Here is a 222,989-nt window from a genome sequence, read left to right as displayed (position 1 = left end):
CGCGAGCTTGCAGAACTCGATGCCGGTGCAGGCCATGATGCCCCGGCGCCACGGCGACGGGTCGACCTGCAGGCCGAGCTTCGCGAGGTCGCTCTTGAGCGTGGGGATCTCGGCCTCGGGCACGTCCAGCACGATGATCTTCTGCTGCGGCGTGAAGCGGACGCGGCCGGAGCCCGCCCGTTCGGCGTACTTCGCGACCTCGACCAGGATCGAGCCCGACACGCGGCCCGCGACGGGCGCGGCGCCGACGTAGAACAGGCCGTCCTTCTGCTTGTGCACGCCGATGTGGTCGAGCTGCTGGTCCAGCTGCTCCGGCGCGGGGCCGTCGATCATCTTGCGCTTGAGGTACTCGTCCTCGACGACCTGGCGGAACTTCTCCGGGCCCCAGTCGGCGACGAGGAACTTGATGCGCGCACGGTGACGCAGGCGGCGGTAGCCGTAGTCGCGGAAGACGGAGATGACGGCTTCCCACACGTCCGGCACCTCGTCGAGCGGCACCCACGCGCCCAAACGCTTGCCCAGCATGGGGTTCGTGGACAGGCCGCCGCCGACCCAGAGGTCGAAGCCGGGCCCGTGCTCGGGGTGGTTCACGCCGACGAACGCGATGTCGTGGATCTCGTGCGCGACGTCCTGCAGACCGGAGATGGCGGTCTTGAACTTGCGCGGCAGGTTCGAGAAGCGCGGGTCACCGATGTAGCGCTCGAGGATCGTGTCGATCGCCGGCTGCCCGTCGATGATCTCGTCCACCGAGATGCCCGCGACCGGCGAGCCGAGGATGACGCGCGGGCTGTCGCCACACGCCTCCATCGTCGTGAGGTTCACCGCTTCGAGCTTCTGCCAGATCGTGGGAACGTCCTCGACCCGGATCCAGTGGTACTGGATGTTCTGGCGGTCGGTGATGTCCGCGGTGTCACGCGCGTAGGTCTGCGAGATCTCACCGAGAACCCTCAGCTGCTGCGTGGTGAGCGCACCGCCGTCGCTGCGGACGCGCATCATGAAGAACTCGTCGTCCAGCTCCTCCGGCTCGAGCGTGGCCGTGCGGCCGCCGTCGATGCCGGGCTTGCGCTGGGTGTACAGGCCGTACCAGCGGAACCGTCCGCGCAGGTCGGCAGGGTCGATCGAGTCGAAACCGCCGTGGGCGTAGATGTTCTCGATGCGGGCGCGGACGTTGAGCGGGTTGTCGTCCTTCTTGCTCCGCTCGTTGGGGTTCAGCGGCTCTCGGTATCCGAGTGCCCACTGACCCTCGCCGCGACGCTGCTTGGCACGCGGTGACGTCTGCGGCGTGGCCATCGCCATCCTCCGGGGTTTCGAGGCGCTCGGTGCGCGTGCGAGCCCGGAGGTGCTTGTGGTGGGGGCGTCGTCAGCGCGCCGGGCGCTGACGGGAACAAATCAGCGCGCGGTCATGCCGAACGACGGCACATCGCGCTGGAGACACGACGGAAGTCGACGTGGCGGCGGGCCACGAGGCGGACTCCAGTCGAATGCATGTCCTCAGTGTGCATGCCGTCCAGTGCGTGGTCCACCGCCAACCGAATGCTGGGATTGACGAGGGGGAGTTGACATCCTAGGCTGGTTTCACTCCGTAATACTTCTGTCACCGACAGATACTTCCCCTGGTCGAACACCGCCATTCGTGCCTTGTAGGGGACACTGGGAGTCATGCCCTCCGCTCTGCCCGAAGGCGAGCCCGCGCCCGCTGACGGTTCGCTCCCCGCCTCTTCCCTCGCCTGCGTCGGTTCGCGCCCCTTCGGCATCTACGTGCACGTGCCGTTCTGCGCGACCCGCTGCGGCTACTGCGACTTCAACACCTACACGCCGGGTGAGCTGGGCTCCTCCGCGTCGCCGGAGTCGTGGCTGGAGGGCCTGCGCCGCGAACTCGACCTGGCCGCGTCCGTCCTCGGGACCGCGCCTTTGGCCGAAACCGTGTTCGTGGGCGGGGGAACGCCTTCTTTGCTCGGCGCCTCCGGTCTTTCGGACGTGCTGGACGCCGTGCGCCAGTCGTTCGGCCTGGCTCCGGGTGCCGAGGTGACGACGGAGTCGAACCCCGAGTCGACGTCCGTCGAGTTCTTCGAGGGGATCCGCTCCGCGGGCTACACGCGCGTGTCGTTGGGCATGCAGTCGGCCGCACGGCACGTACTCGCCGTGCTGGACCGCAAACACACACCCGGCCGTCCGGGTGAAGCCGCCCGCGAGGCACGCACGGCCGGGTTCGACCACGTGAACCTGGACCTGATCTACGGCACACCGGGGGAGCGGCCCTCGGATCTGGCCGCGTCTCTCGACGCCGTGCTGGACGCGGGCGTCGACCACGTGTCCGCCTACGCGTTGATCGTGGAGGACGGCACCGGCCTGGCCCGCCGCATCCGCCGCGGCGACCTGCCCATGCCGGACGACGACGTGCTCGCCTCGTCCTACGAGATGGTCGACTCCGTTCTGAGCGGTGCCGGCTTCTCCTGGTACGAGGTGTCGAACTGGGCCACCTCGGTGGAAGCCCAGTGCCGGCACAACGTCCTGTACTGGAAGGGCGCGGACTGGTGGGGCTTCGGCCCCGGCGCGCACAGCCACGTCGGCGGCGTGCGGTTCTGGAACGTGAAGCACCCGGCCCGCTACTCGTCCCTGCTGGCCGAGGGGAACTCGCCCGCGGCAGGCCGCGAGACGTTGTCCTTGGAAGACCAGCGGGTCGAGCGCGTGCTGCTCGAACTGCGCCTGGCTTCAGGGCTGCCTCTCGACGTGCTGGACTCCGAGGGACGTGACGCGGCGAAGCAGGCGGTCGCCGACGGGCTGCTGGAGCCGTTGGACGACCGGTGCGTGCTGACCGATCGCGGACGGCTCCTGGCCGACGCCGTGGTGCGGCGCCTGCTGCCCTGAGTCACCGGGCGCGCAGGTCGTGCTGACTGCGCACCTCGGTGACGGTGTCCCCGTTCCTGTCGTAGGTCGCGGTGCCCCACCACAACCCGTCCTCCCTGCGGACCTCCTCCCAGACGACCGTGCCTTCCCACCACGCGTCGTCGCTGAACACCAGACATGGCTTCCCCGGTGGCCGGAGCCACACCACGTTGCCCACGTTTGGACCCTAGCGAGCACCACCGACAAAAAACCGGAGTCTCGGTCAGGGAGGCGGCTGACGGTTGCGCAGGAGGCTCGGCAGCCTGCCGAGCACCGCGATCATGAGGTGCAGGAAACCGCGTTCGGTGACCTTGTCGTCCTGGCGGAGCTGGAACGCGCCCACGACGGTGACCGCGAGCAGACCGCCGACCACCACGACGGGCAGCACCCAGATGGACGCCAGCTGACCCACGACGAGCAGCACGGCGGTCGCCACCACGAACAGGACCAGGTAGAACGAGCCGGACACCCAGGGAGACCTGGTGAGGGCAGGACGTTCCCCGTCCGCTCGCCGCACCTCCGAGTACACCCGCATGACGTCGTCGGCGCTGGAGCCCTGGATCCTGCTGACCCGCCCGCGGGAGTCGAGCTGCATGCCGCAGTTCGGGCAGTGCGGTTCATCGCTCGTCCGGCGGCAGTGGTGACACGTGAACGCGCCTGTGTTCGTTTCGTCCGACACGCTCGTGTAGTCGCGGAAGCCGCCGCTGCCGTTAGTCGTCCGGCGCGACCCTCGGAGCCTCGATCGAGCGCGACTTCAGAGCGGGCACGGGGCACGAATCCGGCTGGGTAAACTCGGGAGTAGTGGACACGGAGGTGAACAGCGATGAACGCCGATGAACGTCGGTTCGAGGTGCTGCGCGCCATCGTCGCCGACTACGTGTCCAACCAGGAGCCCGTCGGGTCGAAGGCCCTGGTCGAGCGGCACAACCTGGGTGTGTCGAGCGCGACCGTGCGCAACGACATGGCCGCGCTGGAGGACGACGGGTACATCGCCCAGCCGCACACCAGCGCGGGACGCGTGCCGACGGACAAGGGCTACCGGCTCTTCGTCGACAAGCTGAGTGAGATCAAGCCGCTCTCGCAGGCCGAGAGGCGGGCGATCCGCAGTTTCCTCGACGGGGCGGTCGACCTCGACGACGTGATGCGCCGCAGTGTCCGGTTGCTCGCGCAGCTCACCCGGCAGGTGGCGGTGATCCAGGTGCCGACGTTGTCGCGTGCGGCCGTGCGTCACCTGGAGGTGCTGCCGATCACGCCGTCGCGGCTGATGCTGGTGCTCATCACCGACACCGGGCGCGTCGACCAGCGGATCGTCGAGCTCGGGGACGTGATCAGCGAGGAGCACACGGCCCAGTTGCGCGGTGTGCTCAACCAGGCGATGGCGGGGCAGCGGCTCGCCGAGGCGTCGGCCAAGGTCGCCGAACTGCCCGACGAGGTTCCGTCGAACCTCCGCGATCCGATGCTGCGAGTCGCTACTGTGCTCATCGAGACGCTGGTGGAGCACCCCGAGGAACGGCTGGTGCTCGGCGGAACGGCGAACCTCACGCGGAGCATCACCGACTTCCCCGGCTCGCTGCGGCAGGTGCTGGAGGCGTTGGAGGAGCAGGTCGTCGTGCTCAAGCTGCTCGCCGCCTCCCGCGACCCCGGTCGTGTGCTGGTGCGCATCGGCGAGGAGAACGAGGCCGCTGAGATGCGCAGCACTTCCGTGGTGTCCATCGGCTATGGCAGCCGTGACAATCCGCTCGGGGGTCTGGGCGTCGTCGGACCGACGCGCATGGACTATCCCGGGACTATGGCGGCCGTGCGCGCGGTTGCCAACTACGTCGGTGAGATCCTGACGGGTCGTTGAAGCGACGTACCGCCCACACGTACTTGCAGTAGTGGATGAACATGAAAGCGAACAAGGTGGCCAGGGATTACTACGGCATCCTCGGTGTCTCGCAGAACGCGACACAGGATGAGATCAAGCGCGCCTATCGCAAGCTCGCCAGGCAGCTGCACCCGGACGTCAATCCCAACGAGGAGGCCCGCTTCAAGGAGGTGACGGCCGCCTACGAGGTGTTGTCGAACCCCGAGAAGCGCCGCGTCGTCGACCTGGGTGGCGACCCGCTCGACTCGGGCGGCGGTGGCCGTCCCGGTGGTGACCCGTTCTCGGGCTTCGGTCTCGGCGACATCATGGACGCCTTCTTCGGCGCGCAGTCCGGCGGTGGCCGTGGGCCGCGCAGCCGCGTGCAGCCCGGCTCCGACGCGTTGATCCGGCTCGACATGACGCTGGAGGAGTGCGCCGCGGGCGCCACCCGCGAGCTGACGGTCGACACGGCGATCCTGTGCGACCGCTGTCATGGCGCCGGCACCCAGAACAACTCCAAGCCCGTCCAGTGCGACACGTGCCACGGCCGCGGCGAGGTCCAGTCCGTGCAGCGCTCGTTCCTCGGCCAGGTCGTCACGTCCCGCCCGTGCCCGGTCTGCCGCGGCTACGGCGAGGTCATCCCCGACCCGTGCCAGCAGTGCGCCGGTGACGGCCGCACGCGCTCGCGTCGCACGATCTCCGTCAACATCCCCGCCGGTGTCGCCGAGGGCATGCGCGTGCGCCTCGCGGGCCAGGGCGAGGTCGGCCCCGGCGGTGGCCCGGCCGGCGACCTCTACGTCGAGGTCGAGGAGCACCCGCACGAGATCTTCGAACGCGACGGCGCCGACCTGCACTGCATCGTGCAGATCCCGATGACGACGGCCGCGCTGGGCGCCACGTTGCCGTTGAAGACCCTCGACGGCGAGGAAGAACTCCAGATCGACCCCGGCACGCAGCCGAACACGCAGCTCGTCATGACGGGCCGCGGCATGCCGAAGCTGCGCTCCACCGGCCGTGTCGACGGTCGCGGCGACCTGCACGTGCACCTCGAGGTCGTCGTGCCGACCAAGCTCGACGCCGCCCAGTCCTCGTTGCTGCGCGACCTGGCCGAGATGCGCGGGGAGAGCGAGCCCTCCCTGTCCCACAACGGCAAGGGTGGCGGCGGGCTGTTCTCCCGCCTGCGTTCCTCGCGCGGCCACCGGTGACGCTGCCCGTCTTCCTCGTCGCGGCACTGCCGCGGGGCGAGGAGTTCGTGCTGGACGGGCCGGAAGGCCGTCACGCCGCCACCGTGAAGCGGTTGCGCGTGGGCGAGGAACTCGTGCTGTCGGACGGGTCCGGTGCCCAGGTGCGCTGTTCCGTGGTGGCGGTGGAGAAGGACGCCCTGGCGCTGCGCATCGTCGAGCGCTGGGTGGAGCCTGAGCCTGCACCGCGCGTGGTGCTCGCCCAGGCCCTGGTCAAGGGCGACCGCGGCGAGCTCGCGGTCGAGCTCGCCACCGAGGCCGGGGTGGACGGTGTGGTGCCCTGGCGCGCCACCCGGTGCATCACCAAGTGGGAGGACGGGCCGCGCGGCGCGAAAGCGCTGGGGCGCTGGCGATCCACGGTTCGTGAGGCGGCGAAGCAGGCCCGCCGGGCGCGCGTGCCGGTCGTCGACGAACCCGTGAGCACCACTCAGCTTTCTCATCGCATGTCGTCGTCCGCACTCACTCTCGTGTTGCACGAGAGCGCCACCGAACGACTTGCGGACGTTCCGTTGCCCGATTCCGGGGACGTGCTGCTAGTGGTGGGTCCCGAAGGCGGAATCACGCCGGAGGAACTCGAGACTTTGCGATCTTCCGGTGCTCGGGTGGTCCGATTGGGTCCAACTGTTTTGCGTGCTTCTACAGCTGCGGCGGTTGCTCTTGGTGCCATTGGGGTGCGCACGTCCCGCTGGTGACCCCGATCACTCCGAAGATGAACGCTGGATGGATTGGCTTGACGGAAGTTGTAGCGAATCCCAGGCGGATGGGGTTACCCTTGGTGGCAGAGGGGCTGATTGGTCTATCCGGAAACGGAGTAGACGGTTAGACCCTTCTGACCAAAAGACTCGCCGGACACCTCCCCCCTCGGTCCGGCGTCGGCGCCTCGCGGCGAAGCGACCCCCAGGCTTCGGACCGCGAGGCGCCCCTTTTGTTTTTCTGAGGTTCTTTCCTCACTTCGCGTAAGTTCTGCGTGTGCAGCGAATTGCTTACGGTGACCATCCCAGTCAGTTCGGCGAGCTTTACGTTCCCGAGAACGCGACTCAGGGTGCTGTTGTCGTCATTCACGGTGGTTTTTGGCATCAGCGTTACGGCCTGGAACTCGGCCGGCCCCTCGCGGACGCGCTCGTGGCCGACGGGTTCGCCGTCTGGAACATCGAGTACCGGCGGGTGAGCGGCGGCGGTGGCTGGCCGCAGACCGGGCAGGACGTGCTCGCCGCGATCGACGCCGTCGACATCGGGCCCGTCGTGACCCTCGGGCACAGCGCGGGAGGCCATCTCGCCGTGTGGGCGGCCAAGCACAGCGCGCGAGTGGCCGGAGCCGTCGCCCAGGCCGCCGTGCTGGACTTCACGAAGCACATCACGCCGAGGGCGCTGGAACTGTGCACCGAGGAGCAGTTCGCGGAGGCCTCACCGGCCGCGTTGATCCCCATCGGCAAGCCCGTGGTGTGCGTGCACGGTGACCAGGACGAGGACGTGCCCGTCGAGCAGTCGATCGGGTTCTGCGAGGCCGAGCCGCAGGCGGAGCTCGTCGTGGTGCCGGGGGCCGGGCACATGGACGTGATCACGCCCGGCACCGAGGCCTGGGAGCAGTGCCGCGCGGCCGTCGTCCGGCTTGCCCGCGACTGCTAGAAAGGGCCGGTGCCGAAGGTTGTCGACCACGAGGAACGCCGCCGCGAGCTCGCCGAGGCAGTGTGGCGCATCGTCCAGCGGGACGGGATAGACCACGCGTCCGTGCGTGCCGTGGCAGCGGAGTCCGGGTGGTCGAGCGGGTCGCTGCGGCACTACTTCCCGACGCAGGACGCGTTGCTGGGCTTCGCGATGGAGCTCGCGTACCTGCGGTTCCTCGCCCGGCTGGAGAAGATCGACACCACCGCCGGGAACCGGGAGGTGCTGCGGTCCCTCGCCCACGAGATGCTGGCGATGGACGAGGACCGGCGCGTCGAGGCCGCCGTGCTGTTGTCGTTCCTGCCGCGGGCGATGGTCGAACCGTCGTTGCACGAACTGGAACGCTTCGGCACCCGGCAGCTGTACGACGAGATCGCGCGCGTGCTCACCGCCGCGCAGCAAGCGGGCGAACTGCGGGCGGGCGTCGTGCCGTTGAAGGCCGCGCGGCTGCTCGTCGCGTTGATCGACGGGCTCAACATCCACCACGGCCTGGGCCCCGACGAGGTGACGGCCGAGGAGATGGTCGAGGCCCTCGACGAGCGGCTGGACTCGCTGTTCGGTTGACTCGGGGCATGTCCTGCCTGTTCTGCCGGATCGTGGCCGGCGAGATCCCCGCGACGATCGTGCACGAGACCAAGACGACGCTCGCGTTCCGCGACATCCAGCCCAAGGCGCCCGTGCACGTCCTGCTCATCCCGCGTGAGCACGTGCCGGACGCCGTCGACCTGGACGGAGACCAGCTCGGCGACCTGTTCGCCGCGGCCAAGGAGGTCGCCGGTGCCGAGGGCGTGGCCGAAACCGGCTACCGGCTGCTGTTCAACACCGGTCCGGACAGCGGGCAGGAGGTCTTCCACGCCCACCTGCACCTGCTGGGCGGACACCGTCTCTAGCCGAGCGCGTGCGACGCGGGAGCGAAGTAACGCGAACGGTCACCCGGTACGTCCGCGGCGCCCATGACCATCAGGCTGCAGCCGCCGTTGCGCTTCTCGAAACCCTGACCCAGCAGGAAAGCCGCGACCTCGGCGTCGTCGGTGTCCACGCGGACCCTGCCCTCTCCGGCCGCCAGGTCCGCGATCAACCCGCACGCGGCCGAGGCGGTGGGCGCGATCAGCGGGCCGATGGTGACCCCGTCGGGATTCGGCCGGGTGGCGATGACACCGTCGTCCGACATCAGCACGCGGTATGGCGACGCCGGGGCGAGCAGCCGCTCCCAGAGCACGGGCCTGGTGTACCCGCTGGCCTCGTGGTCGAGCGCCGCGAGCGACGCGGCGTCGGCGGGAGTGGCCGCTCGGGTCGTTCCGGGAGCCTCTCCGGTGAACACGCCGTGGTAATCGGCGGTCTCCCCGACAGGGTGAAAGCCGAGCTTCACGTAGAGCGGTTCACCCATGGCCGTCGCGTACAGAACGGACGGACTGACGTCCAGCACCGCGGACATCAGCCGAGTGCCGATGCCCCGCCGTTCCGCCCACGAAGCGACCAGTACGCCGCTGATCGCCTGGATCTCGGGATAAGGCGTGGTCAACGCCGTGCCGAGCAGTCCGGACGAGTCGAAAGCGCCGTATCCCGGGCCGAGGGCCAGCATCATCTCCCACTGAGCGGGCGTCCACGTCCAACCCCGGTCCGTGATGAGCTTCATGCACTCGGGTACGTCCTCAACACCAAGCCTGCGAATCTCCACAACTCCCGAGCACACACGGTGAGCAATCCGGTAGCCACTCATTTTCGGCCGGACTAGCATCGACGGCACCAGATCCGAGCGACAGGAAGCAGGCCGGGGCCACGTGGCCGAAGAAAACCAGCAGAGCAACAAGGAAGGTCAGTCCCGGTTCGCCGTGCCGGAAGGCGCGGTGCTCACGCTGCTCGGGTCGCGCGACGAGAACCTCCGGCTCGCGGAGGAACTGCTCGACGCCGACGTGCACGTGCGCGGGAACGAGATCACCTTGTCCGGCGACCCCGCCGACGTGGCCTTCGCCGAACGCGTCTTCTCCGAGCTCATCACCCTCGCGGGCCGCGGCCAGCCGATCGACCAGAACAGCGTCCGCCGCATCATCGCGATGCTCAGCGCGAACGACGTCGAGTCGCCCGCCGAGGTCCTGAGCCTCGACATCGTGAGCCGCCGCGGCCGCACCATCAGGCCGAAGACGCTGAACCAGAAGCACTACGTCGACGCGATCGACAAGAACACCATCGTGTTCGGCATCGGCCCCGCCGGCACCGGCAAGACGTACCTCGCCATGGCCAAGGCCGTGCAGGCGCTGCAGAACAAGCAGGTCAACCGCATCATCCTGACCCGCCCGGCCGTCGAGGCCGGCGAGCGGCTCGGGTACCTGCCGGGCACGTTGTACGAGAAGATCGACCCGTACCTGCGCCCGCTCTACGACGCGCTGCACGACATGATGGACCCGGAGGCGATCCCGCGGCTGACGCAGGCGGGGACGATCGAGGTCGCGCCGCTGGCTTATATGCGGGGAAGAACGCTTAATGACGCGTTCATCATCCTCGACGAGGCGCAGAACACCACGCCCGAGCAGATGAAGATGTTCCTCACCCGCCTGGGCTTCGGCTCCAAGGTCGTCGTCACGGGTGACATCACCCAGGTCGACCTCCCCGGCGGTCAGCGCAGCGGCCTCAGGGTCGTCAGGGACATCCTCGAAGGCGTCGAGGACGTGCACTTCTCGGTGCTGACCAGCCAGGACGTGGTTCGCCACAGCCTGGTCGGCGACATCGTCGACGCGTACGACAAGTGGCAGGTCCAGCAGGACAACCTCGACCAGAACGGGCAGCACCACGGACCCGGTGCACGGCGGGGTAACCAGCGGCGAGGACGATAGGCGCCGTGAGCATCGAGATCGCCAACGAGTCGGGTGTCGGAGTCGACGAGGGTTCCATCGTCTCCGCCGCCCGCTTCGCGCTGGACCGCATGGGCGTGAGCCCGCTGGCCGAGTTGTCCGTCCTGCTCGTGGAGCTGGACGTGATGGCCGACCTGCACGAGCGCTGGATGGACCTGCCGGGTCCGACGGACGTCATGGCCTTCCCCATGGACGAGCTGGACTCCGCGCGCCGTCCCGACGCCGCGGGCCTCGGGCCCGCGCTGCTCGGGGACATCGTGCTGTGCCCCGCGTTCGCCAAGGACCAGGCCAAGAAGGCGGGTCACGGCCTGCTGGACGAGTTGCACCTGCTGACGGTGCACGGTGTGCTGCACCTGCTCGGCTACGACCACGCCGAGCCTGCCGAGGAACGTGAGATGTTCACGTTGCAGAACCGCATCCTCGGCGACTTCCGCACGGCGCGTGACGACGCCGAACGGGCCGCGCACCAGCGCAGCACCGACGACAAGGTGCTCGGCGCGGTCGGCCTGGACGAGAAGAACGAAGAAGCCTGACGCGATGACCGGGAACCCTGCCAGTGTGATCGTGCTGGCCGTTTTGCTCGTGCTCGCTGCAGGTCTGTTCGCGTGTGTGGATGCCGCTCTCGGCACCGTGTCACGCGCACGGGTGGAGGCCCTGCAACGGCAGGGTCGCTGGGGCACTGGGCAGTTGCTGCAGGTCCTCAACGACCGGCCGCGGCACGTGAACCTGTTGTTGCTGCTGCGCCTCGCGTGCGAGATGTCGGCGGCGGTGCTGGTCACGACGGTGTTCCTCGACTACGTGACGCAGGACTGGCTCGCCGTCCTGTACGCGTGCCTGAGCATGCTCATCGTGTCGTACGTCCTCGTCGGCGTCGGACCGCGCACGCTCGGCCGTCAGCACCCGTACGGCGTGAGCCTGCTCGCCGCGGGCACCGTCCGGCAGCTCGGCCGTGTGCTCGGGCCGTTGTCGAAGCTGCTGATCCTCATCGGTAACGCCATCACGCCCGGTAAGGGATTCCGCGAGGGTCCGTTCAGCTCCGAGGTGGAGTTGCGCGAGCTCGTCGACATGGCGCAGGAACGCGGCGTCGTGGACGAGGGCGAGCGCGAGATGATCCACTCGGTGTTCGAACTGGGTGACACGATCACGCGCGAGGTCATGGTGCCGCGCACCGAGATCGTGTGGATCGAGCAGTCCAAGTCGCTGCGGCAGGCGCTCGCGTTGTCGTTGCGCACCGGCTACACCCGCGTCCCGGTGATCGGCGAGAGCGTCGACGACGTGCTCGGCGTGGTGAACCTCAAGGACTTGATGCGGGCCACCCTCGCCGAGGACGAGGACCCGAAGAGCGTCTCCGAGCTGATGCGCCCGATGAGCTTCATCCCCGACTCGAAGCCCATCGCGGACCTGCTGCGCGAGATGCAGGTGTCACGCCGGCACATGGCGATCGTCGTGGACGAGTACGGCGGCACCGCGGGCCTGCTGACCATCGAGGACATCCTCGAGGAGATCGTCGGCGAGATCACCGACGAGTCCGACACCGACGATCGCCCGCCGGTCGAGCACCTGGACGACGGCGCCGTGCGGGTCAGCGCGCGCCTGCCGGTGGACGACCTCGACGCGTTGTTCGGCACCGAGCTCGACGACCACGAGGTGGAGACCGTCGGCGGCCTGCTCGCGCAACGGCTCGGGCGCGTGCCGCTGCCCGGTACCGAGGCGGAGATCGCCGGCCTGCGAATGCGTGCCGAGGGCGGCAAGGACGAACGCGGCCGCATCCGGGTCACGACGGTGCTCGTCCGTCCTGTGCAGAAGGAGAGCGAAGATGAATGACGTGGATCCCGAGAACGCGAAGCTCGTCACGCTGGCGAGGTCCGTCCGTGCGCGCAACCACGCCGCGGAGGGCGCGGCCGTGCGTGACCTCGACGGCCGCACCTACAACGCGTCGACCGTCGACCTGCCGTCGTTGAAGCTCACGGCGCTGCAGGCGGCCATCTCGGCCGCCGTGTCGAGTGGCGCCGAGGGCCTGGAAGCGGCGGCGGTCGTCACCGAGGCGAACGGCGTGGACGGGGCGTCGATGGCGGCGATGCGCGACCTGACGCCGTCCGGTCCGGTGCTCCTCGCGAACCCGGCCGGCGAGGTGCGCAAGCAGCTCTGAGGGCCCGCGAACGGCCAAAACCGGCTAGAGGGACAATGGACGAATGGATGGTTACCGCTCCGGGTTCGCGTGCTTCGTCGGCCGCCCGAACGCAGGGAAGTCGACGCTGACGAACGCTCTGGTGGGCACGAAGGTCGCCATCACGTCCAGCAAGCCGCAGACCACCCGCCACACGATCCGCGGCATCGTGCATCGTGAGGACGGTCAGCTCGTGCTGGTCGACACGCCTGGTCTGCACCGGCCGCGCACGTTGCTCGGCCAGCGGCTGAACGACCTGGTGCGCGAGACGTGGTCGGAGGTCGACGTCGTCGGCTTCTGCGTGCCCGCGGACCAGAAGGTCGGCCCCGGTGACAAGTTCATCGCCGCCGAGCTCGAGAAGGTCGCGAAGCGCACGCCCGTGCTCGGCATCGTCACCAAGACCGACCTGGTGTCGCCGCAGCAGGTGATGGAGCAGCTGCTGGCGTTGCAGAAGGTCATGGAGTTCGCCGAGATCATCCCGGTCTCCGCCGTCGACGGCTTCCAGGTCGACAAGCTGAGCGACCTGCTGCTGGGCAAGCTGCCGGAGGGCCCGCAGCTGTTCCCGGACGGCGACCTGACCGACGAGCCCGAGCAGACGCTGGTCGCCGAGCTGATCCGCGAGGCCGCGCTGGAGGGTGTGCGCGACGAGCTGCCGCACTCCATCGCCGTGGTGGTCGAGGAGATGGCGCCGCGGGAGGGCCGCGACGACCTGATCGACATCCACGCGTTCGTGTTCGTGGAGAGGCCGTCGCAGAAGGCGATCATCCTGGGGCACCGGGGCGAGCGGCTCAAGCAGGTCGGCATGGAGGCCCGCAAGCAGATCGAGCGCCTGCTGGGCAGCCGGGTGTACCTGGACCTGCACATCAAGATCGCCAAGGACTGGCAGCGGGACCCGAAGCAGCTGCGTCGCCTGGGTTTCTGACGATGGGGATCTGATGGCGAACCTGTACCGCGACACCGGAGTCGTGCTTCGTGTGCAGAAGCTCGGTGAAGCGGACCGGATCATCACCTTCCTGACCCAGCGCCACGGCAAGCTCCGGGCCGTGGCCAAGGGCGTGCGCAAGACGACGTCGAAGTTCGGTGCCCGGCTCGAGCCGTTCTGCCACGTCGACGTGCAGTTCTACCCCGGCCGGACGCTCGACATCATCACGCAGGTGCAGACGCTGGACGCGTTCGGCGTGGGCATCGTGAAGGACTACCAGCGCTACACGGCGGCGTGCGCGATCGCCGAGACCGCGGACCGTCTCACGGCCGAAGAGGGCGAGCCGGTCCTGCGGCTCTACATGCTCGTGGCCGGGGCGTTGAAGGCGTTGTCCAGCGGCGAACGTGACCCGTCGTTGCTGCTCGACGCGTTCCTCATGCGTGCGATGGCCATCGCCGGGTGGGCGCCCGCGGTCAACGAGTGCGCGAAGTGCGGCGATCCGGGTCCGCACCGGGCGTTCAGCGTCCAGGCGGGCGGCTCGTGCTGTCCGAACTGCCGTCCCGCCGGGTCGTCGTCGCCGTCCCAGGACACGCTGGCGTTGCTCTCGGCGTTGCTGCACGGGCAGTGGACCGTGGTCGACGAGATCCCGCACATCGCCCGCCGGGACGCGAGTGGGCTGGTCGCGGCACATCTGCAGTGGCACCTCGAACGGCAGCTGCGTTCGTTGCCGTTGGTCGAGCGGAAGGCGCAGTCGGCGGACGGCTAATGTGGCCTCTACCGACAACGGTTTTCGCTGAGAGGTCAGTTCCCATGCTGCGTCGCCGCCGCTCTGAGCGTGAGAAGCGCGTACCGCGCCCGCCGGAGCCGCACGAGTCCGGTGCGACGCCCCCGGACATCCCCGCCGACCTGGTGCCCAAGCACATCGCGATCGTGATGGACGGCAACGGCCGTTGGGCGAACCAGCGCGGGCTGTCGCGGGTGGAGGGGCACAAGCGCGGTGAGCAGGTCGTCCTCGACGTCGCGAAGGGCTCCATCGAGCTGGGCGTGAAGTGGCTCTCGCTCTACGCCTTCTCCACCGAGAACTGGAAGCGCAGCCCTGAAGAGGTCCGCTTCCTCATGAACTTCAACCGCGACGTGATCGCGCGGCGCACCGACGAGCTCGACGAGATGGGCGTCCGCATCCACTGGGCCGGCCGCTCGCCGAGGCTGTGGGGCAGCGTCATCAAGCAGCTGCAGGAGGCCGAGGTCCGCACGGCCGAGAACGACGTGCTGAACCTCGTGATGTGCGTGAACTACGGCGGCCGCGCGGAGATCGGTGACGCCGCCCGCGAGGTCGCGCGCCTGGTCGCCGCCGGGAAGATCAACCCGGACAAGGTCGACGAGCGCACCCTTGCGAAGTACCTGTACAAGCCGGAGATGCCCGACGTCGACCTGTTCATCAGGCCGTCCGGTGAGCAGCGGATCTCGAACTTCCTGCTGTGGCAGTCCGCGTACGCCGAGATGGTCTACCAGGACATCCTGTGGCCCGACTTCGACCGCCGCGACCTGTGGCGCGCCGCCGAGAAGTTCGCCGGCCGCGACCGTCGTTTCGGTGGTGCCATCGACAAGCCAGGTGAGGAGGCGGTGTCGTCGTGAACGCGAGTGGTGAGGCCCTGGAGGCCGCGCGCAAGGCGTTGGAGCTGTTCCACGACGTCTCCGTGGACGACGACGGCGCGTTGAGCTTCCGCCACGGCGACGTGCCGTGCGCGGTGCAGGGCATGGAACTGGCCGAAGGGCTGACGGTCCTCTCGCTGACGGTCGTCGTCGCGTGGGACCTGCCGGCCGAAGCGGCTGGATGGGTCGCTGAACGAGCTGGTCAGGGCCTGTTCGGCACGCTCGGCGTGATCCACTCCGAGCGCGGCACCGACGTGATGCTCCGCTACGCCTTCCCGGCGGACGGCCTCAAGCCCGAGCCGCTGAGCACGCTGCTCATGCTGGTCGTGTCGACCGCGTCGCAGGTGCGCGGCGAACTCCTCTCCCGGTTTTCTTGAGAAAGGACCCTTCGATGGGTGGCGTGATCATTTACGAGCCGGAAGAGGACTCGGACGTCAACGAGTTCCCGTGGACCGTCACGTTCGAGCCCTCGGGCGGCGACGACTGGGACTCGTTCATCTGCGGCCCGTACGAGCGTGACCACGCCGTCGCGCTGGCCGAGGCCGTGGCGCTGGACGACGAAGAGGGCGGCGTGCTCGCCATCGTCAAGCCGATGCTGCCCGCGCTGTCGGCGCAGGACGTCTCCGCCACGATCGAGGAGCTCCGCGAGGCCGCCCTCGAGGAGGAGGCCGACGCCGAGGAGACCGTCAACGGCACTCCCGTCGACTTCGACGACGACGACCTCGAAGAGGAAGAGGCGGAGTTCGACGAGCCGCCGTCACCCGAGGAGATCCGCGAGGGCATGGCGCGCCAGTACCGGCGCCTGCTGGACCTGGACGCGGACTCGGAATGACGATCACCGGCGAGATCCGCTCGTCGAAGCGGCGCTCCGGCGGGCCTCGGCTGAAGATCACGTCGTTGGAGGTGCTGTGCGGGATCCTCGTTCTCGCACTGCTCTTCCAGTCACGGCTCGTCGACCTGCTAGACGTGCCGAAGCTGCGCACGGCGTCGACCGTGTTCGTGGCGATCTGCGTGCAGGCGATGCCGTTCCTCGTGCTGGGCGTGCTGATCTCGGGTGCCATCGCGGCGTTCGTGCCGGCCTCGGCACTGCGCAGGCTGCTGCCCTCGAAGACGGCACTGGCCGTGCCCGTGGCCGGTGTCGCGGGCATCGCGCTGCCGGGCTGTGAGTGCGCCTCGGTGCCGGTGGCGAAGAGGCTCATGCAGCAGGGCGTGGCCCCTGCGGTGGCGTTGACGTTCCTGCTGGCCGCTCCTGCCGTGAACCCGATCGTGCTGGTGTCGACCGCGGTGGCGTTCAACGACGCCCCGATGATGGTCGTCGCGCGGTTCGTCGGCTCGCTGCTGACCGCGATGGTCATGGGTTGGCTGTGGGTGCGCTTCGGCAAGATGGAGTGGATCGCCGAACGGGCGCTGGCTCGCATGGCCGATCACACCGGCCGGTCGAAGTGGGCCGTGTTCGCCGAGAGCGCGCGGCACGACCTCGTCGACGCCGGTGGCTTCCTGGTGCTCGGTGGGCTGTTCGCGGCGGTGTTCAAGACGTTCGTGCCGACCGCGTGGATGCAGACGCTGGGCGGTCAGATCGTGCTCGGCGTGATCGTGATGGCCTTCCTGGCCGTCATCCTCGCGCTGTGCTCGGAGGCCGACGCGTTCGTGGCGGTGGCGTTCTCCGCACTGCCCCTGCTGCCGCGCCTGGTGTTCCTCGTCGTCGGCCCGGCCGTCGACGTGAAGCTGATCGCGCTGCAGGCCGGTGCGTTCGGCAAGTCCTTCGCCTTCCGCTTCGCACCCGCTACCTTCGTGGTGGCGATCTTGTGCGCTGTCGTGAGTGGAGTGGTGCTGCTGTGAGGCGGGAAACCCAGAACATCCTCCTGGTGCTGCTCGGCGGCGCGCTGCTGAAGATCAGCTTCTCCGGGCTGTACCTGAGGTACGTCCAGAAGTCGCTGTTGCCGCTGCTCATCGCGGCCGGCGTGATCATGATCGGCCTCGCGCTGTTCGCGATCGTCCAGGACATCCGCAGGGGCAAGGCGGCGTCCGAGGACGACCACGAGCACTCGCACTCGTCGCGTTCGACGTGGCTGATGCTGCTGCCGGTGCTGGCGGTGTTCCTGATCTCGCCACCCGCGCTGGGCGGCGACGTCGTGAACTCGGCCGCCGACACGAACCAGACGCAGCGCTCCCGCAACCTGCTCGGCGAACTGCCGTCCGGCGACGTGATCCCGTTGTCGATGACGGAGTTCGTCACGCGCACGGCGTGGGACGAGTCGGGGACGCTGGACGGCCGTCGCGTGAAGCTGACCGGCTTCCTGCTGCGCGCCGAGGGCGAGACCTACGTCGCCCGGCTCGCGATCTCCTGCTGCGCGGCCGACGCCCGGCCGTTGAAGGTCAAGGTCGTCGGTGACGTGCCCGCGCTGCCGGACGAGCAGTGGGTCGAGGTGACCGGGCAGGTCGTGCCGAAGTCGGCGAACGAGAAGAACTCCTGGGTGCCGAGCTTCACCGTGGAGTCCTTCACGCCCGTGGCCGAGCCGGTCGAGCCCTACGAGTCGTAGGCGTCGATCGCCTCCACAGCTTTGGCCAGCCCTTGTGCGGCCCGGCGCGTGACGGGGTCCTCCGGGCCGAGCGCGGACTCGGCCCGGCGCAGCGCGTCGGTGAACACCGTGCGGGCCGCGTGGGGGCCGCCGTCCAGCAGGTGCAGGTAGCCCAGGTCGACGGCCGCCACCAGCGTGTCGCGGTGGTCTTCGCCGAGCACCGCTCGGCTGCGGCGCAGCGTGTCGACGCGGAGCTCCCGGACGCGATCGCTGATCCCGTGCAGCAGCGTCATGACCAGGGCCAGGTTCGCTGCCGAGATCAAAGTCCCCGGGTCGTCCTCCCCGAGAGCCCGTGCGCGACGCCGGTAGGTGCTCTCGAACAGGAAGTAGGCCTGCTGGCGCTCGCCGAGCTTAAGCAGGTACCCGGCGAGCCGATTCGCGACGGCGAGGGTGTCGGGATGGTTCCCGCCCAGCGCCGAACCCCAGGCGCGCTGGACGGTGCGGGCGACGGAGGCGCCGAGTTCCGACTGCCCGGACGCGTTGAGGTGGTCCAGAACGTCCAGCACCCGCGCCCGGAACGACTCCGGCTCGTGGTCGCCCGCGTGGTCGATGATCGCCTGCAGCCGCTCCTCGGCGGGCGGGGGACTCGTGACCGGCATTCCCAGCGCCTCCAGCCGTTCGGCCGGGCAACCGGGCAGGCGGAACAAGCCGCAACCCCAGTCCAGGTCGCTCTCGTCCGCCAGCACCCCCGACGGGTACATCTCGAACGGCGCGCCGCCGTCGTCGACCACCGTGGTGCCGCGCACGCCCGCGACCAGCCAGTCGACCTCCAACCGCCAGCCGACCTCGGTGCCGCTGACGTGCGGGACGAAGTGGAACTGCTCGACGTCGGTCGTCGCGTTGACGCTGAACGGGAAGTCCTTACGCAGCGCCTTGATTCGGGGGCGGTCGCTGTCGAAGTCGGCCGTGAAAGGCCGTGGTGTGACGATCGCGCCCGTCCGCACTTCCACGCAGGCGCGGCGTGGAGGCCGGCGGAACACCACGACGGGACGCAGACCGAGCAGCGTGACCGGCCGGGTCGTCCGCGCCTCCACGTGGATCACGTGGACGTCGCCGCTGCTCGCCATCTCCCTGGGCGGGTCGTCATCCACGTACAACGAGGTCAGCGAGGGCTGGACCCACACCGTGACGATGATCGGGTCCGCCAGGGCCGCCGCCGAGTCGCCGGGAGAGCCCATGTGCACGCTCTCGATACGACCCGCCTGCACGACGATGCCGTGATCACCGTCGCCGACGCTGTTGCGGACAGCGGGGTCGTCGTCGCTGTCGTCCAACGCCGGGTCGTCGTCCTCGTCGCTGATGACAGCCCTCCTACTTGAGACCCTTCGCCGTGCATTCAGCGCACGTTCCGAAGATCTCGACGGTGTGGCTGACCTCGGAGAAACCGTTCTCGGCCGCCACCCGGTCGGCCCACTTCTCGACCGCGGGACCCTCCACCTCGACCGTGCGGCCGCAATGGCGGCACACGAGGTGATGGTGGTGGTGCGCCGAGCAACGGCGGTAGATCGCCTCACCCGAGTCGGTGCGCAGGACGTCGACCTGGCCCGCGTCCGCGAGGGACTGCAGGGTGCGGTAGACCGTGGTCAGGCCGATGCCCTCACCGCGGCGACGTAGTTCCTCGTGCAGTTCCTGGGCGCTGCGGAAGTCGTCGAGCTGGTCGAGCAGGTTCGACACCGCGGTGCGCTGCTTGGTGGACCTCAGTCCGGTCACAACTTCTCCTCGACGTGCGTCACAGCGTCCACCACGATGTGCGCCAGGTGTTCGTCCACCAGTCTGTACACGACCTCCCGGCCGTGTCTTTCGCCGTGCACCACTCCCGCCGACTTCAGCACGCGCAGGTGCTGGCTGATCAGCGGCTGCGCCACCCCCAGCGCCTCGACCAGTTCGTGCACGCAGCGGTCGTGTTCGCGCAGTTGCAGCACGATGGCGATGCGGACCGGGGCGGCCAGCGCTCGCAGCAGGTCGCCGGCCTCGGCGAGGGTGTGCGCGGAGCGGGGTGCCGCGGGCGCGGGGGCGTCGCGTTCGGGGGAGTGCTCGCCGTGCAGTTGAGCGGTCATGGCGGCGCACCTCACCTGGTAGGGATTTTCACAACCAATTCTACGGTGATGATGAGCAGTACCAGCAGGACCACCACGCGCAATGTGCGGTGAGCTGGGGAAAGAACCTTCCAGGTGGCTGCCAGGAGCACAGTGGCGCCCAGGATCAGCACGCCGAGCAGCACCGCGCCGAGGGTGCCGCCGACCAGCACGCCGGTGACGAACAGACCGAGCACGAGCAGGAACGCCACGACGGGGCGGACGCGCGCCAGGGGGCCGTCGCCGGGCAGGAGAGGGCGCTTGGAGGTCACCGTGCCATCCTTGCACCGTGCTGCTGGTGTGCCGTTTCCGCGTATCCGATCCCGAGTCGTTCACCGCGCGCGTCGACCAGGCGCTGAAGCTGCTGACGGCCCAGCCGGGGTGCCACAAGGGGACGCTGGCGCGGTCGACCGACGAGGACGACCGCTGGGTGCTGACGGTCGAGTTCGAGTCCGTGGTGGCTTATCGGCGCGCGATGTCGCCGTTCCCCGTGCGCGAACACGTCATCCCGTTGCTGTCCGAGGCGCTCACGGACGAGCCCGCGATGTACGAGCCGACGCTGACCAGCGCCGGCGGTGAGGTCGAGACGCACACGAGCGTGCTCGCCGAGGACGCGTTCACGGTGCGGCTCGGCGAGGCCGCGGGACCTACGACCCCTCGGCGATAGCCCGCATCTCCGTGACCCACTCGTCCTGCGAGTCGTGGGGCAGGAGCTCCAACGCCCTGCGTGCGGCCTCGGCGGCCTCCTCGGTGCGGCCCAGCGCGCGCAGCGTCTTGGCCCTGCCGCTCTGCGCGTACGCCTCCGGAGTCTTCTCGAACGCCTCCAGCGCCTCGCCGAAGCGGCCGTTCTCGAAGTAGAACCAGCCGAGGTTGTTGTGCAGCGGGCCGAGCCAGCGCACCAGCGCCGGGTTCGCCACGACGAGCTCGAGGCCCTGCCTGGTCCACTTCTCCGGGTCGTCGACCAGCGACGCCATGTGCGCGGCGTCGACGGCGAGGGAGAGGTCTCCTCGGGTCTTCGCCAGGATGAAGGCCGCCACGAACAGCGGTTGCGCGGCCTCCGGATCGCCGGCGGAGCGGTGCAGCCTGCCGCGTTCGAGCAACGCCCGCACCCGGCCCGTCGAGTCGGGCGCGACGAGCACCTCCGCCTCGTCGACCAGGACGTGACCCGCGGCGAAGTCCTCGCGCAGGCCCTCGACGCGGGCGAGCTGGGTCAGCACCTCCGCGCGCTCGTCGTCCGTCTCCACGTCACCCAGGAACGCGCGGAACCTCGCCTCCGTGCCGTCCAGGTCGGCGAAGTCCCACAGCTCTCGCAGCCGGTCTTCCATTGATGCAGGGTAGGGCTCCGGTCGCTCGTTCGGGGCGTGAAGTGACGGGCTAGGCTTGAGCCCCCGATTCGCATTCCCCCGATGGAGTTCCCCTTGCCCGCCGATCGCATCGAGACCGTTGTCAGCCTCTGCAAGCGCAGGGGGTTCGTCTACCCGTGCGGGGAGATCTACGGCGGTACCCGCTCGGCATGGGACTACGGACCTCTCGGCGTCGAGCTCAAGGACAACATCAAGCGCCAGTGGTGGAACTTCATGGTCCGCGGCCGTGAGGACGTCGTGGGCCTCGACTCGTCGGTCATCCTGCCGCGTGACGTGTGGGTCGCCTCCGGTCACGTCGAGGCGTTCGTCGACCCGCTCGTCGAGTGCGAGTCGTGCCACAAGCGGTTCCGCGCGGACACGCTGTCCGAGGAGTACGCGGAGCGCACCGGCAAGGAGGTCGCCGAGGGCGACGTCTCCGACGTGCCGTGCCCCAACTGCGGCGTGCGCGGCACCTACACCGAGCCGAAGATGTTCAACGGCCTGCTCAAGACGCACCTCGGTCCGATCGAGACCGAGGAGGGCCTGCACTACCTGCGCCCCGAGACCGCGCAGGGCATCTTCACGAACTTCCTGAACGTGCAGACGACGTCGCGCAAGAAGCCGCCGTTCGGCATCGGCCAGATCGGCAAGTCGTTCCGCAACGAGATCACGCCGGGCAACTTCATCTTCCGCACCCGCGAGTTCGAGCAGATGGAGATGGAGTTCTTCGTCGAGCCGGGCACGGACGAGGAATGGCACCAGTACTGGATCGACGAGCGCACCCGCTGGTACACGGACCTGGGCATCTCCAAGGAGAACCTGCGTCACTACGAGCACCCGAAGGAGAAGCTGTCGCACTACTCGAAGCGGACGGTCGACGTCGAGTACCGCTTCCAGTTCGGCGGCCAGGAGTGGGGTGAGCTCGAGGGCATCGCGAACCGCACCGACTTCGACCTCACGACGCACTCGAACCACTCAGGCGTCGACCTGTCGTACTTCGACCAGGCCACGAACTCGCGCTTCAAGCCGTTCGTCATCGAGCCCGCGGCCGGTGTCGGCCGCCCGATGATGGCGTTCCTGCTGGAGGCCTACACCGAGGACGAGGCCCCGAATGCCAAGGGCGGCGTGGACAAGCGCGTCGTGCTGAAGCTCGACCGCAGGCTCGCGCCGGTCAAGGTCGCGGTGCTGCCGCTCTCGCGCAACGCCGACCTGTCGCCCAAGGCCCGCGACCTCGCGACGGCCCTGCGCCGCAACTGGAACGTCGACTTCGACGACGCCGGCGCCATCGGCCGCCGCTACCGCCGCCAGGACGAGATCGGCACGCCGTTCTGCGTGACGGTCGACTTCGACACGCTCACCGACCTCGCCGTGACGGTGCGGGAGCGCGACACGATGTCGCAGGAGCGCGTGGCGATGGACCAGCTGGAGTCGTACCTCGCGGCGCGCCTCATCGGCTGCTAGTTCTCAGGAGATTCGGGCCCGGCGGTGTTCCGCCGGGCCCGTTTTCGTTCTCGAGGCAACAGAACGCCCCGCTGGTGCGTGATGGGTGCGTGCACGCACAGCGACTGAGACGGGTCGGCGCCGTGTTGACGGGCGCCGGAGTGGCACTGGTGGCCGGAATGGTCGCCGCCGTGCTGACTCTGGAAGTGGCCGGAATCGCCACCTGGTACGTGTGGGTGGCCGTGGTGGCGGTCGGGTTCGGGCCGCTGCGCATCGGGGTGGTCTTCCTCCGGTCGAACGAGCACCAGGTGTGGCGTCGCCTCAAGGTCTCCACCGGTTTTTCGCTGACGTTCACCCTCGTCGCCACCGCCAACGTGTGGGACCGGTACGTCACGCACCCGGAAACGCCGGTCACCACGAGCACCGTGGCGTTCTTCGTGATCGCGCTCTTCTCGGTCGTGCTGACGACGTCGGCGCCCCTGGTGGTCGCGCTCCGGCTCGATCCGGACGAACTGCGGACGAGGTCCGTGGACGTCGGCGGGTTGCGGCGGTGGGGAACGGCGAGCATGGTGCTCGGCGGTCTGCTCGGCGCGGGACTCGTGGTGACGTCGCTGCTCGTGGCCGCTTCGGTGCCGGGCACCGTGCTCGGTGTGGCCGTGGCCGGGAGCGCTGTCGTCGCGGGCGTGGTGCTGATGCGGGTGACGGACCTGCGCGCGGGCTACCGGAGTCTTCCGGTGGTGCTCGGCCTGCTGCTGGCCGCGCTGGTGTCCATGGTCGTCATGCAGCCCTTCGGGTACGTGCTGCTGACGCACTCCGCGGCCGGCGGGATCGTGTACCTGTCGCAGTTCGTCGCGGCAGTGTGCGTCAGTGGTCTGGTCATGTACCGGCTCTGTCGCTTCCTCGGGCACAACGGCGTTCTCCCACCCAGCTTCCGGTGGCCGGACGGGCAGGTGGCGCGATGAACCAGCAGGAGATCAAGCAGTTCGGCGTCGTGCTCGTCTCGGCCGGGCCGGGACTGGCGCTTGCCGCGTTCGTCGCGGGGATGACGCTGCCGCTGTACGACTTCATCCGCGTCCTGATCGCGGGGCAGGGTGTTCTGTCGACACTCGGCTGCGCGGCCGTGGGAGTGGTCGTGGTCCAGGTACCGGACCTGCCGCGGCTGGCCAAGGTGCTCCGGTTCTGGATCCTCGTCCCGTTCGTCACGGGGTTCATCGCGCTGGAGACCCTCTACACGGACTACCCCGAGGTGGACGGCCTGCTGACGAGCCTGAGTTCGGTCGTCTTCACGGTGGCCGTGGTGGCGTCGACGGGCGCCACGACGTTCGTCGCGGCGCTGGTGGACCAGAGCGTCAAGCGCAGCCGGCGGGGAGACGACGCCCTGGAGAAGTTCGGTCTCTGAGCAACATGATCGGGCTCTCTCGCGTGTCCTAGGCATGAGGGGGAAGCGGGGGCAGGTGGTGGCGGGGGTGGTGCTGCTCGCCTGGGTGGCGGTGTTCGCCGCGGTGGCAGATGTGGCGAACCCGCAGGTGCTGCTGGCGTCCGCGGTGAGCGGCGGGCTGGTGTGCTCGTGCGCGGTGGCGGGCGGGGTCGTGGCGATGCGGTTGACCGACGCGGAGTCGGCTTCCCGGCTGCGGCACGTGTTCGTGGTGCTCGAAGGGGCCGCGCTGGTGCTCTTCTTCCCGTTCTACTGGTTCGGCTTCGGCGTCGAACCCGTCGGGAAGCCGGGCACCTTCGCGGCGGGGGTCGTGCTGGTGCTCGCGGTGCCGGTCGTCGCGGCGCTGGTGATCGTCGTGCGGCGGAGCTTCGTCGTGCACGAACTCGTGCCGGACTCCGGTGAGGGCGCGCCGGCCCAACGGATCCGCGTGCTCGCCACGGTGCTGATCACGGTCGGGCTCGCGCTGTCGGCCGGTGTGGTGGCGGTGGCGGCGGTCGCGACCGAGCACCAGGTGATCGTGCTGGTCGTCGGCCTGCTGGTGACGCTGATGCCGGTGCTGCTCGGGGTGCGGCTGGCCAGCGTGACTGACGTGCATTCAGCTCGCCGCCGCAACGCCGGCAACTACGTCGTCGTCCCCGCCGCCGGCGGGATCGCCGTGTTCGACTTCTCGTCCACGACAGGTCCCGCGGGGACGTTGTTCGGGGTGCTGGCGTTCGGGGCCGTCGTGCTGCTGGTGGTCGCGATCCTCGTGATGCGCGAGTTCACCGGCGAGTGGGAGCGGCCGTGGCGTGAGGCCGGGAAGGTCAGCCGTTGACGCCCAGCTTCCCGAGGACGGCCGTGGCGACGGCGTTGATCGACTGCCTGGCCGTGGTCCACGAACCCGTCGGGCTCGTGGTGAGCACGGCGACGGCGTAGCGGTTGTCGAGCACGCCCGCGCTGTGCAGGTAGACGTCGCTCGGCAGGTAGTACATCCAGCCCTGCTTGGCGTAGACGCCGGTGATGCCGAGCAGGCCGAACGCCTGGTCGAAGCCGTCGGCGGCGGTGGCAGGGGCGGACGACAGCGCCGCGACGATCGTGTCGCGCTCCGGCGAGCCGAGGATGTAGTGGTAGAGCCGCACCATGTCGTTCGCGGTGATGACGACCTCTCCCCACTGTGAGGGGTCGTCAGGGGCGTGAGTACCTGTAAGTCCCGCTTCGGCTGCCACGCGGCCGATGGCGTCCATGCCGTCGAACCTCGTCCACAGGACGTCCATGGCGTTGTCGTCGCTCGCGCTCAACGCACGGTGGATCAGGTCCTGGTCCTCGTCGGACAGCTGCTGCTGCAACGCGTCCACGGCGAGGATCAGCTTCGACAGCGACGCCGAGTAGAACGGCTGGTCGCCCTGCTCCGACACGACCTGGTTCGTCTTCAGGTCCAGCACCGCGATGCCGACGTCGGACGTGCCGCCCGCAGCAGCGATATCCAATATATCAGTGGCTGATATATTGGATATCGCCGAGGTGGTATCCGCTGTGTCGGCGTCGCCGGGATCCAGCGAGCCCTCGCCGGTGTCCAGCACGTCGGGGCCACGCGATATATCAGCCGCGGGCTTGCCGTGCGCAAGGCACGGCGACGCCTCCGGCACGACGAAGACAGCCGCCACGAAGAAGAGGATCAGAGCCCAACGCACACATCCAAGGTCCGTCTCACAGGAGCCTGGTGTCGAGCTTTTCCTCCTGTGCGGTTGCTGAAGAATCCTCCCTGACCACCACATATGCGCCGGAACCGGGACGTTCCGTCACCGCTTCGACGAGTTCGGTGCCCCGATAGAGCAACCCGACGCCGTCGTCGGTGCAGTACGTCGTCGGCAGCACGCCGGCGGCCACCGCGTCGTGGATCTTCGGGCGGCGCTGCTCCTCCGAGTCGTAGTGCACGCCGTTGCCGTAGGGCAGGAAGCCCAGGCCGTTCGTGACGATCCGGAGGTCCGGGCCGAACGAGTCCGTCGCGCCACCCGTGTGCCAGCAGATCGAGCCCGCGGACACGCCGCTGAGCACCACACCCGCCTCCCACGCCGTGCGGAAGACGGCGCCGAGGCCGTGCACCTCCCAGACCGCGAGCAGGTTCGCCACCGAGCCGCCACCCACCCAGATGACGTCGTGGGACAGCACGTAGTCCTCGAGGTCGTCGGTCGGCGGCATCGTGAAGAGGTTCAGCACCGACACGTCGACGCCCGCGACCCTGCCCGCCTCCGCCATGTTCGCGTTCATCGCCCGCTGGTCGCCCCCGGCGGTGCCGACGTGGCACAGGCGCGGTGTCCTGCCCTCGACGCCGGAGAGGTCCAGGGCGAAGTGGATCAGTTTGTTGAACTCGACGAGGGTCCGGCGCCCGGAGCGCAGACCTCCCGACGTGGCGAGGATGGTGGGCTGCTCAGCAGGCATGATGAAGATCCTCGCAGGGGCGTCAACGCGACACCCGCCCGGTCTGGAAGCATGCGGGGTGTGCGGACCACGCCCCTCAGACCACTCGCCCGGATTCGCCGGATCGTGTTGCGCCTCGTTTTCGGGGCGTTGGTCATCGGCGTGCTCGTGGGCGCCGGTACGGCGTTCCGCGTTTGGCAGGTCGCGCGCGTGGACGACTGGACGAAGGCCGACATGGCGATCGTGCTCGGCGCCGCGCAGTACAACGGCGTCCCGTCCGACGTGCTCGCGGCCCGGCTGGAGCACGCGCTCGGCCTCTACCAGGAGGGCGTCGTCGGCTACATCGCGACGACCGGTGGCCGCCAGCCCGGTGACAACTTCACCGAGGGTCAGGTCGGCAAGTTGTGGCTGGTCAAGCGTGGTGTGCCGGAAGACAGGGTGCTGCAGGTCGGCGAGGGCGCGGACACGCTCGGATCGTTGCGCGCGGTCGCGTCCGTCGCCAAGGAACGTGACCTGAAGACCGCCGTGATCGTCAGCGACCCGTGGCACTCGCTGCGCGCCCGCACGATGGCCGAGGACGCCGGTCTGCACGCGTGGACGTCGCCGACCCGCAGCGGCCCGAACGTGCAGACGCGCGAGACGCAGTGGTTCTACATCAAGCGCGAGACCGGAGCCCTGCTCTACTACCGCCTGATGAAGGCGCACGCCGGCGTGTTCGAGGAGCTCAACCTCCCTAAAATCGGCTGATGGGATACACCGGCCACGACGCGGAGCGCCTGCTCCCCGAAGACCCGAAGAGCGCCGCGCTGCCGGGCGCCCGCACCGACACGCGCACGCCGTTCTCCCGTGACCGGGCCCGCGTGCTGCACTCCGCGGCGTTGCGCAGGCTCGCCGGCAAGACGCAGGTCGTCGGCCCCGGCGAGGGCTCCGAGGTCACCGGTGTGCCGCGCACCCGCCTCACGCACTCGCTGGAGGTCGCGCAGATCGGCCGCGGCATCGGTGAGGAACTGGGCTGCGACCCGGACATCGTCGACACGGCCGGGCTCGCGCACGACATCGGGCATCCGCCGTTCGGGCACAACGGCGAGAGGGCGTTGAACGAACTCGCCGGCCCGTGCGGTGGCTTCGAGGGCAACGCGCAGACGTTCCGCATCCTCGCGCGCCTCGAACCGAAGACAGCGCACGGCCTGAACCTCACACGCGCGGTGCTCGACGCGTCGACGAAGTACCCGTGGACGCGCACGCCGGGCACGGTGAAGTTCGGTGTGTACGACGACGACCTCGAAGTGTTCGAGTGGATGCGTGCCGGTGCGCCGCAACGTGAGCGGTGCATCGAGGCGCAGGTGATGGACTGGTCCGACGACGTGGCGTACTCCGTGCACGACGTCGAGGACGGCGTGCTGGCGCACCGCATCAGCCTCGGCGCGCTGGCCCGTCCCGACGAACGCGGCGCCATCGCGTCGCTCGCCGCGAAGACGTTCTCCGACGAGTCCGTCGCGACGCTCGAGGCCACGGCCGAGGAACTGCTGAAGCTGCCGGTGATCGCGTACTGGACCGACCGCGAGTACGACGGCTCGCTCGGCGCGCAGGTGGCGTTGAAGAACCTCACCAGCGAACTGGTCGGCCGGTTCGCCTCCGCCGCCGTCACCGCCACCAGGGCCGTGCACGGCGACGGCGCGCTGACGAGGTACAACGCCGCGCTGGAGGTTCCGAAGCAGGTCGCGGCGGAAGTGGCGCTGCTCAAGGCGATGGCCGTCCGGTACGTGATGAGCGACCCGGCGCGCCTGGCCATGCAGGCGACACAACGCGACCTGATCACCGACCTGGTGGGCCGTCTGCTGGAACGGCCCACGCTGCTCGACCCCGCGTTCCGCCCGGTGTTCGCGGCCGCTTCCTCTTACGCGGCACGGCTTCGCGTGGTCGTCGACCAGGTCGCGCTGCTCACCGACGCGCAAGCCGTGGCCTGGCACCGCGCATCGGCGTAGCTTCGAACCCGTGGCGGACGAATCGAGACCGCCGGGCCGGCCATGGCCGTGGCGGAGACCGAGCAGGGAAGCCGTGCCCGTGGGCTTCGACGACCAGGGGGACGACGACGGTTCGGCCGGTGTGCGCGAACCCCGGCACCCCAAGCCTTCCGGGCCGATGGGAGGAGCGGGAGAGCGGCCCGTCCCGGACGATCCGATCGTGATGGCACTGCCAGATCCGAGGCAATGAGGAGTTCCCGTGACCGATCAGGCCGACTTCGCCCTCAACCTGCACCGCGTCGCCGTACCTGATCCGTCCTCGAACGCGTGCTGGTCACCGTTCTCGGTGGCCAGTGCGCTCGCGCTGGCCCGGGAGGCGTCCCGCGGCGAGACCCGTGCCGAACTCGACGGGCTGCTCGCCGGGTTCGACGCCGCGGACGCCCTCGACGTCCCCGAACTCGCCGTCGCCAACACGCTGTGGGCCGACGACGACCTCACGATCGCCCCGGACTTCCCGCTCGCCGGTTCGGTGCGGCGCACCGCGTTCTCCGATCCCTCGACCGTCCGCAAGCTCGTCAACACCGACGTCGCCGAGACCACCCGCGGCCTCATCCCCGAACTGCTGACGGACCCACCGCCCGCCGACGCCGCCGCGATCATCGTGAACGCCCTGTATCTCAAGGTCGGCTGGCTGAACCCGTTCACCGAGGTCGAGGCGAAACCGTTCCACGCGCCCGGCGGAGACGTGGACGTGCCGACGATGACGGTCACCGAGAAGTTCCGCTACGCCAGCCGGGACGGCTGGCAGACGATCGTGCTGCCCGCGGACTCCGGTGTCGAGACCGTGATCCTGCTGCCCGACACCTCGCTCGACCAGCCGCTCAGCCCGTCCGCGCTCACCGCGCCGGCCTTCACCCGTCTCGAACTCTCACTGCCCAAAGTGGACGTGCGCGCGAGGTTCAACCTCAAGAACACGTTGCGGCGCCTGGGGGTCGAGCGCATGTTCGCGCGCGACGCCGACTTCTCCGGCCTCTCGCCGGACGAGCGGATGTTCGTGGACGACGTCGTGCACGAGGCCGTGCTGCGGCTGGACGAGCAGGGGCTCGAAGGCGCGGCGGCCACCGCCGTCACGTTCCGCACGGTGTCCTTCGAGATCCCGGTGGACCCGGTCGTCGTGAAGGTCGACCGGCCGTTCCTGCTCGCGGTGCGGCACGCTCGGTCAGGCGCGATCTACTTCCTCGCGCAGGTCGCCCATCCGTGACGGTTCGCCCTGTAGGGCGGGCGTTTCGCGCGGCGAGATCATGATCATGGCTTTACCGTTCCAGGCATGACCCAGCACGGTGCCGGCGAGCAGCTCGTCGTGCTCGCCGCGGCGGGCGCCACGCGGATCACCTGCTTCAGCGGCGTCACCATTCCCGTCCTGCTCAGAACCGAGTGCTACGCGAAGGCGCTGGCCGAGGCGCTGGGCCTCGCGCCGACGCCCGAGCTCCAGAGCGACGGCGTGCTGCCGCAGTGCGTGTTCTTCATCCACGAGTACGCGCTGCGCACCGTCGTCGGCGGCAACCGGCTGATGGAGGACCAGGTCCTGCACCTGCTGTTCCACGCGCCGCTGATCAGGATCGTGCCTGCCAGCGCGGGCGGTGCGGCGGCCGTCGGGCTCGACTACGCGCTCGTCCAGTACGAGCACGAGCCGCCGTTGGTCTACCTCGCGAACTGGACGCTCGCCAGCGACGAGGCGACCGTGGAACGGGCCGTGGTGATCTTCCAGCGCATGCACGCCGTCGCGCTCGACAACGAGAAGTCGCGCGACGTGCTCATGGACTACGTGGCCGAATACGACCGCTAAGGCGTGTTGCGGCGCAGGAAAAGGCGCATGCCGTCCTCACCCGGCAGCGCGCACAGCAGCAGTTTGACGTTCTGGTGCCGCACCGGGACCGCGCACGAATCGCCTGCCAGCAGCGTTCCCGCCAGCACGCCGGCCGACTCGTGGTCCAAGTCCAGCACGAAGTCGTTGCTCATGCAGGGACCCTATGAGTAGACCGGCTCGCGCCCCAGTCACCCAAAGGTGTTGTCACGTTCCGGCGGGCTGCCTCGTCCACAGGGCATGACGAGGATCAAGGGAGTCACGAAGAACGACGCGGGCCTGCTGCTGAAGGCCGTCTACTGGTTCGCGCGGCGGCAGTTCGGCGCGGTGCCGGAGCCGGTCACGGTGATGGCGCACCACCCGAAACTGCTGATGGCGAGCGCCCGGCACGAGCTGGCGGTCAAGAAAGCGATCCACGGGCCGTTGTTCGAGCTGTGCGTCTACCGGACGGCCGTGCGGCTCGGCTGCTCGTGGTGCGTCGACTTCGGCGCCATGCTGATGAAGCACGGCGGACTCGACGTCGAACGCCTCAAGCACATCGACTCCTACGCCACCTCGCCGCTGTTCACCGACCTCGAACGCAAGGCGCTCGCCTATGCCGACGCGATGACCGAGACGCCCGTCGCCGTCACCGACGAGCAGGTCGCCGAGCTGGAAAAGCTGCTGGGGCACAAGGAACTCGTCGCGCTGACCTACCAGATCGCGTTGGAGAACCAGCGGGCCCGGTTCAACAGCGCGTTCGACATCAAGGACCAGGGTTTCACCAGCGGCGACGCCTGCCGCGTACCGATGCCCTAGACGTTCCGTTCGCGAACGCGGACCGAGCGAGAGGGCTAGAGTTCCCCGGCGAAACACCAAGCAACGCACACCTGGGGAGCAACGCCATGCCGGTCGATCGGTTCAAGTCCACCTGGGAGGACCTCGGGCGGGAGGACCCGCTGTGGGCGGTGCTCACCGATCCGGATCGCCGGCACGGCGGGTGGGAGCTCGAGGAGTTCCTCGCGACCGGGATCAAGCCCATCGCGGGAGTGCGCGAGCTCGTCGACCGGAACGGGTTGTCGTTCGGGGAACGGGTGATCGACCTCGGATGCGGCGCCGGACGCCTGTCCAACGCGCTCGCCGCGCACGCACACGAGGTCGTGGGCGTCGACGTCGCGCAGTCGATGGTCGACGAGGCGAACCGGATCAACCGGTTCCCCGACCGGGTCAGTTTCGTCGCCTACGACGGATATCGGCTGCCCTTCGCCGACGAGTCGTTCGACTCCGCGCTCAGCCTCATCTCGCTGCAGCACTCGCCACCCGCCCTTCAGCTGGCGGCGCTGGTCGAGCTGCAGCGGGTCGTCCGGCCGGGCGGGGTGCTCGTGTTCCAGCTCCCCTGCCGGCCCACCAGGCGCGAGGTGCTGACGGAGGAGGGCATGCGGGCCGGCATCGAGCTGATCGACGTGCCCACTCCCGTCGGTGCCGGTCAGGCCGTGACGGTGCGGGTGCGGCTCACCAACCTCAGCGCGCACACCTGGTCGTCCGGTCAGCTGATCAGGCTCGGCAACCACTGGCTCCGGGGCGACGAGGCGGTCACCTGGGACGACGGGCGCACCGACCTGCCGCACGACCTCGCGCCCGGTGCCGCCGTCGAACTGGAGCTGGACGTCGTCGCGCCGCAGGAGACCGGGGAGTACGACCTCGAACTGGACGTCGTGCAGGAAGGCGTCACCTGGTGGGCCGCGGTCGGCAGCACGCCCGTGCGGACCGGCGTGGTCGTGGAGCCGGAGGCCGTCGCCCTCCCGTCCGCGCCCGAGCGGGAGATCGTCATCGAGGCCCGGCAGGCGCCCCACGAGCGCAAGGACGGTGGCATCGAGATGTTCGGCGTGGACTCGAACCTCGTGCGGCTGCTCTTCACGCACTGCGGCTCGCAGGTCGTCGACATCGTGCCCGACGACATGGCCGGCGAAGACTGGGAGAGCTTCACCTACGTGATCCGCCGCGGCGAGTCGATCTGACGTGGAGAAGGTCGCACTGACCGGTGCGCAGGAGACCATGCTCGCCACGCTCTACGGCCGGGCGCTCGACAGCGAGCGCCCCGCGTCCGTGCTGCACGACGCCGAGGCCAAGCGTGCCGTGGACCGCATCGACTACGACTTCGGCAAGACCGGGATGAACACGACCTCCGCGGTCGGTGTCGCCATCCGCGGCAGGGTGCTGGACGACTGGACGCGCGAGTTCCTGCGGCGCACCCCGTCGTGCACGGTGCTGCATCTGGCCTGCGGGCTCGACACTCGCGCGCATCGGGTCGAACGGCCCGACACCGTGCGGTGGGTCGACGTCGACATGCCGGACGTCGTCGCGTTGCGGCACAAGCTCCTGCCCGAGCCGCAGGGTGACTACCGGCTGGTGGCGTCGTCGGTCACCGAGGACGCGTGGCTCGCCGAGGTGCCCGCCGACCGTCCGGTGGTGGCGGTGTTCGAGGGCCTGTCGATGTACCTGACGCAGGCGGAGGGCCACGCGTTGATCAGCAGGATCACCAGCAGGTTCGCGAGCGGTGAGCTGTTGTTCGACGTCTACGGCTCGTGGGGGATCAAGCTGCAGAAGCTCGTCCCTGCCGTGCGCAACGCCGGCGCGACGTTGCATTGGGGCGTCGACGATCCGCACGAGATCGAGGTGTTGCGCGCCGGACTGACCACTGTGGACCAATGGCGCAGCGTGGACCTGCCGCACCTGGACGCGTTGCCCAGGTCCGGCAGGATCCAGATGAAGGTCGTCAGCGCGATCCCGAAGCTCCGCGACGTCGGGAAGCTGCTGCGGATGCGTTGGTGAGCTCTGGGGTGGTCGGTCAGATGTCGAGGACGAAGTCGAACTTGGCCGTGTAGCGGTTGCCGACGAGCGGGCCGAGTTCCACCTCGCACTCCCGGTCGAGGTAGGCGTCACGCCGGTTCAGGTAGGGCACGTTCATCCCGTACGCCCTGAGGTTGTCCGGGAAGAACAACTGCGTGGTGAGGATCCGGCCGCCGCGCGGCTGGGCCTTGACGTGGATGTGCGGTGTGCGGCCCGGGTAGTCCTTGGGCACGATCGTCTCCAGCACGTACGCGCCGGAGGCGTTGGTGAACTGGTGGCCGCGCATCTTGAACGTGGTGTTGTCGTACACACCCCGGTCGTCGGACTGCCAGAAGTCCAGCAGCGCGTTGGGGATCGGCTTGCACTTCATCGTGTAGACGAACCCGGTGATGCTGAGCACGATCCCGGTGACGCCGGGCGTGCGCAGGTTGGTGCGCTGCGGGGAGTTCCGCTTGAAGTAGGGACCTTCGATGTTCGACGGGGTGTCGTCGTCATCGACGCAGGTCGGGGTCAGGGGGAGAGGCGCGCTGCGCGCCGTGGTGGTGCCGGCGGCGGTCAGTGCGACCACTGCGGCCGCACCGGTCGCCAGGAACGCCCGGCGTGAGGGGATGTCGTGTTCGGGCATGGTTCGAACTCCGGTGGTCGCGACCCGCGGCAGGGGGCTTGGGCAGCGCGTCGGACGTTAGCCCCGAAACGATCCCGGCTCCAGTTACGGTCCAGACCATTAAGGGTCAGAACACGACGTGCGTGAGCTTGTCCGGGTTCGCGATGTCGTAGATGGCCGCGACCCTGCCCTCGTGCACCGTGAACGCCGTCACACGTGACGTCACCTCGCCGTACGCCGGCATGACCACGCCGATGTCACCGTTGACGAACATCGGCCGGTGCTCCTCCGGGTAGCCGTACTTGCGCATCAGGCCGAGGAAGAAGCGAGCGACCTTGTCCGCGCCGGAGACCGTGTTGACCGCGGTGCGCACCTTGCCGCCGCCGTCGCCGATCATCACCGCGTCCGGGTGCAGCAGCGCGAGCACGCCGTCGAGGTCCCCGCTCGCCATGGCCCGCAGGAACTTCTCCAGCACCTCCTGCTGCTCGGTCAGCGCGGCGCGGGGTGGCGGTTCGGCGTCCGCGACGGCCTTGCGGGCCCGGGAGGCGTGCTTGCGCGCGGCGGCCTCCGAGATCTGCAACACGTCGGCGATCTCGTTGAACGGCAAGGAGAACGCGTCGTGCAGCACGAACGCGACGCGCTGGTCGGGGGTGAGCCGGTCGAGCACGACGAGGGCGGCCATCCGCACGCCGTCGGCCTGCACGACGCTCGCCAGCGGGTCGTCCTCGCCGGTCGTGAGCAGCGGTTCCGGCAGCCACGAGCCGACGTAGGTCTCCCGGCGCACGGCCGCGGAGCGCAACCGGTCGAGGCAGATGCGGCTGACGACGGTGGTGAGCCAGCCGCGCGCGTCCTGCACGCCCTCGGCCTTCGCGAACCGGGGCCACGCCTCCTGCACGGCATCCTCGGCGTCGGCGAAGCTGCCGGTCAGCCGGTAGGCGACACCGAGCAGGTGCGTCCGGTGGAGTCCGAAGACGTCGGCGGTGGTCACGGTCGGCAGTTTGCCAGGGGATTAGACTCGGGCCTGTGGCAGGACGCATCAGGGAGAGCGACATCGCGTTGGTGCGTGAGCGCAGCCGCATCGACGAGATCGTCGGCGACCACGTTTCGCTGAAACGGGCCGGCGGAGGCGCGCTCAAGGGGTTGTGCCCGTTCCACGACGAGAAGTCGCCGTCGTTCAACGTGCGCCCGTCGCACGGCACGTACCACTGCTTCGGCTGTGGTGAGGGCGGCGACGTGATCTCCTTCGTGACCAAGGTGGAGCACCTGTCGTTCGTGGAGGCCGTCGAGCGGCTCGCGGACCGGGCGGGCATCCAGCTGGTCTACGAGGGCGGCGGCGCCACGATCCAACGCGACCGCGGCACGCGCAGCAGGCTCATCGAGGCGCACAAGGCGGCCGCCGAGTGGTACGCCGAGCAGCTCGCGACGCCCGAGGCGCAGCCGGCGCGCGAGTTCCTGGCCGAGCGCGGGTTCGACGAGGCCGCGGCGCGTCAGTTCGGCTGCGGGTTCGCCCCCGGCGGCTGGGACAAGCTGACGAAGCACCTGCTCGGGCGCGGGTTCGAGCTGCAGGAGCTGATCAAGTCGCAGCTCGTCAAGGAAGGCCGTCAGGGGCCGATCGACCGGTTCCACCGGCGGCTGCTGTGGCCCATCAAGGAGATCAGCGGCGACGTCGTCGGGTTCGGCGCGCGGCGGATCTTCGACGACGACCCGATCCAGGCGAAGTACCTCAACACCAGCGAGTCGATGATCTACAAGAAGTCGCAGGTGCTGTTCGGCCTCGACCAGGCCAAGCGCGAGATCGCCAAGCGCAAGCAGGCAGTGATCGTCGAGGGCTACACCGACGTGATGGCGATGCACCTCGCGGGCGTGCCGACGGCGGTCGCGTCCTGTGGCACGGCGTTCGGCACGGACCACATGAACGTGCTGCGCAGGCTGCTGATCGACGACGACGTCAACGGCGAGGTCATCTTCACCTTCGACGGCGACGAGGCGGGCCAGAAGGCCGCGCTGAAGGCGTTCGAGGGGGAGCAGCACTTCTCCGCGCAGACCTACATCGCGGTCGCGCCGGACGGCATGGACCCGTGCGAGCTGCGGCAGGCCAAGGGCGACGTGGCGGTGCGCGACCTGGTGGCGCGGCGCATCCCGTTGATCGAGTTCGCGATCAAGGCGCAGCTCAAGGCGTACGACCTCGACTCCGTCGACGGCCGCGTCGAGGCGCTGAAGAAGATGGTGCCGTTCGTCGGGCAGATCAAGGACAGGGCCAAGCGCGACGGCTACGCGACGCGCCTCGCCTGGTGGGTGGGCTGGGACGACGAGGCGATGGTCGTGCGCCGGGTGCGTCAGGTCTCCAGCGGCAAGGGGCCGGTCGCCGCTCCTCACCGCGTCGACCCGAACCAGATGGCGCTGGGCGTGGAGGTCGACGGTCCGGCCCGGCCGAACCCGCGCGACCCGAGGCTGATCTTCGAGCGCGAGGTGCTCAAGATCGCGCTGCGGTTGCCCGAGTACGCGGGACCGCTGTACGACTCACTGCCGGACGAGTCCTTCACCGACCCGGCGTACGTGGCGCTGCACAGGGCCATCCGCGAAGCCGGTGGCGCGTCCTGCGGGCTTGAGGGCTCCGCGTACCTGGACGCGATCTCGCAGGCGTGTTCGCACGCGTCGGTGCGGTCCGTGCTGACCGAGCTCGCGGTGGAACCGTTGGCCGTCAAGCAGAACGACGAGTTCCGCTACGTGTCGATGGTGATCGCGCGCCTGCAGGAGGTCCAGGTCGGCAAGCAGGTCGAGGACGTGAAGTCACGTCTGCGGCGGCTGTCCCCGATCAAGGACGCCGACGAGTACCGGGCGCTGTGGGGTGACCTGGTGGCGCTGGAGGAGTACCGCAAGGCGCTCCTGCAGCAGAGCGCGGGAGTGCTGTAGTGGGGTTGTTCCGACGGTTGTTCGGCAACGGTGCGCCGGACGGGTTCACGGGCGTGCTCGAGCCGGAGGAGACGGTGATCGCGCACGCCGCCGTGCAGTCCGGTGGTCACCTGGTGGTGACGTCGTTCGGGCTGTGGGTGCCGGGTTCCGAGCCGCGGCGGATCGGCTGGCACCTGATCAGCAAGGCCAAGTGGGAAGGCGCGCTGCGGTTGGTGGAGGCCGTGGAAGCGTCCACCGAGGGGCCCGTCGTCCTGCTGGAAGACCTTCCCGCACACCGGTTCCCGCTCGACAAACCGGAAAGTGTCCTGCGGGCGATCAGCCAGCGCGTCGAGGGGTCGATCCGTGCGCGGGAACGCGTCGAGTCGCCCGGCGTGTGGATCCTGCAGCGCAAGATCCCCGGCAAGGACGGCGTGGTGTGGCAGGCGCGCGGGGACGCCGGTGTCGACCTGGCTGCCGTGCGCGAGGCCGTCCTGCCGTTCGTCGCGAAGCTTGCGGGCTAGCAGTACGCGTGTACTGTTAGCCGCATGTGGGATCCGGCGCAGTACTTGGCCTTCGCCGATCACCGGGCGAGGCCGTTCTACGAACTCGTGGGGCGCGTGCGGGCTGATGAGCCCCGCCGCGTCGTCGATGTGGGCTGTGGGCCCGGCAACCTGACCTCGTCGCTGTCGCAGCGGTGGCCGTCAGCCGTGGTCGAGGCCTTCGACTCGTCGCCGGAGATGGTTGAGGCGGCGCGTGCGGCCGGTGTTGATGCCCGCGTGGACGACGTGACGACGTGGAAACCGTTGCCGGACACCGACGTCGTGGTGTCCAACGCGGTCCTGCAGTGGGTCGCGGAACATCCCTCGATCGTGTCTGGCTGGGCTGCTGCCCTGCCCGCCGGGGCGTGGCTCGCGTTCCAGGTCCCCGGCAACTACGCGGACCCGTCGCACCGCCTGATCCGTGAGGTGGCGGGGGAGGGGTTGGCGCACGTCTTCCGTGCCGACAAGCCGGTTCTGGACCCCGTGGAGTACGCGGACCTGCTCGGCGGCTGCTCCACTGTGGACGTCTGGGAGACGACGTACGTGCAACGGTTGTCCGGCCAGGACCCGGTGCTCGAATGGGTGAGTGGCACGGCTTTGCGGCCCGTGCGGGCGGCACTGTCCTCAGCGGACTGGGACGCCTATGTGGCGGAACTGGCGCCGCGGCTGCGCGAGGCGTACCCGCAGCGAGCCGACGGCACCACTTGGTTCCCTTTCAGGCGGATCTTCGCGGTCGCCCGGGTGTGAAGCCCGTCACGTCCGCGGGGTCGTCGTGGGAGGAACGAAGGCCTTGCCGTTCGTCTCCTCCTGGTGCTTCCAGGGAGCCTTCTCGGCTGCCTTTCCCGCAGCATCCGCGGCCTTACCTGCGGCATCGGCAGCCAGATCCTTGGCTTGGACGGCGGCTTCGAACGCCTTGTCCTTCGCCTGGGCGGCCGTCCTGCGCACCGTCGGGTTCGCGGTGAAGCGGTGCCAGAGGCGCACGATCTGGTCGTAACGCTCCCGTCCGGCCTTCGCGCCGAGCACGTAGCCGATCGCCGCGCCCACCAAGATGCCCTTCATGTGGCGTCTCCTCTCGCATCGTGCCTGGTCAAGCCCTGTGTTGCCGCCAAGTGGGGGGTGGTTGCAAAACCCCTTTCGCGGCTCATGTAGAGTTACCCACTGTCAGGAGGAACCAAGCCTGACAAGCTAGAACAACAGAACATTCCCCCATAGCTCAATTGGCAGAGCATGCGACTGTTAATCGCAGGGTTACTGGTTCGAGTCCAGTTGGGGGAGCCATCACAGCCGCCAGACTACGTCTTGCGGCTGTTCTTCTTTCTTCGTGGGGGGCGACGCCCCCCCCACACCCCCACTGTTGCGGGGGCTAGCCCCCGGACCCCGACGACCCTAGTCCACCGGACTGGGGTCTTTTGCTTTGCCCGGCCGTGGGTCAGCTTGGTGCCATGGCCCGTTTCGCGAACCTCCGCCGCATCTCCTCACTCGACCCCGTGGCCGACCACGAGGAGATCATGCGCATCTCGGCCGGCCTGGAGTTCCCGTGGGACTACCAGAAGTCGCTGGAGATGGCGTTGTTCCGCACGTACTGCGTCCCGACGATCTCGGGTCTGCTGGAACGCACCGGAGAGTTCGAACGGCGCCCGCAGAAGCGCTACGACGACACCGCGGTCCTGATGGCCGAACTGGTGGAGCACGGCTACGACTCCCCGCGCGGCCGCGAGGCGTTGCGCGTGGTCAACCGGCAGCACGGCCGTTACGACATCTCGAACGACGACATGCTCTACGTCCTGTCGACGTTCATCTTTGACCCGATCGAGTGGCTTTCGCGGTACGGCTGGCGCCCGCTGACCCGCACCGAACAGTTGGCGGGCTTCCACTTCTACCGCGCGGTCGGCGCCCGCATGGGCATCCGCGAGATCCCGTCGGGTTACGACGAGTTCCTGGCCTTCAAGACGGCCTACGAGCAGGAGCACTTCGTGTTCGCGCCGTCGAACCGCCGCATCGGCCAGTACACCCTGGACCTCTTCTGCTCCTGGTACCCGTCCGTCGTTCGGCCGCTTGTCGCACGGGCCGTGGTCGCGATGCTGGACCCGGCGATGGTGCGCGCGTTCGGGTTCGCGGAGCCGCGCGCCTGGGTCGGCGCCGCGGGCAGGCGTGCGCTGCGCGTGAGGGCTTTCGTCGTGCGCCGGCTACCGGTGCGCAAGACCCTGAAACTCACCAGCACCCCGAACCGCACGTACCCGGGCTACCCGCGCGGCTACCGGCCGTCGGACCTGGGCGCGACGTCCAGCACGGCCCGCTGACCGTTGAGCACGAAGCCCATGGCCTTCAAGAACTCGTTGCCGGGCTCAAAGCCGTCAAGCCGCACGTGCACCCGCGTGACGTCCGGAAAGCGCTCGACCAGAGCCCTCGCCATCTCCCGCCCGATACCCCACCGCCGCAGGTCCTTCGGCACCAGGAAGAACCCGATGCTCGCCTCACCCGGCACGGGGTGGTGCAGCACGAGGTCGACGAACCCGATCATGCCCTGCGCCTGCGCGACCAGCAGGTGCTTCTGCTCGAACGCGGCCCCCTCGGGCAACGCGTAGAAGAGACTCTGCACGTCACCGGGCCCGGACGGATGCCCGGTGGCGGCCTGGAACCAGTCGTCGCAGTCGGCGAACAACGCCAGCACCCCGGCCTCGTCCGCCGGGCTGAAGTCGCGGAGGGTCAAACGCACGCGTCCACCCTATGTGGCGCTCGCCACGGGGGTGCGCAAGGCCCGTTCGGCGTGATCGGTATCCTCCACCACGCAGCGTGAGCCGGGGGGAAGTAGCTCAGTTGGTTAGAGCAGCGGACTCATAATCCGTCAGGTCGTGGGTTCGAGCCCCACCTTCCCCACTAGAACTACCAGGGCAAATGGGCTCTTCCAAGATCCAGACTTGATCGTCTGTCCATGGTGCTGTCCATTGACACCGGGTTGACCATGAGGTCATGACCAGGGCAGACGGCTCCGAAGACCGCCGGACGCGAGGCAGCATCCGCGTTCGCGGCAACTCGCTTCAGGTCCGCGTCTTCGCGGGCAAGGACCCGGTTACAGGCAAGGACGTCTATCTCACCGAGTCGGTGAAGGGCACGAACAAAGCCGCTTACAAGGCGGCCGACAAAGCGCAGACGCGGCTACTCGCTGAGGTCGACGCGCAACGGGCGGCCAGCACCACGGTGTCGTTCTCGTACGCCATTGATGAGTGGCTGCGGACCTCTGATCTTGAGGACACCACGCGCGAAGGCTACGAGGGGTACGTCGAACGCACGATCCGTCCCGCGCTCGGCAAGGTCCAGGTCAAGAAGCTGACTGCGCGCATGCTCGAAAACCTCTACGCGGATCTTCGCCGCTGCCGGACCCGGTGCGATGGCAAGCCGTTCGTGGAGCAGCACAAGGCAGAGGGTCAGCACGACTGCAAGGAAGCGAAGTGCAAGGCGCACAAGTGTTCTCCGATGGCAGCTTCGACCGTGCGGCAGATTCACGCGATCATCAGCGGCGTCATGAACGCTGCGGTCCGATGGGACTGGGTCACGAGCAATCCGGCCAAGGTGGCGAAGAAGCCGCAGCAGAAGCCACCACAGCCGGACCCGCCGTCGCCCGCTGAAGCTGCGCGACTGGTCGAAGAAGCGTTCGTCATGGATGACGACTGGGGAACGCTGGTGTGGCTCGTGATGACCACAGGTGTGCGCCGTGGCGAGATCTGCGCACTGAAGTGGTCGCGCGTTGATCTGGACGAGGGCGTGATCGAGGTCCGGCGTAGCTACACGCTGCGTCGAGGTGTCGGCAAGGAGAAGGACACCAAGACCCATCAAATGCGCCGGATCGCGCTCGACACCGAGACAGTGGTGCTGCTCATGGAGCACCGGCAGCGATGTGAAGAGCGGTTCGCGGAACTCGGCATCGAACGGACCGACGACATGTACGTCTTCACCGGCGTGCGGAAGATCGACGCGACCGTGCCCTACTCGCCGCACGCTGTATCGAGCCGCTACAAGGACATGGCGGAGCGGCTGAGGATCAAGACCCACATTCACGCCCTGCGGCACTACTCGGCAACCGAACTGCTCACCGCTGGTGTGGATCTGAGGACCGTGGCGGGACGACTGGGCCACGGCGGTGGTGGCGCGACGACATTGCGCGTCTACGCGGCCTGGGTCGCCGCCTCCGATCGGAAGGCGGCCGAACTGCTCGGCTCCCGCATGCCGAAGCGGAAGCCGAAGAAGTCAGCCGACTAGGGCCGTGAGGCGTTTGCGCTGACGCACCGAACCCACCTGAGCCGCCAGCAGCCGCGCACGTTCCATGTGCGCGGCTGCTGCGTCTCTCTCGCCAGTCGCGATGAACACCTGAGCGAGGTCAACCCGCAGCGTTGTCTCGGCACGCGTAAAGCTGCGGTCGAGCTGTTCCAACACGGCGGAGAGAACGCCGATCGCTTCACGGACACCGAGCCGGGCAAGGGCGTTACCGCGCCAGCGAGACAGGTGGGTGGTGTCGAAGACGAGATAGGGCGTGTCCCCGTTGTCCGTAGCTGGCATGGAGTGCGCGGCCTCATCAAATGCACGCATCGACCTGCGGTGTTCGCCGTTCGCCGCGCACGCTTCGCCGTAGCCCGCGGAAAGCCATGAGAACAGCAGGTCGGGAACTCGGCCCTTCGCGTTCGTACGCACATCTGCGGTCAGTTCGACGGCGGCTTGCGTCTCGCCGATGTCGAGCAGCACGACGGCCTGCCCTGCACGCGCGTATGCCTCCAGCGCGGGTGATTGCGCATGCCTCGCTGCCCGAATGGCTCGGTTGTAGTACGTCCACGCATCGCTTGTGAGCCCTTGATCAAGCGACTGCCATCCGGCAAGTGCGGAAGCATCGACCAACACGGCGGCGAGGCTCGACTGAGTCGAGTGATCGAGGACGTCATCCAGTACGCCGTCTATCTGGTCGATCTGCGCACGAAGCTGACCGAGCAATGCGGGTGCGCCCAGCCGGCGGTCGATCACGCGGGTGATGTCGAGCTGGTGATGGAAGAGCTGCACGGTCCTCTCGTCGATGTTGCGTCCTGCGGCTATACGAGCCTGCAACTCCAGGTCGTCCGACGCCGAAGAAACCGGTACCTGCGCGGGTTCGAGAAGCCGGGTGATCGGCAGGTTGAACATCTCTTCGAGCAGTCGGCGAGTAATCGGCCGAGGCGGACCGAGCGGACGGCCATCTGCGCGAACGCCAGCCGCAAGACGCTGAACATGACGCGGGCCGAGCGTCGCTCGGATGCCGTGTTCGCGGGCGAACCGTTCCGCTTCGCGGCTGAACTCCTCGGCTGTTTGCGTCCGTTGACGGAGCAACTCCCCGAACAACGTTCCCGGCCGCTCGCTTCGATCTGACGAACTCATCGGCTGACCTCTCCGTCTCGCTAATGTCAGCGCCAACAAGTGTAGGTCGATTCATGTCGCTGTAGGTCGCTGCCAGGCCATTTACACCCAATCTGCGGTGCAAGACGCTGATGTCTGCTGATCCGATGTCGATGCGGGCGGGTGAGGTCATGGTGTGGGACGCGACTGGACTTCTGTTGTTCCTTCTCTGGCTCCTGCTGCCTCCGCTCTACGTCGTGGCGTTCGGCAGGCTCTACGTCCGGCGGTGCTCCGAGCTGGTTCAGCGCATCGGCGTGGTGCGTGATGAGCTGCTGGACCTGGTCGATGAGCTTGAGGCCGCCAGCGAACGACAGGAGCCGTCCGAGCAAGACGCGTTCGTCGTGCCTGCCGCGCGGGATGACGACACACACGAGTTCAAGGCGATCACTTCTGCTGGTCGGCACCGACGTGATGGGTCGGCGCTAGCGGCGCACGGCTCTTCGAATCAGCGGTGATCGCGATGCAGCCAGCTTCCGCGTTCTTGCTCGTTCGTCTGCGGCGGGGACTCGTCGGCGAGTCACTGCGGACCTGTCACGTGATGCCGACTCCAGCCACCGGTGAGGTTCCCGAACGGCTGACCGCCTTGTGCGGCCTGGCAATCGAACGCGGCACTGCCGACTTGGTTGCACCAGGAGAGGGCATGCCTTGTGAGGCGTGTCTGTTCCGTGCACCGCTCGGCCCTTCCCACTCCGCAGGCCACCGACTTCAAACGTCATGATCATCTGGATGCGCGAACGATGCCGAAGAACTTCAAGTCCAACCTTCAAAACCGGGCGGTGGCTCGCGCGCTTGCGTTGTGGCGCAAAGAAAGTGGACTTAGTCTCGACGAGGTGACCAAGCGCGTGCACTGGTCGGCTGCCAAGACGTCGACGATGCAGAACGGCCTCGTCCCGATCATGGACGCCGAGGTGACGGCGTTGGCCCTCGTCTACGGGATCGACGCTGTGCGGCGGGACCCGGTGTTCTGGGGAGCGCAACGGGCACTCGATCCCGTGACGTTCGACCTGCTGGCAAGAGGAACCGCGCATTGCGTTGGTTGGACATATCCCGAGGTCGAGGCCGAAGCGAACTACGTCCGAGCTGTAGCGCTCGACGTACTGCCACCGCTGCTCTGGACACCGGAGTACGCGATCGCGATCAGAAGCGCGCAGGTGGAATCGGTGTCGGAACAGGGCCACCGCCACTACTCGGAGGACCGCCGTGCGGGTGCGGTGCATCAGTTGGCCAACGGCCCATCGCTCCGGATGGACGTCGTCCTGAGCGAGGCCGTCTTGAGGCGTGCCGTTGGTGGTCCTCTGGTGATGGCAGATCAGCTGTTCCAACTGGCGTCGTTCGCCCAACTTGAGGGCGCACGGGTGTTCCTGGTGCCGGATAAGAGAGGCGCGTTCGCGGGAGCGGCCTCGTTCGCGTTGCTGTCGTTCCGTGAGCCGCAGTTCGATGACGTGGTGTACCTGGACAGCCTGCACGGCGGGACGTGGCTGGAGAGCGAACTTGAACGGCGACCGTACGCGGACACGTTCGAGCGACTGGTGACCGTGGCACTTCCGGAGGCCGTGACTACCGGATGGATCGTCAAAGCGGCGCAGTACTTCAAGGACGTCGCGACGGATTGAGGATGTGACGGGTGTGCCGCGCCGTCCCTTGGGACAGCGCGGCACAGGGGCATTTCCAGGCTTTGTGACGGGTTGCCCGTCACACCTGGAACCCGTCACGGCGGCTCATACGCGCAGCTAGGAGCCGGTTTGGGTCCTGTCACACGGGGTGTGACGGGACGATTGGCCGCTGGGACAGTTCGTGACGGGTCACTGGTCATCCTCGATCACCTCACCGTCGATGGCCGAGTTCCGTGCGCGCTCGATCGCTGCGCGGATGTCGGCGACGTCGTAGCCGCGCACCTGCCGGACTCGGTCGCCGTCGGTCACACGGTCTCGCGTCGGTCGGCAACCAATCTCCGCCATGTCACGCCCGAACGCGGTGGGCTCGATGTTGAGTGCGGCTACGAGTTCGGCGGTGGGCACGAAGTCCCGGCTGTCGTCCCCGCTGAGTTCGTCGGCGAGGTAGTCCACAACGGACGCCAGGGGCTCGGGCAACTCCGCACCCTCGGAACGGGCTCCTGTCACGCTGCCGATCGCTTTGGCCACAGTGGCGTGGTCGAGCATAGGCCGCGTGGTGTGCCCGGCTGCATGACCGGACAGCGTCCCCTCCTGTTCGCGTAGCACGCGGCCTTGTACGCAGATCTCCCGCCAGTCTTCGTTGGGCATGTAGAACGTCCGCACTGTCAACGCCAGTACGTCCGCTCCTGCTTGGGTTTCACCGTCCGGCCGCAGGATGCCGACACCCTTGTGGGAGGGCAGCAAACGACTGGAGTCGTAGCCTCGGGTGTTCATCTGCTCCCCAAGGATGATGTTGCTGTCGCGCCAGTCCATCACTCGCAGCGCGAACCGTGAGCCGAGCACTGCCCGCAGCCCAGACGGGATGGTCTTGCCGTCCGGACGCTGTGTGGCGAGCACCAGGATCACGCCAGCTGCCGGAGCCTTCTTGGCGAGCCACATCAGCAGCTCGCCGCAGTACTCGCCGGCGGTGAGCTTCTTGCCGTGCACCTCAACAGGTGTCCTGTCCTCCAACGGGATCTGGACCTCATCCACGACCAACGCGGTGATCGGCATTCCTAACGCAAGGTCACGGGACATCGCCGGAGTGACCTTGGACTCCGGGCACGTGACGTCGTCGAGCTCCTGCATGCGGCGGTATCGAGCCTGGACGTCGGCCACGAGTTCGGCGAGCCAATCCACGAAGGTCCGCACGTACTCGGAGTCGTCTCCGGCCATGAACCGATGCGCCACCTGCTCGGCCGCTTTCCAGTCCTTTCCGTTCTTGAAGTCGGCGATGTAGAGCCGGACGTGCGGGTCCAAGATCAAACCCGCGGCGGCCAGTCGTTCGGCCATTGTCTTGCCCTGCCTGGGAATTGCGCCGATCAGAACAGACGTCCACACCAGAGGGAGATCAATCCGACGGCCACGTGCGTCAGTACCGAACGGCACCGGTCGCCACGCATCCCACCGCTCCGCCGCAAGCAACGGTGTCCGGACCGGTGGTGCGCTGTACGGGTCTTCATCGGCCACCCACAGCGCCACCCGTCCGGCATGACCACCGTTGCCCCGGACGCGCTCCACGTTGAGTTGGATCTCATCGACTGCGAGTGCGGACGCCAACGCGTCGCGGTTCTTCACGATGTCGACCGCCTTGCGCGTTGCTGGGAGATCGACGGTGACCGCCCAACCTTCGCCCTGCCGGGTAGCACGCTCGACCAGGCGCAGTGTCTCGTCCTTGCCGATGAGCTTGGCGTCCCGGAACGCGTCCACGAGGACTTGCGGGTCCATCGTCCACGTCAGCGTGCGCGGTCCAGAGAGCACCGCACGCCGTCCAGGGCTGCCGTCGCGCTGACGTCCGAGTACAGCCAGCGCCACCGCCACGACCAATCCGGCAAGCCACAGCGCACGCGGCCCGTAGAGCAACCACAGCACCAGGCCGGCTGTTGGCACCACGGCAGCCACGGCCCCGGTGACCTTCCACCGGAACAGCGTCAGCGCGCGGATGTCGGTGAACTTGTCGGCGAGCTTCTCCGACTGCTCGGCAGCATCGCGGTAGTCCCGCACAGTCACCCAGGACCGCCACCACCGCACCGCGACCACCAGGCCCCGCACCACAACTCCGAGGAACCGGAACGGTGAACGCAGCACGGTCACGGTCAGGTCCTTCGCGGCCTGCACCACGTGAACGCGGCTCTTCGCCCACAGCGGTACACGCGGTGAACGAAGCCACGCGTTCACGAACCTTTGCCGCCACGATGGTGGAGGCACGACAGGGCCATCGTTCACGAAATCGCCTTCGAACACTGTTCGAACCGGAAGCGTCTGGCCCGTGCCAGTGAGTTCCTGCCCGTGCTCACTCATCGGGACCACCGGCCAACTCCGCCAACAGAGCGGCTGACACCCGAGGCGACAGGCCGCGCGAGCAACCGGTGACGCCACGGACCCATGCTGGACTCACGTCGACACCAGGCGACCACGCTTCACGTGCCACGCCTAGGTAGTCCGCAAAAGACACCCGCTTTTGAGGCCGTTTGTTGTTGCTCCGCTTAGGTTCTCGGTGCTCATGAACAGGGATCGCACTCAAGTCCGCGGTGACAGTTGTGGCGCGTGTGGACGCTTCCGTGAACGCCGCCGCAACGGCCTCCGTGAGCTTGTCCCGTAGATCCGTGACCGCCTCGGCGGCGACGAACACCACGAGCGGCGGGACCGAGTGCAACACGACCCCGGACACCGAACCGGCCGCCCACGAGTGCCAGGTGTTCATGACGTAGGTGGCTGCGAGCGTGAACCACTTCGCCCGCCTCGTCCATGAACCCGTGCGCACCCGGTACCGCGCGGTGACCTGCTCGGCTCGCAGGATCGCCAGCAGCACCAGCGACACCGTCGGATCGAGCAGCCACGCTGCCAGCCACGGCAGCGACCAAGCCGGCGTGCCTGCCGCAGCGAAGCTCTGGACGTTGGTCATCGTGAACCCGAGACCGAGCACGATCCCCGACCAGCACAACCGGTCCACCTGAGCGCGCACCCGCTCGACCCGCAGCGCGATCACGTCCGGATGCGTCGCGTACGCCCGTAGTTCCGCAGCCTCCGCCGCGTCAGCAGCGAGCCTCTCGGCTGCCGGGGCGGCGGGTGGCCGCCCGAAGGCGGCCACCCCTTCCCGAACCCTCTCCAGCGTCCTCATCGCCGCTCACCCCGGCCACGCGGACCTTCATGCGCGGTGATCGTCAGCGCCTTCGTCAGCGTGTACGCCGCGAACAACGCGGGCAGACCCAGCACCACGAGCAACAACGTCGTGTCACCGGGATGCGTGATCACCACCCACTGCACACCCACGATCGCCCCGGCCATCAGCAGCACCCGCCCGGTCAGCGACAGCAACCGAGCACCAGCACGCGCCGCGCCCGCCGCTGCCTTCGCCCGCCGGGCACTCGCCCGCCAGACCCACAGCAGCACCACGACCACACCCACCACAGCGAGGATCTGCGTCGGAGTCAGGTTGATCGTCATGACGACTCACCACCCTCACGGCGAGCACGCCACACCCGGAACACCTCGCGGCGGTCGTCCTGCGACAGACCACCCCACACACCCACGGTGGCCTCACCGGCCGTGCGCAACTCCAGTTCCAAGCACACGCCCCGGACCGGACAGTCCGCGCACAACCGCGCGGCGGCCTCGCGGTCGCTGATCTTCTCCGTCTCCCACTCCGGGCCGTCCTCGTTGGCCCACAACCACATGCACGCACCGTCGCGCGTCACGATCTCCAACAGGACCTCGTCCGGCACCTTCGCGTAGCGGTCCATTTCGGCCGCCACCACCTCGTAGTAGTTCTCCGGGTTCACCACGCACCCCCGGTCGCCCGCTCGAAGTCACGGGCGTTGCGACGGTCGGCGGCCATCTGCGCGACGTCGACAACGCCGCTGGACTCCGCCGCCTGCCGGGCAAGCTCCTCGACTGCCCGCGCAGGGACCACGTACCTGGTGCGCACCCGCACAGCGGGAAACGCGTCCTCCCTGATCGCTCGGTAGATGGTGGCCGCGTCGACTCGCAAGATCCGCGCAGCCTCTGTCACCGTGTAGAAGATCGGCGAGGGTTCACCCGCCGTGTTGTTCGATGTCATTGCTGTAAGCCCTTCAGAAGACCGATTTCTTCGATGAAGGCGCTGACATTGGCGGCAATAACTAGCGATTCTCCGCTGATGTCTGCGCTAAGTCCGCTTTCCGTCTGAGAGCCGAGCTAATGTCGGCGCTAAGGCGGAGCACGGAGGCGCACGTGGCGGAGGACTGGTCGGCGGTCGCGGAGGCAATCAATGCCCGCGCGAACGAGCTGGCTTTGAAGCAAAAAGAGATTGCCGAACGATCCGGCGTATCGCATGCGATCGTTCGCGAGATTCAGCAGGGCCGGATCAAGCGCCGGCGAAGCCCCCGCACCCTCGAAGCTCTGTCGATCGCGCTCGACTGGCATCCGGAGCACCTGTCGGCTGTGCTGCAAGGGAAGCGCCCGCCGGAGGTGACCCCGTCGGCTGAGTCCTTCGACCCGTTGGTTCCGCTGCTTCAGACGGTCATTCGTGAACTCCGCGGACTTCGTGCCCAGGTCGGAACACTGACTAGTCGCCTTGACGACAGGAGTAGTCAAAACGACTAGGTGGATTTCGCTAATTGGTTTCGGTGTCGCTGTCATAGGAACAGCAGACGGTTAGGGAGGGGGTAGAAATAATTGCCCGCGGCTAACACGCCGCGTGTTAGGACGAGTTAAGTCCGCAGGTCACGGCCGTTGGGGAACGGGGGAGCGTGACGAAGAGAAAGCGCGGAGAGCCGCCGCGAACGCGCTTGCAGGCGGTACGCGAAGAGCTGGGCCATACCCAGGACCACGTCGTCAGGTACTTCCTCACACGCGGTCCGCAGATCGGCGTCACCGTGGCGTCCGTGTCGGCGCTGCCGATCATGATCTCCCGCTGGGAGAACGGCCACGTCGAGGTAGCAGAGCTGGGCTATCAGCGGCTGTTTCGGGAGTTGTACGGCCGCTCGAACGAAGAGCTTGGCTTCCCGCCGGAGACGTTCAACCAGTCCGCCGAAGAGCTGCGCGATCGCCTCTTCGTTGCGAAGAACATCGACGCCGGGATGCTCGACCTGTTCCAGAGACAGGTCAACGATCTCCGTAGCTCGGACCACCGCTTCGGCGCGCTCGTGGTGCTCGACCAACTCAACAGCCTCGTACGTCAGATCGAGGACGTGAAGGTGTTCAGTGTGAGCACGCACCTACGTCAGCGCCTGGCCACGATCCTCACCGACGCGCGCACGCTCGCAGGGTGGACAGCGCTCGATCGTGGATCACAGATGCAGTCGTGGCAGTACCACGAGGACGCGAAGATCTCTGCGAGAGAAGCGGATTCGCCTTCGCAGCTGGCGCATGCAGCAGCACAGCAAGCCGTGATCCTGCTCGATATCGGGGAGGCCGATGCGGCGGTCGAACTGCTGGAGTACGCGCGGTATGTCGCGGAGCATCGCGCGCCTTCATTGCTGCGGAGCTGGCTTGCCGCCGCGCACGGTGAGGGTTTGGCCGCCGCTGGCCAACGTGACCAGTCTCTGCGCGCGTTCGATGACGCAAGCTCTTTGCTGCCAACGAATCCGGCCGATCCCGAACTGGCGTTCCTTCTGCTCAACGACGGGCAGCTCATTCGATGGCGCGGCAACGCGCTACTGCGCCTGGGAGATGCCGACGCGATCACCCAGCTTGAGGCCGCTGTGCGGGACTTTGCCAACCCGCAACGGTCAGCAGTGCGTGGTCTGACTAACACCTACGTGGATCTTGCGTTCGCTTACGCCGCCGCTGGCGACAGCAAGGGAGCTGTAGAGCTTGCGCAGAAGGCGCGGCAGCTCGCCAAGCGCATCGGGTCTGACCGTCAGCGGCAGCGTCTCGCGAAGCTGGAGCTACCGGGTCCCAGAGGCCCCGGTATTGCGTGAAGCTAGGTAGTAGAGCAGCGGGATGATCGCTCCAGAACCCAGCACCTCGCCGCGCCGGACGAGATCCAGGACGCGGTCAACTGGAATCCACTCGATCCGCGCCGCTTCCTCTGCGTCAGTTGGCTCGCCAACCTTTTCCGCCGAGCGCCAGAGGTACGCGTCTACGGGCGCGTCGATGATGCCGGGGAGCGGCTGAAAGGTGCCCAGGTGTTCCGGTTCACCGATCGGACGCCAGCCAGTCTCTTCTTCAGTTTCGCGCGCCGCAGTAGTTGAGGGTTCCTCGCCCTCCTCAACGAGGCCGCCAACAAGCTCATATCCCCATTGATCAGTGACAAATCGGTAGCGCCAAAGAGTTAGAACCTCTTCATCGCTGTTTATGAGCATGGATACCGCAACATGATCAAGTTTCACCACATGGTGCTCAAACCTGCTGCCGTCTGGCGGCTCGACGTCGACCAGATCTACGGTTACCCACCTGTTGTCATACACGGTCCGCTTGCCATGGACCTTCCAACTGAGTTCCTTTGGATACTCCGTCACGCGAGAAGCTTACGGCAAATGAGGGCAGGCGACTAGGTTGGTAACAAGTTGACGTGCGAGGCCGATATTAGTGCAGCGGACTGCAGGTCGGAAGTCAGGAGATCTGATGTGGAATTTAGCTAGGGTCAACCGGATGACTCTGCATCAGGTAATCCTGCAATAGTCGCAGAATTGACTGTAAATGGCGTTAAGTGGTTATTGCTTGAGGCGCTGCGGAATATTAACTCGGAATTTCGTCGGCACATTTATCGTGGTAGATCTCGAGGTCAAGTCAGTCAATCTTTAAGTAAATTCTGCAATGGAGTCTTGATTGCTATGAGCGCGGCCCTCTCTAGCTCTTTGCTCTCCTCTTTAGCTGCGGTGTTCGCCTTTGGGACGCTATTTAGCCAGTTCTACCTCCGGCGACAGGCAAAAATTCTTGAGCACGAGGCAAGAATGCGCGAGTTAGATGCGAGATCCATGATTGAGAGGATGCAGATTGAGTTCAGGACAATAGAGGACAGGGAGCATGTCGCCTCGAGGTACCTTTCAAAGATTATTAGTGAACTGCCGCAAACCATAGTCAGTCGAGTAATTGAAAGCTGGCCTCCTTCTGATGCTCGAATAATTGGATCAGGCTCAGTCGTGTCCTCTGTTGACCAGGGGCTTACGGTTCGTGAAATATCCCACGCACTCAATACGCCGCTGGCGCAAATCGAGACCGCAGCATTATTGCTGAAGGAGAATGCTGGTGATCCTGAGGTCAGGGATGCGTCTATAAGGGATGTGTTGGAAGCGGCTGAACTCTGCAAGACTTTCATTGGAGGATTCCGTCAGGTGGCATCAGTCGTCGGCCCCTTAGGGTGGGAATCTCGCTCCCTCGTTAAGACGCTCGATTCAGGCTGCCGGATGTACATGCGTAAGTCGCTCAAAGATGCCTCTATTTCTATGGATTTGCCCGATTCTGTCGAAGGCTATAGTAATAGTTACATACTTTCTGTCCTTCTTCCGCTAGTCGAGAATGCGGTCGAATCCAATGTGGGTGGCGGGGAGATTTCAGTGAAGTTGCTTAGGCTTGAGGAAAACGTGCTTCGCTTCGAAGTCATCAATACTCCTGAGCTGCTGCCTATTGGTGACGACGATATCTACCGGCCAGGGTTTACAACGAAGGATGGAGCCCATGAAGGATTGGGCCTCTCCTCAGTCAAAGTCATGGTGTCAGCCCACCGAGACGGGAAAATCGGACATCGAATCGATGGAGAAAAAGTGACTTTCTTTGTTCTTCTTCCGGGAGGAGGAAGCAATGACTGAAGTTCTGGTCGTAGATGACAGTCTAAAGACAGCGCAACTGTTCGCTTCGTTGGTGCAAAGTCGTACGGGTCTAAAGAGCGTTGCGACAGACAATCCTGTCGAGGCGTTACGCATTGTGCGGGAGGGGCTCGTAAAAGTAGTGCTTTTGGATCAGCGAATGCCGGAGATGTCTGGAACCGAACTCTTTCGTCAGATGAGAGCCATACGCGATGACGTTCGGGCAATTATGCTTACAGGAGAGGCTGATGCGCGTGAAGTAGGGGATGCCCTCACGCTTGGTTTTAGTGACTATCTCGAGAAGGGCGAGATTGGCCGTCTCGCGACAGCTGTACTCGAACAGTCATTGCAATACTCAATAGCTGATCAAGGGCTATTTCCGGAACTGAACGGATTTCTTCTTGTGGATACTGGGGTGTGGTATAAGCCTTGGTCGTGCGGAGTAGAGTACAGAATTCATCGCATTGACCTGCTGGATGATAAGTATGTCCCTGATTTGGAATGGGAAACTGTGCTGCAGTTGAACGCTGGCGAGAATAAGGAATTTTCCGAAAAGCTGACGTACTCGCGAGGTGTCAAGCTGGAGAAATTGAACGAAAAGCAGGTAAAGTCCAGTCTGCGTGTTAGCGTTAACGTTCTCGATCGAATTGTGGGGAGGGTTGAGGTGGCGATTAAATCCAGTCTTAAGGAGAGTTTAAATGAGGACACCGCTATTGAGCAGTTTCGAAAGACGACATATTCTCTCCCTGCTGAACCTGTTGACCCCTCTGCCTCTCCATACGTTGTAGCGCGAAATTTTCAGCGTGCGCCCGTCTATAAGAAGTGGTTAGTCGTTGTGAATTCATTTTGTCGCGGTTGTTTGACGGACTCATTGATGCCACTTGTAGTACTTGAGAGGACGCGGAGTCTTGCGACTCGACATCAGAACACCCTGAGTGACGGTCGCACTGCCATTGAGCGCACAGGCGAGATACGTGGCTAGCAAGCCCCGAGCTTGTCCATGCCTGTGTCCATGAAGCGTGGTCTGGCGCTGCCGCTATCGCGGCAGTTTGGGTGGGCGGTGGCCTATATCGCCGCAGGTGGCGGCCAATGCGATGTGACCTTGGACACTCATAATCCGTCAGGTCGTGGGTTCGAGCCCCACCTTCCCCACCACTTTCTCCAGGTCGTGGCGGTGCCCGTCGAGGCATTGGCCTGAAATCGCGTGCGAGCACGGCATCGCTCTGCGTACTGTGCCCGGGACAAAAGGGGGGTGCGGCATGACGAAGCTGAACCAGATCATCGCGGTGGAGAAGAGTGTCAAGGGAGGCACGCTTCGGGACCTCACCGACGCGCACCACGGGCTGCAGAAGCCCGCGTTGCTGGCCGGCATCTCCCGGACGTACCAGCCGAAGGACGAGGACGGCGAGGTGTTGCCGCCGGAGTCCACTCGTGTGCAGATCAAGGCCGAGGACGTGCTGCGGCGGACCGCGAGTGTGATGGCTCGGCTCTTCGACGTGACGGCGACCAAGGACTGGGCCAACTGCGTCGCCAAGGCCGACGTCGTGGTCGACGGACAGACGGTGTTGCGCGACGTGCCCGTGTCGTACCTGCTCTTCCTCGAGAAGCAGCTGACCGATCTGCACACGTTCGTGAAGAAGCTGCCCTTGCTGGACGCGGCCGAGGACTGGAACTTCGACGAGTCCGCCGACTACTGGCGCACCGAGCAGGTCCGGACCATCCGCACCAAGAAGGTGCCGCGCAACCACGTCAAGGCCGAGGCCACGGAGAAGCACCCGGCGCAGGTCGAGGTGTACTACGAGGACATCCCGGTGGGGTACTGGACCACGGTGAAGTTCTCCGGTGCGCTGCCGGCCCGGCGGGTCAACGAGCTGGTGGACCGGGTGGAGAAGTTGCAGCACGCGGTGAAGTTCGCCCGCGAGGAGGCCAACAACATGGAGATCACCGATCAGCGCGTCGGTGACGTGGTCTTCGACTACCTGTTCCGCTAGCGTCCACGGACTCCCCCGCTGGAGCGCGGGGGAAGCGTTCCCTCGAAGGGAGCGCGAAGCTGAAACTGAACGTCAGCCTGAACCACTCGGTCACAAGCGGGGGTTCGATTCCCTCTCCCGGCACCACACGCCGGGATAGCCCAAACGGCAGAGGCAGCCGAGATCACACTCAGACTCTCGCTCCAGCTTCAGCATTACCGCCGAACGCCAGATCGCCCGAGAACGGACAAGACTCGCCGAGGTGCAGGTTCGAATCCTGCTGGCCGCTCTGCTCGTGCGGCCGTAGCTCAACGGAAGAGCGCGGCGACCTAAGGACTGATCCGTCTCTTAAAAGTCGCTGGTGTGCGCAAATGGGCGGACAAGCGAGGCCCCGGACTGGACATGTCCGGGGCCTCACCTATTGCGCAGGCCTTCGAGGTAGATCGACAGGAAGCGCCGCCACTCGGCGGGGGAGTCGCGGATCACCTGGGCCATCGCGCGCGTCAGCGTCGCCAGGTCGGCGATCGTGTAGTCGGCGCGCAGCACGCCCGCTTCGAGGGCGCGGTCGATCAGGATTCCCGCGTGGCCCGCGCCCCGGTGGCACGCGGAGACGACCTCGGGCGCGTTCGGCAGGTCGCGAGCCAGCACGTCGTTGAGGCCGCGGTCCTCCGCCTGCAGTGCGTAGAGGTCTTCGAGGTAGCCGGCGAACGCCTGCCACGCGTCCGGCACGGCCATGGCCTGCTCGCCGATGGTCTCCAGGGCGGCCAGGCGCTGCGGGAAGATCGACTGCACGAAGTCGTTGCGCGTCGGGAAGTGCTTGTACAGCGTGCCGATGCTGACCTCGGCCTTGCGGGCGATGTGTTCCAGGGGCACGTCGAGGCCGCGTTCCGCGAACAGCTCCGTGGCCGCTGCCAGCAGCTTGTCCCGGTTGCGTGCCGCGTCCGCACGCAGGGGTCTCGACGCGGTGACCATGTGCCGGATCCTACTCGGCGGTTAAGTCGAGGGTGCCCTCAAGTTTTGTGGTAGCGTCGGCGAACGTAAGTCGAGGGTTGCCTCGAATTAGCGTTCGGAAGGACGAAACCCATGTCTCCCACCGCAGTCGTGCTCGGGGTCGGTCCCGGGCTGGGCATGTCCGTCGCGCACCGGTTCGGGCGTGAGGGCTACGAGATCGCGCTGGTCTCCCGCACCGCCGCGCGGCACGAGGGGTATCTCGCGGCACTGGCCGAGGCGGGCGTGAAGGCGCGGGCGTTCGCGGCGGACGTGCGCGATCCCGCGCAGCTGAAGTCCACTTTGGACGCGATCGGGCCGGTCGACGTCGTCTACTACGGGCCGGGCGCCACCGATCTGAGCGCGCCTCCCGAGGACATCGGGGACACGACGTCCGCGCACGCCCGTGCCGCGATGGACTGGCTCTACCCGGCGATCGACGTCGTTCAGCACGCGCTGCCGTCGGTGGCCGAACGCGGCGGAGGCCTCTTGTTCGCCGGTGGTCTGAGCGCGGTGCGGCCGATGCCGATGCTCGGTGCGCTCGCGCTTTCCGGTGCGGCGCTGCGGAACTACGCGCTGACGCTCAACGTGGCGCTCGCGGACAAGGGCGTGTACGCGGGCACCGTCATCATCGGTGGTCTCGTCGAACGCGGCGACATCTTCCAGGCGGTGACGGCGAACCCCGAGAGGTTCGGCGAGGTGCGCACTCTCGACCCCGACGTCATCGCGGACGCCGCGTGGCAGATGTTCGTCAAGCGGGACAGGGCGGAGGAGGTGTTCAGCGTCTTCTAGTGGTGCGACCCGGAGCGTTGGCGAGGTAATCCACGCTCAGCAGGGCGCCTCGCGGCGCCGCCCCCACGCCCCCGTACAACCAGTACGAGGACGTGGGGGCGACACCACGACGCACCCGTCTGACCGCGAATTCCCCCGGCAACGCTCCGGGCCACACCACTAGAGGTACGAACCCGGGGTGTGGCCGAGCGAGCGGCGGAAGACGTCGATGAACGCGCTCGCGGTGGCGAATCCGCAGTGCAGCGCGACGGCGGTGACGGGCTGGCCCTCGGCCAGCAGGCGCAACGCGTGGTAGAGCCTCAGCTGCGTGCGCCACTGGGGGAAGGTCATGCCCATCTCGTCGCGGAACAGCCTGGTCAGCGTCCTGCCGCTCGCGCCGGCGGCACGGCCGAGCGCGTCGAGACCGCGTGTGTCCGAGGGGTCGGTCTCGAGCGCGGCGCAGACCGCCGCAAGCCTGGGGTCGTGGGCGGCGGGGACGCGCACGGGTTGTTCGGACGTGGTGGCGAGTTGGTCGAGCAGTACCGAGCGCATTCGTTTGCCCGCAGGGGTTTCTCGGTCGGTGAGCTCTGTGTAGGCGATCAGCAGTTCACGTAGCAGAGGGGAGACCGCCAGCGCTGTCGGTTCGTGGAGCTTCAACGGGTTCTGCGTGAGGCCTAGGAAATGCAGCCGTGTGACGCCATACGCACGGTGTGAGTGCACGGCGCCCGACGGGATCCACAACGCACGGTGCGCGGGCGCGATCCAGCGTGACGTCTCCGTGTGCACGGCCACGACGCCGCGGCTGGCGTAGACGATCTGGTGTTCGTCGTGCCAATGCGCGGTGACACCACTGGCGGCCGCCAGGTCGCGGCTCGTGGTCGGCGCCGCCGGCAGATGGCGAGAATTCGACATACATCGGCAGAATATCGGAATCGCGAACGCGTCGGCGGGGCCACGATCGGGGTGTGGACAACTCTCGCTGGCGGATGTCGGTCCTGGTCGCCGGGCACGCGGTGGACGACCTGTACCAGGGCGCGGTGCCGGCCGTCGTGCCGTTCCTCGTCCTGGAACGCGGCTACAGCTACCTCGCGGCGGCCGGCATCACGGTCGCCGCGACGCTGCTGTCCTCGGTCGTGCAACCGCTGTTCGGGATCCTGACGGACCGTCGCCCCATGCCGTGGCTGGTGCCGCTCGGCATGACCCTCGCGGGGGTGGGCATCGGGTTGTCCGGGCTGAGCGACTCGTACCTGCTGACCTGGCTCGCCATCGCGTTGTCCGGCCTCGGTGTCGCCGCGTACCACCCCGAAGCCGCCCGGCTCGCCCGTCGTGTCGCGCAGGACAGCCACGTCGGCATGAGCTGGTTCTCGGTGGGCGGCAACGTCGGGTTCGCCCTGGGCCCGGTGCTCGTCACGCCGGTGCTGGCGTTCGGCGGGCTTGCGTGGAGTCCGCTGCTCGCCGTCCCCGCGCTGGTGGGAGGTGCGCTCACGATGGTGGCGCTGCGCGGGGTGCAGGGCGCCACGGCGTCGGCCACGGCATCGGCGGGCCGTGACGACTGGGGCCAGTTCAGCAGGTTGACGGTGGTGATCGTCGCGCGGTCGATGGTGACGTTCGGGCTCGGCACGTTCCTCGCGATCTGGGTGACCTCGCGTGTCGGCGGCGGTCCGGCGGCCGGAGCCGCGGCGCTGGTCGTGCTGTTCGGAGCGGGTGCCGCGAGCACGTTGCTCGGTGGCGTGCTGGCCGGACGGTTCGGGCGCGTGCGGGTCTTGCAGGTGTCCTATGCGCTTTCGGTGCCCGCAGTCGCTGGAGTGGCGTTGGTACCCGGTCCGGCCGTGTACGCGATGGTGGCCCTTACGGCCGTGACGCTCTACGTGCCGTTCTCACTGCACGTCACTCTCGGCCAGGACTACCTGCCCAACCGCCTCGGCACGGCCAGCGGGGTCACGCTGGGGCTCGCGGTCAGCATCGGCGGGCTGGGCTCGCCCGTGGTGGGTGCGGTGGCGGGGGCGACGAGTCTGCAGTGGGGGTTGCTGTCGCTGGTGGCGATGTCCGTTGTCGCTTGGGTGGCGACGCGGGGTTTGCGCTCACCTGTGCGCGTGTAGCTCCATGCGGGCTTGAGCGTCGATGACTACCGTGGACCGGGTGCGAGTGGCTACCTGGAACGTGAACTCCGTCAAGCAACGCGTACCCCGCCTGCTGCCGTGGCTGGACCAGCGGCAGCCGGACGTCGTGTGCCTGCAGGAGACCAAACTGGCCGACGACGCCTTCACCACGCTGCTGGGCGACGCCCTGAAGGAACGCGGCTACGAGTTCGCCCTGTTCGGCGAAACGCAGTGGAACGGCGTGGCCCTCCTCTCGCGCGTGGGCCTCGAAGACGTTGCGGTAGGCGTGGCCGGCGCACCAGGCTTCCCCCACGTCGAGGCACGCGCCGTAGCGGCAACGTGTGGCGGCGTGCGTGTTCATTCGCTGTACGTGCCCAACGGTCGTGAGCCTGAGTCGGACCACTACAAGTACAAGCTGGAGTGGTTGGCCGCCCTGCGCGATGTGCTGGAAGCGGGCCCCAAGGACGCGTTGGTGTGCGGCGACATCAACATCGCGCCGGCCGACGCCGACCTGTTCGATCCCGAGGCCTACGTCGGCCACACCCACGTCACCGAACCAGAACGCGCCGCGTTGCAGGCCATTGAGGCGTTGGGGTTCCACGACGTCGTGCGCGACCGTTGGCCGAACGAACGCGTCTTCAGTTACTGGGACTACCGCGCCGGCATGTTCCATCGCGACCTCGGCATGCGCATCGACCTGATCCTCGCGTCGAGTTCCGTCGCGCCGCGGACCAAGGCGGCGTGGATCGACCGCCACGCGCGCAAGGGGACCGGGCCGAGCGATCACGCGCCGGTGATCGTGGACCTGGACGAGGCGCCGGACGGGGACATCGGGCCCGTGGTGCCGCCGCCCTCGTCGCCGGGCGCGAAGAAGAAGGTCAAGCTGCCCCAGGCGAAGTAGCGGGCGGCTGCAGCGTCACGGTGAACGCCGCCCCGCCTTCCGCGGCGGGCCCGGCCACGATCGTCCCGCCCATGCGCGTCACCAGACCGTGCACCAGCGCGAGCCCCACACCCGTGCCCACCGGCCGAGACTCCTGGTACCGCGCGTGCAACACCCCGCGGTCGAACGCCACGGCGTAGTCCTGCGCGGCCAGCCCCGGTCCGCCGTCACGCACCTCCAGGACGGCGGACAGGGCGAGCACGACCGGGTGGCCTGCCGGGGTGACGCGCAGGGCGTTCTCCATCAGGCCGTCGATGACCTGGCGCAGGCGGCGCGCGTCCGCCCAGACCACCGGTGAGGACGAGACCTCCAGCGTGAAGCGCACTCCTCGGGCGTGGCAGCGGGCGTGCCACACCTCGGCGGCGGAGCGGACCACGGGTTCCAGCGAGATGGCGGCCATGTCCAGGCGGAAGTCGTCGGCGCCCAGGCGGGCCAGGTCGAGCAGGTCGCTGACCAGGCGGTCGAGGCGGCGGGCCTCGTCCAGGATCACGGTGCCGACCGGAGCCACCTGGGCGCCGGAGACGACGCCGTCCGCCAGGGACTCGGCGAAGCCCGTCACGGCCGTCAGCGGCGTGCGGAGTTCGTGGGAGACGGAGAGCAGGAAGTCGCGTTGGCGGGATTCGCTGCGCTGCAAGGCGTCTGCCAGCGAGTTCACCGCCTGGCTCACCTCCGCCAGTTCGTGCGTGCCGGAGATGGGGACGCGCAGGTCCCGGCGGCCGGTGCTCATCGAGTGGGCGACCGAGGCCACCCGGCGCAGTGGGCGGGCCAGGAACGAGCCCAGGGCCAGACCGGCCAGGACCGCCACGGCGAGGCCGACGCCCAGGGCGATCATGATGTTGCGGATCAGCTTGCGGTAGGTGCCGGTGGTCTCGGTCTCCTGGACCAGGGCGAAGCCGCCCGCCCCCGACGGACGGGCCTCCACGTTCAGACGGCCGCTCACCCCGGACACAGGAGAACCCGACAGCACCTTGCGGTAGTCGACGGCGCGCACCGCTCGCACGGCCGCGCGGTCGGAGCCCGTGACGTCGCCCGACGCGGTGATCCGGACGATCGCGATGTCCTGGCCCTCCAGGATCTGCTCGACGCGGTTGTTCGAGATCTGGCCCGCGACCACGTCCGCCTGCGACCGCAGGAACTCGCGGCTCACCTGCTGCGACGTCGAGAGCACCAGGCGGATCGACACGAAACCCGCCACCACCACGGCCACGAACGCGACCCCCAGGCACAGCAACGCGATCCGTCCCGCGAGGTTCACGACGCGTCCGCCGAGTAGCCGACGCCACGCACTGTCCGAATTGGACTCAAAGCGCCGAACTTGGCACGTAGCTGGGCGATGTGGACGTCAACGGTTCGTGTGCCTGCCACGGATGAGTAGCCCCACACGGCCGAGAGCAGTTGCTCGCGCGAGAACACCTGCCGTGGGTTCTTCATCAGGTATGAAAGCAACCCGAACTCCGTTGACGTCAACGAGACCTCTGCATCACCGGCGAATGCGCGCCGTTCGCCTACATCGAGCCGTACGGAACCCACCTGCAAAACGTCCGACACGGCGCCAGAAGAGCGACGCAGCACGGTCCGCACGCGCAGAGCGAGTTCGCGTGGACTGAAGGGCTTCGTGATGTAGTCGTCGGCGCCCAGTTCCAGCCCGAGCAGGCGGTCCACCTCGTCGTCGCGGGCCGTCACGAACAGCACCGGCGTCCAGTCGCCGGCCGCGCGCATGGCCCGGCACACCTCGATGCCGTTCAGCACGGGCAGGCCGACGTCCAGCACCACCGCCACCGGCGAGAGCGAGCGGACCGCGGCCAGTGCCGCGTCCCCCGAGGACTCCAGGCGCACGCCGAAGCCGTCGCGCCGCAGGTACAGCGCCACCAGTTCGGCGATCGCCGGTTCGTCCTCCACGACGAGCACCAGGCCACGTTCCACGCGTTCACCCCGGCTGGTTGAGGTCCGACTCGATGCTGTTCAGCGTTGATTCCACATCATCGAGGTCCGACACCGGAGCCTCACCCCGGCACGCCGTCAGAGCGAACAGCAGAACGACGGCGGCGACCCACCTCACTTCGACCCGCAGTGCTCGGACTTGAACTTGGCGACCCGCTCGCCGGACTTCGCCAGCTTCACGAGCTGGGCGTCGCGCAGCTTCAGCCGCGCGTCCAGCACGTCCGCGCGCGCCGTGTTGCCGTTCTTGCGGGCGTCCGCGGCCTTCTGCTCGATCCACTTCTTCGAGCCCAGCGTCTCCGCGGTGCCGTTGATCTTGTCGGTCAGCGCCTTGACCTTGGCCTCGACCCGCGGCACCCGCTGTGAGCAGATCTTCTGCACCTTCTCCGGGCTGATGGTGATCGGTTCCTGCGCCGACGCGGTCCCCGCGCCCAGCAGCAGCATCCCGAGCACGAGCCCACCGATTCGCGAAATGTTCATGGCACAGAACGATGACCGGCGACGGTCAGAACGAGGTCCGCCGAATGTTCGGGTTGTGCAAAGATCACCGGCCGCGACGTCAGCGCAGGGCGATTCCGTGTCGTGCCGCCGCCTGCAGCATCGGGCGCATCCGGTCCCACACCCGTTCCGACCGCAGTTCCTCTGCCGCGTTCACCGCCCGCATCCCGACGGCCCGGCCCTGATCGAGGTCACCGTCGAGGAAGTGGCACGAGGCCAGCGAGATCAGGCAGAACGTCCAGCTGCGCGCCATCGCCGGCGCGAAGCCCTCGATCGCCGTGAGCAACGCGGGAACGGCCGTCCGCGTGTCGCCGAGCTCGGCGTGGACCGTGCCGGCCATCGCCGTCAGATCGGTCTCGTCGTGGAACCGCGCCCAGTCCGGCACGTGCGTCAGATCCGCGCACTCGAACGAGTCCTTCGCCTTCCCCAACGCGCGCAACGCCTCGGCGGAACGGGCCTGCCGCGCGTACGCCCAGGCCTCGTTCGAATACATGATGCTCGCTGCCAACGGCGCGAAAGCACCCCTCTGGAAGTAAGCCAGCGCATCACCTGGTGCGCCGTGATGCAGATGCACGCGCCCACGCCGATAAACGATGTTGGTCGTCAGGTCTTCGTCGTAACGGGCGAATTCCAGCGCACGGTCGAAATGGTGATACGCGGCTCCGATCTGGCCGCTGTCGAACGACGTCCATCCAGCCAGGTTGTGCAGGTCCGCGACCGCGGACAGCAGACGTGCCCGCACGGCGTCCGAGGCTTCCGCGGCCAGCAGCTGCTGCGCCCAGTAGATCCGCACGACGACGGCGTCGCGGCACGCCCCTCCTCCGAACCGGTAGTCGACCGAACGCAACGACCGGGTCTGCGCCTCCAGCTGTTCGACGTCGCTCGCGCCGATGCGGCTGGAGTGCGGGGGAGGGAAGTACGCAGGATCCGCCATGGGACACCCCTCTGCGCCGTTGAAATCTGAGCGTAGGGCGTTCACGGCCTGCGGTGGGGACAATCTGCGTGGGGTGGAATCCGCGGTGGAATGTGGTTGAACAGGTATTAATCCGGGTACGCGAAGACAAGTTGACAGCGCAATATTCTTGTATGAGGCGACACGCACATCTGCGGCTGGTGTCTTCGACCGAGGTGGAGGACACGACGCTCGCAGCGGTCCTGACCGCCGAGGACCTGGCCGAGCACCTGGGTCTCGACCCCTGCTCACGGGTGACGTGCGCCCTGCACCGGTGCTGGCTGCACCAGTGCGTCGACTCGTTCGACGCCGCTGCCGACCGCCAGATCCTCAGGGCCTACCGCACTAGCCTCGCGGCGACGCACGCGTAGTAGGGCGACGCACGCGTAGTAGAAAGACCTGGAAGAATTAAGCCTGGTGGGTGAACACGGCCGCCTCCGGGAGGTAGCTCGGAGGCCGCTGGCTGTCCTCCGGCACGTCGAGCAACGCCCAGATGATGTGCCGCCCACCGCCGGCCGGCGTCTCGCCCATCGTGAAGTTGCAGACGGCGATGGACGCGACGTTGCGGCGCATGATGTGCCACTGCTTGAGGTCGAAGCGTGCGGTCGTGCGCACCGCAACTGACAACTTGTCCCCACGCATGCGCAGCAGCAGCGCCATGGGGCTGTTGTCCTCGACGTGCGACACGAGTTCCACCGCCACCTGCGGTGCGACGTCGAGCATCGACTGGATGCCCCACCGCTCGCAGGCGCGTTCGGTGATCCGCTCGGCCACGTGGGGCAGGCAGCGGCACGTCGGCAACGGCGCGTCCACCCGGTCCTCGTGCTTGTGCCGCACCACCGCGGCCACGGCGGCCGAGGTCGTCGAGTGCATCGGGATGTGCCGGGGCAGGCCACGCGACTCCAGCGTGGAGCGCAGCTCGTGATCACTGACGACGAGGCTCATCGAGATGCCCGGCCACCGCGCCGCCGAGAGCCACACGACGTCGAACACCACCAGCAGCGCGGGAGACTCCGCGACCAGCTCGTCCAGCTCCACGACCACGCCGACGAGCTCCTTGGTGGCGTGGTCGAGCAGCACGTCCTGCACGCGCATGTACGTGATCCAGTCGAGCCGTCCGCTGAACCGGACGACGACCACGCCGTTCTGCTCCCGGACGTCCACGCCGAGGCTGTCGCCGGCCATGAGTCCCCCTCCCGCAGGCGTGTCCCAAGCCTTCAAGACTGGAGCGGTGACCGCGTGCTCCCTAGGGGGTAACTACCCGTGTTTCGCCGTTGGTGCCTCCGGGGGACCGCGTTGCAACGGGAGATCGCGCACACCTAGGGTGCCGCTGTGGGCGGTTCGCTTTCCCCAGGTCGCAAAGGTAATTTGCCTGCTGACACAACTACTTTCGTCGGCCGGAGGCACGACGTCACCGAGGTGCGGAGACTGCTGGCCGAGTCCCGCCTGGTCACCCTGACGGGTGTCGGTGGCGTCGGCAAGACGCGGCTGGCGTTGCGTGCTGCCTCCGAGACGAGCAGGGCGTTCCGCGACGGGGTCTGGTTCGTCGAACTGGGCGGCGTCACCGACCCGGAACTGGTCGTGCACACGGTCCTCGAGCAGTTGGGCGTCCACGACGACACCGTCCGCATGCACCGCACCGTCCTGGTGGAACACCTGCGCGACCGGCAGCTGCTGATCGTCCTCGACAACTGCGAGCACGTCGTGGAGGAGACCGCCGACCTGGTGGGCGCGTTGCTGCGCGGGGTCCCCGGCCTGCGCGTCCTCGTCACCAGCCGCGAACGCCTGGGCGTCGACGGCGAACACCTCTGGCAGGTCACGCCCCTGCCGCAGGACCCGGCGCTCGCGCTGTTCGCCGAACGCGCCGCCGCCGTCGAACCCGGCTTCGTGCTCGACCCGCGCAACCACGCGAAGGTCAGCCAGATCGTCACGCTGCTCGGCGGAATTCCACTGGCCATCGAACTGGCCGCGGTGCGCATGCGCGTGCTCAGCCTCGACCACTTGTCGTCCAGATTGGACAACACCTTCCGGGTGCTGGCAGAGGGAAAGCGCGGCGGCGACCCGCGTCACCAGACCCTGCACGCCGCCGTGGACTGGAGCTTCCACCTCTGCACGCGGTCCGAGCAGATCCTGTGGGCACGGGCGTCGGTGTTCGCGGGCACGTTCGACCTGGAGGCGGCGGAACGGGTCTGCTCCGGCGACGGTGTCCTGCCCGACGAGGTCATGCACTCGCTGATGGGCCTGGTCGACAAGTCCGTCGTGGTGTCCGAGCAACACCCGTCCGGCACCCGGTTCCGGCTGCTGGAGCCGTTGCGGCAGTACGGCCTCGGGAACCTGCGCGCGGCCGGCCGCGAACAGGTGATGCGCGAACGGCACCGCGACCACTTCATCGAGTGGGCCGAGCGCCGCGAGAAGGAGTGGTTCGGCCCCGCCCAGCCGCAGATCTTCAGCCTCACCCGCCTGGAGCACGCGAACCTGCGGTCCGCGCTGGACTTCTGCTTCGACCACGACGGCGACCACTGCGTGCACCTGGCCAGCACGCTGTGGTTCTACTGGGCGGGCTGCGGCATGCTCGGCGAGGGCCGGCACTGGCTCGACCGCGCCGTGGCGAGCGCGAAACCAGGCCCGGCGCGAGCCAAGGCGTTGTGGGTCAACGGGTACGTCTCGACGCTGCAGGGAGACCTGCCCGCGTCGATCCGGATGCTGGACGAGTGTCTCGCCTACGCGGTCGAGTCCGGCGACGGGGCCGCGCTCGCCTACGCCACCCACCGCATCGCCTGCACGCACCTGATCGGTGACGACCTCGACCTCGCGGACAGCGGGTTCGCGGAGGCCATGCGCCTGTACCGCGGCCAGGGCACGGTCAACAGCCACACCATGCTCGCCGGCATCGAACTGGCGATCTCGGCGACGTTCCGGCGCGACTTCGCCGCCGCCGAACGACTCTGCGTCGAGGCCAAGGCAGTCGGTGAGCAGCACGGCGAACTGTGGGCGCAGGCGTACGCGATCTGGGTGCTGGCCCTGTGCGCGTGGGTCAGCGGCGACTTCGCGCACGCCGACCGGCTCGGCCGCGAGTGCCTGCGGATCAAGCGCTCGTTCCACGACCTGCTCGGCATCGTGCTCGCGCTCGAGGTGCTCGCCTGGATCTCCGCCTCGCAGGGGAACGCGGAGCGCGCGGCCACGCTGCTGGGCGCCACCACCGAGATCTGGCAGTCGGTCGGCTACCCGATGTTCGGGTCGCGCTACTTCGGCGCCCCGCACGGCGAGTGCGAGTCGGCGACCATGTCCGCGCTGGGTGAGCAGGAGTTCCGGGCGGTGTTCCGCAAGGGCATGGACCTGGAGTTGGAGGACGCCATCGCGTTCGCCATCGGGGAGGAGGCGGCTCGGGAGGAGGCGCCGGTGGTGACCCTCACGCCGTTGACGCGGCGCGAGCAGCAGGTCGCCGACCTGATCGCCGGGGGGATGTCGAACAAGGAGATCGCGGCCCGGCTGGTCATCGCCCGGCGGACGGCGGAGGGGCACGTGGAGCGGATCCTGCAGAAGCTCGGGTTCACTTCGCGGGCGCAGGTCGCCACCTGGGTGACGAGACGTCGCAACTGAACGGCGGGGCTCGCGGACGCTCCCGGTACGGTGCACGTCACCTGAGCCGAGGGAGACAGGGTGGGCCGCACGCCTTTGGACGCGCCCCAGCGTCAGCAGGAGGTCTTCGCCGCTGTGCTCGGAGTGCTGGCCGAGGTCGGGTACGCGCGGTTCAACATGGACCTCGTCGCCGGCCGGGCGCGCGCCAGCAAGGCGAGCCTCTACCAGCGCTGGCCGTCCAAGGCGCGGTTGATCACGGACGCCCTGAAGGCGAACCTGCCGCAACTGTCGCAGCCGGACGAGGGCACGTTCGCCGAGGACGTCCGCCAGATCCTGCTGGCGTGGGGCGAGCCGATGCCGTTCGACACGGCCGGGATCTTCCTCGGGCTGCTCGAAGGCAGTCGCCAGGACGCCGATCTCGCGTGCCTGCGCGAGGAGCACGTCGACCGCGCCTACACCGAGCACCTGAGGGTCGCCGTGGAACGGGCGAAGGCGCGCGGTGAGTTGCCGGAGCGCCTCGACTCCGATGTCCTCATCACCGCGCTGATCTCGACTTTCGTTCTGCGCTCGGAAGAGCAGGGTGTCATCGAGAGCATCGTCGACGGCCTGTTGAGACCGTTGATCGGTGCTTTTCGGGCCAAATAACTCGTCAGGCCGTAGTCGTTGCGCTACGTTCGGTCATGGAGTCAACAGAACAGTTCTGTTCTATTGAGGGGGAATCCCGTGACTGAAGCTGCTGTCTGCCCGGTCCCGCACGAGAACCGCACGCACCCGCTGGGGGCGCCCGCCGGCTTCGAGGAGGCCATCAGCGCGGGCCCGGTGAGGATGCTCTGGCCCAACGGGGTCGAGGCCTGGGTCGTCAGCAGCTACGCCGGGGTGCGGCAGGTGCTCTCCGACCCGCGGTTCAGCGCGAACAAGGACGGCCAGCCCGAGATGCGCACCGAGGGCGAGCAGGTCCTCGGCCTGCCCGAGCCCGGCAACATGAACGTGATGGACGGCGCCGAGCACCTGCGCCTGCGCCGGCCGCTCGCGCGGGCGTTCATGGTCAAGCGCCTCAACGAGATGCGCCCGCGCATCCAGGAGATCGTCGACGAGCACCTCGACGCGATGGAACGTGCCGGAGCGCCCGCCGACCTGGTGTCCTCGGTCTGCCTGCCGGTGCCGTCGCTGGTGATCGCCGAACTGCTCGGCGTGCCGCCGGAGCACCAGGAACTGTTCCAGGCCACGGCCAGGGAGATGTTCGGCAAGAACGGCTCGCGCGCCGAGTACGAGGCGAAGGCCGCCGAACTGGGCGGCGTGCTCATGAAGGTCGTGGAGGAGAAGAAGGCGTCGGGCACCACCGACGACCTGATCGGCCTCATGGTCAACGACACCGACTTCGACATGGACGAGCTGCTGTTCCTCGCCATCGGGCTGCTCGCGGCGGGCCACGAGACGACGTCGAACTTCTTCGGCCTGTTCACCCTCACGCTCTTCGAGAACCCGGACCAGCTGGCGATCCTGAAGCGCGACCCGAGCCGTGCGGACGTCATCGTCGAGGAGCTGATGCGGTACACGGTCGGCAAGCTCGGCGGCGCGGGACTCGCGCGCAGGGCCACCGAGGACGTCGAGGTCGACGGCGTCACGATCCGGGCGGGCGACTGGGTCGCGGTGACGTTCCACGCCAACCTCGACGAGGAGCTGTGCCCGCACGCCGGTGAGCTCGACCTGGAGCGCAGGGCCGTGTCGCACCTCGGTTTCGGGTTCGGCCCGCACCAGTGCCTCGGCGCGAACCTGGCCCGTGCGGAGCTGCAGATCCTGCTCCGCACGCTGTTCACGCGGTTCCCGGACGTGCGCCCGGCGGTTCCCCTGGCCGAGATGGACTTCCGCGAGGACATGATCACGTACGGCGCGGCGACGATCCCGGTGGTGTGGTGACATGACGGTCCGGATAGACCAGGCGAAGTGCATCGGTTCGGGCCAGTGCGTGCTCGCCGCTCCGGACGTGTTCGACCAGTCGGACGACGACGGGCTCGGCCTGGTGCTGGTCGCCGAACCCTCCGCCGACCTGCTGCCGGGCGTTCGTGACGCAGTGGACAGGTGTCCCGCTCAGGTGGTCACCCTGGAAGAGTGAACTCGTGGGCCGAACCGGTGAGGAGTCGTCACGGGAAATGGATTCAGTTCCCGTGCGCTGACACCTCGTTGGCCCCTTTCCGATCACCACGAACGTCCGAAATCGTAGGCGCGACCACCACGGCGTTGTGGCGGTCGCGTCGACGTGTCCCGGGAGAGTCCAAAGACCCTTCCCGACCAGGCCCTACAGCGGGATGGTGTCGGCGCGCGGTGAGTACCGGCGGTGTGTAACGGGTATTCGTACAACGAGTGCGCGGCGCACGTCAGGAGGGCCAACCATGTTCAACGGCGATGCATTTCCAGATCGCGTGGACAAGACCGACGTGCGGCATGTCGAAACTCTGACGAGTGCGTTGCGGGCGCTCGACCACGAATACGGCGGTGGTGCGTGCCGGGACGCTTGCGTCGCCCTGTTGAACTGGGCCAACCCGTTGCTCGACACCGGCTCGTCCGGCCCGGTGGTGCACCGGCTCCAGGTGGCCATCGCGGACCTGCACAACCTGGCTGGCTGGGCGTCGTTCGACATGGGCCTGCTCGAGTCGGCGCACCTGCATTTCGGCCGTGCGATGAGCCTTGCGCGTGCGTCGGGCAACTGCGCGCTGGAAGCGAACATCCACTACCGCATGGGCCGCGTGCACCTGCACTACGAACTGGCCGAGGACGCTTTGTCGTCGTTCCAACGGGGTCTGCCCATCGCGCAGGCCAGCGGGTCCACACTGGCCGTGTCGATCCTGCACGCCAACGAGGCGTGGGCGTTCGCGAAGATGGGTGCGGAAAGGCAGGCGCTGCGCCAGTTCGCGCGCGCCGAGGACGAGTTCGAACGGTCGGTGGCCGAGGACGCACCGCCGTGGGCGCGCTTCTTCGACCTGGCCGACCTGGTGTCCATTGGCGGCATGGTGCACACCGAACTCGCGCGCACGTGCGACGTGAAGTACGCGCGGTCGGCGATCCAGCTGCTCACCAGGGCGATCTCCTCCGGCGGTGAGAACGCGTCGCGCAGCCAGTCGTTCCGGCTGGCCGCGCTCGCCGTGAACCACCTGGTGCAGAACGACGCCGAACAGGCGAGAGACGTCGGAGAACAGGCGATCGCGCTGTCCGGTCCCATCCGCTCGGCCCGCACGCGCGATCGCATGCGGCCGTTGAAGCAGGAGGCGGAACGGTTGCGGGGCAACGAGGCGGCGGACGACCTGGTGTCACGGCTGGGGAAGTTCATGACGTCGTCGCGGGGCGCGGCCTGATCGGAGGCGCCGCCGGGACCCGAGGAGAGGTTTGGGCTTTCGGGTCCCGGCGACACCGTCTGAAGAGGAGCGGCGCCGCCTGGGGGGCCAAGACGCCGCTCCAGCCTGTGGGTCAGCGGTCGAATCCGGAGAGCGACGCCTCGGCGGTCGCGAAGGTTGTCGTCCTCATGGGCGAGAAGCATCACGCGGCCCGCTGACATTTCGCTGACACCTCGGGTTACCGGCTGGTTAGGATCGGGCCCATGCAACGGCGGTGGGGGTTCAGGGTTCTCGGATCGTTGCAGGTCATCGACTCTGGCCGCGCGGTGGAGCTGCGCTCGGCCAAGCAGCGTGTCCTGCTCGCCGCGTTGCTGATGAAGGCGAACGCGCCAGTCTCCTCGTACGAGCTGATGGAACATCTCTGGGGCGAAGAGCCGTCAGGTGCGGCGCGCGCGACCCTGCAGACGTACGTCATGCGGTTGAGACAGTCGCTGGACGACCTGGCCGACCGCAAGCTGGTCCGCACGTGGCCCACCGGCTACTCGATCCACCTGGAAGACGACCAGCTCGACCTGCTGACGTTCCAGCGGCTGCGCGCCGAGGCCCGCCGCGCGCCCGACCTGGAGACCGAGGCCCGCCTGCTCGGTGAGGCCGCCGCGTTGTGGCGCGGCCCGGCGCTCGACCAGGTGTCGTCGCTGCGGATGGAACAGACCGACGTGCAGCGCCTGAACGAACAGCGCTGGGAGGTCCTGGAACGCCGCAACGACGCCGAACTGCAGCTGGGCCGGCACGACCAGGTCGTCGACGAGCTGCGCTCGCTCGTCGCGGAACACCCGCTGCGCGAACGCTTCTGGTTCCAGCTGATGCTCGCCCTGCACCGCACCGGCCAGCAGGCGCAGGCCCTCGACGTCTACCGGCGGGCCAGCGAGGTGCTCGCCGACGAGCTCGGCATCGACCCGAACGCCGAGCTCCGCGCACTGCACATGGAGGTGCTGGCGGGCTCGTCCGCGCCGGTCGCCGTCCAGTCCGGACCTTCCTGGCTGCCGCCCGCCGTCGGCGACTTCTCCGGGCGCTCCGCCGAGGTGACGCGGTTGACGGCCGGGCTGCGCGCCGGCGGGACGTGGACGATCACCGGACCCGGTGGCGTCGGCAAGACCTCGCTGGCCGTGCACTGTGCCCACGTCGTGCGCGACGGGTTCCCGGACGGCCAGCTGTACCTGAACCTGCGCGGCGGTGAGCAGAAGCCCGTCGAGCCCGCCGCGGCCCTGGACCGCCTGTTGCGCGGCCTGGGAGTCTCGGGTGGCGCGATCCCGTCCTCTGTGGAGGATCGGGTCGACCTGTACCGGGACCTGTTGTCGGACCGGCGGATCCTCGTGGTGCTGGACAACGCCGTCAACGAGGCGCAGGTCCGGCCGTTGCTGCCGGGCACCACGTCCGGTGCCGCGCTGGTGACCTCCCGGGCCGCGCTGGCCGGTCTCGAGGCCGCGCACGTCGTGCCGTTGGACGTGCTGCCCTCCGCCGACGCGCTGGCGTTGCTGCGGGCCGCCGTCGGCGAGGCCCGGTGTGCCGCCGAACCCGCTGCGGCACAGGAGATCGTGACGTACTGCGGCAGTCTGCCGCTGGCGTTGCGGGTGGCGGCGGCCCGGCTGGTGGCGCGCCCGCACTGGCAGCTCGCGAAGCTCGCCGGCCGGCTGTCCGACGAACGCCGCCGGTTCGACGAGCTCTCGCTGGGCGATCTCGACGTGCGCGCTTCCCTGGCGCTGTCCTACGACGGGCTGGACGCGTCGCACCGGACCGCGTTCCGCTTGCTGTCGCTGGTCGACACGCCGGACTTCCCGGCCTGGGTGGCGTCTCCGTTGCTGGGACTGGACCTCGACGACGCGGAGGACAACGTCGAGGCACTGGTCGACGCACGGCTCGTCGACTACGCGGGACGCGACGGCCTGGGACAGGTGCGATACCGGCTGCACGACCTGCTGCGCGCCTTCGGCCGGGAGGCGGCCACCGAGGAGCCGGCCGTCGCACTGCGGCCGTTGTTCGAGCAGTGGCTCGACCTCGCGACGCGGGCCGACGTGGAGCTGCCGCACCAAGGCATCCGGCCGGAACCCCTTGCGCTGGAACGGTTCGACCTCGGCGACGCGGCCGACTGGTTCGACGCCGAGTGGCTGAACGTCCACGCCGTGATCACGCAGGCCGCCGCCCTGGGCCTGGGCGCGCTGGCCGCCGAGCTGGCGATCAGGTCGGCGGCGTTCTGCGACCTGCGGGCGCGGTTCGACGACTGGGAGCAGATCAACGCGCTGGGACTCTCCTGCGCACCCGCCGCACGCCGGCCGATGTTGTTCCAGCAGCGCGGGATCCTGCGGGTCCGGCTGCACGACTACAACGCCGCGTCCGCCGACTTCCAGGCCGCGCAGGAGGGTTTCGCCGCCGCCGGCGACACGTGGGGCGAGGCCTACGCCTGGTACGGCATGGGGTGGATGCACGAGTGGAGCGGTCGATCCGCGGAGGCCCGTGAGGCCCATCGTGAGGCCATGACCCGATTCGTGGCCTCCAGCAATCCACACGGCGAGATCGAGGTGCTGTGTTCCCTCGGCGCGATCGAACGCCGAGCAGGCGGACTGACGGCCGCTCAGGACTACCTGGAACGGGCCCGGCGGCTGGCCGCGCGGATGGGGGACGAGCAGAGCGAGTTGATGGCGGCACTGGAACTGGGGCGGCTGCACCAGTTCACGGGACAGCTGGACGACTCCGCCGCGTTCCTGCGGTCCTCGCTGGCCGCGGCGCAGAAGCTCGGGGACCCGGACCTGGCCGCCAACATCCGGCTGTTCCTGGCGGACACGCTGGTCCGGTCCGGGCAGGACCCGCTGGCCGAGGAGCAGTTGCGGCAGGCCTGGGAGTTCTTCGAGGAGCACGACGACCGGCAGGGCCGGATCTGGGTGTGGCGCCTGAGGTCCGGGATGGCCGAGTCCGCCGAGTCCGCACTGGAGTTGGCCTCGATGGCCATGGAGCAGGCCCGGAAGATGGGGTCGCCGCCGGAGTTCGGGCGGTCGTTGCGGGTGCTGGGCAATGCGCTGGAGCGGTCCGGGCGGCCCGAGGAGGCGCGGGAGCACTGGCGGCTGGCCGAGGAGACGCTGACGGCGGCGGGGTTCCAGGCCGAGGTCGACGAACTGCGACTGGCCACTAGCCCTGGTTCTGGCTGAGCACCGTGTCGACGGTGACGCCGGACGCCACGATCATGCTGCGCAACGGGTCCGGCACCTGGTGGTGGAACTGCACCACGTAGTTGTCCGCGGTCGAGAACATCGCCTTCGCCATGCCCTGCCACGTCTTGGTGATGCGCCCGACCTCGGTGCCGGTGTGGTCCTGCAACGAGAAGTTCCACGCGCGCCAGTTCTCCGCGTAGATGCCGCCGACCTGCATCCCGTTGCACACGTAGGCGAAGCGGACCTTGCCGAAGACGTTCTCCTGCACGATCTCGCCGATCGGCACGCCGTCGCCGCGCTCGACCAGGACCTTCGACTTCCACATCGTCGCGGGACGGGTGACGCGCAGCAGCGGAAGGCCTTGCAAGTCCCGGATCTCGAGGCGGACGTCGAGCATCGAGTCCATCTTGGTGAAGGCGCGCAACGCTTTGGCGGCGCCGGACTGGCCGACCTGTTCCACCGTGCCGATGTGGCGGGCGTGCTGGTCGTAGACGACGTAGGAGTTCGACATCTCGACGAGCTTCGCCTTCTGGTTCACGACCAGGACCGGCTCGGTGAGCAGGGTGCCGCCGCCTCCGGTGACGACGCCCTGGACACCCGCGCGCTGGACCTGGTGCGCCACCCGGTCCTGGCCGGTGCCGCCCATCTGCACCTCGGTGTGGTGGGCGTCGGACCGCTCCTGGCGCGGCTGCACGTGGGGCGTCCACTGGGTGCCGTCCCACCACCGGACGAAACGCGGGTCGGCGTTGTCCGGGTACCAGCCGGGCGCGGTGCTCATGCCGTGAGCGTACGACTTCGCACAGCCGTCGGCGCCAGGCGACGGGGCACTGATGTCGCCTGGCGGTCCGACGTGCGGCGGATCAGCTGACCGTGATCGCACCCGCCGGGCAGAGGCCCGCCGCTTCCTTCGCGGTGGCCTCGTGCTCGGCGTCCGGGTGCTCGACGAGGAGCAGCACCGTGCCGTCCTCCTCGCTCTGGTCGAACAGGTCCGGGTCGGTCAGGACGCACATGCCCGAACCACAGCACTTCGTCTGGTCGACGGAGATCTTCATGCCGACCACGCTACTGGCAGCGAGTGGACCCCGTAGATGCCCATGTCGGTGCGCAGCGGCACCTCCTCGGGATCGATGTCGAGACGCAGGTCCGGGAACTCCTGGAACAGCCTGGAGAAACCGATCCGCATCTCGATGCGCGCGAGCTGCTGACCCAGGCACTGGTGGATGCCGTGCCCGAACGCCACGTGCCCGCTCGCCGGGCGGCGCAGGTCGAGCTCCTCCGGGTTGCCGGGGAACTTCTCCGGGTCGCGGTTCGCGGCGGGCATGTGCATCACGACGGTGTCGCCCGCCTTGATGAGGTGGCCGTCGATCTCCACGTCCTCGACGGCGGTGCGCGTCGGTCCGAAGTGGATGATCGACAGGTACCGCATCAGCTCCTCGACGGCGTTGTCCACGACGTCCGGTTCGTCCTTGAGGATCTGGAGCTGTTCCGGGTGCCGCAGCAGCGTGAACGTGCCCAGGCCCAGCATGTTCGCCGTGGTCTCGTGGCCGGCCAGCAGGAGCAGCAGCGCCATGTTCGACGCTTCCTCGTCGGTCGGCTCACCGGTGGCGAGCAGGTCGCTGATCATGTCGTCGCCCGGGTCCGCCTTCTTGCGGACGATCAGCTCGCGCATGAACACCTGGATGCGCGCCATGGCCTCCATGGCCTCTTTGAACGTCGACTCCAGGCTCAGCAACTTCGTCGTGTCTTCCTGGAACCTGTGCCGCTCGTCGTAGTCGACGCCGAGAATCGCGCAGATCACCAGCGACGGCACCGGAAGCGCGAACTCCTTCACGAGGTCCGCGCGACCGTCGAACGTGCGCAGGTGCTTGAGCTGGTCGTCGACGATCGTGCCGATCCACTCGGACAGCTGGTTCATCCGCCGGACGGTGAACTGGCCCTGCAGCATCCTGCGCAGCCGGGTGTGGTCCGGCGGGTCCTGGTTCAGGAACATGCCCGGCTCGACCTTGCGCTTCTCCGCCGGCGCCTCGCCCTGGAACCTGACGTCCAGCAGGTGGTGCTGGGCGGGGTCGTTGGTGAACTTCGGGCTCCCCAGCACCTCGCGCACCTGGTGATGCCCGGTGACGAGCCAGCCGAGGTGACCGTCGGCGAACTTCAGCCTGCTGATGCGGGCCTGCTCGCGGATCCGGGTGACCTCGACGGGCGGGTCGAACGGGGTCTGGCGCGTCGTGGGCAGTTTGTCGGAGATCAGTTCGGTCATCTCGCACACCTCCCGAGTGCTCGGCAGAAGACCTATTTCGAAGCTACAGAAGTTTCATGACTTCGTGAAGGCAAATTCAGGGTCACGGACCGCCATGAGCCGAAATCCGTCCGCATCTGCCGGTCGTGCGTCGCGACGGCCACGGCGGCGCTGGTCTGGTGAAGGGCCTCCGTCAGCTCGTCGACCAGGGTGATCGACAGGTGGTTGGTCGGTTCGTCGAGGAGCAGGACGTGCGGTGAGCCGCTCAGCAGGATCGCCAGCTCCAGGCGCCTGCGTTGCCCAGTGGACAGGCGGCCGACCGGGCGCACCAGGTCTTTCCCTCTGAGCAGACCGATGTCCTCCACGCGCGAACACAGCTGGACCGCCGTCGCGTCCTCGTCCTCGAACGCCGACTCCTGGGCCAGCAGCGCGACCCGGCCGACGTGGTGCACCGTGCCGCGGGCAGGCTCGACGCGACCGGCGAGCACGCCCAGCAACGTCGACTTGCCCGCCCCGTTCGGGCCGGTGATCAGCAGCTTCTCGCCCGCGCTGAGCGAGATCGGCTCGGTGAGGCGCAGCCTCCCTGGCACTTCGAGCGGGGTGGCGTGCAGCAGGTCGCCACTCGCCTCCAGCTCCGGCGGCGTGAAGCGCAACGGGGGCGGGGGAGCGCCGACGCGCTGATCGCCCAGCTCTTCGAGCCTGCGGGCGACGGTGCGCATCTTGTTCGCCGCACGCGTCGTGCGCTGGTGCTTGCCCGTGCCCTTCGGAGGGCGCCAGCCGTCCTTCAGACGGGCCTGGGCGCGGTCGACCTTCTCGGCCAGCTCGTCGTGCTCGGCCCCCTCCTGGGCGAACCGCTGCTCCCACCGCTGACGTTCGACGCGCTTGGCCTCCTTGAACGCCCGGTAGCCGCCTCCGTGCAGGTGCACCTCGCCGTCCGGGGACGGGTCGAGGTCGAGCAGCTGGGTGCAGACCTCGTCCAGCAACGTGCGGTCGTGGCTCACGAGCACCACGACGCCGTGGTGCTGTTGCAGGCGTTCGGTCAGGAACGCCAGCGCGCCCGCGTCGAGGTGGTTGGTCGGCTCGTCCAGCAGCAGGACGTCGGCGCGTTCGGCGAGCAGGCACGCGAGTCGCACGCGGTAGCGCTGACCCACGCTGAGCCGCTGGAGTTCCACGGACCTGTCGTGGTCGGCGTCGAGGGCCTTGAGCGCGATCTCGGCGCGGCGCTCGGCGTCCCAGGCCTCGATGTTCTCCGCGTGGGACAGGGCCTTCTCGTAACGCTCCTCGTCGAACGGCGTCGCGGCAGCGTCCAGTTCGGACAGCGCCTCTCGGCTCTCGCGCAACGCCTCCGCCAGCAGGTCGCCCACCGTTTCGCCTTCGTGGAACGGCATTTCCTGTTGCACCAGGCTCAACGAGCCGTGCCGGGTGACAGTTCCCTGGTCCGGCACCAGGTCTTCGGCGAGCAGGCGGAGGAGGGTGGTCTTGCCGCGGCCGTTCTCGCCGATGATGCCGAGACGCCGGCCCGCGGAGACCGTCAGCGAGATGCCGTCGACGACGGGCCCGGCCTCATAGCCCTTGGTGAGATCTTGGGTCGTCAAATGAACATGCGAACGCACGGGGATCCTCTTTTGGGTACGCGAAATCAGGACGTGTTGCGCGGGGGCACACGTCCTTGATCAGAGGTAGAAGACCCCGTACCCGAATCCCATGAAACCCACGGTACTTACGGTCGCAACGCCTTTTCGACGGCGTTCTTGAGGTCCAGCACGCTCTCCTCGGTGCCGGGAGCCGGCCCGACCGTGCTGCCGCCGCCGACGAGCCGGTAGAACAGCAGGCCCTCCAGGAACGCCGTGAAGTGCGCCCCCGCCCGTTCGGGATCCTCGTGGCCCAGCATCTTCGCGAGCGCCGTGGCCTGCTCACGCGGGGAGTGGACGAGGATCGACTTCAGCTCGGGGTGGTGCGTGGCCTCGAGCATCGCCGCGTACCTCGCGAGCGTCCTGTTCCGCTCGACCAGCCAGCTGTCGAGCGTCCTCGCGATGCTGCCCGCGACGTCGTGGGGATCGGGCACCACGTCGAGCCGCTCCTGGTCCGCGAGCCGCTCGACGAACCCCTCGATCAACGCCTTGCGCGTGCGGAAGTACGCGCTGGTGGAGCCTTCCGGCAGACCCGCCCGCCGGTCGACCGCGCGGTGGGTGAGCCCTCGCATGCCCTCCTCGGCGACGAGCTGGATCGCGGTGTCGGTGATGAGCTCTCGGCGCACTGTGGTTCCCGTCTCTCTACAGCTGTAGTCTACAGGTGTAGTGTCCTCTACACCTGTAGAGGAGGAAGCGATGAAGGCGATCGTGGTGGGCGGCGGCATCGGCGGGCTGGCGACGGCGGTGTCGTTGCGCCGCGTCGGGTGGGAGGTCGTCGTCCACGAGCGCGCAGCCGCGTTCGGCGAGATCGGCGCCGGTGTCGGCGTGATGCCGAACGCGCTGCGGGCGTTGGAGTGGATGGGCCTCGACGACGAGATCCTGCGGCTGGGCACGCCCCGCGTGTCGGGTGGCGTCCGGTCCGACGACGGGCGCTGGCTCGTGCACGTGCCCGACGTGGGCCAGGAGAAGGTCATCGCGATGCACCGCGCCGACCTGCACGGCGTCCTGCTGCGCGCGTTGCCGCCGGAGATCCTGTTCACCGACGCCGAGGTGACCAGCACCGAAGACCTGGACGCCGACGTCGTGGTGGCGGCGGACGGCATCAACAGCCGGCTCCGCGCGGAAATGCTGCCCGGCGCGCCGGGACCGGAGTACGCGGGGGCGACGGCGTGGCGAGGAGTGGCGCCGGGACCGTACGACCTGCCCATCTCGCAGACGCTCGGTCCTGGCGGGGAGGCGGGCATCCTGCCGCTGGGGGACGGCCGGGTCTGCTGGTACGTCGCGGCCGTCGCGCCCGCCGGCGCCGACCTCGATCCGGTGTCGTTGTTCGCCCGGTGGCACGACCCGCTGCCCGAGTTGCTGGCGTCGACCCCGGACGTGATCCGGCACGACATCTACCAGCTGCCGTTGCTGCCGACGTTCGTCAAGGGACGGGTCGCGTTGCTCGGCGACGCGGCGCACGCGATGACGCCGTACCTCGGGCAGGGCGCGTGCATGGCGTTGGAGGACGCGGTGACTTTGGCTCTGTGCAACGGTGATCTCGCGCGCTACGACGCTTTGCGACGGCCGCGCACGCGGTCCGTCTGGAAGGGATCGCGGATGGCGGGCAGGTTCGGGATCGAGATGCGGTCGCCGATCGCCTTGGCGTTGCGCAACTTCGTGTTCCGCGCGATGCCACCTTCGTTGGCAATTCGAGGGATGACTCAGTTCTCCGCGTGGGAGATGCCGACCGAAGTTCACTCGAACGGGTCGAATCCAGCGGTGAACTGAATCACCGGTCAATGTTTGGTCTCGGCCAGATAACAGTCGAAAACCACTCTTTGTCCCACTGTTTGTCACCCGGTTGCTGTATCAAGTAATCGCTGTGCGTATCGGACGTGCGTCAGTGATCCAGATGGCGTAACGCGACAGGCGGTTTCCGCTCCACGAAAGCGCAACTACGGTCGCTCGCCATGACCCCCGTCCCGACTGATGTGTTGCCCCGTTCCCTCACGGCGCTTCCCCCGGCGCAGGTCGAGAACACCGGCGAGATCGACATCGCCGAGGCTGAGGACTTCGTCCGACAGCACCACGCCGAACATCCGGACCTCGGTCCAGTCGAGGCCAGGCTGGCCGAGGTGCACGCGGAGATCGCCGCGACCGGCACCTACCGCCACACGACCGCCGAACTGACCTTCGGCGCACGGGTGGCCTGGCGCAACAGCTCCCGCTGCATCGGCCGTCTCTACTGGCGGAGCTTGAAAGTGCGCGACCAGCGCGAGGTGTCGACGCCCACCGACGTCGCGAAGGAATGCGTCGAACACCTCCGCGTGGCCACGAACAAGGGCAAGATCCGGCCCGTCATCACGGTCTTCGCCCCGGCCGAGCCCGGCACGCACGCGCCGCAGATCGTCAACGAGCAGATCATCCGCTACGCCGCCTACCGCGGTACCGACGGCGGAGTGCTCGGCGACGCGCGGAACCTGGCGCTGACCGAACTCGCGATGAAGCGCGGCTGGAAACCGCCCGCCACGCGCGGCCCGTTCGACGTGCTGCCGCTCATGGTGTCCTGCAAGGGCCACGAGCCCGCACTCGTCGAGATCCCCGCCGACGACGTGCTGGAAGTCCCGCTGTCGCACCCGGACTTCCCGTGGCTGGGAGCGCTCGGCGTCAAATGGCACGCCGTGCCCGCCATCAGCAACATGCGCCTGCGCATCGGCGGCATCGACTACCCGTCGGCGCCGTTCAACGGCTGGTACATGGGCACCGAGATCGGCGCCCGCAACCTCGCCGACCACGACCGCTACGACCTGCTGCCGTACCTCGCCAAGCGAATGAGCCTGGACACGTCGTCGGAGGCGACGTTGTGGCGCGACCGAGCCCTGGTGGAGCTCAATCGCGCCGTCCTGCACTCGTTCGCGGAGGCCGGGGTCACGATCACGGACCACCACACCGAGTCGCAGAGGTTCCTGACACACCTGGAGAAGGAGGAGGCCGCCGGACGCACCTGCCCCGCGGACTGGTCGTGGATCGTGCCACCCGTGTCGGGCGGGATCACGCCGGTGTACCACCGCTACTACGACTCGGAGGAACTGCTGCCGAACTTCTTCCCCGCCGGCAAGCCTTCCGGGTGCCCTGTGCCCCATTGATCTTTGGCGGCACACTGACCGGGTGCAGCTCACCCGCAGCCTGACGCTGACCGACGCCGTGTTCGTCGGGCTCGGCTCGATGATCGGCGCCGGAGTGTTCGCCGTGTTCGCCCCGGCCGCGGCGGCGGCCGGGTCCGCGTTGCTCGTGTCGCTGGTGATCGCGGGCGCGATCGCCTGCTGCAACGCGTTGTCGAGCGCCTGGCTGGCCGCCCGCTACCCGCAGTCCGGCGGCACGTACGTCTACGGCCGCGAACGACTCGGGCGCGTGTGGGGCGACCTGGCGGGCTGGGCGTTCGTGCTGGGCAAGACGGCGTCGTGCGCCGCCATGGCGTTGACGGTAGGCGCCTACGCGGGCTGGCCGAAACCCGTCGCGGTCGCGGCGATCGTGGCGCTGACCGTGCTGAACCTGACCGGTGTCCAGAAGTCCGCGCTGGTCACTCGCGTCATCGTGATCGCTGTGGTGTTCGTGCTGGTGCTGACGTCCGTCACGGCGCGAGGAGCTGTGCAGCCGGCGGAGTTCCTGCCCACAGGAATCCTTCCCGCCGCCGCGCTGCTGTTCTTCGCGTTCGCCGGCTACGCGCGCATCGCGACCATAGGAGAGGAGGTGCGCGAACCCGCAAGGACGATTCCACGCGCCGTGGTCGTCTCCTTGGGCATCACACTGGTCGTCTACGCGGTCGTGGCCGTGGTGGCGCTGAACGCGTTGGGTGCTGATCTGGCTTCGTCGACCCTGGCCGACGTGTCGCCGTCGCTCGCGCCCGTGATCCGGGTGGCCGCGTGCCTGGCCGCTTTGGGCTCGTTGCTCTCGTTGCAGCTCGGGGTGAGCCGGACCGCGCTGGCGATGGCGCGCGACCGCAGGCTGCCGGGGTTCATGGCCGACCTGCGCTGGGCCGAGATCGCCACCGGACTCGTGGCGATCGGGCTGGTGCTCACCGTCGACGTCACGCGCGCGATCGTGTTCAGCTCGTTCTGCGTGCTGCTCTACTACGCGATCGCCAACGCCAGCGCGTGGACGCTCGGTAAGCGCGTCGTGCCCGCGATTGGGCTGGCAGGGTGCTTGATCCTCGCCGGTGCGGTGCTCTGGCAACTTTGAAGGCTCCCCGCCCTGTACGGGCTGTGTGGGGATTCTCGGCTCAGGCTGCCTGCTCGTCCGGCGGACGAGCAGGTCTTGTGCCGTCATCACCGACCGGGTTCAAACCTGCCAGGATCAGCATTATCGCTGCGGAGTTCTTGTCTCTGGGAGACACGGCCCCGCACGACGTGCAGGTGTAGGTCCGTTCGTGCAGTGGCAAGGCGTGCTTGGCTCTCGCACCGCATGCCGCGCAGTCCATCGTGGTGTGTTTCGGGTCCACCAGCCGCAGATCGCGGCCGTGCTTGCGGGCCATCGTGATCAGCTCACGCTTGGTGGCGCCGATCGCGGCGTCCGCGGCTTTGCGGGCCATAGCGCACTTCGCCAGGAATTTCGGCCGGAAGTTTTCCACGGCTAGCGCGTCATGGTCGCGAACAACCTGCTTGGCCCATTTGCGGCCGGTGTCCTGTCGTCGTCGGGCGACCATCTTCTGGATCTTCGCCGCTTGCCGCTTGGCTGCGTGGTAGCCCTTCGAGCCGGGCCGGCCCTTCGCCGGGCGGCGACGGGCCATCATCCGCTGATACCGCGCCATGCCCTTCGCGGCCTTCTTGCCGTGCTGAGGGTGCGGCAGGTCGTAGGCGTCGCTGGTGGTGGTGGCGAGTTCCTTCACACCCCAGTCGATGCCGATCACCCGGCCGGTCAGGGGCAAGGCCTGGACGTGTGTCCGGACGACGAAGGAGCAGTACCAGTGGCCGAGGTTGTCGTGGTGAACGCGCACTGACGACGGCGCGGCGGGCAACTCCCGCGACCACAACGGCCTCACCGCGATTCCGCCCGCCAGTCGTAGTACTCCGTCGCGCAACCGGAACCCGCGTTGGGTGTAGTTGAGTGTCGGCTCGGCCAGGGATCGCTTCTTGAAGTGCGGCATCCCGGCGCGCTGCCACTGCGGTACCCGCTCCCGTACGTCCTTGAGCGCCTTGGCGCGCGACCCACCGAAATCTCGGACGACCTGCTGCTGGGCAACCGACGAGCCTGCTCGCAACCACTCATGCTCGGCACGCCAGCCTGTCAGGAGTTTGTCCAACTGTGCCGGACCGCACGTGCGCGGGTAGCCAGGATTCTCGCGGTTGTACGCATGGGTCTCACGCGACCGCGCCACGCACTGGTTCCACACCCATCGGCAGCGATCCCACTCGGTCAGCAACATGCGGCGCGCGGACGAAGACAGGCGCAGCCGGTAGGTGTACCGGGCCACACTCGACTGCTCCGCCATGCAGGTGACCATGTCGAACAGATGTTCACCCCGATCGGGTGATCGCGCTTCTGGCAACTGTGATGTGGCCCAGGTCACCTTTGATCGCGTAACGTGCGTACGGTGAAAGTGGGAACCCCCGCAGAGTCGCGGCCCGCCGAGCGCCGAGTCGCCTGCGTACCGGAAACGGTGACGTCGCTGGTCGACGCTGGACTGACCGTGCACGTACAGGAAGGCGCCGGGCGTCACGCCCACGCCCTCGACGCCGCGTACCGCGCGGCAGGGGCGACGGTGACACCCGAGGACCCGACGTCGGAATCCGACGTCGTCGTGTCCGTGCAGCCGTTGACCATCGACCAGGCCTCCGCGTTGAAACCTGGCGCCATCACCATCAGCTTCCTGCAGCCGGCCAATGAGCGAGCACTCCTGGAGGTCTACCGCGACCGCCGGGTGACGTCGTTCAGCTTCGACCTGCTGCCCCGCGTGACCAGGGCCCAGAGCGCGGACGCCCTGTCCTCGCAGGCTTTGGTGGCGGGCTACCGGGCCGTCCTGGTCGCCGCCGAACGACTACCGCGCTTCCTGCCGATGTTCACCACCGCCGCCGGCACCGTGCCGCCGGCGAAGGTGCTGGTGCTCGGAGCCGGAGTCGCCGGACTGCAGGCGATCGCGACCGCGCGCAGGCTCGGCGCCGTCGTCGAGGCGTACGACGTGCGCAAGGCGGCGGGGGAGGAGGTCCGCAGCCTCGGCGCGAAGTTCCTCGAACTCGAACTGGAGACCCAGTCCGGCGTCTACGCGTCCGTGCAGTCCGAGGAGTTCCTGGAACGCCAACGAGAACTCATCGGCGAGCACGTGGCGGCGTCCGACGTCGTGATCACCACGGCCGCCATCCCCGGCCGCAAGGCCCCGGTCCTCGTCACGACGGACATGCTCAAGGCCATGGCGCCCGGCTCCGTCGTGGTCGACCTGGCGGCGGAGTCCGGCGGCAACTACGCGGGATCCGTTGCGGGACAAGAGACCTGGGTCGGTGACGTGCTCGTGCACGGCGCGTTGAACCTGCCGTCGTCCATGCCGGTGCACGCGAGCAAGCTCTACTCGCGCAACGTGCTGAACCTGCTCAAGCTCATGATCGCGGACGGAGCCGTGGCGCCGGACCTCTCGGACGAGGTGCTCGACGGCTGCTGCCTCACCCACGACGGTCAGATCCGCAAGGAGTCGCCGTGATCGACCTGCTGACGATCTTCGTGCTGGCCGTGTTCGTGGGCTTCGAGGTGGTCTCGAAGGTGTCCACGATCCTGCACACACCGCTGATGTCCGGTGCGAACGCCATCCACGGCGTGATCCTGGTCGGCGCGATCCTGATCACGGGGTCCGCCGAGAGCACGCTGGAGCTCGTGCTGGGGTTGGTCGCGGTCTTCCTGGCCACGGTCAACGTCGTCGGCGGGTTCGTGGTGACCGACCGGATGCTGGAGATGTTCAAGAGATGACGGTCCAGCTGATGTACCTCGTCGCGTCGGTGTGCTTCGTCCTGGCGCTGAAAGGCCTGAGCTCGCCCAAATACGCGCGCTACGGCAACTTCATCGGCGCGTTCGGCATGCTGGTCGCCGTCGTCACCGCGTACCTCCACGGCGTCGTCCACAACGGACTGTGGATCCTGATCGCCATCGCACTCGGTGTCGTCGTGGGCATTCCGGCCGCGCGCTCGGTGAAGATGACGGCCATCCCGCAGATGGTGGCGCTGTTCAACGGCGTCGGTGGCGCGGCGGCGGCGTTGGTGGCGCTGGCGGAGTTCTTCGCGGTGCCGGACACGACGGTGATGTTCCGGCTGGCGACCGTGCTGACGGTGCTGATCGGCTCGGTCAGCTTCTCCGGTTCTGTGGTCACGTTCCTGAAGCTGCAGGAGCTGATGACGACCCGCCCGGTGTTGTTGCCGGCCGGGCAGCAGCTGGCGATCGCGGCCGGTGTCTCGTCGGTTGCCCTGTGCGCGTTGACGATGGCGGTGCCGAACGGGTTCCTGCTGTGGTTGCTGGCGGTGGTCGGGCTCGCGCTCGGTGTGCTGTTCGTGCTGCCGGTCGGCGGTGCGGACGTGCCGATCGCGATCTCGTTGCTCAACGCGTTCACCGGCCTCGCGGTCGCGGCGTCGGGGTACGTGCTGGCGAACACGCTGCTGATCGTCGCGGGCACGCTCGTCGGCGCGTCCGGCACCATCCTGACCCGGTTGATGGCGCAGGCGATGGGGCGTTCGCTCGCGAACATCCTGTTCGGTGCCTTCAAGGCGACAACCGTTGTCGCGCAGGGGGAAGAGCAGCGGACGGTCAAGTCGGGCACGGTCGAGGACGTCGCGATCCTGTTGGGATACGCGAACAACGTCGTCGTGGTGCCCGGTTACGGACTCGCCGTCGCGCAGGCGCAGCACGCCGTGCGGGAACTCGTGTCGCAGCTCGAACGGCGTGGGGTGTCGGTGGCGTACGGGATCCATCCGGTCGCGGGGCGCATGCCGGGGCACATGAACGTGTTGCTGGCCGAGGCGGACGTGCCGTACGAGCAGCTCAAGGAGCTCGACGACGTCAACCCCGGCATCACGTCGGTCGACGTGGCCGTGGTGGTCGGTGCGAACGACGTGGTGAATCCGGGTGCGCGGGACGAGCCGTCCAGTCCGATCTACGGCATGCCGATCTTCGACGTGGACCGCGCGAAGTCCGTGGTGTTCATGAAGCGCTCGATGCGGCCGGGTTTCGCGGGCGTGGACAACGAGTTGCTCTACAACCCGAAGACGACACTGCTGTTCGGGGACGCGAAGGACTCGCTCACGAAGCTTCTGGCGGCGGTGAAGCAGCTGTAACCAGCAGTTCGGTGACCTCGGCCGCGGACAGGGCGGGCAGCAGCCCGATCACGCCGTCCGCGCCGGCCTGGCGCCAGTGCTCGGCGTCGGTGAGGGTGTGCACCTCGTCGACGCCGAACCGCACGCCGAAGCCGTGCACGGTCGAGATCAACGCGCGCATCGCCTGGTGCAGCGGGGAGTCCGGGCTGGGCGCGGGCGCGCGGGTGATCACCGAGCGGACCGGTACCTCGGTCAGCACGGCCAGTTCGTCGTGGCCGCCGCGGAACCCGTCCAGGGCCGTGACGATGCCGCTGTCGTGCAGCACCGCCATGTTGTCGTCCCCGGCCAGCACCGACGAGATGTCGAGCGCGATCCGGAGCCGTTCGGGCGGGAGGCCGGTCTCGTCGAGCGCCCGTTTGACGTCGGCGACCAGGTCCTCGTCGCGGGACTGCAAGGCGCCCAACGCGATGTGCAGCGTGGGCGCCCCGTCACCGAACTCCTCGACCCATCTCGCGGCCTGAGCGCACGCCTCGCGCAGCAACCACCTGCCGATCGGCAGCGACAGGCCCGTCGAGTCGGCCAGCGCCATCGTGTCGTTGTGGCTCAGGTCGTCCCAGTGCAGCCGGGCGACGGCGCCGAGCACCTCATGCGTCTCCAGGTCGTGCACCGGCGCGTAGACGATCTCGATCTCGCCGTGCTCCCACGCGCCCGGCATGGACGCGGCCAGCGCGTACTTGCCTCGGCGGCGCGCGTCGTCGTGCGGGTCGTGCAACGCCCACTGCCGCTTGCCGCGCGCCTTCGCCTGGCGCAACGCGGAGTTGGCGCAGCGCATCAGTTCGGAGGCGGTCGCGAACGACGGCGGGCGGTCGACCACGCCGATGCTCGCCGACAGCGCGATGCCGTGATCGTCCACAAAGGTCGGTTCGCCGAGCGCGTCCTGGATCTCCTCGACCGTCGAGGTGACGTGGTCCGAGACCGTCATCAACGCGAACTCGTCTCCGCCGATGCGCGCCACCACCGCCTTCTTCTCGGCGGCGAGCTTGCCCAGGCGGCCCGCGACGATCTTCAGCAACTTGTCGCCGGTCTCGTGGCCCAGGCCGTTGTTGACGACCGAGAACGCGTCCAGATCCAGGTGGTACAAGGTGATCGGCTCGCCGTCGAGCTGCCGTTCGACCTGGGAGATGAAGTGCTGGCGGTTCGACAGGCCGGTGAGCGAGTCGTGCAGCAACTGGTGGTCGAGGTTGCGCTGCAACAGGTGCAGCTCGCTGATGTCCTCGACCATCGTCACGTGGTGGGTCGGCCGGCCGTCCGCGTCGCGCAGCACCGAGACGACGAGGTGCACCCACACCGGCTCACCGTCGGCGCGGATGAGTTTGCGCTGGTCGCGGAACCTGTCGAGGTGGCCTTCGCTCACCTTGCGGTACGAGGAGCCCAGGGCGGCCAGGTCCTCGGGGTGGTAGAAGTCGCGCAGGTCCCGGTTCGTGAGGTCGTCGCCCGACCCGAGGCCCACGATCTCGGCGAGCGTGTCGTTCGCTTCGACGCACCTGCCGGTGAGGTCCGTGATCGCGATGCCCAGTGCGGCGGAGTCGAACACCTCCTGGAACCGCGCCTGGCTGACCTTCAGCGTGCGTTCGACCCGCTGCTTGGCCCGCACTATCGCGACTTTGATCTGCTCCTGCTGGTCGAACGCGTCCATCCGCATCGCCTGCGCGTACGCGGAGCTCAGCCGGGCCAGCACGGGTAGTTCGAAGGTGGGCGAAAGGACCTCGATCGTGGCCCGCAACGAGTCGGGCCCGGTCGCGTGCAGTGACACCAATCGATAGGCAACCGATTCGGGTGACTCCCGCAGCTCATGCAGCGAATCGAGCAGAGCCTGCTCGATTTCGGCGTGAGACAGCGGGATGTACGCGGTCGACGTCAACGCGTGCATCCAGCGGGCGGCGAGCTCCGGAAGTTCCATCCTGTTCACAGAGCGTACGGATCGACCGCCTCACGGCCAACAACGACAGGCGTACTTACAGCTTCCTGCCGACGGCCGCGTAGATGCCCGCCTTGTCCGGATCATCGGTGTTCGTGGGCTCGGGCCGCCACAACGGCGTCGGCACGATGCCCGGCTCCACCAGTTCGAACCCGTCGAATAGCCCCTCGATCTCGCTCTTCGAGCGCGGGTACATCGGGTTCTGGCTCTTCTTCATGACCTCGACGATCCCGGCCATCTCCTCGGGCTGCAGGTCGTGGGTGAACTGCGAGACCGCGAGGTAGCTGCCCGCGGGCACGGCGTCGCGGTAGGCCGCCACGATCGCTTTCGGGTCGGCCTGCGGTGGCACGAAGTGGAAGACGCCGGCCGTGAGCACCCCGACGGGCAGCGAGAAGTCGATCAGGCCGCTGTGCCGTGCCGCCTGCAGCACCGCCTCGGGCCTGGTCATGTCCTCCTGGATGATCGTCGCGCGCGGGTCCTGCTCCAGGATGAGCTGGCTGTGCGCGACCGCGACCTCCTCGAAGTCCACGTAGACGACGTGCGCCTCCGGGTCGGCCTTCTGCGCGATCTCGTGCACGTTGCCGACCGTCGGGATGCCGGAGCCGAGGTCGAGGAACTGGCGGATGCCCTCGTCGATCATGAACAGCACGGCCCGCCGCAGGAACGCCCTGTTCAGCCGGGCGATCGCGCGGGCGTTCGGCTGGGCCTGCAGGAACTTCTCCGCGAGCGCCCGATCGGCCGCGAAGTTGTGCCCGCCCCCGAGCAGGTAGTCGTAGAGGCGCGCGGCGCTCGGCCTGCCCGTGTCGATGCCTTCCGGAACCCAGGTCACCCGTTCAGCCATGCGCCCAGGCTACTGAGACGACACCCGTGCGCGGCAGTGCAGGGGCCCTATTGGAGCAGCAGAACCGCTGCTATCACTGGAAAGTGTGAATCAGCAGCGTCGCCACGGCGACGCCCAGTGCCGTCCCGAGTCCCCGCGCGACGTTGACGAGCCCGCTCCCGACCCCCGCGGACCCTTCCGGCAGCACGCCCATCACCCGTTTCGTGCACGACGGCGCGATGATCCCGAGCCCGACGCCCGCGACGACGAGCTGAACCACCAGCGGCACAGGCAGGAGCAACGCCACACCCGCGATCAGCACACCGACCTCGATGCCCGGTCTGCTCAGCAACGTGGCCGCGATCGCGAACCCTAGCGGCAACGCGGCCACCGTGAGTCCTATATGTGCCAACGGTTGTTGCAGGGTGAACGGCAGCAACGTCATAGGCGCGAACAACGCGGCGTAGGTGAGCAGCACACCCGCAAGCCCAGGCAGCACCTTCCACGTCGGTTTGCCCTTGTCACTCCTGGTCTTCGTGCGGGGCAACAGGTAGTGACCCGCGATCATGGCCACGACCCCGATCGGCACGTTGATCGCGAACACGGCCTGCCACCCGAAGTTCTCGGTGAGGTACCCGCCGAGCAACGGTCCCGCCGCCAGCCCGGCCGCCTGCGCCGCGGCCTGGACACCGAGCGCCTTGCGTCGCTTCTCGGGCGCGACCGCCGTCGTCACCAGCGCGACGCTGTTGGCCTGCAACATCGCCGCTCCCACGGCCTGGGCGACCCGAGCCGCGATGAGCGCGTCGAACCCCGGCGCGTACACGCAGGCGATGGACGCTCCCGTGAACAACGCGAAGCCGTAGATGTAGACGATCTTGCGCCCGACCCGGTCGGCGATCCTGCCCATTGGGACGAGCAGACCCACGAGCGTGATCAGGTAGCTGAGCGAGATCCACTCCGGATCGGCGTGGAAGTGCGCGCTCATGGCGGGGAACGCCAGCGTGACGATCGAGGCGTCGAGCTGCCCCATGAACGCGCCGAAGCAGACCGTCGCGATGACCAGCCACGGCGCGTACGACCGACGCGCGATCCACGCCGGCCGGGGCGACTCCGTGACGAACCAGTTCATCGTAAGCCGATTATATCTGACACCGAGCTATTGCCGTGAGTTCAGTAGTATTTCCGCATGTCAGACGAAGCTCGCACGCTCACCGACGTCGTCACTCGCCTGCGCCGGGCGTTGCGGACGAGCATCCGGGCCGACTGGCCGTGGGAATCCCTGCCGATGGCGCAGGTAGAGCTGCTGCAGACCCTCGCGGAGCGCCCGCCGATGAAGGTGGGCGACCTGGCCGCCGCACTGCGCCTGGCCCCCAACACCGTGTCCGGCCTGGTGTCCCAACTGATCGACTCGGGCCTAGTGGTCCGGGGCGGAGACCCCAAGGACAGGCGGGTAGCGCGACTATCCGTCTCACCCCGTGGACACGAACAGCTGCTCGTGTGGCAGCGCGAACACGAGAAGCGGATCGGCGCCGCCCTGGGCAAGCTGGAGTCGTCCGAGCGCGAGGACGTCGTGCGCGCGCTGAAGGCCCTGGACCACCTGGTGGAGCACCTTGCCGAACCCTCAGCCTGATCCTGGCCTCCGTTTCGTCGCGCTCGTGTCGCTGGGCGGCGGGCTCGGCGGGGTGGCGCGCTACGGGCTGTCGTTGCTCGTACCGGGGGCCTGGGGGCTGTTTCTGATCAACGTGCTGGGGTCGTTCCTCATCGGTGTGCTGATGGGGACCGTGCCCCGGCCGTTGGTGCGGGCGTTCTTCGGGGTCGGGGTGCTGGGCGGGTTCACGACGTTCTCGTCCTATGCCGCGTCGTGGTCTTGGGCGCTGTTGGCTACGCCCGTTTGTGCTGTGCTGGCGGCGTTTCTCGGGTTGCGGGTGACTCGGTGACCGTGCTGGTGGTGTTCCTCGGTGCTGCGCTCGGGGCTCCGGCTCGGTACCTGCTGGACCGGTTCGTGCAGTCGCGGCACTCCGTGGATTTCCCGTTCGGGACTCTGGTCGTGAACGTCGTTGGGTGCTTGTTGATCGGGTTTGTCGTGGGGACGTCCTGGATGCCGCTGCTCGGGGTCGGGTTCTGCGGAGGGCTGACGACGTACTCGACGTTCAGCTACGAGACGGTGAAGCTGCTGGAGGCGGAGAAGTACCGGTCCGCCTTGCTGAACGTGGTCGTCAGCGTTGTGCTGGGCGTTGGTGCGGCGGCTGTTGGTCTGGCCCTGGCGCGCTGACCGCTCCTATTCGAAGACGTCGAAGCCTCTGTTGGTCCATCGGGTCAGGAGGGTGGCCATGTCCTCGGACATCGCCGCCGGAGGTCGCCAGGAACCGGTACCGCGGCTGGTGACGAGCTCGCGAAGGTCTGCTGTCAGCTCGAACGGCGGGTCGGAGAGGTGGTCGGCCAGCCTCTCGAGATAGGGCAGGCACAGCAGGTACTTGAGCTCGATGCCGAGCTCGTCGTGCGGTGTGAGCTGTGGTGACCAGGCCGGGTCGTACGTACGGGCCCAGCTTTCGTGGGAGATCCACGACGAGCCGGACTTGCGCGCGATCACGCGAACCAGCTCCGCAGCTTGCGAGCGATCGAGTGACGAGGCCAGAGGAGACAACAACGTCGTCGCCGGCGACGGGAGGATGCCGCCGAGGTAGGTGTGGTGTTCGAACAGGACACGCGCACCGTGGTCGCCCACGAACACCGTGAGGTCGTCCAGGCTGTCCGTCTGTTGCTGGAAAGGCCAGCGTCCGAGCGCCGCGTACCGGCCGCCCTCGCGCTGGAAGATCTGCCGCAGTGCGCGTTGCAGTTCCGGAGGGCCGCAGCTGATCATTCCCCGGACGAAGCTCCCGAACGTGGAGTTCCCCTCCCCGTGGAGCTTCGCGGCCTCGTCCAGAAGCGCGCCGTGGGCGAAGCCGGTGTTGGCGGGCAGGCTGTGGCCCAGGCACATCTGCAGGGGAACGTCTTCCTTGATCAGCAGGAACACCCGGGAGTAGGTCACGCGGTCGTCGGCCGGGACGGACATCGCCTCGTGCAGGCAGGCGCGGGTGATCCTGTCCACGACGTCCGGCCGAGGGGTCACGTACTGAAGCGCGCTCGCCGCGAAGCTCGTCCTGCCTTCCGCCAGCGCCAGCACCAGGACCTCGTCGGCGCCGTCGTCCACGTTGCGGTCGTGCAGCTGCAGCGCGATGCGGGAGATCACGTCCCACGCGCCCTCGGTGATGTGCGGTCGCAGCGCACCCCACAGCGACGACGCGTCGGTGTGCTTGCGCACCATGCGTTCCGCGGCGAAGTACTCCATGAAAGTGCGGTGGGTGAAGCCGAACAGAGGCTCGTTGCGGGTCGCGCCCACGTCGGTCAGGATCCAGGCGCGGCCGGTGCAGAACTCGGCGAACTCCTCGGCCGCCGCGGAGGCGTCGTCGGTGTCGAAGGACTTCGAGACGAGGTACTCGGAGAGCAGACGGACGATGCGGCTGCGGGGGAGGGCCCGGCCCGAGGTGCTGGTGAACAGGAACCACGCCAGGTGCTGAACGGCTCCGCGCAGACGGCCCTGGAACTGCACGGGTGGCGCTATGCCCCGCATCGAGTCCCAGCGGTCGAAGAGCATTACGGCGCAACGCTCGTAGACCGCGGCGAGGTTGCGCGGCAGGTAGTGCTCGCTGGAGTACATGGTGCACAAGAGGGCCAGCAGCAACGGGTTGCGGCGGAGTTCGGCGATCTCGGCGCTTTCCGCCACGAACGACTCGGCCAGCAGTGCTCGGCGGGCCGCAGGAGTGGCGGCGTCCAGGGCGAACCAGCTGGACACGTAGGCCGTGACCTGGTCGGTGTCGAACTCGTCGACGGTGCCCTGGGTGAACAGCGAGGAGCTCAAAGGGGCTTCGGAGTAGCCGACCTTGCGTGCGGTGACGACGATCGGCGTCAGCGGGTACTGGTGTGCGAAGCCCTCGATCAGACGCACGACCCGGCGCCGCAGTTCGGGCTCCACGAGTTCGTCCAGGCCGTCGAGGATCACGACCGCGCGGCCGTTGCGCAGCAGGTATTCCACGCCGTCGCGCGGTGGGGAGAGGTTGTACGGGTCGCAACAGACCTGTTCCAGGTACCTCAACAACTCGCGGCCGCCCTGGCGGAACCACGGCGTGAAGTCGCGCAGCACCAACAGGAACGGGACGCGGTCGTCCGAGAGAGCCAGGTCGTGCGCGAGCTTCGCCGCCAGCGTCGACTTGCCCGCGCCCGGATCGCCGAGCAGCACGGTGCGCCGGCCGGGCAGGCTCAGGTCGTCGACCGAGAGGTTGGGGTTCAGCGTCGGCCGCACGTAGAGCTCGCGGTACGGCACGGTGCGGCTGACCCCGATGTGCGGCAACCGCATCTCCGCGTGCGCGGCGACGACCTGGGCGCGCAACTGGCCGGCGTAGGAGTGGAAGTCGGCCAGCGACGGCGCGCGGCGCAGCAGCAGGCGGTTGTGCGTGGCGGCGCTCGCCAAGTGCGCTACCGACACGGCGGTCGGGGTGTCGAGGGCGTCCGCGCGCAACGGTTCCGCGTCTGCGAGGGCGGTCAGCACCGCCAGCGGGTCACCGGAGACGCCGGCATGGCGAAGGCCCTGCACGATGTGCTCGCGGAGGTCGGCGAAGAGCGTTGTGTCGAGTGAGCCGCGCATCGCCCTCCACAGCACGACCTGGCGTGCCACCTCCGCGAAGTCCGGGGACTCGAGGTAGGTCAGCAGCACCGGGTCGACGCCGGGCGGCGGGGGAGGGACGAGCTGGGAGAGCTGGGTGGCGAGCTGGTTCTTGACGGACACCACGATGCGGCCGACCGCCGCGTCCACACTCGCCACCCAGACCTCCAAACGTTCGTTACGAAACGTCCTTCAGCCGGGATAGCACATCGGGCAGCGCCGCGGTGTGCACTACGCCGAGTCGTTGCGTCGCGCGGGTCAGTGCGACGTACAGGTCCGACGCCCCGCGTGGCGACTCGGCGAGGATGCCGGCCGGGTCGACCACGACGACCGAGTCGAACTCCAGGCCCTTGGCGTCGGTCACGCCGAGCACCACGACCTGGGCCTCTTCCAGTTCGTTGCCCACCGACGAACTCGGCACCGCGGCGGCGATCGAGGAGCCGACGGACGGCAGCAGCGCGGCCGGCACGATCACCGCGACCTTGCCGTCGCCCACCGCCGTGACCTCGCGTGCGATCAGCGCGGGCACCTCGGACGAGAGCGACGACACCGCGGACACCCAGGGGGCCACGCCGGTCTCCCGCACCGACGTCGGCGGCACCAGGGAGGCGTCGACGGAGGCGAGCACGTCCGCGGCCACCTCCATGATCTCGGCCGGCGTGCGGTAGTTGACCGTCAGCTCCGTGAGACGCCAACGGTTCTGCACGTACGGCGACAGCACGGAACCCCAGGAGGTCGCACCGCCGATGTCACCCGTCTGCGCGATGTCACCGACGACCGTCATGGACTTGCTGGGGCAACGGCGCATCAACGTGCGCCACGCCATCGCCGACAGCTCCTGGGCCTCGTCCACGATGATGTGGCCGAACGTCCAGGTGCGGTCTGCCGCGGCACGTTCCGCGGCGGTCTCGTAGCGGTCGACGCCGTGCCGCTCGGCCAGGCGGTACGCGTCCATCAGGTCCGTGGCCGTCAGCATGTCCGGGTCCGCGTCGTCGTCCAGGTCGAGGATGTCGAGCACCCCCTGCGCGTACTCGACGGCCTGGCGGCGCTGGCGTTCGGCGCGGGCCTTGGCCTCCGTGTCGTCCTCACCGAGCAGTTCGGCGGCCTCGTCCAGCAACGGCACGTCGGCCGGCGTCCAGTCGTCGTGGGAACGCTGCAGCAGATCGCGTTCCTCGCGGGTGAACTTCACCATCGCGCGGTTGCGGCGCTTCGGGTTCCGGTAGAGCTCCGAGAGCAGCGAGAACGGCGTCAGCACCGGCCACAGCGACGAGATCGCGGCCTGCACCTCCGCGGACTCGCGCAGCTCGCGGCGGATGTCGTCCACGTCCGCCTTGTCGAGCAGGTGCCCGCCGAGCCTCGACACCACCATGCCCGACAGCGACGAGATGATCTCGCGGGCGAACGTGCGGCGGGCCTCGTTGTGCGGACGGCGGGTCCGGCGGGCCCTGCCCCGGGCCTCGGCGATCACGCGCCGGTCCAGGCGCAGCACGTCGTTGTCGAAGCGGATCTCGACGGACGGCGGCGCCTCCTGACGGTCGCGCACGGCCGCGGCGATCACGTCGGCCATTTCGAGACGACCCTTGACGGCGGCGGCTCCCGCGGATTCGCGGCCCGTGGCGGTCAGGTTCGGGTACAGCTCGCCGACCGTGGACAGGAGTACGCCCGTCTCACCGAGCGACGGCAGCACCTGACTGATGTACCGCAGGAACGTCGTGTTCGGGCCGACCACCAGAACACCGCGTTTCGCCAGCTGTCGACGGTGTGTATACAGCAGGTATGCGGCTCGGTGCAGCGCCACGGCGGTCTTGCCCGTGCCCGGTCCGCCCTGCACGACGACGACGCCGTTGAGCTCGGACCGGATGATCTTGTCCTGCTCCGCCTGGATCGTCGCGACGATGTCGCTCATCTGGCCGGTGCGCGACTCGTTCAGCGCCGCCAGCAGGGTCGCCTCGCCGGTCAGGCTGTCCTTGGCCGAGCGGTCGACCGAGTTGATGTCGAGGACCTCGTCGTCGAGACCGATCACCTTGCGCGAGCGGGTCCGCAGGTGCCTGCGCCGCCGAACGCCGTCGGGGGAGGCGGCGGTCGCGAGGTAGAACGGCCTGGCGGCGGGCGCCCGCCAGTCCATCAGCAGCGGCTCGTAATCCTTGTCCTCGTCGAACAGACCGATTCGGCCGATGTAGAAGCGGTCTTCGTTGTGGAAATCGAGCCGACCGAACGCGAGTCCGTTCTCGACCGCGCTGTACTGGGTCAGTTGATCTGTGTACATCGCGACGGAGGTGTCGCGCTCGGACCGCATCTGGTGCGTGCCGCCGGTTTGTCGCAACGATTGTGCGAGTCGTTTCGACGTCTGTTCACGGAGGTCGTCGAGCCGGCCGTACAACATGGCCACGTATTCCTGCTCCGGCTCCATTTCGGCGAGCCGGAGGTCATCGGAGGGGCTTGACAACTTGCCTCATTTCTCGATACAGTGCCGTGTCGGACTTTATTCCGATTCAGCCCTGTAGTTGTGCAAAACAAGTCCTGCCTGCGCCGGGTTCGCGTGAGCGCAGACTGTCTAATCTACACGCATATCCGCGTGGTGCAGGTAGGCCTTACGCAGCAGTTTGGCCAACGTATCGCGCTCGTGCGGCGTCAACGGCGCCAGCAGCTCTTCCTCATGCGCCCGGGCCGTCTCCAGGCGTTCGCGCAGGGCCAGCCTGCCCCCGTCGGTGATCGACACGGTGAACCGGCGCCGGTCCTTCTCGTCGCGTCTGCGCTGGGCGAACCCCAACCCCTCGAGCTCGTCGAGCACCGACACGAGGTCGCTCGGGTCCATCCGCACCCGGTCGCTGATCCGCTTCTGCGCCACGGCCTCCTGCTCGGACAGGTACGCGAGCACCGTCAGGTGCGGCCCGCGCAGATCAGCGCGCCCGATCCGGCGAGCTTCACGCACCAGCCCGAGCATCAGGTAGCTGGGAAGGCGCAGAAGCTGATCGATGCTCATGTCCTCAGTCTAGAAAAGATCTGTCCCCCGATCGTGGATAGCGCTGCGTGATGAACCGCCTCGGACGAGGGCCGTCAGGGTGAGCGTTGGGGTGACGTTTCTCCGCAAACCACCAGCAAGCGGCAAGGTGGGGGTATGACGCGTGCGGAGATCGTCCGGCTCGCCCGCTGCGTGGTGCGCCGGCCCCGGTGGCAACTCGTCGTCGCGGTGTTGCTGTCCGCCTGGACACTCGCCTGGGTGCTCGGTCAGCTCGCCGCGGAGCCCCCGAGCCCGCTCGGTCTGCTGGCCTGGACCGGCATTCCCCTCGATTCGGCATCCCTATGGGCTCGGGAACGCGTCGACGTCCTCGCCTGGCTCGCCACGCTCGGCGGCCTGAGCTGGGCGGCCACCACCGAGCAGGGCCAACTGCCCGCGCTGGCCGGGTGGTTCGCGGTGCTGGTCGCCGGTGAGGCCGCCGGGTACGAGCACGCCGTCCAACGGGCGATGCTCAGCATGGTCGTGTTCCTGCTCGTCCTCGCCGCCGTCTCGATCACCGGGCGGCGCGCGTTCGTCGTCGACCGGGTCGCGGTCATGCCGAAGGACGTCGTGCGGGCGGGCATCACCGCCGCCGTGCTGACGGCCGTGGTCCCGCTCATCGCGCCCGGCCTGGCCCTCACGCGCCTCGTCATGCCCTATGTGACAAAACCGCCGCGCCGGCTGAGGCGGGTTGAGGCCCCGTTGCTGCGGGAAACCGGATGAGGTGAGCGACTACCTGCCACCACCCGCGCCTCCGCGCAGTGCGCTGACCCTGAGGTTGTGGCTGGCCGGATTCGGGCTGGTCTTCAACTCGGTGGCGGGGTGGCTGGCACTGCGAGCCGACCTCGTCTGGCTGGGAATCGTGCTTTTACTACTCGCCGTCGTCTGCCTTGCCGACTTCGGTTGGGTCGTTCATCGCAAACGTCGCGGAGATCCAGGCTGAAACCTGTCGGGAACCTGTGCTTGGGCTCAAGCGCACTTATGGATAAAGATGTCGGCGTGCATGAAGATCCGGCCAAAGGCAGGTTAGCCAGGGTGATGCGCCGGCAGCCTGTGCAACAGCGCGGCGCGGCAACTGTTTCCGCGATCCTCGACGCCTGCGCGAGCCTGCTGAACGAATACGACTACGACGACATCACCACGGCTCGCATCGTCGATGTGGCCGGAGTGCCCATTGGTTCCTTCTATCAGTACTTTCCCGACAAAAGATCCGTTGTGCACGCTCTGGCACTTCGAGGTATGGAGACCTATCTCCGCGAGGTCGAGGAGCTGTTCGCCGCCGATCTGATCGCGGACTCGTGGCGCGAGGCCATGACGCAGGTCGTCGAGGTGTACATGCGGATGCTGGTCGAGGTGCCCGGCTTCGGGCGGGTGCGGTTCAGCGACATGCTGGACAGCCACCGCCTCGACTCGAGCGTCGACCAGTACGAACTGATGGCCGAACGGCTGGCGGAGATGTTCGTCAACCGGTTCGGCGCCCACGGCGACGCCCCGGTGATGCTGACGTTCCGGATCGCCGTGCAGACCGCGGACGCGCTGTTCAAGCTCGCCGAACGGGTCGACGAGAACGATCGCGCGCACGTGGTCGGCACGGCGAACGAGCTGCTCAGCGGCATGCTCGGGGCTGTGCTGGACCGGCCTCAGAGCCCGTAGGACTCCAGCAACCGCAGCCAGACCTCGCTGATCGTCGGGTACGAGGGCACCGCGTGCCACAACCGGTCCACGGTGACCTCCCCGACGATCGCGACCGTCGCCGAGTGCAGCAGTTCGGCCACGTCCTGACCGACGAACGTGACACCGACCAGCGTCCGCGTCCGCTCGTCCACGACCATCCGCGCCTTGCCCTTGTACCCGTCCGCGTGCAGCGACGACCCGGCGACCGCGATGTCCAGGTCGACCACCTTGACGTCCCGGCCGGCCGCCCGCGCCTCGGCGGCGGTGTGGCCGACGAACGCCACCTCGGGGTCGGTGAACACGACCTGCGGCACCGCCACGTGGTCCGCCCACGCCTGCCCCGCCGACCACTGCTTCGGCTCGAACCCGCGGGAACGCTCCAGGATCGCCGTGCCGACCGCCCTGCCCTGGTACTTGCCCTGATGCGTCAGCAACGCACGACCCGTGACGTCGCCGGCCGCGTACAGCCAGCGTCCGTCCACACCGGACACAAGACCGGAGTCGTCGATGGTCAGCGGCTTGCCGTCCTTGGTCGCCGGTGCCCGTCCGGTCGCGACGAGGATGTGCGACCCCTGCACGACCCGGCCGTCCTGCAACGTCAACTCGCCCGGCTTGATCGACGAGGCGCGCCCGTTGAGCAGCACCTCGACGCCGTCCTCCCGCAGACCCTCCAGGACCAGCGGGCCGACGAACTCCTCCATCTTCGGCAGCGGCCGGTCACCGGACACCACCAGCTTCACCTCGGACCCCAGCCGCGCCCACGCCTGCGCCATCTCGACACCGACGACGCCGCCGCCGAGCACGACCAGCGAGTCCGGCACCTCCCGCGCCGACGTGGCCTCCCGTGAAGTCCACACGGGAGTGTCGTCGATGCCTTCCAGTGGCGGCATCTTCGGCACGCTGCCGGTGCACACCACGACGGCCTGACGAGCCCGGTGGACCTCCCCGCCCACGGTGACCTCGCGCTCGCCGGTGACCTCACCGTCGCCGCGGATGACGTGGATGTTCTCCGACTCGGCCCACTCGACCTGGCCGGAGTCGTCCCAGTTCGAGGTGAAGCCGGTGCGCCGCTCCAGCACCGCGGCCGCGTCGAGCGACCCGCCGACCACGCCCTTGACCCGCTTCGCCGCGGCGAGCGCGTGCCCGGAGCGCAACAACGCCTTCGAGGGCATGCAGGCCCAGTACGAGCACTCGCCGCCGACGAGCTCCTTCTCGATCATGGCCGTGGACAGGCCTCCCGCGGCCGTCCGCCAAGCCACGTTCTCACCTACGGGGCCACCACCGATGACGATGACGTCGAAGTCCATGACGTCACATTAGGCCTCGATCAAGAAAGCCACACGAGGCAGAAGGGGTGCCCCACCGGGTCCGCGTAGACCCGGAACGTGTCGTCGTTGTCCTTCTGGAGCAACCGGGCGCCGAGCGCCAGCACCGCGCGCTCGGCCTCCTCGACGTCCTCCACCAGCACGTCGAGGTGGAACTGCTGCGAGCCGCGCGGATCGGGGAACGACGGCGGCTCGTACTCGGGAGCGAGCTGGAACGCGATCCGCGTGCCGCCGGCGACGATCACCACCCAGGTGTCGTCCTCACCGGCCAGCCGCTCGGCGCCGAGGAGTTCCTCGTAGAACGACGCGAGTTCGCGGGGGTTCGGGCAGTCGAGCACGACAGAACGAAGTTGTCCGACCATGCCCTCCACCCTCTACCGGGTGACGGGCAGCCGCAACGCCTGCTTGGCGATCGGATCGAGCGCGGGCTCGCCCCCGCCGCCGGAGTACACCGCGAACGCCAGCGTCACGTGGCTGCCCTTGGTGTTGTTCGCGAACGCCGCGCTCTCCAGCGGTTTGCCGTCGAGGCCGTGCACACCGCCGGACCCCGGCAGCACGACGATCGCGTGCAACGCCTTGGCGCTGGGTGCGTCGTACAGGTCCATGTCCGCCACCAGCACCGTCACCGGCTTGTTCAGCAGCGACGTCTCGTAGGTGGCGCGCAGCAGCACGCCGCAGTCGTTCGCGATCAGCCACGCCTTCACGTCGCCGAACGCCTGCGCCTGGCAGTCCTGGTCCTTCTTCATCTCCTTCGGCACGAACGCCGTGCCGTCCACGACCACCGTCGTCGGTTGCGCCGAGGTCGGGGCGGGCGTCGCGTCGGCCGGCTTGTCATCGCTGGGCAGCGCCACCACCAGCCACACGACGAGGATCAGCGCGAGCAGCGCCGCGCCGGCGAGGTAGGGCCAGGTCAGCTTGCCCGGCAAGCGTTTGCGGCCGATGGCCTGGCGCAGCTGGGCCTTGGGGATGAGCATCGTGCTGGCGGCCGCGAGGTCGGGGGAGACCGCGTCGCTGAAACCCTCCGCGAGGAACGCCTTCGCGTCCGGCGGCGTGCCGGTGTTCTGCAGGATCGCCATCAGCTTCGCCGCGTGGTCCGCCGTGCAGGGCACCGCCGACGTCGCGAGTTCGCGGGCCGCACTGAGCACAGTGGACGGTTTGGGGTGCAGCACCCGCACACCGCGGTTGAGGTCGACCGTCGGCTGCACGACCTGGCCGACGAACGGGCCGACCGCCACGACCGTGCTGACCGGCAGCGGTTCCGCGCGCATCGCCTGGATCCGCTGCGCCACCGCGGTCGCCGCCGCCACGGCCTCGGTCGCCGGGTTCGCCGTGCCGTCCTTGGCGACGAGTGGCCAGCCGTCGATCTTCCACTGACCGCCGAGCGGCGCCTCGAGCTTCACACCGGGGTCCGGCAGGTCGACGCCGACGATCACGAGGACGCCCTTGGGCAGCACGACGATCGCGTCCAGCGGCACCGGGCAGTCGGGTGGTTGGACCCCGATCAGCGCGATACCACCCAGGACTCCGGTGCCCGCTCCCCACGCCGTGAGGGCGGCACGGACGTCCGCCCCAATGGCCGAGGGTTCAGCGCCCAGACGGATCAGCCGCACGAGTCCCTACCTTTCCGCACGGGGGGACACCGTAGCGGTCCGGGGTGGCTCGAACGCACTCGGTCGAGACATTCGGTGATGCCCGTCACCGATAAGTGGATCACTCGTTAGGTGGAATGCCTGCCAATGTTCACGGAGGGTCCATGTACACACGCGCAGCATCGCTCGCCGTACTGCTGGTGGCCGTCGCTTCCCCTGTCGCGACGGCCGCTCCGGCCTCCACGGTCTACGTCCACGGAGCCGACATCACCGCCGCGGAACGGGCGGTCGAGTCAGCCGGTCTGGAGAAGCTCACGAGCTTCCGCAAGATCGGCGTCGTAGCCGCGCGGGGCGACTCCGCGCAGATCTCCTCCGCCAGGGCCGAAGCGGGCGTCACGCGCGTCGAGGTCCAGAAACCGATCAGGTTCCTCGGTTCGACCTCGCACACCGCCACGCGCGGCCTGGACGCCCGCAACAGCCTCGGGCTCACGGGCGCGGGCGTGTCGGTCGCGGTGATCGACTCGGGGGTCGACCCGACGCACCCGTCGTTCGGCGGCAGGATCGTCCGCAACCTCAAGAGCCTGTGCCTGGACGGCTCGACGCAGACGAACTGCATCGTGCCGGTGCCGAACTTCCTCGACACCGACACGACGTCGCTGGGCGGCCACGGCACCCACGTCACCGGCATCGCGATCGGCGGCGACGTGCAGACCACCGGCGGACCGGTGATCCGCGGCGCGGCGCCGGGCGCGAAGGGCGTCGTGATCTCGACCGGCGCGGCGATCCTCATCCTCGGCGCGGACGCCGCGCTGAACTGGGTGCTGGAGAACCACCGGGCCCCCTGCGGCGCCGGTGTGCCCGCCTCCACCTGCCCGCCGATCAAGGTGATCAACAACTCCTATGGGCCGTCTGGCGGCGGTGCGTTCGACCCTGGGTCGGTCACCGTCAAGCTGCAACGTCAGCTCGTGGCCGAAGGGGTCGTCGTCGTGTGGGCGAACGGCAACGACGGGGGCGATGGTTCAGCGAACCTGTCCAACCCGCCGGGCGTCGACCCGACACCGGGCGTGATCTCGGTCGCGTCCTACAACGACCAGGAGACCGGTACCCGCGACGGCGCTGTGTCGGACTTCTCCTCGCGCGGTCTCGCCGCGGACTCCGCGACCTGGCCGGACATCTCGGCACCGGGGGAGAACATCGCCTCGTCCTGCCGGCTCTACCTGCCGATCTGCGCGACCGGCCTGAAGCCGCAGAACGGGCCGGGACTGCTCGACCTGGGCACGTTCAACACGATCAGCGGCACGTCTATGGCGGCACCGCACATCGCCGGGATCGTCGCACAGCTGTTCCAGGCCAAGCCTTCCGCGACCCCCGCCGACATCGAGCGGGCGCTGAAGTCGACGGCCCACAAGTACGGCTCCGGCTACCAGCCGGCAGGGCCCTACACCTCGTCGTTCGACAAGGGCACGGGTCTAGTCGACGTCGTTGCCGCGGTAAACGCTCTGTAGATCACGATCGGGCATCACTCGGCCGGGAGATCGGGACTTAAGACCTGTATCTGCCCCGGTCGGGTGATGATCGAGCTGGTTCTTATGGCGGACATGCCTCCAGTCGAGGCAGAATGCAGCGAACGGGTTTCGCGGTGATCACCTCACTCTCGACAAAGGCGTAGGGGAAGACGTCCCTCGTCGAGTAGCGGAGGTCAGCAGTGAGCACCCGTGGCAGCACCAGTGGCGTGGTTTACGTCCACTCGTCGCCGTCTGCGGTCTGTCCGCACGTCGAGTGGGCGATCTCGGGCACCCTCGGTGTCCGGGTAGACCTCAGGTGGGCAGCGCAACCCGCGGCACCAGGCCAGTTGCGCGCAGAATGCGCGTGGACCGGAGACGCCGGCACCGGCGCCAAACTAGTGGCTGCGCTGCGCGCGTGGCCGATGCTGAGATTCGAAGTGACCGAGGAGCCCTCCTCCGGTCAGGACGGCGAGCGCTTCAGCTTCGCGCCCGTCTTGGGACTGTGGCACGCCCGCACCTCGGCGAACGGCGACATCGTCGTCAACGAGGACCAGTTGCGCGCGCTCGCGGTCAAAGCCCGTGGTGGCGAGTCCTTCGCACACGGCGTCGACGAACTTCTCGGCGCCGCGTGGGACGACGCGCTGGAACCGTTCCGCCGTGCGGGAGACGGCGCGCCCGTCACCTGGCTGCACCGCGTCGGGTGAGTCCTGAGTGGACCCCGCTCACCGTTTGGGCAGCGGGGTTTCTTCTCGGTGCGTGGGATCCCACGCCAGCATGAGCTGTCCGTAGAGCGCGGACGTCTTGAGCAGGTGCTCGTGGGTGCCGAGCAACGGCTTGCCGCCGTCCATGACCAGCACCCGGTTCGCCCGCAGCGCCGAGCTCAGCCGGTGCGCGATCACCACGAGAATCCCTTCCCGTTGCGCGAAAGCCCGTTCGACGCGGGCCTCGGCGGCGGGGTCCAGGTGTGAGGTCGCCTCGTCGAGGATGACGACGCTCGCGGACGTGACGAAGACCCTCGCGAGTGCCAGGAGCTGGGCCTCACCAGCGGAAAGCCCTTCCCCGCCGTGGCCGAGCAGGGCGTTCAGCCCGCCGAGCCGGTCCAGAAGTGGTTTGGCGCCAACCTTTTTCGCGGCCTCGACGAGATCCTCGTCCGTCGCCCACGGTGCCAGCAACGTGAGATTCTCCCGCACAGTGCCCGTGAACAGGTACGTCTCCTGCGGGATCAGCGCGATCGCATGGTGTCTGACCGTCGGCGTCACCTGGTCGACCGGGGCGCCGCCGAACAGCACGGAGCCGTTGCCCGGCGGCATCAGACCGGTCAGCAGACTGGCCATTGTGGACTTGCCGATGCCGGACGGGCCGACCACCGCGAGGTGGTCGCCGGGACGGAGGCCGAGCGAGAGGCCGCGCAGCACCGGTTCCGCGTCCGGGCTCCAGCCGAACGTCACGTCCTTCAGCACGAACTCGCCGTTGGCAGGGGTTTCGGAACCGATCGCCCTGCCGGTGCGCGGTGCCGCTTCCTGAAGTCGTTTGAGGGCGACCATCAGCCGCATCACGACCGTGCTGGTCGTGCGGGCCAGCCCGTGCAGCGCGGGGTTCACGCTGTTGGTCAGGTAGACGACCGCCGCGAGGACCGCGCCCGTGGTGAGCTGGCCCGACGCGACGAGCGGGGGAGCGAACGCCACCAGCAGGACGATCGGTACGAAGCCGCCGAGCGCGATCACCGTGGCGCGCAACGAGTTCGCCCACGCGACCGTCACGGTGGCCCTGGCCTGCAGGTTGATCTGCTTCGCGACGTCCCGGTAGGCCTCCTCACCGGCGTCGCAGGCGGCGACGTCGCGCAGTCCGGTCAGCACCGCGCCGGACGCCTCCGCCGTGCGTTCGTCGGCGATCACGGCGTCGCGCTGCCGTTTGGCGAGCGAGGGCAGCATCAACCCGAACAGCAGCAACGCGGCCACGATCGGCAGCACGACCAGCCAGATCAGCGCGGCGGCCGTGGTCGCGAGACCGACGAGCGCGGCGATCGTCGTGACCAGAAGGGCACGGGCCTGCACCAGCACACCGGCGGTGGCGTCGCGGACCACCTCGACGTGCCGGGTGATCATGGCGACCGCGCTGGCGTCCGGTGTGCGGCGGTGCGTCGGATCGTTCAGCACGCCCCTCACCACCCGCGTGACCAGGGCGTCGCGCATCGGTTCGACGACGGCGCCGAGCCGCGCGAACACCTGCCGCTGCCCCAGCGCGCCCACCACCGCGAGCACCGCGAACGACAGCAGCCACAGCACGCCGGCCAGCGGTTTTCCCGCCGCGAAACCCTGGTCGACGGCGGTGCCGACGAGCCTGCCGCCGAAGAACGCCGGGATGCCCTCGAGCATCGACCAGCCGAGCAGGACCAGGACGCCCCTGCGATGTCCTGCCAGCGTGGAGAGGTAGAAACGCATCACTCGCCCCCGGTGAACACGGCCCGGTAGGCCTCGTCGTGCCACAACAGCCGATGGGTGCCGGTGCCGCGGATCCGGCCGTCTTCCAGCCACACCACCAGGTCCGCTCTCGCGGCCGTCGCCGCGCGGTGCGTCACGACGATCCGGGTCCGGCCGGGAAGGGCGGTGGTGAGCGCTTTGTCCACTTTGGCCTCGGTCACGGTGTCCAGACTCGCGGTGGCGTCGTCGAGCACGAGCACGTCGGGGTCCCGGACGATCGCGCGGGCGAGGCCGATCCGTTGAGCCTCTCCGCCGGAGAGCGGGGCATCGGCCACCGGCGTCTCGTACCCCTGCGGCAACCGGATCAGCACGTCGTGCACCTGGGCGGCGACGGCGGCGTCCCTGACCTGGACCTCGTCCGCGTCGGTGCCGTAGCCGATCGAACGGCCGATCGTGGCGCCGAGCAGCGCGGGGCGTTCGAAGGCGTACCCGACCGCGTCGTGGCCGAGGATCTCGCCGGAGTCCACAGCGGACAGTCCGCCGAGCACCGCGGCCAGTGTCGACTTGCCCGCGCCGGAACTGCCGACGATCGCGGCGAACGTGCCGGCCGGGATCATCAGGCTCACGTCGTGCAGCGCGCCGTCGACGCTGACGTTCCGCAGTTCGATGACCCCGTTGGACCGCTTGGCGGGACGGCGCCGGGGCTCCGGCACGTCGAGGACCTCGGCGATCCTGCCGGCGGACGCGCGGGTGCGTTCCAGCACGGTCAGCTGGGTCAGCTGGCCGACGATGCCCATGCCCAGGGCCGCGTACCCGAGGGCGGCGAGCACGTCACCGGTGCTCAGTCTGCCCTGCATCACACCGAAACCGGCGGCGGTGAGCACCGCGAGCTCGACGGCGGGCAGCAGCAATCCGGCCCGCCACATCATCTTCGCCTGGGTGCGCCACATGCCGGCACCGGCCGCGGCGAGCCGGGGGAGCGGCTCCAGCACGCGGTTCGTCTCGCGGTCGGCGATGCCGGCGGACGCGATCGTGCGCAGTCCGGACACCGAGTCGAGCAGCCGTGCCGAGACCTCACCGGAGACTTCCTGGTAGGTCAGCACGTCGTCGGCGGTCATGCGCATGTGGGTGCGGATCAGCAGGCCCGCGAGCGGCACGCTCACCAGGAACACGGCCGCGAGCCGCCAGTCGAGCAGCGCCAGGGCGATCACCGAGCCGACCGAGGACACGACGGTCACCGCGAACCCGATCACGAGGACGGCGATGCCCCCGGCGTTGCCGCAGTCTCCTGTGACGCGGCTGACCGAGTCTCCGGGGGCGAACGAGGAGGGGTGACCGAGGGTGAGGAACTTCTTGGTCAACCGGCGCCGCAACCACGCCGTGGCGCGGGCCGTGATGCCGGCGGCGAGCACGATCCCGATCGCCTCACCGAGGACCTCGACGCCCGCGAGCGCGAGCAGCCACAAGATCGTGACCAGTACGAACGTGCCGCCCAGTGCCATGTCGACGGCACCGGCGAGAGCGGCGGGGAGCAGCAGTCCGGCGGTGGTGGTGATGGCGGCGTTGAGGAGCAGCAACCACGGGCGGTAGTCGCGGGTGGTCGTGGCGAGCAGCAACCGATCACCGGATTTGCGCATCGGGGCTGTTCCTCCGGAGGTGGTGAGGGCCCATCATGAAGCGAGGGCCCGGCAGCTGGCCGGCTGCCGAGCCCTCGGAGTTGGCGGGTGAGCGGCATACTTCGCCTATGCCGCTCACCGGCCGTTCATGCTTGGTGGAGCGAGATCAGCACAGCAGCAGCGACGCACCGCTGTGGCTGCACGGGAGCAGCAGGGAGACGGTCGACGCCGTGGTCGAGCCGCCACCGCCGCCGCCACCGCTGCCGCCGGCCATCATCGTGGCGGGGGCCTCGGGGGTCTCGAGGTCCTGCATGTCAAGGATGAAACCCATGACAACATCTCCTTGTTTCGGGGGATCGATCTCTTCTTGCTACCGGTCTGCGGAGACCGGCGTTCTGGTGCCCAGGAAGGGCAAGGGAGAGCGGCCGTCCACTGTGGACGCGATGGCGAGCAGCACGCCCGCACCGCCGGTGTTGAGGTCCATGGAGAGCCGGCGCAGCTGCACGCCGGGGAACGCGAGCCCGCCGCCGTAGCGGACGGCGTGCCAGCCGAGTGCCTTCAGGTGCCGCTCGGTGGCGCGCTCGAGCCGTTCGTCGGGGAAGTGCCTGGTGGCGTGGGCGAGCGTGGCGAGCAGTCCGGCCCGGCCCAGCGTGAACGCGGGCTGGATGACGAACTCGCCGGTGCAGCCGCCCAGCAGTTCGGGCAGCTTCTCGACGCACGGCCTGTCCGGAGCCTGCTTCGCGAACTCGGTGAGCGCCAGAGCGACGCCCGCGCCACCGATGCCCACGTACGGCAGGCTGCGCAGGTTGCCGTCCCGCACCTGCAGCGAACCGTCGAGCGCGATCATCGTCTCCGCGAGGTCGCGTTCGAGCGCCTGCTCCGCGAGCTTGAGCCAGCGGCGTTCGGTGGTGTGCTCGAACATCCGCAGGAAGAACAGTGCCGGTCCGGACCAGCCGTGCAGCAGGCCCGCCTTCGCCTTGTCGCCCGGTCCGGGGGCCTCCGCGAGTTGGCCCGCGAGACGTTCCGCGAGGTGCTCGGCCTGCGCCGCGTACCCGTCGTCCTGCCGGACGTCGGCGAAGTGCAGCAGGTTGAGGCCGATGCCGGACAGACCGGCGCTGAGCCCGTGGTCCTGCGTCATCGGCAGCAGTTCCGCGTACGTCTCGACGATCTCGGTCGCGACGTCGTGGTGGCCGAAGTTCTCCAGCACGTGGGCGATGCCGTGCGCGCCGACGAAGAAACCCGCCTGCTTCGGCGGTTCTCGCCGGAACGCCCTGATCAGCCAGTCCTCGTGCTCGGGGTAGCGGCCCTGCCCTGCCTCGGCGAGAGCGTGCAGCACGCCCGCCGCGCCGTAGCCGAAGCCCGCGCCGCCGACCTCCCACTGCTCGATGTCGCCGGGGAACAACCGGTCCTCGCGGTGTGGTGTCGCGCTGTGCAGGATCGCGGTCGCGATCTCCTTGCGCACCAACGCCCAGTCCGGGGTGTCCTGGTCGAACTCGGTCAGCGCGGGGTCCGCCGGCGGGTCGACCCGCGGCGTCAGCACGTCGATGATCGGCCGGCAGTACTCGTCGCTGAGGCCGAACCGGCGCTGGATCACGCGGACGTGCTGCGGGATCTTCGCTGGGGCCAGCTCCAGGACGGTGTTGAGCGGCAGGAAGAACCAGAGCCGCAACGCCGCCAGCGGGTACGCGTCGATGTCGAAGCCGTCGCGGTCGCGCGGTGCCTGGAAGCCCGGCGAGCCGAGCGTGGGCTTGCGGACCGCGTCGATGCTCGAACTGAGTTCGAAGTCGATCAGCGAGACCTGGTCGTCGTCGTCCACAAGCACGTTGAGCGTGTGCAGGTCGCTGAACACGACGCCGCGGTCGTGCACCTCGTCCATGATCGACTCGATGCGGCCGACCAGTTTGAGCGCGCGGGCCTTGTACTCGGAGAGCGCCTCGTCGCTGACGTCCATGTGCGTCAACGGGTAGTGCCTGCCGACCCACTGCCCGAGCGAGCGTCCGGGCATGAACTCCATGGCGACGAAGAGGTGCTCCCACTCGGTGAAGCGGTCGTACACCTCCGGCACGCCCTTGATGCCCTGGAGCTTCGTCAGGATCTCGTACTCTCGCTGCAGCCTGACGACCGCGTCCTCGCCGTCGCGGTCGAGCCCGGCGTGCGGCCGCGCCTCCTTGAGCACGACCTCCTTGCCGTCGCTCTTGCGCGTGGCCAGGTAGACGCCGCCACCGTTGGAGAAGTGCAGCGAGTTCTTGATCTGGTAGGGGAACGCGGCAGGGTCGCCGGCGTTGCGCTCGTCCAGGTGGGGCTTCAGGAACGCCGGCAGCTCGATCCACTCCGGCAGGCTGAACACGGGCTTGCGCTTGTCCGGCACGAGCTCGCCGTCCGGCCCGGCGATCGCGAGCACCTGCTGCCCGCCGACCTCCAGCCACTGCTCGACGAACCCGCCGTAGCGCACGTACAGCGGCCCCTTGCCGTAGCGCAGGTCGCTCAGGATGTAGGCGCCGTGCTGGCCGTCGAGGATCTCCGCGAGCTCGGTGAGGATCGTCTCGAGCCGCGCGACGTCCGTCGGGTAGATCGTGACCAGCTTGCCGCTGCCCTCCCGGGGCGCGTACTTCGAGTTCCGGGCCAGCACGATCGACATCGACTGCAGGTACTTGAAGGGGATTCGCCGATCGACGCAGTAGTCGAAAGCGGCCTTCAATACCCGGCCGGCGTTGTCGAGGCCAGCGGAAACGTGGATTTTCCACCCTTGGTTCGGGAGCTGTACCCCCATCGGGTGGTGGTGCCGCCACACGTTGCGTTCAACCGTCGCCCAGTCGAGTGGAATCGCGGGGAGTTCGGTGGAGAAGTCGTCTGCGGGAGTGCTTTCGGTGCTGCTCTGCAGATCGTAGAACTGCCGATCGGCGAAGCAGTACGCCTCGTATCTGAGGTCCACCGAATTCCCCTCCCTGGCTCGTTTTGCGTTTCTTTGTTGCGGCATATTTCCGCACGATTTCGATCCTATGGGGAATCCGCCGTTAGGGTCATATGGGTCCCCCGTTCGTGTCCGAAAGACCATTGGTTACCGGTGCGTATGTGACCCGTGGTGATGAGGTTTGGGCCCATCTCACCCGGTTGAGATGTTTGCTGCCGGTCGTGTGTCCGGGCCTGTGCTGCGTTTCCGCTAAACGGAACTCGGGAGTTCTTGTGGTGTGGTGCCTCTGAGCTGCGCTATTCCAGGCGGAGCTCGGCGTATAGTTGGGCAGGTGCAAACGTCGTGTACTCGCTGTGTCGGCTGCTCTTTCCGAGTGAAGCCAAAATTGGCTGCTATTGCGTGTTTGGTACGGCCGAATGGCGGTACGGAGTCGCCCGTTCGAACTCATTCATAGGATGAGATTGGACGCCCACTATTATGTAGCAAACATTGTCTTACTACATGCTTCTCGGTAAATCCCTGTGTGATGTAATCGTTCGAGTGAAATTCGTGTTTTGATGTAACACGACACGTTTTGTCAGCGGCCCTCCGCTGCCCGGCGTGTCGTGCGGCTAGGCTGCGCGTGTGGGGAGCGTGGCAAGCCGCTGGCTGGTGCCGGCCGTGGTCGTGATCACCGGTGCCGCTGTGGCGGCCGGGATGGTGGGCCGGACCGTGTACTCACGCCCGGCCGAGGCCCGTGGGGCGCCCGCGGTGCCGTCCTCGTCCGTTGCGGGGCCGTTCCCGGGGTCCGGAGAGGTCCGGCTGAGCCCCGACTCGTTCACGCATCCGGACCGGACTGCCGTGCAACGGGTGTTGCAGGCCTACTTCGACTCGATCAACTCGCGTGACTTCGACGCTTGGCGTGGGGTGGTTTCGGCTCGGCGGGTTTCTTCCACGCCTGAGGCCGGGTGGGTTGCTGCTTATGAGAGCACCCGGGACGGCGGGATGGTGGTGCAGCGCGTCGAGTCCGATGTGGTCGGGCGGCGGTTGCGGGTGCTGATCTCGTTCGTGTCCACTCAGGACGTTTCGAAGGCTCCGCCTGCGTTGCCTGAGGGGTGTATTCGGTGGCGGGTTGTTTATGTGCTGGTCTGGGAGGGTGGGGTGTTGAAGGTGGATGAGGCGCCGGAGAACCGGAACCCGCAGATGGAGAAGTGCTGACTCGCCTTCGGCTTCGGCTTCGGTGTCCGTAGGTGGTTGCGTTGCGGGCGTTGCGTTGTGCTGCTTCCTGGGGGACTCCGCCCCCCAGACCCCCCACAATCTGATCAAAGACCGGCCCACGCCACGCGCAGGTAGATGGCACGCCTGTTGCTTTGGGCGGAGGCGCGTTGCGTTGAGGGTGGCGTCGGTGGGGTGGTCCCGTCACGAGTCGCACCTGGAGCTGGCCACATCTGAAGGGGAGGGTCAAGTCGACGAAAAGCGTGTCGACTTGACCCTCCCCTTCAGATGCAGCAAGAGCTGAGGTGCGACTCGTGACGGGACCACCCCACCCGGACCGTTTGGTAAGGACGGCTCGTCTTCGACATCGCGGGACTGTCAGGCCCGCTCTTCGGCATCGCGGGACTGTCAGACCCGCTCTGTACGTTGGGTCGCGGGGGACGCTGAGTTCAAGGGGACCCCTGCGCGAGCGTGCCCAAACCCTTGTCTGACAGCACATCAGGGCCCGGTCCGCGCTGCGGACCGGGCCCTGATGTCGAGCGGAGTGGTGCTAGGCCGGGGTGAAGGCCAGGGCCACGTTGTGGCCGCCGAACCCGAACGAGTCGTTCACCGCGGCGTCGAGCTTGATCTTGCGTGGTTCGCCTGCCACCACGTCCAGTGTGACCGCTGGGTCGAGGTTGTCCAGGTTGAGCGTCTGGGGGACGATGCCGTCGCGGATCGAGAGGACCGTGATGATGGCCTCGACCGCGCCTGCTGCACCCAGCAGGTGGCCCAGGGAGCCCTTCGGGGCGGTCAGGACCGGGTGGTCGCCGATCGCCTTGCGGATTGCCACGGTTTCCGCGACGTCGCCCACCGGGGTGGAGGTGGCGTGGCAGTTCACGTGGCCCACGTCGGACGGGTCGATGCCGCCGGAGCGCAGGGCTGCTGCGATTGCTCGCGACTGGCCCACGCCCTCGGGGTCCGGCGCCGTGATGTGGTAGCCGTCGGCCGACGTGCCGATGCCTGCGAGGCGGCCGTAGATCTTGGCTCCGCGGGCCTCTGCGAACTCGCGGCGTTCCAGGACCATGACGCCCGCGCCCTCGCCCAGGACGAAGCCGTCGCGGGCCGTGTCGAACGGGCGCGACGCCTTTTCCGGCTCGTCGTTGCGGGTGCTCATGGTGCGGGCCTGGCTGAAGCCCGCCACCGGGATGGCCGTGATGCACGCTTCGGCGCCGCCCGCGACGACCACGTCGGCTTCGCCGGCCATGATCATGCGGTAGGCCCATGCGATGGCCTCGGCGCCTGACGCGCAGGCGGAGACCGGGGCGTGCACGCCCGCCTGTGCCTTCAGTTCCAGGCCCACGTGCGCGGCCGGGCCGTTCGGCATCAGCATCGGGACGGTCAGCGGCGACACCTTGCGCAGGCCGTGCTGTTCCAGGAGGTCGTCCTGGGTCAGCAGGGTGATCGCGCCGCCGATGCCCGTGCCGATGATGACGGCGAGACGCTGGCGGTCGACGGTGTCGTCGTCGTGGCCCGCGTCCGACCACGCCTGGCGGGACGCGACGATGGCGACCTGCTCGGAGCGGTCCAGGCGGCGTGCCTCTACTCGGGGGAGCACCTCGGTCGGGTCCACCACGAGCTGCGACGCGATCTTGACGGGCAGGTCGTACTTCTCGACCCAGTCGTGGGTCATCGGACCCACGCCGCTCTTGCCCGCCAGAAGCGCGTCCCAGGTGGACGTGACATCACCACCGAGCGGGGTGGTGGCACCCAGCCCGGTGATGACGACCTCGATGCCCGAACTCACTTGTTGCTGGTGATGTAGTTCACCGCGTCACCAACGGTCTTGAGGTTGGCCAGCTCGTCGTCCGGGATCTTCACGCCGAACTTGTCCTCAGCCTGGACGGCGATCTCGACCATCGACAGCGAGTCGATGTCGAGGTCGTCCACGAAGGACTTCTCAGCGGTGACGTCGTCGGCGGCAACGCCGGCGACCTCTTCGACGATCTCGGCAAGACCGGACAGGACGTTGTCGCTCACTGAAGTTCCCTTTCGGTTGAAACGGTGGAAAAACTGTGGGTGGTGCTCACGGGCACCGGACGACCTGTCCCGCGTAGGACAGGCCCGCGCCGAAACCGACCATCAGCACCACGTCTCCGGAGGAGATCTCGCCCGCGGACCTCATGTGGTCGAGCGCCATGGGGACCGAGGCCGAGGAGGTGTTGCCGGATTCGACGATGTCTCGAGCGACCTTCAGGTCCTCGCGCGCACCATTCTTGCGAAGGCGTTTGGCGATGGCCTCGATGATCCTGAGGTTGGCCTGGTGCGGGACGAACGCGTCCACATCGGACAGTTCGACGCCCGCGAGTTCGGCGGCACGGATCGCGACCGGAGCGACCTGCGTCGTCGCCCACCGGAAGACCGTCTGGCCCTCCTGGGTGATGAACGAGTCGCGGTCGTCGATGCGGATGACCTCGGACATCGAGCCGTCCGAGCCCCACGCGACGGGGCCGATCTCGTTCGTGTCGCTGGCGCCGACCACGACGGCACCCGCGCCGTCCGCGAAGATGATCGCGGTCGAGCGGTCGTCGGGGTGCATCCAGTCGGTGAGCTTCTCCGCGCCGACGACGAGGATGTTGCGCACCGTGCCCGCACGGACGATGTCCGCCGCGGTCGCGACGGCGTAGCAGAAGCCCGCGCACGCGGCGTTCAGGTCGAACGCGGCCGCGGCCTGGATGCCGAGCCTGGTGGCCACCTGCGCGGCGGCGTTCGGGATGGTCGACGGCATGGTGCACGTCGCGACGATCACGCCGCCGATGTCGGCCGCGGTCAGACCGGCGTCCTCGATCGCCTTGGTGGCGGCCAGGACGGACATGTCGACGACACCCTCGTCCTTCGCCGCCACGTGCCGGTTGACGATGCCGACGCGCTCGCGGATCCACTCGTCCGAGGTGTCCATGCGAGCGGCGAGGTCGTGGTTGCTCACCACGGCCTCGGGCCGGTAGCTGCCGAGGCCGAGGATGCGGCTACCCGCGGCTGCCTGCGGGGCCTGGAAGGTCGTCACTTATTGGCTCCAACGGTCTCGAAGAGCTCCGAGACCTTCTCCAGCTGGTCGGGGGTCTTCAGGGCGAGGGTGGCGGTGCCCTTCATCGCACGCTTGGCGAGACCCGTCAGCACACCGGCGGGCGGCAGTTCGACCGAGCCGGCGATGCCCTTCTCGACGAACGTCGCCTGGCACAGGTCCCAGCGGACGGGGCTCGTGACCTGGGAGACCAGGCGCGCCAGCACCTCGGCGCCCTCGGTCACGACCTGACCATCCTTGTTGGACACCAGCGGCAGCGACGGGTCGTGCGCGGCGACTTCGGCGGCACGGGCGCGCACCGCGTCTTCGGCGGGCGCCATGTACTTGGTGTGGAAAGCGCCCGCGACGGCCAGCTTGCGGATCTTCGCGGGGCCGGGCGGGTTCGCCACGAGCTCGTCGAGCGCGGAGTGCGGACCGGCCGCGACGATCTGGCCGGCGCCGTTGCGGTTCGCGGGCACGAGACCGAGCTCCTCGAGGCGCGCGAGCACCTCCGGCTCGTCGCCGCCGAGCACCGCGGCCATGCCGGTCGGCTCCAGGGCGCAGGCCTCCGCCATCGCGGCACCGCGCACGGCGGCCAGCGCGACGGCGTCGTCGGCGCTGATGACGCCCGCGACCGCGGCCGCGGCGAGCTCGCCGACCGAGTGACCGCCGACGATCACGGCGGAGGGCAGTTCGAGACGCTTGCGCAGCTCACCGAACGCGAGCACGGCGAGAGCCACGACGAGCGGCTGCGTGATCGCGGTGTCGACGATCTCGTCGGCCTCCGCGGTGGTGCCGAGACGGACCAGGTCCAGGCCCGTGATCTCCGACCACGTGCGCACCTGCTTCTCCGCCCCCTCCAGTTCGAGCCAGGGGGTGAGCATGCCGGGCGTCTGGGACCCTTGTCCGGGCGCGAGGAGTGCGATCACGCCGATTACTAAAGCTGGTGAACCCACCGGTACCCCATGCTGTAAAGAACGAAGTACTGCGATCGTATTTGTAGAGACCCTACAAAAGTGTCGTTCAGGTGAACGCTCCACGGCGTAAGCCCAGCTCAGCGTAGCGCAGGGTCGTTTGGCCCTCACCCTAACGGATGTGTGCGAAGTCCGTCACAGGTCGTTCGCTACCACAGGCCACGGGAGCGCGCTAGGCGTCCTACAGACAATGCGACGCGAAGCACAAGTGCGTCTCGAGCGTCATGTGCATTTCTTCCCGTCATTTCCTGAACGCGCCGAAGGCGATATCTGACCGTGTTCGGGTGCACGAACAGCCTTTTCGCGCACGTCTCCAGCACGCCGCCGACCTCCAGGAAGGCGTCCACGGTCTCCAGCAACGCGCCGCCCGCGTCCTCCAGCGGCCGGGCGACCCTGTCGACCAACTGCCACTCGGCCTCCGGATCGCCCGCCAACGCCCGTTCCGGCAGCAGGTCGAGCGAGCGGACGGGGCGAGGGGCGGCGGGCCAGCCCACGACCGCGCGCAGCCCGCTCAACGCGTCGCTGGCGCTGCGATGGGCCTCGGACAGCGACTTCACCGTCGGCCCGGCGACGACCGGGCCCTCACCGAAGCCCTCGGCGATGCGGCCCAGCACGTCCTCACCGGTCTCAGTCGGGCCGCCGAGCACGACGACCAGCCGTGAGCCCTGCACGGACAGCAGCACCGGACGGCCCGCGCGGGCGGCCTTGCTGCGCACCGAGTAGATGATCGCGGGCGGGTCCTCGCCACCGGGGTTGCCGACCAGGACCGTCGCCTCCAGCGCCGGGTCCCAGCCGAGCGCGGCACCACGGGACAGCAGCGACTCCTCGGGGTCGCCACGCACGATGCCGTCCACGACCAGCGCTTCGAGCCGGGCGTCCCACGCGCCGCGCGCCTCGGCGGCCGCCGCGTAGGAGGTGGCGGCCGAGAAGGCGATCTCCCGTCCGTACCGCAGCACGCCCTCCATCAGCAGCGCGCGCTCCGCCTCGTTCGCCGCCATCTCCGGCAACTGCCCCTCGAACAGCTCCAGCGCGATCCGCACGAGTTCGACGGTCTGGCGCAGGCTCACCCAGCGGGAGATGTCCTTGGGGGCGCTGCGGAACGCGTCCGCGGTCAGCCGGATCGCCTGCTGCCGGTCGTGCAGCCACTCGCAGAAGCCCGCGACGCCGTTCTGGATCAGCAGCAGCACGCTCGCCCGCTGGTCGGCGGGCATCCGGGCGAACCAGGGCAGCCGCCGCTCCATCTCGGCCACGCTGGCGGTCGCGAGCGAGCCCGACGCGCGTTCGATCTTGCGCATGGTGCGGGCGGAGAGCGTCGGCGGGTGCTCCTCCTTCGCCTTGCTGCTGGTCATACCCGCAGCTTAGGCGTTCGAGCGGACATCACCGGGATGGGTGACAGAACCCATGTGCTCGATTGAACGGCCATACCGTCGGGCAGCTGAGATCTTTCAGGACGGCGTGGAGGTTTCGTCTTGCGCAGCTATCCGGCACTGGTTCTAGGGGTCGTCGCTCTGCTGGTCACGAGCACGACCGCCTCCGCCGATCCACCCGATCCGCTCGCCGAGTTCCACGCGCAACCCGTCAAGTGGGCGGCGTGCGGCGGAAACCTCGGCGAACTGGAGTGCGCGACGCTCGTCGCGCCGCTCGACCACGCCAAACCGGCCGGCGACCGGATCAACCTGACGATCAGCCGCAAGAAGGCCGCGGCGGCCGACCGCAGGCGTGGCGTGCTGTTCACCAATCCGGGTGGACCCGGCGGCTCCGGGCTCGGCCTGCCGCTGTTCCTGCTGAAGTCCGAGCTCGCCCAGGTCTACGACGTGATCGGCATCGACCCGCGCGGCGTCGGCGGTTCGACGGCGCTGAACTGCCGCTCCGCGCCCGCGATCGCCGCGCCGGAGTCACGGCCCGCCGACAGCGAGTTCGGCAAGTGGGCGGCCGAGGCGCGCGAGGCCGAGGAGGCCTGCCAGAAGTCGGGTGGCGGGATCCGGCAGTTCATCAGCACCGCGAACACCGCGCGGGACATGGACGTCGTGCGCGCCGCGCTGGGTGAGCAGAAGATCAACTACCTGGGCTACTCCTACGGCACGTACCTGGGCGCCGTGTACGGGACCCTGTTCCCTCAGCGGCTCGACCGCAGCGTCCTCGACTCGGCCGTGCACCCGGAGTGGATCTGGCACGAGCAGTTCCGCCAGCAGGCCGTCGCGTACCGGATGGACGTCGAGTCGTGGGCCACGTGGGCGGGGGAGCGCAACGAGAAGTTCGGGCTCGGCAAGTCGCGCGACGAGGTGCTGGCCGAGGTCGAGAAGGTCGCCGCGAAGGTGCACGCGACGCCGATCGGTGAGCACAACCGCTCCTCGTTCGACGGGGCGATGGGCGTCGGTGCCCGCTACCGTCCACTGTGGTCGGAGCTGGCGTCGATCGTGACCAAGCTGAAGTCGGGCGAGAAGCCCGCCAACGCGGAGGGCGCCAAGGCGGGGCAGGTCCTCGCGAAGACCGGTCTGGAAGAGCTGCGGTCTGGTGTCTTCGACACGGTCACCTGCGAGTCGGACTGGCCGACCGACGTGAGCTTCTACTACGAGGACATGCGGATGTTCCGCGAGCGCTACCCCTACGGCTTCGGCATCGTCAGGGCCGCACCGATGACCTGCACGTTCCGCTCGTTCACGCCGCCGGAACCGCCGGTGAAGATCAGCCGTACCGGTTACCCGATCGGCGTCGTCGTGCAGTCCGAGGGCGACACGCAGACCCAGTACGCGAGCGGACCGGCGATGGCGCAACGGCTCGGGCACAACCTGATCACCGTCACCGACGAGGGCAAGCACGGCCTCTACAACGGCGGCAACGCCTGCGTCGACGGCAAGGTCAACCGGTACCTGATCGACGGGGCGTTGCCCGGCAGCAGTTCCGAGTGCATCGGCGACCCGAGGCCGGACGTGCCGAAGGACGGTCAGGGAGGCGCCGCTCCGACGCTGTCGCCGGAGGGGATCCAGGCCTACCTGGACGGCCGCGGGTTCTCCGCCCGGCCCTGAGGTGAACGGGCCCGGACATGTGGAAGCGCCCGCCACGGAGCGTGGCGGGCGCTTCCCTCTCCCCGGTCCCCACCGGTAGTTCCACTCTGGACTGTATTGCGACAAAAATCCACGTCAGCCACCCTTTCGTGTAGCAGTGTCGAAGTTGTGGAGCGGTGTGATCCACGAAACGATCACGGCGTCTGAACTTCACTCACCGCAACTTTTGTTCATTGGAGGGCCCGTGGGCTCGCAAATCACCGAGGGCCTGGGCCAGGCGTGGGCGATGGTCGCCACGTTCGTGCCGAAGCTGCTCGGCTTCCTGCTCGTTCTGGTCATCGGCTGGTTCATCGCCAAGGCTCTCGCCAAGGGCGTCCAGTTCCTGCTCAAGCGCGTCGGCTTCGAGAAGCTCGTCGACAAGTCGGGCCTCAACGGCGCGATGCGCCAGTCGTCGATGGACGCGTCCGGCCTGATCGCCAAGATCGTCTACTACTTCGTGCTGCTCATCGCGCTGCAGTTGGCGTTCGGCGTCTTCGGCGCCTCGAACCCGGTCAGCACGCTGCTCAACGAGGTCATCGCGTACCTGCCTCGCATCGTCGTGGCCCTGGTGCTCGTCATCGTCGCGTCGGCGATCGGCACCGCGCTCAAGGGTCTCGTCACCGGTGCGCTGGGCCAGCGCACGTACACCAAGATCATGGGCAACATCACCTACGGCTTCGTGATGGCGCTCGGCATCATCGCGTCCCTCAACCAGCTGGGCATCGCGATCTCGGTGACCATGCCGGTCCTGATCGCCGTGCTCGCGACCGTCGCCGGCGTCGTCATCATCGGCGTGGGTGGCGGCCTGGTCCGCCCGATGCAGCAGCGTTGGGAGGGCTGGCTGACCCGCGTGCAGGACGAGGCGCAGGCCCACTCCCCGATGCCGCGCGCTTCCCAGGAGATGCCCCAGGAGATGCGGCAGACGGTGGGTGGGCGCATGGGTGACATGCAGACGCCTCCTTCCGGCACTCCCATGAGCTAGTAGCACTAGCTTGAGTTAGAGGCTCTAACTTCAGGCAAGGGGTCCTGCGCAAACATCACGCGCAGGGCCCCTTCTTGGTGTTCTGGGGGTTCTCCAGGCTCCGTCCACCGCCCGGACGGAGCCTCGTCCTCACCCGAACTGTTCCGTCGCGGTGGAGGACCTATGAAAGCCCTTGTGCTGTCCGCGGGCGTACGCCCGGCCGGATACTCGCTGCCTCGACAGATCGTCCCCATCGCGAACAAGCCGGTGCTCGAGTACGTCGTGGAGAACCTGCGGGACGTCGGCATCACCGAGATCGGCATCGTCGTCGGTGACGGTGCGCAGGAGATCTCCGAGCTGTTCGGCGACGGCTCGTACCTGGGTGTCTCGATCACCTACATCCAGCAGGACCAGCCGCTCGGTCTCGCGCACTGCGTGCGGATCGCCCGGCCGTTCCTCGGTGACGACGACTTCGTGATGTACATGGGTGACAACGTGCTGGTCGAGGGCATCGGCCAGATCGCCGACGAGTTCGCCCGGCTGCGGCCGTCCGCCCAGGTGCTGGTGGACAAGGTCGAGGACCCGCGGCTCTACGGCGTCGCGGAGGTGGACGAGAACTCGCGCGTGACGCGGCTGATCGAGCACCCGCAGGAGCCGCGCAGCGATCTCGCGATGATCGGCGTCTACTTCTTCACCCCCGCGATCCACACCGCCGTCGACGCGATCGAGCCGTCGTGGCGCGGCGAGTTCGAGATCACGGACGCGCTGCAGTGGCTGGTGACGCACGAACGCGATGTGCGGGCACGGATGTACTCGGGGTTCTGGAAGGACACCGGGAAGGTCGAGGACGTGCTGGAGTGCAACCGCGAGCTGCTCATGGGCCTGCGGGGCGACATCCAGGGCATCGTCGACGACGAGTCACGGCTGATCGGTGACGTCGTGGTCGAGGAGGGTGCGCGCGTGGTGCGGTCGTGCATCGTCGGGCCCGCGATCATCGGTGCCGGGACGCTGGTCGAGGAGTCGATCATCGGGCCGTACACGTCGATCGGCGCGGACTGCCGGATCATCGAGTCCGGGGTCGCCGACTCGATCGTGTTGAACGAGGCCTCCGTGCACAACGTCTCGGGCATCGAGACGTCGTTGATCGGGCGCCGGGCCCGCGTCGGTTCGGCGCGCCAGCACCGGCTCGTCGTCGGTGACGGCGCGCACGTGGACGTCGCCGCCTAGGTTGCGTTGATCCAGTCCTGAAGGCGGTCGCACTCCTCGGCGACCGCCTTCTGCCTGCTCTTCGGCTGTGCGTCGATGTAGTCGACGGTGACGGCGCGGTCCTTGGTGATGGCCCAGGTGGCGACGACGAAACCGTCGACGAGGACCGTGGGCTTGCCGCCGATGACGACGCCGAGCCGGTCGTCCGCGATGACCCTGCGGCGGTCGGAGTGGGCCAGCAGGATGTTGTCGAACTCGGGCAGCAGCCGTACCGGCACCGGCGTCTCGGGGTCGGGGCGTGGGGCGTCGGGGAGGTCGAAGAGTTCCTTGCCCGCCTCGTTCCGGAACGTCACGAGGCGCGGGCGCAGGGCGTTGAACGTCTCGGTGAGCTTGGTGAGGCCGGACCACTGCTGGGCGTCCATGACGGTGGCCGGACCGAACGCCCCGAGGTAGCGCAGGACGATCTCTTCTTTGGTGATGGCTTCCTGAGGCTGGCCGAGCCAGTTCTCGACGGTCGTGCAGATCGCCCGGCCGCTGCTGTGCCAGAGGCCGCGCGGCGGCAGTTGGACGAGGGCGAGCTTGTTGCGCAGCGCGTTGCCGAGGACCGTGTGTTCGCGGTCGGGCCAGCGTTGTTGGAGCTGCTTGCCGGCCTCGGCGGTGCCCTGCGGGGTGTCGTCGAGGATCTTGCGGCCCGCTTCGGCGATCTCGTCGAAGTCGAGTCCCCTGAGCCGGGCGGCGAACGGGCCGCTCTGCAGCTCGCGGTCGAGCTTGAGCTGGGTGTGGGGGCGCAGGCCGAGCGCGTCCCGTGCGCTGACCAGGTGGATCGTGCCGCGCATGAGCAGGATGCGGACGGCTTCCCGGTCGGTCAGGAGGACTTCGAGCTCCTGCGGCCGGAAGTCCCGGAGTCGCGTCCAGAGGCCGACGTAGGGCGACTTCGGTTCCTGCGCCTGGATGCCGAAGAGGTGCTCGATGGTGGCGAGCGCGCTCGTGTCGGCGCGCTCGCGCAGCATCTGGCGTTCGATCAGTGCCCGGTTGAGGGCGTTCAGGCTCAGGATCCCCATCAGGACAGACTAGAACCTGATGAACGCGAATCCGGTGCCGTCGGGGCGTTCTCCGTCGTGGACGACGAGCAGGTTGAGCTTGCCCAGCACGATGTCGGCGCCGTCGGAGTGCTCGACGTCCTTGATGCGGAAGTCCTTGAGGGGCTTCATGTCGGCCTTGCGGTAGGCCACGAACCGGGAGTCGCCCTGGCTGGAGGCGAGCAGCACGTCGTTCGCGATCGTGAGGCCCTCGGCGTCGGCTTCGAGCCACTTGCCGCCGAAACCGGGGTTCGGTCCGTCGGCCTCGCACTCCTCGGTTTCGGGGTTGTACCTCTGCGGCGCACCCCACGTGCGGACCTTGTCCACGAGCTGCGGCTTGCCGAAGCCGTTGGCGCGCAACGGGATGCGCCAGATGCCGACGTCCTCCTGGGCGGCGTACAGGGTGCTGGTGCGTTCGTCGATCACCATGCCCTCGACCTGCGGACCCTCGCCGGGCTCGCCGCACACGGTCCACTGTCGGCCGTTCGGCAGGGTGAAGGTGCTCGGAAGGTCCAGAGTGGACATCTTCTTGGTGTCGTACTGGGGACCCTTCACGACCTGGAGGAGCGCGATGCTGGTCTCGTTGCGACGGCTGGTGACGACGACGTCCTTGCCGTTGATCCGGCCGGCGGCCAGGCCGTACGCGGTGTGCTGCTCGTCGACCTCCGCCTCGGTCTTGCTGAACACCGGCTTCGCAGCGGGGTTCGTGACGTCCCTCGCACCGTGTTCGTCCACTTGAAACACCCGGATGCGGTCACGGCCGCGGTCGCTGACGAACGCCAGGTCACCGAGGACGTCGACGTTGTTGTAGCGGCCGGGCTTCGCGTCCGGCGTCGGTGGCAGCGGCGCCGGGTAGACGCCGATCGTGCGACCGCCGAGGTCGAACGCCGCCAAGCCACCTTCCTTCAGCGTGCCCAGGACCACACTGCGTTCGGTGTTGCGCGGGTTCACCCAGATGGCCGGGTCGTCCGCGTCGGCGGGCTCCTCGAACGTCTGCGTGACGACCGTCGGTGTGATGACAGGCGTTGCCGGCGCTGTCAGGAACAAAGGCACGAGCGCGAGTGCTAATGAAGATGACATGGTGGGACCGTAGGAAACACCGGTGTACTGCGACTGAACCGCGGGGGAACAACCGTGTGGTACGAGCTGGGACTGACGATCTTCGGGCAGAAGATCGCGTACACGGAGCTGGTCGGGCAGGTGCTGGCGCTCGCGGTGGTGTTCCTCGCGCAGCGCCGTTCACTCTTGACCTGGCCCGTTCAGCTGGTCTCCGTCGCGATGCTCTTCACGGTGTACATGTCGGCGCACCTAGGTGGCCTCGCCACCCGTCAGGTCGCCGTCGGTGCGATCGCCGTCTACGGCTGGTACGCCTGGGCGCGCCGGCGTGACCCGGTCTTCGGCGTGGTGGTGCGCAAGGGTTCCTGGCGCGAACGCATCGCGGTCGCTCTCGCGTTCGTCGTCGGCACGGTCGCGTTCGCGCTGGTGCTGGACGCGCTGGACGCCTCGTGGGCACCGTGGCCGGACGCCGCGATCTTCATCGGCACCATCCTCGCGTTCGCGCTGCAGGGCCTGGGGCTCGTGGAGTTCTGGCTGGTGTGGCTCGTGGTCGACGCCGTCGGCGTGCCGTTGCAGATCCAGTCGGGCCTGTACTTCAGCGCGTTCGTCTACGTGATCTTCGCGGGCCTGGTGATCCACGGTTTCCTCGACTGGAACCGCACCGCCCGCCGGTTGACACAGGCGGCAAAGTCTCCTCTATGAGGGGACTGTTGATCGCTCTGCTGACCGCTGTCTCGTCGCTGGTAGCTGTTCCGGCCGTCGCCGCACCACCTCCGCGCACCGGATTCGAGCTCACCGGCAAGTGGACCACCGAGGCCGAGGAACAGGCCTACCTGCGCGCCACCGGCCTCCCCGTCTCGGAGATCGGCGTCACCGCCCAGGGCCGCCCGATCCAGCTCGTGCGCGTGGGCTCCCGCACCGCGCGCACGGTGGTTCTCTTCATCTGCTCCCAGCACGGCGACGAACCCGCCGGCCGCGAGGCGTGCCTGATCCGCATGCGCTCCCTGCCGCGTTCGTCCTCCGTCACCTACCTCTTCGTCCCGAACGCCAACCCGGACGGCCGCGCCGCCGACACCCGCGGCAACTCCGCCGGCATCGACATCAACCGCGACCACCTGCTCCTGCGCACCGCCGAGGCCCGCGCGATGGCCGCGGTGATCCGCGACTGGCAGCCCGACGTCATCCACGACCTGCACGAGTTCGGCCCGTCGGAGCCCTACTACGTGAAGGACGTCCTCTGGCTGTGGCCACGCAACCTGAACGTGGCACCTGGTGTTCATGACCTGTCCGAGACGCTCTCCCGTTCCTTCGTCCGGCCTTCGGTCGAGGCCGCCGGCCGCACGTCCGGCGTCTACGGCATCTACGTCGACCCGGTGACCGGCGAGCCCGTCCGCCAGGTGGCCGGCGACGGCCAGGAGCGCATCCTGCGCAACACCGGTGGGTTGAAGCACGGCATGGGCCTGCTGGTGGAGACCAACGTCGACAACACCCCGGCGTACCGCGTCGAGTCGCACCTGCTCGCCCTGGACGGCACCCAGTCGTTCGTCGGCTCGAACCGCTCGGCGATCGAGGCCGCGAACGCCGCCTCCCGTGCGGTCCGGTCCGGCCCGATCTACTTCGGGGGCGCCGACAACCAGGCGCCGGATCCGTCGGATGTCGTGGCCACGCCGCCGTGCGGTTATGTGCTGACCGGTGCCCAGTACGTCGAGGTGCGGGACGAACTGGCGTTGCACGGCATCAAGTCCCAGTACCTCCGAGGCGGTGATCGGATCGTGCCGCTCAAGCAGGAGGCGCGAGCGTTGGTGCCGGTGCTGCTGGACGCCCGAGCGGACGGCCCGCTCCTGCCCGCGCAGCCCGTCGCTCAGTGCTGAACGAACTGATATATCGGTCGAACTGATATATCGGATGCTCTGACCAGGGCCTTAGCAATGAGATTTTGAACTTCGTCTGCAAAAGACTCATTGCTAAGGCCCCTTGCGTGGTCCGATGGACGCCATGCAGGACGAGCGAGTTGCCCACACCACCACCCTGCTGGCGAGCATGGAACTGAACCTTGCCGAGCACGCGTGCCACCTGCACCGGCATCTCGACGGCGCGACCGTGACCGTGACGGACGACCTCCTGATCGCGGACAGCGGCCTGGACGACGACACGTTCAACATCGTCGCGGCGGCCCGCTTCAGCTCGGATGACGTGTCTGCTCGTGTGGCCGAGACCGTGAGCGCGGTGAGGGCGACCGGACGCCCGTTCTCGTGGTGGGTCGGTCCCGCGTCGACACCGGCCGAACTCGGCTCGGTGCTGGGCCACGCGACGGACACCGAGGCCGCGATGTGGATGGACCTCGCCGACGCCGCCCTGCCCGAGCCGGACGTCGAAGGGCTGGAGATCCACCGCGTCACCACAGAGGCGGAACTCGCCGGTTACGCCTCGATCCTGGCCGCGAACTGGGACCCGCCCGCCGAGACGGTCCGCCGCTTCTACGCCGCCACGGCCCCGCACGCGTTGACCAGCTCAGCGCGTTACCTCGTGGGGTACGCGGAGGGCCGTGCGGTGTGCACGGCGGAGGTGTTCCTGCACGCAGGGGTCGCCGGGGTCTACAACATCGCGACCCTCGCCGGCGACCGTCGCCGCGGCTACGGCGGTGCGATCACGTTGGCCGCGTTGCGCACCGCCCGCGCCGAGGGGCACCGCATTGCCGTCCTACAGGCCTCTGAGGACGGCGCGACCGTCTACCGGCGTCTGGGGTTCGGGATCGCCGGTCAGTTCACCGAGTACGCGCTGAGGGCGTGAAAAAGGGCCGCCCCGCGCGTGCAGAGTGGCTGGTCGGCGGCGTGACGGTGCTGGCCGCTTACCGGTGACCTGGGCAGCGGTGCTTCCACCCCGTCGGGTATGCCAAAGCCGTTCGGTCCCGTTCGAGGAAGCGGTGGGTTCACCGGCTACCGAGCCGGCTGAGCTACCGGTGCGCACGACTGTGCGGCGTTGAAGAGGAAACGGGAAACCCCTGTCGGAACGAACCATGACTGCCGAGGATTTGAGCGTGGCGGGAATTTTCATCAACTTCCAGGTCGGAGACGGCGACGAGGCCGCACTGGCGCTGGACGAAGGGCTGTCGCGCGAGTTCGGGCGCGACGAAGTGTTCAGGTCGAGCCGCTCGATCTCGCTGGGGAACGTCTTCCAGCCCGACCTGCTCGGCGGTGTGCGCGGCTGCCGAGTGCTGCTCGTCGTGATCGGGCCGCGCTGGAACACCGAGGTGTTGCACGATCCAGAGAACTGGGTTCGCAAGGAGATCGCAGAGGCGCTCCGGCTGGGCAAACAGCTGATCCCGATGCTCTTCGGGCGGGAAACGATGATGCCCGAGGCAGCCCAGCTGCCGGAAGACATCCGAGAACTCGTCGACCGGCAGAACGCCAAGCTCAGCCACCGTGACCTGCACGTGTGGCTGCAGTTCCTTCCGGGACATCTCATCGAGGTGGAGCCTGAACTGGGGATCGGCGTTGTCGCCGGATTGTGTCGCTTGAACGCCTGGTGGCTCGAACAGGTCGAGTCGACGAAGCTCCCCTCGGACTTCCCCCTGATCGGCCGCGAAACGGTGGTCCGGCAGATCGACGAATGGCTCGCTGGACCGGCATCGACGAGAGTGATCACGGCAGCCTCCGCCTACGAGGCGCTGACGTTCGTCGCGTCGCTGTTCTCCGTCACCGGACCTGCACGCCGCGCGGTCCTCGCCGACACAGAGCACGGTTGGCGCCATGCGATACGGCTGCAGCCCCTGCTGATCGTAACGACCTCCAGCGACCTCGACCGTGACAGTGCCACGCGACGCGGACATCACGTCCTTGTCGTGGCCGACTCACGCGACGATCGGCGCCATGACAGCTTTGTCCTGCCACGCATACCGCGTGACAAGGCAAGTGCCGCATTGATGGCACACGGCATGTCACGTGGCGAGGCCGACAAGTGCGCGGGCGCGCTGAGGAAGAGCGTTCGCGCACTTATGCGCAGGATGACGCCAGGTAGGTCCACGCCGTCCTGGGCATCCCCTCCCGTTCCGCGCTTGGCCGTGCGATTGACGCTTGCCGGGGCATGGGGGCGGACCACCGAATCTGATCAGCTTGTCCTGCAAGAGCTGACCGACTTGCCGTACGAGGACATCGAACTCTTCGCCATCGAGAACTCGGACAACGATGATCCGCTGTTGCACAAGTCCGGGAACAGGTATCAGCTCGCCGACGTCCAGGACGCCTGGGCCTACCTGGGGACCAGGCTTGGGGACGCCGGACTCCAGCGCTGGCGCCGGCTTGCCATCTCGGTCCTGTTCGGGGCTGAGGCGTCTGAGCACCTTCGCCACGGGGTCGCCCAGGTCATCGCGGTGGCAGGAGTACAGGGCGACGATCGTGCGGAACAGCTGGTGGCGGAACTCCTCCAGCACGCCAACGACGATCCGTCGGGAGAACGGTGGAATACCTTGGCGGATGTGTTGCCGCTGTTGGCAGAGGCAGCTCCTGAGCTCTTCCTGGACCAGGTGGATCAAGGTCTGAGCGGAGGAGATCCTGTACTGGTACGGATGTTCGCGGACACGGCAGGTGGATTCGGGCGGTCGCCGCACACCTATCTGCTCTGGGCACTCGGAAGGCTCTGCTGGACGGCTGAACATCTACTGCTCGGCGTCAGGGCGCTGGCCCGTCTTGCCGAGTTGGATCCCGATCCGGACAGCAACTACCGGAGCCGTCCACTGGAAACGCTTGCCGATGCGCTCCTACCACTGATGCCGTTCACCGTCGCGTCCGCCGAACGGCAGCGCGCCGCGATCGAGGACGTTCTCCGGCGCAAGCCCGCCATCGGCTGGCGGCTCGCCGTCAGGTTCCTGGCGGAGGACTACGGACTTCACGCGCTTACCGACCGTCCGGCTTTCCGTGACTGGCCGACTCCGTTCGTGCAGGCCCCGATCGAGGATTGGGAACCGACCCACGCCCTGCTCACCACACGCGTGATCGAGATGGCCGCCGCCAACCCGGCTCGGTGGCCTGACGTCGTCCGAGGACTGGCGCGCGTCCGGGCGGATACGAGGCAAAGCCTCGTCAAAGCGATGGTCGCGCTCGACGTCGACGTCCTTGAACCCCGCGTGCGCATGACGTTCTGGTGGGCACTCCTCGGTCATCTCGTGTACTTCGCGGCAGAGACCCCTGGATTGGAGGAGTTCGTCGCACGGCTGGAGCCCGTCGATCTTCCGGAACGGCACGCGCTGCTGTTCAACTCGGATGTGATGCCACTCGAAGCGTTCGACGACTACGAGGGCTACGTGGAACGGCGTCGTCAGCGCAGGATCGCCGTGGTCGAGGAAGTGCTCGGAGCACACGGCGTCAAGGGAATCCTAGCGCTGGCTTCAGAGATGACTGACGCCCAGTCACTTGGTGCGAAGGTCGCTGAGGTCGTGGGCCTCGAAATGCACGACGAGCTATTCCCTCTGCTTCACGGGAACGACGCCTCGGCCGAAGTGGCATCGGGCTGGTTTGCCGCTGTGGCGAGGTCACAGACGCACGAGGCGTTGCAGATGGTGGGTGACCGGCTCAGGTCGTGGGATCCGATCACTCAGGGACGCGCGCTGCTCGCGTTGCCTGGCTCTACCGAAGTGCTGAACCTCGTCGAGGCCGCTGATCAGGCAGCGCAGGCGATGTACTGGCAGTTGACCACAGCTGTGCCCCAGGACGCTGGTACGGAGCGGTACCTTCGCGAGCTCATCGCTCGCGACCGGCCTGAGGTCGTGGTGGGCGTTCTGTACCTGGCGGTGCTCAGAAAGGTGTGGATGCCACCGCACCCGTTGGTGGTCCGCGCTCTTCAGGCAGCTGCCGAGCATCGAGGTCTGCGGCACGAAGTCGGAGTGTTGCTCGACCACCTGACGGCTTCCGGCGTTGATGAAGACACGATCGCTGATCTGGAGCTGACTTACGTCATCGAACTCAGCCAGACACGTGCTCCTGCTGTTCTGTACCGGCAGATCTCGACCGACCCGCAGAAGTTCATAAGATTGGTCTGCTTGGCCATGGAGCGCTCAGACGGCCCCGTCAAGCCGGTCAAGGGAAGTGCCTTCATCGCATTGTTCAAGTGTCGGACCGTACCTGAGCACAGGCAGTGGGTGGACGAGTCGCGTGCCCTGCTCGCTGGCACCGATCATCTCGAGGCAGGAGAGATCTACATCGGCCAGATGCTGGCGGGAAGTTCACATGGCAGCGATGGCGCTTGGCCGTCCGAGTTCGTCCGCGATGTCCTGGAAGATCTCGCGTCCGCCCGGATCAGCGAGGGTTTCGTCCTCGGAACGGCCAACAACCACAGCTTGTCGGTGCGCGGCGTGTACGACGGCGGTGACCAGGAGCGCGAGCTGAGCGCGAAGCACGCGGCTTGGGCGCTCCAGATCGAGGATCGCTGGCCTTTCACAGCCCGCCAGCTTCGCAAGTGCGTTGAGGGGTTCGATGCCCAGGCCGACAGGTGGGACAAGGAAGCCGAGGACGACCACGACGCATGAGAGCGGACGGGGAGGGCGAGTTAGGCAGCGGAAAGGCCTCTCAGAGCCTCTCAGGGCGTGAAAAGGGCCGCCCCGCGCGTGCGGAGCGGCCCTTCGGTTCAGCGAGTGACTACGCGAGGCCCGCGTCGCCCGTGGACGGGCCGGCCGCCTGCACGTCGTCGATGCGGTACTTGCGGGCCGCCTCGACGACCTTCGACTGCTCGACCTCGCCGCGCCTGGCCAGTGCGGCCAGCGTGGCGACGACGACGGACTCCGCGTCCACCAGGAAGTGGCGGCGGGCGGCCGGGCGGGTGTCGGAGAAGCCGAAGCCGTCCGTGCCCAGGGTCGTCATGTCGGTCGGGACGTACGGGCGGATCAGGTCCGGGATCGCCGACGCCCAGTCGGACACGGCGACGACGGGACCCTGCACGTCCTTCAGCACCTGCGTCACGTACGGCACGCGCGGTTCGGCGTCCACGTGCAGCAGGTTGTGGCGGTCGGTGTCGACGGCGTCGCGGCGCAGCTCCGAGTACGACGTGGCGGACCACACGTCCGCGGAGACACCCCACTCGTCGGCGAGCATCTGCTGGGCCTTGAGCGCCCACGGGAGACCCACACCCGAGCCGAGGATCTGCGCGCGGGGGCCACCGGTCTGCGGGCCGTCCTGGAACTTGTAGAGGCCCCGCAGGAGGCCTTCCACGTCCAGGCCCTCCGGCTCGGCCGGCTGCGCGTACGGCTCGTTGTAGACCGTCATGTAGTAGAAGATGTTCTCGGCGTTCTCGCCGTACATCCTGCGCAGACCGTCCTTGACGATGTGCGCCACCTCGTAGGACCACGCCGGGTCGTACGAGACGACGGCCGGGTTCGTGTGCGCCAGCAGCAGCGAGTGGCCGTCGGCGTGCTGCAGGCCCTCACCCGTCAGCGTGGTGCGGCCCGCGGTGGCACCGAGCACGAAGCCGCGCGCCATCTGGTCCGCCGCCGCCCACAGGCCGTCACCCGTGCGCTGGAAGCCGAACATCGAGTAGAAGATGTAGATCGGGATCATCGGCTCGCCCTGCGTGGCGTAGGACGTGCCGACCGCCGTGAACGACGCCGTGGAACCCGCCTCGTTGATGCCCTCGTGCAGGATCTGGCCCTGCTCGGACTCCTTGTAGGCGAGCATCAGGTTGGCGTCCACCGAGGTGTACGCCTGGCCGTTCGGGTTGTAGATCTTCTGCGTCGGGAACATGGAGTCCATGCCGAACGTTCGTGCCTCGTCCGGGATGATCGGCACGATGCGCGGGCCGATCTCCGGGTCCTTCGCGAGGTCGCGGACGAGCCGGACGAACGCCTGCGTCGTGGCGACCTCCTGCTTGCCGGATCCGCGCTTGATGCCTTCGTAGACCTTGTCGCCCGGCAGCACGAGCGCCTTGGACTTGGTGCGGCGCTCCGGTACGAAACCGCCGAGCTGACGCCGGCGTTCCTGCATGTACTGGATCTCCGGCGAGTCCTGCCCGGGGTGGTAGTACGGCGGCAGGTACGGGTCGGCCTCGAGCTGCTCGTCCGTGATCGGGATGCGCAGGCTGTCCCGGAAACCCTTGAGGTCGTCCAGGGTCATCTTCTTCATCTGGTGCGTCGCGTTGCGGGCCGCGAAGTGCGGGCCGAGCGAGTAGCCCTTGATGGTCTTGGCGAGGATGACGGTCGGCTGGCCCACGGTCTCGGTCGCCGCCTTGTAGGCCGCGTAGACCTTGCGGTAGTCGTGGCCGCCGCGCTTGAGGTTCCACACCTCGTCGTCGCTCATGGCGTCGACGAGAGCCTTCGTGCGCGGGTCACGGCCGAAGAAGTGCTCCTTGACGTACGCGCCGTCGTTCGCCTTGTACGTCTGGTAGTCGCCGTCGGGCGTGCTGTTCATCAGGTTGACGAGCGCGCCGTCGCGGTCGGCGTGCAGCAGCGAGTCCCACTCGCGGCCCCAGACGACCTTGATGACGTTCCAGCCGGCACCGCGGAAGAACGACTCCAGCTCCTGGATGATCTTGCCGTTGCCGCGCACCGGGCCGTCGAGGCGCTGCAGGTTGCAGTTGACCACGAACGTCAGGTTGTCGAGCTGCTCGTTGGCGGCGAGCTGGAGCAGGCCGCGCGACTCGGGCTCGTCCATCTCGCCGTCGCCGAGGAACGCCCACACGTGCTGGTCGGACGTGTCCTTGATGCCGCGGTCGCGCAGGTAGCGGTTGAATCGCGCCTGGTAGATGGCGTTCATCGGGCCGATGCCCATGGAGACCGTGGGGAACTCCCAGAAGTCCGGCATGAGGCGCGGGTGCGGGTACGACGGCAGGCCGCCGCCCGGTCCGGCGTGCGAGTACTCCTGGCGGAAGCCGTCGAGCTGGTGCTCGGAGAGGCGACCCTCGAGGTACGCGCGGGCGTAGACACCGGGGGAGGCGTGGCCCTGGATGAAGACCTGGTCGCCACCGCCGGGGTGGTTCTTGCCGCGGAAGAAGTGGTTGAAGCCGACCTCGTAGAGCGACGCGCTGGACGCGTACGTCGAAATGTGTCCACCGACACCCACGCCGGGTCGCTGCGCGCGGTGCACCGTCATCGCGGCGTTCCAGCGGATCCACGCACGGTAACGACGCTCCACCTCCTCGTCACCGGGGAACCACGGCTCCCGCTCGGTGGCGATGGTGTTGACGTAGTCGGTGCTCGTCAGCGAGGGCATGCCGACGTGGTTCTCACCAGCGCGTTCGAGCAGACGCAACATCAGGTAACGCGCCCGCTGCTGGCCGCCGCCCTTGAGCACCTCGTCGAACGACTCGAGCCATTCCGAGGTCTCCTCGGGGTCGATGTCCGGCAGGTGCGCTGCCAGACCGTCGCGAATGACGCGCACCCGCTCGGGGCCGGTGTTCTGCGGGCTCAAGGTGTCTCCTCGGCTTCGTTGGCGGTACTTCGCGCTGGCCCGGCAACCGTGCCACGCGTTCCTATCGTTGTCCTTGCGCGACGACTTCGTCATCGCTACCGGTCGGTAGTTCTGGATCGTGTCGCTCACGCGCGCGCGATAAGAGGTATGTAGAGCGTGCCTCATGCCAGTGTAGGTGTACGCACAGGGGTGCCCGTTCCGGCGTGTCAAGTGGTCAACAGTTGCGCCGGAGGTAGCTGACAGTGTTCGCTAGCCCGAGTAACGGACTCTGGCGGCAGTCTTAGGGCTGTCGCTCTTGCGTAGTTGGAGGAGTGAAAACCGTGGTCGCCGCGGAAGACGCCGGCAAGCTCGGCGTCGCCGACAAGCTCGGGATCGAATCAGGCATGGTCGTCCAGGAACTCGGCTGGGACGAGGACGTTGACGACGCCTTGCGTGCCGCTGTCGAGGAGCGAATCGGGGGCGACCTCCTCGACGAGGATGCCGACGAGACGGTGAGTGTCGTCTTGCTCTGGTGGCGCGAGGACGACGGCGACCTGGTCGACGCCCTCCTCGAGGCCACCGGCGTGCTCGCAGAGGACGGCGTGATCTGGGTTCTCACCCCGAAGACCGGCCGTGCCGGCCACGTGGAGCCCAGCGATGTGGCCGAAGCGGTCCCGACCGCCGGCCTGTCGCAGACCTCCAACATCAGCGTCGCCGAGGACTGGGCGGGCATCCGCCTGGTGTGGCCGAAGTCGGCCAAGGCCAAGCGCTGAGGTCGAGCTGACATAGGGTTGACCCACGGGCGTTCACTCGTCCGTGGGTTTCCATGTCTGGCTGGAGGGGTTCATGGCGGTCGAGGTCGGTTCGGAAGCTCCGGACTTCACCCTGAACGACTACAACAAGCAACCTGTGACGTTGTCGTCGTTCCGGGGCTCACGGTCCGTGCTCCTGGTCTTCTACCCGTTCGCGTTCAGCGGCACCTGCCAGGGCGAGCTCTGCCAGCTGCGAGACGAACTGGCGGTGTACGAGGACGCGGCCGTCCAGGTGCTGGGCGTGTCCGTGGATACCCCGTTCGCGCTGAAGGCGTGGGCGAACCAGGAGGGCTACCAGTTCCCGCTGCTGTCGGACTTCTGGCCGCACGGGGCCGTCGCGCAGGCTTACGGCGTGTTCAACGCGTCTGCGGGCATGGCACTGCGGGGGACGTTCCTGGTGGACGTGGACGGCGTGGTGCGCTTCGCTGAGGTGAACGCGCCGGGTGAGGCCCGCGATCAGTCGGGCTGGAAGAAGGCCGTCGCCTCGCTTCAGGCATGATGTAGTTGTGCCCCTGCGCTTTGCGGTGCCGGGGTTGGGGCGTGTAGCTCAGCGGAAGAGCTCTCGGTTTACACCCGAGCGGTCGCAGGTTCGAACCCTGTCGCGCCCACCACGTACGTATTTCCGTCGCTCACCCAGATCGCCCCGATTCGCCTCCATGGATCCGCACGGGCGTCGTGCGGCCTGATTCCGGCCGCTTTGCACGTGGCCGAATTCGCTGATGGGATTCACTCTGTTGGACGAAAGTCCATGTGAGTTGGCCTGAACACGAGCTAACGCACGTAGACCATCTGCCGATAGGAGCATCAGCCGACGACGGGTGGCAGTGATGACTGGCGCAGTGCCGAACACCGAGCAACTCGCCCGCGAGTTCACGGACGACTTGCACGAGAGCTATCGCTACCTGGCCCGCAAGATCCAGTACCGCGCCAAGGCGTTCATCGAGATGGTGGCGCTTCATGGAGGCGTCGGAGCTGCCCGGATCCTGCTTGGCGGCCCTCAGACCCACGACGGGTTCATCCGGTTGTGGGAAGCGGGCGAGCTCAGTCATAGCGTTGAAGCGTGTGTCCTTCATCCGAAGTACGCGGTGCTCTTCTCGGAAGACGAGCGGCGTGCGGCCCGCCAGCGCCTTGAAGATCATGACTTTGATGTCGACAAGCACGTTGGATCGCTTCCTGACGGTCGATGAGCATGCACGTCCTGACGAGGGGAGGGGCGCATGGGTTTCATCGATTGGCTCGATGACTACATCGAGCGGGAGCGCTCATCGGCCATTTTCACAACGATCCTCACCCTGCTCGGGCTGGGGGGAATAATCGCGGCGCTGGTCGGTCCGTCGCAGGCTTTCAAGACCACGGCGATCGTTATCGTGCTTTTCGTGATCACCTCTGTCATCCTGCTCGTTATCGCTGACCGGAAGCGTTTGAAGAACAAGTACGATATTCATAAAGAGCTTCTTGCTCGATATTGTGATTTCGTCTTCGACGGTCACGAGGATCCGCTGATCCTGATTCAGGAGTGGAACCAGAAGATCTACGTCCAGAAGAACGGCGACACGCGGGAAGTGTTGACGATCAAGGCAAAAGCGCTCACGCAGAAGGTCTACTTCATCAGGTTTCGCACCGGCAGTCATTGGGATCAGCCGGAGAGGTATCGCAAGCGAGTCAAGTTGAGTGCACGCTACTTGGCGGTCAACAACGCCAGCGGGCCGGAGTGGCATGTGACCAGGTCATGGATATCCGAGCGCAAAATCCAGTCCATCGTCCACTTTCACACGCCGTTGCTCGAAGGGGAAGAGATTACGCTTCGAGTGATTCGAAAATGGCCGGGAAAATGTCGTCCCCTCATGACGAAGAGAATCTCGGACGACTTCACTTTTCGGTTCAGCAAGCGAATGCCGGTCAAGTCGATTGAGTACACGATCGTGTTGCCGGTGGGATATGACGCCCACTTCTCCCCGATCGGTGTCAACGTCGCTGCAGCGAGCCTGTCCATCGCGGACAGTCACGACGACGAAGACCGAAGGACGTTCACGCTCACTGCGCGTGACTTTCCGGTGTCGACGCCGATCGGCATGCGCCTGCAGCTGAAATAGCCTGTGCGGGACATGATCTCGCACAGGCTATTTGCGGTGCAAGCTTACTCGTCGCCTTCTTCGCCGCCCATGGTTCTCGGCTTCTCCTGTCTAAAGGTCGTCGCGTTGCCCTGGATGGCGCCGTGATCATGACTGAAAGTGATCTTGAGTCGCCATCCTGGTGCGACGACTGCCAGAGGTTGTTGGTGCCTGACTATCGTGGCGCGGAAGGTCGCTGTTACGCCTCGTACGCCTCGTGTCTCCGTGACTGTAGTGTCGCGAGAGGTGTGCACTCTACTGTGACACGCCTCGTGTGCAAGCGGAGTCATGGTGGGGTGGCCGATACTTACGTTCTGCAAGCGCTTGCGATGCGCAGAGTTCCGAACTCCTCCAGGTGATCGTTGCGTTGACGTGACCTGCGAGCAACTTTCACCCACTCAGGTGCCGAAAACTTGTCCTGAGAAGTCGGATGCCTCGAAGCTGCAAGGAACTGATTTGTTTCATTAGGCGGATGGCGCTGGCGGTGCGTCCAGCAGTCATGCTTGATTGACGTGACCACTGTCGTCCGAGATTCGTGAATTCGGTTGCGCATCGCTGTCGAGCGACTGCCGCGTGCGATCTGCTGACGAACTCCGGTGCAGGCGAGGTTCGGACGTCGTTGTCCGGTCTGCGGCCGATCCTGGAACGTGCCGCCGTGGTGCCGTACCTTGTCCGAGTTCGTCGGGGACGTTCGGATCCGCCAGCTCTGAAGGACGACCACCTGTGAAGCGCAAGGACAAGGCCGCCAAGCCCGTTCCCACCACGGTGACCCAGGAGCAGATCAAGCTGCTCGCCCTGACGGAGCAGGGCGGTGTGCACCGCGGCGCCACGAGTTGGTACCTGGAGCACCGGCCGGCGAAGCAGTGGGACGCGGACGACCTCGAAATCCTCAGGGCCCGAGAGTGGATCACCTGGGAACAGCGCCTGGACCACGGGATGGCCTCGCCGGTCGACATCACGGCTCAGGGGCGGGCGGCGTTGCGGCACCACCTGCCGGAGTGGGTGCTGGGGCGGAAGGCCATCGCCTCCGAGCCGCCGCGGTTGCCCTCGGTCGAGACGATCAGCGCATTGGACTCGTTGCGGTAGCGCGGTAGAACGGTCCCGAAAGAGATGTCCTGGTCGAATCCAAACGGAGGCGAAGACCGGCCATGTCGAACTTGTTGACCGGCGGCGACTTGCGCGCACGTGACCACCACCGGATTGAGGACGACGCACGGGCGGAGGGGCCCTTGCACGCCGTCACCCTGCCCAACGGTGTGGAGATGCAGGTGGTCACCGTTGGGCTGGAGCTCACCCGTCAGCTGCTCACGGACCAACGGCTCTCCAAGGACAGCGCGAGGCTGCAGTGCGAGATCAAGCGGCAGCTCGCCGCGTTGGGGAGCACGCAGGAGAACCTTGCCGGACTGTTCGGGCCGAGCATGCTCAACAGCGACAACCCGCAGCACGCGCGGCTCAGGGCGCTCGCGGTGAAGGCGTTCAACGGCAGGGCGGTGCAGCAACTCGCGCCCGGCATCGAGGAGATCAGCGCGGAGCTGATCGGCCGGCTTCCCGAGGGTGAGGAGATCGACCTCGTCAGGGAGTTGGCCGTGCCGATGCCCATGCACGTCATCGGCGAGGTGCTCGGGCTGCCGCCGCGGGATCGGGCGCGGGTTCGCGCGTTGATCGAGACGATGATGTCGATGGAACCCGAGGTGTCGCAGCCGGCGAGTGACGAGCTGGGTGGCTACTTCCACGGCCTGCTCACGAGCAACGCGCTGGACCCAGGTTCGCTCTTCGGTTCGTTGGCCAAGGCTGACGAAGAGGGCGACCACCTGAGTCATGACGAACTGATGGCGATGGCTTTCCTTCTCGTCGTCGCGGGCCATGAGACGTCGGCGAGCCTCATCTCGAACGTTGTGCACGACGCGTTGGACAACGGGTGGTGGCACAAGGCGGCTGAGGATCCGAGTCTGGTGCCGCGGCTCGTGGAGGAGACGCTGCGCCACAACTCGCCGGTCCGCAGCGCCACGCACCGCATCACCACCGAGGCGGTTGAGATCGGCGGCGTGGAAGTTCCCGAGGGCACGCTGCTGCTGATCAACCTCGGCGCCGCCGGACGGTGTCCGCGGGCGCACGAGAACGCCGGTGAGTACCGGCTGGACCGCGAGACGACCGGCCACGCCACGTTCGGGCACGGGCCGCACTTCTGCCTCGGTTCGGCGCTGGCCCGTCTGGAGACCGAAACCGTGCTGCGGCAGCTGACGAGCCGGTTTCCGCGTGCCGCCTTCTCGGGCGACGAGCAGCCGGAGATCACGCACAACGACATCATGGCCAGCCTTAAATCGCTACCGGTGGTGCTCAGGCGCTGACACGCTGGTGATCGTGGAGATCATTCAAGGGGGACCAGGCCACGTCGACGTGGCCGCGTTGATCTGGGCTCACGCGGTCGCCGTGAGGGACGGCTACGACGAGGTGCCGTCGCTCGACGCGGCGCGGCCCGGGGTGGAGAGCGCTCTCGCGAACGAGCCCTCGCTGTTGCTGCTTGCTCTGGATGGCGGCCAGGCAGTGGGTTTCCTGGCTGGAGGTCCACAAGGGACGGACACCGCCTACGTCAACTACGTCGGTGTTCATCCCGACGCGTGGGGCAAGGGCGTCGGTGAGGCGTTGTTGCGGGCACTGCCTGAAGCGTTGATCAAGAATGGATACGAGAAGGCGGAGCTGCTGGTCTACGTCGACAACGTCCGGGGCGTGCGGCTCTACGAACGCCTCGGATGGATCAAGGTCGGCGACCCCGCGCCGCATCCGCGCAACGGCCGTGTGGAGCAGCGCTACGCGTTCTCGGCGGCGAGGGGGCCCGAACGCGTTTAGCCGGGGATTAGGGGATCAACCCCAATGCGGCTGACCAGGGCTATCCCAAAGTCCATTTGAGACCTACCTTTTGTTCATGTCAGTGCGCACCTTCGCCGTGGTGGTCGGTCTCGCGTTCTTGCTCGGTGGGGGTGCGATCCTGTTCGTGACGCTGGCCGTCGAGGCGCCGAGCGGGACGCTGGTCCCGTGCGGGAACAGCCTGGGCCTCGGGTTCGACGAGCCCGCGGTCTCCGCGGTCAGTCCGGCCTATGTGGACATCTGCGCCGACCTGAGGCACCGCCGGCTGCTCTGGGGGTTGCCGGTGATCGGGCTGGGCGCACTGCTGCTGATGGGCTCTTTGGTCGGTTCCCGGCGGGCTACTCGCCGGTAAGGTCGCGGCATGACGTGGATGGTCTACGGCGCCAACGGCTACACCGGACGTCTCATCGCCGAGCTCGCGGTCAAGCGCGGGGAGCGGCCGATCCTCGCCGGGCGCTCGCTCGAGAAGGTCGAGCCGATCGCGGCCGCCCTGGGGCTGGACTTCCGGGCGTTCGACCTGGCCCAGGCGCGGGCGCACCTCGAGGACGTCGACGCCGTCGTGCACTGTGCCGGGCCGTTCTCGCAGACGTCCACCGCGATGGTCGACGCGTGCCTGAGGACCCGAACGCACTACCTCGACATCACGGGTGAGATCGACGTCTTCGAGGCCATCGGGGTGAGGGACGTCGACGCGCGCAAGGCGGGCATCGTGCTGTTGCCCGGTGCTGGGTTCGACGTCGTGCCCACGGACTGCGTCGCCGCGATGCTGAAGGACGCCCTGCCGTCCGCCACCCACCTCGACCTGGCGTTCGTCGTCGGGGGAGGGGCGAGCGCCGGGACGACCAAGACGTCCGTCGAGGCCGCGGCCGTGGGCGGGCGGATCCGCGTGAACGGTGACCTGAGGAGCGTCCGCATCGGACATCGCAGGCGCACCGCGTACTTCCGGTCGGGGCCGCGTGAGGTCGGCAGCATCCCGTGGGGCGACGTGAGCACCGCTTACCGGTCAACCGGCATCCCGAACATCACGACGTTCACCACCGTGCCGGGTGTGCTCGGGCAACTGCAGCAGGTGTTCGCGCCCGTGTTGCAGACGTCGCTCGTGCAGACCGTCGCGAAGACCGTCGCCGGCAAGGTGAAAGGCCCTGACGAGCGCAAGCGCGCCAACACCAGGGCCGAGGTGTTCGGCGAGGCGTGGGACGCGCAGACGAAGGTCGAATGCGCGATCACCACCCCGAACGCCTACAGCCTCACTGCGGACTCCGTGCTCCGCGCCATCGCCAAGATCAACGGCGTGACGCCCGGCTCGCACACTCCGTCCAGCGCGTTCGGCGCCGACTTCGTGCGCGAGCTCGACGGCGTCGTCGCGGGCGAGGTCCGCTTCACGTGAGTTAGAGGTTCTAACGTCACGTTTGTCAGACCGTCCAACGTCACTTCTTGAGGTGCTTGGCGACGCTGTCGACGACTCCGCCGACGGCGTCCTTCACCTTCTCCACGCCGTCCTTGACGGCGGCCTTCGCCTGGTCCGCGCGGCCCTCGTTGGCGAGCTGCTGGTCGCCGGTGGCCTCGCCCGCGGTCTCCTTGACCTTGCCGCCGAGGTCCTCCGCCTTGTTGCCGATCTTGTCCGACAGCGACATCGCGTCCTCCTGAGCTCGAATTCGATCTGACGCTAGTTCGATACCCGCCGACCCGCCTTCGTCACGCCACTGTCGGGTGAAAAACGGGTGAGGGTGATCACGGGCGGGAAATCCGGGAACCGCGTGACGTTCCGCGATCGAACGTGTCAGTCAAGCGACCAAGCAAATTTCGGGCGGGGGTGTGCGCATGAGCGTGGCCGAGGCAGCCGCACTCGACGATGCCACGCTGGTGGCACGGTCACGTGACGGCGACATGAGGGCGTATGAGCAGCTCGTGCGTCGTTATCAGGGGCCGATGTACCGGCTGGCGTTGCGCATCGTGGGCAGCAAGGGTGATGCCGAGGACGCGGTGCAGGACGTGTTCCTGACCGCGTGGCGGCGGCTCGGGCAGCTCAACGACGACGGGGCCTTTCTCGGCTGGCTCTACCGCACCACCACCAACCAGTGCCTGAACGTGCTGCGCAAGCGCAAGCCGCACGCCGACACCGAGCTCGACGAGCACGAGTCGCCGGCGCCGCGGACCCGGCCCGACCGCGCGGTGGAGGTGAACGCGCAGCTCGACGCGCTGCAAGCCGCACTGCGCGGCCTCACGCCGGAACAGCGGGCGTGCTGGGTGCTGCGTGAGGTCCACGGCCGGTCCTACGACGAGATCGCCGAGGCGATCGGCACGACCCAGCAGTCGGTGCGCGGCAGGCTCGCGCGGGCACGGGCTCAACTCGCGGAGGTGATGGCGCCGTGGCGGTGACGTCCGAGTCCGACTACGTCCTGCCGTGCGGGCGGGACGTCGAAGAAGTCTGGGAGGCGATCGACCTCTCGGACGAGCACACGCGCTCGTGCCCGCACTGCGCGGCGGTGCGGGAGAGCCTCCTGGTGTTGCGCGAGGCCACGAACGAGATGGCCCGCGAAGAGGTCGAGCCACCGTTCGACCTGGTCAGCCGCGTGATGTCGGCCGTGCGCGCGGACGTGCGGCGGTCCGATGTCGTGCCGTTGCCCGGTGACGGACTGGCTCGGGTGAGCACGCGCGCGGTCGCGGCGGTGCTGCGGTACGCCGCGGACGGCGTCGACGGCGTGCGAGCGCGAGGGTGCCGGGTCGTCGAAGCGCCGGAGTCGACCCTGCCGGACCCGGTGATCGAGGTCGAGCTCAGCATCGCGATCACCGCGGGACAGGTCACGCACCTGGCGTACGACGAGGTGCGGCGCAGGGTGCTGGCGGCGGCCTCCGCACGGATCGGTGTGCGGCTCGCCCGCCTGGACCTCGTCGTGTCGGACGTTCTCGAAGGATGAGCGAGTGATCGAAACAGTCGTGTCCGCTCCGGCGGTGGCGGCGGTCGCGGTGCACGCGGCCGAACAGATCGCCGGGGTGCGTGTGCAGCCGGGAGTGGCAGGCCTCGTGAGTTCTGTGGTGCGCAAGGCGAGGCAGCAGATCAAGGGGCTGCAGCCCGCTCCGGTCGAAGGCGTGCGGGTGCGGTGGTCGGGAGCCGTCGCACTGCTGGAGGTGGACGTGGTGATCTCGGGACAGGACCAGGCCGCGGCCGTGGCTCGTGCCGTGCAACGGTCGGTGCGCGCGCTGGTGCAGGAACTGACCGGCGTCGAGGTGGAGTCGGTGTTCGTCACCATCGTGGACGTCGCATGGTGATCGTGACGGAGTTGTTGAAGGCACTGGAGAAGGTCGACGGGCTGCGGCCGTCGGTGCCCGAGCCCCCGCGCTCGTGGACCTCCTGGGACGTCGACACGCTGGCCGTCGACGTCGAGGACGGACTGGTGTGCGTCCGGGTCGTCGCGACTCGGCTGCCGCTGTCGCTCGTCGAGGCCGGTGAGTCGTTGCGGTCTGTCCTCCTTGGCACGCAATGGGAAGACGCCGTCGTGCGAATCGTGGTGACCGATGTGGACAAACGTGCCCTCGATCACCTGAACGGGTCGTGACGTTTCGGCGAGAGCCGATGTCCTACAGATGTGACCGCTTCGAAGGAAGGAAATGCGATGAGCGTCCAGACTGTGGAGAAGAACAACGCCGTGGCCGGGAAGCTGGTGACGGACAAGGGTTCCACCACCATCGCGGACGTCGTGGTGCAGAAGGTCGCGGGCCTCGCCGCCAAGGAGATCCGCGGCGTGCACGCCCTGGGTGGCGGCGCGACCCGTGCGCTGAGCGCGTTGCGCGACCGCATCCCCGGTGCGACCGCGAGCGCGGGCCAGGGCGTGTCGGTCGAGGTCGGCGAGAAGCAGGCCGCCGTCGACCTGGAACTCGTCGTCGAGTACGGCGTGCCGATCGCGGACCTCGCCAAGTCGGTGCGCACCAACGTGATCACCGCGATCGAGCAGATCACCGGCCTCGAGGTCGTCGAGGTCAACATCAACGTCAACGACGTGCACATCCCGAGCGACAACGAGGGCGAAGAGAAGCCCGAAACCACTCGCGTGCAGTGAAGGGGAACGCCATGAGCACCACCGCACTGGGCCTGCTGACCGGGCTCGCGCTCGGCCTGGCCGCCGCGTTCGGGGGCTTCAGCGCGTTCCTGGTAGTGCTCGTCTTCGGCGCGCTCGGCCTGGTCGCGGGCCGGGTCGCCGAGGGCAAGCTCGACCTCGCGCAGTTGCTCGGCAGGGATCGGGACTGACGATGACGACAACGCTCACCGCGCAGCCGGGTGCTGCCCGAGCAGGTTCGGCTCAGCCAGGTTTGACCACCGTCGCGGACCGCGCGGTGGGCCGCATCGCCGGGCGTGCCGCTCTGGAGGTGCCGGACGTGCTCGACTGCGCCGTCACCGCGAGGGTGACCGGGGGAGTGGCCACCCTCGACGCGCGACTGGACCTGCGCTACCCGGCGCCGGTCGCGTCGACGGCCGCCCGTGTCCGCGCCCACCTGGTGGCGAGGGTCGCCGCGCTCACGGGCCTGCGGGTCTCCGTCGTGGACGTGTCGGTGGGCGTCCTGCGCGCGGAGGCGGTCCCGGTGAGGAGGGTCCAGTGACCCGCCGCTCCCGGCGCGCCTTGACCGCCACGCTCACGGCGCTCGTCCTGCTGGCCGCGTCGGTCCTGGTCGCGGTGACGGCCGTCCAGCTCGCGCTCGGCGAACCCCCGTTCCTGCCCTACGACTCCGTCGTCGGCACGGTGCACGACCTGACGTGGTCGGCGCGGGAGGTGGCCGTGGCGGGCGGGGTCGTCGCGGCCATCGGACTTCTGCTGCTCCTGGCCGCGGTGGTGCCCGGACGGGCGCGCACCGCGACTCTGGACCAGCACACCGCGGTGTCGGTGCGCGGCCTGCGCAACGCCCTGCGGTCCGCGGCTGTCGTCGACGGCGTCGAGTCGGCCGCCGTGAAGGTGCGCCGCCGCCGGGTCCGCGCGGTGGTGCGTACCCGGCGCGCCGTGGTCGACGGTCTCGGCGACGCCGTCCGCACGGCGCTCGAACATCGTGTCGGCGAGTTCGCCCTCGCCCGGCCTCCCCAGGTCGTGGTGCGGGTCAAAGCCCTCAGGAGCACACCGTGAACCGCTTCGTGCTGGGCCTGCTGGGCCTGGTCCTGTTGCTCGCCGGCGCACTCGCGGTCGCCGTCCACCTCGATCTCGTGCCCCAGTTGGATCGGGGCGCCTCCCTGCTGCCCGGTACGGCGCTGCCACCGGCGTGGGTGCTGTGGGTGGTCGCCGCCGCGGCGGTCGTGGTCGCGCTGCTGTGCCTGCGCTGGCTCGCCGCCCAGATCCCGCGCCGCAAGGTCGTGTCCTGGCGCTGGGCAGACGAGGCGGGCGCCACCCGCATCAGCACCGCGACGGCCACCGCGCCGTTCGCCGAAGAGATCACCGCCTACCCCGGTGTGCGCAAGGTCGAGGCCGCGCTGACCGGCCCGCACACCGCTCCACGCCTGGCCCTCGTCGTCCGCGCCTTCGGCGACGCCGATCTGCGGGGGATCCGCCGCCGTATAGACGACGAGGGCCTGCCACGCCTGCGCGAGGCACTCGGCACGCCCGACCTGCAGGCCGTCGTGGAGTTCCGGATGTCGTCCTCGAAGGGCGACGCCCGCGTGCACTGAGCCCACACGGCTTATGCAAAAAACGTTTGCGGACGTCCGCAAACGTGTCATTGCAAAGGTGAAATCGCAGGTGAAACCCGTATTTGAAACGACGAAGCGGGCCGTCCCGGTGGGGCGGCCCGCTTGGCGTTAGAGGGTCTAACGAGGTGCGAGCAGGCTCGTGATCTCCTGGGACGCCGACACCGTCAGCAGGTGCTGGAGGCTCTCCGGGAGGTCCTCGCCGCGCTTCTGCTTCGCCTGCGCGAAGAGTCGGCCGGCGCGGTAGGAGGAGCGGACGAGCGGGCCCGCCATGACACCGAGGAAGCCGATCTTCTCGGCCGTCTCCTTGTGCTGGACGAACTCCTCGGGCTTCACCCAGCGCTCGACCGGGTGGTGCCGCGGCGACGGGCGCAGGTACTGCGTGATGGTGATGAGGTCGCAACCCGCGTCGTGCAGATCGCTGAGCGCTTCGGTGACCTCCTCGGGGGTCTCGCCCATGCCGAGGATCAGGTTCGACTTGGTGACCAGGCCGAACTCGCGGGCCTTGGTGATCACCTCGAGGGAACGCTCGTAGCGGAACGCCGGGCGGATGCGCTTGAAGATCCGCGGGACGGTCTCCAGGTTGTGCGCGAGCACCTCGGGCCGCGACTCGAAGACCTCGGCCAGCTGCTCAGGGACCGCGTTGAAGTCCGGGATCAGCAGCTCGACGCCCGTGCCGGGGTTCATCTCGTGAATCTGGCGGACCGTCTCGGCGTACAGCCACGCGCCGCCGTCCTCCAGGTCGTCACGGGCGACGCCGGTGACGGTGGAGTAGCGCAGGCCCATCGCCTGGACCGACTCGGCGACGCGGCGGGGTTCGTCGCGGTCGAGGTCGGCGGGCTTGCCCGTGTCGATCTGGCAGAAGTCGCAGCGCCTGGTGCACTGCTCGCCGCCGATCAGGAACGTGGCCTCGCGGTCTTCCCAGCACTCGTAGATGTTGGGACAGCCGGCCTCTTCGCAGACCGTGTGGAGGCCTTCGCGTTTGACCAGACCCTTGAGCTCCCGGTATTCGGGGCCCATCTTCGCCCGCGTCTTGATCCACGGGGGCTTCTTCTCGATCGGCGTCTCGCTGTTGCGGACCTCGAGCCGCAGCAGCTTCCGACCCTCAGGTACCACAGTCACGTCATCACCCTACGCTGCGCACTCAAGTGTCCGGGGTCACGCACTCCCTGGTCAGGCTAAGTGCGGAGACCGGGCTTCTGGTGGAGCGCCCGTTGTTCACGATCTGTTGTTGACGCAGGTCACGTCGAACATGAACAACACGTCAGGGCTGAAGATGTTCCCGGCCCGGAGGTGACGACCGGGCCGGCCGGCGTCTTCCGGGTGAGGGCGCCGGCACCCCTACGGAAGATCTGGAGCGATTCCGGTCAGCTTGATCGTGAGCTCCCAGAGGCGGTTCGCGGCGAGGTCGTCCCGGGCGGCGGCGGTCATGCGGGCGACGGTGGGGTAACCGCGGGCGCCGTTGAAACTGTCCGGGCCGTAGTACTCGCCTCCGCGTGCTTCGGGTGACGTCGCCGCGTAGAGCTGCGGCAGCGCGCCCATCTCGACGGACTGCGAGAACAGGTGGCTGATCCTGCCGCCGACCCTCATGACCACGGACTTGTGCGCGTCGGCCATGTTGTTGGTGAGCTCGGTGGCGGTCATGCCGGGGTGTGCCGCGATGGACGTCACGTCCGGTGAACGACGCTCCAGCTCACGAGCGAACAGGATGTTGGCGAGCTTCGACTGCCCGTAGGAGCCCTGGAGGCTGTACGGGCGGCGCTCCCAGTTCGGGTCCTCGAAGTCGATCCGCCCGGCCCGGTGCATCAGCGACGAGACAGTCACGACGCGGGCGCCGGGGCGTTGCTTCAGCGCGGGCAGCAACAGCCAGGTCAGCGCGGCGTGGCCGAGGTGGTTGGTGCCGAACTGTCGCTCGAAGCCGTCGGCGGTCCGGCCGTTCGGGACGGCCATGATGCCCGCGTTGTTGACGAGGACGTCGAGCGCCTCGACCTTCTCCGCCGCCGTGCGCACGGAACCGAGGTCGGCGAGGTCGAGTTCCAGGACCTCGGCGGAACCCTGGACCTTCCGTCGCGCGGTCTCCCCGCGCTGGACCGAGCGACACCCCATGATCACGTGGGCGCCCCTGGCCGCGAGCACCTGGGTGGTGCGCAGACCCAGGCCGGAGTTCGCACCGGTCACGAGGACTGTGCGGCCGGTCTGGTCGGGGATGTCGGCTTCGGTCCAACGACTCATGGAGTCATTCCTACCGTCCGGTAACTGCTGAGCGAAAGGTGTGCGTCCAGTACGGCTCGCAACACCGGCTCGTCGGCGGCCAGTTCCGCGATGACGCGGTCCTCGTCCACGTGTCCGTTCAGCCCGGCGTTCTCCATCCGGGCGGTCAGCTTGTTCTGCCAGCGGTGGTCGAGTGCCAGCAGCAGTTCGTGCAGTGAGCCGAAGACGTCCGGATCCACGATCAACGGCGCGGACGGGTCCCGGCGGGCGTCGCTCAGGACGGCGTCGAGCGCGTCACGGCGGCGGTAGTGGTCTGTCCAGCCCATGTCTCGTACCCCCGGTTTCTCGCATACCCTCGGTATGACACGACCATACCACCGGTACGTACTGCCGGTATGTGAGATACGTTTCGTGCGTGCGAACACGACGCGCCGAGTACTCGGAGTCGACCAGGCAGGCGCTCGTCGACAGCGCCGTCGACCTGTTCACCAAACGCGGCTACGCCGGCACCTCGCTCGACGAGGTCGTCAAACGCGCTCGCGTGACCAAAGGCGCGCTCTACCACCACTTCAGCGGCAAGCAGGCGCTGTTCGAAGCGGCCTTCACCCAGGTCGAGACGCGGTCGATCGCGTCGCTGACCGCGCTGATCACGGCGGACGGTGACGCGTGGGAGACCGCCGTGGCCGGTCTGCGCGCGTACGTCCGCAAGTGCCTGGAGCCCGAATACCAGCGGATCATCGTCCACGAGGCGCCGGTCGTGATGGGCTGGGAACGCTGGCGTGAGGCGGAGGAGCACTTCAGCTTCGGTCTGCTCCGCACGGCTGTGCAGTTGCTCGTCGACGCCGGCGAGATCGAGGAGGCGCCGGTCGAGATCATGGCCCGGCTGCTGTTCGGAGCACTGTCCGCGGGCGCCAGCACCATCGCGAGCTCGTCCGATCCGAAGCGCACCGGGCGTGAGGTCGAACGCGCGATCCTGCGTGTTCTGGAGGGATTGCGCAAGAAGTAGTCGAGTTCGGCCCTAGCGGCCGAGCGGAACGTCGATCACCACGCGGACAACGAGGTGGTCAGCATCATGATCGAACCTGTCAACACGCGCCTGGGACTCGACGGCAAGATCGCAGTGGTCACGTCGGGAACGCACGGGCTCGGCCTCGCCATCGCGAGCAAGCTCTGCGACAACGGCGCCCACGTCATCCTCACGACCTCCGACGAAGACAACGTCGACCTGGAGCGCGCGAAGCTCGTCCTGGCCGGCAAGCCCGGCTCGGTGAGCGTCACCCAGCTCAACATCCAGGACGAGCACTCGGTGCGGCTCCTGCTCGACCGGGTCAAGGAAGAACGCGGCCAGCTGGACGTGTTCGTCCACCACGCCGTGTCGCCGGACCTCACGCCGTTGCTCAACATCGTGGAGCCGCTCGCCAAGGCGCTCGTCGACGGCGGCCGCGTGGTCGTCGCGGGTTACACGGTGACACCGGTGCACGGCGTGATCCGCACACTGGCGCTGGAAATGGCTTGGTACAAGGTGGCTGTGAACGCCGTCGTCACCACCGTCGTCGACAACGGCCCCATGAACATCGACCCGGACCTGGTCGACCGGCTCGCGATCAAGAGCCCGTCCGGTCGCGTCACCCTGCCCCAGGACATCGCGAACGCGGTTTCGTTGCTCTGCACCGACGAAGCCGCGTGGATCCAGGGTCAGGTGATCACCGTCGACGGCGGTCTCGAACTGCTGGAGCGCTGGGGCGAGACGCGCTGAACGCGCCCTCGATGATCGGCTCTGTCGGTTGTTCGTACCCTGCCGCACGGACCGAATCGCTTGTACCGTTTTCTGCTCGTGCAGTCCTGGAGCCGTCCCGGTCGCCGATTCGGTCCTTGAGCAATCTGTGAGCGCGCGGTGACCCCAAGTCATCCGCCGATTACCCTCATTAATTGCTCCTAGCGCATTTGGAGTAACGCTCGCCGGAGCCGGACTCAATGCTTGTCCTGCATGGTCACCGAGTGTAAGACTCGAAATGGTGACCTGGGGGCAAGCAAGGGGGTCGGATGATCAGAGTGCTACTAGCCGAGGACGTGCAAATGGTCCGCGGTGCTTTGGTCGCCTTGTTGAATCTCGAACCAGATATTGAGGTCGTCGCGTCCGTCGCAACGGGCGATGAAATCATCTCCGCAGTGGAGAAGAACAAACCGGACGTAGCGGTGCTCGACATCGACCTGCCCGGTATGGACGGCCTTTCCGCCGCCACCGTCATCCACGACACCGCACCGGAGACGCGCACTCTCATTCTCACGAGTCTCGGGCGGCCGGGCACACTGCGCCGCGCGCTGAACGCACGCGTCAACGGGTTCATCCTCAAGGATGCTCCGGTTGGAGAACTCGCGGACGCCATTCGCGGCGTCTCAATTGGTCGCCGCGTGATCGACTCGCAGCTCGCGCTTTCCGCGTGGGACACCGACGAGTGCCCGCTGACTCCTCGGGAACTGGAAGTGCTGCGGCTCGCTTCGGACGGCGCGGACGCGATGGAGATCGCCACGACGCTGTTCCTGTCGGTCGGCACGGTTCGCAACTACCTGACGGCGGCGACGGCCAAGCTCGATGCCCGCAACCGGGTCGACGCGGTCCGCATCGCCCGCAAGTCCGGCTGGTTCTGAGTCGTCACCTGGCGATCTGGCGGGCGGTCCGGGCGCGGCGATCCTGATCTTCACCTGGCCCTTGCAATGACTCTTTTGACGACGAAGTCCAACGAGTCATTGCTAAGGGCCAGGTGGGCTGGGGTGCGCGAAGATCGGGTTCGGGGTGAGCGGCGCGGCAGGGGTGCCGCGTGGAAGTTCACCAGAAGGCGAACTGGCGGCAATATATTGGTTGGGCGGTGGCTGCCGGCTCGAAGGGTTAGGGCTTTGGGGCGGCCGGGATGGCGGCGTGCACGTGGAACGAGCCGTCGCCGATGTGGCGGGCCGTGAAGGTGCCGCCGACCGCCTTGATGCGTTCGGCCTGGTTGCGGACGCCGTTGCAGTCGGCTGAGGTCGTGCGGTCGGCGGCGCCGTCGTTTATGACGTCGAGCAGGATCGTGGCACCGCGCTGGTGCACGCCGATGGTGCAGGTGCTGGCGTCGCTGTGGCGCAGGACGTTCGTGACGGCCTCGCACAGGACCGCGGCCAGGACGGTCTCCACCGGCTCCGGGAGCGGGTCGTGGGCCAGTTCCACGCGGACGTCGATGTTCGAGGCTGCCAGCATCGCCTTGGCCGAGTCCGAGGTGTCCGCGAGGGACAGCGGGCGGTAGGCGCGGGCCAGGGAGCGCACGTCGGCCAGGGCGTGGTGGGTGATGTCCAATATATCGGCGATGTGTTCCTGCATGAACTCCCAGCCGTGGTCCGGGCGGTCGGCGACGATCCGGTGGGCCAGTTCGCTCTTGAGCTTGATGGCGCTGAGGCTGTAGCCGAGCAGGTCGTGCAGGTCGCGGGCCACGCGGACGCGTTCGGCGGTCACGGCGGCGGTCGTGATGACCACGGTGTCGGCCAGGGGCTGCGGGGCCGGCTCGGGGGTGGGTGGCGGGGCCGGTGAGGGCCAGTCGCGGTGGGTGGCGAAGCCCGTGGCCAGGCCCGCGAGCAGCAGTGCGATGGCCGCGGTGGCCATCATCGCCTCGCCGTGGACGGTCTGGGCGAGGCCGGTCGAGACCACGGTCGCGACGAAGATCGACCAGCCGAAGACTGGGCGCAGGATCAGCAGCGCGTTGCCGGCTACGAGGCCCGCGACGCCCGTCCAGGAATAGCCGAAGAGGGCGTACGGCAGGACCAGCAGTGCCGCTTGGGCTGCCAGTGCGAGGTGCCGTTGGAGTGCGGACAGCGGCCTGAAATACGACACTTGCAGCAGGACAAGTACCGCTAAATCAATGACCGACACCGCCAATTCGGTGATCTCGCCGGCGAGAAGCACCGCGCGGGTCAGGTCGGTCAGGCACACAGCGGCGAAGACCGCCACGATGATCGCGCGGTATCTCGGTATCGCTGGCGTTGCATTCACGTGCCCCCCAAGAGCTAACAGCTCCAGAGCAAAGTCTCCGAGTCAACGCCGGTCAAACACCTCGCACGGCGCGCGCCCTGGCCGAATACTAGACATGCGAAGGCAGTTCGGGACGGCAACTGAATCGGTTCAGAATGCGAACTCGCATTGACTCGCCACTCAATGTCACGCCAATGGACGAGTATTTCTGAGTAGCCGTCACGGCATGTGGTCGGTCGATTACCGGGCGGGACGGTTTGGGTTCGTCCGAGTATATGAATTTCTCACGCCGTGCGCAGTAGTTCGCCATCCGAGAGTCATGGCGGCATACGTGGCGTCCGATAGCCCCGCTCAGGTGAACTTGATGGCACGACCAAGTCGTCCGCCGCAGAGCAGGGGAGGCTCCAATGGAGATCAAGGTTCTGGGACCGCTGGAGGCACGGGAGAACGGCGTCTCGATCGCACCGAGCGCGGTGAAGCCCAGGCAGGTGCTCTCGCTGCTCGGCCTTCAGGCGGGGCACGTGGTGACGGTTCCGACGTTGATCGAAGAGCTTTGGGGAATGACACCCCCACGCAGCGCACTCACGACTTTGCAGACCTACGTGCTGCAGGTCCGCCGGCGCATCGAGGCGGCCATGCCGGGGGAGGGTCCCGGTGTCGCGAAGAACGTTCTGGTGACCCGCTACGGCGGCTACATGCTGGACGTTCCGCCGGAGAGCGTCGACGTCCGCAGCTACGAGCGGCTCGCGAGTGCGGGTCAGCGCGCGTTCGAGGTCGGTGACCTGGAGTCCGCGAGCCGTCTGCTGCGCAGCGCCGCCGAGGTGTGGCGCGGACCGGTGCTGGTGGACGTGCAGATCGGCGTCCGCCTCGGCATGGAGGTCACTCGTTTGCAGGAAAGCCGTCTAGGCGTGCTGGAGACCCGCATCGAGGCGGACCTGCAGCTGGGCAAGCACCAGTCGCTGCTGTCGGAACTGTCGGTGCTCACCGCGCAGCACCCCATGCACGAGAACCTCTGTGCGCAGTACATGCTCGCGCTCTACCGGGCGGGACGGCAGTGGAAGTCGCTGGAGGCCTACCAGTCCCTGCGCGACACGCTGATCGAGGAGCTGGGGCTTGAGCCGTCCGAAAGGCTGCGTCAGTTGCAGCGGGCGATCCTGAGCTCCGAGCCGTCGCTCGACAAGCCGTTGTCGCCTCGCCAGCTGGAGCGCCAGCTCGCGGGCTGAGATCAGTTCGGGGAGCAACCGTGGACACCACCGGTGCAGGTGCGTTGATCAAGGCGCTCGAGGACGTCGGCTGCGAGGTGATCTTCGGAATGCCGGGCGGGGCGATCCTTCCCGCCTACGACCCGTTGTACGACTCGAAGATCCGGCACGTCCTGGTGCGGCACGAGCAAGGCGCCGGGCACGCCGCCCAGGGGTACGCACAGGCGACCGGACGAGTGGGCGTCTGCATGGCGACATCGGGACCCGGTGCGACGAACCTGGTGACACCACTGGCGGACGCGTACATGGACTCGGTGCCGATCGTGGCGATCACCGGCCAGGTCAACAGGTCGGTGATCGGGACGGACGCCTTCCAGGAGGCGGACATCCGCAGCATCACGCTGCCGATCACCAAGCACAGCTTCCAGGTGCACGACCCGGCCGACATTCCGCGGGTGATCGCCGAGGCGTTCACGCTCGCGTCGTCGGGGCGGCCGGGCCCGGTGCTGGTGGACCTGCCCAAGGACGTGCTGGCCACCGCCACCACCTACACGCCGGTGAAGCAGACAGCGCAGGCACGGCCGGTGCTCTCACCGGTGCAGATCCGCAACGCCGCCCAGCTCATCGGAAGCTCGAAACGGCCGGTGTTCTACGTCGGCGGTGGTGTGATCCGCAGCGGCGCGGCGCACGAGCTCCGCAAACTCGCGGAGAAGACCGGGATCCCGGTCGTCACCACGCTCATGGCCCGCGGCGCGTTCCCCGACTCGCACCCGCTGCACCTGGGGATGCCCGGCATGCACGGCACGGTGCCCGCCGTCGCCGCGCTGCAACGGGCCGACCTGCTGATCGCGCTGGGGACCCGGTTCGACGACCGCGTCACCGGGTTGCTGCCGGAGTTCGCCCCGCACGCCGCGGTGATCCACGCCGACATCGACCCCGCCGAGATCTCCAAGAACCGCAAGGCGGACGTCGGCATCGTCGGCGACTGCCGCGACGTCATGGCAGCGCTCTCCGCGGTCATCACGCGGAAAACCGACCTCACCGCCTGGTGGAACTATCTCGGCGGCCTGGTCACCACCTACCCCCTCGGCTACGACTGGCCGACGGACGGCATGCTCGCTCCGCAGTACGTGATCGAACGGATCAGCAAGCTCACCGGTCCCGAGGCCATCTACACCGCGGGCGTCGGCCAGCACCAGATGTGGGCCGCGCAGTTCGTGAAGTACGAACGCCCCGGCTCGTTCATCAACTCCGGCGGCGCGGGCACGATGGGCTTCGCGGTGCCGGCGGCGATGGGTGCGCAGGCGGGAGCGCCGGACCGCACGGTGTGGGCCATCGACGGCGACGGCTGCTTCCAGATGACCAACCAGGAACTCGCGACGTGTGCCGCCGAAGGCATCCCGATCAAGGTCGCGATCATCAACAACGGCAACCTCGGCATGGTCCGCCAGTGGCAGACCCTGTTCTACGAGGGCCGGTACTCCAACACCCGGCTCGGCACGCACCAGCGCCACCCCGACTTCGTGAAGCTGGCCGACGCGCTCGGCTGCGTCGGGCTGCGGTGCGAGAGCCAGTCCGAAGTGGACGGAACCATCCTGGAGGCGATGGCGGTCCACGACCGGCCCGTCGTCGTCGACTTCGTGGTGGGACAGGACGCTCAGGTCTGGCCGATGGTCGCCGCGGGCACGGGCAACGACGAGATCATGGCCGCGCGGGGCATCCGGCCCCTGTTCGACGAGGAAGAGTGATGACCAGACATTCGCTTTCCCTGTTGCTGCGCAACGAACCGGGAGCGCTGGCACGGATCGTGGTGCTGTTCTCCAGCCGGGGCGTCGACGTCGAGTCGCTGAGCCTCGCGCCGGCCGAGCGGGGCGATCTGTCCCGCCTGGACGTCGTGGTGGACCTGCAGCCCGGCCGCACGGTCGAGCAGCTGATCAAGCAGCTCGGCCGGATCGTCGACGTCAAGAACGTCGTCGACCGCACGCACGACGAAGCGCTCGAACTCGGAGCCTAGACAGCACGAGGAAACGGCCGCCCCGGAGGCTTGGGGCGGCCGTTTCGTCTTGCCTGAAGAATCCTCAGGCAGCTTTCGGGACGTGCTTCTCGATGACGCGGGCGTACGTCTCCAGCGTCTCGCCGGGTGACGGGCCGTCGAGCGCCTTGTGGATGCCCTCGGCGATGTCGCCGTGGCGGTGCAGGTCGGCGTGCGTCAGCGTGACCTTCGTCGTCGTCGGCCCGACGACCTCGAAGTCCACCTTGATGAACGAGGCCTTCTCGTCGTCGAAGATCGGCTGCCAGTACGGGCCGACCCGCCACGTCATCACGAGGCGCTTCGGCGGGTCCCACTCGGTGATGGTGCCCCAGGCGATCTCCTCGCCGTCCGCGCCGCGCTCGAAGTAACGCCCGCCGACGAACGGTTCGATCGTGATCGCCTGACGGTCCTTCACGAACACGTGCGACTCCGGCCACCACTCGATCGGCTTCGACGCGAAGATCGCGAACGCCTGCTCGATCGTCGCCTCGACCGTCACCGACTTGGCGACATCGGGAGTTGAGGCCATGTGGCCCTCCTCGCGAGTAAAAGGGTTGATGTCAGCGATGACCGTGCCCGGTTTGTCTCAACGCCACCTGGAACGGCGGTCGAACCAGGACGACTCGACCGGATGTCCAGCGCCCGCACCCATATTCGCGGTAGCCAAACCGGCAGACCGAGGAGTTGTCGTGTCCCCTGTCAATGTTGCGGTCCACATCGAGGTCCAGACGTTCTACGCCCAGCAGATGCGGCTGCTCGACGCGTTGGACGTGGAGGGCTACGCCCAGACGTTCACCGAGGACGGGGTCACCGACCACGCCCACCGGAGCGAGAAGGTCGAGGGCCGGGCGGCCCTGATCGCCGGCGCCAGCGCCGCGCTGCCCCGTTACAAGGGTGTCGCCGTGCGGCACTGGAACGACCACTACCTGATCGAAGAGGTCGACGAGAACACGCTGAACGTCAGTTACGCGTCGCTCGTCACCCGCACGACGGCCGAGGGCGTCGTCAGCTTCGAGCCGACGTTCTCCATCGAGGACGTGCTCGTGCGCATCGACGGCAAGCTCTACACCAAGTCGCGCACGATCCACCGCGACCTCCCCGTCCAGGCCGCGTAGAACCGCTTCTCCAGGAGGTGACGAGGTGAGTGTTCAGAACACCGGGCTGGCCACGGTCGCGGAGAAGGTGAAGCTGATCGCCGCCGAGCACGCGGCGCAGGCCGACGCCACCCGCAAGCTGGCTCCCGAGGTCGTGGAGGCACTGCGCGAGGCCGGGTTCGCGCGGCACTTCGTCGCAGCCGAACGCGGTGGTGCGCAGGGCTCGTTCGCGGAACTGACCGAGGCGGTGTTCACCGTCGGGCAGGGGTGCGCGTCGACGGCGTGGTGCGCCTCGCTGTCCGCGTTGTCGTCGCGGTTCGCGGGGTTGTTGTCGCGGGAGGGCCAGGACGAGATCTGGGCGTCCGGCCCGGACACGTTCGTCGTGACCGGACAGCCGCCCATGGGCAAGGGCACGGTCGTGGACGGCGGGCACCGCCTGAGCGGCCGCTGGCTCTACGTCAGCGGCGTGGACTTCGCCGACTGGGCCCTGCTGTGCGGCATGGTCGGCGAGGAGGGCCGCTTCTTCGCGGTGCCGCGCAAGGACTTCACCGTCCTCGAGACGTGGGACAGCGTCGGCATGAAAGCCACCAGCAGCCATTCGGTCGTGGTGGACGACGTCTTCGTGCCGTCGCACCTCTCGTTCGACCGGGTGGATCTGCTCAAGGGCACCAGCTGGTCGCCGGTGCCGAGCCACAACGTCCCGTTCCAGGCGGTCGGCGGCCTCACGTTCGTCGCTCCGGCCGTCGGAGCGGCGATGGGGGCACTGGACGCGTGCATCGCGGTGCTGTCGGGGAAGAAGCAGTCCGTGATGAACGCGGTCGACCTGGTCCGCGCGTCGGGGCAGGTCGAGTCGGCGAGGCTGCTCGTGGAGCAGAACGCCGCGGTGCTCGACGACCGCGAGTTCACCCCGGCGGCGATGGCGCGCAACGAACGCAACGTCGCCTACGTCGCCGAGGTGCTGGTCGACGCGGTGGGCGGCCTGGTACGGGCCGCCGGCACCAGCGGACTCGCGGAAGGTGGTGCGCTGCAACGGTTCTGGCGTGACGTGGTGAGCTGCTCCAGCCACGTGGCGCTGCGGTACGAGACCGCGTCCGTGCGCACCTATCCGGCGTCGGTTCTCGGCTGACCCGGAATCGACAGGCCCTGGTGCCCACCTCCCCGGCACCAGGGCCTTCGGCATGCGCGCGAAACGCTCCGCCGCGACCTGACCGGGACTCAAGCGGAGGGGATCACCCTGAAGGTCATCGACCGGCAGTCGTTTTTCAGGCAGGAGGTGGGACCTCGTTCAACTCGATCGGCTTCACGCCATCCCGAGTAGTCCTGAGCCATCGCCTGTCGTGCGCAGCGAAATCAAGTCCTCTGAGGAGAAATCGTGACCTCCACCAACACCAACCACGACCTGGAGTCGCCGTCGGCGACTGCCGGCGCGCAGGCGGCTCCGGTCGTTGACGCGCCGGCAGCGGCCGACCCGCGTCGCTGGATCGCGTTCATCATCATGACCGTCGCGACGTTCATGGACATGCTGGACGGCAGCATCGTCAACGTCGCCCTCCCCGCGATCCAGCACGGCATGGGCGCGAGCTTCGTGCAGCTGCAGTGGATCACCGCCGGGTACGTGTTCGCGTTCGCGCTCACACTGATCACCGGTGGCCGGCTCGGCGACATCTACGGTCGCCGCAAGATGTTCCAGCTCGGCGTGCTCGGCTTCGTCGTCACGTCGTTCCTGTGCGGTATCGCGACCAACCCCGAGATGCTCGTGGCCTCCCGCCTCGCGCAGGGTCTCGCGGCCGGCCTGATGGTCCCGCAGGTCATGTCGATCATCCACGTCACCTTCCCCGACAAGGAGAAGGGCGCGGTCTTCGCCATCCAGGGCACCATCGGTGGTCTCGCGGCCACCATCGCACCGCTCGTCGGTGGTCTCCTGGTCGCCTGGAACGTCTTCGACTGGAGCTGGCGGACGATCTTCCTGGTCAACGTGCCGATCGGCATCCTCGGCTACGTGCTGGGCTGGAAGTACATCAACGAGTCGAAGGCCCCGAGCCGGATCCGCCTCGACCTGATCGGTGTCGTGATCGCGACGGTCAGCCTCACCGCTCTGCTGTTCCCGCTCACCTTCGGCCGTGAACTGCACTGGCCGGCGTGGGGCTTCGTGCTGATGGCCGCCTCCGTCATCGGCTTCATCGGCTTCGTCGCCTACGAGAAGGCCAAGGACCGCAAGGACGGCATGCCCCTCGTGCCGCTGAACCTGTTCAAGTCCCGCAGCTTCTCCGCGGCCCTCGCGCTGATGCTGGGCATGTTCAGCTTCACCGGCATGTTCATGCTGGCCCTCTACCTGTACCTGCAGGAGGGTCTGGGCTTCTCGCCGCTGCGGACCGGTGTCACGCTGCTGGCGTTCTGCATCGGTGCCTTCATCACCGCGTCGGCCTCGGTCATCGCGCTGGTGCCGAAGTTCGGTCGCGCCGTCCTGCAGGCCGGTGCCGTCGTGATCGCCATCGGTGTCGCGGTGCTGCTGTTCTCGGTCAGCCCGGACATCACCAGCTGGGGCCTGGTCCCCGGACTTCTGCTCATCGGTCTCGGTTTCGGCATGACCGCGACCCCGATCGCGCTGTTCGCCCTGCAGGAGGTGCCGCACGAGGACGCGGGTGCGGCATCCGGCCTGATCAACACCAAGCAGCAGCTCGGTTTCGCGGTCGGCATCTCGGTCGTGACGCTGGCGTTCTTCGCTCCGCTGGCCTCCAACGGCGCGACCAACGCGGAGTCGCTGGCCCCGCAGGTCCGCCAGGAGCTCGTGGCCGCCGGTGTCGCCGACGCCAGGGCCACCGAACTCGCGGGCTCGTTCCAGACCTGTGCCGCCACCACGTTCGGTGGAACCCCGGACGGGGCGGCGTGCGCGGCCGTGCAGAACGACCCGCAGGCCAAGGCGATCGCCGACAAGTACACGCACCAGGCCGCGGGCCAGTCCTTCACGGACGCGTTCCGCACCACGCTGTACGTCGGCTTCGGCTTCGCCGCGCTGGCGTTGCTGCTCGCCTCCTTCCTGCCTCGCTGGCTGAAGCAGGAGGAGTGGGGCGCGCCGGCCGAGGACGGTGCCGAAGAGGGCGCTGAGGACACCGCCAAGGCGTAGTTCTCTCCCGCTGGAATCCTGAGGCCCCAGGCGAGAAGCCTGGGGCCTCAGGCGTTTTCAGGGCCGTTCTTCCGTCAACGCGAAAGGCCCCCTCACGTGTGCGAGGGGGCCTTTCGCGTTGCAGGACTTCAGATGCGCTTCGCGTCACCGTCGACGTTGACGGGACCCTGCCACGGGGTGCCGTCGTTCATGTTGATGTACGTGTGGGCCTTGGTGGTGAACTTCTTCTTGTTGGGGCTGATCTTGCCCAGGTGGCTCGCGTTGATCGAGCCGACCGGGTTGCCGTTCTCGTCGCGGTGGGCGTGGTGGGTGATCCAGAAGCTGAACTGGCCGTCCTTCTGGGCCGTCCAGACGCCACGGCCCTCGAGCTCGTCGGGGTAACCCGGCTTGGTCACGCAGTGCAGCTGGTAGTCGGCGGTGAAGTCGCAGAACAGCGGCGTGAGCAGCGGCGGTTCCTCGATGTGGATGGTCACCGTGAGGTCCCAGCGGCCGACGAGCGCGTTCTCGTAGTTGGGCTTCGCGGTGGCACCAGCGGCGGCGACGACGGGGACTGCCAGCGCAACGGCGGCCACGGCGGCCAGTGCCTTCTTGCGGACGTTCATGAGGGATGCGCCTCCGGTCGGGTGGGGCAGCGGAATGCGCTGAGTGTTGTTCGGGCAGCTCAAACACCCCTGTAGCGCCAGTTGTGACCCGAGGGGGAGTCGAGGTGACTTGCGCAGGATGGGGGAAAGCGAGAGGAGCTGGGGCATGTCTGCATCGGTGACCGACGCGTTCCGCTGCCGGGCGGCCAGAACGCCCGACGCGGTGGCGCTGTCCGCGGAACGGGGTTCGGTGAGCTATGCCGAGCTGGACAGGTGGTCGGACGCCCTGGCCGGTGAGCTCGTCGAGTCCGGAGTGCGGCCCGGCGACCGGGTCGCGGTGTGCCTGGAACGATCGCCGCAGCTCGTCGTGGCACTGCTGGGGGTGCTCAAGGCCGGCGCCGCCTACGTGCCGATCGACCAGGAGGACCCGGAGTCGCGGGTCTCCATGATGCTCGCGGACGCCGACGTGTCCCTGGTCATCGGCCGGTTCTTCGCCGGCTACACGACGCTGAAGGTCCCGCCGCCCGGTCTGAAGTCCACAGTGGAGCTTCCGGTCGTGGCCCCGGAGGACCTCGCCTACCTGATGTACACCTCGGGGTCGACGGGCAGGCCCAAGTCGGTGATGGTCGAGCACCGCAACATCACCAACCTCGTCACCGCGCCCAACTACGTGGACATCACCCCGGACGACCGGCTGCTGCAGCTCGCGCCGGTCGCGTTCGACGCGGCTACGTTCGAGATCTGGGGCGCGCTCCTCAACGGCGCCCGCGTCGTGCTCGCCCCGCCCGGCGTCGTGCAGGCCGAGGAACTCGGAGACCTGCTGCGGTCCAACGAGATCAGCGTCCTGTGGTTCACCGCGGCCCTGTTCCACCGGCAGATCGACGTCGACGTCGACGCGTTCAAGGGCCTGCACACCGTGATGACCGGCGGCGACGTGGTGTCCGTGCCGCACGTGCGGAGGCTGCGCGAAGCCGTGCCGGAGCTGCAGATCGTCAACGGCTACGGGCCGACCGAGACCACGACGTTCGCCACCTGCCACCGCATCGGCGCGGACGAGGACCTCGGCGGCGCCGTGCCGATCGGCACCCAGCTGCAGAACGTCGAGGTGGTCGTCGTCGTGGACGGCAAGCCCGCTCCCGACGGCACCGACGGCGAGTTGTGGATCGGCGGCGCGCAGGTCGCCCGCGGCTACTGGAAGCGCCAGGACCTCACGGACGAGAAGTTCGTGCGCGGTAGCTGGAACGGCGAGCGCTACTACCGCACCGGCGACCAGGGACGGAAGCGCGCGGACGGCGTGGTCGAGTTCCTCGGCCGCATCGACGACCAGTTCAAGCTGCGCGGGTTCCGGATCGAACCGGGCGAGGTCGAGAACGCGCTGACCGAGCACCCGCAGGTGCGCACCGCCGCCGTCAGCCTCCGCGTGCACCCCAGCGGTGACCGCAGGCTGATCGCGTGGGTGGTGAAGTCCGGTGAGGAACTGGACAAGCGGGCGCTGAAGGCCCACATGCGCGCGACCATGCCCGAGCACATGGTGCCGGCCGGGTTCGTCGTGCTCGACGAGCTGCCGATCACGACCAACGGCAAGACCGACCGCAAGGCGTTGCCGGAACCGGACTGGAACTCGAAGTCGCTCTACGTCTGAGCGCACGCGAAAGGGCCGGGCTCGCAAGGTGAGCCCGGCCCTTTCGCGAGTTCGTCAGACCCAGGAGGGCACTTCGAGGATCTCGATCACGGCCGCGGTCCAGACGTACCCCGCGCCGGAGGACTGCAGGACGACGAGGTCGCCGGGCTTCGGGTCGCGCTCGGCCAGCACGTGGTCGAGTCCGATCGCGATGTCCGCGGTGCCGACCATGCTGTACTGCTTGGCCCAGTCGTACGTGGTGGAGGCCCGGTCGACGCCCAGCAGTCCGCAGATGCCGTGCGTGACGATGGTCTCCGCGAGTTGCTGGTGCAGGAAGAAGCGCGCGTCGGCGAGCTCGATCTCCGCCTCGTACAACGCCATCTTGAGCGAGTGCCGAACACCGCCGCCGATGCGCGAGATCATGTCGTCGAGGTCGACGTCGGCGTTCTGCAGGAAGTCGTCGACGCCGCTGTTGAGCTGCAGGGTCTGGCCGTCCGCGAACGGCCCCGTGGTCCACGGCTGGTAGCCGCGCGACATCTGCTCGAGCGTCGAGTCGGCGTGCGAGTGGATCGAGCGGATCCGGGCGAAGCCGGACCGGTTCGACAGGACCAGCGCCCCCGCGCCGTCCCCGTTCACGTTCTGCTCCTCCGAGGCCCACCGGTCGAAGTAGGGCAGGTGGAACGCGTCGCCCGCGGTCACCAGCGCCGCCGGCAGGTCCCTGTGCGAGGAGAGGTACGAGGCGGCCAGGTCCACCGCGGCCATGAGGCCGTTGCAGCCCTGCTTGACCTCGAACGCGGGCCCGGTGCCGCCGACGGTGTTGGCCTGCACGTAACTCGCCGGCGTCCACAGGTCGAGCCCTTGGTGCGACAGGGAGGCATGCACGGTCAGGCCGAAGTCCAGCGGGCTCAGCCCGGAGCGCTCCACCGCTTCCAGGCCGGCCTTCGCGGCCATGACGGGACCGGTCTCACCGGGAGCGGCGACCCGCAGCTCCCGATAGCCGTTCATGGCCTTCTTCTCTTCTGTGTACCGGCCGGCCGCGATGGCGTCGTCCACCGTCTCGACCTGCTCGGGCAGGTATGTGCCCACACCGGCGATGTACAGGTCATTCCATCGCATCTCGAACTCCTAGGCTGCCTGGTCCAGCTGCTTGGCGACGGCACGCGCCGTCGGGTCCTCGTAGAAGCTGCGCAACGGGACGCGGACGCCGTACCGCTCGTGGACCTGCTTGACGAGCTTCGACGCCAGCAGCGAATGGCCCCCCAGATCGAAGAAGTGGTCGTCCGGCTCGATCCCCGGTACCCCGAGCACCTCCCCGAACAGCTCGCAGAGCTCTGTCTCGCGTTCGGCCACGGCGTCCTCCCTGTCAGCTCATGAGTAACGAAAACTTTGCGTTACCCAGGTCGAGATGAGCTTGTGCCGCACCGGAAAACGGCGTGTTCGAGCCGTTCTGAAGTTTGCGTCGAGAGGGGTCGTCCACGGTTGCGCGCGTCCGTCGCACGCCACCTGGATCAGGAGCCACACAGATGCAGACGTTCACTCCGAAACGTTCGGCCTTCTTCGCGCGCATAGGAGCGATCACGGCCGTGGTCCTGCTTGCCTTGTCTGGCATGGCGACCGCGGCGAACGCGACATGCACACCCGTCGGCAACTGGACCGGGTACGTGACCCGCACGGACGGCGACCACCCGACGCAGCTGCAGTTCAAGGCCAACGGCAAGGTGTTCGTCACCAACGAGCAGAACACCACCACGCAGGGCACCTGGTGGGTCACCGGCGTGAACAAGTTCCACTTCAAGTTCCGCGGCGAGAAGGTCTACGACGAGAACGGCGCCTACTTCGCCTACGTCGACTTCGACCAGGACGCCGTCCAAAGTGGATCCAACAACTTCACCAGCGCCGGCCCGTCCACGTTCTTCCTCGCGGACGGCACGAACCTGGGCACCTCGAACATCACGTTCACGATGTCCCGAGTCTGACACGCGACCGGGGCCGGGGTGGGTCCGCCGCCCTCATCCCGGCTCCGGCAACGTTGTCAGGCAAGGAACGAGGCGTGCTCTTCCACCCACTGGCGGAAGGTGCGGGCCGGCTTGCCGGTGATGCGCTCGGCCGTGGCGCCGGTGTCCGCGACGACGCCGACCGCGGCCTCCCACTGGTTGAGCAGTGAGGTGAGCACGGGCGGGGGCACGAAGTTGCTCATCTGCGCCTCGCCCTCCTCCCGCGTCAGCCCGTTGATCACGAGCTTGCGGCCGAGCACGTCACCGACGATCTCCAGTTCCTGGCGGAACGTCAGCGACTCGGGGCCCGTGAGGTCGACGATCTCGTCCTGGAGCTTCTTCTCCGTCAACGCGACCACGGCCACGTCGGCGATGTCGTCCTCGTGCACCGGGGCCACCTGGGCCTCGGGGAAGACCTGGTCGATCGTGTCGCCCTGCTGCAGCGAGTAGCTCCAGCCGAACGCGTTGCTCATGAAAGCGCCGGGCCGCAGGATGGTGTAGTTCAGGCCCGAGGCGACCACGGCCTCCTCGACGAGCACGTGGTGGTGCGCCAGCGGGTCCTTCTCGGCGCCCGGCAGGCCGACGGTGTTCGACGACAGCAGCACGACCTGCTCGACACCCGCCTTCTCGGCCTCGTCGAGGAACTTCACGATGCCGTCCGGCTCCGCGTAGAGCAGGACCTTGGAGACACCGGCGAGGGCCGCGACGAACGTCTCCGGGTCGTTGAGGTCGAGCGCGACGGTCTCCACACCTTCGGGGACTTCGAGCTCGGCGGGATTTCGGCCGGACGCGCGGAGGCTGTGACCGGCCGCGTAGAGCCGCTGAAGCACGCGACGGCCGACGTTGCCGCGCGCCCCCGTGACGAGGATGGTCATGTGGATCTCCCGGAGTGGGTGGTTCGCCTGAATGGCTGATCACGCTCAGCGTTCACCCGGTCACTCGAACGGCACTAGATCGTGCTTCAGGTCAGGGCTCCTAACCTGCGGAAACAACCCCCTAGTCGTCGAGGAGCGCACGGTGGTTTCCTTTCCCGTTCCCGGATCCAGCTATCGCGGTCCGGCGCCGGAGTTCGCCGGGTTCCGCGCGTCGAGTCCTGTCGTGCGCCTGCCCGCGAACGGCGGCGGTCACTGCTGGATCGCCACCACCCAGGACTCGGTCCGCGTGGTGCTCGACGACGTGCGGTTCTCCCGCGCGGCGTCCTACGACCCGGCCGCGCCGACCTTTCCCGGACTGTTCCAGGCGCCGCCCGGAATGATCATCTCGCTGGACCCGCCCGCGCACACCCGGTTGCGAGACCTGGTCTCCCAGGCGTTCTCGGTCGACCGGATCGAGTCCATGCGACCAAGAATCCAGCAGCTCGTGACAGAGTTGCTGGACCGGGCGGACGAGGAGGCGCTGGAAGGTCCCGTCGACCTGCTCGGCAGGTTCACGTTCCCCCTGGCCATCATCGCGATCAGCGACCTGTTGGGTGTGCCCGCCGGCGACCGCGACACGTTCGCCCGGCTGATCCGCGAGTTCGCCGCCGTCGACGCGCCGGAACTGGCGGCCGCGGCGGGGGAGCAGCTCGGCGAGTTCATGGCAGCGCTGGTGTTCGGCAAGATGGCCGCGCCCGGTGACGACGTGCTGTCGGCGCTGACCGAGGCGCGGATCGGCGACGACAAGCTGGAGGTCGGCGAACTCATCGGCCTCGGATACACGTTGCTGGGCGCCGGTGGCGACTCCACTGCCTGTCACCTGGCCAGCTCGGTCCTGACGTTGCTGGGGCACCACCGCGACGAGTGGGTGCGGCTCGGCGAACGGCCGGACGAGGTGCCGGCGGCAGTCGAGGAGCTGCTGCGCTGGATCACGTTGTCCACCAACGACACCACCGGCATGCCGCGGATCGCGACGGAGGACGTGACGCTGTTCGGGGTCACGATCCCCAAGGGGGACGCGGTGTTCGTGTCGACGAACTCGGCGAACCGCGACGAGACGTTGTTCACCGATCCCGACGCGCTCGACTTCACCCGGACCGACAACGCGCACCTCGCGTTCGGCTACGGGATCCACCGCTGCCTCGGCGCCCCGCTCGCGCGCATCGAGCTGACCACGGCGTTCGAGGAACTGACCCGGCGCTTCCCGGCCGCACGGCTCGCCGTCGCGGAGGAGGACCTGGAGTGGCAGGGGGCCGACATGAACCACCGGCTCGTCGCGCTGCCGGTCGACCTGCACGGCAAGGGTTTCTGAGAACGACGAAGGCCCCCGGCGCAACCGGGGGCCTTTCGCTGTGCGGGCTACTTCTTTCGAGGAACGGCCAGTGCCGCCAACGCGCCGCAGAAGGTGAAGGCGGCGGCACCTAGCAACGCGAGCCCGTACCCGGACCCGAGCGAGTGCCGCAACGGCTCGCCCTGGGCGAGCAACGAGTCCGCGCGGGCCGACGACATCGTCGCGAGCACGACCAGGCCGATCGCGCTGCCCATCTGCCGGATCGTGTTGAGCAGACCGGACGCGAGGCCCGCCTGCTCGCGCGGCACACCGGACGTCGCGGCGTTCGTGGTCGCGTTGAGCACGGCGCCCATTCCCAGGCCCAGCAACGTGGTCGGTACCAGGATCGAGCCCAGGAACGTCGACGTCTCGTCCGCTGTGGACACCCACAGCAGCCCGACGGTGCCGAGGAGCAGGCCGCCGATCAGCACCGGCCGCGGTCCGATCTTCGGCACGATCCGCGCCACGCCGAACCCGCCGAGCGCGATGCCGATCGACAACGGCAGGTAGCCGATGCCGGTGGCGAGCGCGCTGAATCCCATCACCTGTTGCAACACCAACGTCAGGAAGTAGAAGGTGCTGAACAGGGCGGCGATCGCGAAGAACGCCACGATGTTCGTCGCCGTCACCTGGCGGTTGCGGAAGATGCCCAGCGGCATCAACGGGTGGGCGGAGACCGTCTGCTGGCGCAGGAAGAACGCGAACAGGACCACGGCCAGCGCGAGCGAACCGGCGACCTGCCAGGAACCCCAGCCCAGCTCGTGCGACTGCGCGATGCCGTAGACCAGCGCCATCAGGCCGATCGTCACGGTGATCGCGCCCGGCACGTCGAGGCTCTTGCGGCCGCCGTTGCTCGGGGTCTCCGGCACGGCCCTGCGGATCATCGTCACCAGCGCGATGCCCAGCGGCACGTTGATCAGCAGCACCCAGCGCCAGCCGAGCGACTCGGTGACGATGCCGCCGAGCAGCACGCCGACCGCTCCACCTGTACCGGACACCGCGCTCCACCAGCCGAAGGCCTTCGCGCGGGCGTTCGGATCGGTGAACGTGGTGCCGAGGACCGTGAGCGAGGCCGGTGCCATCACGGCCGCGCCCAGGCCCTGGAACCCGCGGGCAGCGATCAGCGTGCCGGGTGACGTCGCCATGCCCCCGACCGCGCTCGCGACGGTGAACAGGGTGGCGCCGAAGAAGAACACCCGGCGTTGCCCGAAGAGGTCGGCGAGCCTGCCGCCCAGCAGCAGGAAGCCGCACACCGCGATCGTGTACGCGCTGTTGACCCACTGCAGGTCGTGCCGCTCGAACCTGAGCTCCTCGAAGATCGAGGGGAGGGCGACGTTCATGACCGACGCGTCCAGCACGTTCATGAACTGCGCCAGGCAGCACACCGCCAGAACAAGCCCGAGCTTGGTGCCGGGCTTGTTCAGCGTCGCCGTCATGCGCGCACCAGGCGGAAGAACGTCCGCAGCTCCTCGACGAGGACGACCGGGTTCTCGAGCGCCGGGAAGTGACCGCCGGACGGCATTTCCCTCCAGTAGCGCAGGTCGGTGAACCGGTGCTCGGCCCACGCCTTGGGCATCCGCGCGTCGGCGGGGAACACCGAGAAGCCCGTCGGCACGCTTACCTGCGTCAGCGGAGACTTGTTGTAGCTCTCCCAGTACAACCGGCCCGACGACGCGGCCGTGGCGGTGAACCAGCACACCGAGACCATGTCGAGGATCCGGTCGCGGGAGATGATCTTCTCCGCGTCACCGTCGTGGTCGCTCCACGACCAGTACTTCTCACCGGCCCAGCCGAGCTGGCCGATGGGGGAGTCCGTCAGCCCGTAGGCGAGCGACTGCGGCTTGGTGTTCATCACCGCCGCGTACGCGGACTCCTTGGCGGCGAACTCCTTGAGCGCGCCGAGACCCTTGTAGTCCTCCTGCGTCAGCTGGACTTCGGCCTCGGGAGCCGGGGCGAACGGCATGACGAGGTGGATCGCCTCGACGTGGTCCGGCGCGATGTGGCCGAGGATGCCCGTGATGAACGAGCCCCAGTCGTTGCCGTGCGCGTAGAACTTGTCGTAGCCGGCGCGGCCCATCAGCGTGACGAGCGAGGCCGCGATCTTCTCCAGCGTCCAGCCGGTTCCGGTCGGCTTGTCGCTGAAACCGTAGCCGGGCAACGAGGGCGCGACGACGTGGAAGGCGTCGGCCGGGTCCGGCGGGTTGGTCAGCGGCTCGATGACGTCGAGGAACTCGGCGACCGAACCGGGCCAGCCGTGCGTGAGCAGCAACGGCTTCGCGTTCGCGTGCGGGGAGCGCGCGTGCAGGAAGTGGATGCCGACACCGTCGATCTCGGTCTTGAACTGGGGGATGGCGTTCAGGCGGGCCTCGGTGGCGCGCCAGTCGTAGACGCTTCCCCAGTACTCGGCCAGTTCCTTGGCGTAGGCCAGCGGCATGCCCTGCGACCAGTCGTCCACGGTCTCCGCGTCCGGCCACCTGGTCGCTGCCAGCCGCCGGGTGAGGTCCGCCAGTTCGGAGTCGGGAACCTCGACCCGGAACGGCACGAGTGCAGTGTCCATAGGCGCGAAGGTAGGGACCAAACCTCGACTCCCGGTCGACATCCAGGTTTCGAGCCACCTTCGAGGTGCGGGTAGCAAGGTTCGGCGCGAGGCCAGGCCGAATACTCCGGAGGTGTCCCGTGCTGCCCCTTGAACTGGACGAGGTGTTCCCGTTCAGCGGTTCCTCCTACCGCGGCCCGGACCCCAAGTACGACGAGCTGCGCGCCACGTGTCCCGTGGCCAAGGTGCAGACGAACTCCGGCACGCCGACCTGGGTGATCACCAAGTACGAGGACGTCCGCGCCGGGCTCGCCGACTCCAGGCTGAGCCGCGCGTTGACGTGTGCTGAGGGTGCTCCCCAGGTCGGCGGCGCCATGACCACCACACCCGAGATGATCATCTCGCTGGACGGGTCCGAGCACTCCCGGCTGCGCAAGCTGGTGATGGGCGCGTTCACCGTCCGCAAGGTCGAGGCGATGCGCGCGGGTGTGCAGAAGGTGGCCGACGAGCTGCTGGACGCCGTCGAGCTCGAAGGCGGGCCGGTCAACCTCGTCGAGAAGCTCTGCGTTCCGTTGCCGCTCACCATCATCGGCGACCTGCTCGGCGTGCCGACCGAGGACCTCAAGATCTTCGAGACGGACGCGCGGGCGTTCGCGACGTTCGACGAGAACGACCCCGAGGCGCCGATGCGGGCGTTCGGCAGGCTCGCCGGGTACGTGATGGGCCTGATCGCGCAGAAGCGCGAGAACCCCGGCCAGGACATGCTGTCCGACCTGATCTCCGCGCGGGACAACGACGACAAGCTGAGCGAGCAGGAGCTGGTGACGTTCGCGTTCACCCTCATCGGCGCCGGCTTCGACACCGCCGCGAACCAGATCTCCAACTCCGTGCTGGCGTTGCTGCACGACCACCCGGACACGTGGGAGCGGCTGGTCGCCGACCCGTCGTTGATCCCCGCCGCGGTGGAGGAGTTGCTGCGGCACGTCAACCTCTTCGCCACCGACACCACCGGTTTCCACCGCGTCGCGGCCGAAGACCTGGAGCTCGGAGGACAGAAGATCGCCAAGGGCGACGCGGTGTTCTTCGTGCTGTCGTCGGCGAACCGCGACGAGGACGTGTTCGAGAACGCGACGCAGCTCGACATCGACCGCGCCTCGAACCCGCACATCGCGTTCGGGCACGGCGTGCACTACTGCCTCGGCAAGCAGCTGGGGCGCATGGAGATGGCGATCGCCATCGAAGGCCTGACCCGCCGCTTCCCGGACCTCCGGCTGGCCGTGCCGTACGAGGACCTGAAGTGGCACCAGGGCGAGATCAACCACTCACTCGTCACCTTCCCCGTCACGTGGGGCCAGAAACAAGGAGAGCCATGAGCATCCCCGAGAAGCAGTGGGAGGTCAGGCTCGCCAAGCACGTCGAGGACGACCTGACCCTCGAGCACTTCGACGTCGTCGAGGTGGCCGTCCCCGAGATCGGTGACGGCGAGGTGTTGGTGCGCGTCGACTACGTGTCGGTGGCCGCCGCCTTCAAGGAGTTCATGAGGTCCGACTGCCAGATCCCCGGCGTGCCGCCGTGGAAGGTCGGCGAGCCGGCCGGTGCCGGTGGTGTGGGCACCGTGGTCAAGTCGAACAGCCCGGACCTCGCGGTCGGGGACCTGGTGCAGTCGTTCGGGCCGTGGCAGGAGTACTGGTCCGGGCCGGCACAGCAGTTCATCAAGCAGAACGGGCAGTACGTGCCGTCGCCGGTCTACTTCCTCTCGCAGGGACCGACGGCCTACTACGGCATGGCGACCATCGCGCAGGCCGGTGAGGGTGACGTCGTGTTCGTCACCGGTGCCGCCGGCGGTGTGGGTTCGCTGGCCGGGCAGATCGCGAAGGCCCGTGGTGCCAAGGTGATCGGGTCGGCCGGCAGCCAGGAGAAGGTCGACTGGCTGGTGAACGAACTCGGCTTCGACGCCGCGTTCAACTACAAGGACGGCCCGGTGGCCGACCGGCTGCGCGAGCTCGCCCCGGACGGCATCAGCGTGTTCTTCGACAACGTTGGTGGCGAGCAGTTCGAGGCGGCGATCCAGGCCGCTCGTCCGCACGCCCGCTTCGCGTTGTGCGGCGCGCTGTCGAACCAGAACGACGGCGCCGAGAACCCGCGGATCGACCTGATGACGGCGATCACCAAGCACCTGGAGATCCGCCCGTTCGCCTGCTACCACCTGCCGGAGCAGATCCAGGACTGGGTCGTCCACTTCGGACAGTGGTTGCAGGAGGGGAAGTTCGTCTTCCCGCACACCATCGTCGAGGGTGGGGTCAAGACCGCGCCGCAGGCGTTGCTGTCGCTGTTGGCGGGCAAGTACACCGGCAACGTGACGGTCAAGTTCTCCTGACGCGCGTGTTGTAGAAGGGGGCGCCCTGTGTGAGCTGGCGCCCCCTTCGAGGTGTTCTCACCCCAGGCGTTGAGCCGTGATGCTGATCGCCGCCTCACGCGCTGTCGTGCCGTTCGCGAGGCGCACCACCGCGTTGCCGTTGCTGACGAACTCGTCGCCGCGCAGCACGGCGTCCTGGGCGATCTCGATCGTGCCCGGTGCCTCGGTCAACTCCTCGTTGATCCGGTAGCTGAACGTGTCGGGCCCCGTCTGGGTCCACGTCCCGGCTCCCGTGCCGCCCACGACCAGCATCGCTGTGCCGTCGCGCGCGAACTCGAACTCGCTCTCCGTGTGCCCGCCGGGTCTGCCGACCCGTGCGCGCCACCTGCCCACCGCAAGGATTCCCATGCTCCCCAGGGTTTCCGCCCCAGCTAGACCTGGACTCAAGGGTCAACCAGCAGGGTTGACGGTGACTGCCCTACCGAGTGGAAAGAAGCTGGAGGCGTCATGTCGGACGCACCATTTGCCGGACAGCAGGTCGTCGTGACGGGTGGGGGAACCGGCATCGGCCGCGCGGCGGCGCTGGCGTTCGCCGACCTCGGCGCCGCGAACGTGATCATCACCGGCCGCCGGGAGAACCGGCTCACCGAGGTCGTGGCCCTGCACCCCGCGATCACCGCCGTCGTCGCCGACGTGACGACCGACGAGGGCGCGCAGAAGGTCGCCGACGCCGTGAAACTGGGCGGCGGCAAGGTGGACGTGCTCGTGCACAACGCCGGCATCTTCCGGTTCACGCCGGTCGCCGGGTTCGACCTCGCCACCGCGCGCGACGTCCTGGAGACCAACCTGGTCGGCCCGCTGGTGCTGACCGCCAAGCTGTTGCCGCAGCTGACTTCGCCGGGCGGCAGCATCGTGTTCGTCTCCAGCAACGCCGGGCACATCGCGGTGCCGGGTGGTGGCGTGTACGGCGCCAGCAAGGCCGCCGTGGACAGCCTGGTGCGCAGCTGGGCGCTCGAACTGGCCCCGCAGGGCATCCGCGTCAACGCGGTCGCGCCCGCCGCGGTGCGCACGGAGGTCTACGCGGCCAACGGCCTGAGCGCCGAGGAGGTCGAGGGCTACTTCGGTTTCCAGGCCTCGCAGACGCCGCTGGGACGCACCGGCGAGGTCGACGACGTCGTCCCGTGGATCACCCGCTTCGCCGAGCCCGCGAGTTCGTGGGTGACCGGTCAAGTCATCACGCTCGATGGCGGCGCTGACCTGGCGTGAGCCAACTTCTCGACTAGGAGGAAGACCCAGATGACCAGCAGCGCCACCGAGCCTGGTGTGGACACGTTCCCGTACAAGCGCACATGCCCGTTCACGCCGCCCGCGCAGTACACCGAGATGGCCGAGGAGGACGTCGTCGAGGTGACGCTGACCGGGTCCGGTCTGCGGATCTGGACGATCAGCGGCTACCACACGATCAAGCAGCTCCTCACGGACCCGCGGATCAGCGCGTCGCGCAAGCACGACAACTTCCCGTTCTACTTCATCGCGCCGCCGGAGTTCCGCACCGAGACGTCGTTCATCGGCTACGACAACCCGGAGCACACCAAGACCCGGCGCAAGGCGGCCGTGACGTTCACCAACCGCCAGGTGAAGCGCCTTCGCCCGCGCATCCAGGAGATCGTCGACGAGTACATCGACAAGATCCTGACCATGACGCCGCCGATCGACTTCCACCGCGAGTTCTCGCTCGCCGTGCCGATGACGGTCATCTGCGAGCTGCTCGGCATCCCGCAGGACGAGCACGACTTCTTCATCGAGCACGGCACGTGTCTGCTCGGCGGCCACTCGACGCCCGAACAGCGTCAGGCCGCGATCGTCGAGGTGAACGCCTACGTCGACAAGCTGATCACGCAGAAGGAGCAGGAGCCCGGCGAGGACCTGCTGTCGCGGGCGATGGCGGAGTACGCCGCGTCCGGCGAGGAGTACACGCGCCGCGACCTGTTCAACATGATCCGCCTGCTGATGAACGGCGGCCACGAGACCACGGCCTCGATGCTGTCGCTCGGCACCGCCGCGCTGCTGGAGAACCCGGACCAGCTCAAGCTGCTGCTCGACGACCCCGAGGGCATGATCGAGCCGGCCGTCGAGGAGCTCGTGCGCCTCGCGACCATCGGTGACACCGCCATCCCGCGCGTCGCGCTGGAGGACATCGAGATCGGCGGCAAGACCATCAAGGCCGGCGACGGCATCCTGTGCCTCGGCCTCAACGGCAACCGCGACCCGGAGATCTTCCCGGAGCCGGAGAAGCTGATCCTGGAACGCGGCACCCGCAAGCACCTCGGGTTCGGCCACGGCCTGCACCACTGCATCGGTGCCGACCTGGCGCGCCTGGAGATGCAGCTGGTGTGGTCGACGCTGTTCCAGCGCATCCCCTCGTTGCGGCTCGCCAAGCCGTTCCTGGAGATCCCGCGCAAGGAAGGCGCCGTGATCTACGGCCTGTGGGAGCTGCCGGTCACCTGGGACCTCCCCGCGGAGGACTGAGCACGCGAAAGGGGCCCCGCACCTCGGTGCGGGGCCCCTTTGCCGTTTCTAGTCCTTGGGGATGTTCGGGCGCTGCACGTGTCCGGGAACCCTGGTGTGCTTGCTCGCCGGCAGCACACCGTCGACGAGGTAGTCGTCGACCAGCGAGTCGAGAACCTCGTTGCCCGCCAACCCGTACACCTCGTGGTCGCCCGAGTCCTCGATGACGACCAGCGGGTGGTCCAGCAGCGCGGCCAGTTCGATGCCGCCCTCGACGCGGTCCATCGGGTCGCCGTCCGCCTGCACCACGAGGCCCTTGGGGTAACCGGGCTGCGCGAGCTTCGTCGGCGGTTCGATGCTCTCGAACGTCCGGAACGCGCCGACCCACGGCTGGGCCCGCAGCACGCCGTACCCGTACGGGTGCTGGGCGCGGTGCTTGCGGACGTCGGCGTAGTAGACCTCCAGGTCCTGCGGCCAGTAGGTCTCCAGCGTGATGGCCTCCAGCACGCCGACCCGCAGGTCACCCTCGGAGTCCTGCGGCCGCCACGTGGCCTGCCCGACGATCAGCGCCCGCGCCTTCTCGTAGTTGGCGTCCTGCAACGTGGTGCGCAGATCGCCGATGAGGTAGCCCAGCGAGTCCCACTGCGCCCGGTCCGTCGACCGCGTGCCGACCGCGCCGTCCAGCAACGTGCGGAGCTGGATCTGGTCGCCCTCCTCGAGCTTCTCGACGACGGCCTCGATCTCCGCGATGACGGCGTCCGAGGTCCTGCCGAGACGGAAGTGTCCGTCGCGCTCCGCTGTCCACTTCGCCCACAGCTCGACGTTGCGGTAGACCGCCTCCGCCTGCGTGACGAACTGCTCGCGCCACGTCCACTGTGGATTGATGCACGAGTCGAGCACCGTGCGATCGAGGTTCTCCGGGAACATCGTGCCGTAGACGGCGCCGACGTACGTGCCGTACGCGTACCCGACGAACGAGATCTTCTCCTCGCCGAGCACGACCCGGATCAGGTCCATGTCCCGCGCGGTGTTGCGTGTCGTGATGTGTGGGCGCAGGTCGCCGCCGCCCTTCTCGCAGCCCAGTTCGCGCAACCGCATGTCCTCGGCGAGCTGGGGGAAGAGCGAGTCCGGCGGCCGGGAGTCGAAGGGCGCCTTGGGGATCGTCACCTCGCTGTAGAGCTTGGTGGACTCGCCGTACCCGCGCGGGTCGAACCCGATGAGGTCGTAGGCGGTCCGGACGCGCTTGCCGAGCAGCTTGATCAGCCCGAGGCCGTCACCACCGTCACCGCCGGGGCCGCCGTTGACGGCCAGCAGGACGCCACGCCGCTTGGACCTGTCCGTCGCCTTGAGGCGGGCGATCGCGATGGTGAGCTTGGGTCCGTCCGGGTCGGAATAGTCGCGTGGCACGACGACCGTCGCGCGTTCAAGGCCGTCCTCGAACGGCGGTGACCAGTTCACCTGCTGGTCGTAGAACTCCTTGAGGGGCACGGTGGAACCTCCGCGGGTGGGTGTACGCCGACACCGCAGAGTCGCAACACCTGCTCGAACGCCCCTGGAACAGCGGCTCGTGAACGCTCAAGGTGGTCTCCACCACGTGCAAAGCGCCGCCCCCCAAGGTGAACCACGTCCGGCGAGCCGCAGATCCGTGGGAGAACTGCCATGCCAAAGATCACTTACGTAGCGCACGACGGGGTTGAGACCGTTGTCGACGTTGCCCAGAACGACACCGTGATGCGCGGCGCGGTTCTCAACGGCATCAAGGGAATCGTTGCCCAGTGCGGCGGTGGCGCCTCGTGCGGCACGTGCCACGTGTACGTCGACCCGGAGAACACCAAGCCGTTGTCGCAGATGCACCAGGTCGAGGACGAGCTCCTCTACTTCACGGCCTGTGAGCGCAAGGACAACAGCCGGTTGAGCTGCCAGATCCCCGTGACCGAGGAGCAGGACGGGCTCGTCGTGCACATGCCTGAGAAGCAACTCTGAGGGAGAGAAGAAGCATGAGCCAGCGACGGGTCGCCCTGGTCACGGGCGCTACCAGCGGTATCGGTCTCGAGGTCGCGCGCAGCCTCGGCAAGGAGGGGCACGCGGTCTTCGTCGTGGCCCGCAACGCCGAGAACGTCACGACCACGGTGAAGCAGCTCCGCGAAGAAGGCATCGAGGCGGACGGCGCGGCGTCCGACGTCACGTCCACAGAGGACATCAAGGCGGCCGTGCAGAAGGCCGTCGACGTCTTCGGGCCCATCGAGATCCTCGTCAACAACGCCGGACGCGGTGGTGGCGGCATCACCGCCGAACTGGACGAGAACCTCTGGCTGGACGTGATCGACACCAACCTCAACGGTGTCTTCCGCTTCACCAAAGAGGTTCTGAGCACCGGCAAGATGGTCGAGCAGACCTGGGGCCGGATCATCAACATCGCCTCCACCGGCGGCAAGCAGGGCGTCGTGTTCGCCGCGCCGTACTCGGCCTCGAAGCACGGTGTCGTCGGCTTCACCAAGGCCGTCGGCATCGAGCTCGCGAAGTCCGGCATCACGGTCAACGCGGTGTGCCCCGGCTACGTCGAGACGCCGATGGCCGGCCGGGTGCGCCAGGGGTACGCGAACCACTGGGGTGTCACCGAGGACGAGGTCCTCGAGAAGTTCAACGCCAAGATCCCGCTGGGTCGGTACAGCACGCCGGAAGAGGTCGCCGGTCTCGTGACGTACCTGACGACGGACACCGCGTCCTCGATCACCGCACAGGCGCTCAACGTCTGCGGCGGGCTGGGCAACTACTGACATGCGCGGCGAGTCGGTAGTCGTCGTCGGGGCCGGGCAGGCGGGCTGCCAGGTCGCGGTGTCCCTGCGCGAACAGGGACACCGCGGCCCCATCACGCTCATCGGTGACGAGGCGGCCGCGCCGTACCAGCGGCCCCCGCTCACGAAGGCCTACCTGGCGGGGGAGACCGACCTCGCCGGGCTGGTCCTGAGGCAGGACTCGTACTACGACGACCACGGCATCAAGCTCGTGCGAAACGAGCGGGTGATCGGGGTCGACCGCCAGGCGCGGGTCGCGGTGCTGGGGTGTGCCCGCACGATCAGCTACGACCACCTGGTGTTCGCGACGGGAGCGCGGCCGCGGCCGTTGCCCATCCCCGGCGCCGAGCACGTGCTGAACCTGCGCACGGTCGCCGACGCGGACGCGATCCGGCAGCGGCTCGAAGGGCAGATCGGGCTCGACGTCGTCGTCATCGGCGGCGGGTTCATCGGCCTCGAGTTCGCCGCCGTGGTCAGGAAACTGCGCCACGAGGTGACCGTCGTCGAGGCCCAGCCGCAGGTGATGCAACGGGCGGTGTCGGCGGAGACGGCCCAGCACCTCGTCAACCGCCACCGCAGCGAGGGCGTCCAGATCCTCACCGGCACGGGCGTCGCCGCGGTCCGGGAGGGCCTGGTGGAACTCGCGGACGGCACGGTGCTCGTCGCCGACCTCGTGGTCGCGGGCATCGGCGTCGTCCCGAACACCGAGGTCGCCCAGCGCGCCGGCCTGTTGGTCGACAACGGCATCGTCGTCGACGCGCACCTCGGCACGGTCGACCCGCGCGTCTACGCGGTCGGCGACTGCGCGCGGTTCGCCAGCACGCACGCCGGCGGCCTGATCCGCCTGGAGTCGGTGCAGAACGCCACCGACCAGGGCACCACGGTCGCGGCGGCCATCCTGGGCAGCGCGGAGCCCTACACCGCCCTGCCGTGGTTCTGGAGCGACCAGTACGACGTGAAGCTGCAGACCGCCGGTCTCACCAACGGCCACGACCGCACGGTCACCGTCGGCGACCCGGCCGAGGGCAGGTTCTCGGTGTTCTGCTTCAAGAATGACAAGTTGATTGGAATCGAGGCGTACAACCGCCCCATCGACTTCCTGATGGGCAGGAGGATCCTCGAGGGCGGCAACCGGCTCACCCCGGAGATCGTGGCCCAGCCGGGCTTCGACCTGCGGGCGAGCCAGCAGAGGGCAGCCTGACGGATGCCGTCCGCGATGCCGGGAGCCGGCCTACAGCCAGCCGGCTTCCTCGGCGATGCGGATGGTGTCCACCCGGTTGCGCCCGTTGAGCTTGGTCATGATCGTCGTCATGTAGTTGCGCACGGTGCCGACCGAGAGCGACAGCGCGACAGCGATGTCGGGCGCGTCGGTGCCGTTCGCCGCCAGCCGGAGGACCTCCAGCTCGCGGTCGGTCAGCGGGCACTCGCCGCGGTCCCACGCGGCCAGGGCGAGCTGGCTGTCCACGACGCGTTCCCCGGCGGCGACCCGGCGGATCGCGTCGGCGAGCTCCGTCGGCGGCGCGTCCTTGAGCAGGAAGCCGTCCACGCGGGCCGCCAACGCCCTGCGCAACGTCCCCGGTCGGCCAAGCGACGTCAGCATCAACGTCCTGACCTGCGGCATCGTCTCGCGGATCGTCGACGCGGCACTGAGCCCGTCGAGGATCGGCAGGTCGATGTCGATCACACAGACGTCCGGGGAGTGCTGGCGCGCGGCCGGCACGATCTTGTCGCCCGAGCTCACCTCGGCCACGACCTCGATGTCCGGTTCGAGATTGAGCAGCGCGATGAGAGCACCGCGCACCATGTGCATGTCCTCCGCGAGCAGAACCCTGATCATCGCGCCCCTCCGCGCGACACCATATCTCCCAACGTTCATGTCGCGCTCCACGCCACATCAAGGCGGCCCGGCAAGGGTGAACCGAGCTGCCTCGCGAAGGGATGCGTCATGGAACGCAGCGTCAACGTGACGGTCGTGTACTACTCCTCGACGGGAACGATTCACCGGATCGCCACGGAGATCTCCGACACGGCCCAGAAGCACGGCGCCGAAGTGCGGCTGGTCCGTGCGGCCGAGCTCGCGCCCGAGACCGTGTGGCGGTCCCGGCCGGCCTGGGCGGCGCACCTGGAGGAGACCGCAGACGTCCCCGTCGCGTCGGTCGACGACGTGCTGTGGGCCGACGCCGTCGTCCTCGGCACGCCCACCCGCTTCGGCAACGTGTCCTCGCAGCTCAAGCAGTTCATCGACACCCTGGGGCCCGCCTGGTTCAGCGGCTTGCTGGCCGACAAGGTCTACAGCGCGTTCACCTCCGGCGGCAGCCTGCACGGCGGCATGGAGACCACGCTCGTGTCGATCTACAACATGGTCTGCCACTTCGGCGGGATCATCGTGCCGCCGGGCGGGAACCTGAACCCCTACGGCACCTCACACGTCCTGGGCGCGGACAACGTGCCGGTCGACGAGATCGCGCTGCAGGCGGCCCAGATCCAGGCGGAACGCGTCGTGCGCGTGGCACGCGCGCTGAAGGAGGTCTGACCGCGGTGCGAGTCAAGGATGTCTTCGTCAACGGCAGTGGCGTGCGCCTGCCCTCGACGCTGAACGTCGCGGACGCGATCGCGTCGGGGGACTGCGAGCCGAAGCTCGTCGCGCGGACGGACGTCGAGTCCGTGTCCGTGTCCCCGCACGAGTCCGCGGCCGAGATGGCGGTCGAGGCGGCCAGGGTCGCGTTGGCGCGGGCGGGATCCGAGCCCGACGACGTCGACCTGATCCTGCACGCCACCACCTACCACCAGGGCCAGGACCTGTGGCCGGTCGGTTCCTACATCCAGCGCGAGACGGTGCGGAACTCCTGTCTGGCGCTGGAGATCCGGCAGATGTCCAACGGTGGCCTGGCCGCGATGGACCTCGCGGTGTCGTACCTGATCGCGCGTCCCGGCAGGGACGCCCTCCTCACGTCCTCAGATCGCTTCTGCCTGCCCGGGATCGACCGCTGGAGGACCGACCCCGGAACGCCCTACGGCGACGGCGCGTCGGCTCTCGTGCTGTCCACCCGCGGTGGTTACGCCAAGCTGCTTTCGTTGGCCATCAACGCGGACAGCGATCTCGAACCGCTGCACCGCGGCGACGTGCCGTTCGGCCTCGCGCCGTTCTCGCACCGGATCCCGGTGGACTTCGAGGAGGCCAAGCACACGTTCAGCCGCGAGTTCGGGCTCTCCTACGGCATCAACAAGGCCAACGCGGGCCAGGCGCTCGCCGTCGAGCAGGCGCTGTCCGACGCCGACATGAAGATCGGTGACGCGGACTGGATCATCCTGCCGCACTTCGGCCGCCGCCGGCTGGACGTGAACTACCTGCGCCCGTACGACATCGAGCCCGAACGCACCACGTGGTCGTGGAGCCGCACGGTCGGGCACCTCGGCGCCGGCGACCAGTTCGCGAGCTTCGACCACCTCGTGATGACGGGCAAGGCGACCTCGGGCCAGCGGATCGTGATGTTCGGCGTCGGCGCGGGCTACAGCTGGGGCTGCGCGGTCATCGAGATGCTGTGAGCGGGATTTCCGCGCGCAGCCGGTAGGTGTGCTCGGGCGTGAGCCCAGCGTGCAGGTCGCCGCCGAGGGCACGCACCCGGGTCGTCAGGTTGCCGATCCCGCTGCCGTCACGGGACTTCCGTCCGGTGGCGGGGATCCCGTCGTTGACGATGTCCATCGTGACGAGGTGCGGTGCGCTCGAGAGCACGATCTCGCAGTGTTCGGCCTTGCTGTGCCGCAGGAGGTTCGTGACGCCTTCGCGCAGCACGGTCGCCAGAGCCACCTTCACCTCGGTGGGCAGCTCGGCCGCGTCCATCCGGACCGTCACCTCGACGTTGGCCGCGGACAACAACGCCTGTGCCGAAAGAGCTTCCTCGTCGAACGAGAGCTCGCGGTAGCTCAGCGCCACCGACCGGACGTCCGCGAGGGCCTGGCGGGAGATCTCCAGGACCTCGGTGAGCTCCCGGCGGGCGCGGGCGGGCTCGGACGAGGTCAGTCGGTGCGCGAGCTCGCTCTTCAACGTGATGGCCGAGAGGCTGTAGCCGAGCAGGTCGTGGAGATCGCGGGCGAACCGCAGCCGTTCCCGCGTGACCGCCGCCGTCGCCAGCTCCTGCCGGGCCTCCTGCAGTTCGGTCACCATCGACCGCAGGCGGGTCAGCGCGTACAGCACGAGCCCGTGGTTCGCCGCCGCGATCACGCCCCACACCACGTCGGTCGCCGGGAAGCCCCAGACGGCCTGCAGGACGCCCTGGCTGACGACGACCGCGCCGAACACGGACCAGCCGGTCCACCGCGGCAGGACCAGCAGCGCGGAACCCGCGAGGAAGCCGGGGACACCGCCCAGGAACGGGTCCTGGAACAAGAACTGCGGGACGTACACGCAGAGGGCGATCCCGGCGAGGGCCGCGTGGCGCAGCGCCGGCCGGACGTGCGGGCGGCTGACGGCACCGAGCACCAGGGCCCCGATCACCGCACTGCTCACCGCGGTGACGGCGGGCTCGACGAGGCCGGTCATCTCGTACGACGCCAGGAGCGTCGCCATCACGCCGTACCCGATCACCACCGCCGTGAGCAGCACCTGCGCGAACCGCAGGTTCGCGGCGCCCTCGCGTGGCGCGGGACCGGCCTTCCCGGCGGGCGACGGCTCGCGGTAGCTCGACGCCACCGCCCGCACGTCCGCCAGGGCCTCGCGGGACATGCCGATGATCCGGGTGATCTCCGCCGGCGCCCGGCCGGTCCGCTCGCCGATCGCCCGGCGGGCCGGTCCGGCCTTCAACATGATCGTGGTGAGGCTGACGCCGACCAGGTCCTGCAGGTCGCGCGAGAACCGCAGCCGTTCCCGCGCGACGGCGAGGTCGGCGACCTCCGAACGGGCGTTCTCGAGCCGCAGCACGAGCGAGGGCAACCGGGACAGGCCGTAGACGGCGAGGCCCGCGGTCAGCGAGGACGCCACGTAGTAGGCCATCACCACGGAAGGGACGCCGTAGGGGATCTTGGAGGCGGGGTTGGCCAGCGCCACGGCCACGAACGCGAACCACCGCACGCGGCCCGGCAGCACCAGCAGGCAGCTGCCCGCGAGGAACACGGGCATGCCGCCCCACGCGGTCGGGAAGAACGGCACCGGCGCGAACACCAGCAGCGCCATCGCGCCCAGTGCCAGGTACGCCCTGCCGGACCGCAGGTTCGTGCCCGGCCGGGAGAACACCCCCAGCTGGAGGAACGCGATCGAGAGCAGGCAGGCGAGCGAACCGGTGATCCGTGCCGGGGTCGCGCCGGTCTCCAGGACGTACAGGAACGCGTTCAACAGATAGTTCGCGAACACAACGGTGATCACGACGTACGCCAGCCGACGGGACACCGATGAGTGTTCCTGCCGTAGCGCCACGGCGGCATGATAGGCGCGCTACCTGGTGGTTCCCGTGTTCTTCGAGGACCTCAGTTGAACGGCAGCGGGATTTCCGCGCGCAGCCGGTAGGTGTGCTCGGGCGTCAGTCCGGCGTGCAGGTCGCCGCCGAGCGCGCGGACCCGGGTCGTCAGGTTGCCGATCCCGCTGCCGTCACGCGATCGCCGCTCGATCGTGGGGATCCCGTCGTTGATGATGTCCATCGTGACCAGGTGCCGCGAACTCGAGAGCACGATCTCGCAGTGTTCGGCCTTGCTGTGCCGCAGGAGGTTCGTGACGCCTTCGCGCAGCACCGTCGCGAGCGTCACCTTCACCTCCGTCGGCAGCTGGTCGCACGCGTCGATCTTCACGGTGACCTCGATGTCGGCCGCGGACAGCAGCGCCTGCGCCGACTGGGTCTCCTCGTCGAACGAGAGTTCGCGGTAGCTCAACGCGACCGACCGCACGTCCGCGAGCGCCTGGCGGGAGATCTCCAGGACCTCGGTGAGCTCCTGGCGGGCCCGGCCGGGGTCGATCGACGCCAGCCGGTGCGTGAGCTCGCTCTTCAGCGTGATGGCGGACAGGCTGTAGCCGAGCAGGTCGTGCAGGTCGCGGGCGAACCGCAGCCGTTCCTGCGTGACCGCCGCCGTCGCCAGTTCCTCGCGGGCCTCGTGCAGCTGGTTCACCATGGACCGCAGCCGGGTCAGCGCGTACAGCACCAGGCCGTGGTTGGTCGTCGCGATCAGGGCGTACATGACGGCCACGCTGCTCTCACCGAGCAGGCTGTAGATCACCCCTTGCAGGCCGACGACGGCGAGGAACGCGATCCACCCCGGCCGCCGGGGCAGCAGCAACGCGCACGCCCCGGCGAGGAAGCCGGGCACACCCGCGAGGTAGGGGTTGCCGAACACCAGCGGTGGCACGTAGACGCACGCCGCCAGCCCGGCGAGCACGGCGACCCGCAGCGGCAGGCTCAGCCGCAGGTGGGGACGAGTCACCACCCCCAGCACGAGCGCGACCGTGCCGGCGATGCCGACGGCCGCGACCTCGATGCCGAGGACCCCGACGGGGTAGTACGTCACGAGCGTCATGGCCATGGCCGCGTACCCGATGACCACGGCGGTGAGCAGCACCTGGGCGAACCGCGTCGCGATCAGGGGCCCCGCGAAGCGCGGCGTTCTCGCCTGCTTCTCCGGGTTCTCCGGTTCCGGGTCGACCGGCACCTCGGCGTGCAGCCGGTACCCGCCGTCCGAGGTCGCCTGGGCGAGCAGCGAGCCACCGATGGCGGTGGTGCGGGTGGCGAGGTTCGTCAGGCCGCTGCCGCGCTCGCCGGAGGTCTCCGCGGGTGTGCCGTCGTTGACGATGTCGATCGACGCCAGCCGGTCCGTGCCGGAGATCGTGATCGTGCAGCGGGTCGCGTCGCTGTGCCGCAGCAGGTTCGTGACGCCCTCGCGCAGCACGGTCGCGAGCACCGTGCGGGAGCGGGGCGAGAGCTCGGGGTGGTTCGCCTCGATCGTGGTGCGCACCCCCGCGGCGATCAGCACCGACCGCGCCGACTCGATCTCGTCGGCCAGCGACAGCTCCCGGTAGCTCGACGCCACCGCACGAACGTCCGTCAGGGCCTCGCGGGCGATGCCGAGGATCTCGACGAGCTCACGCGTGGCGCGTTCGGTGTGGGTGCCGAGCATCCTGATGGCCAGCTCGACCTTCAGCGTGATCGCCGACAGGCTGAACCCGAGCAGGTCGTGCAGGTCGCGGGCGAACCGCAGCCGTTCCTGTGAGACAGCGAGGTCGGCGAGTTCCGAACGGGCGGTCTCCAGCTGTTTGACCAGCGACGGGAGCCGGGACAGGCCGTAGACGACCATTCCGGCGACCATCGCCGACACCGCGTAGTAGGCCAGCTGGGCGGGGTCGTCGACGTACTGGGCCTTGATCAGGCTGTTGCTGAGCGCCACCGCGAAGAACACGAGCCACCGCACGCGGCCCGGCAGGACGAGCAAGGCACTGCCCGCCAGGAACCCCGGCATGCCGTGCCAGGCGTTCGGGAAGAACGGGTACGGGACGTACACCAGGCACGCCATCGCCCCCAGAGCCAGGTACGCCTTGCCCGAGTGCAGGTTCGCACCCGGCCGGCTGAACACCCTCAGCTGGAGGAACCCGATCGTGACCAGGCAGGCGAGCGAGGTCGCGATGCGCACGGGCGTCGGGCCCGCCGCCAACACGTACGAGAAGGCGTTGCCGAGGTAGTTGGCGAACACGACGCTGATGACGACGTATGCCAAACGACGGGACACGGACGAGTGTTCCTGTCGTAGCGTCACAGCAGCGGCTCCCACACGAGGGTCGGGACGCGGCCATGATACGGGCGCTTCCTGGGAAATCTCGCGTTTTGCGATCCGCGATCGGAGCAACATGGCGACGGCTCAACGCCTCTGGACGACGGCGAGTCCTGCCCCGGCGAGGTAGGCGACGACGTCGCCGACCAGGTTCTTCTCCACCTGCAACGCATCCGCGACCTGAGCGATCGTGGTCCCGGTGTGCAGCAACGACTTCGCTATCTCCGTCGCCGGCGCGCTGTGCAGGATCACCTGGTAGGAGAGTCCGGGGCAGGCCAGTGCCTGGTCGCCGTTGAGCCGCTCGATCTCGGTGCGCGGCCGCATGGTGACGACCTCGTCCTCCTCGATGTGCGGCAACGCGAACACCGCGTCACGGGCGACCGCGACGACGGACAGGATGGGCCCGGCCCCGTCGTTGAGGCCCAGCGACGGCACGACGCAACCACCCAGTTGGTCGAGCGTGTTCTTGAGCTTGCGCCAGATCAGGCACGGCCCGGAGCCCGTCTTCCAGCGCACGAAGTTCTCGTGCAGCGCGGAGATGTTCTCGAGCGCCACCGGGCCGAGGCTCATGCGGTGCAACGCCTCGCGGACGAGCGGGCTGGTGTCGGCGATCTCGATCGCCCCCCACCTCCCGTACACGGTGAGGTGTTCGGTCCCCTCGTCGACGAACGTGTCCTCCAGCAACGACCACAGCGGCCGGCCGGCCGGGATGTGCGACTGGGTGGGCACCACAGCGCCTCCGCTCTGGTAGTCACATGAACAACGGGATGGGGTTGAGCTCGTCGTAGCCGTGTGGCCGGGAAAGCCTCCCCAGTTGTACAGGCACGTCGTAGAGGCGCCCTTGAGCGAACCTCGACCAGAAGTGCCGCAGGCCCGGCACGACCACGCGGACCACGGGAAGACCGATGTCCGGCCTGGTCTGGTCGAGGACGAGCACCTCCATCCCCTTGGCTTCGAGAGTGCTCTGGATGGCGCGGACGTCGTCCGCCAGGTCCGCCCGGTGCGTGTAGGCGAGGTCCCGGACGTCGCGCGCCGGCTGGGCGGGATCGGGAGCGAGCCACGGGTGGCCGGCGATCCTGGTGTTCTCGAACCAGCTGCGGACGTCGACGTCGAGGCCGTTCAGGTCGGCGGCCCCGCACACCATCGGCATGCACTGGTTGAGCTCGGTGAGCGCCCGGCGCGCGGCGATCCGCGGGTCGAGGTGCGCACCGCAGCCGAGCATGATGTCCTCGCGCTCTCCTCCGGTGCGCCGCGACACCGCGACCATCACCGGCACACCGAGGTCCGCCGTCACGTCGAGCAGCCACACCTCACGGCCGAGGCTCGCGTGGACCTCGCGGTTCTGGGCGATCCACGGGTCGTGGAACGAGTTCAGGTCCATGCCCGGCATCGGAGTGCGGTTGTACCACCAGATGGCGACCGCGTCGCGTTCGACGAGTTCCAGAAGTCCTTGCAGGACAGCGTCTTCGATGCTGCTGCCGGCCGCGCACCCGTTGGAGTTGGCCGTGACGCTCGGCGGGCAGGGGGCGCCGAAGTACAGCATGCCGGTGGGCAGGAGCCGGTGCCGCTGCTCGGTGAGCGACCACAGGGGAGTCCAGTCCATCACCTCGTCGTCGTCGAACGGCGTGGTGACGTGCTGGAAGTTCGAGTGCGCCGCGTTCCACAGCTCGCGGCCGGCGAACTGACGCGGGTGGTACTGCTGCACGGTGTCGGGGTGGACCGCCTGGTCCGCGAGGGACCGGTAGCTGCCGCGCACCCGCGCCTCGTCGCCGACGAACGCGCCGCTGCGCCGTTCCACGGCCTCGCACAGGGCTCCGACCTGGGCGTCCAGTGCGGTCACACCCTTGCCGCCGGTGTCCGCGCGCAACGCCGAACGCAGTCCCTCGATGCCTTCCCCCGCGGCGATGTTCGAGCCGGAGCGGAAGGAGTTGAAGAACTCGGGGCCCTCGGTGTTGCGGCGGATCTCCTTCACGATCCCGGTGACCGGGCCGATCAGGTGCCGGTAGCCGTCGAGCACGTCCTGCGGCGGCGACGACCGGTGGCCGCCGCCGTCGCAGGAGTGTTTCACGCGACTGGTGAGTTCGACCGGCACGAACGCCCTGCGCGCGACAACTTCGGGGTCACCGCAGCCCGAGCACTGCGGGCGGACCCGCACCTCGTGCTGCGTGACCGTCATGGTCAGGCTGTCGTAGCTCCAGATGGACCGCTGCGCGTCCTGGCGGATGCCGGCGAGCCACTTCGCGGTCTCGACCGACGCGATCTCCAGCGCCATCGCGGAGAGCGACGGCAGTCCGATGAGCGGCCGCGGCGCGGGCCCCTCCTGCCCGCACCTGCGCAGCACGTGCGCCTCGGCCTTGCGGTTCGCGGACAGCCTGGCCGCGAGGCAACGCCAGCACGGGCCGTCGTCCGGGGTGAAGAAGGGGCCGACGGACACCTCCGCGCCCACCGGCTTGACCAGCAGCCAAGGCCGGCCGGCCGCGCGGTGGGCCGCGTCGATGTCACGGAGTTCCGGAGCCAGGTAGTCGGCACACGCCACGACCGTCAGGTCACCACTCCCCGAGGTGACCGTGAGTTCGTTGCGGTGCAGGGCGTCCACGAGCGCGTCGCGATCGAGGTCGCCGATCGCGACGACGGAGATCAGCGACGTCGTCGTCGCCGTCATCGCGTCCGCGGGGTCGAGGCCTGCCGCGTCCCAGTAGGCGAGCGTGGCCTCGGTCGTGGCCGAACCGTCCTCCTCGCAGCGCCGCCCGATCAGACCGGCCGCGGCCAGCCTGGTGAGCATGCGGCTGACCGTGTCCTCGGTGAGGCCCGCGGGCAGGTCGCGCAGCACGGCGGCGAGGTCGCGGGTGCCGTCGAGCAGCGGCGCCAGCGACTCGACGTGCGTGCCCTGGATCGCGGTGACCCCGGACTCGCCGATCAGGTAGACGGCCTCGCCCCGCACGATCTGGGGGCGGAGGTGGCGCCGGAACCCGATGCGCCGCTCGTCCGGCTCGGCCAGTTCGGGTCTCATGCCGCGAGGGCCTCGTCGGTCGAGCAGAACGTGCCGGGCCTGCACGAGGTCCAGGCGAAGTCGACGGTGAAGTCCGCCGAGGCCTCACGGTCGAACCGGTAGATCTTCATGTCGTCGGAGTCGTCGTGGACGGTGGTGACGGAAGACAAGTGCTCCACGGTGACGGTGGGGTACATGTGCATCTCCGATGTTTGCGTATGAATTGTTGTGGGTAATGATGCGGACCTGCGCTAATGGATCGGTAGTTACCGGCTAATGCGCCTTCGTATGAAGTTTTCATACCCGGCACGGGCAGAACTCACCTGACATCGATGGCCTGTGCACTAACGCCGCCTCGTTGGGCCGAGCAGACTAATCCCGTGCTCGGAATCGAAGGAGGGGTCGCGATGCAGATCAAGGTCCTGGGGCCCGTCGAGGCCAAGGTGAACGGTCGCTCGGTGACGCCTACCGCGGCCAAGCCACGTCAGATCCTGGCGCTGCTCGCGCTGCACTCCGGGCAGGTCGTGTCCGTTCCCACCCTGATCGAGGAGCTGTGGGGCGATCGTCCGCCGCGCAGTGCCCGCACCACCCTGCAGACCTACATCCTGCAGCTGCGCAAGCTCATCGGCGACGCCCTGGCGACGTCCGGCGAGGGTGCGGCGAAGGAGGTGCTGGTCACCCGGTACGGCGGCTACCTGCTCGACGTGCCGCCGGAGGCCGTCGACGTGCACGAGTTCGACCGCCTCTCCCGCGCGGGCCAGCAGGCCTACGACGTCGAGGACTTCGCGTCGGCGTCCCGCCTGCTGCGCCAGGCGCTGGAGATGTGGCGCGGCGCCGCGGTCGTGGACGTGCGGCCCGGCATGCCGCTCGGCATCGAGATCGTGCGCCTCGAGGAGGCACGGCTGGGCGTGCTCGAAGCACGCATCGACGCCGAGCTGCGGATGGGCAAGCACAAGGCGTTGCTGTCGGAGCTCTCCGTGCTGACCGTGCAGAACCCGATGAACGAGAACCTGTGCGCGCAGTACATGATCTCGCTGTTCCGCGCGGGCCGGCAGTGGCAGGCGCTCGACTCGTTCAAGGCCCTGCGCAACACCCTGATCGAGGAGCTCGGTGTCGAGCCGTCGTCGCGGCTGCAGGGGTTGCAGCACGCGATCCTGACGTCCGACCCACGCCTCGACAGCGCCGAAACCCGTCAGTTGCAACGCCTTCTCGCCTGAGCTGATTCTCCAGCGGCCCGCGCCACACTGTGGCGCGGGCCGTTTTTGCTTGTCAGCAAACAGTTTCTTCGAGATTCCCTCCACTGACTTACAGGCGTGCGGTGGCAACCTCAGTCGTGGGCGCGCGGGAATCGCCCGCTGGAGGAAAGGAAGCTAGCCGTGAGCGCACTGACCATCGAGGGCCTCAAAGAGGTTCTCAACGAGGCCGCGGGCGACGACGACTCGTTCAAGCCCGGCCAGGACATCCTCGACCTCCCGTTCCTCGAGCTGGGCTTCGACTCCCTCGCCCTGCTGGAGACGGTCGCGCTGATCAAGCGCAAGTACGGGGTCGCCATCGCCGACGACGAGATGGCGTACATCGAGACGCCGCGTCAGTTGCTGGACAAGGTCAACGGACAGATCGCGGCCTGACGCCGGCGACTCGGATACGGAGACGGACATGACGCACACCACCACGCACACGGTCATGATCGGGGCTCCCGCCAAGGTGGTGTACGACCTGGTCGCGGACGTGACGACCTGGCCGTACATCTTCGGACCCACGGTCCAGGCCGAGGTGTTCGAACGGGATGGCTCGACGGAGCGGTTGCGGTTGCACGCGTTCGCCAACGGTGACGTGCGCACGTGGACGTCCCGGCGCGAGCTCGACCCGGCGAACCTGCACATCAAGTTCGAGCAGGAGCGTTCGGCTGCTCCGGTGAAGACGATGGGTGGGGAGTGGCGGATCGTCCCGATCGCCGATTCGGCGACCCGGGTCGATCTGCTCCACCACTTCACCGCGGCGCAGCCCGAGGCGGTCGACCTCATCCTGAACGCCGTCAACAACAACAGCGACGCCGAACTGGCCGCACTGAAGCGCGCGGCCGAGTACGGCGACGACTACGACAAGCTGGTGCTGTCGTTCTCCGACAGCATCACGATCCACGCGAGCCGCAAGGACGTCTACGAGTTCCTGTACCGGTCCGACCTGTGGCCGGAGCGCCTGCCGCACGTGGCAAGGCTGGACCTCACGGAAGCCGTCACCGGCGTGCAGTCCATGGAGATGGACACGCGCAGCCCGGACGGGTCGATCCACACCACGCACTCGGTGCGGGTCTGCACCCCGTACGACGGCATCGTCTACAAGCAGACGCACACGCCTCCGATCATGGCGGCGCACGTCGGCAGGTGGACGTTCAAGGACATCGGCGACGGCATCGAGGCCGGCATCGAGGCGACGTCGCACCACACCGTCGTCATCCGGCCCGAGGTCATCCCCGAGGTGCTGGGTGCCGACGGGACGATCGAGCGCGCTCGCGAACTCATCCGCCACGCCTTGGGCACGAACAGCCTCACGACGTTGCGGCACGCGAAGGAATTCGCCGAGAACGGGTGAGGTGACGCGATGGGGTTGGGTGGCGCGGACTTGCTCACTGCCGCTGCACGCGCTGCAAGCCGCAACGGACTTTACGTGGTCTCCATGTACCTGGAGAAGGCCGCGGTCGAGCACCAGCGCAAGGGTTGCCCCTCGGAAGTGGGGCATTGCGCCTACGAGATCGAGGCTTCCCGAGTACTGCTGTCGGGGTTCTAGATGAAGCTCTACGACATCTCGCTGCGCCGCACCAGCGCGTCCATTTCGGACAGACTGGTCGCGGCGCGGCGCCTCGACGCGCTCGGCGTCACGTTCGTCGACGGTGGCAGACCCGCCCGATCCTTTTATCACCGGGCGGCGATCGAGCTCCGTTTGCGGATCGCCACCCTCATCGCATCAGGTGGTGCGGAGGATCTCGACGCACTGCTGGCCGCGGAAACCCCCGCGGTCGCAATAGTCGTCCAAGGGCACGGCATCTCGAAGGTCAGGGACGCCGTGCGTCAACTCGTGCGCGCCGAACGACGAGTGATCGTCGAGGCGCGGGACTTCTTCGACGGCTGGCTGATCGACCCCGAACACGCGTTGGAGGTCGTTCTGGCAGCCGCGGAGGCTGGGGCGGAAACCGTGTTGCTGCACGACACAGCGGGCAAGCTGTGGCCGGACCAGATCGGCGAGATCATCGCGTCGGTCGCGGAAACCGGTGTGCCCCTTGGTTTTGGATGTCGCGACGAAGGCGGTTCGCCGGCGAAGCAGCTCTTCGCCGCGGATGCGGGGGCCGGCCTCGTACAGGGGTCCTACGCCGTCGTTCGAGGTGGCCTCGATCGGGCCGTTTCACCATCGGTTCATTCGGCAGAGACAGGTATCGCTCCCGTGCCCTGTCCGAGATTGGAGCAGACCGTGTCCGCACAGAAGGCGATTGGAGGTGTCCGATGAGTCGTCGCGCCGTCATCACCGGGGTGGGCGTGGTCGCACCTGGTGGCATCGGAACGAAGGCGTATTGGAAACTGCTGTCCGAAGGGCGTACGGCGACTCGCAACATCACGCACTTCGACGCGTCTCCGTACCGCTCCCGCATGGCGGGGGAAGCAGATTTCGATCCAGTGCGCGAAGGCCTGACGCCGCAGGAGATCCGCCGTCTCGACCGGGCCGCGCAGTTCGCGGTCGTCGCGGGTCGTGAGGCGATGTCCGACTCCGGCATCGAGTTCGACCAGCTCGACCCCGGCCGCATCGGTGTCTCGCTCGGCACCGCGGTCGGCTGCACGACCTCGCTGGAGCGCGAGTTCATCGTCGGCTCCGACCGGGGCAAGTACTGGGAGGTCGACGCCTCCTACGCGGTCCCGCACCTCTACGACTACTTCACGCCGTCCTCGATGGCGACGGAGCTGGCGTGGACGGTGGGCGCCGAGGGTCCGGTCTCCGTGGTCTCCACGGGCTGCACCTCCGGTCTCGACTCGGTCGGTTACGCGGCCGAGCTGATCATGGAGGGCTCCGCGGACGTCGTCGTGACAGGCGGCACCGAGGCTCCGCTCTCCCCGATCACCGTGGTCTGCTTCGACGTGATCCGTGCGTCGAGCACCCGCAACGACGACCCCACAACGGCGTGCCGGCCGTTCGACAAGACCCGCGACGGCCTGGTGCTGGGCGAGGGTTGCGCGATCATCGTGCTCGAGGAACTGGAGCACGCCCGCGCTCGCGGTGCGCACATCTACGGTGAGGTCGCCGGCTTCGCCTCGCGGTGCAACGCCTACCACATGACGGGCCTGCACCCCGAGGGCATCGAGATGTCCGACGCCATCAACATCGCGCTGAAGCAGGCGCGTGCGGATGCCACGGACGTCGGTTACATCAACGCGCACGGGTCGGGCACCAAGCAGAACGACCTGCACGAGACGGCGGCTTTCAAGCGCTCGTTGGGTGCACACGCGTACAAGACCCCGGTCTCCGGCTTCAAGTCGATGATCGGGCACTCGCTGGGCGCGATCGGTTCGCTCGAGATCGTCGGCTCGCTGCTGGCGTTCGAGCAGGACCTCATCCCGCCGACGGCGAACCTCCACGAGCAGGACCCGGAGTGCGACCTCGACTACACGCCGCTGGTGGCGCGCGAGAAGAAGGTCGACACGCTCCTGACCGTGGGCAGCGGTTTCGGTGGATTCCAGAGCGCCATGGTGCTCAAGAAGGTGGAAGGGGCAGGCCGGTGACTCGGGCGGTGGTGACGGGAATCGGCATTGCGTCGCCGAACGGATTGGGGCCGACCGCGTACTGGCGGGCGACCCTGCACGGTGAGGCGGCGATCAGGCCGATCACCCGGTTCGACAGCGCGAACTACTGGGCGAAGATCGCCGGTGAGGTGCCTGGCTTCGAGGCAGGGCGGCACCTGCAGGGTCGCCTGCTGCCGCAGACGGACCACATGACGCGGCTGACACTGGTCGGCACGGACTGGGCGTTGCGTGGTGCGGGTGTGCAGCCGAACGACATCCCCGACACGGACATCGCGGTGATCACCGCGGCGACGGCCGGCGGGTACGAGTTCGGGCAGCGCGAACTGCAGAAGCTGTGGCACCAGGGACCGGAGTACGTCTCGGCGTACCAGTCGTTCGCGTGGTTCTACGCGGTCAACACGGGCCAGATCTCCATCAGGCACGGCACGCGCGGTCCCGGCGCGGTCGTGGTGTCCGAGCAGGCCGGTGGCATCGACTCCATCGGTCACGCCCGGCGCCAGCTGCGCAAGGGTGTCCAGCTCGCCCTCACAGGTGGCATGGACTCCTCGTTGTGCCCGTGGGCGTGGGTAGCCCACCAGGCCTCGGGTTGCCTGTCTCGCAACAACAACCCGAAGCGCGCCTACCTGCCGTTCGACCGCGACGCCTCCGGGTACGTCGCGGGCGAGGGTGGCGCGATCATGGTCGTCGAGACTCCGGAATCGGCGGCGGGACGTCCGGGTACGCGCATCTACGGTGAGATCGTCGGGTACGCCTCGACGTTCGACTCGAAGATGCCGTCGCGGGAGCCGGGTCTGAAGCGGGCGGCCGAGCTGGCGCTGCGCGACGCCGGCATGGACGCCTCGGAGATCGACGTGGTGTTCGCCGACGCGGCGGGCATCCCCGAGCTCGACAAGGCCGAGGCCGAGGCGATCAAGGGCATCTTCGGGCCGTACGGCGTGCCGGTGACGGCCCCGAAGACCATGACGGGCCGCCTGTTCGCCGGTGGTGGCTCCCTGGACGTGGCGTCGGCGATCCTCTCCATCTACTGGAGCGCGATCCCGCCGACCATCAACGTCGAGAACCCCGTGCCGGAGTACGAGCTCGACCTCGTGCTGAACGAGGCGCGGCACGGCAAGATCAAGGCCGCGTTGGTGCTCGGGCGCGGCAAGGGTGGCTTCAACTCCGCCATGGTGGTCCGCGAGTACAGGTGATGTCCTGCCTCAAGGCCGTGAAGGTGTCCCCTTCACGGCCTTGAGCCGTTTCTGGAGGCGTGTTGTGGACGTAGCACTGATGTTTCCCGGGCAGGGGTCGCAGTACCCGCGGATGGCGGCCTCCCTGTACGGCACGGACGCGGTCTTCACCTCGGTGATCGACGAGGTGTTCGAGCTGTTCGGCGAGGTCGGCTCACTCGCCTGTGAGGACTGGCTCTCGGGCGCCGACATCGATCACGTGTCGCGCGCGCAACCGTTGCTGTTCGCGGTCGACTACGCGCTGGGGCGCACCGTTCTGTCGTGGGGCGTCAAGCCCGTCGCGTTGATCGGGCACTCCGCGGGCGAGGTCGTCGCGGCGACACTGGCCGGGGTGTTCTCGTTGGAGGAGGCCGTGTCCCTGGTGCGGGACCGGGTGCTGTCGGCCGTGCCGATCCCCTCCGGCGGCATGCTCGCCGTGGCGGCCACCGAGTCGGACCTGTTGCCCTACCTGGAGGGTGACGTCGCGATCGCCGCCGTGAACTCCGCGCGGCAGACGATGCTGGCCGGGTCGGACGAGCCGCTGGCGCGGGTTTGTGCGCGGCTGGAAGCGGACGAGTACATCGTCGTGACGGTGCCGGCGTCGACGCCGTTCCACAGCCCGGCGATGCAGCCCGCCGTGGACGAGGCGCTGGCGTCGTGGAGCGCTTCTCCGCGCGCGCCGCAGATGCCGCTGTACTCCGGTTACACGGGCAAGCTGATGACCGAGGAAGACGCGCTGTCGGCACGGTTCTGGACCCGTCAGCTGACCGACGCCGTCTACTTCGGACCGGCGCTCAACGAGCTCGTGGCGATGTACGACGTGCTGCTGGTGGAAGCCGGTCCCGGGCAGACGCTGACGTCGTTCGCGCGCCGTACCAAGGCCGTGCGGTCCGGTGCCTCGCAGGTGTTGCCGTTGCTGGACTCCTCGGACACGGTCGACGTCGCTCGCGCTCGTCTGGTCTAGAACGTATAAAAGGGCCGCCCTCTCCTGGAGGGCGGCCCTTTAGCAGCTCTTCTAGTCGATGCCTCGGACGATGTGGTCTTCGTTCTCTGGTGGCCATGAATCGCTGTTTTCCATACCTACGAAGGTAGGTACAGTGATTCAGCTCTCACTTGAGGAACGGTTGTCCGGTTTTCAGTCGTCGAGCAGCGCGACCGCACGGGTCCAGCCCGCGCCGGCGCCCTTGATCTTGACGGGGAACGCGACGACGGTGAACCCGAAGTCCGGCAACGCGTCCAGGTTCGCCAGGCGTTCGATCTGGCAGTACTCGCGGTCGCGGCCGGCGAAGTGCGCGGGCCACAGCACGCTCTCGTCCTTCGTCTGCAGGTAGCGCTTGACGATGTCCGGGAAGGGCGCGTCGAGGCTGAACGCGTCGGTGGCGATCACCTTGACCCCGAGGTCCAGCAGGAAGTTCGTGGCGGGACCGTCGAGTCCGGTGTAGTCGGTGAAGTAGGTCTGGGTGCCCGCGTGCTCGGCCGCGCCGGTGTCGAGGATGACGATGTCCATCGGCTTCGGCGTGTAGCCGATGCGGGCGAACTCCTTCTCCAGCACCTCGACGCCGATGACGCCGGTGCCGTGGCCGCGGACGTCGAGCTTCACACCGGGGTTGTGGAACCACTCCAGCGGCATCTCGTCGATGTGGCGCGGAATCCCGTTGCCGTACGTGGTCTTCGAGCCGTAGTGCGACGGCGCGTCGACGTGCGTTCCGGTGTGGGAGGTCAGGCTGATCCGGTCCAGCGTCAGGAACTCGGAGTCCCGCAGCACGGAGACGTCGAACTCGATGCCGAGCCGTGCCTTGAGCTGCTCGGCCATGTGTTCCGCGCCCTGAGCGGCCGTGAGCACCTCGTGCGTCACCGGGTCCGCTTCGTACGCGGCTGCGTCAATGTGGGAAGACAGATCGATGATGCGCATGGTGCCGAGCTTGGCGGGCGTTCCTTGAGCACGTCTCAAGACGCGGTGTGCAGAGTTTTCCTTGGCCAGACACCATTTAGAGGAGCTCTCGCATGATCACCTTCCTGAACCGCTTCACGCTCACCGGCGACCCCGAGGAGTTCGAGAAGGCCTTCGACGAGACCGCGGCGTTCCTGCGCGAGCAGCCGGGCCTGATCCAGTACACGCTGTCGCGTCAGCTCGACGACCCGGCGTCGTACATCAACATCGCGCTGTGGGAGAGCGCCGACGCCCTGCGCGCGGCCCTGGCCCACCCGGACTTCGGCAACCACGCCAAGGCGATGCGCGGCCTCGCCGAGTCCACGGGCGCGATCTTCAACCCGCGCCTGTCGTTCGTGGCCTCCGAATCCTGATGTCTCCCCTGGACGGACTGAAGGTCGTCGAGTTCGGCGGAATCGGTCCCGGCCCGCACGGCGCGATGCTGCTGGCGGACCTCGGCGCGGAGGTCGTGCGCGTCGAACGTCCGTCCGGCGGGCTGTCCGTGGTGCCGGACGCCTCCCGCGACTTCCTGTTGCGCGGCAGGCGTTCGGTGTCGGCGGACCTCAAGTCCGCCGAGGGACGCGCTTCGGTCCTGTCGCTGATCTCGTCGGCCGACGTGGTGATCGAGGGCTTCCGCCCCGGAGTGCTGGAACGGCTCGGGCTCGGACCGTCCGACTGCCTGGCGGTCAACCCCGGCCTGATCTACGCGCGGATGACGGGCTGGGGCCAGGACGGACCGCTGGCCCAGCGCGCCGGGCACGACATCAACTACCTGTCGGTCACCGGGGTGCTGCACGCGATCGGCAAGCCGCCGCTGAACCTCGTCGGTGACTTCGGTGGCGGCTCGCTGTACCTGGTGCTGGGCGTGCTGGCGGCGTTGTGGGAACGGCAGCGCACCGGGCGTGGCCAGGTCGTCGACGCGGCGATCGTCGACGGGGTGGCGTCACTGGCGCAGATGATCTGGTCGATGAAGGCGCAGTCGGTGTGGGAGGACTCGCCGGACTCGAACCTGCTCGACGGCGGGTGCCCGTTCTACTCGATCTACGAGTGCGCGGACGGCCGTTCCGTCGCGGTGGGGTCGCTGGAGCCGCAGTTCTACGCCTTGCTGCTGGCGGGTCTGGGACTGTCCGCCGACGACCTGCCCGCGCAGATGAACCGCGACTCGTGGCCGTTGCTGCGCAAGACCTTCGCCGAGGCGTTCCTGACCCGGACACGGGACGAGTGGTCGGAGGTGTTCGCTTCTTCCGACGCCTGCGTGACACCGGTGCTGAGCCTGGAGGAGGCGGTGTCGCACCCGCACCTGGTGGCGCGCGGAGTGTTCACGTCCGAGGGAGCGGCTGTACCTGCACCGCGCTTTTCCAGCGACTAGATTTGGTCTTCGTGGAACTTCGCATCTTCACCGAGCCCCAGCAGGGGGCGAGCTACGACGACCTGCTCCGCGTGGCCAGGACGGCCGAGGACGCCGGCTACGGCGCCTTCTTCCGCTCCGACCACTACCTGAGCATGGGCTCGGCCGACGGCCTGCCCGGCCCGACCGACCCGTGGATCACGTTCGCCGGCCTCGCCCGCGACACGTCGACGATCCGCCTGGGCACGCTGATGACCGCCGCGACGTTCCGCCACCCCGGACCGCTGGCCATCAGCGTCGCCCAGGTCGACCAGATGTCCGGCGGCCGCGTGGAGTTCGGCATCGGCGCGGGCTGGTACGAGGCCGAACACACCGCGTACGGCCTGCCGTTCCCGTCGCTGGGGGAGCGCTTCGAGCGCTACGAGGAGCAGGTCGCGATCATCACCGGCCTGTGGGAGACCCCGCTCGGCGGCACCTTCTCGTTCGAGGGCAAGCACTACACGCTGACGGACTCGCCCGCGCTGCCCAAGCCCGCGCAGGAGCGGGTCCCGCTGCTGATCGGCGGCATGGGTGCTCGCCGCACCCCGGCGCTGGCCGCGTCCTACGCCACCGAGTTCAACCTGCCGTTCGTCGGCATCGACGCCGCCGTCGAGCAGTTCGCCCGCGTCGACGCCGCGTGCGAGGAGATCGGCCGCGACCCGAAGGAGCTCATCCGCTCGGTCGCGCTCGTCGCGTGTGTCGGCCGCACCGACGCCGACGTCGCCCGCCGTGCCGCCGCGATCGGCCGCGAGGTCGGCGAGTTGAAGGAGAACGGCCTGGCCGGTACGCCCGCCGAGGTCGTCGACCGCATCGCGTCCTGGCGGGATGCGACCGGTGTACAGCGCGTGTACCTGCAGGTCCTGGACCTGGCCGATCTCGACCACATCACCGAGATCGCGTCGGACGTCGCTCCTCAGCTCTGAAATGTGGCAGCTCTGATATATCGGATATCAGGTGAGCGCTTTGCGGACCGCGGCCGGCATTGGCATGACGTAGTCGGCGAGGCGCCGCCTGTATCCGATGTAGCGCAACTGCAGGCCCGGGTCGTCGAAGTAGCGCTTCTCCAGCCCGTCCTGCCCGAACAGCAGCTTCAGCCCGCGTCCGAGCATCGACGGCGAGTCGAGGTCGAACCGGGCCCGCAGCACGTCGGCGGCCGCGTGGTCACCGAACTCCAGCGCGGCCCGTCGCACGGACTCGACCGGCACCAGCAGGTACTGCTCGTCGGCGCGGACGCCGTCGCGATGGGCGATGCCCAGCGCGCTCAGTGCCTTCTGGTGTGCTCCGCCGTCGAGCCCGAGGTGGTACTGCTCCCACTCGCTGACCTGCACTTCACCGGCCCACGTGCGGACAGGCGCGGCCACCGCCACCGAACCTGCTGACAACCCCGTGGACGCTAATGCCGTGATTCCGGCAGCCGTGAACAACTGGCGTCGGGACAACCTCACGACGCACCCTCCTCCGAAATCCCGCGACTCCCCGCCGCAGGGCTACGGAATGCTAGCGAAGGTGATACCCGGCGCGACGGGTCCAGTGCGGGTCAAAGTGCGGTCCGACAGGGGGAGCGTTCCGTCGAGCGCCGCAAGCACAGCGTCACGGGCGAGCGGCAGGACCTCGGCGACGGTGACGTCGCGGCCCAGCTCGTGCGAGAGAGAAGCGACGCCCGCGTCCTTGATCCCGCACGGGATGATGTCGCCGAACGCGTCGAGGCTCGCGTTGCAGTTGATCTCGAAGCCGTGCATGGTCACGCCCCGCTGCACGCGGATGCCGATGGCGGCGACCTTGCGCTCCGGGCCGCGGTCGTCGGCGGGCAGCCACACGCCGCTGCGGCCCTCGATCCGGCCGGTGTGCACGCCGAGCTGATCGCAGACGTCGATCAGGCCCTGCTCGACCCGCCGCACGTACTCCACGACGTCGATCGGGTCGGCGAGCTTGACGATCGGGTACCCGACCAGCTGGCCGGGACCGTGCCAGGTGATCTTGCCGCCGCGGTCGACGTCGATGACCGGGGTGCTGCCCCCGCGCGGGCGCTCCTCTTCGAGGGTCCGCCTGCCGCAGGTGTAGACGGGCGGGTGCTCGAGCAGCAGGAGGGTGTCGGGGCCGCCACTGGCGGCGCGTGCCTCCGCGATCTCCTTCTGGAGGTCCCACGCCGCCATGTAGTCGATGAGCCCCAGCTCACGGATGACGACGGGGTCTGACGAGGTCCGGCACGAGTTCACGACCCGACGTTACCAACCCCAGAGCCATGGCCGCCAAAATCCCGATGCCCGTCACACCCAGCACCGCGCCGACGACGTCGGTGACCCAGTGCATCTCCAGCACGATCCTCGCGAACCCCGCCACGAGCACCGCGAGCACCGCCCACAGCACGCCCCGTTTCAGCAGGACGACCAGGGTGAAACCGACCGACGCGACCGCCACCGTGTGCCCGCTCGGATAGCTCGGCAGGTGGTACTCGATGGGCCGGACCCGGTCGAACAGGAACCTCGTCAGCAGCGTCGCGCAGCACAGACCGTGCAGCGCGAGGGCCTTCCACAACCGCGGGTCGCGCCGTTTCCAGGCGAGCACGAACAACACAGCCGCGAACGCCCAGCCGATCGTCGGTCCGAGCACCAAACTCACCACGAACGCCGTCGCACGCAGCCACTCCGGTCGCGGCAGCTCGTCGTGCACCCACACGTCGAGTCCGGTCATCTCGGGGAGTCCCACCAGGATCCACGAGACGACCAGCACCGCCGCCACCGCTCGCGTCATGCGACCGCCGCGTTCAGTGCGGCCGGCAGCGTGGGGTGCAGGAAGTGGAACCCGTGGCTCTCCAACACCTTCGGCGTCAGGCCCGGACCGCTGAGCAGCAGCTCCTGCGCCATCTCGCCGCCGAGCAGCGCCTTCAACGCGAACGCGGGCACCGTCCACGGCGTCGGCCGGCCCAGCGCCGCTCCGACGGCCTTGGTGAACTCGGTGTTCGTCACCGGTGCCGGGCCCGCGACGTTCACCGGCCCGCGGACGTCGTCGTGCTCGACCACGAACCGGTACGCCGACACGATGTCGTCCAGCGACACCCACGGGAAGAACTGCTCGCCCGTTCCGAGCTTGCCGCCCAGGAAGAACTGGAACACCGGCCTCAACCGGCCGAACACACCACCCGATGGAGAGATGACGACAGCGGTGCGCATGAGCACGACCCGCACGCCACCCTCCTGCGCCACGGACGTGGCGGCCTCCCAGTCCTGGGTCAGCCGCGACATGTAGGTGTGGCCGCCCGGCGCGTCCTCGTCCACGAGACGCGAGCCGGTGTCGCCGTAGAAGTGGGCACCCGACGAGTTCACGAGGGTGGGCACGCCGTGCTCGACGCACGCCGCCGACAGCACCTCGGCCGGTACGACCCGGCTGTCGTGCAGCACCTGCTTGCGGGCGTCGTCCCAGCGCTTGTCGCCGATGCCCGCGCCGCAGAGGTTGATGACGGCGTCGACGCCGTCGAACGTCCCGTCGTCGACGCGACCGGCGTACGGGTCCCAGCCTCGTTCGTCCGGTGCCGCCGCTTTGCGGCGCACCAGCCGCAGCACCTCGTGGCCCGCGGCGCGCATGGACGCCACCAGACTCGTGCCGATCAGTCCTGACGATCCCGCGATGACGACTCGCATACGTAGATCGTTCCCCACTGTGTCATTGCCTGCACAGCCACACGTCGCACATCGGTCCCAGGATGTGCCGAAGGCCACCCCGGCAAACCGGGGTGGCCTTCAGGTCACACTGCTGGTTGACATCCGATATATCGGATATCAGTGCCGCTCAGGCGGGATCAGAGACCGAGGTCGGCCTCGAACGCGCCTTCCTCGAGACGGTTCTTGACCGTCGTGAGGAAGCGGCCCGCGTCGGCACCGTCGACCAGGCGGTGGTCGTAGGTGAGCGCGAGGTACATCATCGAGCGGATCGCGATGGTGTCGTTGCCGTCCTCGTCGGTCATGACGACCGCGCGCTTCTTCACGACGCCGACGCCCAGGATGCCGACCTGCGGCTGCTGGATGATCGGGGTGTCGAAGAGGGCGCCGTTGCTGCCGAGGTTGGTCAGCGAGAACGTGCCACCGGCCAGCTCGTCCGGCGTGAGCTTGTTCGAGCGGGCGCGCGCCGCCAGGTCACCGATCTTGTGGGCGATGCCCGACAGGTTCAGGTCACCGGCGTTGTGGATCACGGCGTTGAGCAGGCCGCGCTCCGTGTCGATCGCCAGACCGAGGTGCTCGGCACCGTGGTAGGTGACCTCCTTGCGCTCCTCGTCGATCGACGCGTTGAGCACCGGGTGGGCCTTGAGGGCCTCGATGGCGGCCTTGGCGAAGAACGGCAGGAACGTGAGCTTCGCGCCCTCACGAGCCTCGAACGCCTTCTTGGCCTGGTTGCGCAGCCGGGCGATCTTGGTCACGTCGACCTCGAACACCTGGGTGAGCTGGGCCGAGCCCTGCAGCGACTCACGCGTGCGCTGCGCGACGATCTGACGCAGGCGCGGGAGCTTCTGCACGGTGCCGCGCTTGCCCGAGTTGTCGACCGCGGCCGGGGCGGCGGTGCGAGCGGCGGGCGCGGTGGCGGCCGATGCGGCAGGGGCGGCCGGTGCCGGAGCCGGGGCCTTCTTGGCCTCGACGGCGGCGAGCACGTCCTGCTTGCGGATGCGGCCACCGACGCCGGTGCCCTTGAGCGAGCCCAGGTCGATGCCGTTCTCCGACGCGAGCTTGCGCACGAGCGGGGTGACGTACGGCGTGCCGTTCGCGTCGTCGCCCGAGGGGGCGGCGGCAGCGGGAGCGGCCTGCGGGGCCGGAGCGGCCTGCGGAGCCGGCGCCTGCTGCTTCGGGGCCTCCTCCTGCTTCGGCGCGGGAGCCGGGGCTTCCTGCTTCGGCTCGGGCTTGGCCTCGGGAGCGGCGGCCGGAGCCGGGCTGCCCGAACCGATGACGGCGAGCTTGCCGCCGACCTCGACGGTCTCGTCCTCACCTGCGCTGATCTCGAGCAGCGTGCCCGCGACCGGCGACGGGATCTCGGTGTCGACCTTGTCGGTCGAGACCTCGAGCAGCGGCTCGTCGACCTCGACGCTGTCGCCGACCTGCTTGAGCCAGCGGGTCACGGTGCCCTCGGTGACGGACTCACCGAGCGCGGGCATCGTGACGTCGGTGCCCTCGGCCGAACCACCGGACTGCGCGGGGGCCGGGGCCTCCTGCGCCTCCTCGGCGGGCTGCTGCGGCGCGGGCTGCGCCTGCTCCTGGGGAGCGGACTCCTGGGCCGGGGCGGGCGCGGGCGCGGACGGAGCGGCCTCGCCGTCACCGATGACCGCGAGCTCGCCGCCGACCTCGACGGTGTCGTCCTCCTGCGCGACGATCTTCTGCAGGACGCCGGCCGCCGGGGACGGGATCTCGGTGTCGACCTTGTCGGTGGACACCTCGAGCAACGGCTCGTCCACCTCCACCCGGTCGCCTTCCTGCTTCAACCACCGGGTGACCGTGCCCTCGGTGACACTCTCACCGAGTGCGGGCATCTGGACGGAGAAGGCCATTGTTCGCTGACTCCTCGTGCTCTCGTGTGGCTGACTTTGTGTGGGGATCGGTCAGCCGTGCACGTGCAGCGGCTTGCCGGCCAGGGCGAGGAACGCCTCGCCAAGGGCTTCAGTCTGGGTCGGGTGGGCGTGGATCAGTGGAGCCACGTCCTCCGGGAAAGCCTCCCAGCTGTAGATCAGCTGTGCTTCACCGATGAGCTCGCCGACGCGCTCGCCGACCATGGTGATTCCGACGACCGGGCCGTCGGGAGCCTTGACGAGCTTCACGCCACCGGCGGTCTTGAGGATCTGGCTCTTGCCGTTACCCGCGAGGTCGTAGACGAAAACCTCCGCGGAGCCGTACTTCTCCTTCGCGGCGGCCTCGGTGAGACCGACGGAGGCGACCTCGGGCTTGCAGTAGGTGACGCGCGGGATGCCCGCCTCGTCGATCACCTTCGGGTTCTGGCCGGCGATCTCCTCGGCCACGAAGATGCCCTGCTGGAAACCGCGGTGCGCGAGCTGCAGACCGGGGACGATGTCGCCGACGGCGTACACGTTCGGCAGGTTCGTGCGCAGGCGCTCGTCGGTGACGACGAAGCCGCGGTCGATCTTGACGCCGGCCTCCTCGTAGCCGTGACCGGCGCTGTTCGGGCCGCGGCCGACCGCGACGAGCAGCAGGTCGGCGTCGAGGACGTCGCCGTTCTCCAGCGTGATCGAGACGCCCGAGTCCGACTGGGTGGCGCCGGTGAACTTCACGCCGGTCTTGAACTTGATGCCGCGCTTGCGGAAAGCGCGTTCCAGCTGCTTGGACGCGTACTCGTCCTCGGCCGGGACCAGACGGGGCAGGGCCTCGACGATGGTCACCTCGGCGCCGAACGAACGCCACACGCTGGCGAACTCCACACCGATGACGCCGCCACCGAGGACGACGACCTTCTCGGGGATGAAGTCCAGGTTGAGCGCCTGGTCACTGGTGACGACCCGGCCGCCGATCTCCAGACCGGGCAGGCTGCGGGCGTACGAACCGGTCGCGAGGACCACGTTCTTTCCCGTGTACCGCTGGCCGTTCACCTCGACGGTGTTCGGGCCGACGAACGTGCCCGCGCCCTCGACGAACGTGACCTTGTTGGCCTTCGCCAGTCCCTGCAGACCCTTGTAGAGCCGCGAGACGACGCCGTCCTTGTACGAGTTGACGCCGGCGATGTCGATGCCCTCGAGGGAGGACTTCACGCCGAACTGGTCGCCTTCGCGGGCGTTGTCCGCGACCTCGGCCGCGTGCAGCAGCGCCTTGGTCGGGATGCAGCCGCGGTGCAGGCAGGTGCCGCCCAGCTTGTCCTTCTCGACCAGGACGACGGACAGGCCCAGCTCAGCCGCGCGGAACGCGCAGGCGTAGCCACCTGAACCGCCGCCGAGGATGACGAGATCGGCGTTGTGGGCCGACTCCAGTTCCGGCGAAGTCACTTCGGATCTCCTCGGGATTACTTACTACGCGCGGGTGCGCGCGAGGTACGCGGCCATCTTGTCACTAGTTGCCGAAGCGCGGTGATCCGGCATGGAACACCACGACCCGGTACTGATCATTCACCTACTCATAACACCCTTACCTGGCACCATGGTGGAAGGAAGCACAGGAGGTGCTCGATGGGGCTGTTCGACCGTTTCCGCAGGAAGCCGCGCCCAGGTGTGCTGCGCACCGCCTCGAACCAGGACACGAGTCACCTCGAACAGTGGGTGAAGAGCCGCCACGGCGTCGAGGCCTATGTGGAGCCGAAGACGACGGTGACCGAGACCACTGTGGTCCTGGTCGCTCACGACGGCGAGTGGACCCGCCGCCGGGTCGCGTCACCGGACGCCGCGAAGTCGTTCGCCCGCAAGCTCGGCATGCCGATCTACGACGCGGGCATCGTCGGTTACCCGAAGCGCATGCGCGACTACACGGCGCGGCAGAAGAAGCTCGGCAACGGCTGAGTCCTCTTCGGACACTGTGCCGCTCTCCACGCGCCGACCCTCACGCGCCGCGCTTCACTCAACGGTCGGTTCGTGCCGCACGGGGAAGTTGACGCTCGCCGCGATGAAGCACATCGAGTGCGCTTTCTCGTGCAACGCCTGAGCCGTCTCCCGGGTCTCCGGATCGGCGACGGTGACGACGGGGTTGAGCACCACCTCGGTCATCCGCCCGGACCCGTCGGGGTGCTCGGCCATCGTGCCGGTCGCGTGGTCGCGGTAGCCGGTGACGACGACGCCGTTGACCGACGCGAGGTGCAGGAACCAGAGCATGTGGCACTGCGACAGCGACGCGACGAGCAACTCCTCCGGGTTGTACCGGCTCCGATCACCCCGGAACGACGGATCGGACGACCCGAGGATCGTCTCCTTTCCCTCGATCCGAACCTCGTGCGCGCGTTCGTAGGACTTGTACCCGGAAGTCCCGTTCCCGGTGTTCCCGGTCCAAATGACATCGGCCTCGTAGTGATGCGTCCCCATGTGGAAATACTCCTCTGATCGGGCCCGAACACCTAGCCACATCAGCACGCTTCCCGGCGCGACCCTCGCCCGCGTGAGCTCGCTCAACCGATATATCAGTTCGGCTGGGCCCTCTGACCTGCACCCTAGCAATGAGTCTTTGGACTTCGTCTGCAAAACACTCGTTGCAAAGGTGTCGGCACGGCGGTGCCGGGAAATTTCGGCAGCGCGGCCGCGGCGGTTTTCGGCAGGATTTCCCGGACGCACGGCGAGGCCGCCGGGAATCCGGGAGAAATGGGTGTGGACGTGGAGCTAGGACGATTGTTCGTCGACGAACAAGTGGAGGCGTTGCGCGGCATCCTCACCCGCAACACGGTGCTGACCGACGTCCTGGCCGGAGCGTCCGAACTGCGCCTGCCGGGGTGGTACCTGACGGCGGGATGCGTGTTCCAGACGGTGTGGAACGTCGTGACCGGCCGGCCCGCGACCGAGGGCGTCCTCGACTACGACCTGTTCTACTTCGACGCGTCGGACCTGTCCTGGGAGGCGGAGGACGCCGTCATCCAGGCCGGTTCGGCCCGGTTCGCCGGCGTGCCCGCGACCGTCGAGATCCGCAACGAGGCCCGCGTGCACCTCTGGTACGAGGAGAAGTTCGGGGTGCCGTGCCCGCCCCACAAGTCCACCGAGTCGGCCATCGACTCGTTCGCCGCGACCACGTGCTGCGTCGGCATCCGCACAGACGCCGACGGACGGTGGCGGGTCTACGCGCCGCACGGCCTGTCCGACGTGTTCAACCTCGTCGTCCGGCCGAACCCGGTGCTCGCGCCCCGCCACGTCTACGAGACCAAGACGGCCCGGTGGAGTGAGCAGTGGCCCGAGCTCACGGTCCTTCCCTGGCCCTGACGACGCAGAACGGGCGGAGACCCCGAGGGATCTCCGCCCGTTCTGCGAAAGCAGGACTCAGCCGTTGGCCGCGATGTCCGCCAGCACAGCCGCGATGGTCCGCACCGGAACACCGGTGCCGCCCTTCGAGGTGTAGCCGTACGGCCCGCCCGTGTGGAACGCGGGACCGGCGATGTCGATGTGCGCCCACTGCACGCCCTCGGCCACGAACTCGCGCAGGAACAGACCGGCCGCGAGCATGCCGCCCCAGCGGTGCCCGGTGACGTTCGCGAGGTCGGCCAGGCGCGAGTCGAGGTCCGCGCGGAGCTCCTCGGGCAGCGGCATCGGCCACGCCGACTCGCCGACGGCGGTGCCGATGGCGGCCACGCGGTCGCGGAACTCGTCGGAGCCCATGACGCCCGAGGTGCGCTTGCCCAGGGCGACGACCTGCGCGCCGGTCAGGGTCGCGGTCTCGATCAGGTAGTCCGGGCCGTCCTCGCACGCGCGCACGATGGCGTCGGAGAGGATCAGGCGGCCCTCGGCGTCGGTGTTGAGCACCTCGACGGTCTTGCCGCCGTACATGGTCAGCACGTCGCCGGGGCGGTACGCGTCACCGGACGGCATGTTCTCCGCCATCGGGATCGACGCGATGATCTCCAGCGGGTACTTGAGCTTCGCGGCGAGCACCATCGTGGCGACGATCGCGGCGGCACCCGACATGTCCGAGGTCATCTCGTCCATGCCCGCGGCCGGCTTGATCGAGATGCCGCCGGTGTCGAACGTGATGCCCTTGCCGACCAGGGCGACCTTCTTGGTGGCCTTCGCGCCCTTGTACGAGATGCGCACGAGGCGCGGCTGGCGGGTCGAGCCGACACCGACGCCGAGGATGCCGCCGAAGCCCTGCTTCTTCAGCGCCTTCTCGTCGAGGATCTCGACGTCGAGACCGGCGCCGGTGGCGAGCTTCGCGGCGCGCTCGGCGAACGAGGCGGGGTAGAGGTCGTTCGGCGGCGTGTTGATGAAGTCACGCGCGATGGCGACCGACTCGGCGATCGCGACGGCGGCCTTCAGCGCGGCCTTGTTCTCCTTGGAACCGGCGGCGTGCAGGTCGACCTTCGCGACCGCGCCCTCGCCCTTGTCCGACTTGTACTCGGTGAACGAGTACGCGCCGAGCAGCGTGCCCTCGGCGGCCGCACCGACGTGCAGCGCGGCGAGGGTGTTGATCGCGCGCTTCTTGCCGGCCAGGGCGCGGGCGGCGACACCGGACGCGCGGCGCACCTGCTCCTCACTGACACCACTTTCGGCGGACTTGCCGAGGCCGACGGCCAGGACCAGCGGGGCGGCGATCTTGCCGAAGGTCGGCACCTTCACCAGTTCGTCGGCCTTGCCGGACGCGCGCAGCGTGCCGAGCACGTCGAGCAGCGCGCCGTCGAACGCGGCGGCGACAGCTTCGGCACCGGGGGCGAGCTCCAGACCGTCCGCACCCTGCAGGGTGCCCACGACGACTGCGTCCGCGGCGGTGGTGCTCAGGTCACCCTCGGTGAGGGCCAGCTTCGGGGCTGTCACGTGCTGCTCCAGGGTTGTGCGATCGGGGGCTCGGAATCGTGACTCATGCTAAAGGTCGGACTGTCCCACCAATGCCCAGCCCCGCCACGTTCGCCGCAATCCGTGACGTTGACAGTTGCGCACAGTGGCGATTCGCCCGTTTCACGCATCAGTCGACCGGGTGGTTACGGCCGGATGCCGCATCTGAGAACGTGTACCGGTGACCCACAAGCCACGCGAGATCGTCACGACGGTCGCGCTCGGTCTTCCCGCGGTGCTCGGAGCAGGGGTCTTCGCCGGATTCGCCCCAGCGGCAAGCCTTGCCGGCTGGTGGGTGCTCCCGGCGCTGGCCATTTCCGCGCTCGCCGCCCTGTGCTCGGCCTTCTCCACCGCGGACCAGTCCCGGGCCTACCCGGACATCGGCGGCGGTTACGGATACGTACGAGCGCAGCTCGGCGTGTGGCCCGCAAGGATGACAGCGAGTGCGCACCTGCTCGGCCGGTGCGCGATGGCGGCGGCGGTGGCGTTGATGTTCGGCGCGTACGTCGTGCCCGGCCAGCCGATGGTCGGCGCGCTCGTCCTCGTCGTCACGACGGCCCTGCTCGGCGCGGCCGGGTTCCGCTTCACCGCCGGTGTCAGCGTGCTGGTGTCGGTGGTCGTCCTCGTCGTGCTGGGGCTGGTCGTCGCGGCGAGCTTCTCGATCGAGCCCGTGCCGTCGGCAGGCGAGGCGGGCACCGTCAACGAACTCGTCGGCGTCGCCGGACTGATGTTCATGGCGTTCGCGGGCTTCGAACGCATCACCGCCCCGCACCGCGGCGAGAAACCGCACCCGGTGGCCGTGCTGAAGATCGCGATCCCGGTCCTGATCGGACTGTCGTTCCTCGTCTACCTGGCCGTGGGCGCCGGTGTGCTCCGTCAGCTCGGTAGCGCGCGCCTCGCGTTGTCTCCGGCGCCGCTGCGGGACGCGCTCGTCGCGGCGGACTCGGCCGCGCTCGTGCCGCTGGTGCAGATCGCCGCCGCGGTGGCCGGTGTGGCCGCTCTGCACTTCGTCCTCACGTCCGCGCACCGCACGCTGACCGGCCTGACCGAGGACGGCGACCTGCCGACCCGCCTCAGGTCCGGCGCGTTGTCGCTGGTCGTGGTGCTCGCCTCCGCGCTCGCCGTCGTGCTGATGCCGCTGGGGACGGCGCTGGGAGTGGCGGCCTGCGGGACGTTGTTCTATTACGCCTTCACGAACGCGTCGGCTCGCGTGCTGCTGCAGAACGACCGCACGTGGCCCATGCGCACGGCCTGTCTCGGGCTCGGGCTCTCGGTGCTGCTCGCCATGAGCCTGCCGATCCCCGCGATGCTGATCTCCATCGCGGGGCTCGGAGCCGGCACCGGACTCATTGGTTTGACAGCGTCACTGAGAGGAAGACGAGCAGCGTCACGGCAACACACACCGCAAGCCCGATGACGCGGCCGTTGTTGGACGGCTTCTCCTTGACGATCGCCCAGTAGCAGACCAGGAAGATGCCGGCGGCGAACACCGCCCCCACGACGCCGCCCACACCCCCGAGCACCCAGCCGTCGAGAAGCGTCATGCCGGTGCCCAGGACGAGCAGCGCGGCCTGTAAGACGGTGCGGACGTCGGCACCCTTGGAAGATCTTTCCTGCTCGGTCATGGCCGGGGACTCTATCGAGCTTCACTTAGTAGGACGTCCGAGTTTTGGGAAGAGGATTTTCCGTATCCCGACCAGCGGGTTACCGTGCTCACATGACGAGCGAGTTGCCTTTCACCCGGACTTCCCACCCGCACCCGGCGACCCCGGAACGCGTAGCGGAAGTACTTGCCAAGCCGGGCTTCGGGCAGCACTTCACCGACCACATGGTGACGATCCGCTGGAACCGCGAGAAGGGCTGGCACGACGCTGAAGTCGGCCCGTACTCCACCCTCGCACTGGACCCCGCGGCAATGGTGCTGCACTACGGCCAGGCGATCTTCGAAGGGCTCAAGGCCTACCGGCAGCCCGACGGTTCGATCGCGTCCTTCCGCCCCGAGGCGAACGCCGAGCGCTTCCGCGCGTCGGCCCGCCGCATGGCGATGCCCGAACTCCCCGACGAGCTCTTCCTGGAGTCCGTGCGGCAGATCCTCGCGGTCGACGACCGCTGGGTGCCCGCGGCCGAGGAGGAGTCGCTCTACCTGCGGCCGTTCATGATCTCCACGGAGAAGGGCCTCGGCGTGCGACCCGCGTCCGAGTACCTCTACGTGCTGATCGCCTCTCCCGCCGGCTCCTACTTCGCGGGCGGCGTCCGTCCCGTGAGCGTGTGGCTCTCGACCGAGTACGTCCGCGCGGCCCCCGGTGGCACCGGCGCGGCCAAGTTCGCGGGCAACTACGCCGCGTCCCTCGTGGCGCAGGCGCAGGCCGCCGAGAAGGGCTGCGACCAGGTCGTCTGGCTCGACGCGGTGGAACGCCGCTGGGTCGAGGAGATGGGCGGCATGAACCTGTTCTTCGTCTTCGGGGACAAGGTGATCACGCCCGAACTGACCGGCACGCTGCTTCCCGGCATCACCCGGAACTCGTTGCTGGCGCTGGCCTCCGACCTCGGCCTGTCCGTGGAGGAGCGCCGCATCTCGACCGAAGAGTGGGAGAAGGCCAACGCCTCCGGTGAGCTCACCGAGGTCTTCGCCTGTGGCACGGCGGCGGTCATCACGCCGGTCGGCCACGTCAAGCACGCCGGTGGCGAGTTCGACATCGCCGACGGCGGCACCGGCTCGGTGACGAAGAAGCTGCGCGAGCGCCTGACCGGCCTCCAGCACGGCCACGCCGCCGACACCCACGGCTGGATGACGACCCTCAAGGCCTAGAGCGAAGCGATCACCAGCACGACCAGAAGCGCGATTTCGGCGGCAGCACCGAGCACATCACCGGTGATGCCGCCGAAACGCTTTCCGGTGTGCTTCACCAGCAGCCACACGAGCGCGAACGCGACGACGACGGCGACGACCGCACGCCACCCGAGCGGAACCGCCGCCGCAGCGAGCACCACCCACGTGCCGATGACCACCAACGGGTGCTGCGTACCCGCAACGAGCGCACCAAGCCCCTCAGGCCGTGCCGCGGGCACACCGCGCAGGCAGCAGATCCCGAACGCCGCCCGGCTCGTGGCGAACGCGAGCAGCACCACACCCCAGTGGGCGTGGGGGAGCGCGGCGGCCTGCGCGCCGAGCACCACGATCAGCGACACGACGCCGAACGGCCCCGCGCCGCCGTCCTTCATGACCTTGAGCGCGCGCTCCGGCGGTCCGTAGCACCCGAGCCCGTCGGCGACGTCGGCCAATCCATCGAGATGCATACCGCGTGTGCACAGCGCGACGACGCCGACGACCAGGAAGCCGGCCACGAGCGGCGATATATTGGATATCGCCAGCAGCTCGAGCACACCGACGACGAACGCGCCGAGCACGACGCCGACGACGGGCGTCCACGCGATGGCCCGCCCCGCCGCCTTGCGGTCGACCCCGTGTTCGATACCGGGGACGCGCAGCGGCAGGACCGTCAGCCAGGAGAAGGCGAGCTTCACCCAGCCGTAGTTTCTCGGGCCGTGGTTTCTTGGGTCTCGGGAGCCGTGTCCTCAGGCGCCGTGTCTTCGGGGGCCGTGTCGTTCCGGGTCGTGTCTTCCCGGTTCGTGACGCCGGCGCTCTCGAACGTCGCCATCTCCGCGAGCACCTTCACCGACGCGATCAGCAGCGGCAGCGCCGCCACGGCACCGGACCCCTCACCGAGCCGCATACCGAACTCCAGCAGCGGCTTCAGGTTGAGGTGCCCGAGGGCGATCGCGTGCGCGGGCTCAGCCGACTGGTGCCCGGCCACCCACCACTCCCGCGCACCCGGCGCCAGCTCCTCGGCGACGACTGCGGCCGCACCGACGACGACGCCGTCGAGCACGACCGGGGTCTTGCGCACTGCGGCCTGCGCCAGGAACCCGGCCATCGCGGCGATGTCCGCGCCGGCGGCCGTCGCGAGCAACGAGACCGGGTCGCTGATCACCAGGCGGGCCCGGCGCAGCGCGTCCCGGATCGCCGCCGTCTTGCGCATCCACGCCTGGTCGTCGATGCCCGTGCCGCGTCCGACGACCGCGACGGGCTCCGACCCGGTCAGCGACGCGATGAGCACGGCGGCGGGCGTCGTGTTGCCGATGCCCATGTCGCCCGCGACGAGCACGTCGGCGCCCGCGTCGACCTCCTCGTCGGCGAGCGCGCGGCCGGCCGCGATCGCGAGTTCGCACTGCTCACGGGTGAGCGCGTCCTCGCGGTCGATCGACCCCGACGAACGCCGGACCTTGTGCTGGCTGACCGCCGCCGGGGTGTCCGCGTCGACGGCCATGTCGACCACGCGGACCGTGGCACCGGCGACCTGCGCGAGCACGTTGACCGCGGCGCCACCGGTCATGAAGTTCGCGACCATCTGGCCGGTCACCTCGCTCGGGAACGCCGACACGCCCTGCGCGGTGATGCCGTGGTCGCCCGCGAACACGACGACCCGCGGCCGCACGAACGGCTTCGGCGGCACGACGCCCTGACAGGCGGCGATCCAGTTGCCCAGCTCCTCGAGCCTGCCGAGGGAGCCGACCGGCTTGGTCAGCACCGCGTGCCGGGCCTCGGCCTCGCGCAGAACGGTCTCGTCCGGCGGTTCAACCGACGGGAACTCGGTGCTCACCTGGTCGCTCCTTAACGCAGTGTCAACGGGATGCCGGCGACGAGCAGGGTGACGTCGTCGCACACCTCGGCCACGCTCGCGTTGAGCGCACCGAGGTGATCGCGGAAGAGCCTGCCAGAGCGCGTCGACGGAATGACGCCGAGGCCGACCTCCGCCGTCACGAGCACCAGCCGGGCCCGGCACGTGGCGACCGAACGCACGAGCTGGTCGGCGGCGCGCGTGATCGCGTCGGTGCCGTCGCCCTCCCAGGCGCCGGCGTCGTCGAGGACGCCGACCAGCCAGGTCGAGAGGTCGTCGACCAGGATCGGCGGGTCCTCGTACTGCGTCGCGGTGAGCAACGCGGGCAGGTCGGCCGGCGCGGACGCCTCGACCGTGTGCCAAGTGGACGGACGCCGCGCGACGTGCAGCGCGATGCGTTCGTCCCAGTCGGGGTCGTCCGGGTAGCGGCGGGCGGTGGCGACATAGGTCACGATCGGCTCGGTGAGCAGACCTTCCGCATGCGCTGACTTGCCCGAACGTGCTCCACCGAGCACGAGCGTGCGACGTGACAAGAGAGTTAGCCTTCGTCCGTGGAATACCGCTGGCGTTACCAGGATGCACAGGGACGCGACGTCGCGGGCCCGGATGTGATGTTCGCCGACCAGTCCGAGGCCGAGGAGTGGTTCAGCGCCGGGTGGCGTGACCTGCTCGACGCCGGGGTCGAACAGGTCACGCTGCTGCACTCGGGAACCGAGGTCTACGGCCCGATGAGCCTGCACCCTGCCCAATGAGAACAGGATCGAGTAGATCAGCCCTGGGCGGTGAGCCTCGGGTCGTCGGTGATGACGCCTTCCAGCACGGCGTCGATCCGCTTGAGGACGTCGTCGTCGAGTTCGACGTCGATCGCCTTGACGTTCTCGACGACCTGCTCCGGACGCGACGCGCCGATGATCGCGGACGCGACGTTCGGGTTCTTCAGCACCCACGCGACGGCGAGCTGCGCCAGCGTGATGCCGGCCTCCTCCGCGATCGGCTTGAGCTGCTGAACGGCGTTGAGCACGTCGTCCCGCATCCAGCGCGAGATCATCTGCGAACCCCGCGCGTCGGCCAGGCGTGAGCCCTCCGGCGCGTCGGCGCCCGGCAGGTACTTGCCGGTCAGGATGCCCTGGGCGATGGGCGAGAAGACGATCTGGCTGATGCCCTCGCGCTCGCACGCGGGGACGACCTGCGGCTCGATGACGCGCCACAGCATCGAGTACTGCGGCTGGTGCGACACGAACGGCACGTTCAGCTCGCGGGCCAGCGCGGCACCGCGGGTGATCTGGTCGGCGGTCCACTCGGAGACACCGACGTAGAGGACCTTGCCCTGGCGGACGAGGTCGGCGAACGCCAGCATCGTCTCCTCGAGCGGGACGCTGTGGTCGTACCGGTGCGCCTGGTAGAGGTCGACGTAGTCGGTCTGCAGGCGCTTCAGCGACGCGTTGGCCGACTCCATGACGTGCTTGCGGCCGAGCCCGCGGTCGTTGGGACCACCGGGGCCGGTCGGCCAGTAGACCTTGGTGAGGATCTCGAGCGACTCGCGGCGCTGCCCCTGCAGCGCCCGGCCGAGCACCGACTCCGCGGCCGTGTTGGCGTAGACGTCGGCGGTGTCGAAGGTGGTGATCCCCGACTCCAGCGCCGCCTTCACACAGGCGTGGGCCTGCTCTTCCTCGACCTGGGAACCGTGCGTGAGCCAGTTGCCGTACGAGATCTCACTGATGGACAGGCCGCTGCGGCCGAGTCGACGGAACTTCATACATCCGAGCTTAAACCGAAATCGTTCGTGCTGCTAATGAACTTCGGGCGCGTGCCACACCATGGAATACCGCCAGAACAGGCGCCTGCGCACCCGCGCCCCGGGCAGGATCTCCCGCGCCGCCGCCCGGATCTCGTTCAAGGTCGGAGCGGTCATCACGACGGGCATCTCGGGGTCGTGCGGCTTCCCGCCATCACCGCGCGTCGCCTTCGCGAGACCGACGAGGGCGTTCGCGGGCAACGTCACGAGCTCCATCGCCTTGTCCGCCCGCGTCGCCGTCAGGTAGAGCCCGACGACGACGAGCAGCCCGCCCGGCCTGGTCAGTTCGGAGAGACGAGTTAGACCCTCTCGCAAAGGCAAGTGGTGCAGACTCGCCTCGGCGGTGACGACGTCGTACCGCCCGAGGTCGTGGGTGAGCACGTCACCGTGGATCCATCGGACCTCGTCACTCGTCGCGCCCGCCCGTTCGATCATGCGCGCGCTGGCGTCGATGGCGGTGACCTCGCCGGCCCTCATCGACCGCGCCAGCTCACCGAGGCCACAGCCGACGTCGAGAGCGGACTTCGCCCCGGACGGCAACTGCCGGAGCAGCCACCGGCGGTACCACGCGTTGTGGTCCCACCGGAGCCTCTCCGGCAGCTGCAGCTTGCGCTGCTTCTCGCGCACCGCTCGGTTACTTGATCGCGTCGCCCGGCTTCACACGCGGCTTGGGCACGCGGAGCTTGCGGATCTGGCTCGCGCGGATGAACGAGTACCAGCCGATCGACAGGCCCTTGATCGGCTCGGTCGGGAACTTCGCCCGCACCTTCCTCGTGACGAGGCGGCCGAGCACGATGCCCTCGATGACCATCGCGATCAGCATGAACGTCGTCGCGAGCGTCGCGTACCGCTGCACGGCCAGCGACGGCGTCAGCAGCGCCACGAACACCAGGATCGCGAGCGGCATGAACAGGCCCATGAGGTTGCGCCGCGAGTCGACCAGGTCGCGGATGTACGCCTTCACCGGACCGCGGTCGCGCGGCAGCAGGTACTTGTCCTCGCCCGCCATCATGCGCTGACGACGCTCGGTGGCCGCGGCACGGCGCTCTTCCTTGCTCACCTTGTTGCCGCGCATGCGCTTGAACGCCTCGCGCTGCGTGCGGGGAGGAGCCGGAACGGGCCCGGTGCGCCGGCCTTGCGCCTCGCGCCTCTTGGGCGTCGCCTTCCCCTTGGCCGCCGTGCGCCCCCTGTCGAGCGGCTCGGCGAGCTCGGCACCGGACTCGGGTGCCTCAGCGGTGGCGGTGTCGTCGGAGTTGCGGCGCAAGAACCTCACACCATCAGGGTAGGGCAGCGGGTTTTCTGTACCTTTCGCGAGGTGCGCGTACTCATCGCTCCGGACTGCTTCGGCGGCACCCTGACCGCCCGCGAGGCCGCCGACGCCATCGCCACCGGCTGGCTCGAGGCCAAGCCCGACGACGTCGTCACCCAACGCCCGCTGGCCGACGGAGGCCCCGGCTTCGTCGACGTCCTGCACGCCGCCCTGGGCGGTGATATCCGATATATCAGCGTCACCGGCCCGCTGGGCGACCTGGTCGAAGCCCGCTGGCTCAGCGTGCACACCGACGGTGCACGAGTTGCATACATCGAGTCCGCAGAGGCCTGCGGCCTCCACCTCGTCCCAGCGGACCTCCGCCCGCAAACCTGCGAGACCGCAACAACAAGAGGCGTCGGCGAGCTCATCGCGGCAGCGGCGGGTGACAACGATGTCATCACGGTCGGCCTGGGCGGCTCCGGCACGACAGACGGCGGCGCCGGCATGCTCGCCGCGCTGACGGACGCGGGCGTCGACCTGACCGGCACATCGCTGGTGGCAGCCTCCGACGTCGAGAACCCGCTCCTCGGCCCGCACGGCGCCGCACACACGTTCGGCCCGCAGAAGGGAGCGTCCCCAGAAGCCGTCGAACGCCTCGAAGCCAAGCTCGCCGCAATGGACGTCCTCAAGCCCGTATCCGATATATCGGGCGCCGGAGCGGCAGGCGGCCTAGGAGCCGCACTCCTCTCACTGGGAGCGACGGTGACGTCAGGCGCAGGCCTGGTCCGCGCACTCACCGGCCTCGACGCCGCCCTCGACGACGCCGACGTCGTCATCACCGGCGAGGGCAGCTTCGACTGGCAGTCACTCCGAGGCAAGCTCATCACCGCCGTCGCGGGCGGCGCCGCCGAACGAGGCATCCCGTGCCTCGCCATCGCGGGCCAGGTGACCGTCGGCCGCCGCGAGATGGGCGCCGCGGGCGTGCACGCCGCCTACTCGGTGTCCGAGCACGTCGGCTCTGTGCACAAGTCGATTGCGGACGCCCGCAAAAGTGTCATTGCAACGGCCGGACACGTCGCCCGGCAGTGGTCGCGTTAGACCCTCCCTCTAACCAGAGGCCAGCCCAGCCACCAGCCCAGCCACCAGCCCAGCAACCTGCCTGGCGATCGGCCAGCCACAGCCGAGACATCAGCCCAGTCACCGCCCGGCAACTTGCCCAGCCACCGCCTGGACACCAGCCCAGCCACCGCCCAGGCACAGCCGAGACACCCGCCCAGCCACCGGCCCGGCAACCAGCCTGACGACCGCCCACCCAGCACCCCGGCGATCACCAGCCGCACACCAGGCGATCACCATCAGCGCCCCCAGCGAGCGCACCGACATATCGGCCGGCTCGAAGGTGGTCCACGTGACAGTCGACACCCGGGGCGTCACGAGGTGCCGTTGTGGGACCATGGGTAGTGGAACAAGGCGGGGCACGCCCGTGTTGTTGATGGGTGAACCGCCCGCAAAGGACCTCTTAGGAGAGCCATGACGACCGCTCAGGATGCCGCTTCGACCTCCGAGGCGCCCAGCCACGGCGTGACGCTGACCGATGCGGCCGCCGTCAAGGCCAAGGCGCTGCTCGACCAGGAGGGCCGCGACGACATGCACCTGCGCATCGCCGTCCAGCCCGGTGGTTGCGCCGGCCTTCGCTACCAGCTGTTCTTCGACGAGCGCGCGCTCGACGGTGACGCGATGGTCGACTTCAACGGCATGAAGGTCGCCGTCGACCGCATGAGCGCCCCGTACGTCGAGGGTGCTGTCATCGACTTCGTGGACACGATCGAGAAGCAGGGCTTCACGATCGACAACCCGAACGCCGGCGGGTCCTGCGCCTGCGGCGACTCGTTCCACTAAGGCGAACACGCGGAGAGGCCGCGTTCCCGCATCGATGGGAACGCGGCCTCTCCGCGTGCGGACCAGAAATTCGTCAGGTACGACCAGGACGGACCGGGAAGCTAGACGCCGTATTCGGCGAGGCCCTCGACCTGGTGGGCGCACCGCTCGTCGACCTGCCAGGGCGCGGCAGCGCGCGGGGCGGGAAGCGGGTGCTCGGGGTGGGTCAGAGCGAACGGGAGCTGCGCGCAGTCCTCGATCAGTTCACTCATCGTGCTGGCCTCTGGGATCGTCACTTTCTGACCGTATGACGACGGTCTGACCTGCGGTAGCCCTACCAAACAGTAGTCTTCTCGGCGGTACTCGTCCGGGTGACTTGTCACGTAGCGCAACAAGAAAAGAGGAGCCGACGTGCCCCTAGCCGTGTGCGGCAGCATCGCGACCGACCATCTGATGCACTTTCCGGGTCGTTTCGCGGACCAGCTGGTCGCGGAGCGTCTCGACCGTGTGTCACTGAGCTTCCTGGTCGACGACCTCGTGGTCCGCCGCGGTGGCATCGGGGCGAACATCGCGTTCGGCCTCGGTGTGCTCGGGGTCCGGCCGGTGCTCGTCGGTGCCGTCGGCAAGGACTTCGACGACTACCGCTCCTGGCTCGAACGGCACGGCGTCGACACCTCCGGCGTGTACGTGTCCGACGTCGCGCACACCGCGCGGTTCGTCTGCACGACCGACGACGACATGTGCCAGATCGCGTCCTTCTACGCGGGTGCGATGGCCGAGGCGCGCAACATCGAGCTCGCGCCGATCGCTGGCCGCGTCGAGAACCTCGAGCTCGTGGTCATCAGCCCCGACGACCCCGCGGCCATGCTCCGGCACGCCGAGGAGTGCCGTCAGCGCGGCTACAAGTTCGCCGTCGACCCGTCGCAGCAGCTCGCCCGCATGGACGGCGACCAGGCGCGCGCCTTCGTCGAGGGCGCCGAGTACCTCTTCAGCAACGACTACGAGTGGGAACTGCTGCTGCAGAAGACCGGCTGGACCGAGGCCGACGTCCTCGCCCGCGTCGGCAAGCGCGTCACCACGCTCGGCGCCAAGGGCGTCGAGATCGTCGACCGCCACGGTTTCTCGCTGCACGTCCCCGCCGTCCCCGAGGTCGCGAAGACCGACCCGACCGGTGTCGGCGACGGCTTCCGCGCGGGCTTCCTCGCCGGTCTGACGTCGGGCCTGAGCATCGAACGCTCAGCTCAGCTCGGTTCGTTCATCGCCGTCGAGGTGCTCGAGACCGTCGGCACGCAGGAGTGGGTGCTGGAGCGCGAGTCGGCGCTCGCTCGCATTCGTGGCGCGTTTGGTGCAGAAGCCGCTGAGGAGATCGCTCCCGTCCTGCCATGATCGGACAATGGGGACGTACCTGTTCGGCGACACCGGTGAGTCGCTCGATCCTAAGTTCGACGCGCTGAGCTCACTGCTCGACGCGGGCACCTTCGCCCGCGTCGAGCAGCTGGGTGTCTCGGACGGCTGGCGCTGCCTCGAGGTCGGAGGTGGCGGGGGATCGGTGACGAACTGGCTGGCCGACGTCGTCGCCCCGTCCGGGTACGTGACGGTCACCGACATCGACGTGACCAGGCTCGAGGAACGCGACAACGTCACCGTCCTGGAGCACGACGTGGTGTCCGGCATCTTGCCGGGCAACGCGTTCGACCTGGTCCACGCCCGTCTGGTGTTGTTCTACCTGCCCGCCCGCGAACTCGTGCTGCGCAAGCTGCGCGACTCGTTGCGCCCCGGCGGCTGGCTCGTGCTCGAGGAGTTCGACTGCCTGCCCCTCGAAGTCCTCGCCGCGGCACCCGACGACGCGAAGCTGATCATGCGGGTGAAGAACGCCCTGCTGACGTTGCTCGACCAGGCCGGCGCCGAACTGGCGTGGGGCGCCCGGATCGAGAGGTCGCTGCTCGACGCGGGACTCCACGACGTCAGCGGGTCGCGTGAGGTGCGGGAGTGGGAGGGCGGTTCCGCGGGCTGCCGCCTGCTCGCCACGACCGCGCGCCTGGTGCGTGCGAAGCTCCCGCTCACCGACGACGAGTTCGACCGCTACCTGGAGCTCATGGCGTCCCCGGAGACCGTCGTCAGCTCGTACGCGATCTGCAGCGCGCAAGGCCGCCGATAACACGAAGGGCCCCTCCGGAGAGGGGCCCTCACGAACGCTAGAGCTTGACCGGGTAGTGCGGTTCCGGCACCACCGGGTGGATGCGGCTCTCGACGAAGATGCCGTGCCAGATCATGAACACCAGCAGCGCCCAGATCCGGCGGCTGTGGTCGAGCACACCCGAACGGTGCTCCTCGATCAACCGCAGCACCGCGGTCTTGTCGATGTACTGGTCGGTCTGCGACGAACGCACGATGTCGACGGCCCAGTCGTGCATCTCGTCCTTGAGCCAGTGCCGGATCGGCACCGGGAAGCCGAGCTTGCGGCGGTTCAGCACGTGCGCCGGCACGATGTCGCGGATCGCCTTGCGCAGCGCGAACTTCGTCGTGTCCTTCGTGATCTTCAACTCACTCGGGATCTGCGACGCGATCTTGAAGACCTCGGGGTCGAGGAACGGGACGCGCAGCTCCAGCGAGTTCGCCATGGTCATCTTGTCGGCCTTGACCAGGATGTCCCCGCGCAGCCACGTGAACAGGTCGACGTGCTGCATGCGCGTCACCGGGTCCCACGCCTGCGATTCGCGGTACGGCTGGGCCGTCGCGTCCATGTGGGACACCGCCGGGTCGTACGTCTTCAACACCTGACGCAGGTGGTCGTCGAGGAAGATGCGCGCGTTGCCGTAGTAGCGCTCTTCCAGCGTCAGGGCGCCACGACGCAGCAAGTCCTTGCCCCGCACACCGTGCGGGATCTTCGTGGAGACCTTGCCCATGGCCTTGCGCAGCGCGCCGGGCACCTTCTCGAAGCCCGCCAGCGACAACGGCTCGCGGTAGATCGTGTACCCGCCGAACAGCTCGTCCGCGCCCTCACCCGACAACACGACCTTCACGTGCTGACGCGCCTCACGTGCGATGAACCACAACGGCACCAACGCGGGGTCGGCCACCGGGTCGTCGAGATACCAGGTGATCAACGGCAGGGAGTCCATCATCTCCTGCGCGCTGACCGTGCGGACCACGTGCTTCACGCCGATCAGCGCGGCGGACTCCGCGGCCACGTCGACCTCGGAGAACCCCTGGCGCTCGAACCCCGTGGTGAACGTGATCAGGTCCGGGTTGTGCTCCTTGGCCAGCGCCGCGACCACCGTCGAGTCGATGCCGCCGGACAGGAACGAGCCGACCGTCACGTCCGCGCGCATGTGCTTGGCGACCGAGTCGCGCAGCGCGGCGGTGATCTCGTCGTACAGCGCGTTCGCCTCGGCCTCGTCGCGGACCGTGCGGACCTTGAAGTGCGCCGGGAAGTACCGCTCGAACTTCGGCGACTCGCCCGGGACCAGCGTGAACGAGTGGCCCGACTCCACGCGGAAGATCGAGTCGTGCAGGGAGGCGGGTTCCGGCACGTACTGCAGCGTCAGGTAGTGCTGCAGCCCCTTGACGTTCATCTTCGGCGCGATGCCGATCGAGGAGGCGATCTCCAGGAGGATCTTCTTCTCGCTGGAGAACGCGACGCCGCTCTGGCCCTGCGCCCAGTACAGCGGCTTGATGCCGAACGGGTCGCGGCCGCCGAACAGGATCTCGCGCTCGGCGTCCCAGATGATGAACGCGAACATGCCGCGCAGCTTCGTGATCGCCGCGGGTCCGTAGTAGTGGTACGCGGCGACGATCGTCTCGGTGTCGCCGTCGGTGTGGAAGACCGCGCCGTGCTTCTCGGTGAGCTCGGCCCGCAGTTCCAGGTAGTTGTAGATCTCGCCGTTGAAGTTGATCGTGTACCGGCTCGGCGACTCCGCCGGACCCCAGGTCAACGGCTGGTGGGAGTGCTCGATGTCGATGATGGCGAGCCGGTTGAAGCCGAACACGACCTCGTCGACGCGCCTGGTGCCGCTCTCGTCGGGCCCGCGGTGCCGCATGCAGCGCAGCGCCGCCTCCACGGCCGGACGGGCGTTCTCGGCCTCAGTCTCGCTGGGGCAAACAAGTCCTGCCAGGCCGCACAAGGCTCTCGCACCTCTCAAGAAACACGAAGGAGAAGACCACGGGGAAGTCCTCAGTATGCCGAAGAGGCTTTGTGTGACCGAAACTGCACCGCAGCGGCGGTGCCCCCGAGGGGTGAGCGCGGTTGCGCTGGGCTACGCTCCCGCTTGATCCGTTGGCATGGCCAGTAGTTGTGAACGAGGAGGCGGGCGAGCAGTGGGCCTGAAGGAGGGCACCAGGGCATCCCGGCTGGTGAAGACCGCTGGGCTTGTGAGCCTGGTCGGTATCGGGGCCACCGGTTGCTCCACGGACGAGGTGCTGCGCTTCGGATGGCCGCAGGCCGTCACGCCGCAGGCCGAGAAGATGCGCGAGCTCTGGACGTGGTCCGTGGTCGCCGCGCTCATCGTCGGCGTCATCGTGTGGGCACTGATCCTGTGGTCGGTGGTCTTCCACCGCAAGAAGTCCGAAGAGCTGCCGCGTCAGACGGCGTACAACCTCCCGCTGGAGATCGTGCTCATCGTCGTGCCGACGGTGATCGTGGCGGTGTTGTTCTACTTCACGGCGGTGACGCAGAACTACGTCACGGACAAGTCGAAGACGCCGGACGTGAACGTCGACGTCATCGCGTTCCAGTGGAACTGGGAGTTCCAGTACCCGGACCACAAGACCGAAGAGGGCAACGTCGTCAGCACGGTCGGCACCTCGGGCGAGGTCCCGATCATGGTGCTGCCGGCGGGCAAGCGCATCCAGTTCAAGTTGCGCTCCACCGACGTCATCCACTCGTTCTTCGTGCCGGAGTTCCACTTCAAGCGCGACGTCTTCCCGATGCCGGAGAAGAACAACCAGGACAACGTCTTCCAGGTCGACCAGATCGACCGTCCCGGTGCGTTCGTCGGCCGTTGCGCCGAGCTCTGCGGCTCGTACCACGCGGTGATGAACTTCGAGGTCCGCGCTCTGGAGCAGGCCGACTTCGACAAGTACATCGAGCTCCGCAAGGAGATCAACGAGAAGACGGGCAAGCCGTACACCACGGCCGAGGCCCTCTCTCAGGTGAACTGTGACGAGTGGTGCTCACCGCTGGCCACGACGACCACCCCGTTCAACACCGACCGGACGGCCCGCGAGGCCTCCGGCGCGGGCCAGAAGTAGGGACACGCCCCGCGATGAAGATCGAAGCTCGCGTATTCGACCTGGTGATGGCCTTCTCGTTCCTGATGGCCGTCGTCTACGGCTACTGGACGCACCTGGCGACCGGCCACGTCGAGCCCACCGGCACGGTGGCGCTCGCGCTGACCGGCGGCCTGGCCCTCATCACCGGCACCTACTTCCGGTTCGTCGCCCGCCGCATCGAGGTGCGGCCGGAGGACAACCCCGACGCCGAGGTGTCCGACGGTGCCGGCGAGCTGGGCTTCTTCAGCCCGGGCTCGTACTGGCCGGTCGGTCTCGCCGCGGCGGCGGCGACCACGGGTGTCGCGCTGGCGTTCTGGCACGTCTGGCTGCTGGTGATCGCCGTGGTCATGGTGCTGATCGCGGTCGGCGGCCTGGTGTTCGAGTACCACACCGGCCCGAACCACGACTGATCCAGACAGTTCACGACCGAGGCCCCCTCCACGCCGGAGGGGGCCTCGGTCGTTTCTGTGACACAGCGCATAGAACGCGAAAAGCCCTCTCCGCCTCGACCAGGCGGGGAGGGCTTTCGGTGTGTCTCGCGAGTTACGCGGCCGCGGTCGCAGGGGCCTTCTCCGGCGTCTTCTGGTACGCGTCGACGTACTCCTGGCCGCTCAGGTCCAGGATGCGGTAGATGATCTCGTCGGTGACGCTGCGCAGCACCGGCAGCGAGTCCTGCATGCCGTCGTAGCGGCTGAAGTCGAGCGGCTCACCGAAGCGGACCGTCACCGGGACGATCTTCGGGAACCTGCTGCCGACCGGCTGCACCTTGTCCGTGCCGATGATGCCGACCGGGATCACCGGGGCGCCGGACTCCAGCGCCATGCGCGCCACGCCCGTGCGGCCGCGGTGCAGCATGCCGTCGAGCGAACGCGTGCCCTCCGGGTAGATCGCGAACGCGTCACCGCGCGCGAGGATCTCGGCGGCCGTGTCGAGCGCGGCGCGGGCGTCACGGCCCTTGCCGCGGTGCACCGGCACGTGGCCGAGCGAGGAGAAGAACCTGCGCGACAGCGAGCCCTTCAGGCCGGTTCCGGTGAAGTACTCCGCCTTCGCGAGGAACGAGACGCGGCGCGGCACGACCATCGGGATCACGACGCTGTCGATGAAGCTGAGGTGGTTGGCCGCCAGGATGACGGGGCCGTCGGTGGGGATGTTCTCCAGACCGTCCACCACCGGGCGGTAGACGAGACGGGCGGTGCGCGCGACGACGTGCTTCATCACCGGGTAGAGGAAGGCCATGACTCCAGCATTCCAGGTGGGGGTAACCACGGCGTTACCACGTGAGGCGCATCTCGGGCCCATCACTCGCTCGGACTACGCCGATGCGGCGGTCGTGCGAGCACGGTCACGCGTCGGCGACGACGCGTGACCGAAACCGCTTCGCTAGCCCTTCAGAGCCTGTGAGAGCTCTACCCAGCGGCTGAGCAGCGCCGCCGCCTTGCCCGAGTCGACGGCGTCGGCCGCACGGCTCAGCGAGGCCGTCAGGTCGGCGTGCAGGTCGTCGGAGAACCCGCCGTGCGCCGCGATGGCGCCCGCGGCGTTCACGAGCACCGCGTCCCGCACCGAACCGGTCTTGCCGGCCACGAGGTCGCGGACCACCTGGGCGTTGACCGACGAGTCGCCGCCCTTCAGGTCCTCCTCGCGCGCGGGCTTCACGCCGAGCACCACCGGGTCGATGGTCTCCGTGCGCACCACGCCGTCCTGCGCGAGCCACGCCGACGTCGTGGTGGTCGTGGTGATCTCGTCGAGACCGTCGTCGCCCCGCACCACCAGCGCGGTGTTGCGGCGCCGCGCGAACACGCCGGCGATCAGCGGTGCCGCGGCCGCCCGCGCGCAGCCGATCAGGCCGACGGTGGGCTGCGCCGGGTTCGTCAGCGGGCCGAGCAGGTTGAACGACGTCGGGATGCCGATCTCACGCCGCACCGGGCCCGCGTGCCGGAAGCCGGGGTGGAACACCGGCGCGAAGCAGAACCCGATGCCCAGTTCGCGCACGGTCTCCCGCACGCCCTCGGCCGGCAGGTCGATCGCGACGCCCAGCGCCTCCAGCACGTCCGCCGTGCCGCACTGCGACGACGCGGCGCGGTTGCCGTGCTTGACCACGGGCACGCCCGCGGCCGCCGTGACGATCGCGGCCATCGTCGAAATGTTCACCGAACCGGAATGATCGCCGCCGGTGCCCACGATGTCGGTCGCCCGCACGTCCACCGTGAACCGGTTCGCGTGCTCGAGCATCATCGTCGCGAGGCCGTCGACCTCCTCCGGCGTCTCGCCCTTGGCCCGCAGCGCGACGATGAACGCCGCGATCTGCGCCGCGGTGGCCTCGCCGGACATCACCCGGTCCATGCCCCAGGCGGTGTCGTCCGCGGTCAGGTCGACGCCGTCGAGCAGCCGGTTGAGCAGCGAGGGCCAGGTGCGCTGGCTCATGGCGCTCAGCCCTTGACGACGGGAACAGCCGAGCCCCGCAGCACTTCGGCCACGGTCTCGGCGGCGGCCAGCGGGTCGAGCGGGTGCACCAGCACCGCGTCCGCCTGCGACCAGGTCGCGAGCCACCTGTCGTCCTTGCGGCGCACCGCGACGACGATCGGCGGGCAGTTCGTGATCTCGTCCTTGAGTTGGCGGGACAGGCCCATGCCGCCGGTCGGCTGTGCCTCGCCGTCGAGGATCAGCAGGTCGACGGTGCCGTTGTCCGCCTCGTAGAGGACGTCCGCGATGGCCTCGGCCTCGACGTACTCGACGCGCGCGAGGTCCGGCGCGGGGCGGCGGCCGACCGCAGTGATGATCGTCTCACGCACCTCGGGCCGGTGGCTGAACACCAGGATCTTCGTGGTCTGCGTGCTCATCTCTCGATCCTCCGCTTGCGACTGCCCGACTGCGGCCACCAGAAAGTGACCAAGGTCGCCGTGATGCTATCGGGCCGGCTCGGGCGCCTTCTGCAGGGCGTCCCAGCCCAACGCGTCACCGCCGAGCCGTTGCGCCAGCGAGGCCATCCGCGACCGCTCCTGAGCGCAGTGCAACGCGTCCAGCTTCTGCACCCGGCTGGCGTGCGAGATGTCACCGGCGACGAGCACCCAGCCGTCGGGGCTCAGCAGCTCTCGCGCACGTTCTACCTGATCAGCGGGGATGCGCAGGTGGTGCCGGAGCACCGCGAGCTCGTCCGCGCGCCACCGCGGGGAACGGGCCAGGGCGGCCGAATCGGCCTCCACGGCGTCGAACGCCTCGACCACCACGACCAGGTCCGGGTCGTCGATCGACAACGCCGGCTCGTCCTGTCGGTGCAGCAAGTCCCGCAATCGGCCCAGCAAGCCCATTCGTTGATCTCCTCGCGATCACCCTGCGTGTGACCCAGCCGACCCATGATCTGCCCAGGACCCGATGGGCGGACGGAAATAGCGCAGGCAATAATGCTGCTCGTGACCACGGCAGCGCCTTCAATCGGCCAGCGCGTGCACTCGCTGAACCGCCCGAACATGGTCAGCGTCGGCACGATCGTCTGGCTGTCCAGCGAGCTCATGTTCTTCGCTGGCCTCTTCGCCATGTTCTTCACGGTGAAGGCCCAGAACGAGGGGCCATGGCCTCCTCCTCCCACGCACCTGAACATCCCCTACGCGTCGGTCTTCACGATCATCCTGGTCGCGTCGTCCTTCACCTGTCAGTGGGGCGTGTTCGCGGCGGAGCGGGGTGACGTCTTCGGTCTTCGTCGCTGGTACATCGTGACGCTGATCATGGGCGCGATCTTCGTCGGCGGGCAGGCAGGCGAGTACATCGAGCTGGTCGAGAGCGGCACCACGATCCCGTCCTCGGCTTACGGCACGGTCTTCTACCTCACGACCGGCTTCCACGGCTTGCACGTCATCGGCGGACTGATCGCCTTCGTCTACCTGTTGATCAGGACGAAGCTGAGCAAGTTCACGCCTGCGCAGGCCACCTCCGCGATCGTCGTGTCGTACTACTGGCACTTCGTCGACGTCGTGTGGATCGGGCTGTTCGCCATCATCTACATCGTGCCCTGACCTGCTCCCCAGCCACGAGCTCCCGAACTGACAGCAAGGGTTGCCGCACACCATGACCACCACGACGAAACGCCCCCGCGGCGCCCGCACCAAGCTGCGTCGCCGGGTCGCCGGACTGCTCGCACTGGGCTTCGGCCTGCTGAGCGCCGGCATGCTGTTCGCCGCTTTCGCGCCCCAGGCGCAGACCGCCCAGGCGCAGCAGCAGGACGCCCTCGTCCGCCAGGGCGAGCAGATCTACCTGAACACCTGCCAGAGCTGCCACGGCAAGTCTCTCGAAGGTGTGAAGGACCGTGGACCGAGCCTGATCGGCGTCGGCGACGCCGCGGTCTACTTCCAGACTTCCTCCGGCCGCATGCCCATGGCGCGGCAGGAGGCGCAGGCCATCCGCAAGCCCGCGAAGCTCTCCCCCGAGCAGATCAACGCGCTGATGGCCTACATCGACGCGAACGGCGGCGAGGGCCCGAAGAAGCCCTCCGAGACCGGTGAGGCCCTGCGCGGCGAGAACCCGGCACGCGGTGGCGAGCTCTTCCGCCTCAACTGCTCCAGCTGCCACAACTTCACGGGTCGTGGTGGCGCGCTGTCGTCCGGCAAGTTCGCGCCGGCGCTCGACGGGGTGTCCGAGGAGCAGATCTACACGGCGATGCTGAGCGGCCCGCAGAACATGCCGAAGTTCGGCGAGCGCCAGCTCACGCCGGAAGAGAAGAAAGACATCATCGCGTACGTCAAGTCGGTCACCGACGGAAACAACAACTCCGGCGGCAACCCCCTGGGCGGGTTCGGACCCGTCACCGAGGGAATGATCGCGTTCATCGTGGGTATCGCCGCGCTCATCGGCGTGACCCTCTGGATCGGAGCCAAGGCATGAGCGGCGACAAGCCGATCGAGCTGCCCAGCGAGGCAGAGCTCGCGGAGATGAGCCGGGACGACCTCGTCAAGCTCGGCACGAAGATGGACGGCGTCGAGCTCGTCCACTACGAGGAGAAGTTCCCGGTCCCCGGCACCCGTGCCGAGCGCCGGGCCCAGCGCTCGGTCGCGCTGTGGTTCATGATCTCCGCGGTGGCGGGCCTCGCCTTCCTCGGCGTGTTCCTGTTCTGGCCGTGGCAGTACGAGTCCCCCTCGAACGAGCACGGCCACCTGCTGCACATGCTCTACAACCCGCTGATCGGCCTGCTCCTGGGTCTGTCGGTGGTGGGCCTGGGCGTGGGCGCGCTGCTCTACACCAAGAAGTTCATCCCGGACGAGCTCGCGGTGCAGCAGCGCCACGACGGTCCGTCGGCCGAGGTCGACCGCGCCACCCTGGTCGCGGAGCTCGCCGACGCCGGTGACCGCAGCGGCATCGCCCGCCGCAGCCTGATCAAGCGCACCGCGGGCCTCGGCGCCGGCGTGCTGGGGCTCGGCGTGGCGGCCGTCCCGCTGGGCGCGCTGATCAAGAACCCGCACGCCGACAGCGAGACCAAGAACTCGCTGTGGCACACCGGCTGGAAGGCCGAAAAGGGCGAGAAGGTCTACCTTCGCCGCCACACCGGCAACTTCCACGAGGTCTCCCTGGTGCGTCCCGAGGACGTCGAGCCGGGTGGCTTCGAGACGGTGTTCCCGTTCCGGGAGTCCGAGCGCGACGACGAGCACGCCCTGGTCGCGGCCCTCAAGCGGGCCGACGCGCCGGTCATGCTCATCCGCCTGCGCCCGAACCAGCCGGTCACCAAGCGGGCGGGCCAGGAAGAGTTCAACTACGGTGACCTGTACGCGTACTCGAAGATCTGCACGCACCTGGGTTGCCCGACGTCGCTGTTCGAGCAGCAGACCGGTCTGCTGCTCTGCCCGTGCCACCAGTCGCAGTTCGACGTCTTCGAATACGCCAAGCCGCGGTTCGGCCCGGCGACCCGTCCTCTTCCGCAGCTTCCGATCACTGTGGACGAAGAGGGATACTTGGTAGCCCGCAGTGACTTCATCGAGGCTGTGGGTCCGGCGTTCTGGGAGCGGAAGTCATGAGTGCCATCACCACGCCGACGAAGCCGGCCAACGCGGCCGCGCGCGTCGCAGGG

At 68.3% G+C, this 222,989-nt stretch carries 236 protein-coding genes and 3 tRNA genes (1 of these 239 running past the window's edge); 140 read left to right on the top strand and 99 right to left on the bottom strand.

Features of this window, described 5'->3' with window-relative positions; genetic code table 11:
* Nucleotides 1–1,296: the 5' portion of a nitrite/sulfite reductase gene (locus tag PV646_RS42640; protein ID WP_500348639.1), read on the bottom strand. The gene continues 390 nt to the left of window position 1, outside the view; the window shows 1,296 of its 1,686 coding nt (coding positions 1–1,296); it begins with the start codon at nt 1,294–1,296; its stop codon lies beyond the left edge, outside the window.
* 363 nt (nt 1,297–1,659) lie between these two features.
* On the opposite strand from PV646_RS42640, the gene hemW reads away from it, so the two are divergent.
* A complete protein-coding gene (gene hemW, locus PV646_RS42635; protein WP_500348637.1) occupies nt 1,660–2,868 on the top strand; it encodes a radical SAM family heme chaperone HemW in 1,209 nt (402 codons plus the stop codon).
* 1 nt (nt 2,869) lies between these two features.
* On the opposite strand, the gene PV646_RS42630 is transcribed toward hemW, so the two are convergent.
* Nucleotides 2,870–3,064, bottom strand: coding sequence for a hypothetical protein (locus tag PV646_RS42630; RefSeq protein WP_500348635.1), 195 nt, complete (start codon nt 3,062–3,064; stop codon nt 2,870–2,872).
* A gap of 45 nt (nt 3,065–3,109) precedes the next feature.
* Nucleotides 3,110–3,481: a hypothetical protein gene (locus PV646_RS42625; RefSeq protein WP_500348634.1), complete on the bottom strand. Its 372-nt coding sequence runs from the start codon at nt 3,479–3,481 to the stop codon at nt 3,110–3,112.
* A 228-nt stretch (nt 3,482–3,709) separates the two neighbouring features.
* On the opposite strand from PV646_RS42625, the gene hrcA reads away from it, so the two are divergent.
* From hrcA to PV646_RS42595, 6 genes are all read left to right on the top strand, one after another.
* A complete protein-coding gene (gene hrcA, locus PV646_RS42620; RefSeq protein ID WP_500348632.1) occupies nt 3,710–4,732 on the top strand; it encodes a heat-inducible transcriptional repressor HrcA in 1,023 nt (340 codons plus the stop codon).
* A gap of 56 nt (nt 4,733–4,788) precedes the next feature.
* On the top strand, nt 4,789–5,937 hold the full coding sequence (gene dnaJ / locus PV646_RS42615; RefSeq protein ID WP_500348702.1) for a molecular chaperone DnaJ: 1,149 nt from the start codon (nt 4,789–4,791) through the stop codon (nt 5,935–5,937).
* Nucleotides 5,934–6,665, top strand: a complete 732-nt coding sequence (locus PV646_RS42610; protein WP_500348631.1) for a 16S rRNA (uracil(1498)-N(3))-methyltransferase — start codon at nt 5,934–5,936, stop codon at nt 6,663–6,665. Before dnaJ ends, PV646_RS42610 begins: the two co-directional genes overlap by 4 nt.
* Before the next feature lie 277 nt (nt 6,666–6,942).
* Complete coding sequence (locus tag PV646_RS42605) at nt 6,943–7,599, top strand: alpha/beta hydrolase family protein (RefSeq protein WP_500348629.1); 657 nt, start codon at nt 6,943–6,945, stop codon at nt 7,597–7,599.
* A 9-nt stretch (nt 7,600–7,608) separates the two neighbouring features.
* Nucleotides 7,609–8,199 carry a TetR/AcrR family transcriptional regulator gene (locus tag PV646_RS42600; protein ID WP_500348627.1) on the top strand — a complete coding sequence of 197 codons (591 nt, stop codon included), beginning with the start codon at nt 7,609–7,611 and terminating at the stop codon, nt 8,197–8,199.
* 8 nt (nt 8,200–8,207) lie between these two features.
* The gene (locus PV646_RS42595) at nt 8,208–8,525 is read left to right on the top strand and encodes a histidine triad nucleotide-binding protein (protein WP_500348625.1); all 318 of its coding nucleotides are present in this window, start codon (nt 8,208–8,210) and stop codon (nt 8,523–8,525) included.
* Here PV646_RS42595 and PV646_RS42590 read toward each other — a convergent pair.
* The gene (locus PV646_RS42590; protein ID WP_500348623.1) at nt 8,522–9,271 is read right to left on the bottom strand and encodes a GNAT family N-acetyltransferase; all 750 of its coding nucleotides are present in this window, start codon (nt 9,269–9,271) and stop codon (nt 8,522–8,524) included. The genes PV646_RS42595 and PV646_RS42590 overlap by 4 nt on opposite strands.
* A gap of 145 nt (nt 9,272–9,416) precedes the next feature.
* Between PV646_RS42590 and PV646_RS42585 the strand changes: the two genes are divergently transcribed.
* From PV646_RS42585 to PV646_RS42535, 11 genes are read left to right on the top strand one after another with little or no spacing between them, the layout of a single operon-like run.
* Nucleotides 9,417–10,466, top strand: a complete 1,050-nt coding sequence (locus tag PV646_RS42585; protein WP_500348622.1) for a PhoH family protein — start codon at nt 9,417–9,419, stop codon at nt 10,464–10,466.
* Nucleotides 10,467–10,471: 5 nt separating this feature from the next.
* On the top strand, nt 10,472–11,017 hold the full coding sequence (gene ybeY / locus PV646_RS42580) for an rRNA maturation RNase YbeY (RefSeq protein WP_189159903.1): 546 nt from the start codon (nt 10,472–10,474) through the stop codon (nt 11,015–11,017).
* Nucleotides 11,018–11,021: 4 nt separating this feature from the next.
* On the top strand, nt 11,022–12,308 hold the full coding sequence (locus PV646_RS42575) for a hemolysin family protein (protein ID WP_500348620.1): 1,287 nt from the start codon (nt 11,022–11,024) through the stop codon (nt 12,306–12,308).
* A complete protein-coding gene (locus PV646_RS42570; protein ID WP_500348618.1) occupies nt 12,301–12,633 on the top strand; it encodes a cytidine deaminase-like protein in 333 nt (110 codons plus the stop codon). The genes PV646_RS42575 and PV646_RS42570 overlap by 8 nt, the downstream gene beginning before the upstream one ends.
* A gap of 43 nt (nt 12,634–12,676) precedes the next feature.
* Nucleotides 12,677–13,573 carry a GTPase Era gene (gene era / locus PV646_RS42565; RefSeq protein WP_500348616.1) on the top strand — a complete coding sequence of 299 codons (897 nt, stop codon included), beginning with the start codon at nt 12,677–12,679 and terminating at the stop codon, nt 13,571–13,573.
* Nucleotides 13,574–13,586: 13 nt separating this feature from the next.
* Nucleotides 13,587–14,339 carry a DNA repair protein RecO gene (gene recO / locus PV646_RS42560; RefSeq protein ID WP_500348614.1) on the top strand — a complete coding sequence of 251 codons (753 nt, stop codon included), beginning with the start codon at nt 13,587–13,589 and terminating at the stop codon, nt 14,337–14,339.
* 44 nt (nt 14,340–14,383) lie between these two features.
* On the top strand, nt 14,384–15,208 hold the full coding sequence (locus PV646_RS42555; RefSeq protein ID WP_500348612.1) for an isoprenyl transferase: 825 nt from the start codon (nt 14,384–14,386) through the stop codon (nt 15,206–15,208).
* Complete coding sequence (locus tag PV646_RS42550; RefSeq protein WP_189159908.1) at nt 15,205–15,603, top strand: YbjN domain-containing protein; 399 nt, start codon at nt 15,205–15,207, stop codon at nt 15,601–15,603. The genes PV646_RS42555 and PV646_RS42550 overlap by 4 nt, the downstream gene beginning before the upstream one ends.
* 23 nt (nt 15,604–15,626) lie before the next feature.
* Complete coding sequence (locus PV646_RS42545; RefSeq protein ID WP_500348610.1) at nt 15,627–16,058, top strand: hypothetical protein; 432 nt, start codon at nt 15,627–15,629, stop codon at nt 16,056–16,058.
* Nucleotides 16,055–17,065, top strand: coding sequence for a permease (locus tag PV646_RS42540; RefSeq protein WP_500348609.1), 1,011 nt, complete (start codon nt 16,055–16,057; stop codon nt 17,063–17,065). The genes PV646_RS42545 and PV646_RS42540 overlap by 4 nt, the downstream gene beginning before the upstream one ends.
* On the top strand, nt 17,062–17,766 hold the full coding sequence (locus PV646_RS42535) for a TIGR03943 family putative permease subunit (RefSeq protein ID WP_500348608.1): 705 nt from the start codon (nt 17,062–17,064) through the stop codon (nt 17,764–17,766). Before PV646_RS42540 ends, PV646_RS42535 begins: the two co-directional genes overlap by 4 nt.
* On the opposite strand, the gene PV646_RS42530 is transcribed toward PV646_RS42535, so the two are convergent.
* Genes PV646_RS42530 through PV646_RS42515 form a run of 4 tightly spaced genes read right to left on the bottom strand, consistent with a single transcriptional unit; the run spans nt 17,754 to nt 20,152 of the window.
* Nucleotides 17,754–19,079 carry a tetratricopeptide repeat protein gene (locus PV646_RS42530; protein WP_500348606.1) on the bottom strand — a complete coding sequence of 442 codons (1,326 nt, stop codon included), beginning with the start codon at nt 19,077–19,079 and terminating at the stop codon, nt 17,754–17,756. The two genes, PV646_RS42535 and PV646_RS42530, sit on opposite strands and share 13 nt — an antisense overlap.
* A gap of 37 nt (nt 19,080–19,116) precedes the next feature.
* Nucleotides 19,117–19,515 carry a Fur family transcriptional regulator gene (locus tag PV646_RS42525; RefSeq protein ID WP_090100492.1) on the bottom strand — a complete coding sequence of 133 codons (399 nt, stop codon included), beginning with the start codon at nt 19,513–19,515 and terminating at the stop codon, nt 19,117–19,119.
* Complete coding sequence (locus tag PV646_RS42520; RefSeq protein WP_500348605.1) at nt 19,512–19,862, bottom strand: ArsR/SmtB family transcription factor; 351 nt, start codon at nt 19,860–19,862, stop codon at nt 19,512–19,514. The genes PV646_RS42525 and PV646_RS42520 overlap by 4 nt, the downstream gene beginning before the upstream one ends.
* An 11-nt stretch (nt 19,863–19,873) precedes the next feature.
* Complete coding sequence (locus PV646_RS42515) at nt 19,874–20,152, bottom strand: hypothetical protein (protein ID WP_500348603.1); 279 nt, start codon at nt 20,150–20,152, stop codon at nt 19,874–19,876.
* A 17-nt stretch (nt 20,153–20,169) separates the two neighbouring features.
* On the opposite strand from PV646_RS42515, the gene PV646_RS42510 reads away from it, so the two are divergent.
* Nucleotides 20,170–20,547 carry an antibiotic biosynthesis monooxygenase gene (locus PV646_RS42510; protein ID WP_500348601.1) on the top strand — a complete coding sequence of 126 codons (378 nt, stop codon included), beginning with the start codon at nt 20,170–20,172 and terminating at the stop codon, nt 20,545–20,547.
* Here PV646_RS42510 and PV646_RS42505 read toward each other — a convergent pair.
* Nucleotides 20,528–21,205, bottom strand: a complete 678-nt coding sequence (locus tag PV646_RS42505; protein WP_500348599.1) for a tetratricopeptide repeat protein — start codon at nt 21,203–21,205, stop codon at nt 20,528–20,530. The two genes, PV646_RS42510 and PV646_RS42505, sit on opposite strands and share 20 nt — an antisense overlap.
* 93 nt (nt 21,206–21,298) lie before the next feature.
* On the opposite strand from PV646_RS42505, the gene PV646_RS42500 reads away from it, so the two are divergent.
* The 4 genes from PV646_RS42500 to PV646_RS42485 all read left to right on the top strand — a co-directional run bounded on the left by PV646_RS42500 (nt 21,299) and on the right by PV646_RS42485 (nt 24,912).
* Entirely contained in the window at nt 21,299–22,684 is a 1,386-nt protein-coding gene (locus PV646_RS42500) for a glycine--tRNA ligase (RefSeq protein WP_093600740.1), read from the top strand.
* A gap of 89 nt (nt 22,685–22,773) precedes the next feature.
* Nucleotides 22,774–23,625: a hypothetical protein gene (locus tag PV646_RS42495; RefSeq protein ID WP_500348597.1), complete on the top strand. Its 852-nt coding sequence runs from the start codon at nt 22,774–22,776 to the stop codon at nt 23,623–23,625.
* Nucleotides 23,622–24,062 (top strand): hypothetical protein, encoded by a 441-nt coding sequence (locus tag PV646_RS42490; protein WP_500348596.1) that lies wholly within the window; start codon nt 23,622–23,624, stop codon nt 24,060–24,062. The genes PV646_RS42495 and PV646_RS42490 overlap by 4 nt, the downstream gene beginning before the upstream one ends.
* A gap of 34 nt (nt 24,063–24,096) precedes the next feature.
* Complete coding sequence (locus PV646_RS42485) at nt 24,097–24,912, top strand: hypothetical protein (RefSeq protein ID WP_500348594.1); 816 nt, start codon at nt 24,097–24,099, stop codon at nt 24,910–24,912.
* On the opposite strand, the gene PV646_RS42480 is transcribed toward PV646_RS42485, so the two are convergent.
* Together PV646_RS42480 and PV646_RS42475 are read right to left on the bottom strand one after the other, a co-directional pair.
* Nucleotides 24,902–25,768 (bottom strand): serine hydrolase, encoded by an 867-nt coding sequence (locus PV646_RS42480; RefSeq protein ID WP_500348593.1) that lies wholly within the window; start codon nt 25,766–25,768, stop codon nt 24,902–24,904. The two genes, PV646_RS42485 and PV646_RS42480, sit on opposite strands and share 11 nt — an antisense overlap.
* A 16-nt stretch (nt 25,769–25,784) precedes the next feature.
* Nucleotides 25,785–26,516: a Type 1 glutamine amidotransferase-like domain-containing protein gene (locus PV646_RS42475; protein ID WP_500348591.1), complete on the bottom strand. Its 732-nt coding sequence runs from the start codon at nt 26,514–26,516 to the stop codon at nt 25,785–25,787.
* A 60-nt stretch (nt 26,517–26,576) separates the two neighbouring features.
* Between PV646_RS42475 and PV646_RS42470 the strand changes: the two genes are divergently transcribed.
* From PV646_RS42470 to PV646_RS42455, 4 genes are all read left to right on the top strand, one after another.
* Complete coding sequence (locus PV646_RS42470) at nt 26,577–27,242, top strand: YdcF family protein (RefSeq protein WP_500348590.1); 666 nt, start codon at nt 26,577–26,579, stop codon at nt 27,240–27,242.
* Nucleotides 27,242–28,480, top strand: a complete 1,239-nt coding sequence (locus tag PV646_RS42465) for a deoxyguanosinetriphosphate triphosphohydrolase (RefSeq protein WP_500348588.1) — start codon at nt 27,242–27,244, stop codon at nt 28,478–28,480. The genes PV646_RS42470 and PV646_RS42465 overlap by 1 nt, the downstream gene beginning before the upstream one ends.
* Before the next feature lie 238 nt (nt 28,481–28,718).
* Nucleotides 28,719–29,720: a serpin family protein gene (locus PV646_RS42460; protein ID WP_500348586.1), complete on the top strand. Its 1,002-nt coding sequence runs from the start codon at nt 28,719–28,721 to the stop codon at nt 29,718–29,720.
* Between the two features lie 66 nt (nt 29,721–29,786).
* Nucleotides 29,787–30,305 (top strand): Scr1 family TA system antitoxin-like transcriptional regulator, encoded by a 519-nt coding sequence (locus PV646_RS42455; RefSeq protein WP_500348585.1) that lies wholly within the window; start codon nt 29,787–29,789, stop codon nt 30,303–30,305.
* Here PV646_RS42455 and PV646_RS42450 read toward each other — a convergent pair.
* Nucleotides 30,302–30,478 (bottom strand): hypothetical protein, encoded by a 177-nt coding sequence (locus PV646_RS42450; protein ID WP_500348583.1) that lies wholly within the window; start codon nt 30,476–30,478, stop codon nt 30,302–30,304. The genes PV646_RS42455 and PV646_RS42450 overlap by 4 nt on opposite strands.
* 85 nt (nt 30,479–30,563) lie before the next feature.
* Here PV646_RS42450 and PV646_RS42445 point away from each other — a divergent pair, with 85 nt between their 5' ends.
* From PV646_RS42445 to PV646_RS42435, 3 genes are all read left to right on the top strand, one after another.
* A complete protein-coding gene (locus tag PV646_RS42445; protein WP_500348581.1) occupies nt 30,564–31,121 on the top strand; it encodes a carboxymuconolactone decarboxylase family protein in 558 nt (185 codons plus the stop codon).
* An 86-nt stretch (nt 31,122–31,207) separates the two neighbouring features.
* On the top strand, nt 31,208–32,320 hold the full coding sequence (locus PV646_RS42440) for a class I SAM-dependent methyltransferase (RefSeq protein WP_500348580.1): 1,113 nt from the start codon (nt 31,208–31,210) through the stop codon (nt 32,318–32,320).
* A gap of 1 nt (nt 32,321) precedes the next feature.
* Nucleotides 32,322–33,134, top strand: a complete 813-nt coding sequence (locus PV646_RS42435; protein ID WP_500348578.1) for a class I SAM-dependent methyltransferase — start codon at nt 32,322–32,324, stop codon at nt 33,132–33,134.
* 16 nt (nt 33,135–33,150) lie between these two features.
* Here the strand turns inward: PV646_RS42435 and PV646_RS42430 are convergent, their stop codons facing one another.
* Together PV646_RS42430 and PV646_RS42425 are read right to left on the bottom strand one after the other, a co-directional pair.
* The gene (locus PV646_RS42430) at nt 33,151–33,777 is read right to left on the bottom strand and encodes a dioxygenase family protein (RefSeq protein ID WP_189159930.1); all 627 of its coding nucleotides are present in this window, start codon (nt 33,775–33,777) and stop codon (nt 33,151–33,153) included.
* Nucleotides 33,778–33,883: 106 nt separating this feature from the next.
* Nucleotides 33,884–34,744 (bottom strand): sigma-70 family RNA polymerase sigma factor, encoded by an 861-nt coding sequence (locus PV646_RS42425; RefSeq protein ID WP_500348577.1) that lies wholly within the window; start codon nt 34,742–34,744, stop codon nt 33,884–33,886.
* Between the two features lie 35 nt (nt 34,745–34,779).
* Here PV646_RS42425 and dnaG point away from each other — a divergent pair, with 35 nt between their 5' ends.
* The 3 genes from dnaG to PV646_RS42410 are packed head-to-tail and all read left to right on the top strand — an operon-like array spanning nt 34,780 to nt 37,934.
* On the top strand, nt 34,780–36,669 hold the full coding sequence (gene dnaG / locus PV646_RS42420; RefSeq protein WP_500348575.1) for a DNA primase: 1,890 nt from the start codon (nt 34,780–34,782) through the stop codon (nt 36,667–36,669).
* On the top strand, nt 36,669–37,169 hold the full coding sequence (locus PV646_RS42415; RefSeq protein ID WP_500348573.1) for a hypothetical protein: 501 nt from the start codon (nt 36,669–36,671) through the stop codon (nt 37,167–37,169). Before dnaG ends, PV646_RS42415 begins: the two co-directional genes overlap by 1 nt.
* A 24-nt stretch (nt 37,170–37,193) precedes the next feature.
* Nucleotides 37,194–37,934 carry a trans-aconitate 2-methyltransferase gene (locus tag PV646_RS42410; RefSeq protein ID WP_500348571.1) on the top strand — a complete coding sequence of 247 codons (741 nt, stop codon included), beginning with the start codon at nt 37,194–37,196 and terminating at the stop codon, nt 37,932–37,934.
* 6 nt (nt 37,935–37,940) lie between these two features.
* On the opposite strand, the gene PV646_RS42405 is transcribed toward PV646_RS42410, so the two are convergent.
* Nucleotides 37,941–38,246 carry a hypothetical protein gene (locus tag PV646_RS42405; protein ID WP_500348569.1) on the bottom strand — a complete coding sequence of 102 codons (306 nt, stop codon included), beginning with the start codon at nt 38,244–38,246 and terminating at the stop codon, nt 37,941–37,943.
* Nucleotides 38,247–38,389: 143 nt separating this feature from the next.
* Between PV646_RS42405 and PV646_RS42400 the strand changes: the two genes are divergently transcribed.
* Both PV646_RS42400 and PV646_RS42395 read left to right on the top strand, forming a co-directional pair.
* A tRNA-Asn gene (locus PV646_RS42400) sits at nt 38,390–38,465 on the top strand.
* Between the two features lie 164 nt (nt 38,466–38,629).
* Nucleotides 38,630–39,487: an oxygenase MpaB family protein gene (locus tag PV646_RS42395; RefSeq protein ID WP_500348567.1), complete on the top strand. Its 858-nt coding sequence runs from the start codon at nt 38,630–38,632 to the stop codon at nt 39,485–39,487.
* On the opposite strand, the gene PV646_RS42390 is transcribed toward PV646_RS42395, so the two are convergent.
* Nucleotides 39,442–39,903, bottom strand: coding sequence for a GNAT family N-acetyltransferase (locus PV646_RS42390; protein WP_500348565.1), 462 nt, complete (start codon nt 39,901–39,903; stop codon nt 39,442–39,444). The genes PV646_RS42395 and PV646_RS42390 overlap by 46 nt on opposite strands.
* A gap of 86 nt (nt 39,904–39,989) precedes the next feature.
* Here PV646_RS42390 and PV646_RS42385 point away from each other — a divergent pair.
* Nucleotides 39,990–40,064, top strand: a tRNA-Ile gene (locus PV646_RS42385).
* A gap of 93 nt (nt 40,065–40,157) precedes the next feature.
* Nucleotides 40,158–41,444: a tyrosine-type recombinase/integrase gene (locus PV646_RS42380; RefSeq protein ID WP_500348563.1), complete on the top strand. Its 1,287-nt coding sequence runs from the start codon at nt 40,158–40,160 to the stop codon at nt 41,442–41,444.
* Here the strand turns inward: PV646_RS42380 and PV646_RS42375 are convergent.
* Nucleotides 41,433–42,584: an NsdA family TPR-like regulatory protein gene (locus PV646_RS42375; RefSeq protein WP_500348562.1), complete on the bottom strand. Its 1,152-nt coding sequence runs from the start codon at nt 42,582–42,584 to the stop codon at nt 41,433–41,435. The two genes, PV646_RS42380 and PV646_RS42375, sit on opposite strands and share 12 nt — an antisense overlap.
* A 125-nt stretch (nt 42,585–42,709) precedes the next feature.
* Here PV646_RS42375 and PV646_RS42370 point away from each other — a divergent pair, with 125 nt between their 5' ends.
* Together PV646_RS42370 and PV646_RS42365 are read left to right on the top strand one after the other, a co-directional pair.
* Complete coding sequence (locus PV646_RS42370) at nt 42,710–43,057, top strand: hypothetical protein (protein ID WP_500348560.1); 348 nt, start codon at nt 42,710–42,712, stop codon at nt 43,055–43,057.
* A gap of 168 nt (nt 43,058–43,225) precedes the next feature.
* A complete protein-coding gene (locus PV646_RS42365) occupies nt 43,226–44,215 on the top strand; it encodes a helix-turn-helix domain-containing protein (RefSeq protein WP_500348558.1) in 990 nt (329 codons plus the stop codon).
* 189 nt (nt 44,216–44,404) lie between these two features.
* On the opposite strand, the gene PV646_RS42360 is transcribed toward PV646_RS42365, so the two are convergent.
* From PV646_RS42360 to PV646_RS42340, 5 genes are all read right to left on the bottom strand, one after another.
* Nucleotides 44,405–46,348 (bottom strand): FtsK/SpoIIIE domain-containing protein, encoded by a 1,944-nt coding sequence (locus PV646_RS42360; protein ID WP_500348557.1) that lies wholly within the window; start codon nt 46,346–46,348, stop codon nt 44,405–44,407.
* Nucleotides 46,349–46,547: 199 nt separating this feature from the next.
* Complete coding sequence (locus PV646_RS42355; protein ID WP_500348556.1) at nt 46,548–47,375, bottom strand: hypothetical protein; 828 nt, start codon at nt 47,373–47,375, stop codon at nt 46,548–46,550.
* Nucleotides 47,372–47,701, bottom strand: a complete 330-nt coding sequence (locus PV646_RS42350) for a hypothetical protein (RefSeq protein ID WP_500348554.1) — start codon at nt 47,699–47,701, stop codon at nt 47,372–47,374. The genes PV646_RS42355 and PV646_RS42350 overlap by 4 nt, the downstream gene beginning before the upstream one ends.
* On the bottom strand, nt 47,698–48,036 hold the full coding sequence (locus PV646_RS42345; protein WP_500348553.1) for a WhiB family transcriptional regulator: 339 nt from the start codon (nt 48,034–48,036) through the stop codon (nt 47,698–47,700). Before PV646_RS42345 ends, PV646_RS42350 begins: the two co-directional genes overlap by 4 nt.
* The gene (locus tag PV646_RS42340; protein WP_500348551.1) at nt 48,033–48,314 is read right to left on the bottom strand and encodes a helix-turn-helix domain-containing protein; all 282 of its coding nucleotides are present in this window, start codon (nt 48,312–48,314) and stop codon (nt 48,033–48,035) included. Before PV646_RS42340 ends, PV646_RS42345 begins: the two co-directional genes overlap by 4 nt.
* A 152-nt stretch (nt 48,315–48,466) precedes the next feature.
* Between PV646_RS42340 and PV646_RS42335 the strand changes: the two genes are divergently transcribed.
* The gene (locus PV646_RS42335) at nt 48,467–48,838 is read left to right on the top strand and encodes a helix-turn-helix domain-containing protein (RefSeq protein WP_500348549.1); all 372 of its coding nucleotides are present in this window, start codon (nt 48,467–48,469) and stop codon (nt 48,836–48,838) included.
* A gap of 146 nt (nt 48,839–48,984) precedes the next feature.
* Entirely contained in the window at nt 48,985–50,157 is a 1,173-nt protein-coding gene (locus PV646_RS42330; protein ID WP_500348547.1) for a tetratricopeptide repeat protein, read from the top strand.
* On the opposite strand, the gene PV646_RS42325 is transcribed toward PV646_RS42330, so the two are convergent.
* Nucleotides 50,125–50,697: an NUDIX hydrolase gene (locus PV646_RS42325; RefSeq protein ID WP_500348545.1), complete on the bottom strand. Its 573-nt coding sequence runs from the start codon at nt 50,695–50,697 to the stop codon at nt 50,125–50,127. The two genes, PV646_RS42330 and PV646_RS42325, sit on opposite strands and share 33 nt — an antisense overlap.
* A 315-nt stretch (nt 50,698–51,012) precedes the next feature.
* Here PV646_RS42325 and PV646_RS42320 point away from each other — a divergent pair, with 315 nt between their 5' ends.
* The 3 genes from PV646_RS42320 to PV646_RS42310 all read left to right on the top strand — a co-directional run bounded on the left by PV646_RS42320 (nt 51,013) and on the right by PV646_RS42310 (nt 53,975).
* Complete coding sequence (locus PV646_RS42320) at nt 51,013–51,987, top strand: sensor histidine kinase (protein WP_500348544.1); 975 nt, start codon at nt 51,013–51,015, stop codon at nt 51,985–51,987.
* Nucleotides 51,980–52,966, top strand: a complete 987-nt coding sequence (locus PV646_RS42315) for a response regulator transcription factor (RefSeq protein ID WP_500348542.1) — start codon at nt 51,980–51,982, stop codon at nt 52,964–52,966. Before PV646_RS42320 ends, PV646_RS42315 begins: the two co-directional genes overlap by 8 nt.
* Before the next feature lie 277 nt (nt 52,967–53,243).
* The gene (locus PV646_RS42310) at nt 53,244–53,975 is read left to right on the top strand and encodes a DUF7873 family protein (RefSeq protein WP_500348540.1); all 732 of its coding nucleotides are present in this window, start codon (nt 53,244–53,246) and stop codon (nt 53,973–53,975) included.
* Nucleotides 53,976–54,368: 393 nt separating this feature from the next.
* Here the strand turns inward: PV646_RS42310 and PV646_RS42305 are convergent, their stop codons facing one another.
* A complete protein-coding gene (locus PV646_RS42305; RefSeq protein WP_500348538.1) occupies nt 54,369–54,926 on the bottom strand; it encodes a TetR/AcrR family transcriptional regulator in 558 nt (185 codons plus the stop codon).
* A 111-nt stretch (nt 54,927–55,037) separates the two neighbouring features.
* Between PV646_RS42305 and PV646_RS42300 the strand changes: the two genes are divergently transcribed.
* Nucleotides 55,038–55,733: an SDR family NAD(P)-dependent oxidoreductase gene (locus tag PV646_RS42300; protein WP_500348536.1), complete on the top strand. Its 696-nt coding sequence runs from the start codon at nt 55,038–55,040 to the stop codon at nt 55,731–55,733.
* Nucleotides 55,734–55,892: 159 nt separating this feature from the next.
* Here PV646_RS42300 and PV646_RS42295 read toward each other — a convergent pair whose 3' ends face one another.
* On the bottom strand, nt 55,893–56,624 hold the full coding sequence (locus tag PV646_RS42295) for an AraC family transcriptional regulator (protein ID WP_500348534.1): 732 nt from the start codon (nt 56,622–56,624) through the stop codon (nt 55,893–55,895).
* Nucleotides 56,625–56,677: 53 nt separating this feature from the next.
* Here PV646_RS42295 and PV646_RS42290 point away from each other — a divergent pair, with 53 nt between their 5' ends.
* Both PV646_RS42290 and PV646_RS42285 read left to right on the top strand, forming a co-directional pair.
* A complete protein-coding gene (locus tag PV646_RS42290; protein ID WP_500348532.1) occupies nt 56,678–57,811 on the top strand; it encodes an MFS transporter in 1,134 nt (377 codons plus the stop codon).
* Nucleotides 57,812–57,851: 40 nt separating this feature from the next.
* Nucleotides 57,852–58,712 (top strand): exodeoxyribonuclease III, encoded by an 861-nt coding sequence (locus PV646_RS42285; protein WP_500348530.1) that lies wholly within the window; start codon nt 57,852–57,854, stop codon nt 58,710–58,712.
* On the opposite strand, the gene PV646_RS42280 is transcribed toward PV646_RS42285, so the two are convergent.
* The 4 genes from PV646_RS42280 to PV646_RS42265 all read right to left on the bottom strand — a co-directional run bounded on the left by PV646_RS42280 (nt 58,690) and on the right by PV646_RS42265 (nt 62,166).
* A complete protein-coding gene (locus PV646_RS42280) occupies nt 58,690–60,006 on the bottom strand; it encodes a HAMP domain-containing sensor histidine kinase (protein WP_500348528.1) in 1,317 nt (438 codons plus the stop codon). The genes PV646_RS42285 and PV646_RS42280 overlap by 23 nt on opposite strands.
* Complete coding sequence (locus PV646_RS42275) at nt 60,003–60,674, bottom strand: response regulator transcription factor (RefSeq protein ID WP_500348526.1); 672 nt, start codon at nt 60,672–60,674, stop codon at nt 60,003–60,005. The genes PV646_RS42280 and PV646_RS42275 overlap by 4 nt, the downstream gene beginning before the upstream one ends.
* A gap of 132 nt (nt 60,675–60,806) precedes the next feature.
* A complete protein-coding gene (locus PV646_RS42270) occupies nt 60,807–61,169 on the bottom strand; it encodes a hypothetical protein (protein WP_500348525.1) in 363 nt (120 codons plus the stop codon).
* Between the two features lie 79 nt (nt 61,170–61,248).
* Entirely contained in the window at nt 61,249–62,166 is a 918-nt protein-coding gene (locus PV646_RS42265; RefSeq protein ID WP_500348523.1) for an NsdA family TPR-like regulatory protein, read from the bottom strand.
* A gap of 107 nt (nt 62,167–62,273) precedes the next feature.
* On the opposite strand from PV646_RS42265, the gene PV646_RS42260 reads away from it, so the two are divergent.
* Nucleotides 62,274–62,510, top strand: a complete 237-nt coding sequence (locus PV646_RS42260; protein WP_500348522.1) for a hypothetical protein — start codon at nt 62,274–62,276, stop codon at nt 62,508–62,510.
* A 37-nt stretch (nt 62,511–62,547) separates the two neighbouring features.
* On the opposite strand, the gene PV646_RS42255 is transcribed toward PV646_RS42260, so the two are convergent.
* Nucleotides 62,548–63,324 carry an STAS domain-containing protein gene (locus tag PV646_RS42255; protein ID WP_500348520.1) on the bottom strand — a complete coding sequence of 259 codons (777 nt, stop codon included), beginning with the start codon at nt 63,322–63,324 and terminating at the stop codon, nt 62,548–62,550.
* 234 nt (nt 63,325–63,558) lie between these two features.
* Here PV646_RS42255 and PV646_RS42250 point away from each other — a divergent pair, with 234 nt between their 5' ends.
* The 6 genes from PV646_RS42250 to PV646_RS42225 all read left to right on the top strand — a co-directional run bounded on the left by PV646_RS42250 (nt 63,559) and on the right by PV646_RS42225 (nt 72,247).
* On the top strand, nt 63,559–65,739 hold the full coding sequence (locus tag PV646_RS42250) for an ATP-binding protein (RefSeq protein WP_500348518.1): 2,181 nt from the start codon (nt 63,559–63,561) through the stop codon (nt 65,737–65,739).
* A gap of 60 nt (nt 65,740–65,799) precedes the next feature.
* Nucleotides 65,800–66,363 (top strand): TetR/AcrR family transcriptional regulator, encoded by a 564-nt coding sequence (locus PV646_RS42245; RefSeq protein WP_500348516.1) that lies wholly within the window; start codon nt 65,800–65,802, stop codon nt 66,361–66,363.
* Between the two features lie 78 nt (nt 66,364–66,441).
* The gene (locus PV646_RS42240) at nt 66,442–67,635 is read left to right on the top strand and encodes a cytochrome P450 (protein WP_500348515.1); all 1,194 of its coding nucleotides are present in this window, start codon (nt 66,442–66,444) and stop codon (nt 67,633–67,635) included.
* A gap of 1 nt (nt 67,636) precedes the next feature.
* Nucleotides 67,637–67,831: a ferredoxin gene (locus PV646_RS42235; protein WP_500348513.1), complete on the top strand. Its 195-nt coding sequence runs from the start codon at nt 67,637–67,639 to the stop codon at nt 67,829–67,831.
* 193 nt (nt 67,832–68,024) lie between these two features.
* Nucleotides 68,025–69,068 (top strand): NsdA family TPR-like regulatory protein, encoded by a 1,044-nt coding sequence (locus tag PV646_RS42230; protein WP_500348512.1) that lies wholly within the window; start codon nt 68,025–68,027, stop codon nt 69,066–69,068.
* 242 nt (nt 69,069–69,310) lie between these two features.
* Nucleotides 69,311–72,247: an AfsR/SARP family transcriptional regulator gene (locus PV646_RS42225; protein WP_500348510.1), complete on the top strand. Its 2,937-nt coding sequence runs from the start codon at nt 69,311–69,313 to the stop codon at nt 72,245–72,247.
* On the opposite strand, the gene PV646_RS42220 is transcribed toward PV646_RS42225, so the two are convergent.
* The 5 genes from PV646_RS42220 to PV646_RS42200 form a co-directional block, all read right to left on the bottom strand.
* Nucleotides 72,228–73,028, bottom strand: coding sequence for a phospholipid scramblase-related protein (locus PV646_RS42220; RefSeq protein WP_500348508.1), 801 nt, complete (start codon nt 73,026–73,028; stop codon nt 72,228–72,230). The two genes, PV646_RS42225 and PV646_RS42220, sit on opposite strands and share 20 nt — an antisense overlap.
* A gap of 82 nt (nt 73,029–73,110) precedes the next feature.
* A complete protein-coding gene (locus PV646_RS42215; RefSeq protein WP_189159952.1) occupies nt 73,111–73,302 on the bottom strand; it encodes a ferredoxin in 192 nt (63 codons plus the stop codon).
* A complete protein-coding gene (locus PV646_RS42210) occupies nt 73,299–74,507 on the bottom strand; it encodes a cytochrome P450 (protein WP_500348507.1) in 1,209 nt (402 codons plus the stop codon). Before PV646_RS42210 ends, PV646_RS42215 begins: the two co-directional genes overlap by 4 nt.
* A 32-nt stretch (nt 74,508–74,539) precedes the next feature.
* Complete coding sequence (locus tag PV646_RS42205; protein WP_500348505.1) at nt 74,540–76,081, bottom strand: ABC-F family ATP-binding cassette domain-containing protein; 1,542 nt, start codon at nt 76,079–76,081, stop codon at nt 74,540–74,542.
* Nucleotides 76,082–76,206: 125 nt separating this feature from the next.
* A complete protein-coding gene (locus PV646_RS42200) occupies nt 76,207–76,743 on the bottom strand; it encodes a TetR/AcrR family transcriptional regulator (protein WP_500348503.1) in 537 nt (178 codons plus the stop codon).
* A gap of 70 nt (nt 76,744–76,813) precedes the next feature.
* Between PV646_RS42200 and PV646_RS42195 the strand changes: the two genes are divergently transcribed.
* The 3 genes from PV646_RS42195 to PV646_RS42185 all read left to right on the top strand — a co-directional run bounded on the left by PV646_RS42195 (nt 76,814) and on the right by PV646_RS42185 (nt 80,338).
* Entirely contained in the window at nt 76,814–77,887 is a 1,074-nt protein-coding gene (locus PV646_RS42195) for an FAD-dependent monooxygenase (RefSeq protein WP_500348502.1), read from the top strand.
* A gap of 182 nt (nt 77,888–78,069) precedes the next feature.
* Complete coding sequence (locus PV646_RS42190) at nt 78,070–79,245, top strand: nitric oxide synthase oxygenase (protein ID WP_500348500.1); 1,176 nt, start codon at nt 78,070–78,072, stop codon at nt 79,243–79,245.
* A 22-nt stretch (nt 79,246–79,267) separates the two neighbouring features.
* Nucleotides 79,268–80,338, top strand: coding sequence for an APC family permease (locus PV646_RS42185; protein ID WP_500348498.1), 1,071 nt, complete (start codon nt 79,268–79,270; stop codon nt 80,336–80,338).
* A 40-nt stretch (nt 80,339–80,378) separates the two neighbouring features.
* Here PV646_RS42185 and PV646_RS42180 read toward each other — a convergent pair whose 3' ends face one another.
* Nucleotides 80,379–81,587 (bottom strand): RNA-guided endonuclease InsQ/TnpB family protein, encoded by a 1,209-nt coding sequence (locus PV646_RS42180; protein WP_500348496.1) that lies wholly within the window; start codon nt 81,585–81,587, stop codon nt 80,379–80,381.
* Between the two features lie 102 nt (nt 81,588–81,689).
* On the opposite strand from PV646_RS42180, the gene PV646_RS42175 reads away from it, so the two are divergent.
* Genes PV646_RS42175 through PV646_RS42165 form a run of 3 tightly spaced genes read left to right on the top strand, consistent with a single transcriptional unit; the run spans nt 81,690 to nt 84,405 of the window.
* On the top strand, nt 81,690–82,787 hold the full coding sequence (locus PV646_RS42175) for an NAD(P) transhydrogenase subunit alpha (RefSeq protein WP_500348494.1): 1,098 nt from the start codon (nt 81,690–81,692) through the stop codon (nt 82,785–82,787).
* Nucleotides 82,784–83,050, top strand: a complete 267-nt coding sequence (locus PV646_RS42170; protein ID WP_211335646.1) for an NAD(P) transhydrogenase subunit alpha part 2 — start codon at nt 82,784–82,786, stop codon at nt 83,048–83,050. The genes PV646_RS42175 and PV646_RS42170 overlap by 4 nt, the downstream gene beginning before the upstream one ends.
* Complete coding sequence (locus PV646_RS42165) at nt 83,047–84,405, top strand: NAD(P)(+) transhydrogenase (Re/Si-specific) subunit beta (RefSeq protein WP_500348493.1); 1,359 nt, start codon at nt 83,047–83,049, stop codon at nt 84,403–84,405. The genes PV646_RS42170 and PV646_RS42165 overlap by 4 nt, the downstream gene beginning before the upstream one ends.
* Here PV646_RS42165 and PV646_RS42160 read toward each other — a convergent pair.
* From PV646_RS42160 to PV646_RS42150, 3 genes are all read right to left on the bottom strand, one after another.
* A complete protein-coding gene (locus tag PV646_RS42160) occupies nt 84,371–86,344 on the bottom strand; it encodes a putative bifunctional diguanylate cyclase/phosphodiesterase (RefSeq protein ID WP_500348491.1) in 1,974 nt (657 codons plus the stop codon). The two genes, PV646_RS42165 and PV646_RS42160, sit on opposite strands and share 35 nt — an antisense overlap.
* Before the next feature lie 55 nt (nt 86,345–86,399).
* Nucleotides 86,400–87,203, bottom strand: coding sequence for an SAM-dependent methyltransferase (locus PV646_RS42155; RefSeq protein ID WP_500348490.1), 804 nt, complete (start codon nt 87,201–87,203; stop codon nt 86,400–86,402).
* A gap of 73 nt (nt 87,204–87,276) precedes the next feature.
* Nucleotides 87,277–88,311, bottom strand: coding sequence for an MFS transporter (locus PV646_RS42150; RefSeq protein ID WP_500348488.1), 1,035 nt, complete (start codon nt 88,309–88,311; stop codon nt 87,277–87,279).
* A 57-nt stretch (nt 88,312–88,368) separates the two neighbouring features.
* Between PV646_RS42150 and PV646_RS42145 the strand changes: the two genes are divergently transcribed.
* From PV646_RS42145 to crcB, 3 genes are read left to right on the top strand one after another with little or no spacing between them, the layout of a single operon-like run.
* Nucleotides 88,369–88,812: a MarR family winged helix-turn-helix transcriptional regulator gene (locus tag PV646_RS42145; protein ID WP_189159962.1), complete on the top strand. Its 444-nt coding sequence runs from the start codon at nt 88,369–88,371 to the stop codon at nt 88,810–88,812.
* Between the two features lie 25 nt (nt 88,813–88,837).
* Nucleotides 88,838–89,119, top strand: a complete 282-nt coding sequence (locus tag PV646_RS42140) for a fluoride efflux transporter FluC (RefSeq protein WP_500348486.1) — start codon at nt 88,838–88,840, stop codon at nt 89,117–89,119.
* On the top strand, nt 89,116–89,454 hold the full coding sequence (gene crcB, locus PV646_RS42135) for a fluoride efflux transporter CrcB (protein ID WP_500348485.1): 339 nt from the start codon (nt 89,116–89,118) through the stop codon (nt 89,452–89,454). Before PV646_RS42140 ends, crcB begins: the two co-directional genes overlap by 4 nt.
* A 6-nt stretch (nt 89,455–89,460) precedes the next feature.
* Here the strand turns inward: crcB and PV646_RS42130 are convergent, their stop codons facing one another.
* The 3 genes from PV646_RS42130 to PV646_RS42120 all read right to left on the bottom strand — a co-directional run bounded on the left by PV646_RS42130 (nt 89,461) and on the right by PV646_RS42120 (nt 94,864).
* Nucleotides 89,461–92,040, bottom strand: a complete 2,580-nt coding sequence (locus PV646_RS42130) for an NACHT domain-containing protein (protein WP_500348483.1) — start codon at nt 92,038–92,040, stop codon at nt 89,461–89,463.
* A gap of 19 nt (nt 92,041–92,059) precedes the next feature.
* Nucleotides 92,060–94,264, bottom strand: coding sequence for a HelD family protein (locus tag PV646_RS42125; RefSeq protein ID WP_500348700.1), 2,205 nt, complete (start codon nt 94,262–94,264; stop codon nt 92,060–92,062).
* Nucleotides 94,265–94,435: 171 nt separating this feature from the next.
* Entirely contained in the window at nt 94,436–94,864 is a 429-nt protein-coding gene (locus tag PV646_RS42120) for a MarR family winged helix-turn-helix transcriptional regulator (protein WP_500348482.1), read from the bottom strand.
* A gap of 135 nt (nt 94,865–94,999) precedes the next feature.
* Here PV646_RS42120 and PV646_RS42115 point away from each other — a divergent pair, with 135 nt between their 5' ends.
* The 3 genes from PV646_RS42115 to PV646_RS42105 are packed head-to-tail and all read left to right on the top strand — an operon-like array spanning nt 95,000 to nt 96,532.
* Nucleotides 95,000–95,602, top strand: a complete 603-nt coding sequence (locus tag PV646_RS42115; RefSeq protein ID WP_500348480.1) for a hypothetical protein — start codon at nt 95,000–95,002, stop codon at nt 95,600–95,602.
* A gap of 1 nt (nt 95,603) precedes the next feature.
* Complete coding sequence (locus PV646_RS42110) at nt 95,604–95,822, top strand: DUF6343 family protein (protein WP_500348479.1); 219 nt, start codon at nt 95,604–95,606, stop codon at nt 95,820–95,822.
* A 20-nt stretch (nt 95,823–95,842) separates the two neighbouring features.
* On the top strand, nt 95,843–96,532 hold the full coding sequence (locus PV646_RS42105) for a TetR/AcrR family transcriptional regulator (RefSeq protein WP_500348478.1): 690 nt from the start codon (nt 95,843–95,845) through the stop codon (nt 96,530–96,532).
* Here PV646_RS42105 and PV646_RS42100 read toward each other — a convergent pair.
* Genes PV646_RS42100 through PV646_RS42090 form a run of 3 tightly spaced genes read right to left on the bottom strand, consistent with a single transcriptional unit; the run spans nt 96,520 to nt 99,488 of the window.
* Nucleotides 96,520–97,860, bottom strand: a complete 1,341-nt coding sequence (locus PV646_RS42100) for a dihydrolipoyl dehydrogenase family protein (RefSeq protein ID WP_500348476.1) — start codon at nt 97,858–97,860, stop codon at nt 96,520–96,522. The two genes, PV646_RS42105 and PV646_RS42100, sit on opposite strands and share 13 nt — an antisense overlap.
* A 20-nt stretch (nt 97,861–97,880) precedes the next feature.
* Nucleotides 97,881–98,240 carry a VOC family protein gene (locus PV646_RS42095; protein ID WP_500348475.1) on the bottom strand — a complete coding sequence of 120 codons (360 nt, stop codon included), beginning with the start codon at nt 98,238–98,240 and terminating at the stop codon, nt 97,881–97,883.
* A gap of 12 nt (nt 98,241–98,252) precedes the next feature.
* The gene (locus PV646_RS42090; RefSeq protein ID WP_500348474.1) at nt 98,253–99,488 is read right to left on the bottom strand and encodes a hypothetical protein; all 1,236 of its coding nucleotides are present in this window, start codon (nt 99,486–99,488) and stop codon (nt 98,253–98,255) included.
* A 143-nt stretch (nt 99,489–99,631) separates the two neighbouring features.
* Here PV646_RS42090 and PV646_RS42085 point away from each other — a divergent pair, with 143 nt between their 5' ends.
* Nucleotides 99,632–100,972, top strand: coding sequence for a S8 family serine peptidase (locus PV646_RS42085; RefSeq protein ID WP_500348473.1), 1,341 nt, complete (start codon nt 99,632–99,634; stop codon nt 100,970–100,972).
* A 200-nt stretch (nt 100,973–101,172) separates the two neighbouring features.
* Nucleotides 101,173–101,676, top strand: a complete 504-nt coding sequence (locus PV646_RS42080) for a DUF3145 domain-containing protein (RefSeq protein ID WP_189159974.1) — start codon at nt 101,173–101,175, stop codon at nt 101,674–101,676.
* An 18-nt stretch (nt 101,677–101,694) separates the two neighbouring features.
* On the opposite strand, the gene PV646_RS42075 is transcribed toward PV646_RS42080, so the two are convergent.
* The 4 genes from PV646_RS42075 to lanKC form a co-directional block, all read right to left on the bottom strand.
* On the bottom strand, nt 101,695–103,413 hold the full coding sequence (locus PV646_RS42075; RefSeq protein ID WP_500348471.1) for an ABC transporter ATP-binding protein: 1,719 nt from the start codon (nt 103,411–103,413) through the stop codon (nt 101,695–101,697).
* The gene (locus PV646_RS42070; RefSeq protein ID WP_500348469.1) at nt 103,413–105,029 is read right to left on the bottom strand and encodes an ABC transporter ATP-binding protein; all 1,617 of its coding nucleotides are present in this window, start codon (nt 105,027–105,029) and stop codon (nt 103,413–103,415) included. The genes PV646_RS42075 and PV646_RS42070 overlap by 1 nt, the downstream gene beginning before the upstream one ends.
* A 145-nt stretch (nt 105,030–105,174) precedes the next feature.
* Nucleotides 105,175–105,339 carry a SapB/AmfS family lanthipeptide gene (locus PV646_RS42065; RefSeq protein ID WP_452253369.1) on the bottom strand — a complete coding sequence of 55 codons (165 nt, stop codon included), beginning with the start codon at nt 105,337–105,339 and terminating at the stop codon, nt 105,175–105,177.
* Between the two features lie 39 nt (nt 105,340–105,378).
* Entirely contained in the window at nt 105,379–107,940 is a 2,562-nt protein-coding gene (gene lanKC, locus PV646_RS42060) for a class III lanthionine synthetase LanKC (protein ID WP_500348467.1), read from the bottom strand.
* 603 nt (nt 107,941–108,543) lie between these two features.
* Here lanKC and PV646_RS42055 point away from each other — a divergent pair.
* On the top strand, nt 108,544–109,116 hold the full coding sequence (locus PV646_RS42055) for a hypothetical protein (RefSeq protein WP_500348465.1): 573 nt from the start codon (nt 108,544–108,546) through the stop codon (nt 109,114–109,116).
* 547 nt (nt 109,117–109,663) lie between these two features.
* On the opposite strand, the gene fabF is transcribed toward PV646_RS42055, so the two are convergent.
* The 5 genes from fabF to PV646_RS42030 form a co-directional block, all read right to left on the bottom strand.
* Nucleotides 109,664–110,899, bottom strand: a complete 1,236-nt coding sequence (gene fabF, locus PV646_RS42050; RefSeq protein ID WP_500348463.1) for a beta-ketoacyl-ACP synthase II — start codon at nt 110,897–110,899, stop codon at nt 109,664–109,666.
* Nucleotides 110,896–111,132: an acyl carrier protein gene (locus tag PV646_RS42045; RefSeq protein ID WP_030465146.1), complete on the bottom strand. Its 237-nt coding sequence runs from the start codon at nt 111,130–111,132 to the stop codon at nt 110,896–110,898. The genes fabF and PV646_RS42045 overlap by 4 nt, the downstream gene beginning before the upstream one ends.
* A 46-nt stretch (nt 111,133–111,178) precedes the next feature.
* Nucleotides 111,179–112,156: a beta-ketoacyl-ACP synthase III gene (locus tag PV646_RS42040; protein ID WP_500348461.1), complete on the bottom strand. Its 978-nt coding sequence runs from the start codon at nt 112,154–112,156 to the stop codon at nt 111,179–111,181.
* Nucleotides 112,153–113,082 carry an ACP S-malonyltransferase gene (locus PV646_RS42035; RefSeq protein WP_500348460.1) on the bottom strand — a complete coding sequence of 310 codons (930 nt, stop codon included), beginning with the start codon at nt 113,080–113,082 and terminating at the stop codon, nt 112,153–112,155. The genes PV646_RS42040 and PV646_RS42035 overlap by 4 nt, the downstream gene beginning before the upstream one ends.
* Before the next feature lie 194 nt (nt 113,083–113,276).
* Nucleotides 113,277–114,476, bottom strand: coding sequence for a PucR family transcriptional regulator (locus PV646_RS42030; protein WP_500348458.1), 1,200 nt, complete (start codon nt 114,474–114,476; stop codon nt 113,277–113,279).
* Between the two features lie 120 nt (nt 114,477–114,596).
* On the opposite strand from PV646_RS42030, the gene PV646_RS42025 reads away from it, so the two are divergent.
* The 3 genes from PV646_RS42025 to PV646_RS42015 all read left to right on the top strand — a co-directional run bounded on the left by PV646_RS42025 (nt 114,597) and on the right by PV646_RS42015 (nt 118,359).
* Nucleotides 114,597–116,153 (top strand): alpha/beta hydrolase, encoded by a 1,557-nt coding sequence (locus tag PV646_RS42025; RefSeq protein WP_500348456.1) that lies wholly within the window; start codon nt 114,597–114,599, stop codon nt 116,151–116,153.
* A 223-nt stretch (nt 116,154–116,376) separates the two neighbouring features.
* On the top strand, nt 116,377–117,153 hold the full coding sequence (locus tag PV646_RS42020) for a mechanosensitive ion channel family protein (protein WP_500348455.1): 777 nt from the start codon (nt 116,377–116,379) through the stop codon (nt 117,151–117,153).
* A 162-nt stretch (nt 117,154–117,315) separates the two neighbouring features.
* Entirely contained in the window at nt 117,316–118,359 is a 1,044-nt protein-coding gene (locus PV646_RS42015) for a glucose-1-phosphate thymidylyltransferase (protein WP_500348454.1), read from the top strand.
* On the opposite strand, the gene PV646_RS42010 is transcribed toward PV646_RS42015, so the two are convergent.
* Nucleotides 118,356–119,399, bottom strand: coding sequence for a winged helix DNA-binding domain-containing protein (locus PV646_RS42010; RefSeq protein WP_500348453.1), 1,044 nt, complete (start codon nt 119,397–119,399; stop codon nt 118,356–118,358). The genes PV646_RS42015 and PV646_RS42010 overlap by 4 nt on opposite strands.
* 9 nt (nt 119,400–119,408) lie before the next feature.
* Nucleotides 119,409–120,497, bottom strand: coding sequence for a phytase (locus PV646_RS42005; RefSeq protein WP_500348451.1), 1,089 nt, complete (start codon nt 120,495–120,497; stop codon nt 119,409–119,411).
* A 54-nt stretch (nt 120,498–120,551) separates the two neighbouring features.
* On the opposite strand from PV646_RS42005, the gene pnuC reads away from it, so the two are divergent.
* The 4 genes from pnuC (at nt 120,552) to PV646_RS41985 (ending at nt 126,993) form a co-directional block, all read left to right on the top strand.
* Nucleotides 120,552–121,175 (top strand): nicotinamide riboside transporter PnuC, encoded by a 624-nt coding sequence (gene pnuC, locus PV646_RS42000; protein WP_500348449.1) that lies wholly within the window; start codon nt 120,552–120,554, stop codon nt 121,173–121,175.
* On the top strand, nt 121,172–122,344 hold the full coding sequence (locus PV646_RS41995) for a M14 family metallopeptidase (protein ID WP_500348447.1): 1,173 nt from the start codon (nt 121,172–121,174) through the stop codon (nt 122,342–122,344). The genes pnuC and PV646_RS41995 overlap by 4 nt, the downstream gene beginning before the upstream one ends.
* 169 nt (nt 122,345–122,513) lie before the next feature.
* Complete coding sequence (locus tag PV646_RS41990) at nt 122,514–123,263, top strand: GNAT family N-acetyltransferase (RefSeq protein WP_500348698.1); 750 nt, start codon at nt 122,514–122,516, stop codon at nt 123,261–123,263.
* 226 nt (nt 123,264–123,489) lie between these two features.
* Nucleotides 123,490–126,993, top strand: a complete 3,504-nt coding sequence (locus tag PV646_RS41985) for a hypothetical protein (RefSeq protein ID WP_500348446.1) — start codon at nt 123,490–123,492, stop codon at nt 126,991–126,993.
* 109 nt (nt 126,994–127,102) lie between these two features.
* Here PV646_RS41985 and aceE read toward each other — a convergent pair whose 3' ends face one another.
* On the bottom strand, nt 127,103–129,862 hold the full coding sequence (gene aceE, locus PV646_RS41980) for a pyruvate dehydrogenase (acetyl-transferring), homodimeric type (protein ID WP_500348444.1): 2,760 nt from the start codon (nt 129,860–129,862) through the stop codon (nt 127,103–127,105).
* 320 nt (nt 129,863–130,182) lie between these two features.
* Between aceE and PV646_RS41975 the strand changes: the two genes are divergently transcribed.
* The 10 genes from PV646_RS41975 (at nt 130,183) to PV646_RS41930 (ending at nt 137,016) form a co-directional block, all read left to right on the top strand.
* The gene (locus PV646_RS41975; protein WP_500348443.1) at nt 130,183–130,614 is read left to right on the top strand and encodes a DUF3052 domain-containing protein; all 432 of its coding nucleotides are present in this window, start codon (nt 130,183–130,185) and stop codon (nt 130,612–130,614) included.
* A gap of 73 nt (nt 130,615–130,687) precedes the next feature.
* Complete coding sequence (locus tag PV646_RS41970; protein ID WP_500348442.1) at nt 130,688–131,152, top strand: peroxiredoxin; 465 nt, start codon at nt 130,688–130,690, stop codon at nt 131,150–131,152.
* A 37-nt stretch (nt 131,153–131,189) separates the two neighbouring features.
* A tRNA-Val gene (locus PV646_RS41965) sits at nt 131,190–131,264 on the top strand.
* 216 nt (nt 131,265–131,480) lie between these two features.
* Nucleotides 131,481–131,840 carry a hypothetical protein gene (locus tag PV646_RS41960; RefSeq protein ID WP_500348440.1) on the top strand — a complete coding sequence of 120 codons (360 nt, stop codon included), beginning with the start codon at nt 131,481–131,483 and terminating at the stop codon, nt 131,838–131,840.
* Nucleotides 131,841–131,870: 30 nt separating this feature from the next.
* A complete protein-coding gene (locus PV646_RS41955) occupies nt 131,871–132,746 on the top strand; it encodes a hypothetical protein (RefSeq protein WP_500348439.1) in 876 nt (291 codons plus the stop codon).
* 741 nt (nt 132,747–133,487) lie between these two features.
* Entirely contained in the window at nt 133,488–133,850 is a 363-nt protein-coding gene (locus tag PV646_RS41950; RefSeq protein WP_500348438.1) for a hypothetical protein, read from the top strand.
* A 62-nt stretch (nt 133,851–133,912) separates the two neighbouring features.
* Nucleotides 133,913–135,112 (top strand): cytochrome P450, encoded by a 1,200-nt coding sequence (locus PV646_RS41945; protein ID WP_500348437.1) that lies wholly within the window; start codon nt 133,913–133,915, stop codon nt 135,110–135,112.
* A gap of 13 nt (nt 135,113–135,125) precedes the next feature.
* Nucleotides 135,126–135,611, top strand: coding sequence for a GNAT family N-acetyltransferase (locus PV646_RS41940; RefSeq protein WP_500348435.1), 486 nt, complete (start codon nt 135,126–135,128; stop codon nt 135,609–135,611).
* A 76-nt stretch (nt 135,612–135,687) separates the two neighbouring features.
* Nucleotides 135,688–135,981, top strand: a complete 294-nt coding sequence (locus tag PV646_RS41935) for a hypothetical protein (RefSeq protein WP_500348433.1) — start codon at nt 135,688–135,690, stop codon at nt 135,979–135,981.
* 9 nt (nt 135,982–135,990) lie between these two features.
* The gene (locus PV646_RS41930; protein WP_500348432.1) at nt 135,991–137,016 is read left to right on the top strand and encodes a saccharopine dehydrogenase family protein; all 1,026 of its coding nucleotides are present in this window, start codon (nt 135,991–135,993) and stop codon (nt 137,014–137,016) included.
* A gap of 40 nt (nt 137,017–137,056) precedes the next feature.
* On the opposite strand, the gene PV646_RS41925 is transcribed toward PV646_RS41930, so the two are convergent.
* Complete coding sequence (locus tag PV646_RS41925) at nt 137,057–137,263, bottom strand: CsbD family protein (RefSeq protein WP_089922531.1); 207 nt, start codon at nt 137,261–137,263, stop codon at nt 137,057–137,059.
* A 187-nt stretch (nt 137,264–137,450) separates the two neighbouring features.
* Between PV646_RS41925 and PV646_RS41920 the strand changes: the two genes are divergently transcribed.
* Genes PV646_RS41920 through PV646_RS41880 form a run of 9 tightly spaced genes read left to right on the top strand, consistent with a single transcriptional unit; the run spans nt 137,451 to nt 141,276 of the window.
* The gene (locus tag PV646_RS41920; RefSeq protein ID WP_394621887.1) at nt 137,451–138,008 is read left to right on the top strand and encodes an RNA polymerase sigma factor; all 558 of its coding nucleotides are present in this window, start codon (nt 137,451–137,453) and stop codon (nt 138,006–138,008) included.
* On the top strand, nt 137,999–138,547 hold the full coding sequence (locus PV646_RS41915; protein WP_500348429.1) for a hypothetical protein: 549 nt from the start codon (nt 137,999–138,001) through the stop codon (nt 138,545–138,547). The genes PV646_RS41920 and PV646_RS41915 overlap by 10 nt, the downstream gene beginning before the upstream one ends.
* Nucleotides 138,548–138,551: 4 nt before the next feature.
* On the top strand, nt 138,552–138,899 hold the full coding sequence (locus PV646_RS41910) for an Asp23/Gls24 family envelope stress response protein (RefSeq protein ID WP_500348427.1): 348 nt from the start codon (nt 138,552–138,554) through the stop codon (nt 138,897–138,899).
* Nucleotides 138,893–139,186, top strand: coding sequence for a hypothetical protein (locus PV646_RS41905; protein WP_500348426.1), 294 nt, complete (start codon nt 138,893–138,895; stop codon nt 139,184–139,186). Before PV646_RS41910 ends, PV646_RS41905 begins: the two co-directional genes overlap by 7 nt.
* A gap of 57 nt (nt 139,187–139,243) precedes the next feature.
* Nucleotides 139,244–139,687 (top strand): Asp23/Gls24 family envelope stress response protein, encoded by a 444-nt coding sequence (locus tag PV646_RS41900; RefSeq protein ID WP_500348425.1) that lies wholly within the window; start codon nt 139,244–139,246, stop codon nt 139,685–139,687.
* An 11-nt stretch (nt 139,688–139,698) separates the two neighbouring features.
* Nucleotides 139,699–139,875 carry a hypothetical protein gene (locus PV646_RS41895; RefSeq protein ID WP_402916527.1) on the top strand — a complete coding sequence of 59 codons (177 nt, stop codon included), beginning with the start codon at nt 139,699–139,701 and terminating at the stop codon, nt 139,873–139,875.
* Nucleotides 139,876–139,877: 2 nt separating this feature from the next.
* A complete protein-coding gene (locus PV646_RS41890) occupies nt 139,878–140,225 on the top strand; it encodes an Asp23/Gls24 family envelope stress response protein (RefSeq protein ID WP_500348423.1) in 348 nt (115 codons plus the stop codon).
* A complete protein-coding gene (locus PV646_RS41885) occupies nt 140,222–140,740 on the top strand; it encodes a DUF6286 domain-containing protein (protein WP_500348421.1) in 519 nt (172 codons plus the stop codon). The genes PV646_RS41890 and PV646_RS41885 overlap by 4 nt, the downstream gene beginning before the upstream one ends.
* Complete coding sequence (locus tag PV646_RS41880) at nt 140,737–141,276, top strand: hypothetical protein (RefSeq protein WP_500348420.1); 540 nt, start codon at nt 140,737–140,739, stop codon at nt 141,274–141,276. The genes PV646_RS41885 and PV646_RS41880 overlap by 4 nt, the downstream gene beginning before the upstream one ends.
* Nucleotides 141,277–141,414: 138 nt before the next feature.
* Here the strand turns inward: PV646_RS41880 and lipA are convergent, their stop codons facing one another.
* The 3 genes from lipA to PV646_RS41865 all read right to left on the bottom strand — a co-directional run bounded on the left by lipA (nt 141,415) and on the right by PV646_RS41865 (nt 143,831).
* Complete coding sequence (lipA, locus tag PV646_RS41875; protein WP_500348418.1) at nt 141,415–142,416, bottom strand: lipoyl synthase; 1,002 nt, start codon at nt 142,414–142,416, stop codon at nt 141,415–141,417.
* 219 nt (nt 142,417–142,635) lie between these two features.
* Nucleotides 142,636–143,526, bottom strand: coding sequence for an oxidoreductase (locus PV646_RS41870; protein ID WP_500348416.1), 891 nt, complete (start codon nt 143,524–143,526; stop codon nt 142,636–142,638).
* The gene (locus PV646_RS41865) at nt 143,523–143,831 is read right to left on the bottom strand and encodes a hypothetical protein (protein ID WP_500348414.1); all 309 of its coding nucleotides are present in this window, start codon (nt 143,829–143,831) and stop codon (nt 143,523–143,525) included. The genes PV646_RS41870 and PV646_RS41865 overlap by 4 nt, the downstream gene beginning before the upstream one ends.
* A gap of 89 nt (nt 143,832–143,920) precedes the next feature.
* Between PV646_RS41865 and PV646_RS41860 the strand changes: the two genes are divergently transcribed.
* The 3 genes from PV646_RS41860 (at nt 143,921) to PV646_RS41850 (ending at nt 146,154) form a co-directional block, all read left to right on the top strand.
* Nucleotides 143,921–144,511, top strand: coding sequence for a TetR/AcrR family transcriptional regulator (locus PV646_RS41860; protein ID WP_500348412.1), 591 nt, complete (start codon nt 143,921–143,923; stop codon nt 144,509–144,511).
* Nucleotides 144,512–144,577: 66 nt separating this feature from the next.
* Nucleotides 144,578–145,261 (top strand): SDR family NAD(P)-dependent oxidoreductase, encoded by a 684-nt coding sequence (locus tag PV646_RS41855; protein ID WP_500348410.1) that lies wholly within the window; start codon nt 144,578–144,580, stop codon nt 145,259–145,261.
* A 287-nt stretch (nt 145,262–145,548) separates the two neighbouring features.
* Nucleotides 145,549–146,154, top strand: a complete 606-nt coding sequence (locus PV646_RS41850; RefSeq protein ID WP_030474540.1) for a response regulator transcription factor — start codon at nt 145,549–145,551, stop codon at nt 146,152–146,154.
* A 238-nt stretch (nt 146,155–146,392) separates the two neighbouring features.
* Here PV646_RS41850 and PV646_RS41845 read toward each other — a convergent pair whose 3' ends face one another.
* Nucleotides 146,393–147,523, bottom strand: a complete 1,131-nt coding sequence (locus PV646_RS41845) for a sensor histidine kinase (RefSeq protein WP_500348409.1) — start codon at nt 147,521–147,523, stop codon at nt 146,393–146,395.
* A gap of 386 nt (nt 147,524–147,909) precedes the next feature.
* Here PV646_RS41845 and PV646_RS41840 point away from each other — a divergent pair, with 386 nt between their 5' ends.
* Genes PV646_RS41840 through ilvN form a run of 3 tightly spaced genes read left to right on the top strand, consistent with a single transcriptional unit; the run spans nt 147,910 to nt 150,718 of the window.
* Entirely contained in the window at nt 147,910–148,725 is an 816-nt protein-coding gene (locus PV646_RS41840; protein WP_189159246.1) for an AfsR/SARP family transcriptional regulator, read from the top strand.
* Complete coding sequence (locus PV646_RS41835; protein WP_500348696.1) at nt 148,722–150,452, top strand: acetolactate synthase large subunit; 1,731 nt, start codon at nt 148,722–148,724, stop codon at nt 150,450–150,452. The genes PV646_RS41840 and PV646_RS41835 overlap by 4 nt, the downstream gene beginning before the upstream one ends.
* Nucleotides 150,452–150,718, top strand: a complete 267-nt coding sequence (gene ilvN, locus PV646_RS41830) for an acetolactate synthase small subunit (protein ID WP_500348407.1) — start codon at nt 150,452–150,454, stop codon at nt 150,716–150,718. Before PV646_RS41835 ends, ilvN begins: the two co-directional genes overlap by 1 nt.
* Before the next feature lie 64 nt (nt 150,719–150,782).
* On the opposite strand, the gene PV646_RS41825 is transcribed toward ilvN, so the two are convergent.
* Nucleotides 150,783–151,265 carry an SRPBCC domain-containing protein gene (locus PV646_RS41825; RefSeq protein ID WP_500348405.1) on the bottom strand — a complete coding sequence of 161 codons (483 nt, stop codon included), beginning with the start codon at nt 151,263–151,265 and terminating at the stop codon, nt 150,783–150,785.
* A 160-nt stretch (nt 151,266–151,425) separates the two neighbouring features.
* Between PV646_RS41825 and PV646_RS41820 the strand changes: the two genes are divergently transcribed.
* The 3 genes from PV646_RS41820 (at nt 151,426) to PV646_RS41810 (ending at nt 154,954) form a co-directional block, all read left to right on the top strand.
* Complete coding sequence (locus tag PV646_RS41820; protein ID WP_036013177.1) at nt 151,426–151,851, top strand: nuclear transport factor 2 family protein; 426 nt, start codon at nt 151,426–151,428, stop codon at nt 151,849–151,851.
* A gap of 25 nt (nt 151,852–151,876) precedes the next feature.
* Complete coding sequence (locus PV646_RS41815) at nt 151,877–152,956, top strand: acyl-CoA dehydrogenase family protein (RefSeq protein ID WP_500348403.1); 1,080 nt, start codon at nt 151,877–151,879, stop codon at nt 152,954–152,956.
* Nucleotides 152,957–153,202: 246 nt separating this feature from the next.
* Nucleotides 153,203–154,954 (top strand): MFS transporter, encoded by a 1,752-nt coding sequence (locus tag PV646_RS41810; RefSeq protein ID WP_500348402.1) that lies wholly within the window; start codon nt 153,203–153,205, stop codon nt 154,952–154,954.
* A gap of 128 nt (nt 154,955–155,082) precedes the next feature.
* Here the strand turns inward: PV646_RS41810 and PV646_RS41805 are convergent, their stop codons facing one another.
* Nucleotides 155,083–155,556: a hypothetical protein gene (locus PV646_RS41805; protein ID WP_500348400.1), complete on the bottom strand. Its 474-nt coding sequence runs from the start codon at nt 155,554–155,556 to the stop codon at nt 155,083–155,085.
* A 145-nt stretch (nt 155,557–155,701) separates the two neighbouring features.
* Here PV646_RS41805 and PV646_RS41800 point away from each other — a divergent pair, with 145 nt between their 5' ends.
* Complete coding sequence (locus PV646_RS41800; RefSeq protein WP_500348398.1) at nt 155,702–157,177, top strand: amino acid adenylation domain-containing protein; 1,476 nt, start codon at nt 155,702–155,704, stop codon at nt 157,175–157,177.
* Nucleotides 157,178–157,231: 54 nt separating this feature from the next.
* Here PV646_RS41800 and PV646_RS41795 read toward each other — a convergent pair whose 3' ends face one another.
* The gene (locus tag PV646_RS41795) at nt 157,232–158,272 is read right to left on the bottom strand and encodes a ketoacyl-ACP synthase III family protein (RefSeq protein WP_500348396.1); all 1,041 of its coding nucleotides are present in this window, start codon (nt 158,270–158,272) and stop codon (nt 157,232–157,234) included.
* Nucleotides 158,273–158,281: 9 nt separating this feature from the next.
* A complete protein-coding gene (locus tag PV646_RS41790; protein WP_189159236.1) occupies nt 158,282–158,506 on the bottom strand; it encodes an acyl carrier protein in 225 nt (74 codons plus the stop codon).
* Nucleotides 158,507–158,679: 173 nt separating this feature from the next.
* Between PV646_RS41790 and PV646_RS41785 the strand changes: the two genes are divergently transcribed.
* Nucleotides 158,680–159,132, top strand: coding sequence for a hypothetical protein (locus PV646_RS41785; RefSeq protein ID WP_500348394.1), 453 nt, complete (start codon nt 158,680–158,682; stop codon nt 159,130–159,132).
* 56 nt (nt 159,133–159,188) lie between these two features.
* On the opposite strand, the gene PV646_RS41780 is transcribed toward PV646_RS41785, so the two are convergent.
* The gene (locus PV646_RS41780; protein WP_500348392.1) at nt 159,189–160,025 is read right to left on the bottom strand and encodes an NAD(P)H-binding protein; all 837 of its coding nucleotides are present in this window, start codon (nt 160,023–160,025) and stop codon (nt 159,189–159,191) included.
* Between the two features lie 142 nt (nt 160,026–160,167).
* Here PV646_RS41780 and PV646_RS41775 point away from each other — a divergent pair, with 142 nt between their 5' ends.
* Nucleotides 160,168–161,376, top strand: coding sequence for a cytochrome P450 (locus PV646_RS41775; protein ID WP_500348391.1), 1,209 nt, complete (start codon nt 160,168–160,170; stop codon nt 161,374–161,376).
* A gap of 47 nt (nt 161,377–161,423) precedes the next feature.
* Here PV646_RS41775 and PV646_RS41770 read toward each other — a convergent pair whose 3' ends face one another.
* Nucleotides 161,424–162,830, bottom strand: a complete 1,407-nt coding sequence (locus tag PV646_RS41770; protein ID WP_500348389.1) for an MFS transporter — start codon at nt 162,828–162,830, stop codon at nt 161,424–161,426.
* Nucleotides 162,827–163,951: an epoxide hydrolase family protein gene (locus tag PV646_RS41765; RefSeq protein ID WP_500348387.1), complete on the bottom strand. Its 1,125-nt coding sequence runs from the start codon at nt 163,949–163,951 to the stop codon at nt 162,827–162,829. Before PV646_RS41765 ends, PV646_RS41770 begins: the two co-directional genes overlap by 4 nt.
* A gap of 119 nt (nt 163,952–164,070) precedes the next feature.
* On the opposite strand from PV646_RS41765, the gene PV646_RS41760 reads away from it, so the two are divergent.
* Nucleotides 164,071–165,303, top strand: a complete 1,233-nt coding sequence (locus PV646_RS41760) for a cytochrome P450 (RefSeq protein WP_500348385.1) — start codon at nt 164,071–164,073, stop codon at nt 165,301–165,303.
* Nucleotides 165,300–166,307, top strand: coding sequence for a zinc-binding dehydrogenase (locus PV646_RS41755; protein ID WP_500348384.1), 1,008 nt, complete (start codon nt 165,300–165,302; stop codon nt 166,305–166,307). The genes PV646_RS41760 and PV646_RS41755 overlap by 4 nt, the downstream gene beginning before the upstream one ends.
* A gap of 57 nt (nt 166,308–166,364) precedes the next feature.
* On the opposite strand, the gene PV646_RS41750 is transcribed toward PV646_RS41755, so the two are convergent.
* Nucleotides 166,365–166,694, bottom strand: a complete 330-nt coding sequence (locus PV646_RS41750) for a hypothetical protein (protein ID WP_500348382.1) — start codon at nt 166,692–166,694, stop codon at nt 166,365–166,367.
* A 99-nt stretch (nt 166,695–166,793) separates the two neighbouring features.
* On the opposite strand from PV646_RS41750, the gene PV646_RS41745 reads away from it, so the two are divergent.
* Nucleotides 166,794–167,552: an SDR family NAD(P)-dependent oxidoreductase gene (locus PV646_RS41745; protein ID WP_452253424.1), complete on the top strand. Its 759-nt coding sequence runs from the start codon at nt 166,794–166,796 to the stop codon at nt 167,550–167,552.
* Between the two features lie 30 nt (nt 167,553–167,582).
* Nucleotides 167,583–168,815, top strand: a complete 1,233-nt coding sequence (locus PV646_RS41740; RefSeq protein ID WP_090070924.1) for a cytochrome P450 — start codon at nt 167,583–167,585, stop codon at nt 168,813–168,815.
* Nucleotides 168,816–168,863: 48 nt separating this feature from the next.
* On the opposite strand, the gene PV646_RS41735 is transcribed toward PV646_RS41740, so the two are convergent.
* Complete coding sequence (locus PV646_RS41735) at nt 168,864–170,282, bottom strand: alpha/beta fold hydrolase (protein WP_500348379.1); 1,419 nt, start codon at nt 170,280–170,282, stop codon at nt 168,864–168,866.
* 171 nt (nt 170,283–170,453) lie between these two features.
* Here PV646_RS41735 and PV646_RS41730 point away from each other — a divergent pair, with 171 nt between their 5' ends.
* The 3 genes from PV646_RS41730 to PV646_RS41720 are packed head-to-tail and all read left to right on the top strand — an operon-like array spanning nt 170,454 to nt 172,790.
* A complete protein-coding gene (locus PV646_RS41730) occupies nt 170,454–170,777 on the top strand; it encodes a 2Fe-2S iron-sulfur cluster-binding protein (protein ID WP_500348376.1) in 324 nt (107 codons plus the stop codon).
* Nucleotides 170,778–170,791: 14 nt separating this feature from the next.
* A complete protein-coding gene (locus PV646_RS41725; RefSeq protein ID WP_500348375.1) occupies nt 170,792–171,571 on the top strand; it encodes an SDR family NAD(P)-dependent oxidoreductase in 780 nt (259 codons plus the stop codon).
* Nucleotide 171,572: 1 nt separating this feature from the next.
* Nucleotides 171,573–172,790: an NAD(P)/FAD-dependent oxidoreductase gene (locus PV646_RS41720; protein ID WP_500348374.1), complete on the top strand. Its 1,218-nt coding sequence runs from the start codon at nt 171,573–171,575 to the stop codon at nt 172,788–172,790.
* Between the two features lie 30 nt (nt 172,791–172,820).
* On the opposite strand, the gene PV646_RS41715 is transcribed toward PV646_RS41720, so the two are convergent.
* The gene (locus PV646_RS41715; RefSeq protein ID WP_500348373.1) at nt 172,821–173,426 is read right to left on the bottom strand and encodes a response regulator transcription factor; all 606 of its coding nucleotides are present in this window, start codon (nt 173,424–173,426) and stop codon (nt 172,821–172,823) included.
* A 108-nt stretch (nt 173,427–173,534) separates the two neighbouring features.
* Between PV646_RS41715 and PV646_RS41710 the strand changes: the two genes are divergently transcribed.
* Nucleotides 173,535–174,122 (top strand): flavodoxin family protein, encoded by a 588-nt coding sequence (locus tag PV646_RS41710; protein ID WP_500348371.1) that lies wholly within the window; start codon nt 173,535–173,537, stop codon nt 174,120–174,122.
* A gap of 5 nt (nt 174,123–174,127) precedes the next feature.
* A complete protein-coding gene (locus tag PV646_RS41705; protein ID WP_500348368.1) occupies nt 174,128–175,135 on the top strand; it encodes a ketoacyl-ACP synthase III family protein in 1,008 nt (335 codons plus the stop codon).
* Here the strand turns inward: PV646_RS41705 and PV646_RS41700 are convergent.
* From PV646_RS41700 to PV646_RS41680, 5 genes are all read right to left on the bottom strand, one after another.
* Entirely contained in the window at nt 175,119–176,999 is a 1,881-nt protein-coding gene (locus tag PV646_RS41700) for a sensor histidine kinase (protein ID WP_500348366.1), read from the bottom strand. The two genes, PV646_RS41705 and PV646_RS41700, sit on opposite strands and share 17 nt — an antisense overlap.
* A 50-nt stretch (nt 177,000–177,049) precedes the next feature.
* Nucleotides 177,050–179,290 carry a sensor histidine kinase gene (locus PV646_RS41695; RefSeq protein WP_500348364.1) on the bottom strand — a complete coding sequence of 747 codons (2,241 nt, stop codon included), beginning with the start codon at nt 179,288–179,290 and terminating at the stop codon, nt 177,050–177,052.
* A gap of 129 nt (nt 179,291–179,419) precedes the next feature.
* Nucleotides 179,420–180,064 carry a hypothetical protein gene (locus PV646_RS41690; protein ID WP_500348362.1) on the bottom strand — a complete coding sequence of 215 codons (645 nt, stop codon included), beginning with the start codon at nt 180,062–180,064 and terminating at the stop codon, nt 179,420–179,422.
* 19 nt (nt 180,065–180,083) lie between these two features.
* Nucleotides 180,084–182,342, bottom strand: coding sequence for a TOMM precursor leader peptide-binding protein (locus PV646_RS41685; protein ID WP_500348360.1), 2,259 nt, complete (start codon nt 182,340–182,342; stop codon nt 180,084–180,086).
* Complete coding sequence (locus PV646_RS41680) at nt 182,339–182,518, bottom strand: hypothetical protein (protein ID WP_500348358.1); 180 nt, start codon at nt 182,516–182,518, stop codon at nt 182,339–182,341. The genes PV646_RS41685 and PV646_RS41680 overlap by 4 nt, the downstream gene beginning before the upstream one ends.
* Nucleotides 182,519–182,728: 210 nt before the next feature.
* Between PV646_RS41680 and PV646_RS41675 the strand changes: the two genes are divergently transcribed.
* From PV646_RS41675 to PV646_RS41645, 7 genes are all read left to right on the top strand, one after another.
* A complete protein-coding gene (locus PV646_RS41675) occupies nt 182,729–183,538 on the top strand; it encodes an AfsR/SARP family transcriptional regulator (RefSeq protein WP_500348356.1) in 810 nt (269 codons plus the stop codon).
* 159 nt (nt 183,539–183,697) lie between these two features.
* A complete protein-coding gene (locus tag PV646_RS41670) occupies nt 183,698–183,949 on the top strand; it encodes an acyl carrier protein (RefSeq protein WP_189159212.1) in 252 nt (83 codons plus the stop codon).
* Nucleotides 183,950–183,977: 28 nt separating this feature from the next.
* Nucleotides 183,978–184,913, top strand: coding sequence for an aromatase/cyclase (locus PV646_RS41665; protein ID WP_382439690.1), 936 nt, complete (start codon nt 183,978–183,980; stop codon nt 184,911–184,913).
* A gap of 195 nt (nt 184,914–185,108) precedes the next feature.
* Nucleotides 185,109–185,822 carry a hydroxymethylglutaryl-CoA lyase-like TIM-barrel protein gene (locus PV646_RS41660; RefSeq protein WP_500348354.1) on the top strand — a complete coding sequence of 238 codons (714 nt, stop codon included), beginning with the start codon at nt 185,109–185,111 and terminating at the stop codon, nt 185,820–185,822.
* Nucleotides 185,819–187,087, top strand: a complete 1,269-nt coding sequence (locus PV646_RS41655) for a beta-ketoacyl-[acyl-carrier-protein] synthase family protein (protein ID WP_500348352.1) — start codon at nt 185,819–185,821, stop codon at nt 187,085–187,087. The genes PV646_RS41660 and PV646_RS41655 overlap by 4 nt, the downstream gene beginning before the upstream one ends.
* Nucleotides 187,084–188,298 carry a ketosynthase chain-length factor gene (locus tag PV646_RS41650; RefSeq protein ID WP_189159208.1) on the top strand — a complete coding sequence of 405 codons (1,215 nt, stop codon included), beginning with the start codon at nt 187,084–187,086 and terminating at the stop codon, nt 188,296–188,298. Before PV646_RS41655 ends, PV646_RS41650 begins: the two co-directional genes overlap by 4 nt.
* A gap of 64 nt (nt 188,299–188,362) precedes the next feature.
* Nucleotides 188,363–189,280 (top strand): acyltransferase domain-containing protein, encoded by a 918-nt coding sequence (locus PV646_RS41645; protein WP_500348350.1) that lies wholly within the window; start codon nt 188,363–188,365, stop codon nt 189,278–189,280.
* Between the two features lie 171 nt (nt 189,281–189,451).
* On the opposite strand, the gene PV646_RS41640 is transcribed toward PV646_RS41645, so the two are convergent.
* On the bottom strand, nt 189,452–190,228 hold the full coding sequence (locus PV646_RS41640) for a cyclase family protein (RefSeq protein ID WP_394621840.1): 777 nt from the start codon (nt 190,226–190,228) through the stop codon (nt 189,452–189,454).
* A 92-nt stretch (nt 190,229–190,320) separates the two neighbouring features.
* Here PV646_RS41640 and PV646_RS41635 point away from each other — a divergent pair, with 92 nt between their 5' ends.
* Genes PV646_RS41635 through PV646_RS41625 form a run of 3 tightly spaced genes read left to right on the top strand, consistent with a single transcriptional unit; the run spans nt 190,321 to nt 192,556 of the window.
* On the top strand, nt 190,321–190,620 hold the full coding sequence (locus PV646_RS41635; RefSeq protein WP_189159205.1) for an antibiotic biosynthesis monooxygenase family protein: 300 nt from the start codon (nt 190,321–190,323) through the stop codon (nt 190,618–190,620).
* The gene (locus tag PV646_RS41630) at nt 190,620–191,615 is read left to right on the top strand and encodes a CaiB/BaiF CoA transferase family protein (protein WP_500348348.1); all 996 of its coding nucleotides are present in this window, start codon (nt 190,620–190,622) and stop codon (nt 191,613–191,615) included. The genes PV646_RS41635 and PV646_RS41630 overlap by 1 nt, the downstream gene beginning before the upstream one ends.
* 11 nt (nt 191,616–191,626) lie before the next feature.
* Nucleotides 191,627–192,556, top strand: coding sequence for an LLM class F420-dependent oxidoreductase (locus tag PV646_RS41625; RefSeq protein WP_500348347.1), 930 nt, complete (start codon nt 191,627–191,629; stop codon nt 192,554–192,556).
* A gap of 27 nt (nt 192,557–192,583) precedes the next feature.
* On the opposite strand, the gene PV646_RS41620 is transcribed toward PV646_RS41625, so the two are convergent.
* The 6 genes from PV646_RS41620 to lpdA form a co-directional block, all read right to left on the bottom strand.
* A complete protein-coding gene (locus tag PV646_RS41620; protein ID WP_500348345.1) occupies nt 192,584–192,994 on the bottom strand; it encodes a hypothetical protein in 411 nt (136 codons plus the stop codon).
* A 126-nt stretch (nt 192,995–193,120) separates the two neighbouring features.
* Nucleotides 193,121–193,849: a lipoyl(octanoyl) transferase LipB gene (gene lipB, locus PV646_RS41615; RefSeq protein ID WP_500348343.1), complete on the bottom strand. Its 729-nt coding sequence runs from the start codon at nt 193,847–193,849 to the stop codon at nt 193,121–193,123.
* Nucleotides 193,806–194,384, bottom strand: coding sequence for a phosphatase PAP2 family protein (locus PV646_RS41610; RefSeq protein WP_500348342.1), 579 nt, complete (start codon nt 194,382–194,384; stop codon nt 193,806–193,808). The genes lipB and PV646_RS41610 overlap by 44 nt, the downstream gene beginning before the upstream one ends.
* The gene (locus PV646_RS41605; RefSeq protein ID WP_500348340.1) at nt 194,381–195,271 is read right to left on the bottom strand and encodes a TIGR01777 family oxidoreductase; all 891 of its coding nucleotides are present in this window, start codon (nt 195,269–195,271) and stop codon (nt 194,381–194,383) included. The genes PV646_RS41610 and PV646_RS41605 overlap by 4 nt, the downstream gene beginning before the upstream one ends.
* Before the next feature lie 158 nt (nt 195,272–195,429).
* On the bottom strand, nt 195,430–197,160 hold the full coding sequence (sucB, locus tag PV646_RS41600) for a 2-oxoglutarate dehydrogenase, E2 component, dihydrolipoamide succinyltransferase (protein WP_500348339.1): 1,731 nt from the start codon (nt 197,158–197,160) through the stop codon (nt 195,430–195,432).
* A gap of 51 nt (nt 197,161–197,211) precedes the next feature.
* On the bottom strand, nt 197,212–198,600 hold the full coding sequence (lpdA, locus tag PV646_RS41595) for a dihydrolipoyl dehydrogenase (RefSeq protein WP_500348338.1): 1,389 nt from the start codon (nt 198,598–198,600) through the stop codon (nt 197,212–197,214).
* Nucleotides 198,601–198,780: 180 nt separating this feature from the next.
* Between lpdA and PV646_RS41590 the strand changes: the two genes are divergently transcribed.
* Nucleotides 198,781–199,107 carry an oxidoreductase gene (locus PV646_RS41590; RefSeq protein WP_500348337.1) on the top strand — a complete coding sequence of 109 codons (327 nt, stop codon included), beginning with the start codon at nt 198,781–198,783 and terminating at the stop codon, nt 199,105–199,107.
* A gap of 54 nt (nt 199,108–199,161) precedes the next feature.
* On the opposite strand, the gene PV646_RS41585 is transcribed toward PV646_RS41590, so the two are convergent.
* Complete coding sequence (locus PV646_RS41585) at nt 199,162–199,623, bottom strand: OsmC family protein (protein ID WP_500348335.1); 462 nt, start codon at nt 199,621–199,623, stop codon at nt 199,162–199,164.
* 273 nt (nt 199,624–199,896) lie between these two features.
* Between PV646_RS41585 and PV646_RS41580 the strand changes: the two genes are divergently transcribed.
* Nucleotides 199,897–200,505, top strand: coding sequence for a nucleotidyltransferase family protein (locus tag PV646_RS41580; RefSeq protein ID WP_500348695.1), 609 nt, complete (start codon nt 199,897–199,899; stop codon nt 200,503–200,505).
* Between the two features lie 57 nt (nt 200,506–200,562).
* On the opposite strand, the gene PV646_RS41575 is transcribed toward PV646_RS41580, so the two are convergent.
* Complete coding sequence (locus PV646_RS41575) at nt 200,563–202,047, bottom strand: leucyl aminopeptidase (protein ID WP_500348333.1); 1,485 nt, start codon at nt 202,045–202,047, stop codon at nt 200,563–200,565.
* A 199-nt stretch (nt 202,048–202,246) separates the two neighbouring features.
* Here PV646_RS41575 and PV646_RS41570 point away from each other — a divergent pair, with 199 nt between their 5' ends.
* On the top strand, nt 202,247–203,482 hold the full coding sequence (locus PV646_RS41570) for an APC family permease (protein WP_500348332.1): 1,236 nt from the start codon (nt 202,247–202,249) through the stop codon (nt 203,480–203,482).
* Here PV646_RS41570 and PV646_RS41565 read toward each other — a convergent pair.
* Nucleotides 203,412–203,690: a hypothetical protein gene (locus PV646_RS41565; RefSeq protein ID WP_500348330.1), complete on the bottom strand. Its 279-nt coding sequence runs from the start codon at nt 203,688–203,690 to the stop codon at nt 203,412–203,414. The genes PV646_RS41570 and PV646_RS41565 overlap by 71 nt on opposite strands.
* A 92-nt stretch (nt 203,691–203,782) precedes the next feature.
* Here PV646_RS41565 and PV646_RS41560 point away from each other — a divergent pair, with 92 nt between their 5' ends.
* The gene (locus PV646_RS41560) at nt 203,783–204,874 is read left to right on the top strand and encodes a branched-chain amino acid aminotransferase (RefSeq protein WP_500348329.1); all 1,092 of its coding nucleotides are present in this window, start codon (nt 203,783–203,785) and stop codon (nt 204,872–204,874) included.
* Here PV646_RS41560 and PV646_RS41555 read toward each other — a convergent pair.
* The 3 genes from PV646_RS41555 to cobU are packed head-to-tail and all read right to left on the bottom strand — an operon-like array spanning nt 204,871 to nt 207,277.
* Nucleotides 204,871–205,590: an adenosylcobinamide-GDP ribazoletransferase gene (locus tag PV646_RS41555; RefSeq protein ID WP_500348327.1), complete on the bottom strand. Its 720-nt coding sequence runs from the start codon at nt 205,588–205,590 to the stop codon at nt 204,871–204,873. The genes PV646_RS41560 and PV646_RS41555 overlap by 4 nt on opposite strands.
* Nucleotides 205,587–206,726, bottom strand: a complete 1,140-nt coding sequence (gene cobT / locus PV646_RS41550) for a nicotinate-nucleotide--dimethylbenzimidazole phosphoribosyltransferase (protein WP_500348325.1) — start codon at nt 206,724–206,726, stop codon at nt 205,587–205,589. The genes PV646_RS41555 and cobT overlap by 4 nt, the downstream gene beginning before the upstream one ends.
* Before the next feature lie 11 nt (nt 206,727–206,737).
* On the bottom strand, nt 206,738–207,277 hold the full coding sequence (gene cobU, locus PV646_RS41545) for a bifunctional adenosylcobinamide kinase/adenosylcobinamide-phosphate guanylyltransferase (RefSeq protein ID WP_500348324.1): 540 nt from the start codon (nt 207,275–207,277) through the stop codon (nt 206,738–206,740).
* 18 nt (nt 207,278–207,295) lie between these two features.
* Here cobU and PV646_RS41540 point away from each other — a divergent pair, with 18 nt between their 5' ends.
* The gene (locus tag PV646_RS41540; protein ID WP_500348323.1) at nt 207,296–207,496 is read left to right on the top strand and encodes a hypothetical protein; all 201 of its coding nucleotides are present in this window, start codon (nt 207,296–207,298) and stop codon (nt 207,494–207,496) included.
* A gap of 17 nt (nt 207,497–207,513) precedes the next feature.
* Here PV646_RS41540 and PV646_RS41535 read toward each other — a convergent pair whose 3' ends face one another.
* From PV646_RS41535 to PV646_RS41525, 3 genes are read right to left on the bottom strand one after another with little or no spacing between them, the layout of a single operon-like run.
* The gene (locus PV646_RS41535) at nt 207,514–208,500 is read right to left on the bottom strand and encodes an aldo/keto reductase family protein (RefSeq protein WP_500348322.1); all 987 of its coding nucleotides are present in this window, start codon (nt 208,498–208,500) and stop codon (nt 207,514–207,516) included.
* Nucleotides 208,501–208,533: 33 nt separating this feature from the next.
* Nucleotides 208,534–209,166 carry a class I SAM-dependent methyltransferase gene (locus PV646_RS41530; protein ID WP_500348320.1) on the bottom strand — a complete coding sequence of 211 codons (633 nt, stop codon included), beginning with the start codon at nt 209,164–209,166 and terminating at the stop codon, nt 208,534–208,536.
* Nucleotides 209,167–209,173: 7 nt separating this feature from the next.
* The gene (locus PV646_RS41525) at nt 209,174–209,812 is read right to left on the bottom strand and encodes a DUF3043 domain-containing protein (RefSeq protein WP_500348318.1); all 639 of its coding nucleotides are present in this window, start codon (nt 209,810–209,812) and stop codon (nt 209,174–209,176) included.
* Between the two features lie 42 nt (nt 209,813–209,854).
* Between PV646_RS41525 and PV646_RS41520 the strand changes: the two genes are divergently transcribed.
* Both PV646_RS41520 and PV646_RS41515 read left to right on the top strand, forming a co-directional pair.
* Nucleotides 209,855–210,889 carry a glycerate kinase family protein gene (locus PV646_RS41520; RefSeq protein WP_500348317.1) on the top strand — a complete coding sequence of 345 codons (1,035 nt, stop codon included), beginning with the start codon at nt 209,855–209,857 and terminating at the stop codon, nt 210,887–210,889.
* Nucleotides 210,890–211,321: 432 nt separating this feature from the next.
* A complete protein-coding gene (locus PV646_RS41515) occupies nt 211,322–211,690 on the top strand; it encodes a HesB/IscA family protein (RefSeq protein ID WP_500348315.1) in 369 nt (122 codons plus the stop codon).
* Nucleotides 211,691–211,791: 101 nt separating this feature from the next.
* Here the strand turns inward: PV646_RS41515 and PV646_RS41510 are convergent, their stop codons facing one another.
* Nucleotides 211,792–211,965: a hypothetical protein gene (locus PV646_RS41510; RefSeq protein ID WP_500348313.1), complete on the bottom strand. Its 174-nt coding sequence runs from the start codon at nt 211,963–211,965 to the stop codon at nt 211,792–211,794.
* 115 nt (nt 211,966–212,080) lie between these two features.
* Here PV646_RS41510 and PV646_RS41505 point away from each other — a divergent pair, with 115 nt between their 5' ends.
* Both PV646_RS41505 and PV646_RS41500 read left to right on the top strand, forming a co-directional pair.
* On the top strand, nt 212,081–213,055 hold the full coding sequence (locus tag PV646_RS41505) for a carbohydrate kinase family protein (protein ID WP_500348312.1): 975 nt from the start codon (nt 212,081–212,083) through the stop codon (nt 213,053–213,055).
* 7 nt (nt 213,056–213,062) lie between these two features.
* Entirely contained in the window at nt 213,063–213,827 is a 765-nt protein-coding gene (locus PV646_RS41500; RefSeq protein ID WP_500348310.1) for a class I SAM-dependent methyltransferase, read from the top strand.
* Nucleotides 213,828–213,864: 37 nt separating this feature from the next.
* Here PV646_RS41500 and asnB read toward each other — a convergent pair whose 3' ends face one another.
* Nucleotides 213,865–215,793, bottom strand: coding sequence for an asparagine synthase (glutamine-hydrolyzing) (asnB, locus tag PV646_RS41495; RefSeq protein ID WP_500348309.1), 1,929 nt, complete (start codon nt 215,791–215,793; stop codon nt 213,865–213,867).
* A 193-nt stretch (nt 215,794–215,986) separates the two neighbouring features.
* On the opposite strand from asnB, the gene ctaC reads away from it, so the two are divergent.
* Nucleotides 215,987–216,919 carry an aa3-type cytochrome oxidase subunit II gene (gene ctaC / locus PV646_RS41490; protein WP_500348307.1) on the top strand — a complete coding sequence of 311 codons (933 nt, stop codon included), beginning with the start codon at nt 215,987–215,989 and terminating at the stop codon, nt 216,917–216,919.
* Between the two features lie 14 nt (nt 216,920–216,933).
* Nucleotides 216,934–217,350 carry a cytochrome c oxidase subunit 4 gene (locus PV646_RS41485; RefSeq protein ID WP_189159179.1) on the top strand — a complete coding sequence of 139 codons (417 nt, stop codon included), beginning with the start codon at nt 216,934–216,936 and terminating at the stop codon, nt 217,348–217,350.
* 133 nt (nt 217,351–217,483) lie between these two features.
* On the opposite strand, the gene PV646_RS41480 is transcribed toward PV646_RS41485, so the two are convergent.
* From PV646_RS41480 to PV646_RS41465, 4 genes are all read right to left on the bottom strand, one after another.
* Nucleotides 217,484–218,176, bottom strand: a complete 693-nt coding sequence (locus tag PV646_RS41480; protein WP_500348305.1) for a lysophospholipid acyltransferase family protein — start codon at nt 218,174–218,176, stop codon at nt 217,484–217,486.
* Between the two features lie 144 nt (nt 218,177–218,320).
* On the bottom strand, nt 218,321–219,361 hold the full coding sequence (gene trpD, locus PV646_RS41475; RefSeq protein WP_500348303.1) for an anthranilate phosphoribosyltransferase: 1,041 nt from the start codon (nt 219,359–219,361) through the stop codon (nt 218,321–218,323).
* Nucleotides 219,362–219,366: 5 nt separating this feature from the next.
* The gene (locus PV646_RS41470) at nt 219,367–219,777 is read right to left on the bottom strand and encodes a hypothetical protein (protein ID WP_500348302.1); all 411 of its coding nucleotides are present in this window, start codon (nt 219,775–219,777) and stop codon (nt 219,367–219,369) included.
* 66 nt (nt 219,778–219,843) lie between these two features.
* Entirely contained in the window at nt 219,844–220,245 is a 402-nt protein-coding gene (locus PV646_RS41465; RefSeq protein WP_500348300.1) for a hypothetical protein, read from the bottom strand.
* A gap of 90 nt (nt 220,246–220,335) precedes the next feature.
* Between PV646_RS41465 and ctaE the strand changes: the two genes are divergently transcribed.
* From ctaE to qcrA, 3 genes are read left to right on the top strand one after another with little or no spacing between them, the layout of a single operon-like run.
* Nucleotides 220,336–220,947 (top strand): aa3-type cytochrome oxidase subunit III, encoded by a 612-nt coding sequence (ctaE, locus tag PV646_RS41460; protein ID WP_500348694.1) that lies wholly within the window; start codon nt 220,336–220,338, stop codon nt 220,945–220,947.
* A gap of 52 nt (nt 220,948–220,999) precedes the next feature.
* Nucleotides 221,000–221,812 (top strand): cytochrome bc1 complex diheme cytochrome c subunit, encoded by an 813-nt coding sequence (gene qcrC / locus PV646_RS41455; RefSeq protein WP_500348299.1) that lies wholly within the window; start codon nt 221,000–221,002, stop codon nt 221,810–221,812.
* Complete coding sequence (qcrA, locus tag PV646_RS41450) at nt 221,809–222,936, top strand: cytochrome bc1 complex Rieske iron-sulfur subunit (RefSeq protein WP_500348298.1); 1,128 nt, start codon at nt 221,809–221,811, stop codon at nt 222,934–222,936. The genes qcrC and qcrA overlap by 4 nt, the downstream gene beginning before the upstream one ends.
* Nucleotides 222,937–222,989 lie beyond the last annotated feature (53 nt).

Origin of the sequence: Streptomyces sp. ID05-26A (assembly GCF_033794685.1) — a bacterium.
In the GTDB taxonomy this organism is placed as follows: domain Bacteria; phylum Actinomycetota; class Actinomycetes; order Mycobacteriales; family Pseudonocardiaceae; genus Lentzea.
The sequence above is the reverse complement of the archived record's forward strand: the minus strand, read 5'-3'. Positions and strand labels throughout refer to the sequence as shown.

What these genes read in the sequence shown, in the direction of transcription:
- PV646_RS41720 (WP_500348374.1), top strand. Translation starts at nt 171,573, where the DNA reads ATGCGCGGCGAGTCGGTAGTCGTCGTCGGGGCCGGGCAGGCGGGCTGC.
- PV646_RS41480 (WP_500348305.1), bottom strand. Translation starts at nt 218,176, where the DNA reads ATGGCCTTCCTCTACCCGGTGATGAAGCACGTCGTCGCGCGCACCGCC.
- PV646_RS42315 (WP_500348542.1), top strand. Translation starts at nt 51,980, where the DNA reads ATGACTGAAGTTCTGGTCGTAGATGACAGTCTAAAGACAGCGCAACTG.
- qcrC (WP_500348299.1), top strand. Translation starts at nt 221,000, where the DNA reads ATGACCACCACGACGAAACGCCCCCGCGGCGCCCGCACCAAGCTGCGT.
- PV646_RS42065 (WP_452253369.1), bottom strand. Translation starts at nt 105,339, where the DNA reads ATGGGTTTCATCCTTGACATGCAGGACCTCGAGACCCCCGAGGCCCCC.
- PV646_RS42100 (WP_500348476.1), bottom strand. Translation starts at nt 97,860, where the DNA reads ATGGACTTCGACGTCATCGTCATCGGTGGTGGCCCCGTAGGTGAGAAC.
- recO (WP_500348614.1), top strand. Translation starts at nt 13,587, where the DNA reads ATGGCGAACCTGTACCGCGACACCGGAGTCGTGCTTCGTGTGCAGAAG.
- PV646_RS41905 (WP_500348426.1), top strand. Translation starts at nt 138,893, where the DNA reads ATGGTGATCGTGACGGAGTTGTTGAAGGCACTGGAGAAGGTCGACGGG.
- PV646_RS42575 (WP_500348620.1), top strand. Translation starts at nt 11,022, where the DNA reads ATGACCGGGAACCCTGCCAGTGTGATCGTGCTGGCCGTTTTGCTCGTG.
- PV646_RS42570 (WP_500348618.1), top strand. Translation starts at nt 12,301, where the DNA reads ATGAATGACGTGGATCCCGAGAACGCGAAGCTCGTCACGCTGGCGAGG.
- PV646_RS42505 (WP_500348599.1), bottom strand. Translation starts at nt 21,205, where the DNA reads ATGGAAGACCGGCTGCGAGAGCTGTGGGACTTCGCCGACCTGGACGGC.
- trpD (WP_500348303.1), bottom strand. Translation starts at nt 219,361, where the DNA reads ATGAGCCAGCGCACCTGGCCCTCGCTGCTCAACCGGCTGCTCGACGGC.
- PV646_RS42210 (WP_500348507.1), bottom strand. Translation starts at nt 74,507, where the DNA reads ATGACCGAACTGATCTCCGACAAACTGCCCACGACGCGCCAGACCCCG.
- PV646_RS41805 (WP_500348400.1), bottom strand. Translation starts at nt 155,556, where the DNA reads ATGAACGTCCGCAAGAAGGCACTGGCCGCCGTGGCCGCCGTTGCGCTG.
- PV646_RS41640 (WP_394621840.1), bottom strand. Translation starts at nt 190,228, where the DNA reads ATGCGCATCATCGATCTGTCTTCCCACATTGACGCAGCCGCGTACGAA.
- PV646_RS41990 (WP_500348698.1), top strand. Translation starts at nt 122,514, where the DNA reads ATGGAACTGAACCTTGCCGAGCACGCGTGCCACCTGCACCGGCATCTC.
- PV646_RS41960 (WP_500348440.1), top strand. Translation starts at nt 131,481, where the DNA reads ATGACTGGCGCAGTGCCGAACACCGAGCAACTCGCCCGCGAGTTCACG.
- PV646_RS42145 (WP_189159962.1), top strand. Translation starts at nt 88,369, where the DNA reads ATGTCAGACGAAGCTCGCACGCTCACCGACGTCGTCACTCGCCTGCGC.
- PV646_RS42305 (WP_500348538.1), bottom strand. Translation starts at nt 54,926, where the DNA reads ATGGTCACCGCGTCGAGACCCCTGCGTGCGGACGCGGCACGCAACCGG.
- PV646_RS42150 (WP_500348488.1), bottom strand. Translation starts at nt 88,311, where the DNA reads ATGAACTGGTTCGTCACGGAGTCGCCCCGGCCGGCGTGGATCGCGCGT.
- PV646_RS42160 (WP_500348491.1), bottom strand. Translation starts at nt 86,344, where the DNA reads ATGGAACTTCCGGAGCTCGCCGCCCGCTGGATGCACGCGTTGACGTCG.
- era (WP_500348616.1), top strand. Translation starts at nt 12,677, where the DNA reads ATGGATGGTTACCGCTCCGGGTTCGCGTGCTTCGTCGGCCGCCCGAAC.
- PV646_RS41985 (WP_500348446.1), top strand. Translation starts at nt 123,490, where the DNA reads ATGACTGCCGAGGATTTGAGCGTGGCGGGAATTTTCATCAACTTCCAG.
- hemW (WP_500348637.1), top strand. Translation starts at nt 1,660, where the DNA reads ATGCCCTCCGCTCTGCCCGAAGGCGAGCCCGCGCCCGCTGACGGTTCG.
- PV646_RS42075 (WP_500348471.1), bottom strand. Translation starts at nt 103,413, where the DNA reads ATGCGTTTCTACCTCTCCACGCTGGCAGGACATCGCAGGGGCGTCCTG.
- PV646_RS41590 (WP_500348337.1), top strand. Translation starts at nt 198,781, where the DNA reads ATGGGGCTGTTCGACCGTTTCCGCAGGAAGCCGCGCCCAGGTGTGCTG.
- PV646_RS41755 (WP_500348384.1), top strand. Translation starts at nt 165,300, where the DNA reads ATGAGCATCCCCGAGAAGCAGTGGGAGGTCAGGCTCGCCAAGCACGTC.
- PV646_RS41840 (WP_189159246.1), top strand. Translation starts at nt 147,910, where the DNA reads ATGGAGATCAAGGTTCTGGGACCGCTGGAGGCACGGGAGAACGGCGTC.
- PV646_RS42225 (WP_500348510.1), top strand. Translation starts at nt 69,311, where the DNA reads ATGCAACGGCGGTGGGGGTTCAGGGTTCTCGGATCGTTGCAGGTCATC.
- PV646_RS42260 (WP_500348522.1), top strand. Translation starts at nt 62,274, where the DNA reads ATGAGGCGACACGCACATCTGCGGCTGGTGTCTTCGACCGAGGTGGAG.
- PV646_RS41780 (WP_500348392.1), bottom strand. Translation starts at nt 160,025, where the DNA reads ATGACCATCCTCGTCACGGGGGCGCGCGGCAACGTCGGCCGTCGCGTG.
- PV646_RS41585 (WP_500348335.1), bottom strand. Translation starts at nt 199,623, where the DNA reads ATGGGGACGCATCACTACGAGGCCGATGTCATTTGGACCGGGAACACC.
- PV646_RS42350 (WP_500348554.1), bottom strand. Translation starts at nt 47,701, where the DNA reads ATGACGATCAACCTGACTCCGACGCAGATCCTCGCTGTGGTGGGTGTG.
- PV646_RS41680 (WP_500348358.1), bottom strand. Translation starts at nt 182,518, where the DNA reads ATGTACCCCACCGTCACCGTGGAGCACTTGTCTTCCGTCACCACCGTC.
- PV646_RS41500 (WP_500348310.1), top strand. Translation starts at nt 213,063, where the DNA reads ATGGGGACGTACCTGTTCGGCGACACCGGTGAGTCGCTCGATCCTAAG.
- PV646_RS41515 (WP_500348315.1), top strand. Translation starts at nt 211,322, where the DNA reads ATGACGACCGCTCAGGATGCCGCTTCGACCTCCGAGGCGCCCAGCCAC.
- PV646_RS41725 (WP_500348375.1), top strand. Translation starts at nt 170,792, where the DNA reads ATGAGCCAGCGACGGGTCGCCCTGGTCACGGGCGCTACCAGCGGTATC.
- PV646_RS42465 (WP_500348588.1), top strand. Translation starts at nt 27,242, where the DNA reads ATGGGATACACCGGCCACGACGCGGAGCGCCTGCTCCCCGAAGACCCG.
- PV646_RS41665 (WP_382439690.1), top strand. Translation starts at nt 183,978, where the DNA reads ATGACGCACACCACCACGCACACGGTCATGATCGGGGCTCCCGCCAAG.
- PV646_RS41750 (WP_500348382.1), bottom strand. Translation starts at nt 166,694, where the DNA reads ATGGGAATCCTTGCGGTGGGCAGGTGGCGCGCACGGGTCGGCAGACCC.
- PV646_RS41745 (WP_452253424.1), top strand. Translation starts at nt 166,794, where the DNA reads ATGTCGGACGCACCATTTGCCGGACAGCAGGTCGTCGTGACGGGTGGG.
- PV646_RS42320 (WP_500348544.1), top strand. Translation starts at nt 51,013, where the DNA reads ATGAGCGCGGCCCTCTCTAGCTCTTTGCTCTCCTCTTTAGCTGCGGTG.
- PV646_RS42155 (WP_500348490.1), bottom strand. Translation starts at nt 87,203, where the DNA reads ATGGCTGAACGGGTGACCTGGGTTCCGGAAGGCATCGACACGGGCAGG.
- PV646_RS41920 (WP_394621887.1), top strand. Translation starts at nt 137,451, where the DNA reads ATGAGCGTGGCCGAGGCAGCCGCACTCGACGATGCCACGCTGGTGGCA.
- PV646_RS41730 (WP_500348376.1), top strand. Translation starts at nt 170,454, where the DNA reads ATGCCAAAGATCACTTACGTAGCGCACGACGGGGTTGAGACCGTTGTC.
- PV646_RS42190 (WP_500348500.1), top strand. Translation starts at nt 78,070, where the DNA reads ATGACCCCCGTCCCGACTGATGTGTTGCCCCGTTCCCTCACGGCGCTT.
- PV646_RS42215 (WP_189159952.1), bottom strand. Translation starts at nt 73,302, where the DNA reads ATGAAGATCTCCGTCGACCAGACGAAGTGCTGTGGTTCGGGCATGTGC.
- PV646_RS41675 (WP_500348356.1), top strand. Translation starts at nt 182,729, where the DNA reads ATGCAGATCAAGGTCCTGGGGCCCGTCGAGGCCAAGGTGAACGGTCGC.
- PV646_RS41930 (WP_500348432.1), top strand. Translation starts at nt 135,991, where the DNA reads ATGACGTGGATGGTCTACGGCGCCAACGGCTACACCGGACGTCTCATC.
- PV646_RS42195 (WP_500348502.1), top strand. Translation starts at nt 76,814, where the DNA reads ATGAAGGCGATCGTGGTGGGCGGCGGCATCGGCGGGCTGGCGACGGCG.
- PV646_RS42445 (WP_500348581.1), top strand. Translation starts at nt 30,564, where the DNA reads ATGACGAGGATCAAGGGAGTCACGAAGAACGACGCGGGCCTGCTGCTG.
- PV646_RS41610 (WP_500348342.1), bottom strand. Translation starts at nt 194,384, where the DNA reads ATGACGCGAGCGGTGGCGGCGGTGCTGGTCGTCTCGTGGATCCTGGTG.
- PV646_RS41800 (WP_500348398.1), top strand. Translation starts at nt 155,702, where the DNA reads ATGTCTGCATCGGTGACCGACGCGTTCCGCTGCCGGGCGGCCAGAACG.
- PV646_RS41870 (WP_500348416.1), bottom strand. Translation starts at nt 143,526, where the DNA reads ATGAGTCGTTGGACCGAAGCCGACATCCCCGACCAGACCGGCCGCACA.
- PV646_RS41785 (WP_500348394.1), top strand. Translation starts at nt 158,680, where the DNA reads ATGCAGACGTTCACTCCGAAACGTTCGGCCTTCTTCGCGCGCATAGGA.
- PV646_RS41535 (WP_500348322.1), bottom strand. Translation starts at nt 208,500, where the DNA reads ATGAAGTTCCGTCGACTCGGCCGCAGCGGCCTGTCCATCAGTGAGATC.
- PV646_RS41895 (WP_402916527.1), top strand. Translation starts at nt 139,699, where the DNA reads ATGAGCACCACCGCACTGGGCCTGCTGACCGGGCTCGCGCTCGGCCTG.
- PV646_RS41740 (WP_090070924.1), top strand. Translation starts at nt 167,583, where the DNA reads ATGACCAGCAGCGCCACCGAGCCTGGTGTGGACACGTTCCCGTACAAG.
- PV646_RS42485 (WP_500348594.1), top strand. Translation starts at nt 24,097, where the DNA reads ATGAGGGGGAAGCGGGGGCAGGTGGTGGCGGGGGTGGTGCTGCTCGCC.
- sucB (WP_500348339.1), bottom strand. Translation starts at nt 197,160, where the DNA reads ATGGCCTTCTCCGTCCAGATGCCCGCACTCGGTGAGAGTGTCACCGAG.
- PV646_RS42455 (WP_500348585.1), top strand. Translation starts at nt 29,787, where the DNA reads ATGACCCAGCACGGTGCCGGCGAGCAGCTCGTCGTGCTCGCCGCGGCG.
- PV646_RS41865 (WP_500348414.1), bottom strand. Translation starts at nt 143,831, where the DNA reads ATGGGCTGGACAGACCACTACCGCCGCCGTGACGCGCTCGACGCCGTC.
- PV646_RS42395 (WP_500348567.1), top strand. Translation starts at nt 38,630, where the DNA reads ATGGCCCGTTTCGCGAACCTCCGCCGCATCTCCTCACTCGACCCCGTG.
- PV646_RS41560 (WP_500348329.1), top strand. Translation starts at nt 203,783, where the DNA reads ATGACGAGCGAGTTGCCTTTCACCCGGACTTCCCACCCGCACCCGGCG.
- PV646_RS42310 (WP_500348540.1), top strand. Translation starts at nt 53,244, where the DNA reads ATGACGAAGCTGAACCAGATCATCGCGGTGGAGAAGAGTGTCAAGGGA.
- PV646_RS41825 (WP_500348405.1), bottom strand. Translation starts at nt 151,265, where the DNA reads ATGGCCTCAACTCCCGATGTCGCCAAGTCGGTGACGGTCGAGGCGACG.
- PV646_RS42270 (WP_500348525.1), bottom strand. Translation starts at nt 61,169, where the DNA reads ATGAACATTTCGCGAATCGGTGGGCTCGTGCTCGGGATGCTGCTGCTG.
- PV646_RS42490 (WP_500348596.1), top strand. Translation starts at nt 23,622, where the DNA reads ATGAACCAGCAGGAGATCAAGCAGTTCGGCGTCGTGCTCGTCTCGGCC.
- PV646_RS42085 (WP_500348473.1), top strand. Translation starts at nt 99,632, where the DNA reads ATGTACACACGCGCAGCATCGCTCGCCGTACTGCTGGTGGCCGTCGCT.
- PV646_RS42625 (WP_500348634.1), bottom strand. Translation starts at nt 3,481, where the DNA reads ATGCAGCTCGACTCCCGCGGGCGGGTCAGCAGGATCCAGGGCTCCAGC.
- PV646_RS41685 (WP_500348360.1), bottom strand. Translation starts at nt 182,342, where the DNA reads ATGAGACCCGAACTGGCCGAGCCGGACGAGCGGCGCATCGGGTTCCGG.
- PV646_RS41605 (WP_500348340.1), bottom strand. Translation starts at nt 195,271, where the DNA reads ATGCGAGTCGTCATCGCGGGATCGTCAGGACTGATCGGCACGAGTCTG.
- PV646_RS42590 (WP_500348623.1), bottom strand. Translation starts at nt 9,271, where the DNA reads ATGAAGCTCATCACGGACCGGGGTTGGACGTGGACGCCCGCTCAGTGG.
- PV646_RS41660 (WP_500348354.1), top strand. Translation starts at nt 185,109, where the DNA reads ATGAAGCTCTACGACATCTCGCTGCGCCGCACCAGCGCGTCCATTTCG.
- PV646_RS41470 (WP_500348302.1), bottom strand. Translation starts at nt 219,777, where the DNA reads ATGAGCACGCAGACCACGAAGATCCTGGTGTTCAGCCACCGGCCCGAG.
- PV646_RS42520 (WP_500348605.1), bottom strand. Translation starts at nt 19,862, where the DNA reads ATGACCGCTCAACTGCACGGCGAGCACTCCCCCGAACGCGACGCCCCC.
- PV646_RS42375 (WP_500348562.1), bottom strand. Translation starts at nt 42,584, where the DNA reads ATGAGTTCGTCAGATCGAAGCGAGCGGCCGGGAACGTTGTTCGGGGAG.
- PV646_RS41770 (WP_500348389.1), bottom strand. Translation starts at nt 162,830, where the DNA reads ATGACGGCGACGCTGAACAAGCCCGGCACCAAGCTCGGGCTTGTTCTG.
- PV646_RS42295 (WP_500348534.1), bottom strand. Translation starts at nt 56,624, where the DNA reads ATGTCGAATTCTCGCCATCTGCCGGCGGCGCCGACCACGAGCCGCGAC.
- PV646_RS42235 (WP_500348513.1), top strand. Translation starts at nt 67,637, where the DNA reads ATGACGGTCCGGATAGACCAGGCGAAGTGCATCGGTTCGGGCCAGTGC.
- PV646_RS42010 (WP_500348453.1), bottom strand. Translation starts at nt 119,399, where the DNA reads ATGGGGATCCTGAGCCTGAACGCCCTCAACCGGGCACTGATCGAACGC.
- PV646_RS41710 (WP_500348371.1), top strand. Translation starts at nt 173,535, where the DNA reads ATGGAACGCAGCGTCAACGTGACGGTCGTGTACTACTCCTCGACGGGA.
- PV646_RS42340 (WP_500348551.1), bottom strand. Translation starts at nt 48,314, where the DNA reads ATGACATCGAACAACACGGCGGGTGAACCCTCGCCGATCTTCTACACG.
- PV646_RS41485 (WP_189159179.1), top strand. Translation starts at nt 216,934, where the DNA reads ATGAAGATCGAAGCTCGCGTATTCGACCTGGTGATGGCCTTCTCGTTC.
- PV646_RS41855 (WP_500348410.1), top strand. Translation starts at nt 144,578, where the DNA reads ATGATCGAACCTGTCAACACGCGCCTGGGACTCGACGGCAAGATCGCA.
- PV646_RS41925 (WP_089922531.1), bottom strand. Translation starts at nt 137,263, where the DNA reads ATGTCGCTGTCGGACAAGATCGGCAACAAGGCGGAGGACCTCGGCGGC.
- PV646_RS42220 (WP_500348508.1), bottom strand. Translation starts at nt 73,028, where the DNA reads ATGAGCACCGCGCCCGGCTGGTACCCGGACAACGCCGACCCGCGTTTC.
- PV646_RS42015 (WP_500348454.1), top strand. Translation starts at nt 117,316, where the DNA reads ATGAAAGCCCTTGTGCTGTCCGCGGGCGTACGCCCGGCCGGATACTCG.
- PV646_RS41900 (WP_500348425.1), top strand. Translation starts at nt 139,244, where the DNA reads ATGAGCGTCCAGACTGTGGAGAAGAACAACGCCGTGGCCGGGAAGCTG.
- PV646_RS42370 (WP_500348560.1), top strand. Translation starts at nt 42,710, where the DNA reads ATGTCGATGCGGGCGGGTGAGGTCATGGTGTGGGACGCGACTGGACTT.
- PV646_RS42230 (WP_500348512.1), top strand. Translation starts at nt 68,025, where the DNA reads ATGGTGTCGGCGCGCGGTGAGTACCGGCGGTGTGTAACGGGTATTCGT.
- PV646_RS42070 (WP_500348469.1), bottom strand. Translation starts at nt 105,029, where the DNA reads ATGCGCAAATCCGGTGATCGGTTGCTGCTCGCCACGACCACCCGCGAC.
- PV646_RS42450 (WP_500348583.1), bottom strand. Translation starts at nt 30,478, where the DNA reads ATGAGCAACGACTTCGTGCTGGACTTGGACCACGAGTCGGCCGGCGTG.
- PV646_RS41970 (WP_500348442.1), top strand. Translation starts at nt 130,688, where the DNA reads ATGGCGGTCGAGGTCGGTTCGGAAGCTCCGGACTTCACCCTGAACGAC.
- ilvN (WP_500348407.1), top strand. Translation starts at nt 150,452, where the DNA reads ATGACCAGACATTCGCTTTCCCTGTTGCTGCGCAACGAACCGGGAGCG.
- PV646_RS42430 (WP_189159930.1), bottom strand. Translation starts at nt 33,777, where the DNA reads ATGCCCGAACACGACATCCCCTCACGCCGGGCGTTCCTGGCGACCGGT.
- PV646_RS41635 (WP_189159205.1), top strand. Translation starts at nt 190,321, where the DNA reads ATGATCACCTTCCTGAACCGCTTCACGCTCACCGGCGACCCCGAGGAG.
- PV646_RS41795 (WP_500348396.1), bottom strand. Translation starts at nt 158,272, where the DNA reads ATGCGATGGAATGACCTGTACATCGCCGGTGTGGGCACATACCTGCCC.
- PV646_RS42095 (WP_500348475.1), bottom strand. Translation starts at nt 98,240, where the DNA reads ATGGTCGGACAACTTCGTTCTGTCGTGCTCGACTGCCCGAACCCCCGC.
- PV646_RS41715 (WP_500348373.1), bottom strand. Translation starts at nt 173,426, where the DNA reads ATGATCAGGGTTCTGCTCGCGGAGGACATGCACATGGTGCGCGGTGCT.
- PV646_RS42115 (WP_500348480.1), top strand. Translation starts at nt 95,000, where the DNA reads ATGACGCGTGCGGAGATCGTCCGGCTCGCCCGCTGCGTGGTGCGCCGG.
- PV646_RS42405 (WP_500348569.1), bottom strand. Translation starts at nt 38,246, where the DNA reads ATGAAGGGCATCTTGGTGGGCGCGGCGATCGGCTACGTGCTCGGCGCG.
- PV646_RS42125 (WP_500348700.1), bottom strand. Translation starts at nt 94,264, where the DNA reads ATGTTGTACGGCCGGCTCGACGACCTCCGTGAACAGACGTCGAAACGA.
- PV646_RS42595 (WP_500348625.1), top strand. Translation starts at nt 8,208, where the DNA reads ATGTCCTGCCTGTTCTGCCGGATCGTGGCCGGCGAGATCCCCGCGACG.
- PV646_RS42180 (WP_500348496.1), bottom strand. Translation starts at nt 81,587, where the DNA reads ATGGCGGAGCAGTCGAGTGTGGCCCGGTACACCTACCGGCTGCGCCTG.
- PV646_RS41935 (WP_500348433.1), top strand. Translation starts at nt 135,688, where the DNA reads ATGTCAGTGCGCACCTTCGCCGTGGTGGTCGGTCTCGCGTTCTTGCTC.
- PV646_RS42120 (WP_500348482.1), bottom strand. Translation starts at nt 94,864, where the DNA reads ATGAGCATCGATCAGCTTCTGCGCCTTCCCAGCTACCTGATGCTCGGG.
- PV646_RS42355 (WP_500348556.1), bottom strand. Translation starts at nt 47,375, where the DNA reads ATGAGGACGCTGGAGAGGGTTCGGGAAGGGGTGGCCGCCTTCGGGCGG.
- PV646_RS42300 (WP_500348536.1), top strand. Translation starts at nt 55,038, where the DNA reads ATGTCTCCCACCGCAGTCGTGCTCGGGGTCGGTCCCGGGCTGGGCATG.
- PV646_RS42165 (WP_500348493.1), top strand. Translation starts at nt 83,047, where the DNA reads ATGACGGTCCAGCTGATGTACCTCGTCGCGTCGGTGTGCTTCGTCCTG.
- PV646_RS42540 (WP_500348609.1), top strand. Translation starts at nt 16,055, where the DNA reads ATGACGATCACCGGCGAGATCCGCTCGTCGAAGCGGCGCTCCGGCGGG.
- PV646_RS42475 (WP_500348591.1), bottom strand. Translation starts at nt 26,516, where the DNA reads ATGCCTGCTGAGCAGCCCACCATCCTCGCCACGTCGGGAGGTCTGCGC.
- PV646_RS41580 (WP_500348695.1), top strand. Translation starts at nt 199,897, where the DNA reads ATGGGTGTGGACGTGGAGCTAGGACGATTGTTCGTCGACGAACAAGTG.
- PV646_RS42410 (WP_500348571.1), top strand. Translation starts at nt 37,194, where the DNA reads ATGTGGGATCCGGCGCAGTACTTGGCCTTCGCCGATCACCGGGCGAGG.
- PV646_RS41850 (WP_030474540.1), top strand. Translation starts at nt 145,549, where the DNA reads ATGATCAGAGTGCTACTAGCCGAGGACGTGCAAATGGTCCGCGGTGCT.
- hrcA (WP_500348632.1), top strand. Translation starts at nt 3,710, where the DNA reads ATGAACGCCGATGAACGTCGGTTCGAGGTGCTGCGCGCCATCGTCGCC.
- PV646_RS42255 (WP_500348520.1), bottom strand. Translation starts at nt 63,324, where the DNA reads ATGGCCGGCGACAGCCTCGGCGTGGACGTCCGGGAGCAGAACGGCGTG.
- PV646_RS42005 (WP_500348451.1), bottom strand. Translation starts at nt 120,497, where the DNA reads ATGTCATCTTCATTAGCACTCGCGCTCGTGCCTTTGTTCCTGACAGCG.
- PV646_RS41955 (WP_500348439.1), top strand. Translation starts at nt 131,871, where the DNA reads ATGGGTTTCATCGATTGGCTCGATGACTACATCGAGCGGGAGCGCTCA.
- PV646_RS41630 (WP_500348348.1), top strand. Translation starts at nt 190,620, where the DNA reads ATGTCTCCCCTGGACGGACTGAAGGTCGTCGAGTTCGGCGGAATCGGT.
- PV646_RS41465 (WP_500348300.1), bottom strand. Translation starts at nt 220,245, where the DNA reads ATGGGCTTGCTGGGCCGATTGCGGGACTTGCTGCACCGACAGGACGAG.
- PV646_RS42380 (WP_500348563.1), top strand. Translation starts at nt 40,158, where the DNA reads ATGACCAGGGCAGACGGCTCCGAAGACCGCCGGACGCGAGGCAGCATC.
- PV646_RS42555 (WP_500348612.1), top strand. Translation starts at nt 14,384, where the DNA reads ATGCTGCGTCGCCGCCGCTCTGAGCGTGAGAAGCGCGTACCGCGCCCG.
- PV646_RS41995 (WP_500348447.1), top strand. Translation starts at nt 121,172, where the DNA reads ATGAGGGGACTGTTGATCGCTCTGCTGACCGCTGTCTCGTCGCTGGTA.
- PV646_RS41765 (WP_500348387.1), bottom strand. Translation starts at nt 163,951, where the DNA reads ATGGACACTGCACTCGTGCCGTTCCGGGTCGAGGTTCCCGACTCCGAA.
- PV646_RS42440 (WP_500348580.1), top strand. Translation starts at nt 31,208, where the DNA reads ATGCCGGTCGATCGGTTCAAGTCCACCTGGGAGGACCTCGGGCGGGAG.
- PV646_RS42030 (WP_500348458.1), bottom strand. Translation starts at nt 114,476, where the DNA reads ATGACCAGCAGCAAGGCGAAGGAGGAGCACCCGCCGACGCTCTCCGCC.
- PV646_RS41565 (WP_500348330.1), bottom strand. Translation starts at nt 203,690, where the DNA reads ATGACCGAGCAGGAAAGATCTTCCAAGGGTGCCGACGTCCGCACCGTC.
- PV646_RS41890 (WP_500348423.1), top strand. Translation starts at nt 139,878, where the DNA reads ATGACGACAACGCTCACCGCGCAGCCGGGTGCTGCCCGAGCAGGTTCG.
- PV646_RS41945 (WP_500348437.1), top strand. Translation starts at nt 133,913, where the DNA reads ATGTCGAACTTGTTGACCGGCGGCGACTTGCGCGCACGTGACCACCAC.
- PV646_RS41655 (WP_500348352.1), top strand. Translation starts at nt 185,819, where the DNA reads ATGAGTCGTCGCGCCGTCATCACCGGGGTGGGCGTGGTCGCACCTGGT.
- qcrA (WP_500348298.1), top strand. Translation starts at nt 221,809, where the DNA reads ATGAGCGGCGACAAGCCGATCGAGCTGCCCAGCGAGGCAGAGCTCGCG.